A 228,424-nucleotide genomic window follows, 5' to 3' on the forward strand; every position below is an offset into this window, starting at 1 on the left:
CCTGTGCCATGTACTCAATGGCCACGTGCGTGGGGATACCACCGTCACGGAAGAACGGTGAGTCACGCCGGATCGTCAAATGTGCCGAGAGACTTCTGCCGGTAAACATATCCACCGCATCCAGCAGGATCGCCCGCCCGGCATGAGGCAGCAGCTGGTCGATCGACCAGGGCGGACGCAGCGAGTCGGTCATGCGTGGCCCATCACGAGAGCCATGTTACTCCCGCCGAACGCGAAGGAGCTTGTCAGCATCGACACACCGCGATTAGGCGGTAACCGCGAGTCCGGTGTAACCAAATTCAGTGATGGCAATTCGGGATCGGGAACACCATCCCACACATGCGGTGGCAAAAGGCAGCCCGGATTATATGCATGGGTCAACGCCAACCACAGGAACGCGGCTTCACAACCACCAGCCGCGCCCAGCATATGGCCCGTCAGCGGTTTGGTAGAACTCGCCGGCACCTGCCCGCCTAAGACCGCGGCGACGGCCTTACTTTCCATGGCATCGTTCAATGGCGTGGCGGTTCCATGGAGATTCACGTACGCGATGGCACTGCCGGGCAACCCAGCATCGGCAAGTGCCCTGCGCATGGCGCTTGCCGCTCCCAGTCCCGTCGGATCGGGTGCGCTCGCGTGGTAGGCATCCGAGCTTTCGCCTATGCCCTTCAGCATCACCTCGGCCTCGGTAGGCTCGACCAGAAACGCCGATGCACCCTCACCGATCGTGATACCGTCACGGTTGGCACTAAACGGGTTGCAATGCGTGGGCGAGAGCGCCTCAAGCGTGGCAAATCCATTGAGTGTCATACGCGAGAGCGTATCAGCGCCACCGACCACGGCTGCATCCACCACTCCCGATCGGATCAGCCGCCGCGCGGAGGCAAAAACCTTGGCGCTGGAAGAACACGCTACTGCAACCGTGTAGGCAGGCCCGCGCAAACCGAGATAGCGGACCGCATACTGCGATAGGCCACCGATTTCCTGCTGCTGGTAGTCGAACGTCGACGGCCAAACCCCTGTCCGTTTGCGCTCTGCAAACGCGGCTTCAGCATCGGCAATCCCCGACGTGCTGGTGCCCAGCACCACCGCAATCCGGTCGGGTCCATAGCGCCGTGCCGCGTCGGCGATCGGATCTCTGATCTCGTCCAAGACGACCTGCATCAGTCGATTATTGCGGCAGTCGAGTTCGGGAAATGGCGTCCGTGGCAGATCGCCAGCGACGGTACCTACCAGCACCCGTCTTTCCGGCACGAGGTCGTCGCGCGCCGCGAATGTGCCGCGGGTCCCGGAAAACAGCCCAGCGCTGTTGTCGGCCTTGCCGCGACCCAGCGGGGTCGCGATCCCCATCGCCGTCAATCCTAGCGGCCGCATCGTCATGGCGTGACCTCCGCGGACTTGATCATCAGTTCATAGCCCCACGCCAGATTCCGATAGTGCGACGACCGCGGCCAGCCCGCCAGTCGTTCCAGCGTGTGCTCGGCCCAGATTAGCTCGCGACCCTCCTGGTACAGCGCGCGGCGCCCGGGACTGACCATCAGAGTCACGGGCGATCCGCTGAAGGCGGCACGCAGGACGGTTTCGGGCCAGTAGAGAAAGACCAGATCGGCGAGCACATTGACCGGACGCAGCTGCCGTGGCACCCAGGGCGCGATGTCGGCTTCGATGCCGCGTGCCGACCATTCGATGGTCATCGCCCGGCGACCAGCACTATCGGTGCTGACCATCAGCACGCGCTGCGGTGTCACGCTGAGACGGCTTTCGAACGTCACCGACCGCTCGCCGTAGCGGGCGATGATCATCTGAGCGACGTCAACGCTGCGGCCAAGGTCGGCCGGACCGGGCAAGGTCATGATGACGCCTGGAGAAACCGCCACTACGCCATCCGGCGCGCGCCCTATCTGGCGGTCCACCGGTGTGCAGGCGACGATCAGAACGCTTAGTGCAACGAAGAGAAATCCACGCATCAAGCGAGCCCAGGACAGACGGAACCACAATCTCAAGACGTATCGTTTCTACGCCTCGCCACCGCCATTGTCATGGCCGGTTGCAGGCCTCTGCGCTGGCGCTGCCAGCGGCGCCAGAACGAACGCCAGCGCGACCCCCAGCAGCATCGTCATACCGAACGCATGAACCGCCATCGTGTCGCTCAGAGCCAGCAATCCGAACGACAACAAGGTCGACACCATCGTCAACCACACCGCCAACAGCGTCACCGGCCGGTGCTCGAATGTACTTTCAGCACAGAAGATGGCGTAGTCGACGCTGATCGAGAGCACCAGGACCAACGCCATTGCGTCAAAGAACGTGAATGGCGAACCCCAGATAGCCTTCAGCAACGGCGCCAGGACCAGGGCCATGAGCGACGGAAGCATGACGCGCAGGCCTCCAATCAGTCCAAACCGGGCCATCACCAGACCGACGACCACGACAGCGGACACGCCAGTGAGGACGAGGGCGCGGTGACGGTAGCGTGCCAGTAAGCTGCTGAAATCCGAGGCCGGATCGACAAGGCGAACCCCATCTATGTCGGCAACAGCTGCGCGAACCATGTCGACGTTGCGGACCCCTTCAAGTAGCACGATATGGACAGCACCATTGTTCATGTCCGGAAGCACAAGATCGCCTATGAAATCCGATAGGACGGGGATCGATGTGGCATCAGGAATAGTGAGCGTGCGATCGTCCGCGAGGCGCAACTCCGATTCAGGTAGTCCCAGCGCAGCAAGGTGACTGGCGAGTAGCGGTGTCTCCAGCCGCTCGCGCAGCAGCGCGCGATTAGCATGCTGCCGCTGAGCCGAAGGCACGAAGCTAGCCGGCGCCCGGTACGCGACGAGGGCCCCTTCTTTGCGCAGCACGCTCAGGCGGTCGAGGAGTTCCTCCTCCTGTCTCAGCGCCGCTTCATGATCGGCTCCCTTGACAACGAAAAACTGCGCTCCGGCCGTCAGTCCCACCAGCTGCTGAAAGCGCATTTGCTCGGACACCAAACGTGGCGACACCGCTTGCATGCGCCGGATATCATCCTCGACCGTCAGTCGCATTGCACCGAGGATTCCAAGTGCGATCAGAATGGCGAAACTGATGCGCCGCACGCTTCGCCAGCGCGGCGCATCCCAGAACCGCCACAGCATCATGGCCAGTGCCAACATGCGCGCTCCATGGGCGGCCGGCCGGCTGCGGTCAAGCAGCGGTAACCAAAGCACGACGGTTAGGTAACACGCGACAAGGCCGACGACGGAAAACACGGCAACCTGCTTCAAGCCCGGAAACGGCGCCAACAGCAGCATGGCGTAACCGACAACGGTTGTGATCAGTCCCATAGTGATGCCGGGCATGATACGCGCAAGTCGGACCTGGGGCGGTCCGGCATCTGCGGCAAACACTTCGGCAGAGTAATAAAGCGTGTAGTCAGCCGCCACGCCAATGAGGCTAACGCCGAACAACAGGGAAGCGACATGCAACTCGCCGAACATCAGCAGTGTCGCCGACAAGCCGGCGCCTACGCCGATGCCGATGGCCAGCACGCTCAGCATCAGTGGAGTCAGCGCCCGGAAGACGACCAGGATCAGCACGACGGTACCCACCGTAGACGCAAGACCCAACGTCGCTGTCTCTTCCAACGAGACCTGAGCACCGGCATGGGCGAAGAAAACCGCGCCGAGACGTAGGACCTCCAGACCCGGCGCCTTGTTCCGCTGCGTCCCTATCGCCGCGGACAGGGTAGCATCCAGGCGATCCTGAAGATCGAGTTCCATCGGCTCGCCGTTGAGGCGGCCCACAACCAGGATCCACACGGAATCGTCGTCGACCACAGTGAGCAAGCCGTCGTCGACGACAACGCGGCTGGTCGGCAACGGTAGGCTGGCTAGAAATGCCGGCATCAACAGGAACGGATCCGCGCGCAGCAGGGCCGAATCGGCCAACGAAATGAACCCGAAGATCTGAGCCTGAGCTCGGGCAGCAATGGTTTCCGGCCGTCCTTCGAGAAGGCGCTGCCGATCCGCATTCGATAGCAAACCGCGGCGATATGCAAAGAATGCGGCACCGAACTCCTGAAACCGCTCTCGACTGGCATTCGGCAGGATATCGATCGCCTTCGACGACTGCAGCGACTGGGTAATCGCGACCGCGGCCTGGCGCGCGGTGTCGCGATCCTTGTGGCCCACCAGAACGAACACACGCCGCGACAGGCTGCGGGTGACGGCCTCATTTGCACGCCGCAGCGCCGGATCGTTTTCGTCACGCGGCAGCAGCGACGCCAGATCGGTGCGCAAAGGAAGCCCGTGGTGCAGGCGCAACGCAAGGTGAACCCCGGCGGCCAGCACCACCGCCAGCCAAGCCAGCGCCAGGACACGCTTCATTTGGCAGCATGGGCGAGCAGACCAGCTTCAGCTGGCGACAGCGGGCCGCGGCTCAACACCTGGTTCGCAAAGACGATCACGTCGGTATCGCCATCAGGTTTCTCGAGGCGCACGTCGTCGACAAACTGCCGCCCCCGGACAACGATCGACTTCAGCGGCAAGGTCGCTGTACTGGCGTCCGCACGTGGTGCCAAAACAACATGCCACGAGCCCGTGTCATTGCGGCGCTGTACCAAGAACTGGCTTTCCAGCGCCCGCCAGTCGCCTGTGAGCGCACCACCCAGCATGTCGTAAAGCCTCGCCAACCCCGGCACCCGCGTCGCCGATAGGCGGGTCGTCTCACTACCATTCACCTCCTGAACCAGCCCAGCGGCTGTAATGACCGTGGTCACCTCGAACGGACGCTCAACGCGCCAGATCAGACCGCGGCCGGCAACCAGCACAAAGGCGCCCTCGGACTTCAGCGGCTGATTAAAGCCTTTCAGGTGCCGTTCCTGAACGAAGCGACCACGCATCACATCGCCTGCGGCCATGCCCGGACTCTGGGCCGGTGCCGGCCCGTCGCCGCCGAGCACCAGAACCAGCGCCGCCACAACATAAGACAACCATCTCACGACAGGTGCCTCCTGATCCGTTCAACGAAGACGCTCGGGCACTCCAGGCACAGTTCGCCGGTATCGATCTTGACGGCGACCTGAACGGTCTGGGCCTTGGTCAGCACCAGACCCGAGTCCTTATCCTTGAGGCGGTAGTCGATCTTAAGGCGGTTTTCGTACTCGGCGAGAGTAGACGTCACAACGACTTCCTGTGCCATCCGGATCGGACGCACGTACTTCACGTTCAGATGTACGATCGGAAAGACATATCCCTCCTCCTTCATCTGCCGGTAGTTGCACTGCAGGCGATCGAGCAGATCACAGCGCGCCTGTTCAAGGAACCGCGCGTAGTTGCCGTGCCACACCACGTCCATCGGGTCGAGGTCGTAGAACTGTGCCTTGACGATCGTGTCAACCGACAGCATGTCCTGTCCTGTCCGCCCAGAAGTCGAAGAAGTTGAACCATTGATACGGGTCACCCAGCGCGTGCGCCTGCAGGCGCCGCGCATACTGCTCGGCGTAGGCTGCCAGCGCCTGCGTGCGCTGGCCACGCGGCAGCACGACGCGATCAGTAAACCGTTCTACATGCAGCACGTAGCGCCCACCCTCACGTTGGCAGAACAACAGCCAGACAGGGCAATCCAGCAACGCTGCCAGGATGTACGGGCCTTGCGAGAAGCCGGCCGGCGCACCCAAAAAAGGAACCCGCGATGTCCGGTCCGCGCTCTGGATTGGCACACGGTCACCGGCAATGACCACTCGGCGACCCGCCTCGACATGCTCTTTCAAGGCGATTGCCGTGTCGGGACCGATCTGGGTCACTTCAACCGTGTTAACGGCAGCATCAGGTCGGAATTCGCGCAGGACCCGGTTGTAGTTCTGCGCGTGCCAAGTATGCACCAGGATCACGAGCCGATCCCGGGTTGGCTTATCCAGCAGAGCACGAGACAACTCGGCGTTGCCGAAATGAGAGACGATCACCAGCCCGCCGCTGGGATCATCGGTGAAGCGCGCCACAGCATCGCGGTCAGCCCACGTGATGGCATCCGGCGACAAACCGCCGGTCCAGCCAATGAAGGTGTCGAGCGCACGAGCGGCAAATGCCGAGAAATGGCGATAGCTATCCTTTAAACCTGGACGGCGCGCAGTCCCCTTGACCGTAAACGCCCGTGTGAGAAACGCGTGCGACGCCCGACGCTGCTCGCGGCCGGTCGCCAGGAAGTACAGCACGGCCGGCGCCATCATGACCAGGCACCCGCGACGGCCCAGCAACCGGTAGGCGACTGCGCACAGTCGTAGGCCCCAGTAAAGCCCCCGCTCACCCAGCGACGCCCAGTGCGTCGCTGTCCCCACGCGCGGTGGACGATGGGCGAGAATCCTCGGCAGGCGCAGCAGCATGGTCCCCACCAAGCGCGTATGCATGATGCTAATACGGACGTTGTCGCGCCACAGGTCAAAGTTCGACGTATTGCCGACAGGGTATACAACCCTAACCGGCACCATCAGAGGGGGTGTGCCACGCCAGAAGAGCCGCACCATAATGTCGGTGTCGAAATCCATGTAACGACCCGTCGACTCCTCACGCAGCAATTTCTCGACGGCCGCCAAGGGGTAGATGCGAAACCCGCACATGCTGTCGGTGATACGAAACGACAGCGTCTCGATGAAAACCCAGATATGGGTAAACCATCGCCCGATGCGCCGTCCCATGGGTGCCGAACCGTCGAAAACAGGCGCGCCGCTTACGAGTGCTGTCGGATGTTCCGTCGCCAATTCAATCATACGCGATACGGCACCGAGGTCATGCTGGCCGTCGGCGTCGACCTGCAGGGCATGCGAGAAGCCAGCGGCAATGGCCGCCCGAAAGCCCTCGACAACCGCGACACCTTTGCCGCGATTGTCGGGCAGTCGGATCACTGTCACGCCCCCAGTGGGGTCATGTAAAGCAGCCAGCACGGACGCTGCGGGCTCCGCACTGCCATCATCGATCACGTAGACCGGCAGGCCAATCTGACGCAGGACGTCGACGATACCGCGCATAGCGGCATGGTGATTGTGACTGGGGATAATGGCACAGCAATGGATCGTCATAGCCCAACCAGCACCACGCTTCCTTCGGTAACCAAGACGTCCGCCGACCGGTATGAGAACCGCAGCCTTCCCGGCTGATCGACGCGCAATTCGAGCGTCAGCGGAGAGGACGGCAGGACGATGCGCTTGTGCTTGACCTGAAGTCGGATCCCGCCATCGGCCGTCACGCCGAGATAAGTGGTCGCCAGTTGCAATGCCCAATCCACCTGGACGACTCCTGGCAGCACAGGAAAATCGGGGAAGTGGCCGGCAAAGCAAGCGAGGTCCGGCGACAGTTGCAACTGCAGCGTCACAGACTGAGCATCGCGGCAGATGATCTGCGCCAAGGGAGCGGTATCCATATTCAGTGCCCTCCCTCACTCTCCCCCAGCGCAGCTGAGGGGACATGGCCGAAGGCCAGAAGGAAAGCCCGCGTGGCTCTCGTTGTCGACACTACGTCGGCTCTCTCCGCCCACCGGCGTTTCGACGCTTCGTGCCGAAACGCCGTGTCAGGGCGCCTCCCCACCGCATAGGGAGGTGGAACAAGGAGGTCACGCCGGATCATCGAACAGCGCCCGCAGAGCTACATCCTGTCGTTTGCCCAGAGGGCCCGACGGGATCGAGTCGACGAATCGCCACCGCCGCGGCTGGCAGCTAGGCTCCAGGGTCGACGCCAGATCCCGGCGCAGCCGGCGCCCGAGGCGAAATGCACCCATGGCCTGCAGTTGGCGTCGACCGTCGGCCGTCAACTCGACAATCGCAGCCAGCGCCATCGTCGCGCCGTCCAGGGTGACAACAGCGGCCGCGGCAATCAGTGGTAAGCGCCGCAGCGCCAGCTCCACCTCCGGTAGGCTGATACGTTTACCCTCGATCTTCACGACGTGATCGGCCCTACCGTGGAAGCGAAACGCATTATCCGGTAGCACCTCCACAAGATCGCTCGACTGGAAGCGTCCGCCTAAAACATAGGGTGACGACACATTCAGGCAGCCTCCCGCATTGACGTCGATCGCGATTCCGGGCAACGGCTGCCAGGGCTCGTTGCCTTCGCGCTGCACCCGCGTGGCGATCGTGCCGGTCTCAGTGCTACCAAAGATTTCCGTCGGGCGAACGCCCAATATCGCCTCGGCTTGGTCGGCAGCGTCGCGCGGTAACGGCGCCCCCGCCGTAAAGACCTGCGCAAACCGGCGATCTGCGGATAGCGGCGCAATCCCTTTCAGGCGCGTCAGATGCGCCGGACTGGTTACGAGCACCGACTGCGGTGACGCGCGAGCCAGCAGTCCGTCCCAGAGGATGTCTGTTTCAACTGCGAATGGCCGGCCGGCAGCCAACGGCCACAGCAACCTAAAGACTAGTCCGAAGTAGTGCTGGTGCGGGACAGTGGCGTACGTCGGTGGGATAGTCGCGGCGTGGTTCCACAGGGAGTCAAGAACATCGGTCTCGATATCCATTTCGGCCAGCATCTTATTGATCCGCTTGGGCTCGCCCGTGGACCCTGATGTGTAGAACTCGAAAACGGCAATGTCCGCATTGATGCTGGCGGCCACCAGATCGCGCCCGTTGTTTCCTCGCGAGTCTCGGTCGATGCGAAACGTCGGCACGACCACCGGCAGCGCCTCGTCCACCAGCAAAAGATCGAACTGGTCCGCTAGAAGATGCATCGTATCCGGCAGGACGTTCGGTGGTACAACGACGCGGCTGCCGGCATGCAGCAAGGCGAATAGGCCGACCGCGAACCAATATGCATCGGTCGCCACGACGGCGCCGCGGCGGCAACCGCAGTCGTGGAGCGCGCCAGCCACACGCGCAACATCGGCCAAAAAGTCGCGACGCCGCAACACGGTCGCGCCGCGCCAAGCGACGGCAACGTCAAGGTCGCGCCAGCCTTGCGCCAGCCAATGCAGTCGTCCGCTCACGAGGCCCATCGCCGCAGGAGTACCTGTCGGATACTCCACTCGATGGCGAAAATAACGCCGGTGGCAAGGTAGGCTCCCAGGCTGGTCCACAGTGTCCACTGCTCCAGGCTGCCCCACACCGCGAGGCCGGCGGCCAGTGCGCCATTGCCCAGTAGGAACACGGTCCACACCCACGTCACGATCCGTGTGTAACCGATGGCCGGCGCTGGCAGAGCCGGATGCTGCAGCCGCGCCAGACGTTCGATCAGGGTCGGTGGACGCACCAGCGAGGCGGCGAACGTAACTGCCAGCGCCAGGCTCAACACTACCGGATACGCCTTGGCTGCCAGCAGCGGCGCGATCAGCAACAGCAACGCCAACACGCCGCCGCACCATACCATGCCCCATGGCCCGATCGCCGGCAGCCGGTCCGAGCGGGCGAACAAGGCACGCCCGGCCATCAGCAGCAGCGCCAGCACCACCAGCACATAGGGCGGCAGGTGGGGCAATCCCAGGTACACGATGATCGGATATGCGAGTGTGCCGACGCCGACGACGATCAACCAAGGATCAGACCACTTGCCTGACTCTGGCATCGGATCCCTCAGGCGACAACAAGGCTTCGACACAGTTAACCACATCACCCACGGTACGCACGTTCTTGAACATATCGGGTTTAATCTTTTGTCCGGTCACCTCCTGCAAGCGGACAACAAGATCAACGGCGTCGATGCTATCGAGGTCGAGATCTTCGTACAGCTTGGCATCAAGCGAAACCCGCGCCGGCGCTACCTCGAACATCTCGTCAAGATACGCACGCAGCATATCGAGGATATCGGAACGCGATAGCATGGCGGACCTATCTTTCCCTCTGAGACTGGACGAAACGGGCCAGGCTTCGCACGCTGGCGAAGTGCGCCTTGATCGTCTTGTCTACAGTCGCGATCTTGATGCCGTATGTTTGACGAAGCGCAACCCCAAGCTCCAGCGCATCAATCGAATCGAGGCCCAACCCTTCGACAAAGATCGACTCGTCGCTGTCAATGTCGTCAGGCGACAGATCCTCGAGCTTCAGCGAAGTCACGATCAACGTCTTTAGTTCGCGTTCGAGTTCTTCCATCGTCAAACCTGCTTTCGTAAAGAGATTCAAGCTCGCCCACCAAGCGCCGGGCGCCAACACCGCGATGCGGGTATTGCTTGAAGCGGTCGATGCCGACATCGCCACGGTCTTCCACATGAAACACCGGACGGTCGGCAGGAATGCGGTACCAGGGCTCGCCCTTGATCAGAGTGAGCGGCGTGCAGGTGATCGCGACCATGCGCACATCGACATCGGCGAGCAGCGCGATGTTGGCGAAGCCCCGCTTGAAACGCAGAGGTCTCCCAGGCCGCGACCGCGTTCCTTCCGGGAACACGATCAGGTTGCCGCCCCGCTCGAACGCTCGGCGACAGGCCGCGATCAGCTGGTCCGCAGGCAGGTCGCTGCGAACATAGCCCGCGGCCTTCATGACGCCCCGCAGGAAGAAACTGTGCCACAGTTCGGGTTTGACGATGCAGAAGGCTCGCGGGCTGTACGCCATCAGGAGCACCACGTCGAGCAACGTGGGATGGTTGGCGATGATCAACCGGCCACGGCAGGCCGCCAGCTGATGCCGACCAGTGATCTCGATCCGGAGCAGGCCGATGAGTCGCAGGACGAGCAGGTAAAGTTGAAACGTGCGACGAATGACGGCCTGTGTTCGCGGCACAGCGTGCATCGGCCACAGGGCAAGAACTGGAAACACGGTGGCTGCCAGCAAGCACCCGCCCACGAAGAACACGGCAAGAGCAGGTCCGGTGCACAGCGCGCGCCAGTAGAAGCTAATGAACCTGAACATGACGCCAGTGCCAGCGTTCCCGCTGGCCCAAGTAGTCGCCGCCAGGGGCGCCTGACAGCATGAAGTCAAGGAAGGACCGGGCTGCCCCCTGCGCCTGCCCGCCGCTCTCAGTGGCTTCCAGCGACAGCGCGATAGCTGGAGCACCGGCGGTCTCGGCTGCGCTCAGCAGCAGCGCCAGCACCATGGCCGGCTCCGCCGAAAGCGCCGCGAACTCGTCATAAGGCGCCGGCGTCGGGGCATCATAGGCCACCAGCAGAACCGGCTCATCCGGCGCCTCGGCAAGGCACCCGACGGCTTCGAGCAGGCCATAGCAGAAGCTGTCAACCCCAGCCGCCAGCGCCGTGTGGCCGCGATGGTTCCGGCTGGCGACCGACAACAAGCCGGCCAGAGCATTATGGACCGACAGGCTGAATGACGCCGGTGACGGCAGGTCGCCTGATGTCAGCGCTTGCAGGATTTCGACCGTGCGATCGGGTTCCCCGTGACGCGAGGCAAACACAAAGCGGGCGTCACCCACCTTCGGCAATCCCCACGCCGCACGCAGCGCGTTGCGGCCGATCTCTCCGATCCGCCGACGCAGTATAACGGGCGCGTCAGAGGCCGGTGCTGCCGCTATGCCACTGGCGCCGGACGGGCCGCCATGCCAGCGACCCTCCGCCCCCTCCTCCCAGGCGGCCCATGCTTCGATGCGGAAGGCGAGTTCGGCCACCGACATCATCCAAGTTTCGACAAACGCCTGTCGATTTCGTCTTCAAGCTCTCTGACCCGGGCATTGAAGCGGTTGTGAATGGTGCCGCCCGATTCCTTGAGGTTCGTCGAGGTCGCGTAGCGGATGTTGTATGTGGTATTGGTGTACTGGATGTTCACCGTGGCCGAATGCTGCCGCCAATCAATGGTTGCTCGCAGCTGCCCAGGGGCAACCCGCTCCACCCGCCACCCTTTGGCCTGTGCGGCCTCGATAATCCGCCGTTCTACCTGTACCGGACCTAGCGCTTGTGTAGAGGTTGCGATCGGGCGGTCCTCGACGTTGTAAATGGGCTCAACGCGGCAACCAGTTACACTCGCAGCAATGACAAGAACTGATAACAAACCGAACGTCTTGGAAGTCCCCACCATCTCCACCTCCCAACTACCACCCTTCAAACATCCTCATGGGGCCGCCGCCGCATGCAACGGCACAGCTGAAGGCAAACGAGTGCCTATCCGTTTTCGACTGGGGGCCGACAATCTGGCCCCATCCCCCCTTCATGCACCGAACCGGGTTGCTGGCGGTTGTTCGCCCCAAGCGCGACTAACCAGCCTTGGCGGTGCACACGTTTCACTCCCGTATCGCGTACGTTTCACGATGCCACATGTTTACCACAATTGCATACAGGAATGAAACATCCATTGGTTTGTACAGTGGTGCACCTACGCTCTCCGCTCGCGAGCGCGTTAGTCGGCCCCATGCGCCCCTTCGCCGATGCTCACCAACGACGCCAGGAGGCGAGGCGACGCCGAACCGCCCTGGGCAGGGCTCTCGTCCTCAGTTTGATCCGTCAATTCGGTGAGGAGGCTGCGCCGTCACTGGAGATCGACTCGCGCGGCAAGCCGTCGATTCAGCCGAGCGACGGTACAAGGCCACCGGCGGTATCGATTACCCACACAATTGACATGGTTTCTGCCGCCGCCTGCGATTGGGGTCCGGTGGGAATCGACCTCGAAATGCATGATCGGCGTCGTGACATTGCCCGGCTGGCGGCATTCGCCTTCGGCCCCTCGGAACAGGCTATGGTTCGAACGGGCGGCGCAGCAGCCTTCTACAGGATTTGGACATTGCGTGAAGCGATGGGGAAAGCGACGGGTGATGGACTATCGCTTGCTACCGACGGTATGGACCGGATCCAACCAGCCCCCTTCGAGGGCGCCTGGCGTTCGCCAGACGAAGCCTGGCAGTTTGCTCATTGCCTCATCCGACCTGATGTGAGCTTCGCTATGGCTATCCAGGCGCCCCCCGGGACGCGGCCCGACTCCTGGTCCCTCAACTCGATCACCTGGTGGGCAAACGACGCGACATCTATCGAGCAATAGCGTCGCCGCCGATCGTCCGCGCTTCCGCGGGACAACCGTTGCGATATGCGATAGCCTTGCACACAGAGGCTTGGCCATGCACGTTCGTTGTCCGAGGATTGATTTTTCCAACCTGAATCCGCGCTGGTCCTGGCATCACGAATTTGCCCAGCGTGCCAATGCCAACTCTGTTATCCCAGCCTACATTGAACCCTTCATCGTAAAGGTGATGCACCAGGCCAAAGCAAAGTTGGGGGCCGATGACCGTCAGCTGCGCGACGACATCGACATCTTCATCAAACAAGAAGTGCAACACTACAAGCTGCACAATGCGTTCAATGCCCGCATCCGGGCTGCCGGATATCCCGGTATCGCTGCTTTCGAGGACGCACTGCAAGCCCGTCTGCAACGCATCTTTGATACCAAGTCGTTGGCATTCAAGCTCGCCTATGCTGTCGGCTTTGAGTCATCGGCTCTGGTGTTTGCCCATGTCTGGTTCACGCGCTACGCCGAGTACCTCGACGGCGCTGACCCAGATGCTGTACGGCTCTGGAAATGGCATTGGGCCGAAGAGTATGAACACAGGGATGTCGCGTTCCGAGTCTACAAGACTATTGTGGGCCGCAGGGGCTTATTTGGCGGCTACTTCTACCGGGTCTCCGCGTTCCTAGCCGTTAGTCTCGATCTGATGAAATGCGCCAATGCCATCGCTTCCCACCTGCTGGCCGTCGATCGCGCGACGATGACCCCCGAACATCGTCAGGCATCGGAAGCGCGTGACAAAGCCTTCATGGCACAGTTCCGGCGCGACGCAGGCCAAGCGCTCTTGAATGTGCTGCGGCCATCATACGATCCCGCCACCGCCACACCGACGCCGCAAGCCGCGGCGTACCTCGCCAGCAACGAAATGACTGACGCACCGTAGCATCAACGCCTGCGGAGACTGCGCCCGGCGTTGCCGTGCGACGACGAGCGCCCTTATCCGCTGGCGATATGGGCTTCCGGCTTGCCGTAACGTCTCATCGACCCGCGTGCGCCAGCACAGCGTCGCAACGTGGGGCCCCTCCCTCCCCGCTCGCGCGTGATGAGTCAGAACAGGCTGCTGAAGTTGGTCGACAGCAGGACGGTCTGATCGAGAAAGATGTGCCGTTCGACGATCTGGAAGCCATCGCCCACGCGCCGCAGGCGGTCGCGGCGCTTGCCGATCCAGTGGTCGATCTTGTCGTTGAGGCGGGATCGATAGAGATGGATGGCGGCTTCCAGCGCGATCTCCGGGCCCTTCACCTCCAGGATGCGCACGTTCGATACGAAATGGCGGGTGCGCGAGGGCGGGTTCTCGGACCACGCCGAATTCAGGCGCAGCCTGTCGACCCGCATCTTGAGGTCGCTCTTGTCGTCATCGAAATAGGCCATGCCGTCGGCCTTGGCATACTCCAGGTGCAGGTTTTCGACGGTGACGGTGCGGCGGATGGGCATCCAGTAGTGGATGTCGTCGGCGATCAACGCCAGCCAGTCGTCGAACCGCCGGTCGTCGAGCAACGCCGCTTCCCGGTAGAGGAACTGCTCCACTGCGTACTGCAGGGCGATCTTTTCCGACAGGTCCGGGGACGTCACGGCGTCACCACCATTTCCCGTCGTCCCGAGCGCAGCGAGGACCTTGCGGTGGTGCAGCCAGTCCGTCATGTCGAGCGCAGCGAGACATCTCCTGGTAACGGAGTGCCCTGTCGCGCGAGATCCCTCGCCGTGCTCGGGATGACCGTGTGGTCGGACCACTGCGAGATCCTTCGCTGCGCTCAGGATGACGGCCAATCATCAGATCCGCCCGGTGGGCGCGGGCGAGCGCGTCGCCAGCAGTTCCGGCCAGTCGCGCGCCCGCAGCCATTCGGCCCAGCAGCGATAGGTCCAACGTTGGGCATGCTCGTTGACGCGGGTTTCGATCCGCTTCTGGCCCGACGGATCGACCAGCACCTCGTCCTGGCCCATCGCCATCTGCAGATTGTGCGGATAGCGGCGGCTGGCCACGCCGTGGCTCGACCGCGTGCTCTGGCTCCAGTTCTCGCCGTCGTCCTGCTCGAGCAGGCCGGCCGGTCCGAAGGCGTGCGTGATGAATTTTTTCGCCGCCCGCCGCTGAGTGTCGGTGAAGCTTTTGGGCATGACCGTGAACCACCAGATCTCGGTGCGGCCGGGCCCGCGCGGCAGGCGCAGGCTGAGCTGCAGGCCGCGCGTGGAGATCCACAGGTTGGGAAAGATGTTGGGATGCCCGATGGCGCGCACGCCGACCGGACCCATGGCCTCGCGTGTCGCCGTCGTGCGCAACGGCCGGCGTTCGACGGGCGTGGCCTTCGCGCGCTCCGCATCCGCCAGCCGGTCGATCGCCAGGCGCTCGGCGTCGCTCAGGGCGTCGAGCTTGGCCTGCTGTTCTGCCGTCACCATGGGGCCGCCGATAGCGTGACCCAGCTCGCCCAGCATCACCATCTGGGTCATGGGCATCATCAGGCGCTGGTTCAGGAAGCCGACGCTGGACGCCGAACTGTGGCTGACCTTGACGTGGTACCAGTCGAACAGATTGTCGACGGCGATCTTCCAGTTGCAGTCGATCACGTTCTTCTGGACGCCGTCGAGGCTCACGACATCGCCTTCGTTCAGCATGCTTTCGATGCCGACGCGACCGACGTCGCCGAGGTAGTCGAACAGGCAGGGCGCCGCCGGATCCAGGGTGGCGAAGTAGAACCCCTTGTAGTGGTCGACCTGGGCGGCCGGCGCCAGGCCCCATTTCGCCTGGTCGATGGCGTTGCGATAGAAGTCCGCCTTGCCCGGCACGCCGATCAAGGCCCCGTCCAGTCCATAGGTCCAACCATGGTAGCTGCAGACGAAGGTCTTCGTGTTCCCCAGCTCCGCCCGGCACAACGCGTTGCCGCGATGGCGGCAGGTGTTCAGCAGCACGCGGACCTTGTCGTCCGCGCCGCGCACGACGATGACCTGATCCTCGCCGATGTAGTTGATGAAGTAATCGCCGGCATGGGGGATCTGCGTCTCATGGCACATGAAATTCCAGGCCCGGGCGAAGATCCGCTGCAACTCCAGCTGATAGATGTCGGGATCGCTGTAGATGGACCGGTCGATCAGCCCCGCGGAAACATCCGGGATCGCGATCCCGCCCCCATCGCTCGCGCCCCTGTCGGTCGCATCCAGCCGGCGATCATCATCGCGCATGACCTGGCTCCTGTTTCGGATCCGGCATTCTTGCCTCTCCTGGCGGCAGGCGCGAGCCGCAATGCGGGCGAAAGCCGCCTGTCGGTACGATTTCCATGACGCCAGAAGGCTGCCGTCGCCGACCACCGGCCGGCGGGAAGGCCGGCGCGCAACAATTCGATCCAGAGTGATCCCGACGGCCGCGGGCACGTGGCACGACAGGACGCATATGCCATTCTCTGCCCTCGCGAGACAGCGGGACAACGGGATGCGTGGGGAGCGCATGCCGGCCGACGCAGGGGCACGCGCCGGCCAGCCCTGGCAGCAGCAAGACCGCCACCAGCCACCGACGCGTCGATGGAAAAGCAAGACAAGGGGGACGTCGTGGACAACGCCATCAAGGGACTCGGCCTGACGCCGCAGGAGACGGCGGCTGCGTTCGAGCCGTGGGTGATCGACCGCATGCCGGTCGACTCGCCGCGCTGGCGCGGCATCGTCGCACGCGAGTTCGCGAAAAGCCGGCGGCGGCTGCTCAAACGCCGATTGCTGGGATGGTGGCCCGGCGTCAAGCGAACCCAGGACGTGGTGGACCAGCGCTATTCGCACTATTGGGCGCGACGCATCTACCCCAGTCTCGACGCGCCCTGCGGCAAGGGCGACACGTCGTGGATCGAATGGCGTCATGAGGGTTTCGTCGCGCGCCGCGGCGCGATTGCCCGCCCCCTTCTGACCTATGTGGGCAAGCTGTTCGATATCCTGAACCCGGCGTCGGTGCTGGAAGCGGGCGCCGGCAACGGGATCAACCTCTTCGTCCTGGCGTCCAGCTTTCCCGGCACGCGGTTCACGGGCCTTGAGCTCACGGCGCCGGGAGTCGCGCGGATGCGGCAGGTGATCGCCGAAGCCATGATCCCGGACGCCCTGGCCACGTACACGCCGTTGTCCCTGCGCGATCGCGCCGCGCCCGGCCGTGTCGCGGTGAGCCAAGGCTCCGCCGCGGCGATGCCCTACCCGGACAAGCATTTCGATGTCGCCCTGACCATCACGGCGCTGGAGCAGATGAACGCGATCTCGGCCCAGGCTTTGGCCGAGCTGCGCCGCGTGGCGCGCCGGTACGTCGTCATGGTCGAGCCGTTCCCCGACTTCAACACGACCACCCTGCGGACGACCTACATCCGTTCCAAGGACTACTGGTCCGTGCCGGTGGCCCGTCTGGCGTCGCACGGCCTGCGGCCGGTCGCGGTCTACGATGACGTCCCGCACAAGCTGAGGCTGGGCGTCGGCATCGTCGTCGCGGCGGTGTAGCGACGGGGCGACCCGTTACGCCGCGGTCCTCATGCCCATGGCCGCGCCCTGCCGGGCATCGAATTGCTGCCGTTCCACGTCGTACTGATGCCCCCGGATCCCGCCGCGCACGGCGCCGGACTCCGCCGTGCCATAGAACGCGGCCCAGCCCTCGGGCAGCCGGCGCCAGTCGGGCGGCGCCAGCCACAGCCGGTAGAGCGTGCGCTTCCTGTCGGCCGCGGCATGGTCCTCGAAGCCGGTGCGGGAGTGCAGCATGGTGTGGTTGCACAGCAGCTGGAGGTCGCCCGCTTCGAGGTGCATCGAGAACATGGTCTGCGGCCGACGCAGCACCGCATCGAAGTATTCCATGGCCGCGCGCTGCACGGCAGACAGGCGCGGCACGCCGTCGAGCTTCTGGGCATTCTCCAGGCGATTGCGGTTCCATTTGCAGAAGACGCGGCCGTCCTCGACCGTGCAGATCGGCGACGGGTACCACGCCGCCTCGCCGTCGGCCTGCTCGCCGTTGCGGCTGAAGGTGTAGTCGCTCGCCAGCGCCGCGGCATAGTCCGGCCGTTCGGCCTGCACGATGGCATAGGCCGTCGCCGCGCTCACGCACAGGCTCATGCCGCCGACCGGCGCCTGATTGTAGCAGGACAGCAGCACGACATCGGCGCTGTCGACATGGAAATCGAGTTCGGCATTCGACGAATAGCCGCGGCCGGTCGGGCTGCGATAGGTGGTGCCGGCGTCCTGCACGGCGGTGATGTAGTCGCTGGCCCGGTTCTGCGGGCGCGCGACACCAAAATGCAGGCCGATCGCCCAGGTCATGAGCCTGAACTCGGCCGCCGTCACGCCGGCGCGCGGCAGGTTCTTCACCAGCGCCATGCCGCGGCCGTCGCGCACCTCGCGGAACGCCGCCGCCAGCGTGGGCAGGCATGGCCCCAGCGCAAAATCCTCGCGGCGCCAGTCCAGCAACGGCCGGTCCGGGTCGCCCGCGCCGCGCACGGCAGCCAGCAGCGCGGCGCTCGCGTCATCGGAGAGCCTGAGGATCCAGCCGGTGTCGGACTGAACGTCGGCGGCGGTCCACATCGCAGGCGAGGTCCGGGCCATGATGTCCTCCGTCGTCGACCGTCGTGCCGGGCACCATCAGGTATCGCGTTCCCGATGCGTGTCCAGTAGGCTGCCCCGATGCCTTGTCTGCGAGCCGTGCATGGATAGCCGTGCGGTCCGCGCCATCTTCGACGACGCGACCATCCGCGTCTACCAGGCCTACCCGGCAGAGATTGCGATCCCGGCACTGAGGCACGGGCGGTTCGTTGCGCCCTTCAAGATGGAACGGATGACGTGGATCAAGCCGTCGTTCAACTGGATGATGTATCGCTGCGGCTATGCCACGAAGCCGGGTCAGGACGTCGTGCTCGGCATCGACATCACGCGGGAGGGCTTCGAATGGGCGTTGCGCAACGCCGCCCTCTCCCACTTCACGCCTGCCGCCTACGACTCGCCTGAGGTTTGGCGCGCTGCCGTCGATCAGACGCCGGTGCGCATTCAGTGGGACCCGGAACGCGACTGGCGATTGAATCCGATTGCGGGTGTGCGATCCCTCCAGGTTGGACTTTCAGCCGATGCCGTCAGCCGCTACGTCAACCGATGGATCGTCGGCATCGCGGACATAAACTCCGTTGGCCGGCTGGCAGCGCAAGCAGCCGCCTCCGGCGCGGCGCCGCCGGCGTTGCCGTGTGACGACGAACGCTCTTATCCGCTGGCGATACGGGCTTCCGGCTTGCTCCAACCGTGAAGACGACCGCAGTGGTCCCGGCTATCCGCGCCAGTGCCGACCGGGACGGCCGATCCGTTATCCGAGATCAGGCCGTCGAGCCGCCATCCTTGTCGGGGTTCCGCTTGCGCGGAACCGCGAATTTGGACGGTTTGCTCTCGCCGCGCGAGACGGCGACCGGAACGGGGTCGAGCGGCTGATCGACATCGCTGCCGGCGTCGGATGGGCGCTCCACGGGTGCCAATCGAAGCCACGCCTCGTCAAAGGTGGCTCCGCAACCCTCAACGGCGCTGTTTTCGACCTGCGGCAGCACGCATCGGATGACCCAGCGGCCGGCGCGACAATCAATGGACAGGATGAACTCCGACGCATCTTGACCGCGCACGAGTTCCAGCAATCGGGTCTCCGCACTCATCGCCCATTGTCCTTTCCCTGGTTGCCGCCCGGGTGCGCGGTCGATCGCGCCACGCGATCGCGTTTCGGTCGGCCCATGGCAAAATCACCTGCTTGAGTTCGGTGGACGTGCGTGCCGTGGTCGTGTCCACGATCGGCGCACCAGCGCGGCGGCCGACTCCGATGTTCGTCATTCCAGGGCTGCCGGCGCCCACAGTGCACTGATATCACGGCAGGAACCAGGCAAAATCCTTTGAACCGAGGACGTCTGCCGTCTCGCCCTCAATGACGTCGCCAATGAACGTGGCAACTGAGAGGCGCTCCTCCGGTGGACGTTCCAGCGACCACGCCCAGCATCGATACACCTAGTCGTGGATGACGACACGCAGCAGCGAGGAGTGCACCTTCAATCCGCCATTGTACTCAATAAAGCCGAGCTTACGGAACTTGTTCATGAAGAAGTTGATGCGCGAGCGCGTCGTTCCGATGCGCGCCGCCAGCAGCTCCTGGCTGACTTTCGGTATGACGGTCTCCAGCGTCCCTGCTTTGCCAAAATTGGCCAGCAGCAGGAGAAGCCGCGCGAGACGCCTTTCGCTTGAATTGAACAGCTGGTCGATCAGGTCAGCCTCGATCTGGATGTTGCGTGACAGAAGGAACGCCATGAACATTTCCGAAAGACCCGGCTGTTCATGAAGCACGCGGATCATGGTCTCCTTCTCGATCCTGATCACGCTCGCGGCAGTCATCGCGCTGGCAGACGATATGTGAAGCGGCTGGCCCGCGAGACACCCCTCACCAAAAAAATCTCCCGGACCGAGGATCGCGACGACCCCTTCCTTGCCGTGTTCGGAGACGACGGTGAGTTGAATCCGGCCCTTCTGGATGTAGAAGACAGCATCGGCGGGGCCGCCTTGCTGGAAGACGATGGCCTTCGCGCTATGATTCACGCTGGATCGTCCCGCCCCCACCGACGTCAGGAATCGGCGCGCATCAAAGCCATTAGCTGTTGCGTTGCGCCCACCAGCGGGACGTGTTTTCTCCTTTGTCGCCTTCGATGCCCTCGCCGCTGCGACCGCTTTCCCGGCTTTACGGATCGGCCTGACGGCGCCGGTTGCCTTGCGCGGCATGATCGGTTCTCCCAAGTTCTGCCGAGCCCCGAGAACCTTCAGTAGAGTGACCTCGTGGTCGAGGATGTCTTGAGCGCAGCATTTTAGCTCGTTCGAAGACTGTCTTCCACCAGCCAAAGATTGCCGACACGGCCGCGCCAACGCCGTCGTTCGAACAGGAGACCGGACGGTTACAGCAGCCGGTCCGCAAATCGTACCAAGTGTTCAAAATTGGACAGCGCGCGGGCACACGGTCTGCCATCGAGTATCGGCATCCACACGTTGTTCCATGTCGCCGACGCTGCGTCGATGAGGATCGCGCTGCAGGCCCGGCACGCGCGTTGCGTGCCAGCACTATCGGTCGGGCTTGCGACTTGGGAGGCGTTTTCAACGTCGTACTGTCCGCTTCCGGACAGCGCCACCCATGGCAAGCGCCGCGGGTGCAGGCTCCCATCATGGGTCGCAGGGCACGACACCCGGGCCGATCTCGCGAAACGCCTCTCGCCCTCCCTCTTCATCGAGGCGCTCGAGGAGCGACAAGGCGATGCCCTCGAAACAAGCACCATGGTCGGTTGTATGGCCTGGAGGTAGATCATGAAGCGCATCTGTGTCGCCGCGATGCTGTCGGTAGCACTCATCGGTTCGGCCGCGTGCGACAGCGCCTCACGCGATGGTGCCCGGAGCGGGATCAGCACTGTCGGAAGTTCGCCCATCGACGCCCTGACGGTCGGCATGCCTATCGACGGCGCGGCGACCAGTGCAATCCCGGGGGATGCACCCGATACACCCGCCAACAAGAACCGGATTCGTGTCGACAAATCGCTCCGGAAAGACTGCCCGGAGCCTGGCAAGGGGGACGGTCTTCGAACGGAATCACGCGCGTCCTGCGATCGCCGATCCGAGTGACGTTCAATCGAATCGAAAAAGCATGCCGCTCCGTTGCGGTACGGGCTACCTGGAGAGTGTCATGACAATCCGTACAAGCGAACATACCGTCCGTTTCGTCCATCCGTTCCGACTGACCGGCATGGATCACCCTCAACCGGCGGGCACGTACCTGCTGGAGACGGACGAGGAACTCATCGAGGAGCTGTCGTTTCCGGTCTATCGGCGCCTCGCGACGCGGATCTTCGTTCCCGCCGGGTCAGGCAGCGTGATCGTTGAAGAAGTCATCGACGTCGACCCACGCGAACTCCAGGCGGCGCTGGAAAACGATTCTGGCGTGTCCGATACAGGCGCAGCACCCACCCCCCGGGCCGACGGCGAAGCGGGTTGATGGGGGACATACCGCACGGTAGCGCTTCATCTGTCGGAATCCGCGCTGCGTGCCGTCGACCGATCTTTATTGCTGTTGTGTTCTCCCCATTCGTCACCACGTTACGGATGAACGAGGGAGCACATTAGTATGACCCCATATCTGGCGGTTCAGACGCCGAGACCCGATTTCGAGGCCTTCCTGTTCGCGCCCATCGGCGAGGAACGCAACGGTATGACGTTGAGCGTGCTCTCGGGCCTCAGCCGCCTCGAAGTCAATCCCTGGGATGAGGCAGCAGAGCTGTCGCAGTTGCCCAAGGACCGCGCCATCGCCGCGCTGGACAGGCGCATCGCTCAGCTGCCGCTCGGCACGTGGCTGCTGTCGGATACGGCCGCCATCGCCACCCGCCTCGTCAACCTGCTGCCGAAACACGATCCTCATCCGCGGGTCCATCCGACGGCTGCGCCGGCCGATGACAAGAGATCCTCCGCGTCGCTGACGCTATGGCTGATCGCGGCCGGCATCGCTGTGCTTCTGGTGCTCGGCATACCCGGGCGCGTGGAGCATATGCTGACCGGAGACGGTGCCGTTGCGCCGATCCACACGCCATCGTCGCAGCCGTGAGCCGATCGATCGGCCGCACTGTGCCGATCACCGCGGTTCTCGTCTCCGCGCGCGCGGCAGGCTACCCCCGCTGACACGAAGGGCCATCCCGCGTGTCGACGCAGCACCGGTTCTTTCCCGTGGGCTTATATCCCACCATCGATCCGCGCCTGGTCTGGAACGTGCACTGATCGCTGGAGTCGTAGCGTGACGACGGGTCAAACCGCGACGATGACGGATAGTAATGGCCGTCGTCCGGTTGAAGCGGATGATAGGACTCGGACACCGGCTGGCAGCCGACGAATCCGAGAAGGAGAAGGAACGACAGAGCCTTGCGCATGGTCGAAACCTCGCAGATCAGCCGGAGATCTTCAGGCAATCCCGTACACCTACCGGACCTGACCGCCCCATACAGTTCAATATGAGACAACCGGCTTGAAGATGCGGGCGCCCCTGCGTCGAGGTGAGACCGATCGCGATCTTGCCGATCATTCGTCCTGTCTAGACATCGCCATAGCTGGCGTCCCCGGGATCAGCCGCGAACGGACCCAATCGCGAATCAAAGCGAAACGAGGTCCCGCAATAGGGGCATAGGATCACGTCCTGCTCGCCCATGTTGATATAGACATGCGGATGATCGTGAGGCGGGGTCACGCCGATGCAGTGAAACGCGCGCGCACCGATACGGATCTCAGCCGCCGCATTGTCGTTGCGAAACTTCGGATAGGGGCTCGCCATCAATCGAGTCCTTTATGCGTACGCGCGATAGAGCGCGTACACCACGATCGCGACGGCGAGACAAACGGGAAGGACGATGGGTGGAACGAACCACGAAGCCATGGCGCACACCTCCTACTGCTAGGCCCTGCTCTCTCGGCCGTCGATGTCCACAACAGGGATCCGCAACGATGCTGGCGCGACGGCGCAGCTGATCGTCCAGCGCTCGGCTCAGTGCCGATGGCGTTGACGAGCGACCCAGGTCCAGTCGTAGCGGATCGAGACACCACGCACTGTCCAATTCAGGACACTCGGCGTATCGCTCACGCCCAGGACTGAACGTCCGTCCGTCGTGATGGCGGGATCATCGAGCGTCCCGGTACGCGGAACCAGGCAAATCCTCAGAAGGATTGCGGTCGTGGGTCCCTTTTGACTTTCTGGCGTCTGTTGGGCATGTCGAGTGCCACTTGTTTACAATGTTCGAGCCGCGCGGCCCCTTCCAAGACGGCGGAATGAGGACTGGCAACCCGCGCGCTATGGTGCACGTAATATCCCTATCACCGGCAACGTGCTTTGCCACAGGCGCCGGTGGCTGAGAGACGGTTTTGCGCTCCCGCCTGTCGTGCACGGAGCGCCCCATGCCGTTCGATCCCAGCGCACGCAGCGACAATGCCTCATTGCTTGCTCGCAGCAAGGCCCTTTGCCGCGAAAGCGCCGAGCTGTGCCGGCATTCGCATATCCTGATAAAGACGATCCGTCGTGAGCAGCGCGCCCGCGACCGTCCCGAGCTATGGTCGCTGTACTACGATGAGCCACTGCCGAAACGGCCAGGTCATGAGCCGGAAAATTCGAACTGACCATTACTGTCGTGTTCTCCCCCTTCGTCACCACCTTATGGATGAATGAGGGAGCACCATCAGGATGATTCCATATCTGGCGGCTCAGGCGCCGAGACCCGATTTCGAGGCCTTCCTGTTCGCGCCCACTGGCGAGAATGCAACGGTATGACGTTGAGCGTGCTGTCGGGCCTCAGCCGCCTCTAAGTCAATCCGTGGGATGAGGCAGCAGAGCTGTCGCAGTTGCCCAAGGATCGTGCCATCGCCGCGCTGGACAGGCGCATTGCTCAGCTGCCGCTCGGCACGTGGTTGCTGTCGGATACGGCCGCCATCGCCACCCGCCTCGTGGACCTGTTGCCGAAGCACGATCCCCATCCGCGATCCGACCCTACGCCGGCGCGACCCTTCGCCTGCTCTCGCCAATGGCCAAGGGGTCATCGAGCGTACCGGCGCGCAGGCAATGAATCTCGGGAACACCTCTTGCAGAACGAACCGGGAATATCCACGTTCCAGTCATGGAGACTTCGGCCAAAGACTTGGCCTCGACGCACCGCGCGCCTGACGATCTTCTCCTGAATCGCGATAGAGCGACGGCGCCGTGTGGCGAGCATGACACAAGCCCCCAGGGCGCGACCGTCATCATGCCAGGCATCCAAGGGAGGGAGATCCATGCCAAGGTCAGCAGCCGTGCCGAAACGGCCCGTTCACAATCCCGGGAAGGAAGAACGCAGCCGCGATGCCGCGCGGGCCGTACAAGATTACCAAACCGCGAAGCGGGTTATCGATGCCAAGACCGCACGCCTGCGCGCGCTGCGCTTGACCAAGGAAGCCGCCGACGCACTGGAACAGAAATCCCTGAAAGCGGCAAAGGGACATCACTGACACGCCGTGCAACCCGCGCCTTCAGGTCAACCAAGCCCTCAGGTAAGCCGATGCCAGTCGTCCGACGACCGGGCGAATCTGCAATGGGACAGGCCACGCATACCGGCATGGCCGATCAACATCATGACCCGATGCGCTGATACGCGATGTCTCGCCTTTCTGGGTGACGTCATGCTCGGCCGGGGCGTGAGCCGCAGCCTTCACCGGCACGGGCCAGAATGGCTTTGGGGCGATGCCCTGCCGGTTCTGCACGCTGCGGACGCCGTGTTTGCAAATCTCGAATCTCCCATCACAGCCAGCCGCCGGCGGTGGAATGACGGCTGGAAAATGTTTCATTTCCGGGCGGACCCGACCGCGATCCGTGTTCTCGAATGCGGCCGCGTACGGTTCGTCTGCCTGGCCAACAACCACATCCTGGACTTCGCCGAGCAGGGGCTGTCCGATACTCTGGAAGCTCTCGATGCTGCCGGCATCCGCTATGCCGGTGCTGGTCGCGACGCGACCGCAGCGGCGGCACCGGCCATGCTCGAACTTCCCGGGCTGGTCGTTGGACTGATCGCCGCGACGGACAATATGCGTGAATTCGCTGCCGGCCCGAACAGGGCCGGCGTGAACTTCGCCGCGTTCACGCCGGACACGGCCGGCCTGAACTGGATCAGGCAAGCTGTCATCGAATTGCGCCGGGCCGGAGCAGCCCTTGTCGTGCTCTCGCTGCATTGGGGCCCCAACATGCGGCGCTCACCGAGCCGGCGCTTCCGCGCGTTCGCCCATGCCGTGATCGACTTTGGCGTCGATGTCGTGCACGGCCACTCGGCACACGTCGTCCAGGCGATCGAGCGCCACGGGAATGGCGTCATCCTTTATGACACCGGCAATTTCATCGACGACTATTGGAAGTTTCCACTCCGTCGTACCATCTGGTCGTTCATCTTTCTTCTCCACGTCAGCGCCGGAAGACTCGTCAAACTTCAGCTCGTTCCCGTTCTTCTTCATGCATCGCCGCTCGGGCTGGCCAAGGGCACAACTTCCCAGGCCATCAAGGAGCACATGATGTCGCTCTGCACTGAATTTGATACGCCGGCCGTCGATACGCCGGCCGGCCTGGAAATCCCGCTGACCTGAAGAGCATCCATCGCAGGCCGCGCACCGGCGTCCCATCGGGCTTGAATCGCACCAACCGGAGCGGTTGAAAGCCGCGCTGCTTCATCCAGAAAACCTCACGCGGACCTCGCCCAGCGGACCATAGTCGGCCACGTGCGCCTCGCCCGCCTTGGCGGCGACCATGCCCGTGATCGTGCCGGTGCTGACCACCTGGCCGGCTTTCAGGCCGACGCCGGTGCGCGACAGCTCGTTGGCGAGCCACGTCAACGGCACCAGCGGATGGTCGAGCGCCATCCGGGCGGTACCGCGACGGCGTTCGACACCGTTGATGCGCAAGGTGATCTCCTGGCCGGCGATGTCGCGCCGGCGCCAGTCGGCGATCGGCGGCCCGAGGATGATGGAGCCCGAACCGCTGCCGTCGGCCAGGATCGCCGGCAGCGGCGGAAAGGCCTTGTCGTTCACGAACCGGCACTCGGCGATTTCCATGCCCGGACGCAGCGACGCCACGGCGTCGGCAACCTCCTCCTGGCGATAGGACGTCGCGCGCGGCGGCAGGTCGGCACCCAGGGTCGCGGCAAACTCGACCTCGGCGACGGGGTGCAGCAGGACGCGGTGATCCAGCGTCGCCGGGCTCTCATGGATGCACCTGTTATAGACGCGACCATAGATCGGCGCCGTCGTGCGCAGCGCGCGCTGCATCTCTTCCTTGATCGCCGCGATCTTCCAGCCACCCACCGGCCAGCCCAGGTCGCCGGCCACCTGGGCGGCGACCGCGTAAGCAGCATCGTTGTCCCGCGGCACCAGGCAGGCGTCGAGCCCGCTCTGCTGCACACCCGTGCGGCGCAGGTGCGCCAACAACTGTACCAATTCGCGCAATGCAGCCTCGCTCATGACCACGCCGGGAACCGATGATATCGCGATGACGGCGGTAGCACAGGCACGGACCTGCCGTCCTCAGCCCAGGTTGAACACGCGGGCGGCGTTGCCGCCCAGGAACAGGGCCCTGGCCTCGGCGTCGAGACCGAGGCTGTCGAGGTCCTCGAGCGCCTTGGCGGGCGCGATCATCGGGTAGTTGGAGCCGAACAGGACCTTGCGGCGGCCGTGGCCGCGCATGTACTGCACCAGTTCCGGCGGATAGCGGCGCACGGTATAGGCCGAGGTATCGATATGGACGTTCTGGTACTTGGTCATCAGCGCAATGATTTCCTGCGTCCAGGGATAGCCGATATGGCCGCCGACGATCACGAGTTCGGGAAAGTCGAGCGCCACCTCGTCGAGATAGGGAATCGGCCGTCCGACCTCGGAGGGCCGCAGCGGCCCGGTATGGCCGACCTGGGTGCAGAACGGAATGCCAAGCTCGATGCACTCGGCATAGAGCGGATAGTAGCGGCGGTCGTTGGGCGGCAGCTTCCACAGCCAGGGCACGACACGCAGCGCGCGAAAGCCGAGCTGCTTCACCGCGCGGCGCAGCTCGCGCACGGCCTCCATCGGCTTGTCGAGATTGGCGCTGGCGACGCCGACGACGCGGCCGGGACAGGCGCGCACGAACGCCGCCAGCTCGTCATGCGAGATCAGCCAGCCCTCGGGGCCGCACCAGGCCGATGCCAGGCCGATCTGCACGCCGGCGGCATCCATCGCGGCGATGGTCATGTCGGGCGTGATCTCCGGGCGCATCGTCGCCTCGCGCGTCCAGCGTCGCAGGGTCGCCAGCATCTCGTGGCGGGCGAAACGCTCCGTCGTCGGCTGCATCCAGGCATCGATGATCATTTTCCATCCCTCACGAGCCGCGCGCGGCGGCGAACAATGCACGGTTCTAGGGATGGTGGGCTGTCGTGGCGTACCGCAAAGAAATCGGCGGGTGTTGCAAAAAACGCACGACCTCCGGGAGCGCGGGCGTCTGAGGCTGTAAAATTATTGACGGAGACGAGAGGACTGCCGGCGCCGGAGGCAAGGCGCGGAGGCTGATGGTGCCACGGTCAAGCGGACCGTGGCGGCCTATAGGGCGGTGCAGTCGATGCGGACTGTAGCCGCGATATTGGGTAGTGTTCTGGGTCGGGGATCTCCGGTCGGTTAATCCGCGCCGCGGGGCTTCACGCCGTACGCGGCAAGCGGGAGATGATCAGGAAGTTGTAGGCGTGAACGTGCCACAGCACGACGGCCTTCACTTTTTCGATGCCGCGCACCAACACGCCGGTCAGCCCGCGATTGCGCATGTCGGCGTGCGGCCGTTCCGTGGCAAAGCGCTGCCGGTAGAGAGCCTTGCCATCGTCACTGTTCATACGCTGATGCCAGGCGAGCACCCCCGGCCCATCGTTGACCCGCGGCGGACGGACTTGGCCGTCCTGGTTGCGAGGAAGCGGGCAAAACACCGCGACGGTGCCCTTCTCATGCTCGTGCAGAGCGGCGATATCTGTCTTGCTGTCGTACCCACTATCGGCCAGCACCTGTTGCGGGCGCTGCCCATAGCGCTGCTCGATCTCCGCCACGGTTCCTCTCAGCCGCCCACGATCGGAGCCGTTATTGTCCACCGACACACCGATGATCAGGCCTATTGGGGGCGTCGTCTTGAATTGGGCGTTGAAGCCGGGCCGATAGCCACCATCGGCCATCTTCATGATCCGAGCCTGCGCATCGCTCGTCGAGGCCCGCGGCTCTCGTTTGTTGGCCGGCTGCTTGCGCCGCTGCTCCTTGGCCTCCGCAGCCCGCTGAGCCTCGATCTCGGCCAGTGCCTGCTTGGCCTGCTCGATCCGCCGTTGGCGGTCTTCGGCTGCCCACTGGCGACGAGCTTGCCGACGCCGGTCCGATGCCCCCGGATCTCTATCCAGCTCCCCCCGCAGCTTCGCGACTTTCTCGCTGGCCAGGTCGTGCAGCTGATCCAACCGCTTCTTGCGGCGGAACGAGTTGGTACCGGCGCTCGCCCGCAGCCGCATCCCGTCGACCGCCACGCACTGCAGGTCCACCACCCCCGCAGATGCCAATGCCGCTACCGAGCGCGACAGGAGCTCGTCCAGCACCCCGCCTGCTTCGACACGGAAGTCCGACAATGTCTTGTGGCTCACTCTCACTCTACCCAGGATCCAGCGATACGATACGTCCCGTTCGCACAGCCGTGCCACTTGCCGCGCACTGCCGACGTCTTCCAGCGTCGCGTACAGCCACAGCGTCATCAGCACAGCCGGATCAATCGCCGGGCGACCCGCTCGGCCCGTGTGAGACTGGATCGCATCATACAGCCGCGACAACTCCAGGCCCTCGACATACTGCCATACCTGCCGCGCCCGATGATCCTCTGGCAGAAGTTCATCCAGGCTCGCCATCTGCCACTCCACCTGCCCGCGCTCCGCACGCACTAGGCGCAGTCCTGCCTTTTGACCCAACGCCATCTAGCGCCCCGATACTGGCTCCACGCCCCTTCGAATCACAATCCGGCCGCCAGCGGAAGACCTGCAAATATTTTCACAGCCTCTCTCGCCCGCAGGTGCGTAGCGCCCAGAACCATGAGCGAGCGGGACGCCCGCGCTCCCGGGATCAGCGGCAGGTTGACTTGCCGACGTCGAGCTTGAAGCGGCGCGGGCCGGCCCAGCCCGGCTCGCGCCGGCCGGCATCGTCGACGATGCGCACCTCGACCGTGCAGGTGCCGCCGCGGACCCGATAGAGATCGTCGGCCGGCCGCTCGATCTGGTCGATCGGTGCCCGGCCAAGCTTGTCGGCTACCTCGGCACTGTTGACGATGGCCTCGAGTTCCTTGACCCGCTGCCAGTAGGGCGGCAGGGCCGCCTGCGACGATGCCGCGGAGACCAGCAGCGCGCCGGCCAAAGCGGCGGCGGCGACGCCTTGAACGATGCGCACGAGACGCGGAGCGAGCATGATGGGTTTCTCCTTGGCCGCAGTCTTGCCCGGCATGGTGTTCTTATTGGGGCGGTCGTCTTGCCGGTGTATGATGAAACGGTTCGCCGACTAAGGAATTGGACAGGATCATGCGTAAAGTTGCCGTCCTTTGTCTTGGCATGCTGTCGGCTTTTGGCGTGCTTGTCGCCGGAGTCCAGGCGCAGCAGTACACGTATATCGGCGGCCTCTACGAGTCGGAGATGGTGAGCCTGCGGCTCCTGCTGCTCGATTCGGCATCGGGCGACGTGGCCTGGGAGTCGTCCGTGCGCAGTCCCGGCGGCCCCGGCTGTGCCGGTGGTGCCTCGGGCCTGGGCAAGATGGTGGGTGGCACGCTCGAACTGCGGCCCTACAAGCGCGAGGACGGCGCCGGCGCCTGCGTCATCTCCGTCACCTTCAGCATCGCGCGCGCCGCCAACAACCGCAGCCCGCGCAGCGCCACGCTCAGCGAACGCGATTGTCTCTACTACCACGGCGCCTCGTGCGGCTGGGAAGGTGAGGTGACCCGCAAACCCTCACCCGAGGATCAATAGGGCTGCGCGCCGGCCCCCTCACTCGCCGGGGTGTTGCAAAAAACGCATGCCCTGATATGGCTGCGCGGACGATGTGCTGCGCAGCCGGACCCCAGCCATGACGCGCCTGCCCAACCTGCGCGGCCTGGAGGCGTTCGTCACGGTCGGCGCCGGCGGCAGCATCCGTGCCGCGGCGGGCCAGCTGAATCTGACGCCGTCGGCGGTCAGCCGGCGCATCGCGGCACTGGAAGCCGACATGGGCGCCAGCCTGTTGGTGCGCACGCCGCAAGGCGTCGCCTTGACCCGCGACGGCCGCACCTTGCACCGCGTCGTGACAAAAGCGTTCCACGCCATCGCGCAGCACGTCGATGGCCAGCGCACCCAGCGACGCATCACCATCAAGGCACCGCATTCCTTCGCCTCGCGGTGGCTCGCCCGACACATGCCGCGGCTGCGCGAGCGCTATCCGACGGTGGCCTTCACCATCGAGACGTCGCCGCGCATCGAACGCCTGGGCGCCGGCGAGATCGCCATCCGTTTCGGTTTCGGCGACTGGCGCGACGGCATCGTCACCCGGCTGGTCGGGGTGCCGATGCAGGCGGTGGCCGGCCCCGCCTGGCGCGATCACGGCCGGCTGACCCGCGCCGATCTCGAGGCGACGCGCGTGCTGGTGGTCAGCGGCACGGAACGGGTCTGGTCACGCTGGCTGGGTGCCAACAAGCTTGGCCCGCTCGGCGGGCTGCAGACACTGTCGTTCGACAACACCGATGTCGCGATCCGCGCCGCCGCCGCCGGCACCGGGATCACGATCGCCGGCGCCAGCGTCGCCGAGCCGACGGGAAACAGGCTGGTGCCGTTTCCGGTGACGATGGCCGATGTCGGCGCCGGCTACTACCTTGTCGTGCCGCGCGCACAGCGCGGCATGGTGCGCGACCTCGCGCCATGGCTGCGATCGCAGTTCCGCTAGCGCCGATGCGGATTGCAGGCCTCAAGGTGATTGATCGCCCTCGAAGGATTCCCTACCCTTGGGGAAATTCGGGTGGTGGTCTTGTCGGTTTCGTCGGTCCTGATTGTTGACGATCATGAGTTGTTTCGCCGCGGCCTGATCGCGGCCATGGATCATGCCAGCGACCGGCCCATCGACTGGCTGGAAGCGGCGTCGCTGCAGGAGGCCATGGCGGTCCTGCGCGGTCGAGACGGCGTTTCCCTGGTCGTCCTCGACCTCAAGCTGCCGGATACGACCGGGTTCGGTGCTCTTGCAAGCCTGCGCCAGGCGTTCCCGGACCAGCGCATCCTGGTGATCTCGGCCAGCACCGACGACATCATCCACGCCCAGGTCGTCGCCCTGGGCGCCTGGGGTTTCGCCGGCAAGACCTCGACATCCGAAACATTTCGCAGCCTGTTCCACACGGCGCTGACATCGGATGCGCGGCCGGCGAGCGGCAGCGTCGAGCCCCTGCATGTGCGGGCGGCGCGCCGGCAACCGGTCGGCTATGCGCATCTGCAACGACTGGGCGATCGGCACATGCACATCCTGGAGCTGCTGCTGGAAGGCCGCAGCAACCAGGAAATCGTCACCGAAACCGGGCTGGCCCTGGGTACGGTCAAGAACTACGTGTCCGCGGTGCTGCTCTGCTTCGAGGCCCGCTCGCGGGCGCATCTGCTGAGCCTCTTCCGATAGCGACCGCCATGAACGGCTTCACGGCATCGCTCGTCCGGTTGTGGCAGGGTCCGCAGCCGGTGGCGCCGGATATCGCGCGTGAAGTCCTGCGCTCGCTCTGGCCGGCGACGCGGCGCGAGTCGCTGGTATCGGGGACGTTCGGCATCACGGTGCTGTGGGTCATCTTCTGGGTCTTTCGCAGCGATGTCGGCGCCCTGGTGTGGGCCGGCGTGGCCTACCTGGCGCAGGCCGTGCGCTGGTTCCAGATCCGCGCCATGCCGCTCGACGCGATGCTGCGGGCGCCGATCGACGAGATCAACCGGCGCACCGCCCTGCCGGCATTGATGTTCAGCGGCGTCTGGGCTCTGCCGCCCTGGATGTTCTACCCGGCCGACGACATGGCGTTCGTGGCGCTGATGTGTTTCTTCATCATGGGCCTGGTGCAGGCCGGCGCCGCCGGCGTTGCTTTTCACTGGCCCGTGCTGCGCGCCTTCCTGCTGCCGCCGACCCTGAGCCTGGCGCTATGCCTGTTCATCGATGGCCGCTGGCTCGCCGTCGTGCTGGGCCTCGACATCCTGGTCCTGCTGCTGGTGCTGATCCGCTTCGCCTGGACGCAGAACACCCTGGTCACCCAGTCGATCGTCAACCGGGTCGAGAACGAGCGGTTGGCCGACCAGCAGCAGCAGCGGCTGGGTGAAATCGAACGCCTCAGCGGCGAGAAGACGCGCCTGTTCGCCGCCGCCAATCACGACCTGCGCCAGCCGCTGCATTCCCTGTCGCTGTTCTCGGCGGCGCTGGCCGGCGAGGTTCGCGATCCCGGCATGCGCGACAAGCTCGCGCACATGCAGCGGGCCATTGCGTCGCTGGAGACGTCGTTCAACCTGATGCTCGACATCTCGCGGCTCGACTCGGGCACGGCGACGCCGCAGCCAGCGCCGGTGTCGCTGGCATCCATCTTCCGGGCCCTCAACGAACGCTTTGCCGATCAGGCCCGACACAAGCAACTCGCCCTGCGCTTCGCACCGACCGACGGCTGGGTGACGGGCGATCCCGTCATGCTCGACCGGCTGCTGGGCAACCTCGTCGAGAACGCGATCAAGTACACGCTGGCCGGCGCCATATGGATCGGCGCCCGCCGGCGCGCCGGCGGCCAGCAATGGCTGGTCGAGGTCCGCGACAGCGGCATCGGCATCGCGCCCGACCTGCAGGCGCGCGTCTTCGAGGAATTCTTCCAGGTCGACAACGCCAATCGCGATCGCAATCACGGCCTGGGCCTTGGCCTGTCCATCGTGCAGCGCCTGGCCCGCACGCTGGGCTACACGCTGACCCTGCGGTCGGCGCCGGGCCGCGGCAGCACGTTCTCGCTGCTGATGCCGGCCTGCCCGCCGGCCGCCGTCGCGCCGGCATCGACCGGGCGCGATACGCAAGACGGCGCGCCCCCGCTGGGCTTGCGCGTGATCGTGCTCGACGACGAAGCATCGGTGCGCGACGGCATGACGGTGCTGTTGCAGGGATGGGGCTGCGCCGTCACCACGGCGGCGACCCACGACGAACTGCAGCAGTACTTCAATGCCCGCTCGGACGACGGTGCGGCGATGCCGTGGTTCGACGTGCTGGTCGCCGACCTGCGCCTGCCCGGGCCGCAGGATGGCCTGGAGATTGCCCGCGCCGTGCTGGATCGCGGCGCCGTCGCCCGCGTCCTGATGCTGACCGGCGAGACGACTCCCGCGACCCTGGCCCGTGTCCAGGAGAGCGGCCTGCCCTTCGCGCTGAAACCGGTCGATCCCGACCGCCTTCGCGACCTCCTCGCCGGCGCACCTCGGCAGTGATCCGCTCACCGCACAGCGTTTTCTTTCAAGAGACCCTCCAGCCCGCCGATGATGCGCAGGGAGCGCAGGCCTGTGCGTTCGTCTTCCGATTTCCATTTGCTGGTCAACGTCACCGGTTGGCCAAGGTGTAGGCAATCAGGGAATCGCCCGGCGGCGTCATCATGAAGTGATGGCCGCCGGCCATGATCAGCAGGTACTGCGTCCCGTTCTGTTCATAGATGATCGGCGTCGCCTGGCCGCCGGCGGGCAGAACATCGCTCCACACCGTCTCGCCCGTCTTGATATCGATGGCGCGAATCAGGTCGTCCGTCGCGGCCGCGATGAAGATCAGACCGCCTGCCGTCACGACGGCACCGCCGTTGTTCGGCGTTCCGATCTCAAAGGGCAGGTACGACGGAATCCCGAACGGACCGTTGCGCCGCGCCGTGCCGAAGGGACGGTCCCACAACGTCTTGCCCGTCGCGAGATCGATCGCCCGGATGCCGCCATAAGGCGGCCGCGTGCACAACACGCCGGTCGGCATCTGCCAGCCGGCATTGACCTGGATGCCGTAGGGCGTCCCGGCCTGAGCGCCGGCGCCCTCCGCACCCGATGCACTGCCGACCGCCCGAGGATCGCCCACCGGGTAGAGGTTCAGGGCGTCCGCCTGCTTGCGTTCAACGAGCAGGTTGTAGTTGGGCATGTCGTTGTAGTTGGCGATGATCACGCCACGCCGGGGATCGACCGCGACACTGCCCCAGTCGGAGCCGCCGTTGTAGCCGGGATACTGGATGGTGTGGCGCCCGACCTCCGGCGGCGTGAACGGGCCTTCATAGCGGGCGCGCTTGAAGTTGATGCGGCAGATCATCTGATCGATGGGCGACAGCCCCCACATGTCGCTTTCGACCAGATTGGCCTTGCGCAGCGTGTGGTACCGCGACGACGGCTGTGTCTTGGCGCGCTGCGCCGGCTCGGCGCCACCCTGCGGCACCGGGACCTCATCGACCGCATGCAGCGGCGTTCCGGTCTGCCGATCAAGCACGTATATGTCACCGGCCTTGCTCGGCAACAGGACGGCCGGAACGTTGCCGCGTGGCGTGGGAAATTCGACCAGCGTCGGCTGCGAGCCGAGATCGTAGTCCCAGACGTCGTTGCGCACCGTCTGGAACACCCATCGCGGTTTGCCGGTGTTGACATCGAGCGCAACCAGCGCCGTGTTGTGCTTCTTCTCCTCGTCAGAGCGCAGCGACGAATAATAGTCGGCCGCCGAATTGCCCATGGGCAGGTAGACAAGGCCCAGCTTCTCGTCTCCGACAGGTATCGTCCACGAGTTCGGCGTTCCCAGCGAGTATGGCTTGCCCTCCGGCGGAAGCTTGTCGACGCCCGGCTGATTCATATCCCAGGCAAAGCGCAATGCGCCCGTCACCGCGTCATAGCCGCGGATCACGCCGGATGGCGCCCACCGGCGCTGGCCGTCCAGGACCTGGTGGCCGGTCACGATCACGCCCTGGACGATGACGGGCGGTGACGTGATGGCGGCCGTGCCGGGAATGACCGGAGTCACGGCACCTGTTTCGCTGTCCCTCTGAGCCAATCCCACTTTCAGATCGGCCGCCCCGTTGGATCCGAAATCGGCACAGGGCGCGCCCGTCCGGGCGTCGACGGCGATGAGCCGCATGTCGAGCGTGCCTTCGATGATGCGTTCGGCGCACGCCTGCCCCGGTGCCGCGTTGGGATTCCTGAAATAGGTAACGCCGCGACATGCCGCCGTGTAGGGAACCCACGCCGCCGACACCTTGGGATCATACAGCCACCGCTTCTCCCCCGTTGCCGCGCTCAACGCAAACAACTTGTTCATCGGAGTGCAGCCATAGATCGTGTCGCCGATCTTCAACGGCGTCAGCTCGGATCCGTAACTCTTCGGTATATCGCCGGTATTGAAGGTCCACGCGCGCTTGAGATTCTTGACGTTCGCCGGCGTGATCTGGGTCACGTCGGCATAACGCTGCGCACTCGGACCGCCGCCGTAGTCGCTCCACTCGCCGGCCTTGGGCATGTAGGGCGCTACGTCGAACGCTATCGTTCCGCCCTCGCTCATCTTGCCCGGCTCCGGCAGTCGATTGGCCATCGGAACCGCCACGGCCATGGCAATGGCGAAGACCGCCGCCATCCCCAACCCCAAGGCACGACCACGCCGCACCCCCGAGGAGTCAAGCCACGGCGCCACGACGGCGACCAGGATGAGCAGGATGAACGGTCCGGTAAGGCGGGGAATGAGGGGCCACGTGGACAGCCCCACCTCCCAGAAGGCCCACAGTGCCGTGAACGCGAAGGCAACGTAGTACACATACGCGCCGGCAAGGCGGTTCCGGGCGATCAGGTATCCGGCCGCAACCAGCAATACACCGGCGACGACATAGTAGAAGCTGCCACCGAGCACGGCCAGATACAGGCCGCCGCCGGCGAGGATCAGGCCGAACAACGCGAGAATTCCCGCGAGCCCCACCGCGCACAGACGCTTCAGACCCGAGCCGCTCGTCGCCTCGATCGATCGCATCGCCACTCTCCTCTACCGACATCCGCCCGGCATCCCGAGGGCCGGGTTACATCCCATGGTTCAGTATTGTCCGCGAGACAGCCACTGCAGCGCCGATATGCTTGGCAGGAAGCAGTATTCGCCGCCGCGCACCGTCACAAAGCGCGGAAGCCCCGTCAGGCGTCTGCGAATGGGGCGCGCGGGTATCGTGTGGGTGCCGTGCCCGTTGTTGGGACCGACGAGCGGGTCAACCTCCTCACCGAGCCCAACGAAGTCGCCGTTGTTGATCCAGGCCTGTTGAATGAATTCGAACTGCCGTATGAGGCTCGCGCCCATGAAGATGAAGACGATGCCCCGGTCGACACCGTCGTCTTGCACTTGATCGGCCGGCAACTCCGGGCCGTAAGCCGAGCCGCGCCGGATCAGGCGATGGCGGTTGACGTTGACGATCGATCCCGTCAGCCCGTCGCGCGGGTTGCAGCGCCGGATGTGCGATCCCAACGGACACTTCAAGCCGCGTGGATCATCCTCGTAATAGCGGAAGTCGTTGTTCCGCAGTGGATCGGCACCCAGCGCCGGATCATCTTTCTCCGGAGACAGCGACAGCGGCGCGCCGCTGCGCCACCGGCCGACCATCTTGGCGGCCAGCAGTTCTTCGTCATCCTTGTCACGCGCGTTCGCCTGCAGATAGCGCCTGAACGCCCCGACATCACAGTACATCTGCCGGAATGCGAGAAAGGCGCCGTTTTTGCCGAGGACCTCAGGCTGCGGCATCGGCGCGACCGAACCGGTTTCGTCCGGGTAGCCGAGGATGAATTCTCCGGGCATGACGGGGTCCTGTCCCGGGAGCGGCTCGACTTCACTGCCGATGATCGAAACACTGCCAATGCCGTCACGGAACCCGAAATGCTCGCGGCCCGTGCTCGGAACGCCCACATCGATCCTGTAGATCGGCTCGACGCCCGGAATGCCCTCGTAGGCGGACATGGCGATGCGGATGGGCTCGGCCAGGTCGGCTTCGCTGCCGGCGCTGATCACCACGCCGATGTGCACATCGTTGCTGCCGAGTGGCCGCACCCAATGCTCCGGCGCACTCTCACCGGTGTCGCCGAGAATCTCGGCGCGCGCCGCCATGCCGGCACGAAATTCTTCGGGGAAGCTGTTCAGGATCCGATCGGGGATGCCGAGCGCCTTGAACCCCTGCCAGGTGAACACGAGATTGACCGTATAAGGCTTCGGCGCGTCCCAGTTCGCCGCCGAGGTGACGTGCGGGAGGATCCGCTCGACCATGCGCCGGGCACCCGCACCATTCGTCACTCTGTAGAGGATGTACCGGCCACAGTAGCGCTCCGGGCGGCGGCGCAGGACAGTTCCCTGAATGTCCTCGAAGGCCAACGTCGGAGAGACCATCACGCACCCCCCACATCCGCCCGACGGCGACAGCCGGTCGGGATCGGTGCCGCTACAACTCAGTCCTGGACCGCATCGAGCAGCGCGTTGAACGACTTCAAGGCGCGCTGACCGCGCCCGATGTCGCGGACGGTGGCATCATCGTTCTGCACGTACCAGAGGTCGGCCTGAACCTGATGCTTGGCGATGTATTCAAGGGCATCGGGGTGCGCGAGACCCGGATATCCCTCCGCAACGCCCAGGAACATGTGGTCGATCCAGGGCGTGGCAAACTTGATCACGTCCAGGACGTAGGGCTTGAATTCGTCGCTGTACGTGGCCGCGAACAGGATCTGCCTGCCCTCGTTGATGAGGCAGACACGGAGATCATGGACGGTGCCGAGTTTACCTTCCCAGAACCGGCATTCCTCCTGGGCCTGGCCAATCCGCTGACGGAAGACATCGGCGCCGCCCGCCTTGACCGGCGCCACGAGCGTGAACTCCGACGTCTTGCCCATGCGCAGGCCGACACCATCGGTTTGCTGGCGCACGGGATGGATTGTCTTTTCGATTTCCGCCGCAGCGACGTCCGGCGCGATGTAACGCTTGTCTTTGGCCACGTGGAGCTCCGCTTGTGAAAGATCAACGGAACAGGTCATCCGGGGTTCGCGGCTCTTGACGCTTCACCCGGTTGACGTTGTGCCGGTGGATCGAGGACTGCCTGTAAACTTCCTTGCGAAGCCGCTGCAGGCTGCCGACCGGGTGGTGCAGCTTCGGGCAACGCCAAGGAGTCAAAGAGATGCCTTCGGCAGCGCGCAGGTTGCTGTCGTCACCAATGTCCTGGCGCGGCAGCCGCAGCTTGGCGACGGTCACGAATGGCGAGGCCTTCTCCGGCCACTCCACCGTCAGGTCTTCGAACGGCATGGTCGTCAGGTCGGTACACAGCTGAACCTGAAAGTCGAATTCGCAGGCGCGCTCGGCGATTTCCGTGACCAGTGCAGGACGAAACACTTCTTTCGCCGAGGCGGGATCCAGCATGCGCCGCTTGATCGCTGCCGCCGTTTCCGCTGTCGGCCGGATGCGAAGCTTCGCGATGTAGTCGCCGTGCCTGACAGCCCCCATGGACCAGAAACTCGACAACAGCAGGTTTTGCCATACCGCGCCGCCACCCAGCCGCAGGAACGCACCGAGTTCATCCCAAGCCCAGTCAGCCGGCGCCAGGTTGCCGAAACCAGTCACCCAGTCATGAAACATCTGATTGCGGCCATCTTTACCCCGGGCATGGTATTTCGGCAGGTCGACGAAGATCTTTTCCAGGAAGACGTACTTCTGCACCGTATTGCAGAAGAAGATCGGGCCATTGATCATGTTGAAATCCATGGTCCGGCTGTGCCGCTCGTCATCGAGCTCCATCGGTCCATCGATATCGAACAGCTTGACCGCCATGCCCACCACGGGACCAAGCGTGTCGTCCGCGCCAAGATGGGCAAGCCCGTTCGAATAGCGAACGACCGCGGCGTGCGGGCCGGGCCGGGCATAGACACCCTGCGCGTACTCCGACGGCACGCCCGGAAGAATTTCGAAGGTCGCCCGCAACAGGCCATACGCCTTGGCGTGCGCGAAACGCACGGCGGTATTGGCGCCTTCGGCGGCAACCGATTCCGATTCGTACTTCTTGATGCGATCGACAATGATTTGCTGATTGGTCTCGAAATTCTCCTCCGGCTGCTCAAGCCCGGCATGATATCGAACAAAGACCATCGAGCTTCTCTCCCCGCTGGAGTCGATGTGCCATCCAGAGATGAACGGCTGGATTCAAACCAACTTTTGGTCGATTCTCGATTGCCTCCACATCTCAATCATTAGATATCTTATTATTAACTTTCAGAGTCCTATCAAAAACATTTCCACATCACAATCTGAATCATTTGACTTCTAAGTAAATAGCAATACGCACCCGCCGAAGACGAAGCCTGCAGAGCAAAATGTCACTGCCGCATCGTATGAACACACGCCCCGCGTTTCCGCCGCGCGTTTGTTTTGGCTTCCATTAGGGATCGAACGGATACATAGTCTTTGCAGTGACGGCATGAAGATCAGTGAGGTGCTCTTGCTCGGTGACTTGAAGAAATCGTCACTTCTGCGCCCCCTCATCGGCTTCGCGGCTCTGCTGGCACTCGGTGTCGTTCTGTGGTTCGCCACGCGCCCGCCGCCGCTGACGATCCAAGGCGAGGTCACCGCCAACCGCGTGGATATCAGCGCCCGCGTCCCTGGCCGCATCACCAAGCTCAATGTCGATGCCGGCGACGACGTCAAAACCGGTGCCGTGCTCGCCGAGCTTGAAAGCCCGCAGCTGGCAGCGGGCCTCATCGCCGCGAAAGCAGCCCTCGACGTCGCCCGCGCGGATTTCGCCCGCGTCAGCAGCACCCGGCCGGAAATCATCGATGCCCGCAAGGCCGACCTGGCGGTCGCCGAGGCGGATGTCGTGCTCTACACGGCCATCTACCAGCGGCAGGCGGAACTGGTGAAAAGCGGCAACACGCCTCAGCAGCGCGTCGACGAGGCAACCCGCAACCTCTCTGCCGCCATCCGGAAGAAAGAGGCCGCCGAAGCCTCCCTGGCCCTGGCGGAGAAGGGCGCCAGCGACGAAGAAAAGGCGCTCGCCGCGGCGCAAGTAAAGCAAGCCGATGCGATCCTGGGCCAGCGTCAGACCGACGTCCTGGAACTGACCATCCGGGCGCCGATCGCGGGACAGATCACCACGCGCGTCGCCGAACTCGGCGAGAATTTCAGCGCCGGGGCACCGCTCTACGCGCTGGTCGACCTGAACGACCTGTGGTTCACCTTCAACATACGCGAGGATCTTCTGGCCGGGCTCAAGGTGGGCGACCGTTTTGACGTCACCATTCCGGCCCTGGGCTCCAAGACGATCGGTGTGCGCGTCACCATGATCAACGTGCAGGGTCAGTTCGCGACCTGGCGCGCGACACGGGCGACGGGCGATTTCGACTTGCGCACGTTTGAAGTGAGGGTGAAGCCCGAACAGGCGGTCGACCGCCTCCGTCCCGGCATGAGCGTGATTGCCGCCTGGCGGCGCCCAGCGCCCTGACATGCGCGGGTATGGCGCCGTAAAGCGAGGCTTCTGGCTTGTCTTCTGGCGGGAGTTCACTTGGCTGCGGCGGCGGCCGTTCCTGCTGTGCCTGACGACCATCGTGCCCCTGATCATCATGGCCGTGCTGATCCTGGTGTTCAGCGCCGGACTGGCAACCCGCCTGCCGATCGCGGTGCTGGATCTCGATGCCAGCGACCTGTCCCGCCAGATCGTCCGGACCGTCAACGCCACCCCCGACACGGCCGTGGCCGACCATGTGACAGACCTCGCGGCGGGCAAGCGGATGATCCTGTCCGGCAGGATCCACGGCCTGCTCATGTTGCCCAAGAACCTGGAGCGTGACGTCCTGGCCGGCCGCAGACCGGAGGTGGTGTTCTTCTACAACAACCAGTTCATGACGACCGGCGGCCTGACGTTGCGCGGCGTCAATGCCGCCGTTCCCGCCGTCGAGGGCGCTGTCCGTGTTTCGTTGCGCACCAGCCGCGGCATCGAGGCCGTCATGGCGCAGCAGGCCATCACGCCGATTCCCATCCACAGCAACACGCTGTTCAACCCGACGCTCAACTACGCGCACTTCCTGCTGGCGGCGCTGCTGCCCGCCATCCTGCAGGTCGTCATCATCGTCTCTTCGGCCTATGCGGTGGGACTCGATACGGAACACAGGCATCGCCTGCGCATCCTGCGCCGGCTGGGCAATGGCCTGTGGCCGGCCATGTTCGGCAAGCTGCTCCCCTACACGCTGCTGTTCCTGGCCGTCCTGGGCACGGCGGACGCCGTCCTGTTCGGGGTCCTGGATCTGCCGCTACGGGGCAGTCCTCTTCTCCTCGTGGCGTCGACGTTCATCTTCATCCTGACGTGCCAGTTTCTCGGCCTGCTGCTGGCGCTGCTGATAAAGCCCGTCGCCAGCGCCATCAGCGTCGCGACAATCCTGGCAGCGCCCGCTTTCGGCTTCATGGGCATCGGCTTTCCCCGCGTGGGCATGAACCTGTTCGCCTACTGGTGGGGCGCGGCGCTGCCGGGCACCTGGTACCTCTCGGCCCGTATCGACCAGACGCTCAGGGGCACGCCGTCCGAGCTCGCACTTCACCCGATGCTGGTCCTGGCCGCCTTTGCCATCGGGCTGGCGCTGCTCGCGGCGCTGCGGCTGAACATCATCCGCAAGCGCGCCGACGCGGCGGCGGCGAAACCAAGGACGGCGACATGAGCGGGATCGCCATCGCCTTCCGCCGCGAACTCAAGCGCATCTTCTCGATGAAGGAAGTGCTGTCGACCATCTTCGCCGCCGCGCTCATATACTCGCTCTACTACCCGCAACCCTACGTCAACGAGGCCCTGCGCGATATTCCAATCGCCCTGGTCGACCTCGACGGCACGACGGCCAGCCGCGAACTGGCACGCCGCATCGACGCCTCTCCCGATGTGGCGGTCGCCATGGTCCTTCCCGATCTGCCGACGGCGCAGCGCCAGGTCTACGAGCGCACGATCTCCGGCATCGTGGTCATTCCGCGCTATTTCGAACGCGAGCTGCTGCATGGCCGGGCATCGCCCATCCTGCAGTACACGGATGCCAGCTATTTCCTGGTCAACCAGCGTGTCGCCGCCGGCATCTCGGGCACGGCGCGCGCTTTCGGGGTCGAGGTGGAAGAGGCCCGTCTCGTCGCCTTGCAGGTCGATCCGCCGACGGCCGCTGCCGTCACCAGCCCGCTGCCGTTCACCGCCATTCCCCTGTTCAACCCGGCCGGCGGCTACGCCACGTACCTGCTGCCCGGGGCGTTCCTGCTGATCCTGCAGCAGACCCTGCTGGTCGCCGTCTGCCTGCTGGCGGTGACAGCGCGAAGAACGCGCTTGGAGCCGGCGACCGGTCCGGTGGCGACGGTTCTCGGCAACCTGCTCGCCTATCTCGCGGTCGAGGCGATCGTCGTGCCGATCTACCTGATCGTGACTCCCTACTTCTACGGCGTTCCCCGGCTGGGGTCGCTCGCCGATATCCTGGTCGCGGCCATCCCGTTCGTGCTTGCCGTCAGCGCCATGGGCATGGTCATCGGCTCGCTGTTCCGTTCGCCGCTCTCGGTGCAGCTCGTCGCGGCGGCCATCGGCATGCCGTTCTTTTTTCTCTCCGGGTTCTCCTGGCCGACCGAGGCGATTCCGCCGGCGCTGCACGCCGTGTCGATGTTGGTCCCCAGCACGTTCGCGGTCACCGGACTGACCATGGTCGCCCAGATGGGCGCCTCCATCGCCGAGATCAACCTTCAGTTCCTCGGCCTGTGGGCGCTCGCCATCGGCTACGTCCTGCTGGCGATTGCCCTGGAGTGGCGACGGCAGCGCCGGAACCAACCATCGACCGGGCAGATCTCCACCGCCTGACCGCAGCGATGTGACTTTCGGCACTAGTCGCGCCTCGGTACGTCGATTACAGTGATGAGCGTTCATTCATTTTATTAAGCGTAAAGGGTGACGCTCATGGACCAGGTGCACCACACGGCGGGCCGCGCTCAGGGTCCGATGGCCGCGGCGTTACGGCTGAGCGACAAGTCGGCGGTCGATGAGTCGGGCGCCGGCGCAATGTTCGTCATCGATGGGCAGCGCCGCATCCTGTTCGGCAACGACCGGGCGCTCGAGATGCTGCAGTCGATGGCCATCGTGTACGCCTGCAGCGACCGGCTCACCTTCAGCGACGAAGCGCGCGATGCTGCGTTCGCCAGCCACCTGCGCCAGATCGCACTGGGCCGCATCCGCGAGGTGAGCTTGGCCGCCGCGGACGAGCGCTATGCGGTGTCGATCGTTGCGATGACTTCGCCCACGCTGGCGGACGGTGCGACCCCCGCCCCGCCGCGCGTGCTCACGATCCGGTTCGAAACGGCGCCCGGCGCCTCGCCGCCGATCGCGGCCATTGCCGAAGACCATGCCATCACGCCGGCGGAAAGCCGCGTGCTGGATCTGGTGTCGCGCGGCCTGAACGCGGTCGAGATCGCCCGCGCCCTGGGCATCGCCGCATCGACCGTGCGGACCCACCTGCAACGCCTGTTCCAGAAAACCCAGACGACGCGCCAGACCGAACTGGTGCGCTTCGTCGCAACGTACGGCGTGCACGCCCGCATGTAGGCAGGCCTCGGCGTCGCTGGTAACCCGCTAGCATCGGCTATCGCTCGAATGTGACTCGGGACTGTCATCCCGAGCGCAGCGAGGGATCTCTTGATGCAGGCGCACCGTGCGTCACTTGCAGAAGATCCCTCGCTGCGCTCGGGATGACAGCCGGGTGCTAGGTCGCCGGCTTCTCCGAGAGCCGTGGAGTCCAATCCTCGACCGCCTGCGTGGCCAGACGTCGTTCGGCGAGAAGGCGCCATCGCTCCGGCAAGTGCGGCAAGGCGATCACGGCGTGGAGTTCGTCACGATTGAGCGTATCGACGTAGAGCAGACGCCACAGCCGGTACAAGGTCCAGTCGGGCGATCGGCGCTCGATCAGATCAAGGCAGTCGTGCGGCCGCACGATGCCCGCCTCGATCACGCGGTAGTACCAGCCGATGCGGCCCGTCTTCTGCACGCGCATCGCCATGTCGGCGACGCCGAAGCGCAGGTTGAGCCGCCAGCAGGGCTGACGCCCCTGCGAGACTTCGATCACCGCATCGCCCAGACGAAAGACATCGCCCAACGCCACCTGCGTTTCGTCCAGGCCGACGGTCGACAGGTTCTCGCCGAATGCGCCCGGCCGCCGCAGCACGGGCGCGTCCGCGATTTCCTGGCGCCAGGCGTCATAGTGGTCGTAGGCATAATGGTGGACCGCCTTCAGCGGGCCGCCATGGTTCTTGCGATCACCCTGGGCGTCGCCCTCGAAACCGTCGCGGCCCAGGCGCACCGGCCCGGCCACGGGCCGCTTGTCGATCCCGCTGGGAACCGCCTTGGCGCCCAGCGGACCGACCGCACCGATGAGCAGGGTGTTGAGTTTGGTGATCATGGATTTCGGAGACTGGCGCGGTTCTTCGTTTGATGGAATCAGCAATTCCTGTCGTCCTGAGCGCAGCGAAGGACCTTGCGGTGTTGGTATTGCCACGATCGGCCCTGACGATCATCAGGGCCGACAGTCTCTGCAGCAGCCACCGCAGGGTCCTTCGCTGCGCTCAGGACGACGGTGGTGGTCCGCAATGCGCTCACCAATGATGCGCGATCTTCAGGCGAGGCAATCGGCGTTGGCTGCCTTCTTGAGCGCGCGGCGGGCATAGTAGGCGAAGCCCACCACACTGCGCTTGGGCGCCAGCAGCCAGTCGTGCGCCTCGCGGCCCAGGGCGGGATCGATGGGCTGCACCGGGCCGGCCGCCGCCGCCAGCAGTTGCAGGCGCGCGGCACGCTCGAAGGCCAGGGCGAGCAGGCAGGTCTCCTCGACGCTGGCACCGGCCACGAGCAGACCGTGGTGCGACAGCAGCACGGCCCGCTTGCTGCCGAGCGCGCCGGAGATCAGCTCGCCCTCCTCGTTGCCGACCGGCACGCCCGGCCACTTCGCGATGAAGGCCACGTCGTCGTAGAGCAGGCAATTGTCCATGTGCGATATCGCCAGCGGCACTTCGAGCATGCCCAGCGCCGCGGTGTGCGGCGCGTGGGTATGGACGATGCAGTTCACATCCGGACGGGCCCGGTACACCCAGGAATGGAACCGGTTGGCCGGATTGGGCATGCCCTCGCCGCGGATAACGGTGAGGTGCTCGTCGACCAACAGCAGGTTGCTGGCGGTGATGTCATCGAAACCCAGCCCGAGCCGCTGAGTCAGGTAGGTCCCGGCCTGCGCCGTGCGCGCCGTGATCTGTCCGGCCAATCCTGAGTCGTGGCCGTTGTCGAACAGGATGCGGCAGGTCAGCGCGATCTTCTGTTCCAGTGTATAGGCGCTGTCCTCGAAGCGATCCTGGATCTGATCCAGCGAGCGGCGCAGCAGATCCGCCTTGGGCAGAGCGAAGGTATCGGTCGTATCCATGTCGTCACTCCCTGAGTTCGACGGTGGAGAAATTGAGATCGGGGCGGCCCGGAAACAGCGGCTGATAGCCCGGCAGAGCCTCGATCCGCGCCAGCCATGGCGGCAGATGCACGAAGCGCGCGATGTCGATGCCGCCCATCGACGCGAACCGCGTGTAGGGATAGAGCGCCACGTCGGCGATGCTGGGTCGGCCCGCGGTGGCGACCCAGCCATGGGCGCCCTGGCGCGCCAGCTGTCCGTCCAGCACCGCCAGCGCATGCAGCGCCTGGGCGCGGCAACGCACCATGTCATCGTCCTCGGCGCGGCGGTCGCGATGCAGGCTGAGGTGCAGCCGCAACTGTGCCAGCGGGTGCATGTGCTGCGCCTGCTCGAACGACAGCCACGTCAGCACCTGCGCCTGCGCGAACGTCTGTGCCGGCCAGAACGGTGTGCCGCCGGCGAGGTAGTGCAGGATCGCCAGCGACTCGCTGATGGTCCTGCCGTCGTCGAGTTCGAGTACCGGCACCATGCCCAGCGGGTTGCGCATCAGGAACGCCGGATCGCGCAGATCGCCGCGATCGATCGACAGCGTCACCCGCGGCAGGTCGACGCCCACAAGACCGGCCAGAAGGCGCACCTTCCAGGCGTTGCCCGATCGCTGCGTATCGTAGAGGCGCATGGCACAGGTCTCCGCGCGATCATCACTCGAGGCGGATATTCGCGGCCTTGACGACCACCTGCCACTTCTCCGTCTCGCGCCGCACATGCTGTTCGTACGCCGGCACGCCCGCCGGCAGCGGCTCGATGCCCAGTTCCGCCAACCGGGCCACGACATCAGGCCGCGCCAGCACACGCTCCAACGCCGCGGCGAGACGGGCGATCCGGGCCTGAGGCGTTCCGGCCGGCACCAAGATGGCGTTCCACGAGCCGATCTGAAGATCGGGCATGCCCTGCTCCGCGCTGGTCCTGAGATCGGGCGCGGCCGGCATCCGCGCCCGGGTGGTGATCGCCAGCGCGTTGAGATGACCGGCCTTGACCTGCGGCATGACCACGGGGATGGCGTCGCAGACGATCTGCACGTTGCGGCTCACCGCGGCATTGACCGCCTCGGCACCGCTCTTGAACGGGACATGCTCGATGCGGGCCTTGGTGATGAGCTTGAAGAGCTCGATGCCGAGATGGGGCGACGTGCCGTAGCCGGCGGAGCCGAAATTCAGCGTGTCGGGATGGCGACGCGCGTGGTCAACAAGCTCCGACAGGTTGCGGACCTCGGGCAGGCCGGCCACCGCCATCACGTAAGGCGAGTTGCTGACCAGCGACACGGGCACCAGTGCCGCCGGATCATAGGGCAGCTTGGGACTGATCATCTGGTTGACGATCTGCGTGCCGACCGTGCCGAGCAGCAAGGTGTAGCCGTCGGGCGCCGCCTGCGTCACGGCCACCGCGCCGATGCTGCCACCGGCGCCGGCCTTGTTGTCGACGATCACCGACTGCTTCAGTTCCTCGCCCAGGCGCTGGGCGATCAGGCGGCCGACGACATCGGTAATGCCGCCAGCGCCGAACGGCACGACCAGCCGGATCACCCGCGAGGGGTACGCCTCCTCCGCAACCGCCGGCCCTGCCGCCAGGGAGAGGACCATGACGGCGGCAGTCAGTGCACGCGCTGCGAGAGCCTTGATGGCAAGCGACATGGAGCCTCACCGAAAGAGACGATCACGGCTTTCCAACCCGCTGTGGTAATAAAGGATACAAAGCTCGTTTAGTCAACAAGTTTCCTATCGGATACAATGTCAATCAAGCTCAAGCTGCTGCGCGTGCAGGCCGGGCTCACGTTGGAAGCGCTGGCGCAGGCTGCCGACATGACGCGCGGCTATCTCTCCAAGATCGAACGCGGCCTGTCGCGGCCCTCGATCGGCGGCGCGCTCAAGCTGGCCAAGGCGCTGCATGTGCCCGTCGAGGCGCTGTTCGGCGAGCCGGGCGACCAGGATCCGGTGACGATCACGCGGGCGGCGGATGCCCGAACGAACGTCGACCTGCGTGGCTCGCCGCGCGTGGTGGCGGGGACATCACCGGGTCATCGCATGCTGGCGATCGTACTGCGGCCCGGCGAGGTCGAGGCCGGGCAGTCGCCCATGAGCCATCACGACGGCGAAGAGATTCTGTACGTGCTCAAGGGACGCATCGGCCTGCAGCTCGCCGATCGTAAGGAACTACTGGGCCCGGGCGACTGCGCGCACTTCAATTCGACGGTGCCGCACAAGATCACCGCTGTCGACGACACCACGGCCGAGGTGCTGATCGTGATTTCGACCGATCCGGCGGGTTGAGCGGTCTGCACTTTCCCATTGTCACGCGCATGCGCATACTATAGAAGTGATCACTCATTTATAGTATGCCTGGGAAGATCCGGGCGGCGTCGTTGTGTGTCTCACCATGCGTCACCGATCTCAGGATACCGACCCATGAAACTCCTCATCCATGCCAGCGGCTACACCGTGGTCCCGCCGTGGGCCAACGATCGACAGGAAATCAGCTGCACGCTCGACACGAAATGCGGCGGCATCGCCAACTGTCACTGGTCGCCCGCCAATCGCGATTTCGCCGCGGCGGGCGTCCGATCGGGCGGCAGTACCGGCGCCGGCACCGTCAAGGAGCTGCTGGACGTCATCGCCAAGCAGGCGGTCGAGTCGATCGAGGAACTGCGCATCCTGGGCCACGCCAACGACAAGGTGTTTTCGCTGGCCGGCGACGTGAAACGCGACGACGTCTACTTCTCAAACGACCAGGCGTGGATCGGGCCCTTCCCGGCCTTCGAGAGCGCCATCCCACAGTTCAAGGAGCTGCAGGACCGTTTCACCGCCGACGCCAAGATCATACTGATGGGCTGCAACGCCGGCAGCGGCAACACAGACGTCATGAAGGTGGTCAGCCACGCCTTCCTGCGGACGGTCCAGGGTTTCAAGAACAAGATCCATTTCAATTTCGAATGGGGTCCCACGGGTGCCACGGTTCGTGACCGCGGCGGGCAGCCCATCTGTACCGGCATGGCGCCGAATTCCAGCATCCTGCTTCGCGGCCGCATGGCCTATGTCACCGTGAACCTCAACGATCCGCTGGCCGATACCTCCGACAAGCCGCCGCCGATCACCGCGTTCACGACCAATGCGTGGAACCTGCAGCCTGATTCGTCCAACAACGAAGGCGACATCTTCATTGCCGTCCGCCGCACCGACGCCGGATCGGCCGCCACCGAGCTGGCATGGCGGATCATGACGGAATTCTTTCCCGGGCACGCATGGGTGGCCGGCACCGGCATCAACGACAAGTCACCGGGCCTGACGGTCATCAAGGACGGCACGAAGATGATGATCGACATCAAGCCGGCATGGGGCAAGACCACGACACCCGCGACCCTGAAGAAACGCGTGGCCGAGATGCGGCAGGCCCTGGAATTGGTCAAGAACCAGAAAACTGGATCAATCGCAATGACTTAACCGGTCATTCTCAAGTCATAACAAAAGATCGGCGGCGGAGGGAGAGCCTCCGCCGCCGATCTGATTCTGCCCGGTGGCCGACTGTCGGCCGGCCTCAGCCGGCGCGGGCCTTGAAGCGCGGGTTGGTCTTGTTGATGACGTAGACCCGGCCCTTGCGGCGCACGACGCGGCAGGCCTTGTGCCGGGACTTGATGGTCTTGAGCGACGAGCGGATCTTCATGGCCAGGTTTCCAAACAAAAACCCCGGCGGGAGCCGGGGAAATCCGAAGCGGCGCGGAACATAGTGACCACCCCCCGGCGTGTCAACCCTGAGGGCTTCCTCCTCCCCAGCTATGCTGGGGAGGTGCCCCGATACGACGTTTCGATGCCAAGCATCGAAACGTCGGTGGGCGGAGGGGAGCCGACGTGGTCTTCATTACCCCAGCCACGTGGGCTCCCCCTCCGGCCTTCGGCCACCTCCCCCAGCAAAGCTGGGGGAGGGAATTTTGCGTTTGAACGCAATTCTTTAGGCGCCACTTACCCACCGATTGAACTGGGCACGGCATTGCGCCATAGTTGGCTGTTCATGCCATGAGCCGCGGGAGGAGAAAAGCCATGCGCAAGTCTTGGAAGAAGCCGCAGGTCATCGAATTGGCCGTCGGCCTTGAGATCAACAGCTACGCCTGTCCCGAACTCTAAGACAGAGTCGGATGGCACCCGTTGAAAGTCCGGGTGCTTGGCTCCGCAGCCGGCGGCGGCTTCCCGCAATGGAACTGCCGCTGCCCGGTCTGCGCGTTAGCCTGGAACGGTGATCCGCGCGTTACGCCCCGCACCCAATCGTCGGTGGCGATTTCAGCCGATGGCGATCACTGGTTCCTGCTCAACGCCTCTCCTGATCTGAAGCAGCAGATTCTCGCCAACCCGCCGGTGCAGCCGCGCGGACAGGGCCGTCACAGCCCGATTGCGGGCGCCGTGATGACCAACGCCGACGTCGATCACGTCGGCGGCTTGCTGTCGTTGCGCGAGCGCCAGCGCCTGGTGCTGTACGGCACCGAGCGCGTGCTGGCGACCCTGGCCGCCAACCCGATCTTCACCGTGCTGGATGAAAGCATGGTCGAGCGGCGCAGCATGACGCTCGACCAACCGACCGCGTTGCAGCTGCCCGGCGGCCATCCGTCTGGCCTGACCATCGAAGCCTTCGCGGTGCCCGGCAAGCAGGCGCTGTGGCTGGAGGACCAACCCGGCAGCCGCGAGGACACGATCGGCCTGCTGCTGCGCGACACGGACGGTGCGATGCTGGCCTACGTCCCGGCGTGCGCCGCGATCACCGAGGCGGTACGCCGGCGTGTCGCCGGCGCGGCGCTGCTGCTGTTCGACGGCACGCTGTGGCGGGACGACGAGATGATCGCATCCGGCGTCGGCAGCAAGACCGGCGCCCGCATGGGCCATGTCAGCATCGGCGGCGACAATGGCGCATTGGCGGGTTGGCAAGGCGCCGATGTCGGGCGCAAGATCTTCATCCACATCAACAACACCAACCCGGTGCTGATCGACGGCTCCCCCGAACGCAACGCGGTGATCGCGGCCGGTTGGGGAATCGCCGAGGACGGCCAGGAGTTCACGCTGTGACCGCGCCCCTGCTTTCCGCCGCCGAATTCGAGGCCGCGCTGCGCGCCATCGGCGCCGAGCGCTATCACAACCTGCACCCCTTCCATCGCAAACTGCACAACGGCGAGCTCACCAAGGCGCAGGTCCAGGCCTGGGCGTTGAATCGCTACTACTACCAGGCCTGCATTCCGCTGAAGGACGCCGCCCTCATCGCGCGGGCCGACGATCCGGCACTGCGCCGCGAGTGGCGCGCGCGCCTGGTCGATCACGATGGCGAGGTCGAGGGTGACGGCGGCATCGCGCGCTGGCTGAAGCTCACCGAGGGACTGGGACTCGATCCCACCTACGTCGCGTCGACCAAGGGCATCCTGCCGGGCACACGGTTTGCCGTGGAAGCGTACGTGCATTTCGTCGCCGAGCGCTCGCTGCTCGAGGCGGTGGCATCGTGCCTGACCGAGCTGTTCTCGCCCACCATCATCCAGGAACGCGTGAGCGGCATGCTGGCGAACTATCCGTTCGTCAGCCGCCAGACGCTGGCCTATTTCGACAAGCGCCTGACTCAGGCGCCGCGTGATTCCGATTTCGCGCTGGCCTACGTGATCGAGAAGGCGCGCAACCGCGAAGAACAGGAACTGGTGCTCGAGGCGTTGCGCTTCAAATGCGGCGTGCTGTGGTCGCAGCTCGATGCGCTCTACTACGCCTATGTCGCGCCGGGCTACATCCCGCCCGGTGCCTTCGTGCCCGACGCGACATGAGCACGCCGCTGACCGCCGACAGCCGGCCGCGGCTGGTGGTGCATGCGCGGCTGCAGCATGACGCGGTGCGCGACCGCTGGGTGGTGCAGGCACCCGAGCGCCTGTTCGTGCTCGACGAGATCGCCTATGCTGTGGTGAGCCGTTGCGGCAATGGCTTGAGCGTGGCCGAGATCGCCGCCGCCCTGAGTGCCGAGTTCGACGCGCCCGTCGATGAAATCCTGGGCGATGTGCTGGCCCTGCTCCAGGACCTCGCCGACAAGGGAATCGTCCATGACCACCCTGCTTGAGCCGCAGGTCGAGGTGAAGGTCGAGCCGCCGTTGGCGCTGCTGGCCGAGCTGACGCATCGCTGCCCGCTGCGCTGTCCCTATTGCTCCAACCCTCAGGCGCTGGCGGGCCGCAGCGACGAGCTGCCGACCGAAGCCTGGCTTGACGTGCTGGCGCAGGCCGGGCGGCTGGGCATGCTGCAGGTCCACCTCTCCGGCGGCGAGCCGGCGGCACGGCGCGACCTCGAGGCACTGGTGCAGGGCGCGCGCGCAGCCGGGCTGTACACCAACCTGATCACGTCAGGCTTTCTGCTGGACCGCGACCGGCTGGAGCGGCTGAAGCAGGCGGGCCTCGATCACGTCCAGCTGAGCGTGCAGGACAGCGAAGCGACGGGCGCCGACCGCATCGCCGGCCTCGACGGCGCGCACGCACGCAAGCTCGCCATCGCGCCGGTCATCCGCGCCGCCGGCCTGCCGCTAACGCTGAACGTGGTGATCCATCGCCACAACATCGCGCGGGTACCGGATCTGATCGCACTGGCCGTGAGCCTGGATGCGGCGCGCATCGAGGTGGCGCACGCACAGTACTATGGCTGGGGGTTGGATAACCGCGGCGCCCTGATGCCGACGCGGGCTCAGCTCGAAACAGCGACGGCCCAGGTGAGCGAAGCGCGCGAACGGCTGAAGGGCCGCTTGGTGATCGACTACGTGCTGCCCGATTACTATGCGCGCCGGCCTAAGGCCTGCATGGGCGGCTGGGCGCGGCGCTTCATGGTGGTGGCGCCCGACGGGCAGATCCTGCCGTGCCACGCGGCGCCCACCATCCCCGACCTGCCATTCCCCAACGTGCGCGAGACGCGGCTGAACGAGGCCTGGTTCCGCGACCCCGCTTTCGCACGCTTCCGCGGTACCGACTGGATGCGTGAGCCGTGCCGCTCGTGCGATCGGCGCGAGATCGACTGGGGCGGCTGCCGCTGCCAGGCGCTGGCGCTGGCCGGTGCGGCCGACGCCGTCGACCCCGCCTGCGCGCTGTCGCCGCTGCACGAACAGCTGGTGGCGCTGGCCGAGCGCGAATCGGCAACCGACGCACCGGCATTTCGTTATCGCGGCAACAGCGTCTGACGCCGGTCGCACGGCAAGGCTCTTGCATACAATTCTCTCTCGCCGTGAGCGTGTTCAGGGCGACAAAATTTGTGCGCAATTTCCTGCCACCATCGGCTATCTAAATGGTTTTAAGATAGCAACCAACCATCAACGCCCCGGGAGGCAGCATGCACCGCCGTCACGCCATCATCGCGCTCTGTACCCTGCTCGCCGCGCCGCTGAGCGCCGCCGCGCAGACGCCGATTGCCGGCCTGAAGCCGGCCGACCCGCAGCCGACGGCCGACAAGCTGGCGGCCGGCCTGGCGGTCAACTACCACTTCGACTTCACCACCAACATCAGCAAGCTCAACGAAAACGGCAAGACCGTCGGTGCGCCGATCACCCACCTGGAATGGGACATGGGGTCGGGCAAGGTGCTGACCAGCGACAAGGACGATGGCGTGCAGGCGCACATCTTCGGCTTCATCCGCTTCCCGGCACCCGGCACCTATGTGTTCGAAGTGAACTCCAACGACGGCGTGCGGCTGGAGATCGGCGGCAAGAAGATCTGGGAAGATGGCGACGTGCACGCCGATCGCCTGTCGCCGGCGATCCCCGTGGCGGTGCCATCGGCCGGCCTCTATCCGATCAAGATCCTGTATTTCGAGCGGAAGAACACCGCGACACTGGAAGTGTTCTGGGCACTGCCCGGCGGCAAGCGTTCGTCGATCCCCGCCGATGCGATCGTGCATCTGAAGCGCTGATGGCCCCGGGAGCGCGGGCGTCTCGCCCGCTCATCTCCTGGCACCACACGCACAGACGAAAGCAGACTTGTGATGCGGGCGAGACGCCCGCGCTCCCAGGCTACTCCGCTGCAACCGCGTCGTTGGCGCGCGCGCGCGCCGCAAGCGGCGGTGCGCCGACGGTGCGTAACGCCATGTCGGCGTGCAGGTCGGCAACGTCCTCGGCGCGCCAGCCGTCGTGTGTCGAACTGAACCAGTAGGCAACGTCGGTGCACTGGTTGAGGATGGCCATGGCGACGATCTTGACGTCGTCGCGCTCCTTGCGCCGCAGCGCGCGGAACGTGCCGGCGGCATGTCCGCGCTCCAGGATGCGCATGATCATCTCGCGTACGCGTCGACGGCTGGCGCGGATTTCCTGCCGGCGCGGCGCATCGAGCCATTCCCACTCGCGGTTCGCCACCACCGCCTCGACCCGCTTGCGCGTGTGCCGCAGGGTGTAGGCGCGTACGAAGGCATGCAGCTGCGACACCGGCTCGTCACCGACGCCGGCCAACGCCGCAGCCAGCTCGCGCTCCAGTGCCACCTGCGTCGAGCGGATGATGGTGGCGAGCAGTTCTTCCTTCGACGAGAAATGGTTGTAGAGCGCGCCCTGCGTCAGGCCGCAGGCGTGCATGACGTCACGTACCGTCGTGACCTGGAAACCCTGGCGGGCAAACAGGTCGAACGCCGCTGCCTCGATGGCCTCGGCGGGCGGCGTATCACGTGTTTCAGTTAAGCGCACCGCCGTGCGGCGCGAGATCCGGCGTACCACGTCGCTTCCCCGTGCAGGGGCCGTCCCTCGCATGGTCGGCCGGCTGCCTTGTTTGCGCGCAGACTATCCGTTGTGGGGGTCAGGCGCAAACGATGGCAGAGGTCAGCGGGCTCCCAGTTTCTGGGCAATTGTCCAAGCCAACTCGGCGTTGGGGCGCACCAGCTTGCCCGATTCGCCGGCCAGCCGGTTGGCGGCCGTGCCGTCGAGCGAGCGGGCGTAGACACCCTGTCGGATGCAGGCCACCCGGAAGAGGTTATACGCCATGTAATATTCCCAGTTCGCCGGGATCGAGCGGCCGGTGCGTTCGCAGTACCAGCGCAACATCGCCTGTTCGTCCGGTACGCCCAGGGCGCCGAGGTCGATGTCGCCGATGCCGCCCTGCGCCTCGGGCACGCGGTACATCATGCAGAGGTACGATAATTCGGCCAGCGGATCGCCCAGGGTCGAGATCTCCCAGTCGATCACCGCCAGCACCCGCGGCTCGCTCTTGTGGAAGATCATGTTGTCCAGGCGGTAGTCACCGTGAACGATGGTGGTGTCGTCGGCCGGCGGCGCATTGGCCGGCAGCCAGTCCAGCAGCTTGTCCATGGCCGGGATGGCCTCGGTTTCCGACGCCTTGTACTGCTTGCCCCAGCGCGAGATCTGGCGCGCGACGTAGCTGCCGGGCCGACCGAAATCGGCCAGATCAAGCGCCTGCCAGTCAGCCTTGTGCAGGCGCGCCAAGGTGTCGACCTTGGCTTCATAGATGCGCGCGCGCATCGCCTGCGGCACATCCGGCAGCAGCGGATCCCACAGCACGCGGCCGTCGCAGAATTCCATGATGTAGAACGCCGTGCCCACCACGCTGTCGTCCTCGCACAGCGCATAGGCGCGTGGCGTCGGCACGTCGGTGCGGTTGAGCGCGGCGATCACGCGGAACTCGCGATCGACGGCATGTGCCGACGGCAGCAGCTTGCCCGGCGGCTTGCGCCGCAGCACGTACTGGCGGCCGCCGCCGTCGATCAGTTTGTAGGTCGGATTGGACTGCCCGCCGCGGAACTGCTCGACGGTGAGCGGCGCGGTGAAACCCTCGACCTGCGCAGCCATGTAGCGCTCGAGTGCAGCCGTGTCGAAACGGTGCCGGTCCTGTACTGCCATCGTGCCGACGAAGTCGGCGCCGCGCTTGGCCATCGTTGCTGTCCCTGGGTGAGCTTCAATCGGGGTAGAGTTTGCGTCGCCGCATCACCACATGCAATCATCCGCCGCGCGTCATTGGATAGCGGCACCAACGGAATCGGATCGCGGGGCGGAATGTCCGGCGACTCAATCGATCGACGGAGTGATGCGTGCGATTGCAGGGGCGGCCCGATCTGCGGCCGATCATTTTCGCGGTGTTGGCCGTGACGTTCGGCATCTGGTCGCTGGTGATGCTGGCGCCGCTCAGTGCCGGCACGTTGCAGCGCGTCGGCCCCGCCATGGTGCCGCGCTTTTGCGCGATCGCCCTCATCGTCATCGGGTTGCTGATCGCGGCGCGCGCCGCAACCGGTATCGCGGTGGTGCCGCCGCGGTTGTTGCCCGGCCCCCTGCGTTTCGCCTTGGCGTTTTTGCTGGCGCTGATCCTGCTGGTGCCCAACATCGCCATGCTGGCCCCCGACGTGCCGCCCATCGCCTTCCTCGCCAGCGGGCTGGAGCAATTCATGCTGATGGCGGGCCCGGGCGACATCCTGGCGTTGATCTGGCTGCGCTGGACGCTGGCGATCCTGATCGGCGTGGTGCTGGCGGGCGACGGTCTGCTGACCGGGCTGGCCTCCATGCTGATCGGCTGCCTGTTGGGACTCGCGGGCGAAGACGTCAACAGCGGCGCCGTCCGCCTGCCGCAGATCGCGGCGCTGCTGGAGGCGCATGGCTTCATCATCGAGATCGCCGTCGTGGTGGTGATGATCCTGTGCCGGGTCAATCCGCTGCCGGCGGCTTTCGCCTATATCAGTGCCCCGATTGCGGCGGAGCAGTTCCTCAGGGTCATGCTGCTGAGCCGCGGCGCGATGCTGCCGGCCATGGAACGGCCGATCGCGCTCACCCTGCTCGCGGCCATCGTCGTCATCGCCGCGGCCTTGCTGTGGTATCGCTGGCCATGGCGAGCCCGTGCCGCGTGGCTGCACACCTGATCAAAACATGGCGATTGAGCATTCAGATCTGACAGAGGCCTGACGCAGCCGTCATGAATGTGGCAATTTCATCCTTGGGCAAGCGCGCGATTTCCTGTTATCTGCCCACTCGTTGTCGCGTCAGCGTCGAGTCAGTCAAATGACGAACGGGAGCGGCTAAGCTCCGTCCAGGGAGGCGTTTTTGAACCGGTTCCTGACCAAGGATTTCCTGGCCGGGTTGATGTTCGTCGGGTTTGGTGGCCTGGCCTACATCGCGGCCTTCACTGACTTGTCCAGATACTTCGGCCAGTCGAAACTGGCGCTGGGCACCGCGGTCCGCATGGGACCGGGCTTCGTGCCTCAGATGCTGGCGTTCATCATGATGGCGCTGGGTGCCATCATCGCGATCAGCGCCGTGGTCACGGGCAGCGAACGCATCGAAGGCGGCAAGTGGAAGCCGATCGTCATGGTCACCCTGGGCGTGGTGGCCTTCGCTGTCCTGTTCGATCCGGGCAACGTACCGGCGATCGTATCGTGGTTCGTCCCCGGCCTGGCGCGCTGGGAAAACCCGGTGTCCGGCCTGCTGCCGGCTCTGATTGCGCTGGTCTTCCTGGCCGCGGCGGGCGGCGATGAGTTCAAGTGGGGTGAAACCGCCATCATGTGCGTGGCGCTGGCTGTCCTCTGCTTCGTGATCTTCAAGTGGGGCCTGTCGATGAACATCGCCATGCTCAACGGGGTGTGGTGAGATGGACATCCTCAACAACCTCGCCGTCGGGTTCGGTACTGCCGTCACGCTGCAGAACCTGATGTACTGCCTGATCGGCTGTCTGGTCGGCACGTTGATCGGCGTGCTGCCCGGCATCGGCCCGGTCGCCACCATCGCCATGCTGCTGCCGCTGACCTTCAAGCTGCCGCCCGAGGCGGCACTGATCATGCTGGCCGGCATCTACTACGGCGCCGCCTATGGCGGATCGACGACGGCGATCCTGGTGAACCTGCCAGGCGAATCCTCGGCCGTGGTGACCGCGCTCGACGGCTACAAGATGGCGCAGAAGGGCCGCGCCGGCGCCGCGTTGTCGATCGCCGCCGTCGGCTCGTTCTTCGCCGGCACGGTCGGCACCCTGCTGATCGTCATGTTCGCCAAACCGCTCACGGAAATGGCGCAGAAATTCGGTCCGTCCGAATACTGTTCGCTGATGGCGCTGGGCCTTGTGGCAGCCGTCGTGCTGGCCAGCGGTTCGGTGATCAAGGCCATCGCCATGGTGTTCCTGGGCCTGCTGATCGGACTGGTCGGTACCGACGTCAATACCGGCGCCCAGCGCTTCACCTTCAACATCCCCGAACTCAGCGACGGCATTGATTTCGCACCCATCGCGATGGGCCTGTTCGGCATTGCCGAGATCATCGCCAATCTCGAGAAGCGCGCGTCGCGCAAAGTCGAGCAGACCGTGATCACGTCGTTGTGGCCGACCCGCGAGGAGGTGCGCCAGGCGTGGCCCGCGGTGCTGCGCGGCACGGGGATCGGCTCGATCCTGGGCGTGCTGCCGGGCGGTGGCCCGACACTCAGCGCCTTCTCGGCCTATACGTTGGAAAAGAAGATGTCCAAACGGCCGCAGGACTTCGGCACCGGTGTCGTGCAGGGCGTGGCCGCGCCGGAGTCGGCGAACAATGCCGCATCGCAGACGTCGTTCATTCCGATGCTGACCCTGGGCATTCCATCCAATGCCGTGATGGCGTTGATGGTGGGCGCCATGATCATCCAGGGCATCCAGCCCGGCCCCGAGGTCATGACCAAGAAGCCGGAGCTGTTCTGGGGCATGATCGCCTCGATGTGGATCGGCAACCTGATGCTGGTCATCATCAACCTGCCGCTGATCGGCATCTGGGTGAAGCTGCTGCGGGTGCCCTACCGCTTCCTCTATCCGTCGATCCTGCTGTTCTGCTGCATCGGTGCCTATTCGCTGCAGAACAGCACGTTCCACGTGATGACGGTCGCCATCTTCGGGGTCATCGGCTACATCTTCCTGAAGCTGGGCTGCGAAGGCGCGCCCTTCCTGCTGGGCCTGGTGCTGGGACCGCAGATGGAGGAGTACTTCCGGCGCGCCATGCTGCTGTCGCGCGGCGATGCCACGGTCTTCGTGACGCGGCCACTCAGTGCCGGGCTGCTGGCGGTCACCGCCATCCTGCTGATCCTGATGGCGCTGCCGGCGCTGCGCAAGAAACGCGAAGAGGCCTTCCAGGAAGACAACTGAAGCCCATCGCCTTTCACTGAAAAAGGGGAAGCCTCGCGGCTTCCCCTTTTTGTTTCGTCGATCGGCCGCCCGCATGTCGATGGGCGTGCCGCATAAGGGGTGGACACCGCGCCGCCCGTCTGTACCATGAACGGCGGTTTACGCTGAAAAAAGAGAACCGTCTTTACGGCGGCACTTCAGGGAGGACTCGATGACTGCCCGCGTTGCGGCGGCTGTGGCCGCGTTTGTCTGCGTTGTCGCCAGTGCACTACCGTGTCTGGGCCAAGGCAAGCTACCGACCGAGATGGCATGGACGGCCTACGATACCGGCTCCTCCGGCTTCAACATCGCGGTCGCCATCGGCCAGCAGTTCAAGCAGAAGCATAGTAGCGACCTGCGCCTGTTGCCGTCGGGCAACGATACCGGCCGCCTGGCGCCGGTGCGCGCCGGACGCGCCATCGCCTCGCAGATGGGCATCGGCACCTACTTCGCGCAGGAAGGCGTGTTCGAGTTCGGCCAGAAGGCCTGGGGACCGCAGCCTACGCGCCTGCTGATGACAGCGACGTCATGCAATGGGCTGGGCCTGGCCGTCGCCAAGGATGTCGGCGTGAAGACGGCCGCCGACATGAAAGGCAAGCGCCTGGGTGTCGTGGTCGGCTCGCCGGCGCTGACGCAAGGCGCCCTGGCGCTGCTGGCGTTCGCCGGCCTGAGTGCGAGCGACGTGAAGGCGGTCGAGTTCTCGTCGAACAACGCCATGTGGAAAGGCATGGTGAACAACGAGACCGACATCGCGCTGTCGTCGACCATCTCGGGCCAGTCCAAGGAGATGGACACATCGCCGCGTGGCGTCACATGGCCGCCGATGCCGGCTGCCGACAAGGACGGCTGGGCGCGCGTCCATAAGAAGGCGCCCTACTTCGTGCCGGTCAAGGCGACCTGCGGTTCCGGCGGCCTGAGCGACGACAAGCCGGTCGAGATGGCGGGCTATGCCTATCCCATCTTCATGACCTACGCCGATCGCGGCGACGAGCAGATCTACCTGATCACCAAGGCGATGATCGACTCCTACCCCGACTACAAGGCCGGTGCGCCCGGTGCCGACGGGATGGCGCTCGACAAGCAGAATTTCACCTGGGTCGTTCCCTACCATCCCGGCGCCATCAAGGCGTTCCGCGAGAAGGGCGTGTGGACCGACGCGGCGCAGAAGCACAACGATGCGCTGATCGCACGCCAGCAGGTGATCGCGACGGCATGGAAAGCCTTCGGCGCCAACGCGCCGTCCGACGAGAAGGAATTCGCCACCGGCTGGATGAAGGCACGCGCCGAGGCCCTGAAGAAAGCCCGCATGGACGTGATCTTCGAATAGACTGGCGCGCCCGCGCCGGACCCGCATCGTACCCGGAGGTGAGCATGCCGACCATCACGAGGCATTCACGGGCGGCCACGATCTGCGCCATCGCCATCGCCATCGCCATCGCAACACCGGCGGCAGCACAGGACATCAAGCTGCCGCAGACACTGACCTTCACGGCCTACGACACCGGCTCTTCCGGTTTCAACATCGCCGTGGCGGTCGGCAAGATGCTCAAGGACAAGCACGGCACCGAGGTGCGCGTCCTGCCGGCCGGCAACGACGTGGCACGACTCGCGCCCCTGCGGGCCGGTCGCGCGCAGGTCTCCGCCAACGGCACCGGCACATACTTCGCGCAAGAGGCGGTGTTCGAATTCGCCGCCCGCGAATGGGGGCCGCAGCCGGTCCGGCTGCTGCTGGCCTCCAACGACTGCAACGGCGCATCGCTGGGCGTCGCCAAGGACACCGGCGTCAAGGCCGCCAAGGATCTCAAGGGCAAGCGCATCGGCATGGTCGTGGGCTCGCCGGCACTCAATCAGAACGCACTGGCGGTCCTGGCCTTCGGCGGCCTGACCACTGCCGACGTAAAGCTGGTCGAATTCTCGGGCTACGGCGCGATGTGGAAGGGCGTGCTCAACAACGAGGCCGATGCCGCCTTCGCTTCGACCATCTCGGCGCAGCCCAAGGAAGTCGACACCTCGCCGCGCGGCTTGCTGTGGGTGCCGACGCCACGTGCCGACACGGCCGGCTGGCAGCGCATGCATAAGCTGGTGCCGTACATTTTCCCGCACAACGCAACCTGCGGTGCCGGCATCTCGCCCCAGGCCCCGCTGGAGACCGGCACGTTCCCTTATCCGATCTTCATGGGCTACGCGTCGATACCGGCCGACACGGCCTACGGCCTGACCAAGGCGATGATCACGGGCTACGACGCCTACAAGGACGCCGCGCCCGGCGCCGCCGGTCTCGACGTGAAGCTGCAGAAGCTGGAGTGGGTCGCGCCGTTCCATGACGGCGCCATCAAGGCACTCAAGGAAGCCGGCGTCTGGACCGATGCGGCGCAGAAACACAACGACGGGCTATTGCGCCGTCAGAAGACGCTGATCGAGGCCTGGGCGGCCTTGCAGAAAGCCAACCCGCCCGACGATGCCGAAGCCTTCCGCAAGGCCTGGATGACGGCGCGCGCGGCGGCACTGAAGAGCGCCGGACTGGATGTTGTGTTCGAGTAGGGTGCGTTGCCGGCGGGAGAAACGGCATGGTTGATGTCGCCAAGAAGGTCACGTTCGATGACCCCCATGTCGCGACCGGGCCGGTCGAGGCCGAGACGACCCGCGTGCGCACCCTGCAGGGGCCATGGCGGATTGCGCTCATGGCGCTCACGGCGGTCACGATCTTCCTGTGCATCAACCAGCAGTTCGGCCTGCGCTTCTTCATCGGGTTCACGCCGCTGAACACCGAGTATTTCTACCTGCTGATCCTCTGCATGCTGCCCTTCACGTTCCTGATCTTCCCGGGCAGCACGCGGGCGGCGACCGATCGCCTGCCCTGGTACGACATCGTCTTGTTCGTCGTCACGGCCGCCGCAGCCGTCTACCTGATGATGCACATCCGCAAGTCCGCCGAGCTGGGCTGGGAGTTTGGCGGCGCACCCACCGGCGTGATCTGGGCCGGCTACGTGATGTGGTTCGTGCTGCTGGAAGCGCTGCGCCGCACCGGCGGCTGGAGCCTTCTGCTGTCGGTGCTGCCGTTCACCATCTATCCGTTGTTTGCCGAGGCGCGCTGGCTGGGGCCGCTGAAAGGCAACCAGTCGACCTGGGAGCAGGCGTCCGCCTATCACATGCTGTCGACCGAGAGCCTGCTGGGCATTCCGATCCAGGCCTTCGCCGACACCGTGATCGGCTTCCTGGTGTTCGGCACGGCGCTGATGATGACGGGCGCCGGCAAGTTCTTCATCAACCTGTCGTTCGCGCTGTGCGGCACGTTCCGCGGCGGCGCCGCCAAGGTCTGCATCTTCGCCAGCGGCCTGCTGGGCATGATGTCGGGCAGCATCGTGTCCAACGTGCTGACTGCCGGCACCATGACCATCCCGGTGATGAAGCGCACCGGGTTCCGCGCCTCCTATGCCGGCGCCATCGAGGCGTGTGCTTCCACCGGCGCGGTGCTGGCGCCACCGGTGATGGGCGCCACCGCCTTCGTGATGGCGCAGTTCATGGGTGTGACCTACGCAGAGGTCGCCGTCGCCGCTGTCATCCCGGCCCTGCTCTACTATGTCGGCCTCTTCATGCAGGTCGACTCCTACGCCGCGCGCCATGGGCTAAAGGGCTTGCCGCGCAGCGAGCTGCCCAGCGCCTGGGAATCGATCAAGGACGGCTGGTACTACGCCTTCGTCATTGTCCTGCTGATCGTGATGCTGCTGTACTTCAAGCGCGAGAGCCATGCGCCGTTCTATGCCACGGCGCTGCTGCTGGTTCTGAACCAGTGGGCGCAGCCCGGCGCCTGGCGCCTGTCCAACACCCTCAACTGTCTCGCCGCACTGGCTGCCACCGTGGCGATGGTGCTGACCAGCGACGGGTACGCCAAGGCGATGGCGCTGCCCGCCGGCACGCCAGGCGGCAACGCCTTCGATGCCTGGATGAACGCCATTCTGCTGCCGACCTTGGGCGGCATGCTGCTGCTGGTGCTGCTCAACGAGGTGTTCGGTGCCAAACGCTGGGGATTGGCGAAGTACCTCGCCTTCCTCGAGGTCAACGGCAAGACCTTCGTCGAGCTGATCGGCATCCTGGCCGGCTGCGGCCTGCTGATCGGCGCCTTCTCCATGACCGGCGTGATCTCGAGCCTGGCCAATGACCTGCTGGCATTGGCCGGCAGCAACGCGCTGCTGCTGCTGGCGATGTGTGCCATCACCAGCCTGGTCCTCGGCCTGGGGCTCACCACGACGGCCTGCTACATCTTCCTCGCCATCCTGGTCGGGCCGGCCCTGGAAAAAGCCGGCCTCAACAAGATGGCCGTGCACATGTTCATCTTCTACTGGGGCATGCTGTCGTCGATCACGCCGCCGGTGGCCATCGCCTCGTTTGCCGCCGCCGGCATCGCCGGCGCGCCAGCGATGAAGACGGGCTGGGAGTCGATGTGGGTGGGCAGCATCATCTACTTCATTCCGTTCTTCTTCGTGCTCAATCCCGCCTTCGTGATGCAGGGTTCGCTCAGCGAAGCGCTGTACCTGACAGTGACCACCGCCATCGGTACGCTGTTCATCTGCGGCGGCATCCAGGGCTATCAGGCCGGCGTCGGCGATCTGCGCGGGGCGGGCATGCTGGAATGGCCGTTGCGCGTGATGCTGGTGATCGGCGGACTCGTGCTGGCGACGCCCGGCGGCGGCATCATGCCGCTGGGCAACACGGCCATGGAGTTACTCGGCCTTGCGATCGTGGTACCCACGGTGCTGGTGGCTCTATGGCTGGTGCGTCGCTCGGCAGCGCACCCCGTGGTGCCGGTGTAAGCAAGGAAAGTGACGACATGCCTGGGATTCTCGACGGAATTCGCGTTCTTGATTTCGGCCGCTACATCGCCGGCCCCTACTGCGCCGCCCTGCTGGGCGACCTTGGCGCCGAAGTGATCCGCATCGAGAAACTGGACGGCAGCGAGGATCGCTGGACGGCGCCGGTGGTGCCCGACAAGGAGGGCATCACCTTCCTCCAGATGAACCGCAACAAGCTCGGCCTCACGCTGAACCCGACCAAGCCGGCCGGCCGCGAGGTGGTGGCGCGCCTGGTGAAAACAGCCGACGTGGTGGTCGCCAACCTGCCGGCCGACACCCTGAAGGAGATGGGGCTCGACTACGAGACGCTGTCGGCCATCAACCCGCGCATCATCCTCGCCACCACATCGATGTTCGGCTCCGAAGGCCCCTACTCCAAGCGGGTCGGCTTCGACACGATCGGCCAGGCGATGTCGGGCGCGATGTACCTGTCGGGCTGGGGCGACCGGCCGATGCGGATCGCGGTTCCCTACGTCGATTTCTCGACCGCTTATCTCAACACCATCGGCGTGCTGGCGGCGCTGATGGAGCGGCAGACCTCGGGCAAGGGCCAGAAGGTCGAGACGGCGCTGCTCAAGAGCGCGCTCAACGCCTCCAACTCAATGCTCATCGAGCAGCAGGTCATCGACGCCAATCGCACCGCGATCGGCAACCGCGGCTGGACGGCGGCACCCTCCGACTCGTTCAAGTGCACCGACGGATGGATCTATGCCATGGCGATCGGCCAGCCGCTCTTCGTGCGCTGGGCCAAGCTGATGGGCGAGGACAGCTGGCTGAGCGACCCGCGCTTCAAGGACGACCTGCAGCGCGGCAACCACGGCGAACTGATCAGCGAGCGCATGCAGACCTGGTGCGGCACGCGCACCGTCGCGCAGGCGCTCGAAGCGCTGGCCGAAGCGCGCATCCCGGCCGGCCCCGTCTACAGCCCGCAGCAGGCGCTCGACGATCCACATGTGAAGGACCAGAAGCTGTTCAAGCAGGTCGAGTTCCCCGGCGCCAAAAAGCCGGTGCCCTATCTCGATGAGGCGGTGAAGCTGTCACGCACGCCGCTGGAGATCCGCCGGCGGCCGCCGACCTTGGGCGAACATACCAACCAGGTCCTCGAGGAGGTCGGCTACAGCAAGGAGGACATCGCCAAGCTGCGCAAGGAGCGCGTGGTCTAGTCGCGGTGCCGCTGAACCGGAACCCGGGAGCGCGGGCGTCTCGCCCGCTCATGTCCTGCGAAATCAGCGCTTCCGCCTCGACGCGGGCCAGAGGCCCGCGCTCCCAGGGGTATGAAGCCGGCATATCCGAGTTGGGGAGGAATCGATGAGCAAAGATATCACACGGCGCCGGCTGGTGCGCCGCGGCGTGGCATGGGGTGCCGCCGCGGCCGGTGCCCCGGCATTGCTGGCCGGCACAGCATCGGCGCAGGCATGGCCCAGCAAGCCGGTGCGCGTCATTGTCAGCCATCCGCCCGGCGGCCTGACCGACGCCTTCGCGCGCGCCTATGCCGAATACATCTCCCAGAAGGTCGGCCAGGCCCTCGTGGTCGAGAACAAGACCGGCGCCAGCGGTATCATCGCCGCCGACTTCGTGGCCAAGTCGCCACCCGACGGCTACACGTTGCTGGTGACCATCTCGACCACGCTGGTCATGAGCCAAGCCCTGTTCAAGAGCCTGCCGTTCGATCCCAACAAGGATTTCGTGCCGATTTCGTTCATGGACGCCGGCCACCTGCCGTTCATCGTCCACAAGTCGGTGCCGGCGACCAACGTCAAGGAATTCGCCGCCTGGGCGAAGAATAACAAGGTCAGCATCGGCAGCTATTCGCCGGGCTCCTACTCGCATGTTGCTGCCGCCGAGCTGAACAAGGCGCTCGGCCTGCAGATGGAAGTCGTGCACTACCGCGGCGAAGGGCCGATGTGGCAGGACATGCTGGCGGGCACGATCCACGCCGCCAACGGCAGCGTGGCAGCCGCCACCAGCGTGCTGCAGACCGGCGCCGGCCGGGCCATCGCCGTGCCGCAGACGAAGCGCATGAAGAAGCTGCCCGACGTGGCAACGTTCCTGGAACAGGGCGTCAACGCCAAGGCGTTCCAGATCCGTGGCTGGGTCGGTCTCTTCGCGCCGGCCGGTACGCCCGAGGCGATCGTCCAGCGCCTGTCGGACCTGATGGTCGAGGCCGGCAAGACACCGCGTCTGCGCCAGATGCTGGACACCTTCGGTATCGACGAGTCCGCGACCGACCACACGACCTTCGCGCAGATCCTGCGCGACGAGAATCCCATCTGGATCGACCTCGTGAAGCAGCTCGGCATCGACCCGCAGTAGACGGTGGATGTGCTTTTCTGTCGTCCTGAGCGCAGCGAAGGCCCTTGCGGTGGTTGGTAAAGGATCGGCGGCGCTGACGATCATCCGCGCCAGTGTTCCTTGATCGCAACACCGCGGGATCCTTCGCTTCGCTCAGGATGACGGCAAGGCGCGATTCCGGGAGGGTCAGAGGAGGAGAAAGCGATGGACTTCGATGTCATGACACGCGCCAGCACCTGGGATCAGGCGGCCAACCTCGCCCGCCGCACGGAAGCGGCCGGCTTCTCCGGCATGCTGTTCACGGAAGGCCACCAGGTGCCGTGGATGAACATCGCCGCCGCCGCGTTGGCGGCGCCGTCCCTGCACCTGTCGACCGGCATCGCGATCGCCTTCGCGCGCAGCCCGATGATCTCCGCACAGATCGCCTGGGAGTTGGCGCAGAACACCCGGGGCAAGTTCCGCCTCGGGCTCGGCAGCCAGGTGAAGGCGCACATCACCAAACGATACGGCAGCACCTTCGACAAGCCGGCGCCCCAGATGAAGGACTACGTGCAGGCCGTGAAAGCCTGCCTGTCCGCCTTCCGGCGCGAGGGGCCGCTGAACCACGACGGTCCCTACTACAAGCTCAATCTGCTGACCGAGCAATGGACGCCGTCTCGCCACGACTACGAGGACGTCAAAGTGGACATCTCGGCCGTCGGGCCGATCATGGTCCGCGTGGCCGGCGAGGTTGCCGACGGCGTGCACGTGCATCCCATGCATTCGATGCACTACATCAAGAACCGCCTGCTGCCGGGCCTCGCCGAAGGCGCGGCCCGCGCCGGCCGCGATGCCGCCAAGATCGACAAGATCATCCCCGTCATCGTCGCGGCGGGCGATACGCCGGAAGGGCGGGCCACGCCGATCAAGGAGGCCAAGACGACGCTCGCCTTCTATGGCGCCACGCCGAACTATGCCTTCCAGTTCGACGACCTGGGCTACACCGGCATGCGCGACCAGTTGCGCGACTGCCTCAGGTCGAATGACAGCGCGCGCAGCGAAGCGCTGATCACCGAGGAGATCCTCAACCATTTCGCCGTGGTGGCGCGCTGGGACGACGTCGCCGACCGCCTGATCGAGCGCTACAAGGGCATTGCCTCGCGCCTCGTGATCTACCTCGCCTCGCACTGGCGCGAAGTCGATCCCAAGGTTCTCGAACGCTGGGGCGAGGTGGCGCGCGCGGTGCGCAAGGCGGCGTAGAGCGGAAGCTGATGTCATCCCGAGCGTAGCGAGGGATCTCGTGAGAATGGAGTCTCCGTTCGCGGAAGATCCCTCGCTACGCTCGGGATGACAGTTTGGTCGGAGGACGACGATGAGCCAGGACACCACACGGCGCCGGCTGCTGCACCAAGGTCTGCTGGTCGGCGCTGCCGCTCTCGGCGGCCCAGCCCTGGGATCCGGGCCGGCGCGGGCCCAGGCGTGGCCCAGCAAGCCGATCCGCATCGTGGTCAGTTTTCCGCCCGGCGGCCTGACCGATGCCTTCGCGCGTGCCTATGGCGATCACATCGCCCAGCGTGTCGGCCAGCCCGTGGTGGTCGAGAACAAGGCCGGCGCCGGCGGTATCATCGGTGCCGACATCGTCGCGAAGTCGCCGCCCGACGGCTACACGCTGCTGTTCACCATCGCCACGACCATGGTGATGAACCGCGTTCTCTATAAGAGCCTGCCCTACGATCCGGACAAGGATTTCACGCCGATCTCGTCCATGGGCGCGGGCCACCTGCCGTTCATCGTCCACAAGTCGGTGCCGGCCACGAACCTCAAGGAATTCGCGGCCTGGGCCAAGACCAACAAGGTCAGCGCCGGCAGCTATTCCGCCGGCTCCTACTCCCATATCGCCATTGCCGAGCTGAACAAGGCGCTGGGCATCAACATGGAGGCTGTGCACTACCGCGGCGAGGGGCCGATGTGGCAGGACCTCACCTCGGGCGCGATCCAGGCCGCCAGCGGCAGCCTGCAGGCGGCCGCCGGCGTCCTGCACACCGGTATCGGCCGGCCGATCGCCGTACCGCAGACCACGCGCATGAAGAAGCTGCCTGACGTGCCGACCTTCCTGGAACAGGGCGTCACCGCCAAGGCGTTCCAAATCAACGGCTGGGTCGGATTCTTCGCACCTGCCGGCACACCGGACGCCATCGTCGAGCGCCTGTCCGATCTGATGGTCGAAGGCGGCCAAACCCCGCGCATCCGCCAGATCCTCGACACCTTCGGTATCGACGAGGCTGCCAAGGACCGCAGGACTTTCGCTCAGACCATGAAAGATGAGAACCAGATCTGGATCGATCTCGTGAAGCAGCTTGGCATCACGCCGCAGTAAGCGTTTGCTTTCCCTGCCTTTGTTCACTGCTGCCGCGAGGACCCGTCGGCCGGGCACGCCATCATTGCGTGACCGCGCAATCATTTTTATCTGCGTGCGCCCGATTGACGGATGTCGGGATCATCACACTTTTGGTAAAGGGTAGCGCGTCGTGCAGGTCCACAGGAGGGATCGGTGAGCGAAGTCGTCGTCCAAACGCCGATGCAGTATCTCGACAAAGCGGTGGGTGCCTTGCGCGACCTCGGCCTGATGCCGGCCAAACAGGAGCCGGCGCCGATCAACGCGCTGCTGGAGAAGATCTCCGACCTGGAGCCCGAGAAGGTGCAGGTGATCGCCCGCACCCTGGGCCACGCCGCCGTATTCAACGAAGTGGTGCGCGATCAGATCGCGGGCATGACGATCGGCGATCGCTACAAGGCGATTACGGCAGGCTTCGATTCCATCCGCGATGACGCCAAGCGCATGGTCGACCAGCTGTCGGACTCCAAGCTCGACATCATGGAGCGCGCCACCAATGCGTGGATGAAGATCTCGCGCGGCGACATTGCCGACCGCTTCGACAAGGTGAAGGAGATCTATCTCGAGGTCACCAAGGACACCAAGGGCCAGATCGATCGCGAGCACACGATCCTCGAGTCCTACCGCGACTACAGGGGCGCGCTGAAGCAGGCAGAAGTGCTGGCGCTCGAGACGCTGAAAACGGCGACGGCCAAGCTTGACGGCGCCCGCGCGACGCTGAAGGAAGCGTCCGACAAGGTGGCCGGTTTCTCCGGCAGCGAGCCGGCCGAGCGCGCCCGCCTGGAGCTGGCACGCGACGAGCAGCTGCGCCAGGTCCAGGATGAGGAAAAGCGCTACCAGATCGCCAAGGACCTCTCGGACAACCTCACGATCTCGTACAACACCTCCGATGTCGTCATGGCGCGCCTGCAGCAGACCACCAACGCCAAGGAACGCATCTACGCCCAGTCCGTGACCTTCTTCTCGACCAACGACTCGGTGCTCACTGCGCTCAAGGCGTCGTTCACCGGCATGTTCGGGCTGCACGAGTCGACGGCCACGCTGGATGCCATGAAGGACGGCATCTCCAAGTCGCTCGATACGCTGTCGGAGATCGGCGCCAAGGTGCAGGAAGCGGCCATCAAGTCGGGTTACGGCCCCACCATCCGCGCCGACGCCGTCAAGAAGCTGGTCGACTCCGTCGTCAACTACCAGGAGCGCTCGCAGCAGATCATCGGCGAGATGCGGACGCTGGCGACCCAGAACGCAGCCGAGATCCGCGACGCCGTCGAAGACGGCAAGCGGCGGATCGCCAAGCTCGTCGCCGACGGACAGGCCCTGCCGCTCTGATGCCGGCCGACTCGCCTGCCGGCGCGGCCGCCGCACCGGCCGTGCCGCGCGCCAAGCTCGACGACCTGATGCTGGCGATGGACGTGGTCGACACGCTGCGCCATCGCGAGCGCCTGGTCGAGCGCGAGCTGGCCGAGGAGGTCCGCGAACAGCAGCTGATCGAACGCCTGCGCGATCTCTACAAGAGCCAGGGCATCGAGGTGTCCGATGCCACGCTCGCCGAAGGCGTCAAGGCGCTCAAGGAGAGCCGGTTCGTCTACACGCCGCCCAAGCCCGGGCTGGGCCGCACGCTGGCCACGCTGTGGGTGAACCGCGCCACGCACGGCAAGTGGATCGGCGGCGTGCTGGTCGCGCTTGTCGCAGCGGCCGGCGTCTACCAGTTCGCGGTCGTGGGCCCGCGCGAGCGCGACGCCCGGGCTGCCCAGGTCGAGCTGACGGAAACCCTGCCGCGCCAACTGGCCGCGGCGCACCAGGCGATCACGACCGAGGCCCAGGTACCGGTCGCGCGCCAGCGTGCCGATGCCCTGCTCGCCCAGGGCCGCGCCGCGCTCGAACGCGGCAACGCGGCCGATGCACGCCAGGCCGTGACCGAGCTCGACCGCCTGGCCGCGACCCTGCGCCAGGAGTACACGCTGCGGATCGCCGGACGGCCCGAGGACCAGACCGGCTTCTATCGCGAGCATCCGAGCTTCCAGGGGCGCGCCTACTTCGTCGTCGTCGATGCGCTGGATGCCAACGGCAACGCGGTGCGCCTGCCGGTCCGCAACGACGAGACCAGCCAGACCGAAACCGTCTCGCGCTTCGCCGTGCGCGTGCCGTTGGAGACGTTCAACGCCGTGCGTGACGACAAGGCGAAGAACGGCATCGTGCAGAATGCGCGCCTGGGCGAAAAGCGCCGCGGGTACGTCGAGCCCGACTTCCGGATGCCGGTGCTCGAAAGCCGCATCACACGCTGGTGAGATCATGTACACCGGACGCGACGCCCTCTCCTCCATCGAGCAGGCCATCAGCCGGGCCCGCGCCGACGAGAGCCGGCTCGAGAGCGCGCTGCGCTCGGCCAGCGACGAGGCCGCGCGCTTGCGGCGCGAGGAAGCCGAGGGCTTCCGGGCGCTGGCCCGCATCAAGCTCGACGCGATCACAAGCGACAAGGTCATCGGCGACCTCGACGCCACCGAGCGGCAGGCGCTGGCGATGATCGAGACGCACGAGCGCGCGACCCAGGACCTGACGCGACGACGCGACGAGACCCAGGCCACCCTCGACACGGCGGAAGCTGCCAAGCACGACGCCGACCAGGCGCTGGCCGATGCCCTGCAGGTGCTCGATCAGCAGCGCCAGCGCACGGCGGACCGGGTCAGGGCAATGAGCGACTGGCAGGCCGCGAAAGCCGCCGTCGAGGCCGCCACGAAAATCGCCGCCAACGCCGACGAGAAAGCGGCGCTCGCCGAGGCCGACCTCGCCGCCAAGCGGCAACCCTACGAAGCCGATCCGCTGTTCATGTATCTGTGGACCCGCCGGCACGGCCAGGCCGAGGACACCAGCGGCAATCTGGTGCGCTTCTTCGACCGGCGCATCGCCCGTCTGGTGGGCTACCCGGACGCGCGGGCGAACTACGCCATGCTGCAGGAAATCCCGACCCGGCTGCGCGAGCATGCCCAGGGCACGCAGCAGGACGTTGCGGCCGTGCAGGCGCATGTCGCCACGCTGGAGCGGGCGGCCCTGGTCGCCGATGGCGCCGAGGCGCTCGAGGCGAAGGTCACGGCGGCCGAAGCCGCCGTGAAGGCCGGCGAGAGCGAAGTCCTGAAGATCACCGCCGACCTGCAGGCCATCGAGGCCGAGCGGCAGAAGGTGTTCGGTGTCGGCGACGGGGGTATCTATGGTGGCGCCGTCTCGCTTCTCGCCGACGGGCTGGCGCACGATGACCTGCGCCAGCTCTACGACGAAGCCCGCCGCACGCCGAGCCTGGCCGACGACGAGGTGATCAGCGCGATCACGACGGCGCGTGCCGCCTATGAAAAGGCCGACGGCGAGGTCGCCCGCATTCGCACCAGCATCCGCGACATGGCCAACCGCCGCTGGGAGCTCGAAAGCTCCCGCGACCGCGCCCGCAGCCAGGGCTACGAGGATCCGCGCGGCACCTTCGACGACAACAACCAGGTGCTCGACGTCATCGGCACCATCCTGGGCGGCGTCCTGCGCAGCGGCGTCCTCGATCGCACGCTGAGCGACAATCACCGGTCCTCGGGCGGCTCGTCATGGCCCGGATCGTGGGGCGGTGGCGGCAGCAGTTCCAGCAGCGACGACCGCGGATCGGGCGGCGGCTGGCGCACCGGCGGCAGTTTCTGAAGGCATCAACCTCATCCTGAGGAGGCCGCGCAGCGGCCGTCTCGAAGGATGGCTACTGACTCCGTGCGGTTGCCCACCCTTCGAGACGCTCGCTCCTCAGGGTGAGGTCTGTGCGTACATTGGCGCCTATGAGCGGGCGGGACGCCCGCGCTCCCGGGATTACAGCACCTGGAACACGTCGTAGATCGGGCCGGCGGGTTCGCGGCGGCCGACGCCGACGCTCATGATGCGGTTCAGGAACGAGTACTTGTCCGACGCGGTCTCGAACAGCGGCGCGCTGCGGAAATAGTATTCGGACGGATCGACCTTCTCGCCCTTATTCAGCCGCTCGATCACCCATTGTGGGCCGTGCCGCATGCCGCGATAGCTCATGTAGATCAGCGCACCATCGTGCGTGCGCAAGGTGATGCGCACGTCGAGCATCAGCACGCCGTCCTTGCGCAGCAGCAGCCAATCGCCGCCCGGCGACGGCAGCACCGTGCCGCGCAGCTCCTCACCCTCGAACCGGCCGCCCGTCACCGTGGCGATGCGGCGATTGCCGTAGGGCGTGGCGCCGAGATCGTTCATCTCGCCGACCTCGAGCGAGATGGTGAAGAGGTGCGCGGTCCTGAGTTCGACGTCGCTCATGATGTGTCCTTTTGTTCCTGCTGCATACCCCGGGAGCGCGGGCCTCTGGCCCGCTCATGTCAGGCGAAAGCAAAACTTTCGCCCTAATGCGGGCGGGACGCCCGCGCTCCCAGGCAACTCAAATCCTGCTGCCGCGGCCTTCCCAGAACGGTGCCCGCAGCTCGCGCTTCATGATCTTGCCGATCGTGCTGCGCGGCAGCGAGTCGCGGAACTCGACGCCGACCAGGCGCTGCGTCTTGCCGAGCTGGCCGTTGGCCCACGCGAGGATGGCCGCGGCGTCGGCCGCAGCGCCATCGCGGCGCACCACCAGCGCCAACGGCGACTCGCCCCACTGGTCGCTGGGAATGCCGATCACCGCCACGTCGATCACGTCGGGATGCTTCAGCAGCAGCACCTCGATGTCGGCGGGATAGACGTTGAACCCGCCGGAGATGATCATGTCCTTGCGCCGGTCGAGCAGCTCGAGAAACCCGTCGGCATCGAAGCGGCCCATGTCGCCGGAGCGGAAATACATCAGGCCGTCCTTGTCGTGCCAGAACAGCTCGCGCGTCTTGGCCGCCTGCTTGTAGTAGCCTTTCATCATCATGGCGGCGCGGCCGACGATCTCGCCGATCTCGCCCCGCGGCAGCTCGTTGCCGGCCTCGTCGATGATCTTCATCACGCAGCCCAGGCCGGGCTGGCCCACGGTGTGCAGCTTGCCGGGATGCAGGTTGGCTTCCAGGGTGCACGAGCCGCCGCCTTCGGTGAGCCCGTAGATCTCGACCAGCCGGCCGGGCCAGCGCTTCAGGCAGTCGGCCTTGGTCTGGGCCCGCAGCGGCGCGCTGGTCGACAGCTTCATCTTGAACGACGACAGGTCGTAGCGATCGAAGTCCGGGTGCGCCAGCAGGCGCTGGTACTGGACCGGCACCAGCATGGCGTGCGTAGCGTGCTCGGCCTGGGCCAGCTCCAGGAACTGCACGACGTCGAACTTCTTCATCAGCACCACCGTGCCGCCGTGCTGGATGGTGGGCAGCATGCCGGCGATGGTGGTGTTGGAGTAGAGCGGCGTCGATACCAGGGAGATCGTGTCGGGCGCGAAATCGAAGGCCGCCAGCCGGTCGCGCATCAGCGAGCGCATGCGGTGCGAATGCAGGATGCCCTTGGGCAGCCCGGTCGTGCCGGAGCTGTAGATGATGTTGAAATCGTCCTCGGGATCGATGTCGGCGTGGAACGGCGCATCCGACTGCGCGCCGACCCAGGCCTCGTAGCCGGTCCAGCCCGCGCGCGTGAAATCGAAGGCGATGCGGCCATCCGGCACCAGCTTGTTCAGGCGGCCTTCCGCCGGCGCCACCAGGTCGAGGAACTGGCGGCCCAGGAAGAACATGCGGCTGTCGCTGTCGTCGAGCATGCCCTCCAGCGCATCGACGGCGCCCATGGTCGACAACGGCACCACGCAGACGCCGGCGCGCAGGGCGCCCATGAAGACCTCAAGATACTCGATCGAATTGATCGCCAGCACCGCGATCTTGTCGCCCTGCCGCAGGCCGCTCGCCGCCAGCGCACGCGCCACGCGGTTCAGGCGGCGATCGAAATCGCCCCAGGTGATCGCGCGTCCCTCGCACTTCACGGCGATGCGATCGGGTGCCGCAGCCGCCGTCTGGCGGATCATGTCGGGTGTCGCCTCGAAAGGCGGCAGGTCGCCCACATTGGCGGGCTTGATGTACTCGACAGACGGCGCGGCAGCGGTATCGGGCGGCATGGTGGCTCGATCTGGTTAGGCCATGTGCCGGCTTAGCGCGACGCCCCCATCGGCCGCAAGCGCCGCGGCGTGAAGGCATCGCGGATCTGGCTTGCGGGCTTCACGATGCACGGGCGGCGGGCCGCTCAACCCGACGCCACCCGCTCCCACTCCGTTTTGTACCCGCTCGCCGTCAGCCGTTGAATGCGGTTGAAACGCCGTTTCAAATAGCCGCGGACCGCTTCGATGAAAGCCGGCGCCGCGATCTCCTGCGTTGTGTTGCGGCCGCGGAACGGGCCGAACAGGGCCACGGTGTCGATCGCATCGGTATAAACCCGAGCCCGCGCGAACACGCCGTCCTGCTCGAATTCGTAGTCGATGAAGTTGTACCACTGCTCCAGTTCACCGCCGTTCCAGATCTCGTCGACTTCGTGATGGATATGGACGGGTCGGATCGGGTCGCTCTCGGACCCGACATAGCCATCAGGCGCCGCGGCCATGGACCGGCGGCGATCAGCGCTTGGGCTCGACCGTTTCGATGGGGGCGCCGGCCTTCTTCCAGGCACCGTAACCGCCCTCGATGTGGCACACCGGGGTCAGGCCCATGTCCTGCGCCGTCTTGGCCGCCAGCGCCGAGCGTACACCGCCGGCGCAGAACATCACGAACCGGTTGCCGGACTGGAAGAAGTCCTTGGCATAGGGGCTGCCGGGATCGATCCAGAATTCCAGCATGCCGCGCGTGACGTTGATGGCGCCGGGGATGCCGCCGTCGCGCCAGATCTCGCGCGGGTCACGCAGGTCGATGAACGTCACGTCGGACTTGCCGTGCGCCGCCTTGGCCTCGTCGACGGTCCAGGTCTCGACCTGGCCCATGGCCTCCTCGAACATCTGCTTGACGCTCTTCTTGATCGCGAGCGGCATCCTTCCCTCCACGGCCACCGGTGTTGTGATCTCATAGTGTCGCCGCGCGGCATTTGCCGCAAGCGGCGCGCTGGCGCATTGGCGCCGCCGCCATCGCACCGTAGAATGCGCCCGGTCACCTCCAACCCGGGCAGAGGACGATGCTGATCTTCCGGCAGCTCTTCGATCCGACCTCGTCGACGTATACCTACCTGCTGGGCGACAAGCGCGGCGGCGAGGCGATCATGATCGACCCGGTGTTCGAGCAGGTGCGCCGCGACGCCGCACTGGTCGTCGAACTGGGCCTGCGGCTGACCTGGACCTTGGAGACGCATGTCCATGCCGACCATGTGACCGGGGCATGGCTGCTCAAGCAGCGCATCGGCAGCCGCACCGCGCTGGCGTGCGACAGCGGCGCCGCCGACGCCGACCGCTACCTGGTGCATGGCGACAAGATCGCGTTCGGCCGGCGCTATGTCAGCGTGCGCGCGACGCCGGGCCATACGGGCGGCTGCCTCACCTACGTGCTCGACGACGAGAGCATGGCCTTCACCGGCGATTGCATCCTGATCCGCGGCTGCGGCCGCACCGATTTCCAGCAGGGCAATCCCGGCGCCCTCTATCGCTCGGTACACAACCAGATCCTCACCCTGCCCGACGGCTGCCTGCTCTACCCGGCGCACGACTATCGCGGCCTCACCGTCACCAGCGTCGGCGAGGAGCGGCGCTTCAGCCCGCGGCTGGGCGGCGATATCGGCGAGGACGATTTCACCGGCTACATGAACAACCTCGGCCTGCCGCACCCCAAGCAGATCGACGTGGCGGTGCCGGCCAACCTGCGCTGCGGCCGCCCCGACGACGAGGCGGCGGCACTGGCCGAGCCGACCTGGGCGCCGCTGCGCTACAGCTTCGCCGGCATCTGGGAGGTGCAGGCGCTGTGGCTGGAAGAGCACGCACGCGAGGTGCAGGTGATCGACGTGCGCCAACCCGAGGAGTTCACCGGTCCCCTGGGCCATATCAGCAACGCCACGCTGATCCCACTGGGTGAATTGGCCGGCCGCACCGGTGAACTCTCGCACGAGCGCCCCATCGTTGCCGTCTGCCGCGCCGGCGGCCGCTCGGCGCAGGCCACCGTCATCCTGCAGAAGGCCGGTTTCAAGGATGTCGCCAATCTTGCCGGCGGCATGCTGCGCTGGCGTGCCGAGGGCTGCGCCGTGGACGGCGGCGAGGCACTGCCGCGCACGGTCGAGGCGGACAGCTACGTGATCTGACGGAGTGCCCTACTGCGTACGCCAGGCACCGTCCTTCAGCACCAGCCGGATGGTCAGAGGTTCCGATTGTCCGCGCTTTTCGTCGATCAGCACCGCACTGCTGTCTGATGCCCAGCGGACGACAAACGTGACCTCGGGATCCTCGGTAGGTTCCCAGACGATCTTCTCGGGCACGGCACCGTTGGATGTCAGCGTCAGCACCTGCAGCCATCGGCCCGAATGCGGCGAATCATCCCAGGCCAGCACGCGGCTGCGATCGGGTGCCACCATCGGCTGCCCGCCGGTGATCGTGATCGCGCCGTTGGTGGCCGCGATGACGTAGTAGTACGTCTCCTCGTAGCCGCTGACACGAACGCTGTAGTAGCCGATGTCCGGCAACCAGGCGTCGAACGCGTGTTCCTTGTGGTTCTCCCAGCCGAACAGGCCCTGATCGAACAGCCGCAGATGCTTATCGTGCGCGATCGACAGGGTCAGCATCGTGCCGTTGCGGGCCACCCGCGGCGGTGGCTTGGAATCCGATCCCGCCGGCGGCAGCGGCGGCACTTTCGCCAGCGCCTGCGCCTCCTCCATCCAGCGCTCGCGCTGGTCGGGCGCCACGACCATGCCCTGCAGACTCTCCGCCATGGCCTGCGGCGAGGCCCAGCCAATCGGTTCACCGTCGGCGAGCAGCGCGTTGATCTCGCTGCTGAGCGGCGGCACCCAGGGCTGCGGCCGCTGGGCCTGCGACGCCGCCGGCAGCGCGAACATGATGGCGGCGGTAGCCAGGATCAGGCGGCGGTTGAGGATCGGTGCTTTGAACATCATGGCGCGCTCAACGCACCTTCGACGCCAGCGGCCCGTCGCGGCGTATCAGCGTGGCGATGCGGCTGTACGGCAGCCTGACGAGATAGGATCCAGCCGCGTAGGGGCCGACTTCGTAGGCGTCGAACGTCACGTCGATGCCATCGCCGCGAACCTGCCACCGGCGTGCCTCCTTCAACAGCGGCGCCAGCTTGGCCGGTTCCAGCGCATCGTCGAACCCGGGCTGCGTCTGGAACTGCTCCTGCAGATCCGCCTGGATCATCTTGAAGAAGACCGCTTCATAGCCTGGGGTGAAAAGATCCGCCGGCGTCACGACCTTGCCCGACGGGATGTCGACCATCGTTGCGGTCACCCAGGCATTGGGGTGCGCACCGCCGGCATACACGTTCATGCCTTTCACGACGGTCACCAGCGTCGGCGTTGCAAACGTGAGCGAGGTCGTGAGTTCACGGCTCCAGTCCTGATCCCGCCCGCCGACCACGTCATCCCGGTTGGGCTTGTCAAAGACCTCCTTCGTGTCATCCAGCAATGCCGCGTTGAGGCGGCCGTAGTCGACGCCGGGACGGCTGAATTGCGCGTAGATCGCCGAGAAGGCGTAGCGGATCCCTGGGATCGACCCGGCCTCGGACCTCATGCGGGACGAAATGAAGGGATAGTCGCGGCCCGTCGGCATGCTCTTGAGCCAGGCGGCGCGCAGGTGATTGAGGGCCGACAGGCATTCCTGGGTCGCGATCCGTTTCTTGTCCGCCGTGTCGGGCTCGATCTCACCGAGCGTCCGCGGGCTGTCGCACATCGGCGCACGCGCCGCCAACCACGCGGTTTGATCGTCCTGAAGATGCTGCCGAGCATTGCCTTCCAGCGCGGCAACCAGCTGACCGTACGCGCCCGACATCGCCTTGTCGGCAAACGCCAGCTGGCTTTCGGCACACGCGATCCGATCCGGCATCGCACGCGCCTTGTAGCAATCGATGCCGGGCGGTGACTGGGCGAACGCGGCGCTCGCCAATCCCCAGCAGACGGCAGCCAGAGGAAGAGAGCGCGTTACGTGCGACGGCATGGGACACCACCACCATTCGTGATGACAGATGAGTAATTGCTCATCGTGTCAAGATTTTGTTAGCCCGCGAAGCGAATTTGCAAATTCTCAGCAGCCGCGGCGCCTAAAGACCGCAAACCAAAAGCCGTGCCGACATTGTCAGCCACCTGAAAAATCACGCCCCTCCGATCGACCTCCTCCCGGTCCGAGTCATCGGCACCACGTAGCCACGCTCCACCAAAACTGCGTCGGAACCCCTACTCCCATGATGCCAACGACAAGGATGTCGCGTTTCTACAATTGACGTCCGCCGACTTCGGTTAAGCCGGCATGGCGATGCCGCTTCCCGCGATCCGCTACGACCAGCGCACATGATGCCATCGCCACCATCCGGCTCAATCGAAGGACAAAGGAAAGAAAATGGGCGACACGAGCTTCCTCCGACCTCTTGCCCACATCCCCCTGAACCCCGCGAGGGATGCGGCCGCGGCGGCGCTCACGGCCATCAGAATGAAGATGGACGAGTACGCCGGCGAGATTTTCGATCTCTGGTTCTATGGCAAGGTGAAAGACGAAGTCACGTTCGACAACGAGAAATGGGCCAACTACATGAGGCGAGAGGCTAATCTCGCCCACCACATCGATGAGGAACTGCTTGCTTTCGCCCGGTCTACCGTGGCGAAGATGAAGGCCGACCCGACATGCACTGGTCGACTGTCGAGCCCCTTCAAGCTCACCTTTCATGCAGAAGTCGGCAGCCAGGACGGTGGCTACGCGACCGGCTACGAAGTGCTTCACGGTACCAACAAGGACGCCGGCGACTTCCAGGTGGCCGGCAGCCTGAGGGTCACTTCCATATTGCCTGTCCAGGGCGCCTACACAGCCACGTTCGACAATCTGGTGTTCGTCTTCAATGACATCGTCGACGTCAACAAAAAGTATGAGAAGGACGTCGGACGTGCACGCGTCGCCGTCGACCTGGCAAACGCGTTGGACGCCGGACCGCCGCGAGACTACATCTTGCGCATCAAATGGTCGCCGTTGGACCGCAAGGTATTTCAGATCGATAACAAGGCATATCAGCTCAACAACAAGTGGTGGTAGTACGGCGCCGTTCGTCGCTCGGCCCTATGCCTTCACCGCCTTGTCGATTGCGCGTTCCAGCACGGCGCACATCGTTTCGATCTCGTCGTCGCTGACGACGAACGGCGGCGCCAGCACGATGATGTCGCGCTGGGCGCCCGTGCCGCCGGGATAGAAGTAGACGCAGTCGGCGAGGCCGTTCTGCAGCACCTTCATCGTGATGTTGGCCTCGGGCGGGAAGCGCTCCAGGGTCTCGCGGTCGCGCACGATCTCGATGGCGCGCAACAGGCCACGACCGCGCACCTCGGCCACGTTGGGATGCTGCTTCAGCCGCTGCAAACGCGCGCCGAGCTTGTCGCCCATCACGCGGGCGCGCGCCATCAGGTCTTCCTTCGACAGGATGTCGAGCACGGCGTCGGCGGCGGCGCAGGCCGCCGGATGGGCGCTGAAGGTGTAGAACATCGGCGCATCGCCCGTGCGCTGCAGCGGCTCGGCGATACGGTCCGTCGCGAACGTGCCGCCGATCGGCGCATAGCCGCCACTCATGCCCTTGGCCGTGGCGATGATGTCGGGCAGCGCCCCCTCGCCCTCGCTGGCGAAGCGCACGCCGGTGCGTCCGAACCCGGTGACCACCTCGTCGGCGATCAGCACCACGTCGTGGCGATCGCAGATGGCGCGCAGCTTGCGCCAGTAGCCGGGCGGCGGCTCGAAAGCGCCGCCGCTGGAACCGACGACCGGCTCGGCGATGAAGCCGGCGACGGTCTCGGGGCCCTCGCGTTCGATGATGGCCTCGACCTCGTCGGCGCACGCCACGTCGCAGGTCGGGTAGGTCTTGCCCAGGGGACAGCGCAGGCAATAGTGCGGCGGCGCCTTGGGCGTTTCGCGCGCCATGGCGACAATGGGCGCGCGCCGTGATGCATGACCACCGACCTCGAGCGTGGCCACGGTGGCACCGTGGTACGAGAGATCGCGGCCGATCACCTTCCAGCGGCCCGCGTTGCCTTTGGCGACGTGGTACTGGCGCGCCAGCTTGATCGCCGTCTCGACCGCCTCCGAACCGCCGCTCGACAGGTGCAGGCGCGTGAAGCCGGGCGGCAGCCAGTCGCGCTGCAACCGCTCGGCCAACGCCATACGCTGCGGCGTGACGAACGGCGGGATCACGTAGGACACCGCCGACGAGGCCCTGGCCATGGCCTCGCCCGGCTCGCGCCGTCCATGTCCGATATTCACCACCATGGCGCCGCCGGCGGCATCCAGGATCTGGCGCCCGTCACGCGTGTGCAGGTGGCACCCCTGCGCGCCGACGATGTCGATCGCCAGCGGCGAGGGTGTGAACGGCCAGTTGATGGGCGCGTCGGCCATGGGAAATCGCCTTGCTGTGTCAGTGCAACAAACCGGCTGGGCGCGGGACGTCAGATGTCGAAATCGTCGGGGTATTGATCGGGTGCGTCGCCTTTCGATCCCGCCATCCGGGGATAGCGCTTACCGGCGGCCTTCTGCCCCGTGCCGGTCATCTCGACGTGGAACAGCCACTTGGCGTTGTAGTCGTACAGCAGGACCATGACATGGCCCTGCTTGGCGAAGGCGTCGGCGACCTTGGTGTTCTGCACGCTGCCGGCCTCGGTCTTCTCGCCGGTGTCGGCAGCCAGTTCGTACATCGGCTGCTGCCGGCGCATCGTGTCCGGCTTGTCGCTGCTGTAGAAGCCGAATGGATGCTCGAAATCGAAATCGAACGAGGTCATGGCGGCCTCGGCGAGGTCGTGAAGCGAACTTGCACTCTCGATTTCGATGATGCGGTACACCGTCGGCTTCTGGTGCAACGCGACGCGAAACGTCCGTATGCCTGTGGTCACGCTGCTGTCTCCCAACTCACATTCCAGCGATGCACAGGTACTTCGTCTCGAGGTACTCGTCGATGCCGTATTTCGAGCCCTCACGGCCCAGGCCCGACTCCTTGACGCCGCCGAACGGGCCGATCTCGTTGGACAGAATCCCGGTGTTGATGCCGACCATGCCGGTCTCCATCGCCTCGGCCACGCGCCAGACGCGGCCGATGTCGCGGCTGTAGAAGTAGCCGGCGAGGCCGAACTCGGTGTTGTTGGCCAGCCGGATCGCATCGGCCTCGGTCTGGAAGCGCACCAGCGGCGCCACCGGCCCGAAGGTCTCCTCGCGCATCACGGCCATGGCCTCGGTGACGCCGGTCAGGATGGTGGGCTCGTAGAACGTGCCGCCGTTGGCATGGCGGCGGCCGCCGATGGCGACCTTGGCGCCCAGCGACACGGCATCGGCGACATGCTGCTCGACCTTCTCCAGGGCCGCCATGTCGATCAGCGGGCCTTGCGTGACGCCGTCATCCAGGCCGTTGCCGACCTTCAGCTTGGCGACGGCCGCCGCCAGCTTGCCGGCAAAGGCGTCATAGACGCCGTCCTGCACGAAGAGCCGGTTGGCGCAGACGCAGGTCTGTCCGGTGTTGCGATACTTCGAAGCGATGGCGCCCTCGACCGCCGCATCGAGATCGGCGTCGTCGAACACGACGAACGGTGCGTTGCCGCCCAGTTCCATCGACATCTTCTTCACCGTGCCGGCGCACGCCACCATCAGCTTCTTGCCGGTCTCGGTCGAGCCGGTGAAGGTGAGTTTGCGCACGATCGGGTTGGACGTCATCTCGCCGCCGATCTTGCCGGCGCTGCCGGTGATCACCGACAGCAGGCCCTTGGGCAGGCCGGCGCGCTCGGCCAGCACCGCCATGGCGAGCGCCGTGTAGGGCGTCTTGCTGGCGGGCTTCACCACGATCGGACAGCCGGCGGCCAGTGCCGGGCCGGCCTTGCGCGTGATCATGGCCGCCGGGAAGTTCCACGGCGTGATGGCGGCGCAGACACCGACCGGCTGCTTCAGCACCACCAGGCGCCGGTCGCGCCACGGGCTCTGCAACACGTCGCCGTCCACGCGCTTGCCCTGCTCGGCGAACCATTCGATGAACGAGGCGGCGTAGGCCACCTCGCCCTTGGCCTCGGCCAGCGGCTTGCCCTGCTCGCTGGTCATCAGCACGCCGATATCATCGGCCTGCGCCACCATCATGTCGGCCCAGCGGCGCAGGATGACGGCGCGTTCCTTGGCCGGCGTCGACGCCCACGCCTTCATGGCGAAGTTCGCCGCCTCGATGGCGCGCCGCGTTTCCGTCGCGCCCATGCGCGGCACGGTGCCGATCTTGTCGCCGGTCGCCGGGTTGATGACGGTGTCGCTGGTGCCGTCCTCGGCGTCCATCCAGGTTCCGGCGACATAGGCCTGCTGGCGGAAAAGATCTGAGTCCTTGAGCTGCATGATGGGTCTCCAAGCGTTGGCGCAGGCTTAGCACCGCGATTGCGTGTGAATAAACCAGTGTTTCCGGTTTAGCGATCCGCCGCAACCCGGGCTCGCCCCCAGGCCTGGGGTGTGCGCTGGGGAGCAACCCACATCGCCGCAACCACACAGCGCCGAGGTATCTCTCCACCCTCTCCCCGGTAGAGTACCCGTATGGTGGCATAGGCGCCATGCAACGCCCGAAACAGCCGCGATGAAGGCCTGGCGGCAAGGCCGCTGCCTTGATGAAACTTAGATCTCATAGCAAAATAACGCGGCGGTAACAAACGAGGTGTAGCGCTGACTGCGAACAACCCGGCTCAAAGGGTTGGCGGAGAGAAGACCGAAGAGAGAGAACGCTCAATTGGGATCAGTTCCATGAAACGCAGACTTCTGACTTCGACAGCCCTGACGCTGGTCACGACAGCAGCGTCGCCGGCACTCGCCGCCGATCCGATCAAGCTGGAGCTACGCGGATATTTCCAAGCCTTCATCTTGCTTGGCCGGATCGACAGAGATGTCAGTGGAACCACCGGCACGAGCTATCGTCCCGAGACATTCCGGTACGAAGGTGAAATCTGGTTCAGCGGCCAGTCCAAGCTCGACAATGGCACGACGATTGGCATTCGCGTGGAACTTGAAGCTTGGTCGCAAGGCGGCGGCAGTACGTCCACCAACGACCAGATGGATGAAGAGTACATTTTCGCTTTCGGGGACTGGGGTCGCATCGAGTTCGGCGGCACCAACGATGCCTCCTACAAGATGGTCTTCGCGGCTCCAACGGCCGTGCAGGGCTGGGGTTTCCAGGATCCGTCCATGGGGGCGCGATACCAGGGTTCGAACTTCTCATCATCCAACAATGCCGGGCGGGGTGGCACCGCGAATCCCGGGATGAGCGCCGCGATGGCCAACAACTCGGGCGACGCCAACAAGTTCAGCTACTTCTCGCCGCGGATCGCCGGCTTCCAGGTCGGCGCCTCGTACACGCCCCAGTTTTCCCGAACGGCCAGCCTGGCGCAGTGCGCATCCAACACCGGCGGTGGCAATATCAACAACTGCCCGCGAGACTCCAACGCTTGGAGCAGCGCGCTCGATATCGGCGCCAACTACCTGAACAAGTTCGGTGACGTGACGGTTGCGCTCTACGGCGGCTATTTCAATGCCAGCTTCGATCGCGGCAACGCCGGCGGCGCCAACAACAACAATACCAATCCCTCCGCCAACGGCCGCTGGAAGAGCTGGGCAGCCGGCGCTCAGGTCGGTGTCGCGGGCTTCACCCTGGGCGGCGGCATCGGACGCGACAACAACGGCCTGAAGGGCAACAACGGAACCCGTTGGTACGCGGCCAGCCTCATGTATGGACAAGGTCCCTGGATGGTGTCCGCCGGATGGTGGGGCGGCCGCAACGACGAGAGGTCGGTCACGTCCACGACGGCGCAGAACCGCGCCGGCCGGGACAAGATCGACATCATCGAGATCGGCGGCAACTACATGCTGTCGTCGGGCATCCGACTCGTGGGCGGCTTCAGCTACGTCATGGGCTCCGGCCAATCAAAGAGCGAAAAGGCCGACGCCTGGGCCTTTCTGTTCGGCACCGTTCTCACCTTTTGATGCCCGCGATCGGCGGCGCGCGGGGCCCCGTGTCCTTGAGTCCTCATCCTCCCTCACACGGCGGCAGAGGTGTTAAAGACGCCAGCTGGCGGCGGTCGGTGAGTCAACCTGGCAGGCGGCCGCGGTGATCGCGGCCGTGAGCTGAGCCGCGACGCGCAGTTCGGACGGCGCGATCTTGTCGCGCGTGTCGGCCGGCGTCAGCACCAGGCGCAGGTTCGCGGCGGGATCGTCGTAGCCGGCCACCAGGCGTAGCGCCGGAATGCCGGCCAGCGCGAAGTTGCCGTGGTCTGAGTTCATCATCAGCGGCCGCACGCAGCGCAGGCTGTGGCCGTTGGCCTCGGCGACGCCCAGTAGGAACGGCTCGAGCGGCGCGAAGCCACTGGTCAGCGCCGTGAGCCGGGACGCGCCCGCGATGCTGTCGAGATTGACGTTGAGCGCAATCTTGCGCCGCGCGCTCTCGTCGAGGCTGGCGACGTACTGCGCCGAGCCGGTCAGTGCCCATTCCTCGACACTGAAGAAGGCGAGCCGGAGGCCGCGCCGCCACGTGGCGACCTGCGGTGCCAGCGCGCGCGTCACCGCCAGCGCCGCCGCGACACCCGTCGCGTTGTCCATGGCGCTTTCGCTGACGTCATGGCCATCGACATGGGCGCTCAGCACGACCCACTCGTCACTGCGGCCGGGGATGTCGAAGAGCAGTGTTTGCGTCTGCGCCGGCTCTTCGTGGATGTCGAGGAAGAGCGTGACGCGCGGCCAGCCCGACGCGGTGCGCGCCAGGCGCGCTGCCGTCTCGGGCGTGATGCCGATACCGGGAATGCCGGCGCCGTTCTCGTCGCGGCCCGACGATCCCGCCACCAGCCCGCCGGGCACGGGGCCCGCGATCAGGAAGCCGACGGCACCGGCCTCGCGCGCCATGTCGTACTTGCGCCGGCGATGGATAGTGCCGGCCACGAACATCAGCTCGTGGCGCACCAGCACGATGCGGCCGGCGATCTCGCCGCGATGGGCCGCGAATTCCTCGGGCGTGCCGCGCCCCAGGTCGATCACCTCGGCCGTCAGCCCGTCGGCCGGTGTCGCCACCGAACGCACCAACGGATGGCCGGGAACCAGGCTGCCGTCGGCCAGGCGCAACTCCGTGCGCAACGCGCGCCAGCCGCCGTAGGGCACGGGAATCGACCGGCACGCCACGCCACTGGCCGCGGCGCCGCGTTCGGCGACCAGCGCCATGGCCCGCTGTTCGCTCGGCGTGCCGGCGAGCCGCCCACCCAGCGCACACAGCGCGTCGAAGTCACGCATCAACGCGGCATCACCGGCGATGCGGCCCACCAGTTCAGACGACAACAGCATCAGGCCTTCTCCCGGGCTGGAACCACGAAGTTGCGCATATGGGTGTCAAAGGTCTCGAGAAAGGCGCGCCCGATCATCGACAGCGCGCGGTCGGCGGCGTGGAAGACCGCGATCTCGTAGGGCACGATCGGGCGAAACGGCCGCACCTCCAGCCCCGCGTCGCGGAACTGCGCCGCCGAAGCCGGATCGACGATCGACACGCCGACCCCGTTGGCGACCAGGCTGCAGATGACGGCGAACAGCTCCGACACCGTGATGAAATTCAGATGCGCGGCCGCCTCGGCGAATGCCGCATTGATCACATGAAAGGCAGCCCACTCGCGCGACATGCCGACGAAGGGCAGGCCCGACAGATGCGCCGGCGTGATCACGTCGTGAGCAGCCAGTGCATGCCCCTTGGGCAGGATGGCCACGCACGCCATGCGATAGCGCGTCACCGTCAGTCCGGTGGGATCGATCGGCAGCTCGGCAATGCCGATGTCGTGCGTGCGCGAGGGAAACATGCCGCGCACCAGGTCGGAGTTGCGTGTGAAGAGCTGGATGCGCACGTTGGGCCGCTGCTTCAGGAAGGTAGCAACGACCGGCGGCAACAAGGTCACGCCGGCCATCGGATGACTGGCGACGACCAGGGAGCCCGCCTGGCCGGCGCGAATGTGCTCCACCGCGCGGCCAAGGTCCTCGATGCGGCCCAGGGTGCGCTCGACCTCCGTCCGGAATGCCACCGCTTCCGCCGTCGGCCGCAAGCGGTTGCCGACGCGCTCGAACAGCGAAAAGCCGAGTTCGTCCTCCAGGCGCGCGATTTGCGCGCTGACGGCCGGCTGCGTGATGCCCAGCGCCGCCGCCGCGTGGGTGACGGAGCCGTTCTCGACGACGGCGCGGAAGGCTTCGAGGAGGCGAATATCCATATGACTATAAAATTTGATTATTGACAGTTTTTCAAGCATGGCATGATATTTGCCAATCCTGAACCGTGGTTATTCGGGACAACCATAAAATTCTGTTGTGTAGGCATGGGAGGTTTGGTCCGTGGCCCAGGCAGGTCCAATCATTGCTGCGGAAGGCATTTCCAAGAGCTTCGGCACGGTCGAGGTGCTGCGCGGCGTGAGCCTGCCGGTAGCGGCCAAGGACGTGGTGTGCGTCGTGGGTCCCTCGGGCTCCGGCAAGACCACCTTGCTGCGGTGCCTCGCCCTGCTGGAGACGCCCAGCGGCGGGCGCATCGTGATGAACGGCACCACCATCGCCTCGGCCAAGCCCGACGCCGGCGAGAAGCGCGCCGCGCGCGCGGTGCGGCCCGAGATCGGCATGGTCTTCCAGCACTTCAATCTGTGGCCGCACATGAGCGTGCTCGAGAACATCATCGAGGCGCCGCTGCGGGTGAAAGGCATGGCGCGCGCCCAGGCGATCGCCGCGGCCGATACCTTGCTGGCCAAGGTCGGGCTGTCCGACAAACGCGACGTCTACCCGACGCGGTTGTCCGGCGGTCAGCAGCAGCGCGTGGCGATCGCGCGGGCACTGGCGATGTCGCCCAAGGTCATGCTGTTCGACGAGCCGACATCGGCGCTCGATCCCGAATTGCGTCGCGAGGTCCTCATCGTCATGCGCCAGCTCGCCGCCGAGGGCATGACGATGCTGGTGGTCACCCACGAGATGGGCTTTGCGCGCAACGTCGGCACGCGCCTGATCTTCATGGACCACGGCGAGATCATCGAGGCCGGTGAGCCGAAGGCCTTCTTCGCCGCACCGCAAACCGAGCGCGCCCAGCGCTTCCTGTTGCAACTCGACGATGGAACAGAGGGGGTAAAGCAATGACGAACGTGATGTCCCGATTGCTGCGGTTCGCTGCCGTGGCGCTGCCGGTCGCTGTGATGGCGCCGCAGGCGGCACAGGCCCAGGCCATCCAGTCGCGCCTGATCGAGGTGACGAAGTCCAAGAAGCTGCGGGTCTGCCAGTTCCCGCTCTACTATTCGATCTCGTTCCGCAATCCCAAGACGGGCGAGATCGAAGGCATCGACGCCGACCTCTCCAAGGAACTCGCCAAGGAGCTTGGCGCGCAGCTGGAGATCGTCGAGTCGAGCTTCGGCACCTTCATCGCCGACCTGCAGGCCAACAAGTGCGAGATCGGCATGTTCGGCGTCGGCGCCTCGCTCAAACGCGCCCAGGCCGTGGAATTCTCCAAGCCCTATCTGATCACCAACGTGTATGCGGTGACCCGCAAGGGCGGCCCGGTCAAGACCTGGGCCGATGTCGACAAGAAGGGCGTGAAGGCGGCGGTGTCGCTGGGCAGCTACATCGAGCCTTTCATGAAGTCCTATCTGAAGAACGCCGAAGTGGTATCGGTCGCGCCGCCCAACACGCGTGAAGGCGAGCTGGTGGCGCGGCGCGTCGATGTGATCATGACCGACTTTCCCACCGCGGTGAAGGTCACCGACGAGTTCGACTGGGCGCAGACCATCGAGCCCGACGAAAAGCTGGCGGTAACGCCTTACGCCTATGTCGTGCCGCAAGGCGACCAGATCTGGCTCAACTACGTCAACCTGTTCATCGACACCATCAAGCTCGACGGGCGCCTGAAGAAGTACGCCGAGAAGAACAAACTCGGCCCCATCGTCGCGCCGTAGAAAGGGACTGTCATCCCGAGCGCAGCGAGGGATCTCCCGCGTGCAGAGACTCCATTCCCAGGAGATCCCTCGCTGCGCTCGGGATGACGGTATCAGCCAGGAGAACGCGGTGTGACCTATCAGTTCCGCTGGGACATCATCCCCGGCAATCTCGACTTCCTGATGTCCGGGCTGGAGATGACCTTGATCATCTCCGCCACGGCGCTGGTCTTCGCCATGATCGGCGGCCTGCTGCTGGCCATGATGGACATGTCGCGCTTCTTCGTGGTGCGCAGCGTGGCTCTGGCGTTTGGCGAGATCATCCGCAACACGCCGATCCTGGTCCAGCTGCTGTGGGTCTACTACGTGCTGCCGATCGTCTTCAATATCGGCATCTCGTCGCTGTCGGCCATCCTGATCGGCTTGTCGGTCTACATGGCGGCGTTCATCTCCGAGGTCTATCGCGCCGGCATCCAGGCCGTGCCCAAGGGTCACCGCGAGGCGGCCCAGGTGCTGGGGTTGACGCCGGCACAGAGCTTGCGGCGCATCGTGCTGCCGCAGGCCATCCGCCTGACCCTGCCGCCGCTGGCGTCGAACTTCGTGCAGCTCATCAAGTTCTCGTCGCTGGGCGCGGTGATTTCCGTCACCGAGATCACGCGCCGCGGCATGGAACTGTCGGCCTCGACCTTCCGGCCGCTCGAGATCTTCTCGTTCATCGCCATCGTCTATTTCTTCATCTGCTGGCCGCTGGCCATGGCGATCCGGCTGTGGGAGCGTCGCCTTGCCCAACGCTGACGTGATGGATCTGGCCTCGCGCATCGCTGCCGCCATCGCTGCCGGCCGCGATGATCTTGTCGCCATGACGCAGCGTCTGGTGGCGACGGCATCGCCCAATCCACCCGGCGACGTGCGGCAGACCGCCGACGCCACCGACGCGCTGTTGCGCACCATCGACGGCGCGCAGATCGAACGATTCGAGACGGCACCCGGCATCGTCAACCTGGTGGCGACGATCAAGAGCGGCCGGCCCGGCCGCCGGCTGATCTTCAACGGCCATCTCGACACCTTTCCCTTGGGCGAGGATCTCGGCTGGAGCGTGCCGCCGCTGGGCGGCACGCTGCGCGACGGCAAGCTCTACGGCCGCGGCGTGTCGGACATGAAGGGCGGCATCGCGGCGTCCCTATACGCGGCACGCTTGCTGGCACAGCACCGCGACGCCTGGCGCGGCGAGATCGTGCTGACGTTCGCTGGCGATGAAGAGAGCATGGGATCGCTGGGCTCGCGCTGGCTGTTGGAGAATGTGCCGCACGCCCAGGGCGACGCGATGATCTGCGGCGACGTCGGCTCACCCATGGTCGTGCGCTTCGGCGAGAAGGGCCTGGTCTGGATCGAGATCGAGGCCACCGGCCGGCCGGCGCACGGCGCGCATGTCCACAAAGGCGTCAACGCCATCGACCTGTTGCGCGAGGCGCTCGATGCGCTGAAGCGGCTGGAGCAGCTGCCGGTCACGGCGCCGGCCGACGTGACCGCCGCGATCGCCGCCGCCAAACCGGTTTCGGAGGCACTGTCGGGCGCCGGCGAGGCCGACACCCTGCAACGGTTGACCGTGAACATCGGCACCATCGACGGTGGCGTCTCCCCCAACCTCGTGCCGACGCGTGCGAAAGCAGCGGCAGACATCCGCCTGCCCGTCGGCATCAGCCTGGAGACTGTCGCGGACGCGCTGCATCGCGCACTCGACGGACGCGACGGCGTGCGCTGGCAGGTCAGCCGGCAGTATCCGCCGAGCTTCACGCCGCCGGACCATGAGATCGTGCGCAGCACCGTCGCGGCGGCAACCAAAGTGCTGGGCCGCGCGCCGGTCACGAACATGCGCGTGGGTGCCTCCGATGCGCGGCTCTACCGGATGTTCGGCGTGCCCACGGTCATCTTCGGCCTGACGCCGTTCAACATGGGCGGACCGGACGAGCATATCCTGGTCGACGAACTGGTCGCCGTGGCGCAGGTGCATGCGCTGGCGGCGCTGTCCTTCCTGTCGCGTGCGTAACGCGTAGAGCGAGTCCGACGAATGACCATCCGTGCCGACAATCTTGCCGATGCCGAGCTGCTGCGGACCGACACCGGGTTCATGGGCGTGCCGTGGGCGGCTTCGGCCGAAGGCGCCGGTGCGGCAATCATCGGCGTGCCGTTCGACTGCGGCACGCATGCTTTCCGCATCGGCTCGCGCCAAGGACCGCAGGCGATCCGCGAACAGTCGCGCCTGGTGCGCGCCTTCGAGTCGGAAGTCGCCGACTACGACATCCGCGCCGCCCTGAAGCTGGTCGATTGCGGCGACGTGATCCTGACGCCGAGCCGCATCGAGGATGCTTTCGCGCGCATCGAGGCGGCGGCCTGGCGCATCATTGATGCCGGCGCGACGCCGATCGGCTTCGGCGGCGACGGCTCGATCTCGGTGCCGCTGGTGCGCGCGGCGGCGCGGCGATGGCCCGATCTCTGCGTACTGCACGTCGACAGTCATACCGACTGCCACCAGGTCAATCCCGAGCATCCTTACGACTCGTCAAGCCAGTTCAGCCATGCTGCGCTCGAGCAGCGCATCTCGCCCAGCGCCTCCTACCATGTCGGCATCCGCGGCTCGACCTACCGGGCCGGCGTGTTCCAGCATACGCGCGCGCTGGGCTACAACATCATCACCATGCGCGAGTACATGCGGCGCGGCGAGGCCGACGTGCTGGCCGAACTGCACCAGGCGATGAAGGGTCGCCCGGTCTACCTGTCGTGGGACATGGATGCGTTCGATCCGTCGGTGGCGCCCGGCGTCTGCACGCCGACCTGGGGCGGCTTCACGGCGCGCGAAGGGCTGCAGTTCCTGCGCGGTCTCACCGGGCTCGACATCGTTGCCGCCGACATCAACACCGTGAGCCCGCCGCACGACGTGCAGGGCATGGCCGCGCACCTCGCCGCCCACGTCGCCTTCGAGACGTTGTTGCTGCTGGAGAAGACGCCCAGCCGTCCGGGCTGAGAAGCCGATCGAGCCGCGATCGTGCCACGCTCGGCCTTTGTGGACACCAAGTAGCGTTTGGTGAGAACCGGTAACGCTTTGAATTACCACTCTAAGAAAAGTGGTGGGCGCGACAGGGATTGAACCTGTGACCCCTGCCATGTCAAGACAGTGCTCTACCGCTGAGCTACGCGCCCTTGATGCGGATCGCCCTACAAAGGTTGAGGACGTTTCCGTGAGGTCGGCGCGGTGATTAGCCGATCCATCCCGCCTTGGCAAGTCACGCCGTTGGGGGGCGCGACGGCATGTCGTCGAACGACGGGTGACGGCGCGCGTGATTCCGTTTAAGCAGGAAGGGCCATGGACTCGTCCCCTGCGCAACCTGCGCCACCTGTCGATATCCTGCACCCGCTGGCGCCGACGCTGCCGGTCGTCCTGGCGTCGCCACACAGCGGCAATTTCTATGCGCCGGACTTCCTCGGCCTCACGCACCTGGACGTCTCGGTTCTGCGCCGGTCGGAGGATGCCTACGTCGATGACCTGTTCGCGCCGGCGATCCAGCGCGGCGTGCCGATGGTCCGCGCCCTCTTCCCGCGCTCCTTCGTCGATGCCAACCGCGAGCCCTATGAGGTCGACGCGGCGATGTTCGACGGGCCGCTGCCCAGCCATGCCAATACGCGCTCGCCGCGGGTGGCGGCCGGCCTGGGCACCGTGCCGCGCGTGGCCTTCGACGGCCAGGCCATCTATCGCCGCAAGCTGCCGGTGGCCGAACTGGAACGGCGCGTCGCCTGGTACTACCGGCCCTATCACGCGGCCCTCGACCGGCTGATCGCCGAAACCCGTGAGCGTTTCGGCCACTGCATCCTGATCGACTGCCACTCGATGCCGTCAACCTCGCCGGGCGGCGGCCATCCCCCTACGGGCCGCGTGGACTTCGTGCTGGGCGACAATCATGGTGCCGCCTGTGCGCCGGCGCTGATGCACCTGGCCGAGCGCTGGCTGCACCATCACGGCTATCGCGTCGTGCGCAACCAGCCCTACGCTGGCGGGTTCACCACCCAGCACTACGGCGTGCCGACGCAGGGCGTGCACGTGTTGCAGATCGAAATCAACCGCGCGCTCTACATGGACGAAGCGTCCCTGCGTCCGCACGCCGGCTTCGAGCCGCTGGCCAAGCGGCTGGCTGACCTGGTCGAGGATGTCGGCCGGACCACGTTGGGCCACTCCGCCTTCCCCGCCTGGACCGCGCCGCGCAACGCCGCGGAGTAGACCTGTCATCCCGAGCGCTACTTCGACGGGCTCAGGAGAGGGATCTTCTGCGACCGGGCGCACGATGCGTCGCGGGCGATGACAGAGCCACAAAGAAAAAGAGCGGTGTCCGAAGACACCGCCCGAGTTTTAGGGAGGAAACGCCCAAGACGGGCATATGACAAACACAGAGGTCGCCGAGCGACGTTTGTCACAAGACGAATATGGTGCACCTGCGAACAGGAATCAAGCTTCTTTTTCCTGTTCGTTTTCAACAAGCTAAACGGCGGTTTATGTGCGTGACGGTGTTGCAATTTTGCAACGCAACAGAAACCCGCATGCGGGTCATGCGATTTGCTCATCGATCGAACCCTTGGAAGCGACCGGCGAAAACCGGCAACATCTAGCTGGATCAATCACTTGCGTCCGGACAACGGTACGGCGCTTTGGGAGGACACATGGCCCGCCGAAAAATCGTCATCGCCATGATGATGCACGAGACCAATACATTCTCTCCGGTACCGACGCCGATCGAATCCTTTGGGCGCATGGGAGCAATGTCGGGCCCGGCCGCCATTGCCGAGCTTACAGGTACGAACACCCAGACCGGCGGTTTCATCCGCGTCGCGCAGGACATCGGCGCCGAGTTCACCCTGCCCATGGCGGCCAGTGCCAACCCGTCCGGCCTGGTGCAGAAGGCGGCCTACGAGCAGATGTGCGAGGCCATCGTCGGCGAGATCCGCAAGGGCTGCGACGCCGCCTTCCTGGCGCTGCACGGCGCCATGGTGGCAGAGCATTTCGACGATGGCGAAGGCGAGCTGCTGCGCCGCATTCGCGCCATCGCGCCGGACCTGCCGGTCGCGGTCGGCCTCGATTTCCACGCCCAGATGACGGCGGCGATGATCGAGAACGCCACCGTGGTCACAGGCTACCGCACCTACCCGCACATCGACATGGGCCACACGGCCGAGCGCGCCGGCCGCACCCTGGTGCGGGCGCTCAACGGCGAGATCGAACCGAAGATGGTGTGGGGCTTCCGGCCGATGCTGACCAGCACGCTCTCGCACACGCCCTCGCGCCAGCCCATGAAGGACATCATGGACCGCGCCAACAAGGCGGAGGATTCGGGCCAGGTGCTGAACGCGTCGGTGTTCGGCGGCTTCCCGCAGGCCGACATCCCCCACCTCTCCTGCTCGGCGGTGATCGTGTGCGACAAGCGCACGGCCGAAGGCGAGATCCTGCTCAACAGCCTGCTCGATCAGGCCTGGGAGCGGCGCGAAGCCTTCCTCTACACCGGCGAAGCGTTGTCGGCACAGGTCGCGCGCGCCAAGAAACTCGATGGCGGCCCCATCATTCTCGCCGACCATGGCGACAACACCGCATCGGGCGGCACGCAGGACGTGATGAGCGTCGTCGAGGAGGCGATGAAGCAGGGCCTGGAGGACGTCGCGGCGGGACCGATCTGGGATCCGGCCAATGTCGCCAAGATGATCGAGGCCGGGATCGGCGCCACGGTGACTCTCGAGCTGGGCGGCAAGATCGACATGCCGCAGCTGAACCTCAAGGGCAAACCGCTGCGTGTCACAGGCACCGTGAAGTGCATTACTGACGGCGAATTCACCGTCACCGGCCCGATGGCGACCGGCACCAAGATCCGCATGGGTCGCACCGCCGTGCTCGACACCGGCAAGATGCAGATCGTGGTGTCGGAGAAGCGCAGCGAGCCGTTCGATCTCGGCGTCTTCACCCATTGCGGCATCGATCCGCGGCGCAAGAAATACGTTCTGATCAAGTCGCGCCAGCATTTCCGCGCCGGCTTCGAGCCGATCGCCAAGCACATCGTGATGTGCGACGGCGACGGCGTCACCAGCTCGGACCTCAAGCTGTTCGACTACAAGAGGCGCCGCGAGCCTCTCTATCCGTTCGAACCCGACCTGCAACTGGGTCGCAACGAGGCATAGGAACGGCGTTGTCGTTTCGTCGCTTGGGATCCCCCCATTTGTATTGTAGAGTATACAACTGGTTTCGCTTGGGGGGCTCAACAATGACAACGGCGAAATCGCCGAGGCGAACCGACAGAAGGCACCACGGGACACGCCTGTTGCGCGGCTGACGGCCGCCGCGATGCGCATGTCGTTGGGGAACGCCGCCCGCGGTGTCACGGGCGGAACCGCCATGGCCGGCGGTCCCGCGCTGTTTCACTTCGTCATGATCAAGCCGACGCACTACGACGACGACGGCTATCCCATCCAGTGGCTGCGCTCGGCCATCCCGGCCAACACGCTGGCCGCGGTCCATGGCCTGGCGCTCGACTGCCAGAAGCGCCAGGTGCTGGGATCCGATGTCGTGCTGCGGCTCTCGGCGTTCGACGAGACCAACGTGCGGATCCGGCCGCGCAAGATCGTCGCCGAGATCAAGCGCGCCGGCGGTCGATCCCTGATCGGTTTCATCGGCGTGCAGTCGAACCAGTTTCCGCGCACGCTCGATCTTGCCCGGCAGTTCATCGCCCAGGGCATGCAGGTCGCCATCGGCGGCTTCCACGTGTCCGGCTGCCTCTCGATGCTGCCCGAGTTGCCGCAGGAGATCCGGCAAGCTCAGGGGATGGGCATCTCGATCTTCGCCGGCGAGTCGGAAGACGGCGGCCTCGACGACGTGCTGCGCGATGCCTACGCCGGCACGCTGAAGCCGCTCTACAACCGCATGAAGGACTTGCCGTCACTCGAGGGCCAGCCGGTGCCGATGCTGTGGCGCGATGCGGTACGGCGCACGGAAGGCCATCGCTCGAGCTTCGACCTGGGCCGCGGCTGCCCGTTCCAGTGCTCGTTCTGCACCATCATCAACGTGCAGGGCCGCAAGAGCCGGTTCCGCACGGCCGACGACCTGGAACTGATCATCCGCGACAACGCCCGGCAAGGCGTGCGCAAGTTCTTCATCACCGACGACAACTTCGCGCGCAACAAGGACTGGGAGGCGCTGTTCGACCGCCTGATCCGGTTGCGCGAAAACGAGGGCCTGAAGTTCAAGCTGGTGATCCAGGTCGACACGCTCTGCCACAAGATCCCCGGCTTCATCGAGAAGGCCTGCCGCGCCGGCGTCAACCGCTGCTTCATCGGGCTGGAGAACATCAACCCCGACAACCTGATGGCGGCGAAGAAGCGCCAGAACAAGATCACCGAGTATCGCTACATGCTGCAGATGTGGCGGCGCCACGGCGTCACCACCTATGCCGGCTACATCCTGGGCTTCCCCAACGACACGCGCGCGTCGATCCTGCGCGACATCGAGATCATCAAACGCGAGCTGCCGGTCGACCTCCTGGAGTTCTTCTTCCTCACGCCGCTGCCGGGCTCGGAAGACCATCTCAACCTGCTCAAGAGCCGGATCTGGATGGACGAGGATCTCAACAAGTACGACCTGAACCACCGCGTCACCCACCACGCGCAGATGTCGGATGCCGAGTGGGAAGCCGTCTACGCGGAAGCCTGGCACGCCTACTACAGCCCCGAGCACTTCAGGACCGTGATCAGCCGCGCCGCGGCGCTGCCCGACGGCCGGCCGCGCGCCAAGATGCGCCTGATGCTGTGGTTCTACATGATGCTCTGCATCGAGCGGGTGCATCCGCTGGAAGGCGGCGTCCTGCGGCGCAAGTACCGCACCGACCGCCGCAACGGCCTGCCGATCGAGAGCCCGTTGACGTTCTATCCGAAGTACTGGGCCGAGACCGTGCGCAAGGCGTCACGCTACGCCAGGATGTTCCTGGACGGCTATCGCATCTATCGCAGCGTCGCGCGCAATCCGGGGCGAGCGGCCTACACGGACCTCGCCATCGCGCCGCCCAGCGCCGAGGAGCTCGAGACGCTGGAGATGTTCAGCCTGACATCGGGCGGCAAGGCCGCCGTGGCCCGCAAGCATCGCGACGATGACCAGCGCGCCAAGCTGTCGCGGGCGCCGGCGAGAGCGTAGTCACGACCGTCGCATTTGCCGGTCGCAACGCATGCCGCCCCCGCGACCGACGCTCCCATCTTGCGTCCTGCCCGCGGTATGTGATCTCGTCCACCTACTCACATCAGTTCCGGACCCCCCATCATGCCCGCTTACGACCTGGTTCTCCGCAACGGCACGCTGATCGACGGCAGCGGCGCGGCACGCCGCACCGCCGACGTGGCGATCAAGGGCAACCGTATCGCCGCCATCGCCGCCGCGGGCAGCCTGCGCGGGGACAACGACATCGACGTTGCCGGCAAGGCGGTCGCGCCGGGTTTCGTCGACGTGCACACGCACGACGACACGGCCCTGATCGAAAACCCGACCATGGCCATGAAGGCGAGCCAAGGCGTCACCACGGTCGTGTGCGGCAATTGCGGCGCCAGCGCCGCGCCCTATGTCCGCAAACAGGATACGCCGCACTTCCTGTCGCTGATCGTCAAGCAGGACGCCTTCCTGTCGCGCACCTTTGCCGAGTTCGCCGGCAAGGTCGAGGCGGCGAAGCCGGCGATCAACGGTGCCTTCCTGGTCGGCCACTCGACCTTGCGGCTGAGCGTCATGGGCGATGACCTCGAGCGCGCGGCGCGCCCCGACGAGGTGGCGACCATGCGCGACATGCTGGACGGAGCGCTCGCCGATGGCGCCATCGGCCTGTCGAGCGGCCTCTTCTATCCGCCGGCCATGCACGCCACCACCGACGAACTGGCGGAGATCGCCCGGCCGCTGGGCAAGCACAAGGCGGTCTACACCGCGCACATGCGCGATGAGGGCAACCACATCATCAAGGCGATGGACGAGACCTTCGAGATCGGCCGCCGCGCCGGCGCGGCGATCGTGGTGTCGCACCACAAATGTTCGAGCCGCCAGAACTTCGGCCGCATGCGCGAGACGCTGCCCAAGTTCGAGGCCGCGGCCAAGGACTGGCCGATCTCGTTCGACGTCTACCCCTACGTCGCCGGCTCCACCATCCTGCGCAAGGAGATGATCGATCGCGCCGACAAGGTGCTGGTGACGTGGTCCGATGCGATGCCGTCGGCCAGCGGCCGCGACCTGCGCGACGTGGCCAAGGAACTCGGCTGCACGCCGCATGAGGCCGCCGACCGCCTGCAGCCGGCAGGCGCCATCTACTTCCAGATGAGCGAGGAAGACGTGCAGAAGGCGCTGTCGCATCCGATGGCGATGATCGGCAGCGACGGCCTGCCGCTCGACAAGCATCCGCATCCGCGCCTGTGGGGCACCTTCCCGCGCGTGCTGGGCCACTACAGCCGCGACCTCAAGCTGTTTCCCCTCGAAGACGCCGTGCGGCGCATGACGTCGACCTCGGCCAAGAACTTCGGCTTGAGCGGCCGCGGCCTGGTGCGCGAGGGCTACTATGCCGATCTGTGCGTCTTCGATCCCGAGACGGTGGCCGACACCGCCACCTTCGAGAACCCGATCGCGCCCGCCGCCGGCATCGAGATGACGATCTGCAACGGCCGGCCGGTATGGCAGGCCGGCAAGGTCACCGACCAGCGCCCCGGGCAGGTGTTGCGGCTGCAGGCCATGCAAGCGGAGGCAGGGATTTCTGCCTAAAGTGGAAACAATTAGTAGTAGTCAACGATCGCTCACTCTGCCAAAATGTAGAACCTGTCTCGGGTTTATCCCGGGACGGCATTTGTAGGTGCGCGCCCCATTCCGGAAGCGCGCGCCAGCTCGGGGGAGTGATCCAATGGACTACAAGGCTCTCTTGTTCAGCGCCGAAGGGCGCATCAACCGCGCAAAATTCTGGGGCGGCTCGGTCCTGGTCGCGGTCATCGTGCTCGTGGTCGCCGGAATCGCGGCTCTGATCATCTCGGCCGTCGGTGACTCGGCGATCGCGACGATCATCGGCATCATCGCGGCCATCGTCTATCTCGGCGCGATCTGGCCGGCCGTGTGCCTGGGGATCAAGCGCTTCCACGACCGCAACAAGTCGGGCTGGTGGGTGCTGATCCAGTTCGTGCCGATCATCGGCGCCTTCTGGTATCTGATCGAGGCCGGCTTCCTGAAGGGTACGGACGGCCCGAACCAGTTCGGCCCCGACCCGCTGCAGGTCGGCTGACAGCTGCCCGGGAGCGCGGGCGTCCTGCCCGCAGTTCAGGCGAAAGCTCTGCTTTCGCCTGCGCGCGTCGCGCCACGATATGAGCGGGCTGGAAGCCCGCGCTCCCCGGTTTCAGGCGAACGGATCGGCGACGAAGGGCCACTGGGCGCGCGAAGCCTTCTCGTAAGGCATCTTGAGAAAGTCGGGCGCCACGGCGCCAGGCACGGCGACGTAGAGAATCTCCGACGCCACCGGCGCATACTCGGCGTGGAAGTGCTGCATCGACTTCACGACCACGACCTTCCTGGCCGCCGGATCGACACCCACATTGGTGAACGCATCGACGCTCTTGCACTGGGCGCGCAGCGTATTGCACACCACCGCGATCCCATTCACCTCGAACGCCGCCATGTCACCGACATAGACGTGGCTGCCGCCGAAGCCATGGGTGCGCGCATCACGCTTCAGCCCGATGACCTTGGCGCGCAGATCGAGCGCCGGCCCTGACATCAGCCCCAGCTTGCCGCCCAGCCGGATATCGATCTCGGCGCCCTCGCCGACCTCGAACGCCAGGCGCACCGCCATCGGATCCCAGAACATCGCGATGGCGGCGTCCTTGATGCCGCGCTCAAGCATCGCCTGCAGGATGAACGTCGAATCGCTGGCGGCACCACCGCCGGCATTGTCGGAGACGTCGGCCAGCACCAGCGGCTTGGGCTGGTTGTGGGTGGCGGCGCGCGCCAGCGCCTGGTCGAGCGTGGCGTAGGCCGGCTGGGTCTCCGCCCGCAGGCGGAAGAACTCCATGCCCAGCTCACGCGCCAGCCGTTCGGCCTTGGGTTTGTCGTTGTCGGTGATCACCAGCATCTTGCTGCCCATGTCGGGCACGTCGGCCCATGGGAAGCCGTGGATCACCGACACCGACAGCACGCCGTCCTTGCCCTGCAGCGCCGTGCACTTGTCGACGAAGCCGCGCATCGGCTGGCGCGTCGTGTGGAACACGCCGATGGTGCGGCAGTCGAACCAGCCCATCACCGGTTTGGTCTTGCCATCCAGCACATCGGCGATCAGGTCGAAGACATCGACGGCGCGATCCGACACGTCGACGTGCGGATACTCCTTGAACAGCACGATGGCGGTGGCGTTCTCCAGCTTCTGGAGTCCGACATTGGCATGCAGGTCGAGCTCGACGCCGATCGGCACATCCGGCCCCACGACCCGGCGCACATGAGCCATCAGGTCGCCTTCGGCATCGTCATAGCCTTCGGCCACCATGGCGCCATGCAGGCACAGCAGCACCGCATCGACCGGCAGCGCCGCCTTGAGATCGGCGACGATCTCATCGCGGAATTCCTCATAGACCTTGCGCACGGTCTTGCCGGCCGGCTGGGCAAAGGCACACAGACTTTCGATCACCTGCCAGCCGCGCGCCTGCGCCATGCGGCGCCACACCGCCAGCGGCGCACCGAACATCGGCGTCTTGTCGCCGTAGTTGCCCTTACGGAAGAGACAGGTGTCCTGGAACAGCTGCAGCCCGGTCGGCAGCGACGAGAACGTGTTGGTCTCCGTGCCGAGCGTAGCGGTGAAAATCTTCTTCATGAATGCGCGGGCCCCATGCCGTTGGTGCGCCCGACGCTACCCGTTCTTGCTGCTGGGATGAAAGCAAACCGCACCGATCGAGTCTCGCACGATGCGCAGACCCGTCATGCACGCCCTCTGCTGATGGCAGGCCTCAGTGGCGGCGGTCGACGATGGTGTATTCAGCGTCGCTGACCCGGCCCACGCGCGCGCGCACCGGCACCGGCGCGCGCGGCCGGAACAGGCCGCCCAGCCAATCCCGCGCCTTGTAGATCAGTGCCCCGATACCGACAGCCACCACGGCGGCCGCGACAACAGCCAAGCCGAAGGCCAGCATCGCGATCACACAGATCGCCAGCGCAAGGCCACGCAGCCAGAGTGACAAAGGTAAACGGGACATGGCTCGCAGGAGGTTCATGGTCTGGATCCCCACGGTCTACGCTCGACCAAAGCCGCGTGTAGACCACGCACGTCATGTAGTGCGTGCTGCCGCCTTTGTCACCCCTCCCCTGTTAACTTCTTGAAATAACGACCTTTATCTCACCAAGACTGAGACGAGTACCGTCCGGCACCGGCACTGGCCGGTAGGGTTCGATCTTCTGGCCAGCGACAGCAGTGCCGTTGGTCGATCCCAGGTCTTCCACCGTCAGGGTGCCCGACATGGTCCGGAAGCGGGCGTGACGACGCGAAATGCTGTCGTTGTCGATGGTCAGCTGGCAGTAGCGCGGCAGGCGGCCGAACACGATGCCGTCGGGTTGCTCGAGCAAAGCCCCGTCAAGGCGAATATCGACCGGTGTGCCGGCACGATCCGCGCCGACGAGGCGCCAGCCGGTCTGCGGCGGCGCAGCGTAGAGTGGCTGGAACGACGGGCTGACGGCAGGGCCCGCCATCGGGACCGGCGGTGCGGGCGCATAGGGCACCGGCGGCACGGGCTGAAAGAGCGGCTGCGGCGGCGGGGCCGACGCCGGCGGCGCGGATTGTTCGGTCGCGAACAGCGGCGAGGCGGTGCGCGACGACGGCTCCGCCGGCGGCCGCTGTGCCGGCATCGAGGTGGCGGCATCGGCACCGCGTTCGGCCGCGAGCACGCGGTGGATGCGCACCGCGCGTGTGATGTTCTTGACCTGCTGGTCACCCAGATCGACGAAACCGAAGCCAATCTTGCCCTCGACCGCGTCGCGCACGCGGGTAGAGACGATGACGGTGCCGGGCTCGGCCAGCGCCTGGATGCGGGCCGCCACGTTTACCTCGTCGCCGAAAATATTGTCGCCGTCGACGATGACCTCGCCCAGGTTGAGGCCGATCCGCAGCAGGACATGGCGGTCCGGCGGCCGGCCGGCATTGCGCTGCGCCATCACGACCTGCAGCTCCATGGCGCACCGCACGGCGGCCACGGCGCTGCCGAACTCCACCAGCATGGCATCGCCGGCCGTGTTCACCAGGCGTCCGGCATGACGGCCCAGCGCCGGCAGCCAGACATTGTCGAACAGGATCTTCAGCTCGCGGAAGGTGCGGGTCTCCGCGCCCTCCATGAGACGGCTGTAGCCGACCACGTCAGCATGCAGGATGGCGGCCAGGCGCCGGTCCATCGCGTTATCGCTCCTTCATCTCGAAAAACGTGATCTCATTCGGACGATCGATATACCACGCCGTGGTCGGCGCCACCTGCCCCGGCGCCACGACGGCGGGTCCGGTGGGCTCCAGCAGGAGCCAGTTCCGGCCGCCCTGGGCGATCACCGCATCGCCCTCACGGGGCGGCAGGTCGACCGCCAGGGCAACATGCTGCGGCAGGGTGACGAACAGCAGCCGCCGGTCCGGCGTCAGGGTCCGCAGGATCGCCGCCAGCGCCACCACCTTGCTGTCGCAGTCGCCGCGGTTGAGCTTGAACATCGCCGGCGGCGGCGCGTATTCGATACCCCCCGTCGTCGCCGGGCTGGTCAGGTCGTCGTAGGGGATCGACTGGATGAAGTTCAGCGCCCGCGCCAGGCGGGCCCGCTCGTCCACCCCTGCGGTCTGCGCCGCCAACGCCTTGGCCACGGGCCGCAGGCCGGATGTATTGCGCCGGGTCGCTTCCGGATAATCCATGTGGATGGCGGGACCGACGGCACGCCGCGCATGCTTGCGCAGCCACTCCTGTCGCGCACTTTCGATGATGTCGTCCATGCGGGCATTGAACGCATCGCGCTTGGCGGCGCTGTCGGCATGGATCAGGAAGGACATGCCGTCACCGACCCTCTTGGCCTCCAGGACGACGCCGGCCCGCTTGGCCTCGCGCGCCAGCGCCGCCTCGACATGACCATAGAGCAGCGGGATCAAATAGTCCCGGAACAGCACCATCGCGGCTTCGATGTCGATGGATGGCAGCTGGAAGGCGAGGTTGTGAGCGGCGCCCTCGGCGTCCTTGAAGGTGTAGGAAAACTGAACATCGCTGCCGATGGGACGCTGCGCGAAGGCGCTCTGCTGTGCATGCGCAGCGGATGCCGCGGCCGTCAGGGCGAGGCTCAGCACCGCCAACCGCGCGGCACGCCACAGCATGGCCGTGGCTGGCCGCCGATCAGCCGTGACGATCAGCGCCGCAGTCGGCCTCCGTGTTGGTTCGCAAGCTCGCACCATGTCCCGCCAGATGTGTCACCGCCAAAATCACCTGTGCCGATATCGCACAGGCGGCGGGGTCCTTGCCAGACAGGGATAAACCCTATTGCCGGCGCAGGTTCAGCGTGCACTGGGGCCGAACCGTCTCCTGGCGGCCACCCAAGGTCCGCGCCGTACCGGTGACGGCCAGGGAATCGCCGGCCGGACGTCCCCGCAGCGACGCGACCCATTCCCGCCCTTCCTGGCCGATCCATTCGAGATCGGCCACCACCGAACCCTCGCTGATGCGCAGCGCAATCCTCATGCCCTGGACCGTGGCACGCCCCTGTCCGGCCGCCACCGGGATGCTCGCCGCTCCCTTGGGTCCGCCGGGATAGCACTCGACCACGCCGCTCCACGTCCCATCGACGCCACCCGGTGTCCGCCGCGCCGCTTCTTCCTGCTGCCGGCGGGCATCAGCCTCGCTCTTGCGCCGCGCTTCATCGGCCGCCCGACGACGCGCCTCCTCGTCCTGTTGTCGACGCGCATCGGCATCGGTCTTGCGCCGTGCCTCATCGGCTGCCCGCCGACGGGCCTCCTCGTCCTGCTGCCGCCGCGCATCGGCATCGGCATTGCGGCGGGCTTCTTCGGCGGCGCGGCGCCGCGCCTCCTCCGCCTGCTGCTGTCGCGCCGCCTCGGCCGCCTGGCGGCGGGCCTCTTCCTGCTGCCGCTGCGCTGTTTCCTGCTCCAGTTGAGCCTGACGCCTTGCCTCCTCTTCGGCGCGACGCTGCGCTTCGGCCTGCTCGGCGGCGCGGCGCGCCTGCGCCTCGGCATCACGACGAGCCTGTTCTTCGGCCTGGCGGCGTGTTTGCTCTTCGGCCTCACGGCGGGCCTGTTCCTCGGCCTGCCGACGGGCCGCCTCCGCCTGGCGCTGCGCCTCCAGTTCGCGCTGCCGCGCTTCGGCGGCCAGGCGCTCGACCTCGGCGCGCTCCTGCGCGTCGCGGACATAGACATAGCCGCCGCCCGCAACGCCGGCGACGAGCAGCAACACCGCGGCGGCAATCGCCCAGCGCCGAGAACCGGGCTGTCGTGCATCGGCGCGTGACACGCGCGTCTTGGAGTCGTCGTCGGCGGCTGCCGGCGCTGCCGCCGGCAACAGCGGCGCGGCTTTCGTCGGTGGACCACCCAGCAGCATCGGGCGCCAGGCGGCGATGGTGGCCGGCCGATCCTGTGCCTTCAGCGCCAATCCGGCATCAATGCCGGCCAGCAGCCGCGCCGGGTAACGACCGGCAACGGCGCGCGACGCCGGCACCAGCCGATCGTCCAGCAACCGCTCCATGGCGGTCGGCGGCATGCTGCCGGTCACGCACTGATAGAGAGTCGCCGCCAGCCCATAGATATCCGTATAGGGACCCTGTGTCGTCGAGGTGAACTGCTCGGCGGCGGCGTAACCCGGCGTGTAGACCGCGGTCATGGCCTGCGTCCGCCCGGCGACGGCGGCACGGGCGGCACCGAAATCGAGCAACGTGGGACGCCCCTCGTCATCGAGCGTGATGTTCGAGGGCTTGATGTCGCGATGCAGGATGCCGACCCCGTGCACGCGCTCCAGGCCCTCCAGCAACGGCTTCAGCAGTGACTCGATCACTTCCGGTGCCAGTCGCCCGTCGCGCTTGAGACGCGCCTCCAGCGTCTCGCCGCGCAGCAGCTCCATCACCATGTAGGCGGTGCCGTTGGCTTCCAGAAAATCATAGACCCGCACAATGGCGGGCGCGTTCTCGAAGCGCGCCAGGGTCTGCGCCTCGGCCAGGAAGCGTTCGCGGCCCCAGCGGAAGTCGTCGGCCAGGCGGGTCGAGCGCGGCAGGACCTGGGTACCGCCGTGACGTACCGCCAGCGACGCCGGCAGATACTCCTTCACCGCAACGGCGCGATCGAGCTGTGCGTCGTGGGCGCGATAGGTGATGCCGAACGTGCCCTGCCCCAGGGTCTCGATCAGCTGGTACCGCGCCAACGGGTAGCCGGCCGGCAACGACACGAAGTCATCGCCGCTGACAATGTCGCCGGACCGGGGTGGACTCGTACGCGTTTCGTCCAAGGGCGGCTCCTGTGCCGTCATGCCGGCTGCCGCGAGCGAACCTGGATTATGACAAAATGAGTGACAACTCACAAGCAATATAGATGTGGCCCACGGGCCTCGTACTCGGAATCGCTCGTGTCATCCCGACAGCCTGTGATTTTATGGGCCCACGCTGTCATCCCGAGCGCAGCGAGGGATCTTTTCCGGCCGTGAGCGGGCCCAGAAATTGCCAAAAGATTCCTCGCTACGCTCGGAATGACAGCGCGAAGCGATAAAGATCACATCCTCCGAGCGCAGCCAGGGATCTTCCGCAAGTGATGTGCGGGTGCGCCTGCATCAAAAGATCCCTCGCCACGCCCGGGATGACTCGAGCGATAGCGGGTACTAGGCGCTGAGCGGCCAGACCGAGAAGTTCTGGGCGTCCAGGAAGCGTGCCGTTTGCGGGGCGACGCGGCCGACCGGCGCCATGGCCGGCCCGGCCGCCTCGAGAGCAATGAACACGCGGCCATCGCGGCGCACCCAGGCATCGCCTTCGCGCCACGGCACGTCGACGCCCAGGATCGCGTGTCCGGGCATGGTCGCCATGGCGCTGCGGCGATGGGGGGCCACGGCCCGCAGCACGCAGGCCAGCGCCACCGCCTTGCTGTCGCAGTCGCCGCGATTGAGATCCAGCAACGTCGGCGGCGGCGCAAAGTCGTAACCGCCGTTGCGCACGCGGTCGGTCAGTTCGTCGTAGGGAATGGCCTGGAAGAACGACAGGGCGAGCGCAACGCGGGCCCGCTCGTCGGCATTGCCGGCGATCGCCAGCAAGGCCTGGGCCAGCGGCCACAGCGCGCGCGCGTAGCGACGCGCCGCCGCGACGTAGTCGACCGAGATGGTGTTGCCATCGACGCGGCGCAGATAGGCCTCGGTGTAGCGCGCCCGGTTCTGCTCGATCGTCTGCCTGACCTGCCGGTTGGCATCGGCCAGCAGGTGCTGCGGGCCGTTCAGGCGGTAGGCGATGCCGGCCGTGTCGACGGTCATCGACCGCCGCTCGATCTCGAGTTTCACCTCCGGCCACCCGGCGGCGGTCAGCCGGATCGCGGACTCGATGTAGTCGCGCAACCCTTCAAGCGAGAACTCGCGGAACAATCGCGCGGCCTGGTCGATCTCGGCTGCCGCCAGCGCAAAACTGATATCGCGCTCGCGCTGCTCATGATCGAGCCAGCGTACGCGATACTGGCTTTGCCCGGCGTAACGCTGGCGCTGGAACGACAGCTGCCGCGCCGCCAGTGGATGGGATGCCAGCGAAACCGCCAGTCCAACCCCTCCCGCCAGCACAGCGCGGCGGCGCAGGGACATGGGTCAGCGCCCCCGGAAGACCGGCTTGCGCTTGTCGTTCACGGCGGCGATCCCTTCGACGAGGTCGTCGGACATCGCGCAGGTGCGGATGCGCTGGCGGATCACATCCTCGTCGAACACGGCGCAGGCGATGTCGTTGATCGACGCCTTCATGCCGGTGAGCGACAGCGGCGCCAGGCCGCCCAGGGTACCGGCCAGTCCGTCGACCTTGGCGGCGAACGCGGCGCGATCGACCAGCCAGTCGAGGTAGCCGATGCGATGCAGTTCGGCGTCATCGAACTCCTCGGCCAGCAGCAGGAAGCGCTTGGCGATGCCGGGGCCGAGCCGCTCGGTGAAACGCCGCAGCCCGCTGGGATAGTAGTGCAGGCCCAGCCGGCCCGCCGGCAGGAAGGCGCGCATGCCGCGGATGCCGACGCGGAAATCACAGGCCAGCGCCAGGTCGGTGCCGCCGCCATAGACGCTGCCGTTGAGCGCCCCGATGGTGGGCACGCGGCTGGCCTCCAGGCGGTCGCACAGCACCTCGAAGCCGTAGCGCCGGCCATCGCCGCCGTCCTCGTTGCCCGAGGCGGCGCCGGGCTTCAGCGAGCCCAGGTCGAAGCCGGCACAGAACGTTTTTTCACCGGCACCGGTGACGACCAGCAGGCGGACATCGGTCGCCTTCTCGATCGTATCGAGATGACCGATGAAGGCCTTGATGTCGGCCGGCGCCAGCCGGTTGTGCACCGCCGGGTTGTTGAGGGTGATGGTGGCCCGGGGGCCGTCGATGGTCAGCAGAATATGCTCGCTCATGACCGCATTTTATCGCGAGTCACCCGGCCTGCGCCATGGTCAGGAAACATTGCCGACCTGCCCGGCCGCACCTATGGTGCGCGAAAGATCACCAAGCAGCCGAGGCGTCCGCAATGACCTACACCGCACCGCTCGCCGACATCCGCTTCACCCTGCGCGAGATCGCCGGCCAGGCGGCGGTCGCCGGGCTGCCCGGCTACGAGAACGCGACCGAGGACATGATCGACGCGGTGCTGGAGGAGGCCGGCAAGCTGTCGGGCAACGCGCTGGCACCGCTCAACCGCATCGGCGACCAGAAAGGCGTCAAGCTGGAGAACGGCGTGGTGCGCACGCCCGAGGGGTTCGCCGGCGTCTACCAGCAGTTCATCGACGGTGGCTGGAACTCGCTGCCGTTCGATCCCGAGTACGGCGGCCAGGGCATGCCGTGGTTGCTGGCCACCGCCGTGCAGGAGATGTGGCAGTCGGCCAACATGGGCTTCGGGCTGGTGCTGCTGCTGAACCAGGGCGCCATCGACGCCATCCACCATCACGGCTCGGCCGAGCAGAAGGCGACCTACCTGCCCAAGATGGTGTCCGGCGCCTGGACCGGCACGATGAACCTCACCGAACCGCAGGCCGGCTCCGACCTGGCGCAACTGCGCAGCCGCGCCATACCGCAGGGTGATCACTACCTGGTCTCCGGCCAGAAGATCTTCATCACCTACGGCGAGCACGACATGGCCGAGAACATCGTGCACCTGGTGCTGGCGCGCACGCCCGACGCGCCGCCGGGCGTGCGCGGCATCTCGCTGTTCATCGTGCCCAAGTTCCTGCCCAACGCCGACGGTACGCCCGGCAAGCGCAACGACGTGCGCTGCGTGTCGGTCGAGCACAAGCTTGGCATCCATGCCAGCCCGACCTGCGTGATGTCGTTTGGCGACGATGGCGGCGCCATCGGCTATCGCATCGGCGAGGAAGGCCGCGGCCTCTCCTACATGTTCACCATGATGAACAACGCGCGGCTGGCGGTGGGCGTGCAGGGCCTGGCCATCGCCGAGCGCGCCTATCAGCAGGCCGTCGCCTATGCAAAGACCCGCGTGCAGTCGAAAGACGACACCAGGCCCGACCCCAAGCCGGTGGCGATCGTGCGCCACGCCGACATCCGGCGCATGCTGATGACGATGCGCAGCCAGATCGAGGCCATGCGCGGCCTGGGCTATTACACCGCCGCCGGTATCGATTGCGCGTTGAAGCATGCCGATGACGCCACCCGGCGCCAGGCGCAGGATCGCGTCGATCTGCTGATCCCGATCGTCAAGGCCTGGTTCACCGACCTGGGTAACGAGATCGCATCGCTGGGCGTGCAGGTGCATGGCGGCATGGGCTTCATCGAGGAGACCGGCGCCGCGCAGCATCTGCGCGATGCCCGCATCCTGCCGATCTACGAAGGCACCAACGGCATCCAGGCCCGCGACCTGGTCGGCCGCAAGGTCGCCAAGGACGGCGGCGAGGCGATGCGCGGCCTGACCGCCGAGATGCGTGGGTTGGCCACCGAGCTGTCGACGGTCACCGGCGATGACATGGCGGTCCTGGCGGACGCAGTCGGCACGGCCGCCGATGCGCTCGACGAGGCCACGGCCTGGGTGGCGGAAACCGGCAAGGCGGACCTGGGCGCCGCGCTGGCCGGCTCGGTCCCGTTCCTGCGCCTGGCGGGCACGGCGCTGGGCGGCTGGCTGCTGGCCAAGGGCGCGCTGGTGGCGCACCGCCACCTCGCCGGCCGCGCCGGTGATCCGGCCTTCAACGAGGCCAAGATCGTCACGGCGCGCTTCTATGCCGAGGTGATCCTGCCGCCGGCGCTGGCCCAGCTCGGCCCGCTGAAAAGCGCCGGCCGCACGGTGTTCGCGCTGGCCGAGGAACAGTTCTGACCTGGGAGCGCGGGCGTCCCGCCCGCATGGGCGCGAAGCGCCAGGACATGAGCGGGCCAGAGGCCCGCGCTCCCAGGGATAACGCGGTTCAGCCCATGACGGTCACAACAGCTCCCGGCGTCATCGAACTACCCGACGACGAGGCGCGTGCCTTCGCCCAATCGTTCGACCTGGCGAACCTGACGCGTGACTTCCTCGACGATCCCTTCCCGCGCTACCACGCGCTGCGCCGCTTCGCGCCGGTCAAGCGGTTGCCGGACGGCAGCGTGTTCCTCAGCCGCTACACCGACATCCAGCTCTGCTATCGCGATGCGCGCATGAGCTCGGACAAGAAGGCCGAGTTCGGACCGAAGTTCGGCGTCGGCTCGCCGCTCTATCGGCACCACACCACCAGCCTGGTGTTCAACGACCCGCCGCTGCACACGCGCGTGCGCAAGCTGCTGGCCGCCGCCTTCACGCCGCGGGCGCTGAAGGCGCTGGAGCCGCGTGTCGTGGCGATCGTCGATCACCTGCTGGACCAGGCCGCCGATGCCGGCCGCATGGACGTGATCGAGGATTTCGGCTTCGCCCTGCCGGTCGAGGTGATCTGCGACATGCTGGGCGTGCCGCGGGCCGAGCGCGACCCGTTCCGCCGTTATTCGCTGGCCATCCTGGGCGCGCTCGAGCCGGTGATCTCGGCCGAGAAACAGAAGATCGGCGACGCTGCCGTGGCCGAGTTCTCTGCCTACCTGGATGACCTCATCGCCGAACGGCGCAAGCGGCCGGCCGACGACAACGATGTGCTGGGCACCCTGATCCACGGCGAGGTCGACGGCGAGCGCCTGACGCACGAAGAACTGGTGCAGAACTGCATCTTCCTGCTGAACGCCGGGCACGAGACGACGACCAACCTGATCGGCAACACGCTCGATGCGCTGTTGCGCTTCCCCGATCAGCTGGCGCGGCTGAAAGACGATCCGACGCTGATCCGCACCGCCGTCGAGGAAGGGCTGCGCTTCGAAAGCTCCAACCAGCTCGGCAACCGCCGGCTGACGACGGACACCGTGATCGGCGGCGAGACACTGGCCGCCGGCACCTACGTCCATATCGGCATCGGCGCCGCCAACCGCGATCCGGCCGAATTTGCCGAGCCCGACCGCTTCGACGCCGGGCGCACGCCCAATCGCCATGTCGCCTTCGGTTCCGGCGTCCATATGTGCCTGGGCGCGACGCTGGCACGCCTGGAAGGCACCATCGCGCTCGACCGGTTCATCCGGCGCTTCCCGGCCTATCGCCGCGACGGCGATTTCGTCCGCGGCGGCCGCGCCCGCTTCCGCGGCTTCGCGCAGTATCCGGTGGCATGGTGATGGCCCCCTCTCCCGCAAAATCCCTTCTCCCCGCGCAGGCGGAGAGAAGGTGCCCGTTCAGGTACTTCGACGCTTCGCGTCAAAGTACCTGAGGCGGATGAGGGGCTTTGCGGTCCCGATGCAGACCGCGTTGAGGCCAGCAAAATCCCGTCTTGTCGCGATGCCGCCGAAGCCCCTCATCCGGCCGCCGCGGCGCGGCGTCCACCTTCTCCCCGCCTGCGCGGGGAGAAGGGAGATCTCTACGCGACGCGCACCTCGACGTTCCCGACCCCGGCAAAAGCCACGCGGACCGCATCACCGGCTGCCAGCGGGAACTGCCGCACGAACGAACCGGCCATGATGATGTCGCCGGCGCGGATGGCACGGCCGAACTGTGCCAGCTTGCCGGCCAGCCATACGACCGAGTTCAGGGGGTCGCCCAGCACGGCGGCACCAGTGCCCTCGGCCACCGTCTTGCCGTTCTGCTCGACGCGGCAGACGATCTCATCGAGCCGATTGTCGGCCAGCGGCACGGGCTCGCCGAGCACGACGGTTTTCTGCTGCGCGTTGTCGGCCATCGCCAACGCGATCTGGGCGCTGAGGTCGCCGCGCGTCTCGATGATCTCCAGCGCAGGATGCACACCGGCGACGGCAGCACGCGCCTGCGCCATCGTGACGGTGCCCGGCAGGCCTTGTCCCATCCTCATGCACAGCTCGCTCTCGAAGCCTGGCGCGATCAGGTCGGCGGACCGCAGCGTAGTGCCGCTGGGAACGCTCTCGAGGATGCAGCCGAACACCGGTTCGTGAAAGCCGAACTGCTCCTGGATCGGCTTGGCAGTCAGGCCGACCTTCCAGCCGATGTGGCTTTCGCCGGCGGCAACGCGCCGGTCGATCAGCCCGAGCTGGACCTGATAGGCTTCGCCCAGCGTCAGCCGGTCGAACCAGGCGCGCGGAAAATACTCGCGCCGAGTCCTCGCCTGCCAGAATTCCTCCACGACTGCCGTCGCATCGAAGGCCATGGCGTTCTCCCGTTGCGGTGAACCCTCTCCCGCTTGCGCGCGGGAGAGGGCGAAGACTCCTACTCCGCTGCTTTCGCTGTCGGCGCTGGATCGGGACGGCGCGTGCGCATAGTGACGAACTCCTCGCCGGCCGTCGGGTGGATGCCCACCGTGGCATCGAAGATCGCCTTGGTGGCGCCCGCCTTCACGGCGATCGCGATGCCCTGGATCAGTTCGGCGGCATCGTCGCCCACCATGTGCACGCCCACCACGCGATCGGAAGCGGCATCGACCACCAGCTTCATGAACGTGCGCTGCTCGCGGCCCGACAAGGTGTACTTCATCGGCCGGAAGCGCGCGTCGTAGACGTGCACGTCGCCATACACCTGGCGCGCCTGCTCCTCGCCGAGGCCGACGGTCGCCAGCTGCGGCTGCGAGAAGACGGCCGACGGCACATCGCGATGGTCGGGCTTGCGCGGGCGATTGCCGAACACCGTATCGGCGAAGCAATGCCCTTCCAGGATCGCCACCGGCGTCAGGTTCAGGCGGTTGGTGACATCGCCGACGGCATAGATGTTGTCCACCGTGGTGCGCGACCATTCGTCGACCGCCACGGCGCCGGCCTTGTCGAGATGCACGCCGACCTTCTCGAGGCCCAGGCCGGCCGTGTTGGGATGGCGGCCCGTGGCGTACATCACCACATCGGCGTCGATCGATGTGCCGTCGGCGAAGGTCGCCGTGATCGCGTTCCCGCCGCGTTGCAGGCGTGTGATCTGTGCGCCGGTGCGGAAGGCCACGCCCTTGGCGATCATGCCGTCCTGCACCGCCTGGCGGCATTCCTCGTCGAAACCCCGCAGCACGCGCTCGCGCCGGACCACCATCGTGACGTCGGCCCCCAGCCCGTTGAAGATGCCGGCGAACTCGACGGCGATGTAGCCGCCACCCACGATGACCACACGCTTAGGTAGTTCTTGTAGGTGGAATGCATCGTCGGAAACGATGGCGAGGTCGGCCCCCTCGATATCCGGCCGCCAGGGCCGCGCGCCGGTTGCCAGCAGGATCTTGTCGGCGGTCACCGTGCGCTCGCCGACCGCAATCGTGTGCGCGTCCATCAGGCGCCCACGGCCGACCACCAGGTCGACCTTGGCGCCCTTCAGCAGGTTCTTGTAGACGCCGTTCAGGCGCATGACCTCTTTCTGCACATTGTCGCGCAGGGTGGCCCAGTTGAAACTGGGATGCGCGATCGTCCAGCCATAGGCGGCGGCATCCTCGATGTCCTCCGACACGTGTGAGCCGTAGACCAGCAGCTTCTTGGGCACGCAGCCTCGGATCACGCAGGTACCGCCCACGAGGTCATCCTCGCAGATCCCGACGCGCGCGCCGTGACCGGCCGCAATACGGCTGGCCCGCACGCCGCCCGAACCGGCGCCGATGACAAAGAGATCGTAGTCAAAGCCCGCCATGGGCTACTCCTATAAGTTGCATAACTATGCCGCAATATCGCCTGATTCGCGGCGTCTCATGACCTTGTCCGTAGATAACCATATCGGCACGAAAAGAAAAACGTGAAGCCCGGGGGATACCGTGCCGCCAGTCCGCGTACCTCACCACAACGGGCCGCCCATCGGCCTCAGGGAGACTCCTGACATGTCCCGCACACGTTCGCTCATCGCCGTTCTGCTGGCCGCCACATCGCTGACGCTGACACCGGCGCTGGCCCAGGACACGACCAAGCCGGCAGCCAAGCCGGATCGCACCACGCAGCAGCGCGCCGCTTTTGACCGCCTGGACGCCAACAAGGACGGTTTCGTCGATCGCGACGAATCACACGTCGCCCGCGAAGCGATCTTCGCCCGCCTCGACGTCAACAAGGATGGCCGCCTGACGGTCGACGAACTGATGGGATCGCAACGCGCCCGCCGCCAGCCGCCGAAGAGTCAGGATGGCGGTATCAACGCAACCGATGCCACCAAGCCGGCCACCGACAGCCGCCGCACCCGCGCCGACCGCTTGCTGCAGCGCCTCGACAGTGACAAGGACGGCGTGGTCAGTCGCGCCGAGTGGCTCGCCGGCGACGATACCCGCTTCGACCGCTGCGATGCCAACAAGGACGGCAAGCTGGCCTTCGGTGAATGCAAGATGGCGCAGGCGACGCGCGGCGACCGGCGTAACCCCACTGCCCGTTAGCCCCGCGTCTCCACCAACGCGGCTGTCCGAGGGTCTCCGGGCAGCCGCGTTGGACTTTTCTGCCGGGTGCTGTCCGGTTACTCGCTTTCGTTCGTGAGCACGTCGCCGAACAACTCCCAGGTCTCGCCCTGGAAGCGTTGCAGACGCACCGACTGGATCGGATAGAAGTCGGTCGCGCTGGTATTGATCTTGATGCCCGGCAGCAACAGCGGCACCTCGAGGTCGCGCATGCTGGCCGCCTGTTTCATGACGTTGGCGCGCGTCAGTTCGTTGCCGCAGCGCTTGAGCACCTCGCGCATGGTGGCCGAGACGGCGTAGGCATAGACATTGAAGGCATCGGCGAGGTTGGCGCCGGGATTGTACTTCGCCATCCAGGCCTTCCACTGGACGAAGTCGGGCGCGGTCTCCCACTGCTTGTCCGACGGGTCCTTCAGGTAGGCGGCCGTGATGATGCCCTGGCTGTTGTCGTAGCCGGCGGGCTTCAGCACCGACGTCACCGACGCCGAGACGTTGGCGAGATAGAACGCCTCGGGCTTCCAGCCCAGTTCGGCCGCCTTGCGAATGGCCTGTGCGGCGGCCTTGGGCGCGGCGTCGTTGAAGAAGACGTTGGCGCCGGAGTTCTTGAGCTGAATGACCTGCGAGTCGACCGTCGGATCGGTGACTTCGTAGCTGACCGAAGCCACGACCAGCTTCTCGTTCTCCTTGCCCAGGCCCTTCATGAAGCCGGCGACGTAGTCCTTCCCCGAATCGTCGTTCTGCCACAGGATGGCGATCTTCGGATTCTTCACCGTGGCCAGGATGTGCTTGGCGTAGATGCCGGCCTCGGTGGCGTAGTCGGGCTGCCAGCCCATCGTCCACGGGAAGTTCTTGGGGTCGCCCCACTTCGAAGCGCCGGTGGCAACGAAGAGCTGCGGCACCTTCTTGGCGTTCATGTACTTGTGGACCGCCGTGTTGGTCGGCGTGCCCAGCAGCTGGAAGATCGCCAGGACCTGATCCTCCTCGACCAGCTTGCGCACCAGCTCCACCGTCTTGGGTGTCGAATAGCCGTCGTCGTAGGTGAGGAAGTTCACCTTGCGGCCGTTGATGCCGCCCTCGGCATTGACCATGGCCCAGTAGGCCTTGATCGCCTGGCCAATGGCGCCATAGGCCGAGAGCGGACCGCTATAGGGATTGGTGTGGCCGAGCTTGATCTCGGTGTCGGACGCGCCGGAATCGTATTTCTTCTGGGCGCTCGCCATGCGCGGCGCCAACGCCAGCGCCGATGCGCCGGCAACCACAGTCCTGCGGGTGATCCTCGCCACGTCTGTCCTCCCTGAGCGGCAGCCATCGATACGACTGCCGGAAGCTTGCATCGGCGCGAAGTAACAACCAAGACATGGCTTTCGCAGGGCGAATGCCGGGAGCGCGGCACATCACGTCCGCGCTCCCCGGTGTCGAAACGAACGATCAGGCGCTTTCGGCCGCCAGAACGTCGCCGAACAGCTCCCAGGTCTCGCCCTTGAAGCGCTGCAGGCGCACGGCCTGAATGGGATAGAAGTCGGTCGGGCTGGTGCTGACGGAGATGCCAGGCAGCAGCAACGGCAGTTTGAGCTTCTGATGGTTGGCGGCCTGCCGCATCAGGTTTTCGCGCGTGAGCTCATTGCCGCACTTCTTCAGCGTCTCGTGCATGGTGAACGAGACAGCAAAGGCATAGACGTAGTTCACGTCCTGGACGTTGCCGCCGGGATTGTACTTGGCCATCCATTCCCGCCACATCTTCATGTCGGCATCGTCATCCCACTGCTTGTCGGTGGGATCCTTGAGGTACGCGGCCGTGATGACGCCCTGCACGTTCTCGAACCCGGCGGGCTTCATCGTCGTCGACACCTGGCCGGACACGTTGTTCAAGTACTGGACCGGCCTCCAGCCGATCTCCGCCGCCTTGCGCATCGCCTGGGCGGCAAACTTGGGGATGGCGATGTTGAAGAAGACGTTGGTGCCGGCGTCCTTGAGCTGGATGACCTGCGAGTCGACCGTCGGATCGGTCACCTCGTACGTCACGTGCTTGACGATCTTGCCGACGTCCTTGCCCAGCCCCTCGCGGAAGCCGTCATAGTAGTCCTTGCCGTAGTCGTCGTTCTGCATCAGCACGGCGATCTTCGGATCCTTCACGTTGGCCAGGATGTGCTTGGCGTAGATCACGCCTTCGGTGTGGTAGTCGGGCTGGAATCCCATGGTCCACGGGAACTCCTTGGGCTTGCCCCACTTCGAGGCGCCCGTCGCGACGAACAGGTGCGGCACCTTCTTGAGGTTCATGTACTTGTGGATCGCCGTGTTGGTGGGCGTTCCCAGGGTATTGAAGGTGCACAGCACCTTCTCCTGCTCGACGAGCTGACGCACCACCTCGACGGTCTTGGGTGGACTGTAGCCGTCGTCCAAGGTGATGAATCTCACCTTGCGCCCGTTGATACCGCCCTGGTCGTTGACCATGCGCCAGTATCCGTCGATCGCCTTGCCGATCACGCCATAAGACGATGCCGGCCCGCTGTACGGATTGGTGTGGCCGATCTTGATCTCGGTATCGCTGGCACCGTCGTCGTACTTGCCCTTCTGTGCCCGTACGGCGCCACCGGCAAGCAATACAGTTGCAGCAGACACGCCTCCCACGAAACCACGTCTCGTTGTGCTCATGGTTGAAGACCTCCCGTAAACGCCGGGACTTCCGCCCGGTACACGGGAAGGATGCTGCTATTCACGCATGTCGGAAAGCGGAATTCCGGAATGCGATAGCCAAAAACCATCCAGATACGCCGCATCGTTGCGCCGGCGGCGGAGGTCGCCAGGTCCGTTCTGACGACCTCCTTTTGGTTGTATTCGGATCAGGCTAGGCGCTCTCGTTGGACATGACGTCGCCGAACAGCTCCCAGGTCTCGCCCTTGAAGCGTTGCAGGCGCACCGACTGGATGGGGTAGAAGTCGGTCGGACTGGTGTTGACGGTAATACCCGGCAACAAGAGCGGAATGGCCACCTTCTTGAGATTGCCGGCCTGCTTGATGACGTTGTCGCGCGTGAGGTCGTTGCCGCACTGCTCCAGAACCTTGTGCAGGGTCGACGAGACCGCATACCCGTAAACGTTGTTGTTGTCGGCGAGATTGGCACCGGGAAGATACTTGGCCATCCAGTCGCGCCACGTCTTCATGTCGGGGGCATCGTCCCACTGCTTGTCGGTCGGATCCTTCATGTAGGCCGCCGTGATGATGCCCTGGCTGGCCTCGAAGCCGGCCGGCTTCATCACCGAGGCCACCGAGACCGAGACGTTGTTGAGGTACTGTACCGGTTTCCAGCCGATATCGGCGGCCTTGCGGATCGCCTGCGCCGCAGCCTTCGGCGACGTGATATTGAAGAAGACGTCGGCGCCGGAGTCCTTGAGCTGGATGATCTGCGAATCGACTGTTGGATCGGTCACCTCGAAGGTTACCGCCCTGACGATCCTGCCGACGTCCTTGCCCAGCCCTTCGCGGAAGCCCTCGTAGTAGTCCTTGCCGTAATCGTCGTTCTGCATCAGCACGCCGATCTTCGGTTCCTTGATCGTCGCCACGATGTGCTTGCCGTAGATCACCGCTTCGGTGTGGTAGTCGGGCTGCCAGCCCATCGTCCACGGGAACTCCTTGGGCTTGCCCCACTTCGAAGCGCCAGTGGCCAGGAACAGATGCGGCACCTTCTTCTGGTTCATGTACTTGTGGATCGCCGTATTGGTCGGCGTGCCCAGCGTGTTGAACAGGGCCAGCACTTTTTCCTGCTCGACCAGTTGGCGCACCAGTTCCACGGTCTTGGGCGGGCTGTAGCCATCGTCAAGCGAGATGAACCGGACCTTGCGGCCATTGACGCCGCCCTGGTCGTTCACCGCCTTCCAGTAGGCATCGATCGCCTTGCCGATGGCGCCGTAGCTGGAGGCCGGGCCGCTATAGGGTATGCAGTTGCCGATCTTGATCTCGGTGTCATTGGCACCGACATCGTACTTGCCTTTCTGGGCATACGCCGCGCCACCGCTCAACAACGCCGCAGCCGAAACACCACCGACAAAACCACGCCTCGTTGTTCTCATGTCAATTCTCCTCCCGACGATCACCGCGGGATGCGGCGACCGTTCTGAACCCGCAATTGCATCTACGCGCTTTCGCTCGACATCACCTCTCCGAACAGCTCCCAGGACTCGCCTTTGAACTGCGCCAGCCGGACCGACTGGATGGGATAGAAGTCGGTCGGACTGGTGTTGACGGTGATGCCCGGCAGCAGCAACGGCACTTTCAACTTCTTGAGGCTCGCCGCCTGCTTCATCAGGTTGGCGCGCGTCAGTTCGTTGCCGCATTGCTCCAGCGTCTTGCCCATCGTGTAGGAGACCGCATAGGCAAATACATTGTTGATGTCGGCGACATTGGCGCCGGGATTGTATTTCGCCATCCACGCGCGCCACGCCTTCATGTCGTCATCGTTGTCGAACTGCTTGTCCGTGGGATCCTTCAGGTAGGAGGCGGTGATGATGTTCTGGCTGTTTTCGAAGCCAGCCGGTTTCATCACCGTCGCCACCGAGACGGACACGCTGTTCAGGTAGTGCGCCGGTTTCCAGCCGATCTCCGCAGCCCTGCGAATGGACTGCGCCGCGAACTTCGGCGTCGTGATGTTGAAGAAGGCGTTGGCGCCCGAGTCCTTGAGCTGGATGACCTGCGAATCGACGGTCGGATCGGTCACCTCGTACGTCGCATGCTTGACGATCTTGCCGACGTCCTTGCCGAGCCCAGCACGCAGCCCCTCGTAGTAGTCCTTGCCGTAGTCGTCGTTCTGCATCAGCACGGCGATCTTGGGGTCCTTCACGTTGGCCAGGATGTGCTTGGCGTAGATCACACCCTCGGTGTGATAGTCGGGCTGCCAGCCCATCGTCCACGGGAACTCCTTGGGGTTGCCCCACTTGGAGGCGCCGGTCGACAGAAAGAGATGGGGGATCTTCTTCAGGTTCACGTACTTGTGGATCGCCGTGTTGGTCGGTGTGCCCAGAGGGTTGAACAGGCACAGCACCTTCTCCTGCTCGACGAGCTGACGCACGACCTCGACGGTCTTGGGTGGGCTGTAGCCGTCGTCCAAGGTGATGAACTTCACCTTGCGGCCATTGATGCCACCTGTGTCGTTCACCATCCGCCAGTAGGCTTCCTCGGCCTTGCCGATGACACCGTAGGCCGACGCCGGCCCGCTGTAGGGATTGGTGTGGCCAATCTTGATTTCGGTGTCGCTGGCGCCCTCGTCGTATTTGCCCTTCTGCGCCTGCGCCTGCGCCGCGCCACCAGCCAGCAGCGCTGCCGTTGCCGACGCACCTCCCACAAAACCACGCCGTGTCGTTTTCATATCGTCATTCCTCCCAATCACGCCGGGACTTGTGCCCAGTCCATCGAAAAGGATGCGGCGATTTTAAACGGCCGGAAAGCTTTTCCTGGCCGCCTGTCATAGAAGAAAAGCAGCCGCCGTCTGACACGGCGGCTGCCTGGAATCCGTGACGAATTCTAGGCGCTTTCGTTCGACATCAGATCGCCGAACAGTTCCCAGGACTCACCTTTGAAGACGGACAGCCGCACCGACTGGATCGGGTAGAAGTCGGTCGGGCTGGTGTTGATGGTGATGCCCGGCAGCACCAACGGCACCGACAGCTTCTTGAGGTTGGCCGCCTGCTTCATCAGGTTGGCCCGCGTCAGGTCGTTACCGCACTGCTCCAGCGTCTTTTGCATCGTGTAGGAGACAGCATAGGCGAGCACATTCGAGGCATCGGCCGTGCTGCCGCCGGGATTGTACTTGGCCATCCACTCGCGCCAGGCCTTCATGTCCGCATCATTGTCCCACTGCTTGTCGGTGGGATCCTTCAGATAGAAGGCGGTGATGATCCCCTGGCCATTCTCGAAGCCAGCCGGCTTCATTACGGATGCCACCGAAACGGACACGTTGTTCAGATAGTGGGCGGGCTTCCAGCCGATCTCCGCCGCCTTGCGGATCGCCTGGGCCGCGAACTTCGGCGTCGTGATGTTGAAGAAGGCGTTGGCGCCGGTGTCCTTCAGCTGAATAACCTGGGAGTCGATGGTCGGGTCGGTCACTTCGTAGGTGACGTGCTTGATGATCTTGCCGACATCCTTGCCCAGCCCGTCACGCAATCCCTCGTAGTAGTCCTTGCCGTAATCGTCGTTCTGCATCAGCACGGCGATCTTCAGGTCCTTGATGTTGGCCAGCATGTGCTTGGCGTAGATCACGCCTTCGGTGTGGTAGTCGGGCTGCCAGCCCATCGTCCACGGGAACTCCTTGGGCTTGCCCCACTTGGACGCACCGGTGGCCACGAACAGGTGCGGCACCTTCTTCTGGTTCACGTACTTGTGGATCGCCGTGTTGGTCGGCGTGCCCAGGGTGTTGAACAGGCAGAGGACCTTGTCCTGTTCGACCAGTTGGCGCACCACCTCGACGGTCTTGGGCGGGCTGTAGCCGTCGTCCATGGTGAGGAACTTCACCTTGCGGCCGTTGATGCCGCCCTTGTCGTTCACCATCCGCCAGTAGGCTTCCTCGGCCTTGCCGATCACCCCGTAGGCGGACGCCGGTCCGCTGTACGGATTGGTGTGCCCGATCTTGATCTCGGTATCGCTGGCGCCTTCGTCGTACTTGCCCTTCTGCGCCCACGCCGCGCCGCCAGCCAGCATCGCTGTCGCGGCCGATGCACCGCCTACGAAACCACGCCTCGTTGTTCTCATGCCTTGATCCTCCCAGAAGGCCGGGACTGCCGCCCGGTACACCTGGAAGGATGCGTCGATTCTGCGCAGTCGTGAACTCTTTTTGTGGGCTCCGCGATAGGCGGTTCTGCCAAAAGAAACGGCCGCCGGGATTGCCGGCGGCCGCTCCTCGATCGCGAATGCTCTTTTGCGGGCTATGCGCTTTCGTTCGACATCACGTCGCCGAACAGTTCCCAGGTTTCGCCCTTGAACCGCTGCAGGCGCACCGACTGGATCGGATAGTAGTCCGTCGCGCTGGTGTTGACGGTGATGCCGGGCAGCAGCAGCGGGATCGCCACCTTCTTGAGGTTGGCGGCCTGCTTCATCAGGTTGGCCCGAGTCAGCTCATTGCCGCACTGCTCCAGCGTCTTGTGCATCGTGGCGGCGACGGCATAGCCGTAGATGTTGAAGGCATCACCCGGGTTGCCGCTGGGGTGGTACTTCGCCATCCACTCGCGCCAGGCCTTCATGTCCTCGGCATTGTCCCACTGCTTGTCGGTGGGATCCTTCAGATACTGGGCCGTGATGATGTCCTGGCCATTGTCGAAGCCGGCTGGCTTCATGACCGCCGCCACCGAGGCCGAGACGTTGTTCAGGTAGTGTACCGGCTTCCAGCCGATGTCGGCCGCCTTGCGGATCGCCTGGGCCGCGAACTTCGGCGTCGCGATGTTGAAGAAGGCGTTGGCGCCGGAATCCTTGAGCTGGATGATCTGCGAGTCGACGGTCGGATCGGTGACCTCGTAGCTCACGTGCTTGACGATCTTGCCGACATCCTTGCCCAGCCCCTCGCGGAAGCCTTCGTAGTAGTCCTTGCCGTAATCATCGTTCTGCATCAGCACGCCGATCTTGGCGTCCTTGACGTTGGCCAGCAGATGCTTGGCGAAGATCACGCCTTCGGTGTGGTAGTCGGGCTGCCAGCCCATCGTCCATGGAAAGTCCTTGGGTTTGCCCCACTTGGATGCGCCGGTGGCCAGGAAGAGGTGCGGCACCTTCTTCTGGTTCATGTATTTCTGGATGGCGGTGTTGTTCGCCGTGCCCAGCGTGTTGAACAGGCAGAGGATCTTCTCCTGCTCGACCAATTGGCGCGTGGCCTCGACGGCCTTGGGCGGGCTGTAGGCGTCATCGAGCGTGACGAACTTCACCTTACGACCGTTGATGCCGCCCTTGTCGTTGACCATCTTGAAATAGGCATCGATCGCCTTGCCGATGACTCCATAGGCCGATGCCGGTCCGCTGTACGGGCCCGTGTGGCCGACCTTGATCTCGGCGTCCGTCGCGCCGTCGTCGTACTTGCCTTTCTGAGCCAGCGCCATGCCGCTGCCGCTCAGCAACGCCGTCGCCGCCGACGCGCCACCCACAAAACCACGCCTCGTTACCGACATCACGCCTCTCTCCTTGGAATTTGCGCGCCATGCCGGCGCGGCCAATTTTATTGGCGGTTGCGGGAAGCCCGACCGCGCGTTCCTCCCTCGCGACGCCGCGGACTATCGCCGCAGTCGACGCCAAGCCAACACCACGCCGCCGGCGATGCCGGTGGGCATGACGTACATCAGCACCAGCAACAGGATGCCGTAGACCGAATAGGGTGACAGGTCATAGGGCAGGCCGATGTCGTTCTTGACGAAGTTCGACAGTGCCTGCGCCGAATTCTGGACCAGCACGGTGAAGATGCCGCCGATGATCGAGCCCGGCAGCGACGCGACGCCGCCGACGACGAGACCGATCAGCAGCGAGATCGACAGGAAGAAGCCGAAGCTGTCGGGCGCCACGAAGGCGATGGCGCTGGCCGACAGCGCGCCGGCGATGCCGGTATAGGCGGCGCTGATGCCGAAGGTGACCGTCTTGTAGCGGGCCGTGTCGATGCCCATGGTGTCGGCGGCCATGTGATGGTCGCGAATCGCCATCATGGCGCGCCCGCTGCGGCCGCGCAGCATGTTCCAGGCCCCCCAGAACAGCAGCACGGTGACGATCAGGCAATAGTAGTAGAGCCACTGGTCTTCGCTCAGCGGCAGGCCGAAAGGCGCCTCCGGTTTCAGCAGCACGATGCCCTGCACGCCGCCCGTGAGACCTTCCAGCCACTTGTATTTCAGCATCTGCGGCACGGCGAGTGCCAGCGCGAACGTCGCCAATGCCAGGTAGTGACCTTCCAGCCGCAGCGCCGGCAGGCCGAACAGGAAGCCGACGACGAAGCAGACGGCCGCCACGATCGGCAGCAGCGTCCAGTACGGCAGGTCGAGCTTGTCCATCAGGATGGCGGCGGTGTAGGCGCCGACGGCGTAGAAAGCGCCGTGCCCCAAGGAAATCTGACCGTTGAAGCCGGTCAGCAGGTTGAGGCCGAGCACCGCGATGGCCGCGATCATCATGGTGCTCATCAGGAACAGGCGGTAATCCGAGATGACATTCGGCATCACGAACTGCAGCAGCGGCAGGAGCGCCGCGATGGCCACAACGATCCAGACCCAGCGGCGGTCGGCGCCGAGCGCCGCCGGGGAAGCCGGAACGGCAGCGGCGGAAGCGGTTGCGGCGTCGGCAGGATTGGCGGTGGACATGGCTCACACCCTCTTGACGACGACGCGGCCGAACAGGCCGCTGGGCTTCAGCGTCAGCACGGTGATCACAATGATCAGCGCCACCGTCAGCTTCTCGCCGTTGCCGATGATGTAGACGCCGAGGCCCTTCTCGATGGCATTGCCGAGATAGGCCACGAGATTTTCCAGCACGCCGACGATGAAGCCGCCGAGAACGGCGCCGCCGGGATTGGAAATGCCGCCCAGCAGCGCGCCGGCGAAGGCATAGAGCAGGATGCCGGCCATCATGTTGGGGTCGAGATAGACGATGTGGGCCACCATCATGCCGGCGACGGCGCCGACGGCAGCGGCTAAGCCCCAGCCCAGAGCCAGCATCCAGTCGACCCGAACGCCCGCCAGCCGCGCTGAGACCGGGTTCTGCGCCGCAGCGCGCATCGCCAGTCCCAGGGGCGTGTAGCGGAAGAACACGTAGAGCAGCGTCAGGACGACCAGCGTGACGATGACGACGCCCAGCTGATGCGCGCCGATCAGGCCGGACATCCCGAACACGTCCTTGGGAAACGGCGTCGGATACTCCTTGATCAGGTAGCTCCACACCGTGCCGGCGACGGAGTTGCAGATGGCCAGCAGGCCGATGAACACCACGACGATCGACAATAACGGCGCATTGTGCAGTGGGCGCAGCACGATGCGCTCGATCAGCACGCCGGCGACGAACGAGATCGCGACGGCGAGGAAGAACGCGACCCAGTAGTCGAGCCCCCACTGGATGAGCTGCCAGGAGATGTAGGTGCTGAACATCGCCATCTCGCCCTGGGCGAAATTGATGTGATCCGTCGAAACGAAGATCATCACCAGGGCGAGCGCGACACAGGCATAGATCGCGCCGTTGGCCAGGCCCGAGGCGATCTGCTGGATGAGCTGTTCCAAGGTGCCGACCCCTCAATAGCCGAGATAGGATTTGCGGATGTTCTCGTCGTTCTTCACGACCGCCGATGGACCGGCCATCACGACCCGGCCGGTCTCCAGCACATAGGCGTGGTCGGCCAGATCAAGGGCCAACGCCGCGTTCTGCTCCACGAGCAGCATGCTGACCTTGGACTCCGTGTTGATGCGCCGCAGGATCCGGAAAATCTCCTGCACGATCAGCGGTGCCAGGCCGAAGGACGGCTCGTCCAACAGCATCAGCCGCGGCCGCAGCATCAGCGCCCGACTGATTGCCAGCATCTGCTGCTCGCCGCCCGAGAGGGTGCCCGCCTGCTGCTGGATGCGTTCCTGGAGCCGGGGGAAATACTCGAACACCGCGTCGAGGTCTCGCTTCACCTCGGCGCTGCGCCCGCGTGTGTAGGCGGCGATGCGCAGGTTCTCCTCGACCGTGAGGGTGGTGAAGGTGCCACGGCCCTCGGGCACGTGCGCCACGCCCAGTCGCACAATCGATTCGGTGGCGCGCCCGGTGATCACCTGATTGTCGAAGGCGACTCGTCCCTCGGTGCGCACCATGTTGCAGATGGCCCGCAGGGTTGTCGTCTTGCCGGCGCCGTTGGCGCCCAGCAGCGTGGTGATTCCGCCCTGTTCCAGGGAAAAGGCGACGTCGTAGAGGGCTTGAGTCTGGCCATAGAAGGCCTTGAGCCCGCTGACTTCAAGAAAGGCCGCCATGCTACGACGAGGTCCCCAGATAGGCGCGGATGACTTCCGGATCGCGCTGGACTTCCGCTGGCGTTCCGTCGGCGATCTTGCGGCCGAAATCGATGGCCACCACCTTGTCCGATACGCTCATCACCAGGCTCATGTGGTGCTCGACCAGCAGGACGGTGACGTGCTGAAGGTCCCGCACGCGCTTGATCTGGCCTTTGAGGACTTCGATCTCGTCGTGATTGAGACCGGCCGCCGGCTCGTCGAGCAGCAGCAGCTTGGGTCCGGCCGCCAAGGCGCGCGCCAATTCGACCCGCTTGCGGATCGGGAACGGCAACGGGCCGGCCGGCAGTGCGGCGAACGGCACGAGATCCATGAATTCGATCAGTTCGCGGGCGCGTTCGGTGGTGCGTGCTTCCTCGGCCTTGACCGACGGCAGGCGCAGGGCATTGGCAAGAAAACCGCTGGCACCCTTGCTGTGATAGCCGACCTTGACGTTGTCCAGCACGCTCATGCGATCGAACAGCGCCACGTTCTGGAACGTGCGCGCGATACCGATCACCGGGATGTCATGCCGGGGCGCATCGAGGATCGACTTGCCTTCGAACAGGATATCGCCGTCGTTGGGGACATAGAGCCGGCTGAGACAATTGAACAGCGTTGTCTTGCCGGCGCCGTTAGGCCCGATCAGACCGGCAATCTGCCCGGGAAAAACATCGAAAGTAATGCCGTCGAGCGCGACGATACCGCCGAACCGTACCGACACCCCGCGGACGCTCAGCTGCGGATCAGCATCATGCGGTCGCGCGGACGTACGCGGCGCGGCCGCAGCCATGGCTGTGGACACCAGTCTCTACCTCCTCCCAGCCCAAACACACGTCCCCGCGTTGCAGCTTGCATGTTGGCTTTTTCATGCCATCAAACATGCCGCATCGCGAAAATCCGTGATCTCCCAGACGGTTGCGGGCTTGTTAACGCCCGTTCAGTGGCGCGCACCTTGGCTCATTAGCCTGTGGGTTTCAATAGGTGAGAGTGGATCGATCCGACGCTTTCGCCGCGAACGCGGCTCGCGTTTTCGTGTCACGGAAGGACATTTCAGGCCGTGATTTGGTCGCAGTTCGGCTTCATTGGGTTGACAGTCCAGCGTTCGCTAGTCGATATCGACGCGCCACACCGTGGCATGCTGCACTGCCGTCCCCTCGCCGGCAGCGGGAGATCCCATGAACAAGACTTCAATGAACAAGATCGTGACAGTGGCTGTACTTGCGGTTGGTCTTTGCAGCGCGTCCGTTCTGGCGCAGCAGCCCACGCCGCCGCAGCCGGCACCACCGCCCGCCACGCCACCGCAGACGCCGCCCGCCGCGCAACCGCCGGCCGGGATACCCCCCACCCCGCAGGCGACCACGCCGCCGGGCGTGCCCTCCGCGCCGCCCCAGATCAACGCCGCTCCGCCGCTTCCGGACTGGTTCACCGAGATGGACATCAACAAGGACGGCGCCGTGACCCGCGAGGAATTCCTCACGGTGCGCATGAAGCTGTTCGACCAGCTCGATGCCAACAAGGATGGCTGGCTCAGCAAGGAAGAGTTCACCAAGCTGGCCGATCCGCCGTTTTCGCAGGATACGCCCGGCGGTCCGCCGGCGGACCAGCGCCGTCGTTTCTATGAAGGGCAGTTCAACCAGATCGACACCAATCGCGACGCCAAGCTCTCGCGCGAAGAAGTCCAGGTGTTCGTCAATCTGAACTTCAACGAGTTCGACATCGACCGCGACAACCGGATCACCGAGGCCGAGTTGCGGATGGTGATGCAGCAGGTCGAAGAGCGCCGCCGGCGGTCCGAAGAGGACGCCCGGCGTCGCGATGAAGGCCGCCGCCAGGCCCCGGAGATCGACGGCAACGGCGACGGTTTCGTCGACTTGAAGGAATTCATCGAGTTCAACATGGTCGGGCTGATGCAGCTCGCCGACAAGGACGGCAAGATCAGCCTGCAGGAGTACTTGTCGCTCGCCGGTCAGCCCAACGAGAACCCGCCGGGCCAGCCCAACTTCGAGCAGCGCAAGCAGATCCTCACCGCGCGCTTCCGCGAGATGGACTCCAACAAGGACGGCTTCCTCGTCCAGGCCGAGCTGCAGACATTCCTGACCGCGGTCTTCAAACGCCTCGATCTCAACGGGGACGGCAAGATCAGCAAGCAGGAGTGGGATGTCAGCCAGCGCGGTCCGCAGGCCCCTGCGGCGCCCGCCCCGAAAGGGCCGGCACCGGCACCGGCGCCCAAGCCCGGCCCGGCCCCCAAGCCGGCCGCGCCGCCGCCGCCGGGCCCTGGCGGCTTGCCGCCCGGTGGCCTGCTCCCCGGTACTGGCCCGAACCGCTGATCCTTCATTCGGCCCTTCCCCTCGGGAAGGGCCGAACCGCATCTACTCCACGACGACACTCTTGGCGAGATTGCGCGGCTGGTCGACGTCGGTGCCCTTGGCCACGGCGGCGTGGTAGGCCATGAGCTGGACCGGCACGGCGTAGAGGATCGGCGCCACGAACGGATCGACCGTCGGCATCGTCAGGCTGACGAACGCCTTGCTGCCCAGCCGCGCCACACCGGCGGCATCGGACAGCAGCACGGGCTTGCCGCCACGGGCGTGGGCCTGTTCCAGGTTCGATGCGATCTTGTCGGCCAGCGCATCGGTGGGTGCCACCACCACGACGGGCACGTCCTCGGCAATCAGCGCGATCGGCCCGTGCTTCATTTCGCCGGCCGGGTAGCCCTCGGCGTGGATGTAGCTGAGCTCCTTCAGCTTCAGTGCGCCTTCCAACGCAATCGGGTAGGCCGTGCCGCGGCCGAGATAGAGGACGTCGCGCGCTTCGGCGATCCTGTGCGCCACAGCAGCAATGGCGTCGTCGTGGTTCAGTACCTCGGCAATGCGTGATGGTACTTCGATCAGGGCTGCGACCAGCTCGGCCTCGCGCTCGCGCGAGAGCGTCCCCCGGGCCCGGCCGGCGGCGATGGCCAAGGTTGCCAGCACCACGAGCTGAGCCGTGAAGGCCTTGGTCGACGCCACGGCGATCTCAGGTCCGGCCAGGGTCGGCACGACGACGTGGGATTCCCGCGCGATCGCGCTCTCGGGCACGTTGACGACCGACAGGATGGACTGACCCTGGCTCTTGGCGTAACGCAGCGCGGCCAGCGTATCGGCGGTCTCGCCCGACTGCGATATCGCGATGCAGACGCCGCCCTGCGGCATCGGCGCCTCGCGATAGCGGAACTCCGAGCCGATGTCGGCTTCGACCGGCAGCCGGGCCACCTGCTCGAACCAGTACTTGGCGACCATGCCGGCGTAGAACGCCGTGCCGCAGGCCGTGATCGTCAGACGGGAGACGTCCTTCCAGTCGAACGGCAGCACCGGCGGCGTCACCGCGCGCGTGGTCGGGTCGAGATACGAGCGCAGGGTGGTGCTGACCGCCTCGGGATGCTCGTGCATCTCCTTGAGCATGAAATGGCGGTGATTGCCCTTGCCGATCAGTGCTCCCGACAGCGCCGTGGTGGTGATCGCGCGCTCGACCGGCTGGCCGTTGTTGAAGACGCGCGCGCCGTCCTGCCGCACGACGACCCAGTCGTCTTCCTCGAGATAGGAGATCCGCTTGGTCAACGGCGCCAGCGCCAGCCCGTCGGAGCCGAGATACATCTCGCCGTCACCGTAACCGATGGCCAGCGGGCAGTTGCGCCGCGCGCCGATCAGCAGGTCGTGCCGGCCGGCGAACAGACAGACCAGGGCGAAGGCGCCCTTCAGCCGCTCCATTGCCCGGCCCATCGCCTCCTCGGGCGTCATCTGACGCTCCAGATACGACGTCAGCAGCTGCGCCACCGCCTCGGTGTCGGTGTCGCTGTCGAAGCGCCGCCCCCGGGCTTCGAGCTCTGCCTTCAGCTCCTGGAAGTTCTCGATGATGCCGTTGTGGACGATGGCGACACGGTCGGTGGCGATCGGGTGCGCGTTGCGTTCGCTGACGCCGCCATGCGTGGCCCAGCGCGTGTGGGCGATGCCGGTGGTGCCGGCCAGCGGCTCGGCCGCAACCCGCGCATCGAGGTTCGCGATCTTGCCCTCGGCGCGGCGGCGATCGATATGGCCGTTCACCAAGGTCGCCACGCCGGCCGAATCGTAGCCGCGGTATTCAAGCCGGCGCAGACCCTCGATCAGGCGCGGCGTGACCGCGTCCCTGCCGATGATGCCGATGATGCCGCACATGCTTCGACTCTCCTGCTCAGCGCCGTGGCGCGCGGGCCTGCATCTTCCAGCCCTCATCCTTGGCTGTTTTCGCCCGCGCCTTCAGCTTGGTCCGCAGCGGCGTCGCAGCCTTGGGCTTGTCGACCTGGCGCGCGCGCCCGAAGGCCACGGCATCGGCGGCGACATCCGCCGTAATCACGCTGCCGGCCGTCACGTTGGCGCCGCGGCCGACGCGGACCGGCGCAATCATCGACGAATTGGAGCCGATAAAGGCATCGTCGCCGACCACCGTGCGCCATTTGCCGAAGCCGTCGTAATTCACGAAGATCGTGCCGGCGCCGATGTTCACCCGCGCGCCGATATCGCCGTCTCCGAGATACGAGACATGGTTGGCCTTGGTACCGTCACCCAGGGACGTGTTCTTCAGTTCGATGAAGTTGCCGATATGCACGTCGCGGCCGGTGCGGGTGCCCGATCGCACACGCGCGAACGGGCCGACACTGGAATGCGCCCCGATGGTCGCGGCCTCGATGTGGCAGAAGCCGTGAATGGTGACACCGTCGCCGACCGTGACACCTGGGCCGAAGACGGTGTTCGGTCCCACGCTCACGTCGCGGCCGAAGCGGGTGTCAGCCGCCAGCCAGACGGTCGCCGGATCGGTCATGGTCACGCCGCCATCCAGCGCGGCCTGCCGCAGGCGTGCCTGCATTGCGGCCTCGGCAGCGGCCAGATCCGTCTTGTCGTTGACGCCACGAAACTCGGCTTCGCTGCCCTCAACGGCCACGCACCGCCGGCCGGCCCGCCGGGCGATCGCTACCAGGTCGGTGAGATAGTACTCGCCCTTGACGTTGTCGTTGCGCAGGCGCCGCAGCCACGCCGGCAGCAGCGCGCCGTCGATGACCATAACTCCCGAATTCACGAAGTCGATCCTGCGCTCGTCGGCTGACGCGTCCCTGCCCTCGACGATGCGATCGAGGTCACCGGCCTCGTTGCGCACCAGCCGGCCGTAGGGCGTGGGATCGGCAGCGCGGAAGCCCAGAACGCCCAGCGCCACACGATCGCGCCCGCGGCCTGCGACCTTGCGCCGCGCCGCCAGCAATCGGCGCAGGCTCGCCGCCGTCAGCAGCGGCGAATCGCCGAACATCACCATGACATCGCCGCGAAAGCCCTTGAGCGCCGGCAGCGCCGCCTTCACGGCATGGCCGGTGCCCAAGGGACGGTCCTGGACCAGGCAAGGAACCGGTGCCACCGCGCGCGCCACATCGTCGCGACCGGGTGGTCCGACGACGACGATGCGATCCGGCCGCAGCGTCTGGGCCGCCGCCAGCACATGGCGGATCATCGGCCAGCCGGCGATCGGGTGCAGCACCTTGGGCAGGGCGGATTTCATGCGGGTGCCGGCGCCGGCGGCCAGCACGACAACGGCGAGGGGATGAGCCATGGACCAAAGACGTTCGTGGGCGATATGCCGATCGCACTATGGCGAAATTCCCGACCGCCGTCAGCAGATTGTCATATCAGGCCCGTGCGGTTGCGGGGATCCCGCACGCCCAGTGAACGCAGCACCGGCACGACTTCGGCGCTGTTGTAGGGCTTGGCGAAGAACGTGACCAGCCGATCGCCCTTGAACCGTTCGCGCAGCTCGCCGTCCTCGTAGCCGGTGGCGATGACGATGGGCAGATCGGCGTAGAGCGCGCGCAGGTCGACGGCCAGCGCATCGCCGGTGCGGTCCGGCAACCCGACGTCGAGGATCGCCGCGTCGATGCGTCCACGCAGGTCCGCGACCTTGTCCATCGCCTCGCTCGCGGAACCCACCGGTTCGACCGTGAAGCCGAAATCCTCCAGGGTGTCGGTAAGGGTCATGCGCACCAGCACCTCGTCTTCGACGACGAGAATGCGCGGCGCTGGAGTGGTGGGGGCAACCATGAGCGCTACTGTGGCAGTGCAGGCGATGCCAGCGCAAGCGTTGCGAGAAGGCTTGCGCCGCGCATTTGACGCCTCTAAGCAAGATGACAGACGCGTGACCCGACCCCATCCCACTCTTCATGCCGGCTGACATCGCTGCTTTTCCGTTTCGCACCGTCATCTTCGACCTCGACGGCACACTGATCGACAGTGCCGCCGACGTCGGCGCCGCGGTGAACCGCATGCTGGCCGATCACGGTCTGGCGCCGATCGACGTGATGGCGCAACGCGCGCTGATGGGCGAAGGCGGCCGCGTGCGCACGCGCAAGGCCTTCGCCATGCGCGGCAAGACGCTCGACGACGCGGAGCTCAACGCCCGCGTCCGCGACTTCGTGCGCTACTACGACGAACGCCCGACCGCGAGCACGATCCCCTACCCCGGCGTGATCACCACGTTGCGACGCCTCGCCGACGCCGATGTGCGGCTGGGCGTATGCACCAACAAATACGAAGGCTCGGCGCGCCAGATCATGGCGCAGCTCGGCCTGATGCCACCGATCGAGGACGTTGCCGGCGCCGACTCCTTCGATGTCCGCAAGCCGCATCCCGGGCACATCCTCCAGCTTCTCGATCGGATGGACGCCGATCCCCGAACGGCGCTGATGGTGGGAGATTCGATCCACGACGTCGAGGCCGCGCACGCCGCGAGCCTTCCGGTGATCGCTGTATCCTGGGGCTACACGCAGGTGCCGGCCCACGCGCTGGGGGCCGAGGCGGTCATTGAGCGGTTTGATGATTTGATCGAGGCCGCCCGTCGCCTGCCGCGGCGATGAGATCGGCCAGCGCACCGATCGTGCGGGCGACGGGATATGACGACTGTGCCATCGGGGTGCCGCCCTCAGGGGCAAAGGCACCGATGGCCATCGGCACGTCGGGCACGCCCCGCGTGCGAAGCCGCCGCACAAGGTGATTGATGACCGTCGCCGAGCCGGGCAGCACCATGCAGAGCGCGACGGCATCGACGGGTTCCGCGTGGTCCTCGGTCGTCACCATGCCGCGCTGGCGCAGCGCGGCGGCCACCACCGCGGCGGCGGCGTGATCGAGGTCGCTGCGGCCGCCGACACACAGCACGCGAACACCGCTCGCCGGCGGTGACGGCTGGGCGTCGTCGGGGTCCGGCTCGGCATGATCGTCCTCGACGGCGGCGATGATCTCCTCGATGCCCTCGGCCACCTGCTGCTGGCGCTCGACATCCAGCGCCGCACGCCGGCGATCGGTCTCCGCCAGCATCAGCACCGGCAGCAGAACCTTGTCGTACAACGCCGGCGCGCCGTTGTCGCGCGCGTACTCGACCGCGATCTCCACCGCATCCAGTGGCGAGCGCGCCAGCAGCCGGTGATAGACCTGTGCTTCGCTCGGCAAGGTAGGCTCGTCGGCCAGCAGGATGCCCAGGAACGCCAGCTGCGGCACGTGGCGGCCCATCACCACCAGGCAAACGGTGAGCGGCATGGCCAGCAGCAAGCCGATCGGTCCCCACAGCGCCGCCCAGGTGATGGTCGAGATCAGCACCGCCAGCGGCGACATGCCTGTGGAACTGCCGTACAGCAGCGGCTCGATGATGTGCCCGGCGATGACCTCGCACACCACGATCAACCCCAGGGTCAGCAGCGGCAAGGTCCAGCCCGGCGACACCGCGATGGCGAGCAGTGTCGGCACCAGCGCGCCGATGGCCGGGCCGGCAAAGGGCACGAACCGCAGCACGCCGCCCAGCAGTCCCCAGACCAGCGGGTTGGGCATGCCGATGGCCCACAGGCCGGCGGCCACGATGGTGCCGAAGCCGATATTGATCAGCACCTGGGTGGCCAGATAGCGGCTCAACCGCGTGACGGCATCATTGATCGCCTCGGTCGTGCGGCTGATGTCGCCGCGGCTCACGAGGTGGATCAGGCGGTCGCGCAGCGGCTCGCGCTCGAGCAGCATGAACGCCACCAGTATGATGATCAGGCCGGTCAGCAGCAGCGGCACGAGCACCGGCAGCAGGAACGCCGCCACGATATCGAGCGCGGTCGCCCCTTCGATATCCGACGGCGCCGGCCTCGGCGCCGGCGGCTGCGTGCCGGCAGGGCCCTGCGGGCGCGTCAGTTCGCTCGCCAGTTCGCGCACGCCGCTGATCGCATCGGCGACCAGGCCGCCACCGCCGCGCAGGTCCTCGATCTTCTGATGCAGGTTGCTGCGGTACTTGGGCAGGTTGGCGGCAAGGTCGGTGATCTGCCAGGCCACCAGGAAGGCCAGGCCGCCGGCCACCACCACGGCCAGCAGCACGGACAGCCCGACCGCCGGCTTCAGCCCCACGAACCGGCGCAGCCATGACACCAGCGGGCCCAGCGCGAAGCTGATCAGCGTCGTGAGCGCGATCGGAATCAGCACGTCGCGGCCGAAGTACAGGAAGCCGACCAGGATCGCCGCCGCCAGCAGGCCGGCTGCGATGGATTGCAGCGGCAGGCCGGTGCGTCCGGGCGTCGGGCCGGCAAGGGGCGGTGGCTGGGAAATCGGCAGCATCAGGCGAAAGTCCGGGAGAAAGAACGCCCAGCGCGACCATATGGTTCCGCCGCGACACAGGCTTTCTTGACAGGGCGGCGCGCCCAACCTATACGGCGCGTCCGGGATCTACGGGCGCTTAGCTCAGCGGGAGAGCACACCCTTCACACGGGTGGGGTCGTAGGTTCAATCCCTACAGCGCCCACCATTCCGATGCCGATGAATAAGGGTTTCTCGCACCCTGGCCTAAGAGACGGGCCGAGCTCCTAACTGCGCCAAGAGCACGTGAACGTGCTCGGAATTGAGGGCCGCGGTTAACGGAGTTTGACCGCTGACGCGCGACCCATTCCCAACAAGCGGCGGCGCACGGTTTCAAACCGAGCACAGCGGTGCGTCGTAGACGGATCTGCCTCAAGTCGCACTTTGGGGGTGGTTCACGCTAACGGGAGGCACGATCAGTGGACGCACTGCAGGCTGCAGCCACAATCCTCGCTGTGGTTGTCGAGCAGCACGCAGTACGACGTCACTCTATGGACGCTCAACCTTCTTACCTAAAGCAGCCGCAAGCGGTTCGTGATCCTTTGTGTTGGTCGTGAGTATGGTTGCGTCCTTTGGTGCAAAAAGGGCGAAATATGCATCTCCCAGGGATCGACAATCATCATCGGACATGCTGACCGTTGAGGACTTTCGAAGTTTCTTTAACACTGCCCTCCGCCGCGAGTCTTCACGGCGCCCGCCAGTATTTGGTATTGCGGAGAGTAACGCGCTGACGTCTGCCTGACGGCTTCTGATAGCAGGACCAAGGCAACACTCCCGATTAATCAGCCTACATCTGACAGGGTCCAAGTCTAACAGTTTGCCCACACGACGGATGTTGGGCTCAGCGTAACATGCAAGTTCTACGTGGTGGGTACCAATAGAACGCCTGCGGGCCCACGCTTGCTCGATCAAACGCCTAGTTAGAAGGCGAAACTCGTCGGCTTCTGCTTTGTCCCGCTCCTCCGGTGAGATGCCGCCGTGCGTGCTCGTGGCCAACTGAAATCTCACTAAGCTCGCTACCCTCAAGGCTTGCAGTGCACCCGCAACCCTATTGCGTTGCGGCGTTCGTGAAAGATTCTGCAAGCTCTCTATCGTTAGACTGTAAGAGCCAAGTGACGCTAACTTGTTGTGAAAGTAGCGAAAGTAGTTCAACGGCCCACGTTTAAACTCCTTAATCGCATAGACCGGCACGTGAACATCAGAATATCGACGGATGGCATTCCGTGCCGAAATGTGTTGAGTTCCTAGGTTTATCAACAGATCGCAATAGACGGTGGTGTCCAGGAAAACTGCAGCCATCAATCTTCACCGTCCGCGAGATGACCGATCTCCACGAGATTCGTGGGGTAGGGCTTCATATCGAGATCTTCCAGGTCGTTTATGAGGAGATTCGCATCGTCAAATGTAAGGAAGATCCCTTCCCGGAGAGTTTGCATAATCCGCTTTATGCAAAGAATGCGATCGCGTCTCGGTGGTTCAGTCGCAGCATTTCGAAGAGCATGAAAAACCGAGGCAATAACAAGTCCGAAACCATCACCAATCGCCCTGTGCGCGAACAATTCCGCCATGTGCGCATGAAGCAGCATCAATGCATTATCGGCATCAAACATCTCGTCGCGATTGAAGGCGTCCAGAGCGTCCTGAACTACTTCAATCACCACTCCTAACCTTGCGCGAGCCTGTCCGACTCCGACATCAAACGAATCTTGATTCGTATACAGTTTGTCGAACGCCGTTTGCGATCCACGCCTCTCACCTGAGACATCCACGACAGATTCACGAAGCACGTGGTCCGCGCTCGCTTCATCCTTAGATGTAACCTCAGCCTCAGATCGAAGTTCAACAAATTGTAACGCAGCCATGTCATCCCCCTAGTATTATTTTACTATCTCTTCGAACCGTATGAACAATTTGTTTAATCCATGCACTGGGTTTGAGTTGTCCGGCGCTTGTAGAAGAACTGATATAGTAATCAACATCCAAAAGTATTTCACTTTGTTCGTGCTTTACGCTAGCCAGCACCTCAGGATCAACTTCTATGCCGGGCGTAAATTCAACCTTTCGGGTTTGCGCTCTTAGCCGGATTAAAACACCAGACGCTTCATCTTGCCATCTTACTGCAGTCTCCGGTTCAGATACCTTCCCTTCTATGTTGAAGTGTTTTCCGCTAATTGTAGGGCCAAATGGCGTATTGCATACTAAATCTGCCGCCTCGTCAGCATTCTTGCATGTCTGATAAAATTGAAGTCGCAGGCCTACGCGGCTAAACACTTTGAGTTGTAACTCCCGGGCAATCAGAAGATAGCCATCGTCTATGTGACGAAAGACGTTGGCCAAATCTCGATCAACGCGATGAAAAGCGAAATTGAATTTATCTAGCTCTACCAGGCAGCTCGTTCGCTGGTCCAATCTGAGGCCTTGTTTGTTGGGATGAACTTCTTGGACTATCAAATCTGGCCAAGCACCTTGTAAACCATGTGCAATATAACCAGCTCGATCCCACAGTAGGAACGAAGGAATGTATCGCAGCTCGAAGTAAAGTGACTTGAGCGCGAATGAGTCGATTGAAAGAGACATGCGATCGACGTTCTTTCATCATTGATATTCGATGTATATTTTAGCAGGGTTATGCTGACAGGACTAGTATCACTGACTAACAATGGCCTGCGTTTCAGAGAACACTGACACGCATAGGTCATTGATGCGTCACGATCTTCGCCCGGCTGATTTCCCCGGCCGTTGCGGCTGCAACGGCAATCGTTCACATCAGCGTCTCAGTGGCAGCTACACCGCAAAATCGAAGGCTGCAAGCGGGTCAAACACGCTCCAACCAAGCCCTGATATCGACGGCGCCGCCGCTGGCGATGTTATCGGTGCTGCTAAAGTTGGTTAGTCGCAGCACACCCATTAGGCCGGAACCGTCATTGAACGGCTTACCGTTGCGGGGGATCGGTTGAACGGCGCCCGCGCCAAGACTGCCGGTCGTCCGGCTGGGCAGCACCCGTGCCAAGCAGCATCGCGTTGTCCAAGGTCTCGACCTTGATGTCGCCAATTCCGGTGATGTCAGTGGCGGTCCTGCTCGTGATCAAGTTTGGTACGGGTCGACGCAGTGCGATGGTCGTCACCGCAACCAACGAGAACAGCGAACCGCACTTAAACTTCAGCCAGACGGCATAATCGATCGCATATTTGCGCGACTGTGTTACCGATGCATGTCAGATCCGAACTCAGCTACAGGCTGCCATTGACATTGGTATCCCGTGCGTCTGGCTCGGAATGCCGTCGACGGTTCCGACAATACCCACGATTGCGCCCGGCACCACGACGTCCGATGAGAACGCATTGTCTCAGCGCACCCCCGTGGATCGTCAGCGCTGCACCGTTGTTCAGGCCATTCCCTAGCGTTGGGCCACCAGTGTTGCGGGCGCTGAGAATTGCAGAATCACGTCGTCGGCAATTCGATCATAGACCCAGGTAACGACATCGGCTGGGCCGGCGACAGTATTTTTCAGCCGCAGACGTTGACCGACCTGCCCAAGCACCGATGCCTTGAGCGTGACGGCGGCAATCATCGGAGATCGTTGCATCGATCCAGTTCCACCTCGGGGACAGTCCTGAGAACATATAAGGAACACACACCAAAAGCAACAAAAATATTCAAATAAAGAACAATTCTGTCTGGACTTCGATAAACGCCGCTCCCGCACTGACGCCCGGTACCGATCGCTGCGACAGGTGGGGCCGTGCTCATCGATCGCGGCGACGTCGATCACCTACACGGCTCATTCAGCATCTGACGATGCCGTTCCTGTATGCTCGCGGCCGCCGAAATGCTGTCGATCGTCATCCCCGTCCTCGACGAGGCCGCCACCATTGCCCAGGCGCTGCAGCGTCTGGCGCCTCTGCGTGAGCGCGGCGCCGAAGTCATCGTCGTCGATGGCGGCAGCAGTGATGCGACTGCAGCCCATGCGCGCCCGCTGGCCGACCGGGTCGAGCGCGCGCCCCGTGGAAGGGCATCGCAGATGAACGCCGGTGCCGCGCTGGCACGCGGTGATACGCTGATGTTCCTGCATGCCGACACGGTGCTGCCCGACGACGCCGACCGCCTCATCGCGGCGGCGCTGGCCGGCGGTGCGCGGTGGGGACGCTTCGATGTGCGCATCGAGGGTACCCACCCGATGCTGGCCGTGGTGGCGTGGTCGATGAACCTGCGCTCGCGCCTGAGCGGCATCGCCACCGGCGACCAGGCGATGTTCGTATGCCGGGAGACGTTCGCCGCCGCAGGCGGCTTCCCCGACATCGCGCTGATGGAGGACATCGCGCTCTCGCGCGCGCTCAAGCAGCGCGGCCGGCCGGCCTGTCTGCGCGCGCGCGTCACGACGTCGGGGCGGCGCTGGCAGAAGCATGGCGTGTTGCGCACCATCGCGCTGATGTGGCGGTTGCGGCTGGCCTACTTCCTGGGGGCCGATCCCTCTGACCTTGCGGTGCGCTATGGCTACCGGCCGGCGCGACGCTGAAGAGGTCGGCATCGCCGTCTTCGCCCGCGCGCCGGTCGCCGGCGCGTGCAAGACGCGGCTGATCCCGGCGCTGGGTGCCGACGGCGCCGCCGCCCTGTACGCGCGCATGACCGAGCGCACCATCGCCTGCGCGCGTGATGCCGCGGTCGGGCCGGTCTCGCTGTGGTGCGCGCCCGATACGGCGCATCCTGCTTTCCAACGCTTCACCGACATCTCCTTGCATCCGCAAACCGGTGACGGGCTGGGCGCCCGCATGCTGGCGGCGTTCGCGGCGCAGCCGCCGGGCGCCCCGCTGCTGCTGATCGGTACCGACTGCCCTGCGCTGGCCGCCGAGCACCTGCGTGCCTGTGCCGACAGCCTGCGCGACGGTTGCGATGCGGTGTTCCTGCCGACCGAGGACGGCGGCTACGTCCTGATCGGCCTGCGCGCGCCGCAACCGGACTTGTTCAACGACATGCCGTGGAGCACCGACCGGGTGATGCCGCTGACGCGCCAGCGATTGCAACGGCTGGACTTGCGCTGGCGCGAGCCGGCGACGCTGTGGGATGTCGATACGCCTGATGATCTTATGCGGTTGCGGGCGTCGGGGTTGATGGATCTGCGTTCACTGTCATTCCGAGCGTAGCGAGGAATCTCCTGCGAACGGAGACTCCTTTCCCGGAAGATCCCTCGCTGCGCTCGGGATGACGGACTGACCGCTCAGGCGGAAGACAGCACCCGGCCGGCGATGGCGTCGAGCTTGTGCAGCAGGGCGGGATCGCGCGCCTCGGGTGCGGTGATGATGGCGAAGTCGAGCGCGGTGTCGGAGCCGATCGGACACGCTTGATGCTCGGCCGGGAAGTCGGCGGCCAGGCGCGCCACCAGGCGCTTGGCGTTGTCGGCGTTGGCGTGCATGACGGCGATGATCTTGGAGACATCGACCGTGCCGTGGTCCTCGTGCCAGGAGTCGAAGTCGGTCACCATCGCGACCGAGGCGTAGCAAAGCTCGGCTTCGCGCGCGAGCTTGGCCTCGGGCATGTTGGTCATGCCGATCACGTCGCAGTTCCAGTTGCGATAGAGCCGACTCTCGGCCAGGGTCGAGAATTGCGGGCCTTCCATCGCCAGGTACGTACCGCCGCGGTGCACCGAGATGCTCTCGGCGCGCGCCGCCGCCTCCAGGCGATCGACCAGGCCGGGGCTCACGGGGTCGGCGAACGCCACGTGCGCCACGCAGCCGGTACCGAAGAAGCTCTTGGCGCGTGCCACCGTGCGGTCGATGTACTGATCGACCAGCACGAACAGGCCCGGCGGCAGGTCGGCGCGCAGCGAGCCGCAGGCCGACAGCGAGACCACATCGGTGACACCGGCGCGCTTGAGCGCATCGATGTTGGCGCGGTAGTTGATCTCGCCGGGCGGGATGCGATGGCCGCGGCCGTGGCGCGGCAGGAACACCATGGCAAGATCACCCAGCGTCCCGAAGCACAGCGCGTCGGACGGCTCGCCCCACGGCGACTCGACCTTTTTCCAGTGGACGTCGCGCAAGCCCGGCAGTTCGTAGATGCCCGAACCGCCGATCACGCCCAGAACCGCCTTCACCATTACCGTCTCCCGTCTCTCGCCTGGGAAATCTCTCGCGGATTGTTGATAGCCTGCCGTGCGCCGCGTCGATAGGGTAGCGGCGTGGAGGATGTGATGGTAGCGACCGCGCCTCAGGCGACAATACCGCGGCTTGATCCCGCCAAGTTCCGCGACCCGTGGACAACGGCCAAGGGCGAGCAGCGTGCCGAAGTGGCGCTGACGGCGCTCGACACGCTGTGGTTCAACACCGGCACGCTGTGCAACCTCACCTGTCGCAACTGCTACATCGAATCCTCGCCGCGCAACGACCGGCTGGTCTACCTCACGGCGGCCGAGGTGCGCGACTACCTCGACGAGATCGAGCGCGATGGCCTGCCCACGCGCCTGATCGGCTTCACCGGCGGCGAGCCGTTCATGAATCCCGCGCTGCCGGCGATGCTCGAGGACGTGCTGGGGCGCGGGCTGGAAGCGATGGTGCTGACCAACGCCATGAAGCCGATGCACAAGATGAGGCCGGCGCTGCTGGCGCTGCGCGAACGGCACGGCGATCGGCTCACCATCCGCGTCTCGCTCGATCATTACGGCGCGGCGTTGCACGAAGCCGAGCGCGGCACCCGCACCTGGCGTGCGACCCTGGACGGGCTGGTCTGGCTGTCGCGCAACGGCTTCAATGTGCATGTCGCGGGGCGGCGCTTCTCCGGTGAGCCCGAGGATGTGCTGCGCGAAGGATACGCGCGGCTGTTCGCCGACAACGGCGTGCCGATCGATGCGCACGATCCCGTCACCCTGGTGGTGTTCCCCGAGATGGATGCCGCCGTCGACGTGCCCGAGATCACGGTCGCCTGCTGGGGCATCCTGCACAAATCGCCCGACAGCGTGATGTGTGCCTCCTCGCGCATGGTGATCAAGCGCAAGGACGCAGCGCAGCCTGCGGTCGTGGCCTGCACCCTGCTGCCCTACGATGCGCAGTTCGAGCTGGGCACCACGCTGGCCGACGCCGCCGGCGCGGTGCGCCTGAACCATCCGCATTGCGCCAAGTTCTGCGTGCTGGGCGGCGCCGCCTGCAGCCGATCCTGAGAACCGACGGAGTTGAGTGGTCATGGCAGATGTACGCGACAATGAGGCCCTGGGACGTTACGAGCTGGCGGCGGGCGACGCGCTGGCGGTCGCCTACTACCGGCAGCAGAACGGCTGCCGGGCACTTACCCACACCGAAGTGCCGGTCGCGTTGCGTGGCCAGGGCATCGCATCGGCCCTGATCAAGGGCGCGCTGGATGATGCCCGTACGCGAGGTTTGTGCGTCATCCCGTTGTGTTCATTCGTGGAATCGTACATCCATCAACATCCTCAGTATCGCGATCTGGTGTCCTGACTGCACGTCAGCGCAATCAGTGCAGATTGTCGGCAACCAAATTCCGCTGTCCGGCGTTGTGTTCGCATCATGGCGGGCCGGTGACGGCCCAATGGCAAACATCGGGAGCACAGCATGGCGCACGACCCGACACCGCGCTTCTGGCAGCGCGAGCTTCCCAGCCCGACACCGCATCAGAGCATCGACCGGGACGAGGACACCTTCGTGGATCCCGACGACGATGAGGACTGCCGCGCGGGCCTGATGGACTTCGACCGGTTCGACGACGACGACTGAGGCTCGGACACCCTGTCATCCCGAGCGCAGCGAGGGATCTTTGGATGCAGGCGCACCCGTGCGCCACTTGTAGAAGATCCCTCGCTGCGCTCGGGATGACAGCGTGCGCCCAGAGGCTAACGGTTGGACCTCACCCCATCAAAAAATCGAGAACGATCCGCTGCCAGGCCTGCGGCACCACGTTGGGGAAGAAGTGGCCGCCCTCGGGCAGCACGACCGTGCGGCAGTCGGGCACCAGGCGACCGATCTCCTCGGTGAAGTACGCCGGCGTCACCTGATCATCCCTGGCGCCGATCGCGAGCGTTGGACACGTGATGTCGCGCAGGCGCTCGCGGCGGTCGTGCGCCACGATGGCCGCGATACGCGACAGCACGATCTCGGGCTCCGGAATGGTCTGTGACGCGATCGCCTCGTTGGCAACGAGATCGGCATCGTGATCGCGCACCCAGGCCGGCATGTTGAGCGCCAGTGCGCTCGCCTTGGTGTAGGCCTGCGGACCAAGATGCTTCAGCACCAGCGCCCGCACCTCGAACAAGCGGCGGAAGAAGGCGTCCGTCCTGGCCCAGGTGCCGCACAGCACCAGCCGGTCCAGCCGCCCGGGATGATCGGTAGCGATCACCTGGCCCATGGCGCCGCCGGTCGAGTGGCCGATGTAGTGCGCGCGCTCGAGGCCCAGCGCATCCATCAGCTGCAGCGCGTCGTCGGCCATCTGCGTCACGGAATACGCGATGCGCGACAGCGTGCTGCGACCGGTGCCGCGATGATCGTGCAGCACCACGCTGAAGTGGCGCGCGAAGGCCTCGACATGCGGCTGCCAGAAGGTGGCGACGCCGCCGAGGCCTGACACCAGCATCAGCGGCGGACCGCTGCCGTGGGTCTCGTAGTAGAGCGCGGCGCCGTCGCGCAGGGTGATGTGGGGCATGGGTTGCGAACGAGCTGTCATCCCGAGCGCAGCGAGGGATCTTTTGATGCAGGCGCGCCGTGCGCCACTTTCAGAAGATCCCTCGCTGCGCTCGGGATGACATGTGTTTTCGGATCAGCCTACTCCGCCGCGACCTTGGTGGCGCGGGCGGATTGGATGGCGCGCCAGATCGAGTGGGCGGTGGCCGGCATGTCGACGTGGGTGATGCCGGTCTCGGGATGGAGCGCATCGACGATGGCGTTGATCACCGCCGGCGGCGCGCCGATGGCGCCCGCCTCGCCGGCGCCCTTCACGCCCAGCGGGTTGGTGGTGCACGGCGAGTTGTGCAGGTCGAAGTGCACATGCGGCACCACGTCGGCGCGCGGCATGGCGTAGTCCATGAACGAGCCCGACAGCAGCTGGCCGGTGTCGTTGTCGTACACCGTATGCTCGGTCAGCGCCTGGCCGACGCCCTGGCCGATGCCGCCATGCACCTGCCCCATCAGCAGCAGCGGGTTCATCACGGCCCCGAAATCGTCGACCACGGTGTAGCGATGAATGCTGACGGTGCCGGTGTCGGGATCGACCTCCAGCTCGCAGATGTGGCAGCCGTTGGGGAAGGTCGGCTGGCTGTCCTCGCGGGTGAAGGCGTCATCGAGGCCAGGCGCCTCGCCGGACGGCAGGTTCTTGCCGTCGCGCGATGCCTTGGCGGTCTCGAACAGCGACAGCCGCCGGTCGGTGCCGACGATGGCGAAGCTGCCGTCCTTGTACTCGATGTCGCCGGTCGAGGCTTCCAGCACCGTGGCCGCCACCAGCTTGCCCTTGGCGATGATCTTGTCGGAGACGCCCAGCATCGCGGCACCGCCCACCGGCGAGGCGCGCGAGCCGCCGGTCATGCCGTCGGGCACCACGTCGCTGTCGCCCTGCACGATGCGGATGCGATCGGCATCGATGCCGAGCTTGTCGGACAGGATCTGGGTGTAGAGCGTCTCGTGGCCCTGGCCGTTGGTCTGGTTGCCGATATAGGCCGTGAGCGTATCGTCGTCGTTGAACTTGATCACCGCGGTGTCGGGCGTGCCGCCGCCGCACTTCTCGACATAGGTGGCAAGCCCGATGCCGCGCCACTTGCCGCGCTTCTTGGACTCGGCGCGCCGCGCCGCGAAGCCCTTCCAGTCCGACTGGTCCATGGCCTTGCGCATGACCGTTTCGAACTTGCCCGAGTCCATCACGTCGCCCAGCGCCGTGGTCCACGGGATCTGGTCGGGCCGCACCAGGTTGCGGGCGCGGATCTCGTCGGGGGTCAATCCGGTCTCGCGCGCGATGTGATCGACGAAACGCTCCAGCAGGTAGGCCGCCTCCGGCCGGCCGGCGCCGCGATAGGCGTCGGTGGGCACGGTGTTGGTCATGACGCCCTTCACGTTCACGTAGATCGCCGGCGTCTGGTACAGGCCGGCCAGCATGCCGGTGCCGGCCATCGTGGGAATGAAGGCGCTGAAGTGCGAGAGGTAGGCACCCAGCGCCGCGTAGGTGGTGACGCGCAAGCCCAGGAAGCGGCAATCCTTGTCGAGCGCCATCTCGGCGAACGACACGTGGTCGCGGCCCTGCACGTCCGACAGGAAGCCCTCCTGGCGGTCGGGGATCCACTTCACCGTGCGCTTGAGGGTGCGCGACGCCCACACCACCATGGGATATTCGGGGTGGACGAAGATCTTCATGCCGAAGCCGCCGCCGACATCGCCGGTGCGCACCCGCAGCTTGTCGAGGCCGATCTTCAGCACCATGTCGGCGACGTAGGGCCGGATCACGTTGACGCCCTGCGAGGACACCCACAGGGTCGAGCGGTCGCCGGCGGCATCGTACGTGCAGATGGCGCCGCGCGGCTCCATCGAGTTCACGACCAGGCGGTTGTTGACCAGGCGCAGCTTCACCACGCGATCGGCCTTGGCGAAGGCCGCATCGGTGGCTTTCTGGTTGCCCATCTCCCAGTCGAAGCACTCGTTGCCCTTGATCTGGTCCCAGATCTGCGGCGCGCCCTTCTCGGCGGCGCCGTAGGTATCGACCACCGCCGGCAGCGGATCGTAGTCGACGTCGATCAGCTCGGCGCCGTCCTTGGCCTGCTCCAGGGTTTCGGCCACCACCAGCGCCACCGGGTCGCCGACATGGCGCACGCGGCCCTGAGCCAGCATCGGCCGCTGCGTATCGCCGCGCATGGAGCCGTCGCGGTTCTGGATCGGCACCAGGCACGGCAGGTCGCCGAAGCCCGCCGCCTTGACGTCGTCGCCGGTCAGCACCAGCAGCATGCCCGGCGCCTTCTTGGCCGCCGCCGTATCGATCGCGCGAATGGCGGCATGGGCGTGCGGCGAGCGCAGCACGTAGGCGCGCGCGGCCTTCTCCTCCAGCCTCGTGTCGTCGGTATAACGGCCGCCGCCGGTCAGCAGGCGTGGATCCTCAACGCGTGTCGTCGACTGGCCGATGCCGAACTTGGTCATGCGAGACTCCTGCGCAACAGGGATGGCGTATGGCGGTGCAAGCTTAGAGGGCGGCGATGGTGCTTGCAAAGCCCGGCGTGGCGCCGTTTCCGATGCATCACCCTGTCGTGCGGAAATGGCCGAAACGTTCGTTTTGGGTGCCGGGCGGCCCGGCGGACGCGGTGAATCGCAAGGGGTAGCGGAAATTGCCGTAACCTCCTGCCCTTCTCCCCGCGCAGGCGCTACGGCGTGGACACATCTCCCGCGGACGGGCTCGTTGCCGCTGATGACGGGTCGGACCGCGTCGCTCCCGCGACGCACCGGCGCACAGCGCCGGCCTGCAGCCATGAGCGCCGCTGGAGCGGCGCGGTCCCAGCCGTCGCCAGCGCCGCTCGTGACTGGCCGAGCCACTGCAGGCCTTTCGCGGCACTCAGGACGAAATGTATCCACGCCATGGCACGCAGGCGGAGAGAGGGTGTCGTCCGTCAGTACCACCCGCCAGCGCAGCGGCGGGCGGCCGGGGCCGCGGGCGATGCGATCCATCGGCTGCAGCCGGCCCTCATCGACCAGCGCCGCGATGACCGCATCGGCGCCCGCCGCGTCGACGGCTTGCGACAGCACCTCGCGGCGGATCTGCTCGCGCGATACCGCCGCCGGGCGCTGCGCGGCAAGCCAGGACCGTACCGTCTCGACGTGGCGCTGGTGCGTGGTGCCGGCGGCGCCGAGCACCGCTCGCGCGTGCGGCCAGAAGTAATCCTGCCACAGGCCGATCGCGGCACGCAGCGTACCCGCCGACAGTCGTACCGGTTCCGCCGTACCCGCGGGCCGTGCCGACCAGGCGAGGAACGCGAGCACGCCGGCCAGGCGCAGCACCAGCGACAGGCCCTTGCGCCACCACGCGGCGTCGCGGCCCTCCAGCGCATCGCCGTACGCGGCGTGTATGCGTCTGAACGCCTCGAACAGCGCCAGCGCCTCGCTGGTCAGCGCCACGTCACGCGGTGCCGTCGGCAAATCGTGCAGCCGGGCCAGCGCATCGAGCGCCGCGGGATCACTGCCGGCGGTCACCGGCGCCAACGCCTGCAGCGCCGACCGCGGCGGACACGCGAACAGCGTGCGCGCCAGCACGCTGTCATCCTCGCCGGCACGTGCCGGCGGCAAGGCATTGGCGCGCAGCGTGCCGACGATCGAGATGGCGCTGGTGACGTCGACCGGCAGCAGGCGCAGACGCGCGATGGTCCAGCGCCGTCCAGCCCACGCCTTCAGCCAGTGGCGGCGGTCGTTGCCGGCCCGCATCGAGCGCGCGAGCCAGGCATCGAGCGCATCGGGTGCCAACAGGAGGCCGGGCGGGCTGCCGCGCAGCGCGTCGGCGACGCTCCGCAGGCGCGGATCGTCGATCATGAGTCGGCGTGGCGGTGGCGGTTCGACCGCGTCGTCCGGCAACGGATCGGGTTCGGCGGCGCCGGCAATCACCATATTGCGCACGTCACGGCGCCACAGGCTGGCAAAGGTGCGCGCCTTCTCGCGCGCGCCGGCATGACGGCGCGCGGCCCCTTCGTCCGTGGTGCCCAGACGGTCCTGCAGATCGCGCACCAGGCCCAGCGCCGCTTCCATGCCGCGACTCCTGCCCGACGACGGCGCGCCCACCAGCGCCGTCCACAGCACGCAGGGCTCGCGCCACCCTGGCATCGGGCTGATCCACCGCGCGCTGCCGATCAGGCCGGCGGCCGCACCCAGCAGCGACAGCGCGACATAGTCGAGCGGCGCCCCGGCATCGTGCGCCGCGCGCCGACACCAGTCGCGCCACAACGCCGGCAGGATGTCGACGGGAAAGGATGGTGGATCGGCGCCGTCGTTGTGGTCGAGCGCGCGCGGCGCCAGCTCGGTCCCATCATCGTCGCTGGGATCGTCTTGCTTGCGCTCAGCGAGCAGGCGTATCGCATCCGGCGGCGTGCGCGCACCGCTGTCATCCCGAGCGCAGCGAGGGATCTCCTGAGAAAGACGCACGGTGCGCTGTTCGCAGGAGATCCCTCGCTGCGCTCGGGATGACGATAGGCTCGAGTGGTCCCTCGGCGCTCGCGGCGTGCGTTCAGTGACCTCTTCCCGCCGGAGAGAGGTCGGCGCGCCAGCGCCGGGTGAGGGGGCCGCGGGTGGCACGAGATGCTTCTCATCGAGCGTCGCGTATGTCTTCAACGCCCCCTCACCCGACGAACGCTGCGCGTTCGTCGACCCTTCGGGTGCATTCAGGGCAGGCCTCTCCCCGGTGGGAAGAGGTTCATGGGCGATCGCCCTGCCCTGCACCGCCGGCACCTTCGGCGGTGGCCCGGCGTCACGCAGGCGTTGGCGCAGCATCTCGATGGTCACACCCTGTGGCAGCGAGCACGTGAGGTTCCAGCCAGGCGGCCATGCGGACGGCACATCGATGCTCACCACCGTGCGCGCCAGCCCACCCAGCCGCACCTTGAAGCGCGCCATCGCCGTGAAGCTTCCCGGATCGTTGTCGCGCCACAGGATGACGTGACGACCGCCCAGCGGCGTGGCGTCGGCGACGTTGACGCCGCCATGGCCGCCGGCCCAGGCCATGCAGACATGGTCGGGAAACAACACGCGGGCAGCGTCAGCGGCCGCCTCGCCTTGCACCACCAGCACCGGCGCCTCGGGCGCGGCGCGCAGCAGCGCAAGGCCATAGAGCGGCAGGTTGCCCGGCGGCTTGTGCCAGTACCAGACCTCGCCGTTGTGCACCGCCGACTCGGTGATCGGGCGACCCTGCTTGTCGACGAAGCCGGCGGTGGCGAAGCGCTCGCTGTAGCGCCACCATTGAAGCGGTGTGCCATGCGCGGGATGAGTCAGCTTGTCGAAATCGCGCGTGCTCATGGGTGACACCATGATGTCTGATGAGCCGTCGGCGCCGCGGCCACGATGCGGTCGCAAGCCAACGTCGGACAACCAGAGGCGCCCGGTGTGATGGAAGCGAGGGTGTTGCCTGACGCGGCAACCAGCGACACGCCCGACGTCTCGGCCCGGCGGCGGCCTGCCGTTTAACGCCCGGCCGGCGATACGCCCGTTGGGCCCGGCGGCGGGAACGCAAATGCACTGTTGCGCTATGGATATATCGGCCCGACGAGCCTGTATAGCGGAACAAAATCAAAAATTTTTGTCGCACTTAGCGATCGCTAAGATCTGCTGGAAATACGGCAGGGCGCTGTACAATAAATCCTGAACTTGGTCCCCGCCCATTACTGCACAAAAGATGGAGCCAGCACTTCCAGGAGACTGTGTGAGACGCTTCTTACTGAATCCTCGATGACATCGTAACCAGCCCGAGGAAGCGGATAGCGCGCCTCGTCCTCCAACAGAGCACGGCATCGTTCATGAAGACTGCTATCCGACGCTCCCGCAGCCATCAGGTAGCGCGGCAGACTTGCGATCTCGCTCTCGGTCGGGCAGCAATCTAGCGTTTCTTTGAATCGATGTGCGACCTGCGTGTCGCGCCCCAGCCGTTCGATGACCGCGCGATTGATGACACTCTGGAAATTCCAGATGTTAAAAACTTGCCGATTGATCATCGCCAACGCAACCTCGACAAACTCCTGAGATCCACTGCGAGCAGATGCGAGATGCGTTGCAGAGACCCAGTCGGAAGACTCCAGCGCAATCTCCATTGGAGTCCGTCGAATACCGGCGAACCAAGGATCATTTGGTTCTGTCAGCAGGAACCAGATAACACCTTCGCCGTGCCACGGCTTGAGTGTTTTACGCAGTCTTTCCCTGAGATCTGCCCTGTAGTGGAACTGGTCCCTAAGGACATAAGCGATCTCCAGGCGGGTGCGCTTAACGGCCCAAGGAGAGTGGCGTTCGTGCGGCCCCGTCACCTCTCGTTCAAACACCCGGCAACAATGATTCAGTAGCAATTCACTAGACGGCTGCTCTCTAGCAAGAGCTGCGATGCTTTTCATGCCAAGTGTCGCGTCGGTTCGATTGCAGAACGCTAGAAAATCCTGGCGAGCGGCCAATGATGCATTGATGTGGGGAGCCAAACAGTCCCACAGGTGAGCTTCATCGGCACCAAATGCACCAAATCTGGCGGGGAGACTATCTCTAAACGCCTCCCGCACCTCTTCCCATCGCTCGGCCATTAACGCCATCAAACTGTCGCTCTCCTTGCCGTAGCCTGCTCCAGTTCGAATGCGCAGAGGCTCGTCACCATACTCTACCATCGGTGGTATATCATTAACATGCCCCAAGATAAGCATGCCTGCAAAAGCAGCCGCCCTTCGTTCATCCATTTCTAGTCCAACAGCGTGAAGATCCTCCTCGACTTTTTTTAGGTGATCCGACGCAGCGAAGCTGGGGACTCGGTGCATGTACCGATGAAAGTAAATTGAGGTAGCAATCTTCAGATTTCCATCGACCTCAATGTCATAGTTCTCAAGTACGCGTTTAAAGGCTGGACGATTGTCAGCTTCAGCGAACGCTGCCTCCACGATTTCGCCGCGGAGCGCAATCGGTAGCGGGTTTGCGCAGGCCAGAATCTGAGATCGGATATCGGTGTCATCCTCATACACTCGCGCGAGCGCTGCCAACGGTGGATCCCGATCACTCAGCGCCTGAAGGGCGTATCGCCTGACAGAAGAATTGCCGGAGAAATGTGTCAATATTGTTTCGCTTGGGTCATATGCAGGCGAACCCTTGCCGACGGCTGCAAGAAGTGTGTCGACAACTTCGGTATCGTCTGATTTACACCCGAGTGCAGCGAAGCCACGAGCAATCGAATTGAACCTGGGCTGTTCCGACTCGCGAGCAAGCGACAATAGTCGCGCCCTACAAGCGTCAAAGTCATGGATAATCTGCGGTAGGAGCGGTGCGAGGTTCTCAAGTCTCTTGTCATCCCACGACACAATCTCATCCAAGAAGGAGGAGGCGACCGGATCGGAATGCCCCCAACCTTGCAGCAGAGCGCGAACGGCCCAAACGTCGCTCCACCTTTTCTCGTCATTACAGATTCCAATCAGAGCATCCCGCAGCTCGTCTCCACCGAGTTTGATGATGAGGTCCTGACAATCGTGTAGCTGATGACGTCCGAGTTTTGACTTAACGTAGCTGATGACCGCCGCCCGAATTTCAGAGTGCTCATTCGCGAAAGGAGTTACGCGATTCCATATGTCGCCATACGCAAGCGAAAAGGGATGTTCCCTCAGCAGTTCCTCCTTGACCCAATCCAACACTCTCGAGTTCTTTGGCGAACAGCGTATAAGGTAGTGCATTGCCGATCCGCGCTCGAACTCGCGATGTGAGAAGCCGCCCCGGCGAGTGGACCTAAGTGATACATCGATGAGCGCGGGGTCGTCCGGCCAGTGTTGGGATAACTGCCTACGAGCCTCCCCGCGATCCGAGTAGTCTATTTCTGGGAATTCTGAAAGAAGATCCACAATACCGTCTCGATCGCTTTGATCACCACGCGCGCCAGCGATCCGGCCCGAGATTCCGACAAACCGGATCGTAGGGTCACGTGAACTGACTGCAGCGTCATGCAGCGCGGAAAGATCCGTTGTTTTGGGCCAACCTAGGGTCAAGGCTTCGAGCATTGCAGCCGCAACCGAGGTATCCGCCGTCGAGCGAAGCGCGTCTCTCAGGTGTTGCTGTACGTTCGGCTCGCCACCATACAAGCGAGCAAGTACCCTGACTGCACTGCGCTGCTTCCCACGCTCCTCATCATGCAGTGCGCCCAGCAGCACCTTGAGTAGATCCGGTGCAGGTTTCCATCTGCCCAACGCCTCGAACAAGCCAGAGGAATATTTATCCCGGCGGGGTGCCCATGCTGCAAGGCAATCTTCTACGGACGCAGGCGATACTCCGTCACCAAGTGTGGTAAGCGCCGCTTTCAGAACCTCCCGCCGCGCCAACAACCAGTCACCGCGCTCGATTATGTTGAAGGCTCTATCAATCAGCCTCTGTGTAGTCGCCGGCTGCTTTCGGGATGAATTGAATGCTATATCTGCAAGCAGAACCTCCCGATTGACAGCGCCCTCTCGACTAACGTCCGCCGCATGAGCGGCCTCGATCGCAGCTACTACAGACTCGACTTCCGTCGGACGTGCCAACAACGCGATTAGATTCGAAATGACGTTACGCCAAAGCGGCGAGCCGGAATGGTCGCGGACGAACGCTGTGATCTCACCAAACGCCAAACGATGGATGTGCTCCGCCGCGAGGTACTCCTCAAAAACCGCATGCGCGAACCCAATCTCACCTGGGGCCCGTTCCGCTAGAAGCCCCATTGTCTCGGCGTTCACCGCGAGCATCTCGGCAGCAGCCTGCTGTGCACGTTCGCCGGAGAACACCAACGTATTCGAATCGGCCAAGTAATCTCGGATGATTCGCCTAGCCTCCTTGATATCAAAGGTGCCGCCACCACTCGCCGAACGCACCACGAATGCGAGTCGACCAAGGACAACTCGCCGATCCTCCGCATCGGGTATGTGAGTGAAACGCGCCTTGATATCACCAGCTGCTGTTGCTCGGTGTTCGGGATGAGTCTCCACCAGAATCGAAACGAGGCTTTGTATGGCCTGCATCTTGTTCCGGGGCAGCGCAATCTGTCGAATTGAAAGCGCAATAAGAGCAACCAAGAGTAAGGGATTTCCCGCGAGGGATGACAGTCGTCTATCGCGTCCGAGTTCAGCAAAGAACCGATCGAGGCGCGCCTCGATCGGTCCTTGAATCTCTGATCCGCGCTCGCTGGCGACCATTACTTTGTCGAGTCCTCTCGTAAACCACACCCCCGCTAGCGTGCGTTGCTGAGCGAGCGACAGTGACGCCAACTCTGCAACCTGCCAACCGGGAGGAATTGTCGCAATTTTGTCCAGGCCGCGCGGTCGGGCTGTCGCGATCGTTGGAAGATTGTGAGTGGCAACAAAAGCAAGGACGTGTTGAAGCGTGGTCCGTGCTGCCTGTTCCTCCGACCATTCATCTAGACCATCAATTAAGAGCAGCACGCGTCTTTCATCGATCGCGCGGTTTAATAGCAAAATGAGGTCGACGGTCAGTGCTGGCTGAAGCGTCTCAGCCACAACCTCCTTCAGACCGGCCGCCCGTTGCTGCCTTGCGCTAAGACGACTCCACCTCGAGAAGGAAATGTGGATTGGTAGCAGCCCACCCCAACGCCGAGCGCTCTGTGGAAAGATGTTTTGCTCGGTTAGCAGGTCAAGCACGAGACATCTAAGAAGCGTACTCTTGCCACTGCCCGCCTCGCCCACTATGGCAAGATGCATTCCATCTGCGAGCCAACTCGCCAACGACGCTCGCCGGACATAGTCCCGTTTCCGAATTGCTGCGGGTCGTTTCTCGTCACTTGAGTCCAGAGCCCCATTGACGTTCTTAAGCATCTGAGAATTGGCTTGTTGTGGCGGTGTCCACCCTCCTTCACTGGTGTCGCGAACGAGGACGTCTGGAGGAGCGAAACGAGCGAGCAGCGTTGGCGGAGCATCCTGCGTTGGGTCGGTTCCACCGAACGGTAATGCTACTCCAACGTCTAACAGATGGAAGTGGGCATCGTAGAATCTACGCAACTGTTCTCGTACTCTCGCGAACTCACCGCCGTCCAGGCGCGCACCCAACGCTCTTGTGGCTTCCAAGCCCAAGAAGGCTTCAACCCAGTTCCGTCCAAAAAAATCGTCAACAATGTCGGGGTGATTTCTAAGAAGGCCGCTAAGTTCCTCGCCGCCGTACGCAACAAAGGTGATCCCTTCTTCTTTCAGTGCTGCAGCCCGAGCTTCGATCTCATTCTGAACCTTAGTGTCAGCCAACGACGCTTGGACTGCGAGGATCAATCGATCAGATTTGTCTTTCCAATTTCCAGTTCGGAATTCATCCACGATCTTCTTCACATCGCTGGAGGCGATGGACGCATATCGCTTCGCTTGCCAGACTTCATACTTGCCACTCACCATGCGAACAAACAGGTCGATGCCCTGCTGAGCTTGACCCAACCGCCCGTATCGCGCGAGGTACTCTACGCGCTCAGCCCTGCCAGCCAAGCGGTAGCAAAGCCGCTCGAAGTTCTCCCAGCTAAGCTCTCCAAATGGAAGAACTTGGGCTCTTGTGGTCACCGGCGGACACGTCGGGATCCCATTGGCGGGTGCATTCAGTGCCGGGCCGGCCGTGGGAGTGAGACTCTCGCTGCCTACCATTGGACGTTGACTTCTTCCTGAGCAATTCCACCCTAGCGGTCCGACGCCGGTACAGCTTATCAATACGACTTGTGATGGCAACAGGCTTTTTGGCTAACAGGGGTCTGAGACACTCGTGACAACAATGACGGTAGGCACAAGTCAAAATTTCGGACGAAAGCTGATGTCGAACCAATAATTCCATGAATGACAGTAATCTCAGCTCTATCGAGGAACATTGAGACCATGGCAGTCCGAACGCGATCACAGAAGAAGGGTGATATAGCCGAAGAATTCGTATGCGCACTTATTGATCGCCATCCTTGCTGGCTGGCTCGCCGTCAGGATCGGGATTTTGGCGTCGACCTTGAGGCCGAACTCGCCATCCCAAGCGCGGATGATCAGCGCTTGGCAGGAAAGCTCATAAAGATCCAAGTTAAAGGCAGTGAAAGTTGGAAGCAACGCGACGGGCGGATCGCCGTTTCGCTTCATCGCGACTACTTGGATTATATCGCGCAATTCCGGTTACCGGTGCTGTTGGTGGCAGCCGACGTAAGCACAGAGAAGGCTTGGTTCATATGGCTGCAGGAGTGGCTGCTTGAGAATGAAATTCGGCTTGCCCAAGGGGAACGGACTGAAACTGTCACCGTTCACGTGCCGGCCCATCAACAACTCGATGAGGGCCTCAATGGGCCTATCCAGCGCATAGCCCGCGGAGAGGAGGCGACCGCAATGGTGCTTGCACTTCGGGAGCTGGCGACAACAGCGACAAGTACGGGTGATACTATCATACTAAAATCAGTCCTTGACTTGCTCGATAAAATTGATGAACCAAACCGCCTGTGGACGGTCCAGAAGACGATCGACGCCCTGATTGGTCTCGGTCCAAATGTGGGCTTTTGGCGAACGCAAGAACTTATCCCAAGCATACAGACGATAGTTGACCGCCTCGGGAATTCGCTGACCCAAGATCAAGTGTTGCGGTTGGTCTCTCGCGGTGAGACGTATTCCCGAGCAGGACTGCAAGGTTTGTCACGCCTGTATGACCGATGGCCAGCACATGCGCGTGAATTGAAGCTTCCTGTCGCGTTTCGCTCTATAAACCTTGAACCTGTAGCGTGGTATTGCGATTTCCGGCAGCGCTATTCTGACCTCTCCTCTTTGGATCTCTGGATCGCCTTGGGCAAGCGATCCCTCCCAGACACACAGTTTGGCCCATTGATGGTTGCGAACGATCCCGACGTGGCTGATCGAATATTTTCCAAATGGCCAAACCGAGGCGATTCCATTTTCCTTGACTGTTTGGTTTGGGTCGATCAGCCCGAGTCGGAAGAGACCGACAGAAAAAGCGATTGAAATCGTTCGGAAGCGTTGTCCGGCGCAGCCTTGTTGAACGTGACCCCCCGCGTTCGGACCACCCCAGAACTATCCGAGCGATGCGTTGATTGCACGTAAGGCGAAGGGCAATCCCTTGCAATGTAGGCACTAATGCGTCGCGTTCTTGGAAGCTGGGGCAACAGGTGATGCCATTCCCTGTTGCGCGAAGCTGCTGACAGAGGATGGGTAGAAGTCTGCGTTGCCCTAGTTCATTAGCCAGATTGCGCCATTCAGCAGCGAAGCGAACGCCACCCAAGCCGCGTATGGCACGAACAGGTACGCGGCTGTCCGATCCCGCGGCCATGACATGGTGACGAAAGCGAGAATGGCCGCGAGCAGCATCAGCACAATGACGAGCGCCGCCGCGATCTGATTGGCGGCAAAGAAAGTCGGCGACCAAAGGAAATTGAGCCCGAGCTGAATCCACCACAGCCGCATTGGCCAGCCGGTGCGATCGCGCTGAAAGGTGCGCCAGCCGGCTACCGCGATCACCACATAGAGTACCGCCCAGACGGGACCGAACAACCAGTTCGGCGGATTGAATGCCGGCTTGGCGAGCGCGGCATACCATTCGCCCGGCACAGTCAGAAAGCCGATCGCGAGCCCGCCGCCGACCGTGAGAACGAGAAACCCGACCAACGCAATCCATCGGCGCATTGCCATCTCCAGCCGCGGCGCAAAACCACTCGAACCCTGCAGCACGTATAGCCCGACGTCGGTGGCCCGGCCCTTGCGCATTTCCTATATTTCGATAATACTGGAATAATGGAATATGAAAAAGCAGCCAGCGCGTTTGCCGCGCTGTCGCAGGAAACGCGCGTCCGGCTGTTGCGGCTTCTGGCGACCGCCGGCGCCAGCGGCATGGGCGCGGGCCACGTGGCGTCGGCGTTGGGGGTTCCGCCGTCGACGCTCTCCTTCCACCTGTCGGCGCTCGAGCAGGCGGGCCTGGTCCAGGCCACCCGACGCGGGCGCCAGGTGATCTACGCCGTGCGCTTCATGGGCCTGCGCAGCCTGCTGTCCTTCATCACGGAAACCTGTTGCGCCGGACGGCCGGAATTGTGCGGCGATCTCGCGCGCCTGCTGCCTGACGTCGAGGAGGCTCCAGCCATGACCGCGGCATTCAACGTCCTCTTCCTGTGCACGCAGAACTCCGCCCGCTCCATCATGGCGGAGGCCATTCTCGAGAAGATCGGCGGCGGGCGCTTCAATGCCTATTCGGCCGGCTCCGATCCGGCGCGCCGCCCGCTGCCGGACGTCATCGCGCGACTGCAGGCGCTGGGTCACGATGTCGGCCGCCTGCGCAGCAAGTCGTGGGCGGAGTTCATGCGGTCCGACGCGCCGCGCATCGACTTCGTCATCGCGCTGTGCGACACGCCGACCGGCCAGCAATGCCCGGATTTCGGCGACAAGGCGGTCACGGGCGCCTGGCCGATGCCCGATCCCGCCAAATTCACCGGCTCGCCGGTCGAGCGCACCGTCCTGCTGAACGAGCTCTATCGCGGTATCCGCCGGCGTCTGGAAGCGTTCACCAGCCTGCCGTTCGCCACATTGGACCGCATCGCCGTCAAGGCGCGCCTGGACGAGATCGGCGACAACATGCCGGTGCGGGTCTGAAGCATTTCATCGTGAGCAACCGAACCCGTCATCCCGCGCCGCGCTCGGGATGACAGAGGTTCCTGAATCGGAGACGTCGCCAATGGCTATCGGCATCAACGGCATGGGCCGCATCGGGCGCCTCGCCTTGCGCGCGGCGCTGGGCGGCGTCGTGCGCGACCCCGGCGACCCGCGGCCCGGCGCGCGCCTGAACATCGCGCACGTCAACGAGATCAAGGGCGGCGCCGCGACGGCGGCCCACCTGCTGGAGTTCGACAGCATCCATGGCCGCTGGCGCACCACGTTCGACGTCGAGGACGACAGCGCGATCACGATCGGGAACCGGCGCATCGGTTTCAGCGCCGCCGCGGCCCCCGCCGAGGTGCCGTGGGGCGACCTGGGCTGCGACGTCGTGCTGGAATGCACCGGCAAGTTCCTGACCCCGGATCGCCTGCAGGGCTACTTCGACCGCGGCGTCCGGCGCGTGATCGTGGCGGCGCCGGTCAAGGACGCGGCGGCGCTCAACATCGTGGTCGGCGTCAATGACAGCCTCTACGATCCGGCGCGCCACCGGCTGCTGACCGCAGCGTCGTGCACCACGAACTGCCTGGCACCCGTGGTGAAGGTGGTACACGAGGCGATCGGCATCCGCCACGGCCAGATCACGACGATCCACGATCCCACCAACACCAATGTCGTGGTGGACGCGCCGCACAAGGACCTACGCCGCGCCCGCTCGGCGATGCATTCGCTCCAGCCGACGACGACCGGCAGCGCCACCGCGATCGCGCTGATCTATCCCGAGCTGAAGGGCAAGCTCGACGGCCACGCCGTGCGCGCCCCGGTGTTGAACGCCAGCCTCACCGATTGCGTGTTCGAACTCGAACGGCCGACGACCGCGGCCGAGGTGAGTGCGCTGTTCGACACGGCGGCGCGCGGCGCGCTGGCCGGCATCCTGGGCATCGAGCACCGGCCGCTGGTCTCCGTCGACTACGCCAACGACACGCGCAGCGCCATCGTCGACGCGCCCAGCACCCTGGTGACCGACGGCACCCTGCTCAAGGTCTATGCCTGGTACGACAACGAAATGGGCTACGCCTGCCGGATGGTCGACCTGGCCGGCATCGTCATCGCGGCCGGTGCGTGATGTCGGCGGCCCGCAACTACGCGATCGTCACCGCGTCGTACTGGGCCTTCACCTTGAGCGACGGCGCCTTGCGGATGCTGGTGCTGCTGCACTTCTTCCGCCTGGGCTATACGCCCTTCATGCTCGCCTTCCTGTTCCTTCTGTACGAGGCGGCGGGCATTGCCGCCAACCTCGGCGGCGGATGGCTGGCGGCGCGCTTCGGCATCACGCGCATGCTGGCGGTGGGTCTTTCCTTGCAGATCACGGGCCTGCTCATCCTCTCGGCACTGGATCCGAGCTGGAGCGCCGCGCTGTCGGTCGCCTGGGTCGTTGCGGCTCAAGGCATCGCGGGCATCGCCAAGGACATCACCAAAACGGCGTCCAAATCCGCGATCAAGGCGACCGCGGAAGCCGGCAGCGGCCAGCTGTTCCGCTGGGTCGCGTGGTTCACCGGATCAAAGAACGCCATGAAGGGCGTCGGCTTCTTCCTGGGCGGCCTGCTGCTCGACGTCGTGGGCTTCCGGCCGGCGCTGTGGCTGATGGCGGCCCTGCTGGGCGTCATCCTCGTCGCCGCAATCCTGTCGCTGCCCAGCCGGCTCGGGCGTGCATCGGCGTCGAAATCCATGCGCGAACTCTTCAGCAAGTCGTCGGGCGTGAACCTGCTGGCCGCCGCACGCATCTTCATGTTCGGCGCCCGCGACGTCTGGTTCGTGGTCGGCCTGCCCGTGTTCCTCTACGCCCACGGCTGGCGCTTCCTGGAGGTCGGCGGCTTCCTCGCGCTGTGGACGATCGCCTACGGCGGCATCCAGGCGCTGGCGCCCTCGCTGATCGCCCGCAGCGACGATGGCCTCAGCCGCGAAGTCACGGCCGCGCGGCTATGGGCGGGCCTGCTCGCCGCCGTGCCCGCGGCGCTGGCCGTCGCGGTGATGGCGCTGGGCGACGCCGGTATCGACATCGTGGTGGTTGCTGGCCTGACGCTGTTCGGCTTGCCCTTCGCGGTGAACTCGTCGCTGCACTCGTATCTGATCCTGGCTTACGCCGGCTCGGAAAAAGCCGCCGAGGATGTCGGCTTCTACTACGCCGCCAACGCCGCCGGCCGTCTGCTCGGCATCCTGCTGTCGGGCGCGCTGTATCAGGTCGGCGGCCTGGTCGTGTGCCTCGCCGGCGCCGCGGTCATGCTGGCGATCTGCTGGGCGATCACGTTCCTGCTGCCGGCGCACCCTGTCGGCGGGCGCATTCTGCCGGCGGCCCGCACAAGGTCGTGAGAGCGCGCGAAACAACCAGTTTTATGGTTGTTTTCGCCGCTGCCGTTGCTATGGTGGAGGCATGAAGTCGGATCTCGCCGCGCGCCGCCTCGCCGAACTCGGCAACGTGACCCGCCTGGATATTTTCAGGCTGCTGGTGCGGGCCGGGCACGACGGCTTGTCGATCTCCGAGGTGCGCGATCGCCTGGATATCCCGATGTCGACGCTCGCCTTCCACCTGCGCGGTCTCGTGCAGGCCGGTCTCGTCGAGCAGGAGAAGGTCGGGCGCACCGTGATCTGCCGGGGCGGCTTCGGCGCACTCCAGGAACTGGTCGGTTTCCTCCAGGACCAGTGCTGCCAGGGCTTGCCCGCCTTGCCGGCCGCAAAGCGCAAGCAAGGCGTTGCGTGACATTTTTTTGACGGAAAACAACCACAGTACTAGTAATGTCGCAATGAGGAGTTCGGCCATGAACGTCATTCTGTCCTCAAAGGCACTCGGCACTGTCGGCACGACGCCCGCGCCCGCCGTCGACTCCGTGCGACCGATCGCGGAATTGCCGGTGGCGGTGATCGGCGCCGGCCCGGTCGGCCTTGCCGCCGCCGCGCATCTGCTGGAACGCGGCCTGGAGCCCGTCGTCCTCGAAGCCGGCGACACGGTCGGCGCCGCCGTGCGCGACTGGGGCCATGTGCCGATGTTCTCGCCGTGGACCTACAACATCGACCGCGCCACCGCCGCGCTGCTGGAACGGCATGGCTGGGAGCGGCCAGACGGCGAGGCCTTCCCGACCGGCCGCGACCTGGCCGACCGGTATCTCGATCCGCTGGCCGCAACACCGGAGATGGCGCCGCGTCTGCGGCTGGGCCTGCGTGTCACCGCGATCGCGCGCACGCGCGTCGGCAAGGTGAAGACCGCCGCGCGGGCCGACCAGCCGTTCGAGATCCGCACGATGGATCGCCAGGGGCGCGAAGGGCGCATCTTCGCCCGTGCCGTGATCGATGCATCGGGCACGTGGACGTCACCCAATCCTGCCGGTGCCGCTGGCCTGCCGGCGCTCGGCGAACGACAGGCGGCAACACGCATTCGCTATGGCATGCCCGACGTGCTGGGCACCGAGAGAGCACGCTTTGCCGGCCGCCGCGTCGTTGTGCTCGGCAGCGGGCACTCGGCCATGGGGAGCCTGCTGGACCTCGCGACCCTGGCGCATGAAGTGCCGGGCACGTCTATCGTCTGGGCGTTGCGCCGGAAGGAGCTCGACAAGGTGTTCGGCGGCGGTTCCGCCGACCAGCTGGCGCAACGCGGCGCATTGGGCACGCGGCTGCGCGCCCTGGTCAGTGCCGGCACGATCGAGGTGGTCGCCCCCTTCGCGCTTGACGCCATCACGTGCTCCCCGGCGGGCAGCCTGCTGCTTGCCGGCGACGCCGATGGCGCCGCGACGACGATTGCGGCCGACGACATGATCGTGGCCACCGGCTTGAGGCCCGACCTGTCGTTCCTGGGTGAACTGCGGCTGGATCTCGATCCGGCGCTCGATTGCCCCAAGGCGTTGGCGCCGCTGATCGACCCCAACGTGCACTCCTGCGGCACGGTGCGGCCGCATGGCGCGGCCGAGCTGGCGCAGCCCGAACCCGGCCTGTTCATCGTCGGGATGAAAGCCTACGGGCGCGCGCCGACGTTCCTGCTGGCGACGGGTTACGAGCAGGCCCGGTCGGTCGTCGCTCACCTCGCCGGCGACGACGAAGCGGCACGCCGCGTCGAGCTCTGCCTTCCCGAGACGGGGGTCTGCAGCGGTCCCGCAACGGCAGCGACGATCGAGAAACCTGAGGCGACGGTACCGGTGGCATCGGGATGCTGCGGACCGGCGGCCAAAACGGCGCCCGTGACGGCATCAGGCTGCTGCGGCCCGAGGTCCGCGGCGTGATCGAGACACGCCAGGGGCGCGCCACGGGGTGGCGCGTCAGCCGCCTGCCTTTCGTCACGGTGGGCGCCTCGTGACAACGGGTGGCGGCCCTGTCTCACCGGGGCGCCTGGTGGCCATCGTTTGTGGCGCCCAGGTCATGGTGCAGATCGGCGCCTATTTCTGGCCGGCGCTCCTGCCCGGCATGATGCAGCGCTGGGCGTTGTCCAACACCGAGGCGGGCTGGATCACGGCGATCTTCTATGCCGCCTACATGCTCGCCGTGCCGGTCCTGGTGACCTTGACCGACCGCATCGACCCCAAGCGCGTCTATCTGTTCGGTGTCGGCTGCTCGGCTTTGGGGCACCTGCTGTTCGGCGCCTTCGCCGACGGGTTCTGGTCGGCGATGGCGGCGCGTGCGCTGACCGGGCTCGGATGGGCCGGCACCTACATGACCGGCCTCAAGCTGCTCGCCGATCAGGTCGAGCCGAAGATGATGTCCCGCGCCGTGACCGGGCATGCGGCCAGCATCGGCATCTCGGGCGCGATCTCGTTTCTGTGCGGCGATCTCATCGCGTCGTTTGCCGGCTGGCGGGCCGCGTTCCTGTTCGCCGGCGCCAGCGCCGCGATCGCGTGGCTCACCGTGGCCCTCGTGGCGCCCGGCCGCGCACCACCGGCGGCATCGGCGAGCACGGGGCAGAGCCTGTTCGATTTCCGGCCGGTGCTGCGCAACCGATCGGCGATGGCGTACGCGCTTGCGTATTGCGTCCATACGCTGGAGATGAATGCGCTGCGCGGCTGGGCCGTGGCCTTCCTGGCCTTCGTCGCGACGCAGACGATGACCGGTCCGGACGTGCTGTCGCCCACGGTCGTCGTCACCGTGTTGGCCCTCGCCGGCACGGTGGCGAGCGTCGTCGGCAATGAAACCGCGATCCGGTTCGGTCGCCGCCGGTTGATCGGTGCCGCGATGGGGCTGTCGATCGTCGTGGCGCTGGTGCTCGGCCTGGTCGGCTCGATGTCCTACGGCGCCGCGGTCGCCCTCATCCTCTTCTACGGCGTGGTGGTGTGGCTCGACTCGTCGTCGCTGACGGCAGGCGCCGCCGGCACCGCCGAACCGTCGCGCCGCGGCGCCACGCTCGCGATCCATTCGATGCTGGGCTACGCCGGCGGCTTCGTGGGACCGCTGCTGGTGGGCTGGATCCTCGATCTCGGCGGCGGGATGTCGCCCGCGTCATGGGGCTGGGCGTTTTTCGCCGTCGCGCTGTCGATGGCGGCGGCGCTCGCCATCTTCGTGGCGATCCGGCCGCGCGAACTGGAGGGCGACCGCGGACGACAGGAACCGCAGGCCCAGGCATCGAGGTGATCGTGGGTACTGCGCTGTTGACCGATACCGTCCGCCTGCCCGCCCGCGGCATTGTCGTATCGGCGCTGGGCGTGGCGCAGATCCTGGCGTGGGGAACGTCGTTCTACCTGCCGGCGGTGCTGGCAAAGCCGATCGCCGACGACACCCATTGGCCGCTGGCGTGGGTGGTCGGCGCGGTATCGATGGGATTGCTGCTGTCCGGTCTGATCGCACCGAGGGTGGGTCGCCTCATCGACCGCACCGGCGGCCGACCGGTCCTGGCGACCAGCGCCGTGCTGATCGCGAGCGGACACGTCATTCTGGCCGTGGCGCCCCATCTCCTCGTCTACATCCTCGGATGGCTCGTGATGGGCCTGGGCATGGGGTGCGGGCTTTATGATGCAACCTTCTCGACCCTGGGCCGCCTGTACGGCCGCTCGGCGCGCACCGCCATCACCGGCCTGACGCTATGGGGTGGTTTCGCCAGCACCGTGTGCTGGCCGTTGTCCGCCTGGCTGGTCACGCTCGTGGGCTGGCGCGGCACGTGCCTGGTCTATGCGGCATTGCACCTGGCGATCGTCCTGCCGCTGTACCTGCTGGTGTTGCCACGCCGGCCCGCCGGCGCCGCGGCGGATGCAAAACCCGCGGGCAAGGCGACACCGGACGGCGACGCGCGCCGCGAGGTGGCGGCGGGCAAACGCACGATCGTCTTTGGCCTGCTGGCGGTCGTCTTCACGGCTGCCGGCATGATCATGTCGCTGTGGTCGGTGCACCTGCTCACCATGCTGCAGGGGATCGGCGTTTCGCTCGCCGCCGCAGTCGCGCTGGGCACGCTCGTCGGGCCGGCGCAGGTCGGGGCGCGCATCGTCGAGATGCTGGTGAGCCGCTATCATCTTCATCCGATCTGGACACAGGCCGCGTCGTCGACACTGGTCGCCACGGGCCTTGTCTGCCTGGCGCTCGGCATGCCCGTCCTCGCGGTGGCGCTGATCGTCTATGGCGCCGGCAGCGGGCTTTCGTCCATCGCGCGCGGCACCTTGCCGTTGGCGCTGTTCGGACCCGAGGGCTACGCCACCTTGACGGGTAAACTGGCGATGCCGGGGCTCATTGCCGCCGCCGTTGCGCCGACACTCGGCGCCGTCCTGCTTGACCATGTCGGTGCCCACGGCACGCTCATGGCCCTGGCATCGATCGCGATTGCCAACCTGCTGCTCGTCGCGCTCCTGGGGCTTCTTGTTCGCCCTGCCACGTAGCGCGCCGGCAGGCCCTGCCGGCCACTGCGCACGATGTCCTGGACTTGTTGCACTGAAGCCGCAATCGGTTGTCCGCACGGGTTTGCCAGGAGTTTGCCCCAATGTGCTGCAACGATCGCCCCTTATCCGCCGTATCCGATTCCGACGGTGCTCGCGGTGAAGGAGCCGACGTATGGCGAAGCAGGTTCTTGTCACACTCGTTGTGGCTGCGTTGGCCGCACCCGTGCCGGCGGCGGCTCAAATGGACACGCTGACGCCCCACCTGGAAAACCAGCGGAACGCCAACATCCGCAACCACCAGCAGCGGTTACACGAGCAGAGGACGAAAGGCCCGAGGACCAGCCCACAGGGGCGTGTTACGCCGCCGCAGCGACAAACGACGCCTCACGCGCGCATCACGCCGGCCCAGCGACAAGCCGCGTGGTCGCGCCACAAGGCCGAGTATCGGCGGCGATTGTTGAGCGGCGGACCGGCCAGTGCCGATCGATGGTTGGACCAGCAGATTCTGGCCGGGCGTTAGAGTGGTGCATGCTTTATGGAATCAACCGCTGCTGTCGTCCTGAGTGAAGCGAGGGACCTTGCCGTGCGTCGACCCGCACGAACGCGCGGTCACGAGGGACGAAGAGTTCACCACGGAGGCACAGAGGACACAGAGAGCAATCTTCGCGCGCGCCGAAGGTGCGCCACGGCCTTATCTCTGTTGTCCTCTGTGTCTGAAAGGAACTGGCCAAGGCGGTTCGACCATACGCTGGGAGCGCGCCACTCCGTGGCGCGTCATGCGGCGATCGGACGAAGACGCGCCACGGAGTGGCGCGCCCCCAGCGTCTGCCCACACCACCGGGCGCTATTTCAGTCCTTGTGGTCGGCGTCGCCGGTGGGAACTCCGTGGTGAAGTCTTCCTTCTCATGACCGCGCGTTCGTGCGAGTCGACGCACGGCAGGGTCCTTCGCTTCGCTCAGGACGACAGTAGTGGTTGAATCCGCTCCGGCGCGGGCCACTCAGCCCAGACTGCATAACGGTCGAAAACGCGCGACGTGCCTTGCGACCGCCTTGAGGTCGAACCTGGCGCTGATGGTTTCCCGCACGGTGAACGTCACGGTGTCGGACGCCAGCGCGCGGCGGGCGATCTCGATGGCGCTGGCGCCGCCGAGCGTCAACATGTCGTCACTCGTCGACATGCGATGCGTCGTTGTGCCGGCAGGCGTGCGCACAACAGTGACATCTTCCCCTTCGATCTTCCAGATGGCACCAGCCCCGAAATCCACGACGATACCCAATGCATCATGCTCATCAGCGCGGCAGCCGACGACGAACATGACATCGCGGCCATCGGGCATCCTGTCGGTCAGGATGAGGCGATTGCGATCGACACCGGCCCGCCCCTTGACGCCGCTCTGCAGCGTCGCCTTGGTTTCAGCGATGGCGAGGCCGCCAAAGCCGAACAAGGCGAACAGAAGCATGATCGCCGGAGCAAGTTTAAGCGACATTCTCTTCCATTCGTGCGCCATGCCATCAGCTGCCCGCAGATGCGCGCCAGCCGATCCTGGCACGAGGCTCGATGACGAGCAACTCAGGTCACCCAGACGATTGGCGACTGCCACGTTATCGGTCTCGTGTCGGGCCTTCAGATTTTCCATTGCATCCTGATGTCCATCATCTCGTGTTGAATTGCATGCTGAGGGATCACCTTCAGTTCATAGAGCCTCAGCGCAACGTATGCCGCTGTACTGTTGAGCAAGTCCTGTGCGAGCTGTTTTTTGCCCAGCATGGAGAAGCCGTCCTTCATGACGGTGCCGCCATGGACTCTCGTCAGGAGGCCCTTCGGAAAGGCCTCCCTCGAAAGCCTGTCATCGGCTTCCAATCTCCTCGCCAGCGAAATCATGTTGTCCGCCAGCAGACGGCCTTCGGCGTCCATGACCGTCCACAGAAACGCGGCATCGGCAGAATCCGAGTTCAGTATCTCGGAGAATGCATCGTGATTGGCAAACAAGCCGCGGGCGATTCCCGCGACCTGGGCCGCCCGTTGGACGATGTTCCAAAGTCCCCTGCGCTCCTTCTCGATTCTGATCCGGCCCAAGGTGCCACCCAAACGGCCGATCGCGATGATGCCCTCAACCCAGAGATAAATAACCAGGGCGACGCCGGCGCCACCACCGGCAGCAACCCTGCCTGCACCGCGGGCGGTCGCCAGCGTCGCACCGCCATCAGCGGTCAAATAGAAGGTGACCTGTACCGCGCCCGTTGCGATGCCGCCCACCGATTTGACGATCGCTTCCCTGTCATTTCGCTGGATCGCATCGATCAGACGGATCGCATCGGTGACTGCCCCAATGGCCGCGAGCGGTGCGCCGGCATATTTGCCGATGGTGTCGGATGCGATTGCCAGCGCCTTGGCTGCTTCCGGCATCTGTTGCGCCACAACCGCCGTGACGAAGTTCAGGTTTCCCTGTGCCCCCTTCATGGCCAACTCCATCGAGAGCCGGATCAAATCCACCGTTGTGGCCGCCTTCAGCCAGGCGTTCTCCGATTTTGCCCGTTTCAATGCCGCCTGTTGATCTGCTGCCGCAAAAATCTTCAGGAGCACATCCAACTTCTGCTGATGTCCCTCGAAAAAGCTGTAGATCGCCTGTGTCTTCGAGGGCGGCAGGTTCGGCGCCAGGGTGTCGATGTTCGCAAGACTCTCTTTTGTGACCTTGTTGAGGTCCTCGAGAAGTTTCTTCACCTGATGGTCGCGTTGAAGCAGTTCCGGTTGTGCCGCGGTATGCTCACCCATGGATCTTTCCTCCGGGTTCGGGTTCTGAAACGCCCCAGACGAGCAATCGAGTTTTCCCGTGCCGCACTCCCTAGGGTGGAGGGCCGCATAGACACGACTCGAAGAAGCCTTGATCTTCCTTGCTTGCTTTACCAAGCGGGGTGCGGGTGCCATGCGTCGACAGCAGGCGCTGGACTGTCTTCAGGCAGTGCGCGCTGCGCTGATCACCGGACGCGCCTCTCCAAAGAACAAGGCCGTCTTCGACGTATTCCGTCGCATTTTTTTGCGGGATGGATGCTGGATGTGATCGGCCTGCGCCCGCTGGCTTACAGAGGCGCCGCCGCATCCGCACGCGCGGTGGCTCCAAGAGCTGGCCTCAAGAAGGGCACCATTGCCAATGCCGATGAGGCGGGCACTCGACGATCAATGACCGGTCGAACTTGGCCAACACCCGCAATGATGCGAAATAGCAGCGTACCCTGCGCCGTTGTACGGCACACGGCGCCGATCATAACCTGGCCACAAATCATTCAGTATAGTGATGTTCTTCAGGCTGGCGCTGGGGAATACCGTTGCCGCTCAGGGTCCTCGTCGCACCTTCCGGCTACAAGGAAAGTCTTGAAGCCGAAAGTGTCGCGTCGGCAATCGCGGCGGGCGCGCGTGCCGCGTCCGAGCGGGTCCAGGTCATCGAGCTTCCTCTTGCCGACGGCGGCGAAGGCACGGCACGGACCATGGCGCGGGTCACCGGAGGCCGCGTCGTCGAAGTGCGCGTCACCGGCCCCGTTGGGACACAGATCGATGCGCATTTCGCGATGCTCGGAAACAGCGACCGCCCGACTGCCGTGGTCGAGCTGGCCGCCGCGGCCGGGCTGCGCCATGTTCCCGTGGGCCGGCGCGACCCGATGCGCACCACCACGCGCGGAGCCGGCGAGTTGGTTCTTGCCGCGCTCGATGCCGGGGCCGAACGCATCGTCGTCGGCTGCGGCGATTCGGGAGTCAATGACGGTGGTGCGGGCCTGGCGCTGGCGCTCGGCATCCGCTTCCTCGACCGCGACGGCGTGGATATCACCGATGGCGGCATCGGCCTTGCCGATCTCGACCGCATTGATCGATCGGGGCTCGACCCACGTATCGGCGCGACGCGAATCGACGTCGCGTGCAACACCGCCAACGTCCTTACCGGCGAGCACGGTGTCGCGCGATTGTTCGGTCCACAAAAAGGCGCATCGGCCGACGAGGTCGAGCAGCTCGCCGCCGCGCTTGAGCATTATGCCGAAGTCATTGAGCGCCATTGCGGCCGTGACGTGCGCGCGATTCCCGGCGGCGGCGCTTCGGGCGGGGTCGGTGCAGGACTGCACGCGTTGCTCGGCGCGCAGCTCATCTCGCGTTTCGACGTTCTATTCCCGTATTTCGACGTCGACGAGCAAATCGCGCGGGCCGACCTGATCATCACGGCCGAAGGCGGTCTCGACTCCAAGACCGCGCGCGGCAAGATACCTGCCGAAATCGGCAGGCGCGGTCGCATGGCTGGCAAGCCGGTGATCGTGCTGGCCGGGACCGTCGGCGACGGGGCGCAGGTCGTGCTCGACCATGGCGTCTGCGCCTATTTCTCGACTGTCGACAAACCGCAGACCCTGGCCGAGGCGATGGAGCGGACGCGCGAGCAGCTGACGCTGATGGCCGAACATGTCATTCGGACCTTCATCGCGGGCATGGCGCTGAGCGAGAAGGCGCATGGCTGACGACCCGCCCGATCTGTTCGCCCCAGCGGAGGCGACGCGCGCAAGGCAAAGGCGCGCGCCGCCTCCGGCGTACCGCGATTTCGGCTGGGTGATCAGCGCGATGCCCGTCTTGGTTCTGATGGTCGCGCTCAGCCTTGCCACTTTCCTTCCGCGTGAGGTCGAGATGCGGGCGCGGCTGGCGCTTTTCGCTCTCGGTGCGGCGGCGATTCTGTGGACGTTCACGAAGCTGAATGCAGCCTATGTCGCGCTTGGCGCCGCGCTGTTCCTGTCGCTCACCGGCGCCATCGAGCAGGACGATCTGTTTGAAGCGCTGGGGGCGGACGTCATCTGGCTGATGATCGGCGCGTTCATGCTTGGCGCCGCGGTCCAGACGAGCGGGCTCGCCGCCCGCATGATCCGCGCGGTCGCCGGGCGTGAGGCGAGCGTGGGCAGCCTTGTCTGGCGACTCACGGCGACGCTCATTCCGCTCGCGTTCCTCATCCCGTCGACGTCGGGGCGCGCGGCGGTAGTGCTGCCGATGTTCCACCGCATCGCTGACGCCGCGGGCGATGCTCGAGTCACGCGCGCGCTCGCGCTGCTCATCCCCGCGATTATCCTCGTCTCGACCATATCCAGCCTGGTCGGCGCCGGCTCGCACCTTATCGCCAACGAACTTCTAAATGAGATCGCCGACCGTAAAATCGGCTTCGACCAGTGGATGCTGTGGGGGCTGCCCTTCGGGATCGCCGCGAGCCTGGCGACCGGCTGGGTGATCAGTCGGATGTTTCTCGACGCCGATACGCGCCGCCGCGTCGTCACCCTGGACAGCATCTCGCACGGCCCCCTCAGCCGCGACGAATGGCGTACGCTTGCCATCATCGTCGGCATGGTTGGTCTGTGGGCGACCGAAGGGCTTCATCCGCTGGAGATCGCGACGGTCGCGATCGCGGGCGGTTTCCTGCTGGCCGCGCCCGGCATCGGCGTGATCAGCTGGAAGGCCGGGCTGAAGGCGGTGAGCTGGAACCTGATCTTCTTCGTCGGCGCCGCCCTCGTCCTGGGCGAAGCGCTGATCGAAACCGGCGCGGCGAAATGGCTGATCCAGCGGATGCTCGAGGCATCGGGCCTGGCGAGCGGCGGATCACCGCTCGTGGTCATCGCCGGCTTCGCACTGTTCACCCTTACCTCGCACATCTACCTGACGTCGCACGCAGCACGCACCGCGGCCTTGATCCCGCCACTGCTCTATCTCGCCGGCGCGCTCGATCTCGAGCCCGTCGCGGTGATGTTCATCGCCACCGTCGGCCTGGATTACTGCCTGACTTTCCCGGTCAGTTCGAAGGCGCTGTTGGTGTTCCAGGAAATCGACCGCGAGACCTGGGCGCCGGCCGACCTCCTGCGTCTGTCGGCAATCATGCTGCCGATCCATGCGCTGCTGATGATCGGCTTCTATTTTCTGTACTGGCGCCATGCGGGGTTGAGTCTGTGAACGCGAAACGAATGTCGCTACGCACCAAATTGATGACGAGCTTCGCTGGGCTGGCGGCGATCGCTCTGCTGGTGATCGCGGTCGCTTTCTACACCACGCTGCGCTGGCAGGCGGCGGCCGCGGAAATGGAGATGCACTTTCAGCGGAGCCTGCTGCTCCAGAGCGTACGCGCCAATACCTTTCAGGCGCTGAAGGAAGTCGATGACGGATTGACCGGGGACCACGTCGATGCGCGTGCGGATTTCGAGGCCGCGCTCGAGCCGGCCACACGCGACTTCGCCGACTGGGCGGCGCGCGCCGACACGCCCGCAGAACGCGACGAGGTCTCGCGTGTCCGTGCGATATACGAGGAGCTGGTCGCCAGCGGGCGACGCGTATTCGACCTGATTCCGGTCGATCGCGCCGCCGCGATCCGGCTGGTCGATGACGAAGTCGATACCAAGGATCTCGCCCGCTTTCGCGAGATTACCGCGGCCGCCGTTGAGGCCGACCTTGCCATTCGCGGCCGAATCGCAGCCGAGATGCAACGGCTGCGCGAGACCGCACAGGTGATGCTCGCCATTTCGGCGATCAGCGTGATCGCATTGACGCTGCTGATCGCCGCCTATCTCTCCTCCGATCTGTTCCGTCCGCTGCGCCGCATCGCAGCCGTGCTTGACCGGCTGGCCAACGGCGATCGCGACGTGCGTGCGGATACCGGCCGAAACGATGAAATCGGCGTCGTTGCGCGCGGCGTGAACCAGCTTGCCAATACGATTGCCGCTGCGCACTCGATGCACGAGCGCACGACGGCAAGCGCGATCGGCATCGCCCTGAGCGCACGGCTGGCGATGATGCGAGAGCGCGGCGCCAGCGCGTCCGACTGGAAAGCGGTCGAGGCGATGGCCGCTGCGGTCGACTCCCCCGCGCGCACAGACACGATAGACCTGGTGGCGCTCTTCCACGCGCTCCTTGCCCGGCACCAAGGGGAACTCGTCCGCCGCGGCATCGCGATCGAGCAGCGCCTGGCCATGCCCTCGTTGCCCAAGGCGGCAAACAGCCAACTCGTCGAAGCCGCACTCGAGGCGATGCTCGTCCTCGCGCTCGACCGGCTTCCCGATCACGGCGGACGGTTGGGCATGCGTGCCTATCGTGAAAGCGACGGCAGCGCGCGGATAGAAGTAGCCGACAATGGCGGCGCGGGGGAGACCGATCTCGGCGCGCTCGAGGCGATCGCCCGCGATCTAGGCGGCAGCGCGCGACGCTTCGCCGATGCAAACGGCGAGGTTTTTCAGCTCAGCCTGGCCTGACACGCGGCCACTCTACGACGTCGCGGGTGATATCACGGCACGACCGCGGGCGGCTGCGGCAGCTGGGCCCGCAGGTTGGGGCGCAGGCTCTCGAGTCGCCCCAACACGATGCCGCAGGCATTGAGCGAGCCAGCGCTGGCCGCTCGCCCCGCCAAGGTGATGGCGGCGGTCAGGCTGGCGACGGTCGTGCCCGGCACAACGCCCCCCGCCGACGGGGCGGCGGCAGGGTCGGATTCGGCCGTGGCCTGGACCAGGGATCCTTTCAGCCGCAGCGGCACTGCCGTCCCCATCAGGGACAGATCGCGCGGCTCGGGCCATAGCAGCAGGCCCAACTGCTCGTTGCGCAGGTGGACATAGCCGCCGCCAATAGCGGTAAAGCGCGGGGCATCCAGCACCACCTTGCGGATGTTGGCGGCACCGCGCTCGCCTTCGGGCCGGCCACCGAACTCGACCTTACCGGCGGCACAGTTCAGCGCCGCGGGGCGATCGCCCAGGCCCAGCATGCGGATCCATTCCGGCGTCAATAGATGCGCGACATCGCGGGTTACCTGCGCCGAGCCGATGACAAAATCCAGGTTGCCCGCGGCCAGTCCCAGTGACTCGCGCAGCGATCGGCCGGCGCCACGCAGCTTCAGCTCCATATCGATCGCCGCGCCCTTCACCCCGGCCGATACGCCCAGCAGCATCATCAAATCTTCCAGCGGCACCTTGGATGCCGTTGCGCCGAGACTCAGCACCGGCTCCGCGCCGCTGGCATCGATCTGAGCTTCGACGCCGAGCTGGCCTGAACCGATGGTGGCGGTCGGGCGCACGGTCAGCGTGCCATCGTTGAGCGCCAGGCTCACCGACAGATCCTGGATTTTCGCCGCCGCGCCGACTACCTCGGCCACGCGCAGCGAGACCGAGCCGTTCCACCGCTTGATCGCCTCGATCGGGTACGGGTCGCCGGAGATGACGCGGTCATCGCTCGCCGCCGGCCGGGATGCTGGCACGGGTGTGGGCGGTCGTGGCTTGAGGTCGGCAAGATCGAACCTGTCGGCGGCGAGATTGGCCGTGATGACAGGCTTGTCGGTCCCGGTCGTGCGCAAGACCATGTCGCCGCGCAGGACACTGCCACCGACCTTCAGCTCGGTGATGTCGAGCTTCAGCCCCGTTTGCAGATGGGTCAGCGTGAGCTTCATCGCGTAAGGCGCCGTCTCCGGCAGCGGCACGTTCAGGAGATGCCCCAAGCTCACCAGGCTGCGGCCTTGGACCTGGGCGCCGATCTCAAGCTGCTGGGCGGCGACCTGTCCGGTGATGGAGACCGGTAGCCCGCCCAGCGTGCCTTGCATCTCGATGTCACCTGCCACGCCCTTGAGCCAACCATCGAGCGTCCCGGCTTTCTTCAGGTTCAGCGCCAGCGCCTCACCGGCGTTGATCCGGCCGACGAACTCACCGACGATCGGCGTTGTCGGCTGCGCGGCTTCGCCGGCGAAGCGGTCGATGGCGACCACGACGGCCGGTCGTTCGATGGTCTCCTTCAGCGTCAGGGTCGAGCCTTCGACTTCGATGCGGTTGACCCAGGGGAGCTGGGGCGTGACGTCGACTGGCGACCCTTTCGCCAGGTTGCCGCGGCCGTCGCGCTCGATCGAGACGTCGGCACCGAAGATCTGCAGGCGGCCAATCCGGATCTCGCCCAGCAGCAGCAGCGAGAGGGGATCGAGGTGCAGCACCACACGCTTGATACGCGCCATCTCGGGCCGCGATCCGCCCGCGGCATCGGTCAGCACGACGTCCTCGGCCACCGCCGACGGCGACAGCGAGAAGTTGATGCGCAGGCCGCCCTTCACCGCCAACTCGCGGCCGGTGGCCTTGCGCACCTGCTCGGCGATCTGATTCTGATAGCGGCTGAGATCACGGGTACTGGCCCAGAGATAAAGGCCCGCCGGCACCACAACCATCACCGCGAGAACACTCATCAGCAGAAAACGTTTCACACTCTCACCTGCCCCTTCCCAATCCTGCTGCCGATCGGCCATGGCCGATGCCCCTGACGGGGACGAACCCACTCATGCGCGGCATCTCCGGTCACGATGCGGCGACCCTCCCTGCAAAATGCGGCGCCGGCGGGGCGGACTGCCGCATGGTGACCAGGATTGAACGTATATCGTTCGAGGAAATCGGTAGGGCGATCGCTCGAGATGCGCACAAAGGGCGCTCTATCCGCGGTGGTGAGGGGGTGGCCGTGACGGCGAAGATCACCCAGGCCGAGTATCGGTCCTTTCGAACGGCGTTCGATTTTTTCAACGCGTGCGCAACGCGAGATGCTCGCCCGCGCTCGCGCCATGTTCTTCGTAACACCCCCCAGATCGTGAGCTCTCAAAGTTCTCATCGCGAAAGCTGTCGATCACCGCCCCGACTCCAGGCCGAGCGTCCACCAGAGGACGCCGGTCTGCGCGATCATCGCCCGGATCAGCGCCGCGTGACAACCCCGGACCGGCGACGGATCCGCCCCACGGTGCCACGCACATCGCGCGCCGCCGCCGTCTTCTCGGTGACGACGATCGATGCTGCATCCAGGCTCAAGGCCGGGTCGTTTCCACCTCGGCGTGGCGATCGCGCGACGTCTAGTCGTTATCGAGCTTCCGCTTGATCAGCTTGAAGCTGGGGTCGAAATCGAGGTCGTATTTCTTGCCGTCGGCGCAGGTGGCCTCGTCGACCTCGAACTCCCCGTCGTCGTCGTACTGCATCGTGCCGCCCGAGCACCCCTCGGCCTTGACGGCGGCGTCCAGCTTGGCCCTCTCGGCGTCGGTCACCGGCCGATCCTTGGCGAAGGCGGGCGCGGACACCAGCACGGCGATCGCGGACAGAATAAGGATCAGGCGCATCTCAAACCTCCACGCAGGCACACTCATGATAACGTACGCCGCTTCGACCTGTTCCGGTAGTCCGGCATAGCCTCTCAGCGGCGCCCATCGGATCGTGATCTGCCCGAGCGGGTCCCGGGCAAGCCCGTGTTCCCGCGCTGAGGCGCGCCACACGATGCGGGCGCATGGGAGGCTGGATGAGACAGGCGGTGATGATCCTGGTGGCTGTCGAGGCTTTCCTGCTGGGGCTGGGCCTGTTGAAGCTGTGGCTGACCAGAGCGAAGAGCGATCTTGCCGGACGCGGCATGGCTTCCGCCTATGTCGCGATCGCAACGATCATTGCGTCATTGCTGATGGCGCCGGCTTTCGCGGTCGCCTACCATGACACGCTGCTGTGGCTGGCGCTGACTTTGGCGGTGATCGCGGCTTTCTTCGTGCTGGTCGCGGCAGTTTCCAGCTTGTAGTGCCGATATGAACGACGAACCCGACATCGAATACGAAGCGGCGCCGATCGTCACCGAACTCAGCGGTAACGAAATGCAGGCCGATGCCGCCACGTTCGCCGGCGCCTGCGCGCTGCTGCGCCTGTTCACGTCGCGCACCTATCTGGCCGAGTCGCTGTCGCTGTTCGGCCAGCTCTGCGACACCTTCGAACAGTGGCCGCAAGCCAGACAGCGGCTCGGCAAGCAGACGCTGACCGAATGGAGGGCCGCGCTGCGCGAGCAGCGTGCCGCATTCGAACGCGGCATGGCCATGCTGGACGCGGGCAACACGGCGGCCGCTTACGCGGCGATCGCGTTGGCGATGGTGGACGCGTTGGAGCCGCGGGATGCACGCGACGAACGCCACTTCTCGCTGCGCTTTGCCGCAGCGGAAATCGGCCCGTCGCTCACCGACGTTGCCGCGAGGCTTGGCGCCATGGCAGGCCGCATCAGCATCACGCTGGCCGCACAATGGTCGTACCAGACGCTCAGCGCTGACGTGCCGCCGCAAGAAAGCGAACCGCCCACGGTTCCTGAAAAGACGCTTGCCGTGGACACAGGCGACCGGGTTCCGAGCACCGGCCTGTGGGTGCCGACGACGATCCGCTACGGCTGCCCGAATTTTCTCATCGCCGGCCAGAGCGCGGCGTCGATGACGCGCGCCGCCACGCGATACGACTACGCCGCATCGGATGGCGGCGGATTGGAGCCACCGCGGCAGGCGTGGAGCGATTACGACTACGTCGAAGAGCCTACGGTCTGGCGCCTGGTCTGGGACGACACGCGTTACCGACGCCTAATGTAAGGCGCGACTGTCATCCCGAGCGCAGCGAGGGATCTTCTGCAAGTGACGCACGGTGCGTCTGCGTCGAAAGATCCCTCGCTGCGCTCGGGATGACAATCGCGCCTCGCCACTCGCCAAGCCTACTTCTGCGGCGGCGGGAAGCGTTTGATCGCCTGCAGAAGCCAGCGGCCTTTGTCGGTGATCCAGACGTCGGTCAGCCGGAATCCGTGCCAGACCAGGTCCCGCTGCTGCAAGCCGTAGACGAACCAACTGGCGACGCCGGGGGCCGCGTCCAGCGGCAGGCTCGCCTCGAGCGCACGCGATGCCCGGGCGAACGCCTCGGGATCGTCGACCGATTGCGTCCGGTCCAGCGCCGCCTGCAGCACATCGTGAAGTATCTGCAGGGCATCGTCGGACGCACACGTGCAGTAGCCCAGCTCCTGCTTCAAGGCGTCCAGCAGTTGCTCGTGGTCGCCGATCGCCTGCCGTTTCTGCGGCAGCGGGCCATCCACGGACAGGACGATCCGCTCGGCCTCCGCCGGCGCGCAACCGTATACCGCGCACAAGATGCCGATCGACTGGGCCCGGTCCATGTCATTCATGCGGATTGCCGTATAGACCTCTTGCGGCGAGGCACCCCGATCCTTCAGGGCCCGGAAACGAGCGACGGGGTCATCATTGGACATGGACGTACGGTCTCAGCGGGTCACGCAGGTCGCGAGCGGCCTGATATCGCGCATCCGTCGCAGCAGCACGGGCACGCGCTCCGCCGCATAGCCGCGAGTCGGCGACCAGTCGCGCGGGTCGGGCAGAATGGCCGCGAGACCGGCCGCCTGGCGCGCCGACAGCGCGGCCGCACCCTTGCCATAGTAGCGCCGCGCCGCAGCCTCGACGCCGAAGATGCCGCGGCCGGTCTCCACGACGTTGAGATAGAGCTCGATGATGCGTTCCTTGCCGAGGAACAGCTCGACCACCGGCGTCCACAGCGCCTCCAGCATCTTGCGCGGCCAGCCGCCGCCGGGCCACAGGAACAGGTTGCGGGTGAGTTGCATCGAGATCGTGCTGGCGCCGCGCAGACGCTCCCCGTTGCGCGCCTCGTCGATGGCATCGCCGATCGCCGCCCAGTCGAAACCGTAATGCTGGCAGAAGCGGTTGTCCTCGGCCGCCAGCACGGCCAGCGGCATCGCCGCCGGCAAGGCGTCGAGCGCGACCCACGTGCGCGTCATGCCGTCGCCCTCGAGCGCGCGGATCACCATCAGCGGCGTCGCCGGCGGCGGCACGAACCGGTAGAGCGGTGTCACCGCGACCGGCAGCAGCAACAGCACGACGAGGGCGAGCGCGACACCACGCAGCAGTCGCGGCAGGCGGATCCGCATCCGTGCGGACGACGGTCGGACGGCAGGATCGGTTTGCGTGGTTCCGGGCTGCTGGGACATCAGCGCGTTCCGGGTGCTTCGTGTTCCGGCATGGTCGCCCGGCCGTCCATTGATATCGCAAGGAAGCGTGCGCTCACGGGACCACTCATCGAGATCTACAGTCGCAGTGTACGATCAGTCGCCCCGCTTGTCTTCAGCCTGTGCAGAGCGCCGGTTTGCGGACTTCCGCCCCCGGAACAACGTCCGGATCCTCGCGTTGATTGCAAATGCGGGCCGGGCGGCCCTTGCACAACCCGGGTCTGGAGGATGTCATGAAAGTGCGCGACGCCATGACACCCGCCGTGCAGATCATGAACCCCGACGATACGATCGCGGATGCGGCGCGCCTGATGGTCACACTCGATGTCGGCGCCTTGCCGGTAGGTGAACATGACCGCCTGGTCGGCATGATCACGGATCGCGATATCACCGCGCGCGCCGTCGCGAAGGGCAAATCGCCGGACACCCAGGTCCGCGACGTGATGAGCGCAGAGGTTCTCTACTGCTTCGACGACGAGGACGTCGAACACGTGGTCGACAACATGGGAGATGTCCAGGTACGGCGCCTGCCCGTGATGAACCGCAGCAAGCGCCTGGTCGGGATCATTTCCCTGAGCGACATCGCCATCAAGCACGTTGCCGAGGTCGTCGGCCAAAGCGTGGCCAGCATTTCGGAGCCGGGTGGTCGACATCGGCAGTCGGCATAGCCGTTTTACAGGAGGGGCGCATGGCTTCGACAAGGTCCGGACGGGCCCTGCGATTCGTTGTCGGCTTGATCGCGGCTGTGGCGCTGGCCGGCGTTTTCCTGTTCGTTGGCGGCAAAAGAGTGGAAATCCCCAGCACCGCCGAGCGCCCCCGCGGCAGCAGCGTGCCCGCGACCCCTGCCCCGCACGCCCCCATCGTCCCGAACCCGGCGACGATGGACAATCCAAAGTGACTTGAAAAGTTGAACTTCCCGCAGCGCGGAACCGCTGCCGCGTGCGTCCGTTGGCTTGCCGGTGCGCCTGTGGCGCGCCGGCTCCAAGGAGGATGCAGATGCGACAGGCACTCATGTGCGCGCTGGCGATAGCAGGGACAACCATGCTGGCCATCAGCGCGCTGGCGCAAGATCAAACCGATCAGATGTGTCGGCAACAAGCTCAACGCCTGGCGTTGGGCGGCGAGAATCTGGTCGACTTCATGGCGTATTGCAACGGCCGCCAGGTTGCCGAGAGACCGATGTCCGCCGATCGATGGCTGGCGTGCCAGGACAAGACGCGCGGCAGCAGCGGACGCGGTCCGGATTCTTCCCATACGCCGCAGCAGAAGAACGCCATGAAGGACTGCCTCGACGGCCGATAACGCGAGGCTGGCGCAGCCGACATCCATTCCTGTGGGAACCCGGGTGCAGTTGGGACGTCGTCTCGCTGCAGACTTCTCACAGGATGGATGGCGATGGCCAAGACGGGGAAACGGGGCGGCTCGCCCTCATCCAAGACCGCGCAATCACGCACACCCACACAGGATCGCAAAGCCCGCAACGGCCTCGGCCAGCGCGGACGCGGCGAGACGCACCAGGTCGCCGGCGGCGACGTGCCGGTCCTCACCACCCAGCAGGGCATCCCCGTTGCCGACGATCAGAACTCGCTGAAGATCGGCGCGCGCGGCCCGACTGCGCTCGAAGATTTTCATTTCCGCGAGAAGCTGTTCCACTTCGACCACGAGCGCATTCCCGAGCGGGTGGTTCACGCACGCGGTTTCGGCGCCCACGGTTTTTTCGAGACCTACGAGTCCCTGTCGGACATCACCCGTGCCCACCTGTTTCAACGCAAGGGCGAGCGGACGCCGGCCTTCGTGCGCTTTTCGACCGTTGCCGGCAACAAGGGCTCGGCCGACCTGGCGCGCGATGTCCGCGGCTTCGCCGTCAAGCTCTACACCCAGGAGGGCAACTGGGACATCGTGGGCAACAACATCCCGGTGTTCTTCATCCAGGATGCCCTGAAGTTTCCCGACATCATTCATGCCGCGAAGGACGAGCCGGACCGCGGCTTCCCGCAGGCGCAGACCGCGCACGACAATTTCTGGGACTTCATCTCGCTGAACCCCGAGACGATGCACATGGCGCTCTGGATCATGTCCGACCGGACGATCCCGCGCTCGTTCCGCTTCATGGAGGGCTTCGGGGTCCATACGTTCCGGCTGATCAATGCCGAGGGCAAATCGACCTTCGTGAAGTTCCACTGGAAGCCGAAGCTCGGCATGCAGTCGGTCGTCTGGAACGAGGCTGTGAAGATCAACGGCGCCGATCCCGACTTCCATCGGCGTGACCTGTGGGATGCCATCCAATCCGGCGATTTTCCCGAATGGGAGCTGGGCCTGCAGCTGTTCGACGAGGCGTTCGCCGACCGCTTCGCCTTCGACGTGCTGGATGCCACCAAGCTCATCCCGGAAGAGGACATTCCGATCCGCCGCGTCGGTCGCCTGGTGCTGGACCGCTGCGTCGACAATTTCTTCGCCGAAACCGAGCAGGTCGCCTTCTGTACCCAGAACATCGTCCCGGGCATCGACTTCAGCAACGATCCCCTGTTGCAGGGACGCAATTTCTCGTACCTGGATACCCAGCTGAAGCGGCTCGGCAGCCCCAACTTCACCTTCCTGCCGATCAACGCGCCCAAGTGTCCCTTCCACACCCTGCAGCAGGACGGCCACATGGCGTTCGTCAATCCCAAGGGGCGGGCGAACTACGAGCCGAATTCCTGGGGCGGCGCACAAGGCGGGCCGCGCGAGTCGCCCGAGCGCGGCTTTCCGTCATACCCCGAAGAAGCCGCCGGCCACAAACAGCGCGGCCGCAGCGAGACCTTTGCCGATCACTACAGCCAGGCGCGCCAGTTCTATGTCAGCCAGACGCCGATCGAGCAGGGCCACATCGCATCGGCCTTCACCTTCGAGCTGAGCAAGGTAGAGACCATCGCCATCCGCGCCCGCATGGTCGCGCACCTGCTGACCGTGGACGAGGCGCTGGGCACCACGGTCGCGCAGGGCTTACGGCTGAAGGAGATCCCGCAGGCAGCACAACCGGCGAAACCCGTCGAGACGTCCCTGGCGCCCTCGCCCGCGCTCAGCATCCTGGGCAATGGCCCCAGGAGTCTCAAAGGGCGCAGGATGGGCATCCTGGTCAGCGATGGTGTCGATGCCAAGCTGCTCAAGGCCCTCACCGACGCCCTGGCGCAGGAAGGCGCCACGTTCAGGCTGGTGGCCCCGATGGTGGGTGGCGTCGAAGCCAGCGACGGGCGCTGGGTGGACGCCCATGAAAAGATCGATGGCGGCCCATCCGTCCTGTTCGATGCCGTCGCTGTCCTGGTCTCCGACGACGGCGCGACGTCCTTGATGTCCGAACCGGCGGTGCGCGATTTCCTGGCCGACGCCTATGCCCACCTCAAATTCATCGGCTATGTGTCGTCCGCCCTGCCCGTGCTGGACAAGGCCGGCGTGCGCGCTGCCGGCGACGGCGGCATCATCGAACTGGGCAATGCCAAGAACGCGGCCCCGTTCGTGCAGGCATGCCGCGCGCTTCGCTACTGGGAACGGCTGAAGACGATCAAGAACCCATGAACCCGGCCGCCGTCGCGGCGGGCTTTGACGGCATCAGTAGATGAACTTCGACAGGATCGGGTGCCGGGCGGTAAACCGGAGCCGGGCCGCCAGTTCCTTGGCGGTCATTCTGCCGGCATAGTGGCAGTCGCACAGCAGCCGATGCGCCTCGGGCGCGGTCAGCTCGAAAAAACGGGTGCCGTGGCCGAACGTGTCGTTCGCAAGACCCTGCGTCCGCAGGACCGAGTCGCTGAACGCCAGCGCCAGCGGCGAGTCCTCGCCGCGCAGCCCTGTCCGCCGCTCGGGGGGCAGGTACTCGATTCCCCGCAGCGGCTGGACGCGTCCCTTGTGGGCTTCCAGCAGCGCGGCCCAGCGCTCCAGCTTCTCGCGCCGGGACATGGCCGCCACCGGGGCCGCCGTCGCCATTGCCTGGATCTGATCACGGGTCTTGGATTGCATCGCAGCCTCCGTCTGAAACCTGACGTGACGGACTTGCTTTTTCGACTGCTCCCTCCAGACGCCACTCGCCGCTGCAACGCCAGGGATACGCCAAAGTTCCGGCCGCAGGTCTTACGGCGACGCGGCCTTGTGCGGAAGGGTGAGCCGCACGGCAAGGCCGGCGGTGCCGTATTCAAAATTCGCCTGACCGTGGAAGCCGGTGGTCAGCTGGCGCTCGATCAGCTCCATGCCGAAGCCGCGGCGGGTGGGTGCCGTGACCGGGGCGCCGACGGACTCCAACCAGGCGATCGCCAGTCGCTCGCCATCGAGCCCCCAGGTCACATTCAGGTGGCCCTTGGACGTCGACAGCGCGCCGTATTTGGCGGCGTTGGTGACCAGCTCATGGAAGATCAGGCCAAGGCCCAGCGCACGCGATGAATCGAAGGCGACGTCGGGGCCGTTCAGCACGACGTTGCGGCCGCTCTCCTGGCGATAAGCTCGCAACTCGTTGTCGATGATCTCGCGCAACGACACGTCGCCCCACCGCTTGTTGGAGACGAGGCTATATGACTTGGCGAGCGAATTGATCCGCCCCATGAACGATTCGGTAAAGCGTTCCGGCGACGGACTGCGCGCCAGCGTCTGCGAGGCGATCGTTCCCACGACGGTCAGCATGTTGCGCACGCGGTGGTTCAGCTCTTCCACCAACACCCGCTGATGCGCCTCGGCGTCGACCAGGCCCGTCACGTCGACGAATGACACCAGCACACCTTCGACGACGTTGTTCGTGGCCCGATACGGCAAAATGCGCATCAAGTAGTGAGTCGCGCCGTCGGTGTGCCGGACATTGCGCTCGACGGTCTGTTCGGTCTCCAGCACGGTCTGGATGTCGCGCCGCAGGTCGCCGGCCTCGGCCAGGTGGCTGACGATATCGGTCAGCGGCCGGCCGCGATCGTTGGAGATCAGGTTGAAGATGCGGGGGACCGCCGGCGTGAAGCTGCGGATGATCAGCTTGCGGTCGAGAAAGATCGTCGCCACCGGCGTGGAGTCGAACACGTTGCGCAGGTCGTTGTGCGCCCGGTCGAGCTCTTCCACCTTGACGTTGAGCTCGGAATTGACGGTCTGCAGCTCCTCGTTGACCGACTGCAGTTCTTCCTTCGAGGTTTCCAGCTCCTCGTTGGTCGATTGCAGCTCCTCGTTCATGGACTGAAGTTCTTCGTTGGACGACTTCAGTTCCTCGACCGCCGTCTCGTATTCCTCGATGGTCGATTGCAGCCGTTCGCGTGTGTCGCGCAATTCGTGTTCGAGACGCTCCATCGACTTGTCGCTGCCGGCCGCATTGGAGTCCAGCTCGGCGTCCGACAGCGATCGCGGCGCGCCGATATCGGCGAAGACCACCATGAACAGGGGATCGCTCTCGGTGCCGCCCACCGGGTCGACCATGATGTCGACGAACTGGACGCGATCGCCGACTTCCACCGGAACGCTGTGCCGCGCCGCCGGGCGTCGGCCTTCCATCGCCTCGCGCAGCGCCGCCCGCAGGTCCAGGCGCAGCCCGCGGCGCGCCATCGCCAGAAGCTGCCGGTTGGGCAGGCCGGCGGCGGGCTCCAGGTACTTACCTGTGCGCGCCGAGTAATGCAGGATATCGCCCTCCCGGTTGACCACGACGTGAGCCGGCGCGAACTGCTCCATGACGCGCGCTTCGGTGGTGCGGCGCAGGTTGGCGGCAATGGCGCCACTGTCGTGCAGCGGCTCGCCGGCATGAGCGGCGGTCCGGCCGGTGCGCTGGAAGAACGGGAACTGCAGCGGTGGGATGACCTGGTCGCGGCGCCGGAAGATGCGGTTCTTCTTGTCCATCGGCGAGAAGAGGTCGGCATGCTGGCTGACGGTTTCCGACGTGCCGAGGAAAAGGTAGCCGCGCGGCTTCAAGGCGAAATGAAACACCGGCAGCACGTGGGTCTGCACGTTGACGCCGAAGTAGATCAGCAGGTTGCGGCACGAGATCAGGTCGATGCGCGAGAACGGCGGGTCGCGGATCACGCTGTGCGCCGAGAAGATGCAGAGGTCGCGGATGTCCTTGTTGACTGCGTAGCTGACATCATCGCCGGTGAAAAAGTGCTTCAGGCGCTGCGGCGAGACGTTGTCGAGCAGCGGTGCCGGATAGCGGCCGACGCGGGCCACCACCAGCGCCGCCTCGTCGATGTCGGTGGCGAAGATCTGGATCTTGGGCGGCGCCCGCAGGGTCTGCATATGCTCGCGCACCAGGATGGCGATCGAATAGACCTCCTCGCCCGTGGCGCAACCGGGGACCCAGATTCGCACCGTATCGCTGACGCCCTTGCCTTCAAACAGCTGGGGAATGATGGTCTGGCCCAGGGACTCGAAGGCATCCGGGTCGCGGAAGAAATTCGTCACGCCGATCAGCAGATCCTTGAAGAGCGAAGACACCTCGTCGGGGTCCTCACGCAGCCGCGCGACGTAGGCGTCGGCCTGATTGATCTGCATCACCTGCATGCGCCGCCGCACGCGGCGCATGAACGTCTTATCCTTGTAGCCGCGGAAATCGTGTCCCACCTGGTTGAGCAGGATCTGGCAGATCGCATCGCGGCTGGCGGCGACATCGGCGGCCGCCTCGGCTTGGGCACCTGCCGCTTCATCCAACGGCGCCTGATCCCCGATGATGCCCAGCAGTCGCTCCGCGACATGCTCGATCGGCAGCACCAGATCGACGACACCGGCGGCGATCGCGGTGTCGGGCATGCTGGCCTGGATCGGCGCGCTGCCGTCGGCACCTTGCGCCACCGTCAGGCCACCGCGTTCCTTGATGGCCTTCAGCCCGAGCGTGCCGTCGCTGCCGCCGCCCGACAGCAGGATGCCGATGGCCGATTCACCGCGCTCCTCCGACAGCGAGCTGAGAAAGACGTCAATCGGCTTGCGCTGGATTTCCGAAGCCCGGGCATGCAAATGCATGCGCCCGCCGGCCACCATGAGGATGTGGTCGGCGGGACAGACATAGACGTGATCGGCCTCGACCGAGGCGCCGTCGGTGGCTGAGAGCACCGGCATCGGCGTGTAACGAGCGAGGATCTCGGGCAGTGCGCTGGGTACGCCGCGGGCCAGGTGGGTCACCAGAATGAAGGCCATGCCGGTATCCGCCGGCATGGGATGAAACAATCCCTCCAATGCCTCGATGCCACCTGCCGAGGCGCCAATCCCGACAATGAACGATGGTGCCCGCGATGCCAAAGCCGTACTCCCGAGCCAGTGAACCGATTGTACATAGTCGGCAGCCACGACGTCCAAGCAAACGCATGCTCCGCTTAATAAAGCGGGCGGACTGAGCGCTTGATCAACTGCTGCACCAGCGGCACCACCTCGTCGCGCCCGAACGGCTTGCCGATGAAAGGACGCTGTTGATGGCGTTCCGGCACAATGGCCCGGCTGTGGCCGCTGACGATCACGAAGGCGATGTCGTGATCCTCCAGGGCATCGGCTACCGGAAAGGATTTCTGGCCCTGCAGGTTGAGGTCCAGGATCACAACGTCGGGTCTCCATTCCGCGACCTTCCCAAGCGCATCCTCGACCGTGGCCGCGAACGCGAACTGCTCGCAGCCCTCTTCCCGCAGCATGCCCTCAAGCGCCATCGACAAGAGAATCTCGTCCTCCACGATCAAAATCCGGCATCGGCTAAGCCCGGTCATCGGGCGTTCCTGATGCCGTGACGTTGACGCCCGTGGCGGCGCATTGGTTCCGCGCCGGCGGCGCGCGCTGAACCGGGCCATGTGGTGCGGGGACGCCACGCCTCTGGGGGCCCAGACGCGAAATGTCGCCCCAGGGGACGCTTGTCATCGGTCGAACCCCTCTGCACCGAGAAGGTGAGGCGACGGCGGGTTGCCAGCCGCCGTACATAGCATGGCTGCGCTCGGATTCAGCCTTGATTGGAAACGTCACCCCTGCAGAATGGTTCCGGGGATGATCATGGGGTCGGATCGGCGGTGCGGTGCTGGGCCGCCGGCCGGAACACGCCCCGGTGCATGGCGTAATTTTCCATGAGCCTGCCCCGCGGGGCACCGACTCTTTGGCACCAAGGCAACCGGACAACGCTGTTTGACGGTCGTCGATCATGTCGGAAGACCTGTTCTTGAATCTGCCAGCAGGCCCCGGCTGCGAGCGGTGTGCCAGCCGCACCTACGTGGCCAGCATCGAGCCTCATCCCGACAAACCACGGCACACGCGCCACGTCTTCGAATGCCCGCGGTGCTACCACCTGACGAGAATGACGGTTGGACGCCGCGGAGGATTGACCGATGCGATCAGCAGGGCGAGCCGCCACGTGAGCAATGCCGATCTTCTTGTCGAACGCCAGATGCGCCTGATCAAGCGCCTGCACGCCCAGGGACGCGATATCGCGCGCGCCGAGGCGCTGCTCGAGGTGTTGCAGGAATCCGCGCACGCTCTGCGACGATACCACGACTACCTGCTCAGTCGGGTGGAGCCGTCGACGCACGACCCATCGCAGTGATGGTCGCGAATCGGCACCGTCCACCCTCTACGACCCGGCCTGGTCCGACAGGAGCACGACTTTTCGCTTCACGGCGAAATCGACCACCGTCCTGATGGCCGTCATGATTTCCTCGACCTGAAACGCAGTCGGTACTTGCGGCACAGCCGCCAGGCGCTGCCGCAGATCGAACGCCATCATGCGTTCGGGCGCGACGCGCTCGTCGCTCGCGGTATGCTTGAGCCACAGGTCGACCGCGGCCAGCGCGCCGCCGATCGACTCCACGAACGTTGGTCCGGGGACAAAGCCCCAATCGACCGGCTCTTTGAATGTCCGAGGCATGGGTGCACCGTTGCGCCGCCCCGAGAACGGCGCGGCGCGACACGGGTCAAACTCTACAAGTTGACCAAGGAAGGGGGCGCCGAGCGACGGACCCGCGCGGCGTACGACGCGATGCGTGCGCCCTGGGCCTCGCGGCCGCACGCATACTTCACCATCCCCTTGATGGCGCGCTTGGCGGAGATGAGGTCAGCCTCGCTGGCGCTGACCGGAATGTGGTCCAGCAGGTCGCGCAGCGTCAGCATCAGGTCGCGTTCGCGCACCGTCTCGGCGCGCGCCGGTGTCAGTTCGAGCCACATGTCGATCGCGCCGAGCGCGCCATCGATGGAGTACAGCTTCGACGGTCCGGGCCCAACTCCCCAGGGCGCGGGTGTCTTGAAGGTCCTCATGTGCGTTGAGCCTACGTGAGTTTTCACGCGTGTGCCGTCGGTCCGACCCGACAGATCATCCTCGGCTGCGCGCCGTCGCCCGTCAAGCGCGGCGCGTCTGCCGGCGGCGTACCAACGTACGATTTTCGTCGCGTTGGACGCAGGCGCCACGCGGAGTTGCCCCTGCTCCAAAGGCCTTCACGGCGGCGTGTGATCAGCAGCAGGACGCCAGTGCCGCCCACCGTTGGCCTGCGCGCGGCTGGCCCGAACGCGAGCGTCGATGGCGAACCTCACACCGTATTGGACCCTTTCCGGCTGGGCTTTGCCGCGCAATTCCGGATACTCGGAGAGGTAGTATGGATAGCGCGTCTGCAAGCCCAGCTCCGCCCGGTTCACCATGCAGCTCCACTCATCCCGCTCGGATGTACAGAAACAACTCGGCGTCCTCGTGGTCGATGACGACGAGTCCCTGCTCGACGAGATGGTCACGACGCTCGCCGACGAGGGCTTCTCCGTGCACTCGGCCACGAGCGGGGCGGAGGCCATCCGTCATATCGAATGCAACCCGCGGATCGGCGTACTCCTCACCGACGTGCGCATGCCCGGCATGGACGGGCTGCAGCTGATCGAAGAGCTGCTGACCAAACTGCCCGCCGGCACGCCGGGCCCGCAGGTCATCGTTCTCACCGGCCACGGGACGATGGATACGGCGGTGCGGGCTCTTCAGCTGAGCGCGGACGACTTCCTGTGCAAGCCGGTGGTCCGCGCCGATCTCGTCGCCACAATCCGCCGCGCGATGGACAGGAGCCTCGATGCGCACGACCGAATCGCCGACCGCGACGGGGTTCTGAAACACCTCTCGACCATGCAGTCGACGCTGGCGGGAATCAAGACGACCGTGAATCGGTTCATCGACGGTGATGAAACACCGATCGAGATGGGTCCGGCCGCCAGTGATCCGCTCCCTGCACCCGCGGCGTCGCCAGCGGACATGTCGGCGCGCGTGCGGGCCATGTTGCATGAGCACAAGATCCGCGCCCGCGTCTTCCAGGACGGCATCTTCGTCGATCCAAGCTGGGACATGCTGCTCGATCTCATGCTGGCGCACATCGAGAAGCGCGAGATGTATCTGACCGGCCTGTGCGCCGGCTCCGGCCTGGCGCTCACGACCGCCCTGCGGCGGGTCGAGCAGCTGATCGCCGCCGGCCTGGTGCAGCGTCACGACGATCCCGCCGATCGCCGCCGCGTCATCGTCAGCCTGACGACGTGCGGCCAGGAGCGCCTTTCGGCCTATCTCGGACAAACGGAGCGCAAGCGGCCGGGCGAGAGCGCGCCAGGGCTTGCCGTCGCGGCCTCGTCGGCCGCGCGCTGACAGCGCACGTCATCATCTGCTGGTGGGTCGCTGTCATTCCGAGCGCAGCGCGGAGTCTTTTCGCCGGTTCCCGGACCCTTCACGCGGAAAGATTCTTCGCTGCGCTCGGGATGGCAGTCGAGCGACAGTCGCCCTAGGATGGCGCCCTCCGATCGACGACGCAGGGCGATCGCATGCGGGTTCTGATCATCGGTGGTGCCGGCTTCGTCGGCCTCGGCCTTGCCGAGGCGTTGTTGGCGCGCGGTGACGACGTCACCCTGCTCGATCGCCGCCCACCGCCCGCGGCGGCCGCCGCGATTCTGGGCCATCTCGGCGGCCACCTGTCGGTGGTCAGCGGCAATGTGCGCGACGAGAACGACGTTCGCTATGCCGTCGCCGACCAGCCCGACGTGGTGATCTACGGCGCGGCGCTGACGGCCGACGCGGCGCGCGAGGCAGCGGAGCCTGATCGGATCCTCGACATCAACGTCGGTGGCCTGGTGCGTACCCTGCAGGCGGTCAGCGCCGGAACCGTGCGCCGGACCATCCTGCTGAGTTCCGGGTCGGCCTACGGCGACAGTGGGTTCCAGCACGACCTGCTGCACGAGACGACGACGGCAACGCCGCGGTCGCTCTACGCTGTCAGCAAGCTCGCCGGCGAACAGTTCGCACGGCGCCTGGCCGAGCTGGGCGGGCTCGATACGCGCGTGGTGCGACTGTCGAGCGTGTTCGGGCCGTGGGAGCATGACACGGGCGTGCGCGACACGCTCAGCCCACCGTACCAGGTGGCGCTCGCCGCCCTCGAGGGCCGGCCGGCGCTGCTCCCGCGCCCCTGCCTGCGCGACTTCGTCTATGTCCGCGACGTCGCCGAAGCCATCCTGGCGCTGATCGATGCGCCATCACCCCGATACGACCTGTACAACATCGGTCCGGGCACACCCTGGAGTCTGCTCGACTGGGGCATCCTGCTGCGCGACATCGCCCGCCCCGGCTTCGAATGCCGCCTGCGCGAGGCCGGCGAAGCGGCAACCATCAACCTCCATGGCGATCGCGACCGCGCGCCGCTGGCTACGGCACGATTGGCCGATGAACTCTACAAGCCCCGCTACGGGATGACCCGATCCGCCCAGGACTACGGCGCGTGGCTGACCCGGCATGGCGCCGGCCTCATGCTGCCGTGAGGGCGCCTCTCTACGCCGCGCCGGCCTTCTGGCGCTGACCCAGCGCCACCTGCTTGACCTTGTCGAACTCGGCGCGGCGCTTGGCGACCTCCTCCGGGCTCATGCGGTCGACGTTGGAGAAGTCGAGTTTCCAATCGCCGTCGTCCGCCCAGCGCAGCGGCGACTGCACCGTGGTGCGGGGGCCGACGGCGCTCTCCAGCACCTTGAGCGCCAGGTCGAGCGTGAAGGCCTGGGTGTCGGGTTCGTGCGGCTTGCCGGCGGCATTGCCCAGCGGGAAATCACTGAACAGCAGGCGCGGCACGCCGGCGTGTTCGACGATGTCCTTGGCCGCGCCCATGATGATCGTGGCGATGCCGTTGCGTTCGAGGTGTCGAGCGACCAGACTCACGGTCTGGTGACAGACGGGTCAAGCGGGGACGAGCAGCGCCGCATCGACCTGATCCTGTCGGCAGCGCGCCAGGATCTCGGGTGCGTCGGTCTCCAAGGTGACACGCTGGCTGCGGTTGGTCGGCGCGCCATGGAAGCGTGGCGCCAGCTTGAAGCGGCCCTCGTCGGCGAACCGGCGCATCAGCGGCAGCGGGAACCACGTGTTGGAGTCGGTGGCCGTCGTATGCTTGCGGTCATAGCCGATATGGGAGATGCGCGTGTCGTGGTCGACCGCCGTGTCGCCCGAATAGACCGTGTAGAACTTGGCGCCGGCGTTGTAGGCCGCGCCCGGTCCCTGGTCGCCCTTGTCGGGCTGGTAAGGCGCCGCCGTGGTGATCAGCGCCAGCGTGCTGTCGCCGAGCTTGCGGGCCAGCGGCTGGAACGGTGCGTCCGTGTAATGCGCCCAGCGGTAAGGATTGTCGTAGCCGAGCGCCAGATAGTAGTCGCGCGTGCGACGCATGTACTCGATGGGCGCGTCGTGATCCGGCGCGAAGATGTGCGAGTCGGTCATGCGATGAGGCTAGGAGCGCGCCGCCAGCAGGTCAACCGCCGCCGCTACACCGTTGCAGGGAACGCATTGCACTGCGGACATCGCGTGACCCGCCGGAAGCGAACCCGGCCCTCCATGCACATTCTTCAGTGACACGGAAAAGGGTTCAGTTCCGGGTGCTTCTTGACTGTCGTGAATCTATTGCAGCTTGTATTTTATGTCATGAACTCTAGCACTGTTTGTGGTGTCTCGGACACCGAACAGGCGCATCGAGGGGCTCGTCATGGCATGGGATGCCTCACGCGTTAACGCACTTTGGGTCACGCAGCGCAGCCTGCTCGGAGATCCGTTTCTGGACTATCTCAAGAAATACGTCGATGCATTCGCCACGATCGCGAACGCCTTCGAAGCCGCAGGCGCGCAGATCGACGACCAGAGCATGGCGTTGGCGATGTGCAACTGCAACACGGGGGACAATGTCAACGCGATCCGCCGTATCTTTATTGGCGAACTGGAGGATGCAACGGGTATCGAACCTCCACCAGCCGCGTCGACCGTGACGTTTGTAGCCGGATCTGTCGTTCCGACGCCTCCGGGTCGAGATCCGATCCCGCCTCGGGTCTTGGCGGACCGCCAGCGCGTGGCGGCGATGCGGTCACCGCAAAAGACACGTCGTGGCGCGATCCTCGCCCGCACCGCGAGGTCCCTGCTGGGGCAGTGGCGCTGGGTTGATCGCGCCCCCGACTCGATCCTTCCCTACCGCGGACGGCGCGCCAGCCAGACGCAATACACCGACATCCATGCTTTCGATCGCTGGGTGCAAGGCGGAGGCCCCGCGCCCACCGGCACCACCGCCCTCAATTGCCGCGACGCCGTGCTGGTAACAGCGTCCGTCGCCGGGCTGCTCAGCCACGGCGAACTGCGCGCCGCCTACCGGGCAGCCGAAGTTCAGGCGAAGGCAATCCTGGGCGATGTCCTGCTCGACATGCAGCGCACAAGCGCCACCGATTGGACAAAACAGCAATCGAAAACCGGAACCAAGGCCTATGTGGCCTACGTGAAGCGGATCGACGAGACTCTCACGGCCTACCCGCACGCGGTTCCCGTCAAACGCAAGTTCGGCCTCATTCCGCAGGCGGGTGACGTGGTGTTCGTCCGCGGATCAGCCAGCGCATTGCCTGATCATGTGTGTCTGAGCCTGGGCCGCAACCGGATCAACGGCCAACTGGTCGATGAGGTCGCCAGTCTCTGGCACCACAACAACGGCACCTTCACGCGCGCCAAATTGACAGACATGGCCGACTACGAGGACGATCTGCTGTACGTGCCGTGTCCGTTCTGAACGTCGCCAGACAGAGTACCCGGCGATCAGTTTCACCCGCCTAGTACCTGGACTCACAATTGACTGATGCAGACTGTCATCCCGAGCGCAGCGAGGGATCTTTGGATGATGGCGTGCGATGCATCAAAAGATCCCTCGCTACGCTCGGGATGACAGCGGGTAGCGAATCACCTTTCAATGATCGTGAGTACTAGCGCCGCTCGGCGCGCACCTGCTTCTGTTTCTCCAGCGCGGCGAGCGCGATGCACAACGCGATGCCTTCGGCGGCAGCGCGTACCTCGTCCAGCGACGGATAGGTCGGCGCCAGCCGCAACGTCCGATCGTGCGGGTCGCGGCCCAACGGCGAGGTGGCGCCAGCCGGGGTCAGCGCCAGGCCGGCGTCCTTGGCCAGCGCCACGACGCGGCCGGCCGTACCATCGGTCGCATCGACGGTGATGAAATAGCCGCCCTCGGGCCGGGTCCAGCGTGCTGCGCCGGTGCCGCCGAGATGACGCTCCAGTGCCTCGGCAACAGCGTCGAACTTCGGCGCCAGCAGCGCGCGATGACCCTCCATGTGGCGGCGGATGCCGGCGGCATCGCGCAGGAAGCGCAGATGGCGCAACTGGTTCAGCTTGTCGGACCCGATGGTGCGCTTGCCGGCGCGGGCCAGGAACCAGCGCAGATTGGCCGGCGACGACGCGAACAACGCCAGCCCCGCACCAGCCAATGTCACCTTGGAGGTCGAGGCGAAGATGAACGGCCGGTCAGGATGGCCGGCGGCGGCGCAGGCGTCGACCACGTTGAGGATCTCGTGCTGCCGCGCCGTCAGGTGATGGACGGCATAGGCGTTGTCCCAGAACAGGCGGAAATCGGGCGCGCCGGCGCGCATGGTCGCGAGCCGGCGGACGGTCTCGTCGCTGTACACCTCGCCCGACGGGTTGGAATACTTGGGCACGCACCACATGCCCTTCACGGCGGGATCGACGGCCAACGCCTCGACCGCATCCATGTCGGGCCCCTGCCCGGTCATCGGCACCGGCAGCATGCGCACGCCATACTCCTCGCAGAGCGCGAAGTGCCGGTCGTAGCCCGGCACCGGGCAGATGAACGCCGGCGCAGCGTCCTTCGACCACGGCGCACTGCCGCCCGGAACGCCCTTCAGCAGGGCCCAGACCAGGCAGTCGTGCATCAGCGCCAGGCTGGAATTGTCGGCGATGAAAACCTGGTCGGCCGGCGTGCCCATGATCGGCGCGAACAGCGCCCGCACTTCGGGCACACCCTGCAGGAGGCCGTAGTTGCGCACGTCCTCGCCCGCGTCGGTGAAATGATCGCCATTGCCGGGCAAGGTGAACATCGGGTTCGCAAGGTCGAGCTGCGCCGCCGACGGTTTGCCGCGCGTCATGTCAAGCTTCAGGCCGCGGGCGCGGAAGGCGCCATAGGCGTTCTGCACGCGGCTCCACAAGGCGTCGAGATCGGCAGTCGACAGGTCGGCGATCGCAGGCATCGAAGGTCCAGTTTCGAGGTGAAGGTACGGTGCATGCATCATGGCGGCTAATGGCGCAACAGGATTAACCGCAGCAGGTGGACAACAGCACAGGCGCTGCGAACAGACGCCAGGGGCGTCCGGATTGACTCTCTACGGATCCGTACTATCATCTACCGATCCGTACAGAGGATTGGAAAATGCCAGACAGCAGTTCCATCAAGCATGTTCCCGTGCTCATCGTCGGCGGCGGTCCGGTGGGGCTGACCGCATCGTACCTGCTGTCGCGCCAGGGGATTCGATCGCTGCTGGTCGAACGCCATCCCGGCACCGCGGTGCATCCCAAGGCCCGCGCCATCAACGCGCGTACCATGGAGATCTACCGCCAGCACGGGCTGGAGGCGGCCATTCGCGCCGCCGGACTGCCGCCGCGGCGTGCCGGCATGGTGGTCTGGACCGAGAGCCTGGCGGGCGCCGAGATCGAGCGGCGCATCCCTGGTTCGGCGAAAGGCGATGCGGCCCGGATCACGCCGGTGCTGCCGTGTCTTTGCGCCCAGGACGATTTCGAGCCGGTGGTGCGCCGCGCCGCCGAGCGCGAAACGGCGGCGACGCTGCGGTTCGATACGGAACTGGAGGCATTCGAGCAGGACGATGCCGGCGTTACCACGACGCTGGTGAGCAAGGTCGACGGCCAGTGCGAAACCGTGCGCGCGCAATACCTGATCGCGGCCGACGGCGCGCGCAGCCAGATCCGCCAGGCGCTCGGCGTGCCGATGATCGGGCGCGACAATGTCTACGACAGCGTCAACATCCTGCTGAACGCCGATCTGCAGCCGTGGACCGCCGAGCGCCCGGCAGCGCTTTACTTCGTGCACAACCCGGACTTCAGGGCGACCTTCCTGACGATCAACGGCATCGACCGCTGGGGCTTCATCGTCAACTCCATCGGCGCCTACGGCTTCAAGCCTGATGATTTCACGCCCGAGCGGTCGATCGCGATGGTGCGGGCGGCGGTGGGCGTGCCGGAACTCGCTGTGAAGATCCTGGGGATCGCCCCGTGGGTGGCCGCCGCGCGGGTGGCCGAGCGCTTCGGCATCGGCCGGATCTTCCTCGCCGGCGATGCGGCGCACGAGATGCCGCCCACGGGCGGCTTCGGCATGAACTCCGGCATACAGGATGTCCACAATCTGTGCTGGAAGCTGGCGCTGGTGCTGCAGGATCGCGCCGCGCCATCGCTGCTGCAGACCTATCACGACGAGCGCCAGCCCGTGGGCCAGGCGATCGTCGCGCAAAGCCTGGGCAACGCCGTGTCCATGGGACGCCTGCAACGCCAGCCGGACGCCCGCGCGCGACCCGAGTACCTCAACGAACGCGGCCTGATCTTCGGCAGCCTCTATCGCTCGGCTGCCATCGTGGCCGATGGAACGCCGGCGCCTGAGGTCGGCAATCCCGTCACCGACTACGTGCCGTCCGCCCGGCCCGGTAGTCGGGCGCCGCATGTCTGGCTAACGCCGGATGACCGCAGTGCCCGCACATCGACCATCGACCTGGTGGGCCAGGGCTTTGTCATGATGGCCGGCGCGCGGGGCGAGGCGTGGGCCGGCGCCGCGCGAGACCTGACGCAGGATCTGCCGCTGGAGACGGTCACCATCGGTGACGGCGCCTACAACACCGGTGCGCGAGCCTGGCACGATGCCTACGGCGTCGACGATACCGGTGCCGTGCTGGTGCGGCCCGACGGCCACGTCGCCTGGCGCAGCGCATCGATGGCAGCCAATCCCGCGGCCGCGCTGCGCGAAGCCACTGACGCCATCCGGGGACGCGCCTAGGCGCCCTATCACGACAGCGAGGCCTGTCCGATGTCCCTGCACAGACGCGACCTGTTGACATGCCTGCCGGCAGGCATCCTCCTGCCATCGATCGCCCGGGCGCAGGCAGGCCCCTTGCGCATCATCGTGCCGTTCTCGGCTGGCTCCGGCACGGACAACAGTGCCCGGGTCTTTGCCGAGTCGCTGCGGCGCGTCACCGGTGGGGCCGTCATTGTCGACAACAAGCCCGGCGGCGGCACCACGATCGGCTCGCAGGAGGTTTCGCGATCCAGACCGGACGGCATGACCGTGCTGTACACGACGGGTGGCCACACGACGAGCGGCGTGCTGATCCGCAACCTGCCATACGATCCCGTCACCGGGTTCACGCCCATCACCATGCTGTCGCGCGGTTCGGGCTTCGCCCTCATCGTTCCCAGCACGTCGCGCTTCAAGACATTGCCGGCCTTCCTCGCCGCGGCGAAAGCCGAGCCGGGCAGGTTGACCTACGGCTCGGCCGGCACCGGCAACACCACCCACGTCATTGCAGCCCTGTTCTGCCGCAGCGCCGGCATCGAGATGACGCACATCCCCTACAAGGCCACGCCGGTGGCCGACCTGCTCACCGGGACGATCGACTCGATGTTCGTCTCACCGTCGATCGTGATGTCGTACCTGAAAGAGGGTCGGCTGCGCGCCCTCGGCGTCTCGAGCCGGGAGCGCATCTCCGAACTGCCCGACACCGCGACATTCGGCGAGGTGGGCGTCGAGGCCGACATTCCGGCATGGTCCGGTTTCTGGGCTCCGCCGATGACGCCGCCCGATGTCGTCAACGACCTCTACCGGCGCATGGCACAGGCGGCCCGTACGCCGGCGTTCGAAACGTACACGCGGGACAACGGCGGCGAGATCGTGCTGATGCCGCCCGATCGCTTCGCCGCCTATGTCGCCAGCGAAGTCGCGCGATATCGCACGCTGCTGCCGGCGCTGGGCATCCAGGTGGATTGACGGCCTATCGGTTTTCTTCCGGCGGGAAGTTCAGCTCCACGCCGATGCCGTCGGGGTCATGGAGGAAGATCTGCACGGCACCGGTGCGGGGAATGACCTGCTCGCGGAACGCGACGGACCGGGATCGCAGGCGCTCGCGCACCGCCGCGGCGTCCGTGGCGCTGAACGCGATGTGATCGAAGCGGCCGGTGTGGTCGAAATGCTGCGTGGCGCCGCGCACGACGATGCCCTCGCGCGGCTGGCGCGCGCCCAGCAGGTGGACGGTCGCGACGCCGGCCGAATAAAGCCAGTAGCCGGGGAAGCCCAGCGGCGGGCGCTCGCCGTCCTCAAGGCCAAGCACGTCGCAGTAGAAGTACTTGCTGCGCTCGAGATCGGCCGGTTCGATCGTGAGTGTTGCAGGAGACCCAGCGGCATGGTGTGCTCTTTCTGCTGTACCGATCCGTACTATCGCGACGGACGGCCCGTTCCGTCAAGCCCATTGCGACACCTTGAAGGGGCAACGTACAAGACCTGCCATGACCACGAAAAGCCGCAGCACCTCACCTCGTCGCCGTACCGGCTGGACGCGCGAGCCGCAGTTCCTGGACCTCGCCAGCGAACTGGGCGCCAAGCTGCGTGATCTTCGCGTCTCGAAGGGGTTCACGCTCAAGCAGGCCGAGGATCTGACGGGCGTGCCCCATCCTACGCTGTCCCGCATCGAAACCAGCAAGATGACGCCCACCCTGCCCCTGCTGGCCAAAGTGGTCGCCGGCCTGAAAGTGCCGTGGTCGGCCGTGCTGCCGCAATCCGTCGTATCGGACAACCCGTCGGGTCCGCCGGTGTCGTTCTCCGCCGAGCAGGCGATGGGGATCCGGCTGGGCCGCCGCGAGGCCCTGGCGCTGCACCCCGACAACCCGCTCACCGGCCGGATCGCGACGTTCATCATGTCGACCCGCCACCGCACGCTGAAAGCGGCGGGCGGGCTCGTCGGACATCCCAATACCGAGTTCTGCTTCGTCCTGGACGGCGAGCTGCGGCTGCACCTGCAAGGCAAACGCGCCCGCCTGATGCGGCCAGGCGAGAGCGCCCTGTTCGACTCACGTATCCCGCACGCCTACACAGCAGCCAGCGCCGACGTCGCGCGGTTCCTGTCCATCACCGTGCCGCACGCGAGCGCGCCCGCCGCCGCCGATGACGGGCCGGCGCCGAGGCGACCGCGAAAGCTGCCATGATGTCCTGTGATGCGTTGAACCGGTCGTACTGATCACTGGACAGGTTCAGCGCCAGGTGCGCCCCGCCAAGCGAGATTTTGCGCCATCATGAAGCGCCGTATCGCGCACATGCCGTCGAGGCGCGATCGACACGCGCCTGCAATCTGCCATCCAGCGCTTTTTCTGTCGTCGCCGGAATAGTCGCATCCGCCCCGTGTCCATGTCTGTCGGAATACACGGTGCAGGAGTCGACGTGCGGTATCTCACCCCTATCGCGGATGAGATCGACGCTGAGCTTCAGGTTGTCGAAGACGACATCTGGCAACAGATCCTGAAGGACAGCGTCGATCCATCGGCGCTGGCCGTCCCCAAGATCATCGGCAGGATTACCGAAGGCCTGGTGGTCAAGTCCTTCCGCTTCGCCGCCGACGCTTTCTTCATCGACCTGCTTCGCATCGGTGACGGATGGGCGAAGGGCCAACAAGGCGACAAGTGGGGCTACGTCGAGGATCTCGGCCGGGCCGTCGTCATCGGCGGCGCCCTTCTGCGCCTCCTGGGAGTCGCGGCCCGCGGCGAGCGGGCCGTGCGCGGCGTCAAGGTGTCCCTGGACGCCAACTCCAAGCTGCCGATGTGCGGCTTCGTTGCCGCGGTGCGCGCCGCCAATTTCCAAGGGCTCTACATCACGGTCTACGACCTGGCCCAGGCCGTGGGCGTGCCCATCGAGTACCTGGGCGGCCTGCAGGGACTGCCGGCCATCCATGATCTGACGCCGCACCTCACCAAGATCGGCGTGCTGTGGAACGAGATCAAGATGCCGGTCGTATCGACGGTGAAGGGCACCAGCAAGAGCAAACCCTGGACTCTCGAGCTATCGACCGTGCAGCATCTCGAGAAAGGCATCGCGGCGAACACGAAGGGCGACGTGTGCCTGGTGAACCTCTATTGGGACATGGCAACAGGCGCCCCGAAGCAGGCGCATACCGTGCTGGTTCGCAAGTTCGGCAAGGGGATCCAGTACATCGACCGCACCGGCAAGCGATATCGCTCGCTCGCCGAGATGGAAGGCGCCTATCCCGGCATCGGCGGCGCCCAGCCGGCGCGGGAAATGCTCCACTTCCCCGATACGCGCGTCGCCGAGGCGGCTCGCATGGCCGCATCGCCAGAAGCGCTGTTCGCGTTGATTGCGATCCGCGCGCTGCCGGCGGTCTTCGAGAGCGAGGTCCTGGCGCTGGCGCCCCGGAAGCCGCCGCCGCCTCCGGAACTGCGGAACGCCAAGGACGCCGGTCCCTGGATTCCGGGACGCACCCTGGTTGCCCCGCGCGGCGGCGCATCACTCAATGCCACGATCTACTTTCGCTACGCCGTGCAACCCGCCGACACCCTCTCGCGCATCGCCCAGCGCGCGTACGGTGATCCCAACCAGTGGAAAATGATCCTCGACGTCAACAGACAGGTCTTTGCCGGCATGACCGGTGCCCACCAATCGCTGGATATCCTGGCCGTGCGCGGAGCGGAACTGCTGTTGCCCAGCGTGATGTAGGGCCATCATATCTGCGCGGCAGCGGGAGCAGATGCGCCGTGCATGGCGGCATGACAGGATGGCGTCCCGGGAGGATCGACCATGCCGTTTTTCGAGAAGGGCGCCGTTCGCATTCACTACGAGGAAGCCGGATCGGGCTTTCCGTTGCTGATCATTCCCGGCGGCGGGTTGAATGCGACCATGGCCTTCCTGAGCGGCAGTGCGCCGTTCAATGCCATGGCGGTACTGAAGGACCGCTATCGCTGCATCACGATGGATCTGCGCAACGCCACGGGAGGCCAATCCTCGGGTCCGCTGGAGGTCGAGCGGCCCTGGGATGCCTATACCGACGATCATCTCGCCCTGCTCGATCACCTGGGCGTCCAGCAGTTCCTGGCGCTGGGCTACTGTATCGGCGGCCCGTTCATCTGGAACCTGATCAAGCGGGCGCCAACGCGCGTGGTCGCCGCCGTACTGGCACAGCCCAGCGGCTTCCGGCCGGAACTGCCCGACCAGTTCTACAACAACAACATCGCCCACTGGGGACCGGCCCTGTGCGCCCGCCGCCCCGACGTCACCCTGGAGATGGTGAGCGCCTTCCTCGACAGGATGTATCGCGCCAATGCCGACTTCGTGTTCACCGTGACGCGCGATTTTGTGCGCACCTGCCAGGTGCCGGTGCTGGTGCTGCCCGATGACATTCCGCCGCATCCCTATGCCGTGGCCATGGAGACGGTCCGGCTGGCGCCGAAATCGGAAGTGAGCCTGTATCCCTGGAAGGAGCCCAAGGAGATGATCCCGGTCGTGGTGCGCCAGGTACGCAGCTTCCTGCGCGCGCACGAGCCGGCAGCGATGGCGCGCTGAGCCGTTCGCCAGCGCAACGTTTGCCGCCGGAAACCGTTTCTGTTGCATCCCCTGCTTCAGAAGGATCATCCCGGTGACGACGATTCAGCAACGCATGGACGCCCTTCGGGCCCAGCATGACGCGGCCCGGCCGGAACAGGCAACGGATCCGGCGCCGGAAGCCAACGATTTCCACGGTTGGCGGGTCGCGACGCAGGACGCTCGTTCTGCACGCACGGTGCAAGCCTTTGGCAAACGCATGGGAAATGCGGCCTGGACCGAAGGGATCGTGCGCCCGTTCCCGGGATGATCGACCGCCACTTTCAGCGCGTGACGATGGCAGCTGCGGCGCCGGCCATCGCCACGCTGCTGCCACGGTTCACCAGGCGCAAGGCGCGCGGCGAGGTGAACAGACGGCGCGCCCGCGCGGCGGCAAGTGTATAGGCGCTGAATACAATCGCCACGATGACGGCAACCAGCACGCCCAGCTCGACGGCGCCCGGCAGCGTCAGGGCCTCGACGTCCACGACGGTGGGCAGCAGCGCGAGGAAGAACACGACCGCCTTGGGGTTGCCGAGATTGATCGCAAGACCGGCAAGGAAGAGTCGTCCACGGCTTTCGGGTGACGTATCGACGGTAGCAACCGGCCTGGCCGCCGCGGTCCAGAACCTCCAGGCGAGATAGAGCAGGTAGGCGGCGCCGGCGTATCGTATGACGATGAAAACGTCGGCGAAGGTCGATGCGATGGCTGCCAGGCCCGTGACCGCCGTCGTGAACCACAGCAAGGCACCCGCGACGAACCCGGCGATAAAAGCCGGTGCGCCCCGCGTGCCCCGGGCCAGGACGCGGGCGACAAGCGCCGTGACGCCAGGGCCCGGGAGAATGACGACGGCAAGATAGGCGGCGGCAAAGACAAACAGATTCGCGCTGTCCACGGCGGGAGCCCTTTCATCGAAGACCGGCACCGGGCGGATAAGATGTCGCATGATGGCGGGCCAGAGACGCGGCACAGCCACGCCTGCCAGCACCGCGGCAGGTGATCGCGCAATCGGGACCTGCGGTAGAACGTCACGTCATCACACAACACACAACCCGCCGACGCCCACAGGGCAGTCGGTGCCGGGGTTTAGCGTTGATTGACGTGAAACGCTTACGGCCGCCCGGGAACGGGCGACGCCTGATGGTGAACCGGTGCACGCCGAAGCGCAAGCCACGCTGCCTTGAAGGCCATTTGTTTCCTTGCGTGCAAAAATTCATTGACTTGCAATTGGAAGCATCGGGATTGAACCCAATTGTGACTGCGCGCCCCGCGCTAGTCCCGTATGTCCTCTCGCGTCGAGGCGGTGCTGTCCTGCATCGCGCGCCATCGCGCTAACGTCTCGCTGGTTTGAAGTTGGAGATCCCCGGGGTCGCACTCCACCCGGAGTCCGGGGAAGGCCGGGCGAGCGACGAAATTTTCTGCGGCGACTTTGCCCGGCCATCCCCTGCCGCATCCGCTCGCGCGGCAGGCTGCCGCCATGATTGACCTGGCGCCCTGTTCATCTAGCCTTGTCGCTTTCGCGCAGACCCGGGGTGGAGCGACATGACGTTGGCAATGAGCTGGGACGAGTGGGCGCAACACGATGCGGTGGGGCTTGCCGCGCGCGTGCGCCAGGGCGAGGTGACGGCGGTCGAGCTCGCCACCCAGGCAGCCGCCGCCATCGCGGCGACCAACCCGGCGCTCAGCGCGGTCATCGAGGTGTTCGACGATGTCGTCGCCGATCCCCTGAAGGATGGCATGAATCCGCAGGGCACCTTCGCCGGCGTGCCCTACCTGATGAAGGATCTCGGCCCGACGCTCAAAGGCCGGCTGCAGGAGATGGGCTCGCTGCTGATGCGCGGCAATCGCGCGACGGCGGACAGCTTCCTGACCACGCGCATCCGACAGGCTGGCCTCAACATCATGGGGCGCACCACGACGCCGGAATTCGGCTGCTGCAGCTCGGCCGAGAATCCGGCCGTCTACATCACGCGCAATCCGTGGGACACGGACTACACCACCTGCGGCTCCTCGGCCGGCACAGGTGCCATGGTGGCGGCGGGTGCCTTGCCGATCTCGCACGGCAGCGACGGCGGCGGCTCGATCCGAATCCCGGCCGGCGTGAACGGCGTCATCGGGCTGAAACCGTCGCGTGGCGTGTTCTCGATCGCGCCGGCGGCATCCGATCTCACCGGTCTCGTCTCGACCCAGGGCTGCCATACGCGCAGCGTGCGTGACACAGCGGCGTTCTTCGACAGCTGCCGCGGCGGCGCGCCCGGCGAATTCATGCCCTACTGGACGCCGGCAGAGCCCTATCTCGATCTGATCCAGCGCGACCCGGCGCCGCTGCGCATCGCGATGTCGCATGAATGGGGCGACTATCGCGCCACGCCGCATATCGCGGCCGAGCTGGCGCGCGTGGGCCATTTCCTGGAAGGCCTCGGGCATCGCGTCGACTGGGCCCTGCCCGCCATCGACCTGCGTGCCGCCTATGCCGCGCAGACGACGTGCTACATCAGCAACTTCGCGCAGACGATTTCCAACCTCATCGCCCCGCTGGGCCTGGAGCGGCCGCCGGTTGACCGCGTCGAACCAGTGAACATCCGGATCTGGGAGGCTGGTCGCGGCACCTCCTTCACCGAGCGGGCGCGCATGCAGACGGTGTTCAACACCACCGCCCGCGGCTTCGGCGCCTTCTTCGAGGACTGGGACATCATCCTGACGCCGATCACGGCGCTGCCGACACCGAAGATCGGCACGACGGAGTTCCTGACGATCAGCGACAACCCCTCGGTGCTCGACTGGTTCGGCAATCTCTGGCGCTTCTTCGCCTATACGCCGCTCGCCAATCTCTGCGGCATCCCCGGCATCTCCCTGCCGCTGGCGACGCACGAGAACGGCCTGCCGCTGGGCATCCAGGCCCAGGCGCGCCAAGCCAACGACGGCCTGCTGCTGCAGCTCGCCGCCCAGATCGAGCGCGCGCTCGGCGGCCAGTGGAATGCCGGCAAGGTACCTGCGGTGCATGTCGGGCGTGCTTGACGCGCGGCAGTATCCCGTGACGTTGCAGATGGGCCATGCCGTCTGCAAACCATTGCCCCCGTGCCGGTGACCCGTGCTAGGTTGCCGCCGTCGGTAATCAAACAGTCGGACTCCTGACATCGTGTCTCGAGGAGCATGTGCCGCTTCCAGCCTAGGCTGAGGAGCGGCAAGGGGTATGCCATGGCCAGCAAGAGCGAAAAGTCTCGTCTTTCGGACATCATCGGAACGCACGAAGCCGACATTCTCGCTGAATGGCTGCGCCTTCTCCTGGCCTCCGGTGGCGATACACGCATTTCGCGCGGCCAACTTGAAAGCCAGTGCCGCGAGTTTCTCGCTGCCCTGCGCGAGGCCACCTCGGCCGGCAATATTGCCGATACGATGACTCCTGGCTTCGAGCGGCTGCGCACGATGCTGGGTGACATCTCGCGGTCACGCGCCACCCAGGGTTTCTCGCCGGCCGAAACCGCGACCTTCATCTTCTCCCTCAAGGAGCCGCTGTTCGCGCGCATCCGCGCTACGCACGGCAAGGACGGCGAAGCGATCGCCGACGATACCTGGACGCTCAGCCAGCTGATCGACCGCCTCGGGCTGCATACGATGGATGTCTACCAGCGCAGCCGGGAGGAGGTCATCGCCCGCCAGCACGAGGAAATCGCCGAGTTGTCGACGCCGGTGGTCAAGCTGTGGGACGGCATCCTGGCACTGCCGCTGATCGGCACCTTGGATAGCGCCCGCACCCAGGTCGTGATGGAAAACCTGCTGCAGAGCATCGTCGACCATAGCGCCGAGATCGCGATCATCGACATCACGGGTGTCCCGACGGTCGATACCGTGGTGGCTCAGCATCTGCTCAAGACGGTCGCGGCAGCGCGTCTGATGGGCGCCGACTGTATCGTCAGCGGCATCCGCCCCCAGATCGCCCAGACCATGGTGCATCTGGGCGTCGAGCTGACCGTCGTGTCCAAGGCCAACCTGGCCGATGCGTTCGCGGTGGCGTTGAGCCGCACCGGACGCTTCGTCGCCAAGTCCAAGGCCCCCACCAGTACCGGAACCATGACGGCGCGACGGCCGGCGACCCTCTGACCGGACCCGTCCCATGGACCGCATCCCCATCCTGAAGATCGGCGACGCCCTGCTGGTGACGATCCAGGTCGACATGCACGACCGCCTGGCCACCGCGCTGGAGGAGGACCTGACGTCCAAGATTGTCGCCGTCGGCGCGCGCGGCGTGCTGATCGACATATCGGCCCTGGAAATCGTCGACAGTTTCATGGGCCGCACGCTGGCCAACATCGCCAGCGTCTCGCGCATGCTGGATGCCGAGACCGTCGTCGTCGGCATGCGGCCAGCCGTGGCCATCACGCTGGTGGAGCTGGGGCTGGAACTGCCGGGCGTGAAGACCGCCCTCAACGCCGAGCGCGGCATGGCCCTGATCCAGCACCGCACTGCCGATGAAAGCGAGCAGGCCGAAGCCGACGACGATGCCTGACAAGCTTCCCATCCGCGCCGGAGACGATGTCGTACGCGTGCGCCAGCAGGTTCGGGCACGCGCCGTCGAGATCGGCTTCAGCCTCGTGGACCAGACCAAGATCATCACCGCGGCCAGCGAGCTGGCCCGCAATACGCTGGACTACGGTGGCGGCGGCGAGGCGACGATCGACGTCCTGGCGGTGCCGAAGCCGGGCCTGCGTATCACATTCGAGGACCAGGGGCCGGGAATTCCCGACGTCGATACCGCGCTGAAGGATGGATTTACGACCGGCAACGGCCTTGGCCTGGGGCTGGGCGGTGCGCGGCGACTGGTCAACGATTTTGCCATTACATCCAAGCTGGGACAGGGAACTCAGGTCATCATCACGCGTTGGAAATGACCGACCCATGATGACCGTTTGTATGCCTGTGACGGAAGCCAGCCAGATCGCCGCCGCCCGGCGCGGCGCCGTGGCCCTTGCGCAGGCTGGGGGGCTGGGCGAAACGGATGCCGGCCGCGTTGCGCTGGTCGCCAGTGAGCTGGCAACCAACCTCGTCCGCCATGGCGGCGGCGGAAACCTGCTGGCCCGACTGGTTGAACCGGAGGCCGAGCCTGCCGGCATCGAACTGATGGCGCTCGACCAGGGGCCCGGGATAGCCGACGTCCAGGCCTGCCTGCGCGACGGTTTCTCCACCGGCGGCACCAACGGTACAGGGCTCGGGGCGATCCGCCGGCAGGCGGACGCGTTCGACATCTTTTCGCTGCCCGGCAAAGGGGCCGGCGTGCTGGCGTGTCTCAGGGCACGACGCGGCGTGGCGCCTCAGCCCGGCCCGGCATCGCGTCAGGGCTGCGTCTCGGTGCCCAAGTCCGGCGAAAATGTCTGCGGTGACGCCTGGGCAGTCTCGCAGACGGAAGGCCCGCTGACGGCGATGGTCGTCGACGGCCTTGGCCACGGCACATTTGCTGCCGAAGCGGCCCACCATGCCGTGCGGGTCTTCCGGCAGCGGCCGTTCGAAGCACCGCGGCCGCTGCTGCAGGCCATTCATGCCGCCCTGCGCCCGACGCGCGGCGCTGCTGCTGCCGTCGCGTTTGTCGACACCGAGCAATCCCGGGTCGTTTTCGCCGGCATCGGCAATATCGCCGCCACACTGATCGCCAACGGCCAGTCGCGTCGCCTGGTATCGCTCAACGGTATCGTGGGCCACACGGCGCAGCGTATCCAGGAATTCACCTACCCCTTCTCCGGCGGCCAAGCCTTGTTGATCCTGCATTCCGACGGCCTGGCGACAAGCTGGACCCTGGACCAGTATCCAGGCTTGGCCAGCCGGCACCCGAGCCTGATCGCGGGCGTGCTGTTCCGCGACTTCGGACGCGGCGGTCGCGATGATGCGACTGTTCTGGTGATCCGGAGCGCGGCGTGACGAACTGGCCCCTGCTCACGCTTTCGGTCACGACCGAGGAGGACGTCGTGCGCGCGCGCCAGCGCGCGCGACAGCTGGCTGGGCTGCTGGGCTTCGAGGCCCAGGACCAGACGCGGATCGCGACCGCGGTCTCGGAGATTGCCCGCAACACCGTTACCTACGGTCGCGGCGGGCGCGCCGAGTTCATGCTGCAGGGCAAGCACCCGGCGCAGACGCTGATGATCCGCTTCAGCGACCGCGGTCCCGGCATCACCGAGCTCGAGCGGGTCCTGGACGGCAGCTACGTATCGACAACCGGCATGGGCGTCGGCATCGCCGGGACGCGCCGCTTGATGGACGCCTTCAACATCCAGGCCGCACCGGGCGGCGGCACCGTTGTGGAAATCGGAAAGAACCTGACCACGAAGAAGGCGCCGACGCGCGCCAGACTGGCCGACGTCGCCGCCATGCTGGCACAGCCCGGCGCCATCAGCCCGTTGTCCGAACTCGAGGCCCAGAATCGAGAGCTGCTGAACAGCCTGTCGGAACTGAAAAGCCGCCAGGAGGAAGTCGGCCACCTCAGCACCGAGCTGGACGATACCAACCGCGGTGTCATGGCCTTGTATGCCGAACTCGACCAGCGTGCCGAAGCGTTGCGTCAGGCCAGCGAGGTGAAGACCCGGTTCCTCTCCAACATGAGCCACGAGTTCCGGACCCCGCTGAACTCGATCCTGGCCCTGTCCCGCCTTTTGCTGGACCGCACCGACGGTGATCTGTCAGCCGAACAGGAGAAGCAGGTTCTCTACATCCGGAAATCGGCCGAGACGCTGACCGGCATGATCAACGACCTGCTGGACATCGCCAAGGTCGAGGCCGGCAAGGTCGACGTCCAGATCGGTGAATTCACGGTCGGCGAGCTGTTCGGCGCCCTGCGCGGCGTGATGCGGCCGCTGCTTCATGGCGAAACAGTCGAACTGTTGTTCCAGGAGCGCGGTGTCATTCCGGCCCTGCACTCGGACGAAGGCAAGATCTCGCAGATCCTGCGTAACCTGATATCCAACGCACTCAAGTTCACCGAGCGCGGCGAGGTTCGCGTGACGGCCGAACTTCATGAGCCCGACCTGATCGTGTTCGATGTCGCCGACACGGGGATCGGTATCGAGGCCCAGGACCTCGGGCGCATTTTCGACGAGTTCTCGCAGGTCAGAAGCTCGCTGCAATCGCGGGCCAAGGGCTCCGGCCTGGGCCTGCCGCTGTCGCGCAAGCTGGCCGAACTGCTGGGCGGCCGCCTCAATGTCCAAAGCACGCCGGGACAGGGGTCGGTGTTCAGTCTTGCCCTCCCGGCCGACATGAGGACCGTGCAGGACCCGGTGGCACCATCGGTCATCGCGGAACGGAACAGCGCCGCCCGCCGCGTCCTGATCATCGACGACGAGGAAGCGTCGCGCTATGTGCTGCGGCAATTCCTGGCGGGGGACAGTCGAATGGAACTGACGGAGGTCGAGTCGGGGACCGAGGGATTGCGCCGCGCCCAGCAGGACAAGCCCGACCTGGTCCTGCTCGATCTGAAGCTGCCGGGCCTGGATGGTTTCGAGATATTCCGGACGCTGCGCGGCGATCCGGCGACACGGCACATCCCGATCGTCGTGGTAACCTCCTCCCTGCTGACGGATGAGGACCAGCACGCGTTGGCCGGCGCCGCCGGCATCCTCTCCAAGGCGACATTGTCGCGACCGCTGTTGTCGGCAGTGCTGGCCGACGTATGGACGCAGATCGGAGCCGCCGGATGACGACCTCGCTGCCGGCGCTCGTGCTCAATGTCGACGACAACGAGGTCGGGCGCTACACCAAGACCCGGTCGCTGCAGCGTGCCGAGTTCCGCGTGCTGGAAGCGCGCACCGGCAACGAGGCCCTGCAACTGGTTCGCTCGCATCGGCCCGACCTGGTCCTGCTCGACGTGAAGCTGCCCGACATCAGCGGGCTTGAAGTGTGCCAGACCATCAAGCGCGAGTTTCCCACGATCCTCGTTCTGCAGGTGTCGGCGTCGTTCGTGACACCCGGCGATCGCACGATCGGGCTCGAGAGCGGCGCCGACTCCTATCTGACACAGCCCGTCGAACCGGAAGAGCTCATCGCGGCGGTACGGGCGCTTCTGCGCATGCGCCGCGCCGAACAGGCAGCCCGCGACATCAACGAGCGCTATCGCGTGATCGTCGACAGCGCCATTGACTACGCCATCGTCACGACAGACCTTTCCGGCACCGTCACGAACTGGAGCGCCGGTGCCGAGGGGGTCTTCGGCTATCCGTCGGCGGAGATCATCGGGCAATCGGCGGCCGCTCTCTTCACGCAGGACGACCAGGTTGCCGGCGTGCCGGCGGCGGAGATGATGGCGGCGATGCGCGAGGGCCGCGCCGCCGACGAACGCTGGCAGGTGCGCAAGGGCGGCGCCTTGTTCTGGGCCAGCGGCCAGATGGTACCGCTGCGCGACAGCGTCGGCGGAATCAGCGGCTTCCTCAAGATCCTGCGCGACCGGACCGGGGAGAAACAGGAGGAAGAGGCGCTGCGTCTCTTCAACGACGAGCTCGAGCGCGAAGTGGGCGTGCGCACCCGCGAACTGACCGAAGCCAATGCCGCGTTGCGCAGCGAGATCGAGCAGCGGGAGAAAGCCCAGGACGCGCTGCGACAGGCGCAGAAAATGGAAGCCGTGGGCCAGCTTACCGGCGGCATCGCGCACGATTTCAACAACCTGCTGACCGTCGTGATCGGCGGCGCCGACGCCTTGCAGCGCCGGCTGGCGGCCGGGCAGCCGGATCTGCAGCGTCGCGCCAACATGATCCTCGAGGCGGCTCGCCGGGCAGCCGCCTTGACCCACCGCTTGCTGGCGTTCTCGCGCCAGCAACCGCTGGATCCCAAACCGACGGATGTCGCGGGATTGATCGGGGGAATGCTGGACCTCCTGCGTCGCACCTTGGGCGAGAAGATCGAGATCGCCGTCGTTGCCGACGACAGCCCATGGCCGGTTTCGGTCGATCGCAACCAGCTCGAAAACGCCTTGCTCAACCTGGCGGTGAACGCTCGCGATGCCATGCCTGCCGGCGGCAAGCTCACCATCGCGACCAGGAACGCCGCATCCGGCGTCGCCATGCCGGGACGCCCGCCGGAGACAGCCAGCGAAGACCACGTCATGCTGGCGGTGACGGACAACGGCATCGGTATGCCCAAGGACGTTGTCGACAAGGCGTTCGACCCGTTCTTCACCACCAAGGGTATCGGCAAGGGCACCGGGCTGGGGCTATCGCAAGTTTACGGCTTCGTGAAACAGTCCGGCGGCCACATCAACATCGACAGTGAACCCGGTCGGGGCACCACGATCGGCATTTATCTGCCACGTCTGACAAACAGCGACGTCATATCCGAACCATCGCCGCGACCGGAAGCACGCGCTTCAAGTGCGACGCACGCCGTCACAATCCTGGTCGTGGAGGATGAGGACGTCGTGCGCACTTTCAGCACCGAGACGCTGCGCGATCTGGGGTTCACCGTCCTCGAGGCGCCGGATGCCGCCACTGCGCTGAACATCATTCAGCATCACCCCGAGGTCAAAGTCATGTTCGCCGACATCGGCCTGCCCAGCGGCATGAATGGCCGCGCTTTGGCTGAAGAGGCCGTCCGCCAGCGGCCTGATCTGAAGATCCTGCTGACCACCGGCTATACGCAAAACAGCATCGTCTCCCAGGGACGCCTCGATACCGGCGTCCATCTGCTGGCCAAGCCCTTCACCTTCGAGACTTTGGGCGCCAAGATGAAGGACGTCCTTGAGGGATGATGCTCAGCGCCGCGACGACGCGGCGACAGAACCGCCTCACAGACGCTTCAGCGCCTCGAGCGTGCGCTGCAGATCCTGTTCGACGATCTCCAGCGAGATCACGGCCTCGCTGTCGTCGGCGCCCAGTTCCATGGTGACCGAGAGGTCGGCGGTGCGGGCCAGGTCACGCACCGCGGATTGGGCGAGGCGGACCTGCTTGAGCGCCAGCGAGACCGACGCGGCATCCCAGGCCGCGCTGCGTTCGAGGTGTTCGGCGCCGCCGTGCCGGTCGGCGTAACGGTCGCGGACACGGTCGGCGAGATCGGCCGGAGAAAGATGGTTAAGCATGGTTCGGCAACGTCTCCGTCGGGGGACTCGTTGCGCCAAGCCGAGGGTTCAAGCGCGCCATCAAGCCCTGGTGGGAAAGGCCCTTTTTGTTCTCCCAGAACTACGCAACCACGCAAACCATACCAGGCCATTGCTACAAGGACGTTCTACGCACCGCCGTACCGACAGGCGCCGGCAAAGATTCCCGGCGCGCCGCGCGCATCATCATCACGTCTTCAGCGCCTGGTGCGCCGCGGCCGCGCGCACCAGAGCCTGGAAGGCCGATGCATTCAACGAGTCGTCCGGGCCGATGTCGATGGCGCGGCTCGCCTTGGCATCGAGCCCGGCATTGAAAAGCCCGTGCGGGTCCTTCAGTGCGGCACCGGCAAAGAAATTCACCTTCACGTGGTCCTTGAAGGCGCCGATGGCAACCACGTTGCCGCCGCGGGTCCATACCGGCGTGCCCCATTTCCAATCCTCCGCCAGATCGGGCGCCGCGCTACCGATGAGCTGGCGCAGGTTGGCAAGAACGGGGCCGCGCCAATCCTTCAGATCGGCGATGAAACGCGTAATCGCGGCTGATGGCGAAGCCTTCTGGCTGGCCGACGGTTTTTTCATGATGACCTTCCTGGAACGCTGCATTCGCTCCAAGGACGTTCGGCCTGCCGATCTCCCGACAGCTTTATCGAATTGGCCTGTCGTGTTGGTCTAGCGATCGGCGGGCTTCGATTCCCAGCTGATGCCGGGCGCGACCTCCTGGCGGTCGACCTTGGCCGTGCCGTGGACCGGTTCGGTGCCCCGGATCAGTTCGCCGCTGCGCGCGTCGTAGACGAAGGCTGCCAGCTTGGCGACGGCCTCGTGCGTGTTGGCGCGATAGAGAACGATGGTCGCCGGCGTCGCACTGTCGAGCGCGCGCGGGTTGGGAATACCGACGAAGAAGTCCTTCTCGTTCGTCGACATCGCCCCGACGCGGACCTCGACGATGCTCGCCGCCTGCCCCCGATCGTTGGTCAGCCGTGCGCCATGGCGCATCAGGGCATAGCGCAAGGCGCTGATGGCGTACTTGTTGTCCTCCGCCGCGACGTAGGTCGTGTCGACGAAGGCGAGCCCGCGCACCTGCAGCGCCTGCGCCAGCAGGATGGCGGCGCGGTCAGCGGCGGTCGAGGTCAGCATCTGTTCCATCGCGGTCTTCGACGGGGTACCGCTCTTGACCGAACTGCAGCCCGCAACGGCAATGACCAGGAGAAGCATGACAATACGCATAGGGACAACATGGGAGGTGGCGCGGACTCGTCAACCCAACATGATGGCGAGATCCGTTCATCATCCACATGAAGGCGATCACGGGAAAGCCACGGGGCACGGCAGCGACTGACACGATTTGGTCAGAGGTCTCATCAATCGGCATCGCCTATCCTGCGGGCTGGGGGGAGTGTGCGTTGGACCGTGACGGATGCTCTTCAATTCGTACACGTTCATTCTCGCCTTCCTGCCGGCGACGCTGCTGCTGTTCTTCGTGATCGCGCGGGCGAACCACGGCGCGGCGCGGCTGTTCCTTCTGCTCGCCTCCTTCGCCTTCTATGCCTGGTGGAGCTTTGAATACGGCCTGCTGATCGTCGCCACGATCGTGGTCAACTACGCCTTCGGCCTGACGATCCAGCAACTGTCCGAGGCTGGGCATCGCCACGCGCGACTGCTGCTCGCCGTGGCAATCGGTTCGAACCTTTTGTTGCTGGGATACTTCAAGTACCGGAACTTCTTCATCGACAACGTCAACACGCTCACCGGCATGGACTGGCCGCTGTCGCCGCTGGTGCTGCCGCTGGCGATCTCGTTCCACACCTTCCAGCAGATCGCATACCTGGTCGATTCGTATCGCCGCAAGGTCGAGCAGCCGACGCTGACAGACTACGCGTTGTTCGTGCTGTTTTTCCCGCAGCTGATCGCCGGGCCGATCGTCCATCACTACCAGATCCTGCCGCAGTTCAAAGGCGCGCGGTTCTTCACCTTCAACAGCGACTCGTTCGCTGCCGGTTTGTCGTTCTTTGTCATGGGATTGGCGAAGAAGGTTCTATTGGCGGATCCGTTGGCGTCGGTAGCCGATCCCATCTTCGACGGCGCCGCCGACGATGCGCCGGCGCTGTCGCAGGCCTGGGTCGGCGTGCTTGCCTACACGCTGGGGCTGTATTTCGACTTCTCCGGCTACTCCGACATGGCGGTGGGCCTTGCCTGCATGTTCGGACTGCGGCTGCCGTACAATTTCAACTCACCTTACAAGGCGGCGTCGATCATCGACTTCTGGCGCCGTTGGCACATCACGCTGTCGCTCTGGCTGCGCGACTATCTCTACGTGCCGCTGGGCGGCAACCGGCACGGCAAGGTGCGCCGGTACGCCAACCTGATGGCGACCATGCTGCTGGGTGGGCTGTGGCACGGCGCGGCGTGGAACTTCGTGTTCTGGGGATTGCTGCATGGCCTCTACCTGGCGATCAACCATGGCTGGCTGGCGCTGCAAGCCAACCTCGAGCGTGGCCGCACCATCGTGTTGCCGCCACCGATGGCCTGGTTGCTGACGTTCGCGGCGGTGGCCTTCGCCTGGGTGTTCTTCCGCAGCACGACGGCGCAGCACGCATTCGCCATGGTCGAGGGCATGATCGGCCTCCACGGCCTGCACGACAGCGCGCTGGCGGCCGTGCTGGGTCCGGGCAAGGCGATGCTGCTGGCGGCGGCGCTCGCCATCGTGTTGCTGATGCCCAACACGCAACAGTTGGTCGACGGATCGGACGATCGCGCGTGGTTGCGCTGGCGCCCCACGATGGCATGGGCCGGCGCGATCACCGGACTGTTGCTGGCATCGCTGACGCAGATGTCGGCGGTGCGCGAGTTCATCTACTTCCAGTTCTGAGTGGTGAAGGAGAGCACGATGGGCAGCGCTCGGCTTCCGTTCTGGCCCCTGACGCGCATTCTGTCGCCGCAGCCGGCCAGCACGCGCTTCCTGATCGCCGTGCTGAGCCTGGTCACCGCCGGCCTGCTGGGCTTCGCCGCCATGATCGGCATCCTGGCACGGCTTCACATGCTGCCGCCGCCGCCCTTCACCGGCACGGCCTGCATGGACGAAAAGTTCAAGTTCCTCGCCCGGCATGATCTGCGCGGCGTCGACCTGATCGCCGTCGGCTCGTCGGTCACGTGGCGCAATCTCGATGTCGCTGCCTTTCGCCGGACCGGCATCGCCCACCGACCGCTGAATGCCGCGCCGTGCTATCTGCACATGAGCGAGACGGCTTACTTCACCGATTTCCTCCTGCAGCGCATGCACGCGGTGCGGACCGTCGTCACCGTCGTGGCACCGCGCGATTTCGAGCAATGCGCCCGATCCCGCGAGGCGTTCTTTCCTGCACCGCTGGCGGCGGCCTACATCTTTCAGTCGATGCCGGCACTGCCGATATACTTCTCGCACTTCCGGCCGCAGAAATTCTTTCCCGACGCCTGGCACATCAAGCGCATGCGCAACGCCGCCGACGGTGTCGCACCACTGGTGATGGATGCCTACGGCAGCGGGCCGCTGCGTACGCCGGTCGATTGGCTGCCGGAGCCCGTGTTCGACAACACCTGCTTCGAGGCATTGCGCGAACTGGAGCGCGTGGCCAACGTGCGCGATGCCCGCCTGGTCGTTGCGATCATTCCCCTGCAGCCGGCCTGGGGACGCAAACACGATCCCGACGGCCGCCTGATCCGCGCGTTCGAGGCACGGATCCAGACGACCGTGACCAACGCTTCGACCATCGTCCTGACCGGCGCACCGGCCACGCTGCAACACGCCGATGCGGTCCACTATCTCTGGGACAGCGCCCAGCGGTATTCGCAGCACCTCGCCAGCCGGCTGTCGGCGGCGCTCGACGATCCCGCGACCGCACAGGTGAGCAACGGCAACGCGCTGCCGAAAAAGCCGTGACTGGCCGTTACGGGAGCGTCGGCGACGGTACTTCTTTCTCGACCTCGCTGGCGAACGTCTGCATGGGCGTCTGCTTGTCCTCGACGGGTTCGGCTTCGCCGCGCGCGTCGATGGACGTGTAGGATACCTCGCCGCTGGCGGAGATGCCGGTCACGTGACGGATCTCGCCGAACGCCGTTTGATAATAGCGGTTAACGAGGATCTGAACCGGTCGCATGGTCATGCGCACCTCCCTGCCATGGATGCAACGCACAACAGCGTTCAAGGCTCCCGCCCGTAACCTCGCTCCCGTCACCGGTCAGTCACACCGATGGGTCACCGGCAAGCGCGGCGGCCCGCTCCAGGCTGATGCCCTTGACCAGCGGGTCGGCGTGGCGATGCACCAGCTGCCAGCCGGCGCCGTCGCGACGCCAGACCAGGGTGACGCGCAGCGACCAGTCCTGCGCCGGCAGGCCACCGACCGCGACGCACTGCCGCTCGATCACCACCAGCACCACCATGTCGCCCGAGGCATAGGCCTGTACCAGTTCCAGATCCGTCGTGCCGGCGCGGAAGAAATGCGCCAGCGCCGCCAGGTATCCGCTGGACATGTCGAAACCGCGCGTCGGAGCGCCACCGAAGGGCGCCATGAGCGTGTAGTCCGGCGCGTGCTGGACCAGCGCGAGGTAGCCGTCCACGTCACCGCACATCAGTGCGGCATTGGCGTCGGCGCTGCGCCGGACAAGACCGGCGATGTCGCTGTCAGTGATGCTGCCCTGCGCCACGGATACCCCCTCGCGATGCCGCGATGTTGTCGTGCACATGGACACCGGCACATTGCCCCTATTCCCGACGCGACACGAATTCGGGCGGCCCCGTTGCCCGACCTCTCGATTTTTCTGCTCCTCATCTGTTCGGGTCTTGCGCGAGCGGCGATGACACCGTGCTGTGACGACCGGTTCCGATCCGCCGCATGACTGATAGAACACGGGCTTACACGACGCCGACAGCCACTGCCGTCGCGCACCCGACCATCATGACGCCTGCCGCGATGTTCAGACGCGCCATCGCTTCCGGCGCCGCGCGTCGGCACGTCAACCGCGTGGCTGCGATCAGCAGCGCGTAGCAGGCGGCCGTGCCGACAACGATCCCCAGCGTCCACAGCGACACCGTCAGCGTTCCGGCAACGGCGCCGGCGGACAGCGCCGACGCGGCGGCGACGTAGGGCAGCAAGGTCATCGGGTTGGTGCCGGTCACCATCAGGCTGGACACGTACGCCGCCGCGATCCCGTTGCCTCGGGTTGCGGCACCGGCAGGGGCATGGGAGAAAATGGCGCGCAGCCCGATCACCGCCAGCACGAGCGCGCTCACGACCCGCGCTGCCGCGGACATGTCCGATTGAGCCTGTACCAGCAGACCCGCGCCAGCCCCCGTCAGCGCGGCGAGCACACCGTGGACCGACGCCGCGCCCAATCCGCATGCGGCAGCCAGAGCCACGCCGTCACTGAGACAGCGTTGGATGCACATGAGCGAAACCGGGCCGATCGGCAGGGCGACGCAAAAGCCGAACACCAGGCCCTGAAGGAGATGCTCCGACACCATAACCACGCGTATCCGGTCGGAGGACCGGACCTCCTGGCATGAGCGCGGATCATTCTCGGTTCATCGCATCGCCGCTCGCGTCATCCATTCGAATGAGAACGTGCTTTTTCAGCCGCCACGGTGCCGATCAGGTGCCGCCCTCTGCCGAGAGGCGATCCATCAGGCCGCGGGCAAAGGCCTCGGGGCTGGTGGCATAGCCGACATGGCCATCCGGCAACATCAGCGCCTCGCGGCCGATCGCGCGGCCCAGCGCCAGCGCCGCCTCGGCGGTCGGGTATCCCAGCGACGCGCCGCCCAATGCCGGCACGACCCGATCGGCGTGGGCGGCGACGGCGGCCATATCGAGCGCGACCGACGTATACTCGCGCAGTTCGCGCTCGAACCAGTAGGTGGCATTGGCGATCTTTTGCGCGTCGGGCCCGCGATTGGCGCCGCCGCTCATGATCGCATAGTCGATCGGCGCGAAGGTCTTGCGGCGAAATACGTCGAGCGCCGGCGCCGGCCCCGATTGCCGATAGAGGTCATAGACCTCGCGGAAAAAGGCGATCCATGCCTGGCCCTGCGGCAGCAGGCGCATGGCCGCCGGCTCGTAGGGCACGACCGCGCGGATGCAATCGGGATGATCGATCAGAAGCTGCAGGGCAATCACGGCGCCGGAACTGGTGCCGAAGACCGTTGCCGGTCCGTCGGACAGCCGGCGGATCAGGCGCATCGCGTCGTCGGCATCGATGGCCAGGCGGCGGGCGTAGTCCTGCGGCCCGCTCAGCACGCTGCGGGTGAAGCCGCGGCGATCGTAGGTGACCACGCGGTAGTGTCCCGCCAGCCGATCGGCCAGCGGCGGAAACACGTTGCCATCGCCATTGGCACCGGGAATCAACAGCAGCAAGGGTCCCTCGCCGCGCGTCTCGTAGTAGATCTGCGCACCCGGCACATCGAGAACGCTCATGTCAGTGCTCCTTCGCCAACGGTGGATCTGTTTGCCTGCGCGTGCGCGCGCAGCACGGTGGCATGGCGCAACGCCGTCGTTGCGCCGTGGTCGAGAAACGCCGCGATCGCCTTCAACTGCTGGGCGTTGAAGTCCCGGAAGACGGTGGCGACATCCGCCCGGAACGGTTCCAGCAGCTGATGGATATCGTCCAGGCGCCGCGCCACCGGCCGCAGGATCTGCTTACGCGCGTCGTCGGGATCGGGCGCGCGACGCAGGAAGCCGCCGCGTTCCAGCCGCGCCACGACACCGCTGATGGCGCCCGTCGTCAGGCCGGTGGCGGCGGCGAGCTGGCTGCCGGTCATCGCGCCCCGCTCCCGCAACAGCTCCAGGCACTTGTGGTCGGTGGGCCCCAGCCCCATCGCCTCCGCCACGGCGTGGTGAAACAGCACGATCGCCGTGCTGTAGCGCCGCGCCCGGCGCATCACGTCATCATCGGCACTTACGTCGCGTCTGGGGTCCCTGGCCATCCCTACCGTCCTCTTATCGCTTACTATATCGCTTATATACTAAGCGACTTTCAAAGCAAAGTCACTTGCGCCGGCTCCACGACAAGGCCCGAACATCAAGACGCCACAAATACGAGGCAACCGGCATGTTGACGAAGCGGGTGCCTTCGGCCGAATGAACGTGGTGGATGGCGGCGCCGGCCATCGCGTTCGGCCCGCGTTTCGTCGTGAACGGCAGGAGATCGGTGTGCACATGCGTCGTATTGGTTTGGCCGCGCTCGCGGCGGCCGGATTCGTGGCCGCGCCGGCCGTCGCGATGGCGCAGCCCTCCTTCGATTGTGCCAAGGCGCAATCGGCGGCTGAAAAGGCGATTTGCGCCGACCCGGCGCTGGCCAAAGCCGACGTTGCCATCGCCGCCCGCTTCCTTGCCATCGGCAAGACCCTGGACAGCCAGGCCGGCGAGGCCTTCGACAAGGACCAGCGCTATTTCGTCCGGGTGCGCAACATCGTGGCCGACAACGCGACCAGCCCGGCGGACCGGACAGAACGTCTGAAGGATCTTCTCGCTGAACGCGTTGCATTCCTCGGCGCGATGGAGACCGCGCCCGGCGAGGGACTGGTGGGCGAATGGCGCAATGTCGAGGGGGGCGTCACGATCGAGCGGACGGACGACGGCCGACTCACCGTGTCCATCAACACGGCGGAACCCACCACCGGACGCTGGGTCTGCGGTGCCGGCGGTCGCGGCAAACCGGACGGCAACACGCTCGCCGTCGCGGTCGAGGACGGCGATCAAGGTGAACGGTTGACGGTCACCCGCGTCGGCGTGCTGCTGAGCGTCGAAACGATTGGCGCCGACGGTCAACAGGACGGCAGCCGCAGCTTTTGCGGCCTCAACGGCTCGGTCAATGGCTGGTTTTTCAAGGTTCGCCCCCGCCGATAGCGGCACGGACCACGGCTCAGATTCAGTGAAAATTGGACGTTACACACAACCCCCTGGCGTTACCGACGTCCCCTATTGTCGGGTTGGCGCTGCGAAACCTTCATCTCCGCGCGCCTGCGAAGGACGAACCATATCAGGAACGCCACGCCAGCTAGCGGTACCGCTGCGATCACCGCCAGGTCGAGATACATCAGCACAGTTCTACATCTCCTCCACACCCACCACCAACATCCTACCGGGCGGATGGACAGCTCTGCACGTCGAACAATGCGGCGAGGCCGCAGGTCGACGTCAGCATGCCATCACCGTTGTGGCCGACGCCATCGACCAGCCAGAGGTTGTGATGCGGCGCGCCGCTGTCGCGCTGGCGCATCGTTGCGACGTAAGCCTCGCCCCGGGCGAGGCGATGAGGTCCTTGCGCTTCGGCCATGCAGCTCTTGTCGAGCGCCGGATGGTTGGGATCGGTGTCCTTGGTGCCCAGCAAATAGATCACGCGCCGCGCCACATAGGCCTTCTCCAATGCCTGTGGTGCGGACGCGGTGAGATACGGCGGGAGGGCCTCCATGCCGTATTTCCAGGCATTGAACCCTGGGCAGGCCGATGCGATCGCCGGCACCGGTCGCTCGGCGGAGAAGTAGGCATAGGATGACGGGTTGGCCACGACGTAGCGCACGCCAACGCCGGCAGCGGTCAATGCGGCATCGCCCTTGGCGGCAACGGCGTAGCGCTGCGCCACCTGCCCGCCGCCGGAATGACCGGCGACCACGACCTGCCGCAAACGGGGAAACAGCCGGCGATCGGCAAGGCGACCGAGGATGGCGTCGAGGACGGCAAACGAACTCGCCGGCTGCGGCCCCACCGCCGGCTCTCCGCCCTGCCAACTGGTCCAGGTCCAGCGCAAGGTGTCGGGCGGCAGACCGAAGGCCTTGACGTCGCCCTCGGCCAGGAATTGCGGCACGATCATCACGGCCGCCTTGCCGGCTTCACCGGCCGCCGTCTGCGCCTTGAGCGCCGACTGAAAGTAGACGTCGGCATTGCGCAGGCGTCCATGCAGAACGATGACCGCACGCTCGATCTGCGGCAACGGCTGCGACCAGTCCGCCGACACATAGAGCGGCGCAACGCCCCCACCCGGCACAGCCAGACGTTCAGGCGCGACAACCTTGACCGGGCGCTGGTGGGGACCGGGCTCGCCTTGCGCTGCAGCCTGCCCACTCACCAGGAGAAGGCTGAGAACAAACAAGAAGCAACGTGGTGAGAGCATGGCGACGGATGCCTCCATGGTGGGGGAGACCAGCCTAGCATCCCGAGCGGCGGGTTCGGAAAAGTTACCCTCGGGACTGCATTGAAATCGATTTCATCCTGAGTCCATAATTGGCCGTGAGATCGCACGGGAGGAAACGATGAAAAGGCTCGCAGGTTTGTTGCTGTCGACGGCGGCTGCCGTCGCCATGTCAGGCGCGGCATGGGCCGCCGACTTCAAGATCGGCCTGTCCAACGGTTGGGTGGGCTCGGAATGGCGCACCCAGATGATCGAGGAGGCACAGGCCGCCGCGGCGGCCTGGAAGGCCAAGGGCCATAACGTCACGGTACTGGTGCAGAGCGCCAACGTCGACGTGCCCGGCCAGATCGCCCAGGTACGCAACTTCATCAACCAGGGCGTCAACGCCATCATCATCAACCCCAACAGCCCGACGGCGTTCGATCCGGTGTTCGCGCAGGCCAAGGAGGCCGGCATCCTGGTGATCTCGACCGATGCCGAGGTGTCGTCGCCCGACGCAGTCTATGTCGGCATCGACCAGAAGGCGTGGGGTGCCGCGGCCGCCGAGTGGCTCGCCAAGACCCTGGGCGGCAAGGGCAACGTGGTGGCCATCAACGGCGTGGCCGGCCATCCCGCCAACCAGATGCGGGTGTCGGGCTACAAGGAGGTGTTTGCCAAGCATCCCGGCATCAAGCTGGTGAACGAGGTGAACGCCAACTGGGATCAGGCCCAGGGCCAGCAGGCGATGCAGAACCTGCTCGCCACCTACCCCGACATCAACGGCGTATGGGTGCAGGACGGCATGGCCGCCGGCGCCTGGAAGTCGATCATGGATGCCGGCAAGAGCGGACAGATCGCCGGCACCGGCGAGATCCGCAAGGACTTCATCGACCTGTGGACCAGCAAGAAGCTGAACTCCGGCGCCTCGGTGAATCCCCCCGGCGTGATGGCGAGCGCGCTGAATGTCGCCGTCCTGATGCTGCAGAAGAAGCAGCTCAAGACGCCGGCGACCACCGGCCGCTACAAGAACGCGATGTATCTGCCGATCCCGTTCATCGACCAGGCCAACCTCGCCGACGCCGCCAAGAAGCTCGAGGGCAAGCCAGGACACTACTCCTACACCAGCCAGCTCTCGATCGCCGACGCCGAGGCGCTGTTCAAGTAGATATCATCACCTCTCCGGCAGGCGGGAGAGGTCGACAGACGCGAAGCGGCCGGCGGGTGAGGGCCTAAGGGCGAGGCATCTCGTGTGTGGCCCCTCACCTTCCCATCGCGCTGGCGCACGATGGGCCCCTTCCTCTCCCGCGAGCGGGAGAGGAGATCAAGAGCAGATCGTCCATGGCTAAACTGAAGCTCAGCGGCATCAGCAAGACCTACGGCGCCACCGTGGCGTTGCACGATGGCGCGCTCGCGGTCGACGCCGGCGACGTGCATGTGCTGATGGGCGCCAACGGCTCGGGCAAGAGCACACTGTGCAAGGTTATCGCCGGCAGCGTGCGGCCGGACGCTGGTGCCGTGCTGATCGACGACACGCCGGTCACCATCTCGGGCCCGCGCGTGGCGCGCGCGCTGGGTATCGGCGTTTTCTACCAGGAGCTCAGCCTCGCGGCGCGGCGCACGGTGGCGGAGAACATCTGCCTGCCCGACCTGCCGATGACGGCGGGCGTCCTGGTCGACCGCAAGGCGCTCGCCGCCAGGGCGGCGCGCACCATCGCGCTGTTCGACGGCGTCGCCGGCGACGGGTTCACCGCCGACGCCACGGTCGACAGCCTGCGCGCCGATCAGCGCCAGCTGGTCGAGATCATGAAGGCGCTGGCCAGCGAAGCACCCATTCTGATCTTCGACGAACCGACCTCGGCGCTGGACCGCGCCCAGGTCGAGCGCTTCTTCGCCATCATCCGCGACCTCAAGGCACAGGGCCGCGCGATGATCTTCATCTCGCACCGCATGGACGAGATCACGGCGATCGGCGATCGCGTCACGGTGATCCGCGACGGCCGCACCGTCGGCACCTGGCGGTTGGACGAAACGGACACCGCCACCATCATCGCGCACATGGTGGGGGAGCGGAGCGAGCCCCCGGGAGCGCGGGCGTCCCGCCCGCCTCAAGACGAAACCATGAGCGGGCCAGAGGCCCGCGCTCCCAGGGACATCGCACTCTCGGTTCGCGGCCTGGGCGGATCGGGCTTCACCGACGTCACGTTCGATCTGCATCGCGGCGAGATCCTGGGTTTCGGCGGCCTGCACGGCCAGGGGCAGTCCGCCGTGTTGCGGACTCTGTTCGGTGCCCTGCCCCGCTCGGCTGGCGACGTGACGCGCGGCGATACCGCCCTGCCACTGCGAACACCGCGCGAAGCCATCCGCCGCGGCATCGCCTACGTGTCGGGTGATCGACGGCGTGACGGCGTGATCCAGGGCCGGCCGATTCTCGAGAACCTGACGCCGATCCACTATCTGCGCCAGCGACTGATGCTGGCGCGCCCCTCAGTGCTGCAGCAGAAGGCGCAGGCCGCCGTCGACGCCCTGAACACCAAGTTCGCCGGCTTCGCGCATGCGATCGACTCCCTGTCGGGCGGCAACCAGCAAAAGGTGGTGATCGCACGCTGGCTGATGGACCGGCCCGACGTGCTGCTGCTGGACGACCCCACCAAGGGCATCGACCTGGCAGCCAAGGCCGATCTGTTCGCGCTGATCCGCACGCTGGCGCGCGACGGCATGGCCATCGTGCTGTACTCGTCCGAGGATGCCGAGCTGCTGGGCAACGCCGACCGCATCCTGGTCTTCAACGGCGGACGCATCCGGCGCGAACTCGCTGGCGCCGACCGCACGCGCTACAACCTCTACCACGCCGCCTACGAGGCCGCGTGATCATGACGGCCATGAAGCGCTATCCGTTCCTGCCGGCGCTGGTGATCCTGGTCGTGCTGCTGGTGTTGAACGGCGCCTTTCAGCCCCGTAGCGTCAGCGTCGCGGGCATGACGGGCCTGGCCAAGACGTACCTCGCGCTGATGCTGCTGGCGATCGGGCAGACCTACGTCGTCTACGCCGGCGACATCGATCTGTCGGCCGGCGCGATCGTGTCGCTGGTGAACGTCAGCGTCGTGTTGCTGATGGAGCATTGGGGCGGTGACGGGCTCTCGGTATTGGCCGCGATCGCCATCGGCCTGGCGACAGGCCTGGCCTGCGGATTGATCAATGGCGTGGTGGTGGCGGCGCTGCGATTGCAGGCGATCGTGGCGACGTTCGCCACCAGCATCTTCTTCATGGGGCTGGCGCTGCATCTGATGCCGGTTGCCGGCACGCCGGCGCCGGCCGCGTTCTGGCGCACCTATGGCGGCCGCGTGCTGGAGGTGCCGTTCGTGTTCTGGGCCATCATCGCACTGGCCGCCCTGCTCACCATCCTGGCCCGCACCCGACTGGCGCTGCAGCTGCTGGCCGTCGGCGACGATGCGCAAGGCGCCTACCAGAGCGGCCTGCCGGCAACCGCCATCCGCATCAAGGGCTACGCGCTGTGTGGCGCGTTCGCGGCATTGGCCGCCCTGTGTGTCACCGGCGACACCGCCAGTGGCGATCCCCTGGTGGGCGGCAAGATGACCCTGTTCTCGATCGCCGCCGTGGTGCTGGGCGGCAGCGCGCTGTCAGGCGGGCACGGCACCGTGGTCGGCTCGCTGATCGGCGCGCTGATCATCGGCCTGATCGGCTCGCTGGTGTATTTCGTAGGCACACCCTCGGAATGGCAGAACCTGGTGCAGGGCGTCGCCATCCTGCTGGCGCTGATGGCCGGCATCCTCGTCGGCCGCAAGGCGCGCGCATGACGACGCTCGCGGCCCTCGCCACCCGCCCGCTGGTGATCGCGCTGGCGCTGATCGTGCTGCTGCTGGCGCTGGGCCAGGCCCTGTCACCGGGTTTCGCCTCGGCGCAGCAGATCCTGCGGCTGCTGATCGTGGCGGCGCTGCTGGGCATCGTGGCGGCGGGACAGAACCTCGTGATCCTGGGTGGCCGCGAAGGCATCGACCTGTCGGTGGGCGGCGTGGTGTCGCTGTCGGCGATCATCGCCGGCAACCTGATGAACGGCGCCGACGCCGGCATCCCGCTTGCCGTCCTGGCTTGCGTGCTGATCGGCGCCCTGTTCGGCCTGCTGAATGGGCTGGGCGTCACCTTGTTGCGTATCCCGCCGCTGGTCATGACGCTCGGCATGCTGGGCGTGCTGCAAGGCCTGCTGGTGGTGGTGCGCCAGGGCATCCCGTCGGGCCGCGCCGCGCCTGGGCTGTCGAGCTTCGTATCACAGCCTTTCCTGCTGGGCTTGCCTGGCATCCTCTGGCTGTGGATCGCCGTCGGCATCGTGCTGGCACTGCTGCTGAGCCGCACCGTGTTCGGCCACCGCATCTATGCCATCGGCGCCAACGAGCATGCCGCCACCATGGCCGGCGTGCCGGTGAAGGCGGTGCGCATCGCGCTGTTCACGTTGTCGGGCATCTTCGCGGCGATCGCCGGCATCTGCCTGCTGGGCTACTCCGGCTCCTCGTTCGCCAATGTCGGCGAGCAGTACATGCTGCCCTCGATCATCGCCGTGGTGTTCGGCGGCACGCCGCTGTCGGGCGGCAAAGGCGGCTACACCGGCACCATGGCCGGCGCCGTGCTGCTGGTGATCCTGCAGAGCATCCTGACCACGTTGAACATCGACGAGTCCGGCCGCCAGATGGTGTTCGGCGCCACCTTGCTGGTGCTGATGCTGTTCTATGGCCGCGGGCGGGCGATGCGCGCATGACCGGCCGCGCCAAGATCAAGGACATCGCCCGCCGCGCGCGCGTGTCGCCCGCCACGGTCTCGCGCGCGTTGTCCGACAGCGGCCTGGTGGCAGAGCCTACCCTGTCGCGCATCCGCGAGGCGGCCCGCACCTTGAACTACCGGCCCAACGTCAGCGCCCGCAACCTGCGCACGCGGCGCTCGATGGCGGTGTTGATGGTGGTGCGCGACATCGGCAATCCGTTCTACCTCGACATCGTGAAGGGCGTCGAAGCCGCCGCGCGCGCGTCAGGCTACGTCGTGCTGATGGGCAATACCGAGAACGATCCCGAGCGCGAGGTCGAGTATTTCGACATGCTGCGCGATGGCCATGCCGACGGCATGATCCTGATGACCGGCAAGCTGCCGGGTTTCGGCAGCGATCGCCTGGCCGACCGGCCGGTGGTGGTGGCATCGGAGATCATCGACGGCACGGATTTTCCGCATGTGCAGATCGACAACGTGGCAGCGGCGGCCACGGCCGTACGCCACCTGATCGATCTCGGTCATCGGCGGATCGCGCATATTTCGGGCCCGGTGCCGGAAGTGCTGTCGGTGCACCGCCAGCAGGGCTACCGCAAGGCCATGGCCGCCGCCGGCCTGCGCGCGCCACGCGGCTACATCCAGCGCGGCGACTATCTGCTGGCCAGCGGACGGGCGTGCTGCCAGGCGCTGCTTGACCTGCCGGCGCCGCCGACGGCGATCTTCTGCGCCAACGACGAGATGGCGTTCGGCGCCATCCACGAGTTGCACCAGCGCGGCCACGACGTGCCGCGCGATTTCTCGGTCGTTGGTTTCGACGATCTCTATCTCAGCGAAGCGTTTTATCCGCCGCTGACCACGATCAGCCAGCCGCGCGCCGACATCGGCCGCCGCGCGATGACGACGCTGCTGGACGTCATGTCGGGCGAGCGGCGCGCACGCACGCCAGTGATCCTGCCGACGGAGCTCAAGGTACGCGGCACGACGTCCTCCCCACGCCGTGGCAAGAACGACCTTTCGCGAAACGAAGATTCACCACAGAGGCACAGAGACACAGAGGCACACAGAGAGAAGACAAGCCGCGCGCCTCCGGCGCGCAAACATTCTTCTCTGTGATCCTCTGTGTCTCTGTGGTGAATCTTGCGATCGCTCGAAGAGGAAGATGTGTGCGATGGACGCACCGCAAGATCCTTCGCTTCGCTCAGGATAACGGGAAAACAACGAGGTACGATATGACCGGTTCAACCCCATCGCGGCTGCGGGTCGGCTTCGTCGGCACAGGCTTCATCGCCCACTTCCATTTGAAATCGATGGTCGGCGTGCGCGATATCGACGTGACTGCTGTCCATAGCCGCAGCGCCGCCAACCGCGAACGTTTCATCGCGGCGGTCGACCAACTCGAGTTGGGCACCTGCCGCGGCTACGATACGCTCGAAGGGTTGCTGCAGGCCGACGACGTCGATGCCATCTGGATCCTGTCGCCCAACGACACGCGCCTGGCCGTCATGCGCACCATCCATGCCGCGGTCACGGCCGGCCGCTCCAAGGTGTTCGCCGTCGCCTGCGAGAAGCCGCTGGCGCGCACGGTAGCCGAGGCGCGCGAGATGCTGCGCCTGGCCGAGGATGCCAAGCTCAACCACGGCTATCTCGAGAACCAGGTGTTCGCCACGCCGGTGTTGCGCGGCAAGGAGATCGTCTGGCGCCGCGCCGCGTCGGTCACCGGCCGCCCCTATCTCGCGCGCGCCGCCGAGGAACATTCCGGTCCGCACGAGCCGTGGTTCTGGCAGGGCGACAAGCAGGGCGGCGGCGTGCTGTCGGACATGATGTGCCACAGCGTCGAGGTAGCGCGGCATCTGCTGACGGCGCCCGGCGCGCCGCGCGGCTCGCTGAAGGTGACGTCGGTGAACGGCACGGTGGCCAACCTGAAATGGACACGGCCGGCCTATGCCGATGCGCTCAAGAAGCGCTATGGCGCCGAGGTCGACTACCGCACGCGGCCGGCCGAGGACTTCGCGCGCGGCACGGTGACGCTCGAGGACCAGGACGGCAATCCGCTGATGATCGAGGCCACGACGTCATGGGCCTATGTCGGCGCTGGCCTGCGCATCCAGCTCGAGCTGCTGGGCCCGGAATACGCGATGGAGTTCAACTCGCTGTCGACCGGCCTGCGAGTCTTCATGTCGCGTGCCGTCACCGGCGCCGAGGGCGAGGATCTGGTCGAAAAGCAGAACGCCGAGCAGGGCCTGATGCCGGTGCTGGAGGACGAGGCCGGCGTCTATGGCTACACCGACGAGAACCGCCACATGGTGCGCTGCTTCCGCACCGGCGAAACGCCGCTGGAGACCTTTCACGACGGGCTGGCGGTGATCGAGATCCTAATGGGCCTCTACCGCTCGGCCGAAATCGGCGCCACGGTGCACTTCCCCGCGCCGGAGCTGGAGACCTACATTCCACCGGTTGCGCGCCCGCGAGGCTGAAATCCGCAGAACGGCACAAGCGAACTTAATAGGGGTATGATTAAAGATTCCTCGCGTCGCCGCTGATAACAGCGTTACGTGTGGCGCGGGAGGTGCACATGGAAATCAACGGCGTTGCTCATACCTTCATCATCGTGGGGAACTTCCAGACAGCACGCATCTTCTACGGACAGCTGCTGCCGTTCCTCGGGATGAAAATCGTGGCCGACACGGCCAACACTTTCTACGGCGTCGGCGGCCGCACCGGGTTCGGCATCCACGCACCCTCACCCGAGGTCGCCGGCCAGCGCTTCCGCCAGGGCGCGGTCGGCCTGCACCATCACTGCTGGCGTGCCCGTGAGCGCGCCGATGTCGATGAAGCGCATGCCTTCCTGGTGAAGATCGGCGCCCGCATCGTGCACGCACCGCAAGAGGACGCCTTCGCGCCCGGCTACTACTCGGTGCTGTTCGAGGATCCCGACGGCACGCGGCTGGAGATCAACCACGTGCCCGGCCAGGGCCTGCTGACCCCCGGCGCGCGCATCGGCGGCGGCTACCAGGACGGCACGCAGAACGGGTGACGCGTTTCCTCCCCACGCAGTGGGGAGGTGCCCCGAAGGGGCGGAGGGGAGCCGACGTGGTCTTTGTTATCAAGAGCTCGTCGGGTCCCCCTCCGGCCTTCGGCCACCTCCCCCAACTTTCGTTGGGGGAGGGAATCTACCCCGCGACCTTGGGCAGCCACAGCGCGAGCTGCGGCACCCACATCAGGATGACGACGGCGAGAATGTAGACCAGGACGAAGGGCATCACGCCGGAGAAGACGTCGGTGATCGGCCCGCCGTCGCGGCGCATGCCCTGCAGCACGTAGAGCACGGTGCCGTCCGGCGGCGAGACCAGCGCGATCTCGACCAGCATGGTGACGATGACGCCGAACCAGATCGGGTCGTAGCCCAGCGCGACGACGACCGGGAAAATCACCGGGATCGTCGTCACCACCATGGAGAAGCCCTCCATGAACGTGCCCAGTGCCAGGTAGAAACCGATGATCAACAGCATGATCGCCCACGGCGGCAGCGGTATTTCGCTCACCACCTTGGCCATCGCCTGCGGCACGCCGAGGCTGACGAAGACGTAGTTCAGCACATAGGCACCGAACAGGATCAGCCCGATCAACGCCGTGTTGCGCGCCGTGGCCTCGGCCGAGGCGTTGAGCATCTTGAGCGACAGTCGGCCTTCGATCGCGGCGAAGACGATGGCGCCCATCACCCCGAGCGCCGCCGACTCCGTCGCGGTCGCAAGCCCGCCATAGATCGTGCCGAGCACGATCAGGATCAGCACCGCCGTCGGCAGCAGGTCGACGAGGCTGCGCAGCTTGACGGCGAACGGTATGCGCGGCGCGTCGGGATCGGCATGGGGCGCCGCCGTGCGGGCCTTCCACAGGATGACCAGCACGAACAGTGCCACGACGAGGATGCTGGGACCGACCGCCGCGAGATAGAGTGCACCGACCGAGGTCTCGGTGATCAGGCCGTAGATGATGAAGGTGATGCCGGGCGGGATCAGGTTGCCCAGCGCACCGCCGGCGGCGAGCGAGCCCAGCACCATCTTGGGGTCATAGCGCGAGCCCCTGAAGAAGGGCAGCGCGACCGAGCCCATGGTCGCGGCGGTGGCGACGGAAGAGCCTGATATGGCGGAGAAGACGCCGGAGGCCGCGATGTTGGTGTGCAGCAGCCCGCCCGGCAGGCGATCGAGCCAGACGTTCAACGCCTTGTAAAGCCGGTCGGACAGGCCGGCGCGCAGCAGGATCTCGCCCATCAGCAGGAAGAGCGGCACGGCGACCAGCACGAAGCTCGACGACGGCGTCCAGACCGTCTGGCCGATGAAGGTCCAGAACGGTCGGTCGGAGAAGGCAAAACCGACGATGAGGCCCAGCACGCCCAGCGCGGCACCGATATAGATGCCGGCGCCGAAGAAGAGCAGGAACAGGCCGACCAGCAGCAGCACCTCGCCGATCAGGAAATTGCCGGTGCCGACCCCGGCAAAGCTCATCACGACCATCAGGCAGACGAGGATCAGCAGGAAGACGATCGCGATCACCGTGATGTCTCCTTGCCGCTCGTCGCCGCATTGTCCTCGGGATCGGACGTACCGACGGCCTCCAAGGCCTCGGCCGCCTCTTCGTCATAGGTACGGGCGTGCAGCAGGGCCTCGGCCTCCGCCCCGCGACCGGCGATCACCAGCAGCGCGCCTTGCGCCAGCATGATCAGGGTCAGCACCAGGAACACCACGATGCCGAAGGTCCACAAGCCCTGCGGGATCCACAGCGGCGTGCGCAGCACGCTGATGTCGGTGGCGTTGAACAGCAGCGACTCGTCGACCAGGTCGAGCGCGCCCTTGGCAACGAAGCCGATGAAGACGGCGAGCGCCGCCAGGCTCAGCAGGTGCATCGGATGACGGACGCGCGGCGGCAGGTAGTTGATCAGCACGTCGATGCGGACATGAGCGCGGGTGGTCAACGTGTGAGCCAGCGCCCATGAGATGCCGAAGGCCAGCGCATAGCCGGTCAGCTCCGTCGTCGCCTGCGAGGAGAAGCCGAGGAACCGACGCGCCAACACGTCGAAGGTGATGAAGGCGGCGCATAGGATGAAGCCCCAACCGGCGGCATACCCCATCCCCTTGCCCAACCCGGCGACGAGCCGGCGACACAGGGCGGCCGCGACGATCAGCCTATCGAGCATCGCGACATTTCCTTTCGGTGCTTGTGATTTCAGCACCTCTCCCCGCTCTCGCGGGGAGAGGAAAAATTCAGCGGGCTTCGTAGCGGATGCCGGTGATCGGCGCGACCAGCCGGTTGTAGGCCTCGCCACAGCGCTCGCCGCAGCGCTTGACCCAGGCCGGCAGGACGGCGGTGCGCAAGCTGACACGCAGCGTCTCCATGTCGGCATCGGTCGGCCGCGTCACGGTCATCGGTTTGGTCTCGACGACATGGCCGATGCGGCAGCCCTCCTTCTTGCCGGCATTGCAGGCAATACCGTCCTCGGTTGCCTCCAGGCCCAGCGCCCATTGCTGGTCCTCGACCTCCTTGAAGGTCGCCTGCAGGAAATCGCGCACCGCGGGATCGAGCTTGTTCCACCACGCCAGGTTGGCGACATAGGCCGAGTTGCCCCACGATACCGGCAGCGCGTACATGTGCCGCGTCACCTCGTACCAGCGGGCGCCGTTGCCGGTCGCGGTGCCGGTGATGGCGCAGTCGACCACGCCGCGCTCGAGTGCCGAATAGACCTCGGGAAATCCGATCGCGGTCGGCTGCGCGCCGATGGCCTGCACGAAATCGTTCGACGAACCGCCCGCAGTGCGAATGCGCCTGCCCTTGAGATCGGCCAGGCTCGTCACCGGCTCGCGGCAATAGAAGACCTGCGCCGGATACGGAAACGTCGCGATGATACGCACGCCGAAGCGCTCGAGTTCCTTGTTCACGTCGGGCAGCACGGCGTCGATGACGCGGCGCGACTGGGCGTGCGAGGGATTGAGGCCGGCGAGATCGGACATTTCCAGCATCGGCACGTCACCGGCCACCGTCGGCAGCGCCGGTGCGCCGATATCGATCTGGCCCGAGCGGATGACACGCAGCAGTTCGGGGCCGGTCAGGCCACGCTCCGGCCAGCTCGCCAGGGTGACGCTGATCCGCCCGCCCGATTTCTGCGGGATGCCCTCGCGCAGCATCGGAATATCGACCTTGGTGTATTGCGGGATCGACGGCGAGAGCTGCGTCACCATGGTGACGCGCACCGCCGGCCCCGCCGGCAGGCTCTGCGCCGCGGCCGAGCCGATCCCTGCGGCAGCGACGATCAGCGTCGCCGCCACGGCCCTCGAAACTGTCATATCCTTCTCCCCCTGTATGATCCGTCGCTCGAATGTCATCCCGAGCGCAGCGAGGGATCTTTCAGCGACGACGGGTCCACAGACCGCCAAAAGATTCCTCGCTTCGCTCGGAATGACAGGAAGCGTTACTTGGCCTGATACGTCACGCCGCTGACGGGCGCGACCAGGCGATTATAGGTCTCAATGCAGCGTGTGCCGCAGCGTTGCATGAATTCAGGCAGGATCGCCGAGGTCAGCGTCGCGCGCAGCGTGTCCTGATCGGCCTGGGTCGGGCGGTTGAGTGCCATCGGCTTGCTCTCGACGATCTTGCCGATCTTGCAGCCGGCCTTGTCACCGCTGTTGCAGGCGAGACCGTCCTCGGTCGTCTCCTCGCCGAGTTTCCATTGCGCGTCCTCGACCTCCTTCATCGTGGCCTCGAGGAAGGCGCGCACCTGGGGATCGAGCTTGTTCCACCAGTTCAGATTCACGACATACATCGCGACCGACCAGAACAACGGCAGCGCGTACTGCGACTGGCTGACCTCGTACCAGCGCGCGCCGTTGCCGGAGCTGGAGCCGGTGATGGCGCAATCGACCACACCACGCTCGAGCGCAGCATAGACCTCGGGAAAACCGACCGATGTCGGCTGCGCGCCGATCGAGGTGACGAATGTGTTGGACGAGCCGCCGCTGGTACGGATGCGCTTGCCCTTGAGGTCGGCAAGGCTGGCGACCTTATCGCGGCAGAAGAAAATCTGTCCGGCGAAGGGGTACATCGCCACGATGCGCGTGTTGAAGCGCTCCAGCTCCTTGTTCAATTCGGGCAGCAATGCCTGCGAGACCTTGCGCGCCTGGCCGACCGTCGGGTTCAGGCCCGCGAGATCGACCATGTCGAGCATCGGCACCTCACCGGAAACGGTCTGCAGCGACACCGCGCCGATATCGACCTGGCCGGAACGCACGAGACGGATGACCTCGGGGCCATTGAGGTTGCGCTCGGGCCAGCTCGCCAAGGTCACCTTGATGCGGCCGCCCGATTTCTGCGGCACACCTTCACGCAGGATCGGAATGTCGACCTTGGTGTATTGCGGCAGGGCCGGCCCGACCTGGGTCACTGCCTGGATGTTGACGGTTGGACCCGGCGGCAGGCTCTGGGCGAGCGCCGATCCGCTGAAGGCGAGAGCAAGGGTCGCAAGCGAAGTGAGGTGAAATCGTTTCACAGTCGGTGCTCCTGTCGGATCAGAGGA

210 protein-coding genes, 2 tRNA genes and 1 pseudogene (1 of these 213 only partly in view) are annotated in these 228,424 nt (G+C 65.6%); 106 read left to right on the forward strand and 107 right to left on the reverse strand.

Translation table 11 applies throughout. The annotated features are described in order from the left end of the window. The 15 genes from FQU96_RS07165 to FQU96_RS07230 all read right to left on the reverse strand — a co-directional run. Positions 1-193, reverse strand: partial view of a 3-hydroxylacyl-ACP dehydratase gene (locus tag FQU96_RS07165; protein WP_146540185.1) — the start only. The gene continues 284 nt to the left of window position 1, outside the view; only the first 193 of its 477 coding nucleotides appear in the window; its start codon is at positions 191-193; its stop codon lies beyond the left edge, outside the window. Beyond that, positions 190-1,380, reverse strand: a complete 1,191-nt coding sequence (locus tag FQU96_RS07170) for a beta-ketoacyl-[acyl-carrier-protein] synthase family protein (RefSeq protein WP_146540186.1) — start codon at positions 1,378-1,380, stop codon at positions 190-192. Before FQU96_RS07170 ends, FQU96_RS07165 begins: the two co-directional genes overlap by 4 nt. After that, positions 1,377-1,877: a DUF3261 domain-containing protein gene (locus tag FQU96_RS07175; RefSeq protein ID WP_178130359.1), complete on the reverse strand. Its 501-nt coding sequence runs from the start codon at positions 1,875-1,877 to the stop codon at positions 1,377-1,379. The genes FQU96_RS07170 and FQU96_RS07175 overlap by 4 nt, the downstream gene beginning before the upstream one ends. A 138-nt stretch (positions 1,878-2,015) precedes the next feature. Beyond that, positions 2,016-4,361: an MMPL family transporter gene (locus FQU96_RS07180; protein WP_146540188.1), complete on the reverse strand. Its 2,346-nt coding sequence runs from the start codon at positions 4,359-4,361 to the stop codon at positions 2,016-2,018. Next, positions 4,358-4,975 carry an outer membrane lipoprotein carrier protein LolA gene (locus FQU96_RS07185; RefSeq protein WP_146540189.1) on the reverse strand — a complete coding sequence of 206 codons (618 nt, stop codon included), beginning with the start codon at positions 4,973-4,975 and terminating at the stop codon, positions 4,358-4,360. Before FQU96_RS07185 ends, FQU96_RS07180 begins: the two co-directional genes overlap by 4 nt. After that, the gene (locus FQU96_RS07190; protein WP_146540190.1) at positions 4,972-5,382 is read right to left on the reverse strand and encodes a thioesterase family protein; all 411 of its coding nucleotides are present in this window, start codon (positions 5,380-5,382) and stop codon (positions 4,972-4,974) included. Before FQU96_RS07190 ends, FQU96_RS07185 begins: the two co-directional genes overlap by 4 nt. Beyond that, the gene (locus FQU96_RS07195) at positions 5,369-7,048 is read right to left on the reverse strand and encodes a glycosyltransferase (RefSeq protein ID WP_146540191.1); all 1,680 of its coding nucleotides are present in this window, start codon (positions 7,046-7,048) and stop codon (positions 5,369-5,371) included. Before FQU96_RS07195 ends, FQU96_RS07190 begins: the two co-directional genes overlap by 14 nt. Further along, on the reverse strand, positions 7,045-7,389 hold the full coding sequence (locus tag FQU96_RS07200) for a 3-hydroxyacyl-ACP dehydratase FabZ family protein (protein WP_146540192.1): 345 nt from the start codon (positions 7,387-7,389) through the stop codon (positions 7,045-7,047). The genes FQU96_RS07195 and FQU96_RS07200 overlap by 4 nt, the downstream gene beginning before the upstream one ends. A 189-nt stretch (positions 7,390-7,578) precedes the next feature. Further along, on the reverse strand, positions 7,579-8,943 hold the full coding sequence (locus FQU96_RS43025; protein WP_178130361.1) for an AMP-binding protein: 1,365 nt from the start codon (positions 8,941-8,943) through the stop codon (positions 7,579-7,581). Further along, positions 8,940-9,518 carry a hypothetical protein gene (locus tag FQU96_RS42125; RefSeq protein ID WP_178130362.1) on the reverse strand — a complete coding sequence of 193 codons (579 nt, stop codon included), beginning with the start codon at positions 9,516-9,518 and terminating at the stop codon, positions 8,940-8,942. The genes FQU96_RS43025 and FQU96_RS42125 overlap by 4 nt, the downstream gene beginning before the upstream one ends. Continuing rightward, on the reverse strand, positions 9,493-9,774 hold the full coding sequence (locus tag FQU96_RS07210; RefSeq protein ID WP_146540194.1) for an acyl carrier protein: 282 nt from the start codon (positions 9,772-9,774) through the stop codon (positions 9,493-9,495). The genes FQU96_RS42125 and FQU96_RS07210 overlap by 26 nt, the downstream gene beginning before the upstream one ends. Positions 9,775-9,781: 7 nt before the next feature. Further along, positions 9,782-10,006, reverse strand: a complete 225-nt coding sequence (locus FQU96_RS07215; protein WP_255467894.1) for a phosphopantetheine-binding protein — start codon at positions 10,004-10,006, stop codon at positions 9,782-9,784. Then, positions 9,972-10,799, reverse strand: coding sequence for a 1-acyl-sn-glycerol-3-phosphate acyltransferase (locus tag FQU96_RS07220; RefSeq protein WP_146540196.1), 828 nt, complete (start codon positions 10,797-10,799; stop codon positions 9,972-9,974). The genes FQU96_RS07215 and FQU96_RS07220 overlap by 35 nt, the downstream gene beginning before the upstream one ends. Then, the gene (locus FQU96_RS07225; protein WP_178130363.1) at positions 10,783-11,508 is read right to left on the reverse strand and encodes a beta-ketoacyl synthase chain length factor; all 726 of its coding nucleotides are present in this window, start codon (positions 11,506-11,508) and stop codon (positions 10,783-10,785) included. Before FQU96_RS07225 ends, FQU96_RS07220 begins: the two co-directional genes overlap by 17 nt. Positions 11,509-11,513: 5 nt before the next feature. Then, positions 11,514-11,915: a hypothetical protein gene (locus tag FQU96_RS07230; RefSeq protein ID WP_146540198.1), complete on the reverse strand. Its 402-nt coding sequence runs from the start codon at positions 11,913-11,915 to the stop codon at positions 11,514-11,516. A gap of 414 nt (positions 11,916-12,329) precedes the next feature. Between FQU96_RS07230 and FQU96_RS07235 the strand changes: the two genes are divergently transcribed. Both FQU96_RS07235 and FQU96_RS07240 read left to right on the forward strand, forming a co-directional pair. Further along, on the forward strand, positions 12,330-12,869 hold the full coding sequence (locus tag FQU96_RS07235) for a 4'-phosphopantetheinyl transferase superfamily protein (RefSeq protein ID WP_218574637.1): 540 nt from the start codon (positions 12,330-12,332) through the stop codon (positions 12,867-12,869). A 76-nt stretch (positions 12,870-12,945) separates the two neighbouring features. Next, positions 12,946-13,773, forward strand: coding sequence for a metal-dependent hydrolase (locus tag FQU96_RS07240; protein ID WP_146540200.1), 828 nt, complete (start codon positions 12,946-12,948; stop codon positions 13,771-13,773). A 164-nt stretch (positions 13,774-13,937) separates the two neighbouring features. Here FQU96_RS07240 and FQU96_RS07245 read toward each other — a convergent pair whose 3' ends face one another. Beyond that, positions 13,938-14,531: a 3-phenylpropionate/cinnamic acid dioxygenase subunit beta gene (locus tag FQU96_RS07245; RefSeq protein ID WP_146540201.1), complete on the reverse strand. Its 594-nt coding sequence runs from the start codon at positions 14,529-14,531 to the stop codon at positions 13,938-13,940. Positions 14,532-14,660: 129 nt separating this feature from the next. Further along, complete coding sequence (locus tag FQU96_RS07250) at positions 14,661-16,061, reverse strand: SRPBCC family protein (RefSeq protein ID WP_178130365.1); 1,401 nt, start codon at positions 16,059-16,061, stop codon at positions 14,661-14,663. A 336-nt stretch (positions 16,062-16,397) separates the two neighbouring features. On the opposite strand from FQU96_RS07250, the gene FQU96_RS07255 reads away from it, so the two are divergent. Further along, positions 16,398-17,342, forward strand: a complete 945-nt coding sequence (locus tag FQU96_RS07255) for a class I SAM-dependent methyltransferase (RefSeq protein ID WP_146540203.1) — start codon at positions 16,398-16,400, stop codon at positions 17,340-17,342. 15 nt (positions 17,343-17,357) lie between these two features. On the opposite strand, the gene FQU96_RS07260 is transcribed toward FQU96_RS07255, so the two are convergent. Then, positions 17,358-18,431, reverse strand: a complete 1,074-nt coding sequence (locus FQU96_RS07260; RefSeq protein ID WP_146540204.1) for a TauD/TfdA family dioxygenase — start codon at positions 18,429-18,431, stop codon at positions 17,358-17,360. On the opposite strand from FQU96_RS07260, the gene FQU96_RS07265 reads away from it, so the two are divergent. Continuing rightward, positions 18,430-19,119, forward strand: coding sequence for a DUF4291 domain-containing protein (locus FQU96_RS07265; RefSeq protein WP_218574638.1), 690 nt, complete (start codon positions 18,430-18,432; stop codon positions 19,117-19,119). The two genes, FQU96_RS07260 and FQU96_RS07265, sit on opposite strands and share 2 nt — an antisense overlap. A gap of 67 nt (positions 19,120-19,186) precedes the next feature. On the opposite strand, the gene FQU96_RS07270 is transcribed toward FQU96_RS07265, so the two are convergent. Both FQU96_RS07270 and FQU96_RS07275 read right to left on the reverse strand, forming a co-directional pair. Beyond that, entirely contained in the window at positions 19,187-19,513 is a 327-nt protein-coding gene (locus FQU96_RS07270; RefSeq protein WP_146540205.1) for a hypothetical protein, read from the reverse strand. A gap of 343 nt (positions 19,514-19,856) precedes the next feature. Beyond that, positions 19,857-20,618: a Crp/Fnr family transcriptional regulator gene (locus FQU96_RS07275; RefSeq protein WP_146540206.1), complete on the reverse strand. Its 762-nt coding sequence runs from the start codon at positions 20,616-20,618 to the stop codon at positions 19,857-19,859. Positions 20,619-21,191: 573 nt separating this feature from the next. On the opposite strand from FQU96_RS07275, the gene FQU96_RS07280 reads away from it, so the two are divergent. The 3 genes from FQU96_RS07280 (at position 21,192) to FQU96_RS07290 (ending at position 22,476) form a co-directional block, all read left to right on the forward strand. Then, on the forward strand, positions 21,192-21,503 hold the full coding sequence (locus tag FQU96_RS07280) for a hypothetical protein (RefSeq protein ID WP_146540207.1): 312 nt from the start codon (positions 21,192-21,194) through the stop codon (positions 21,501-21,503). Between the two features lie 61 nt (positions 21,504-21,564). Beyond that, positions 21,565-21,873, forward strand: a complete 309-nt coding sequence (locus FQU96_RS07285) for a hypothetical protein (protein ID WP_146540208.1) — start codon at positions 21,565-21,567, stop codon at positions 21,871-21,873. A gap of 129 nt (positions 21,874-22,002) precedes the next feature. Beyond that, positions 22,003-22,476: a hypothetical protein gene (locus FQU96_RS07290; RefSeq protein ID WP_146540209.1), complete on the forward strand. Its 474-nt coding sequence runs from the start codon at positions 22,003-22,005 to the stop codon at positions 22,474-22,476. A 480-nt stretch (positions 22,477-22,956) separates the two neighbouring features. Here the strand turns inward: FQU96_RS07290 and FQU96_RS07295 are convergent, their stop codons facing one another. Then, on the reverse strand, positions 22,957-23,193 hold the full coding sequence (locus FQU96_RS07295; protein WP_146540210.1) for a zinc-finger domain-containing protein: 237 nt from the start codon (positions 23,191-23,193) through the stop codon (positions 22,957-22,959). 617 nt (positions 23,194-23,810) lie between these two features. Here FQU96_RS07295 and FQU96_RS07300 point away from each other — a divergent pair. The 3 genes from FQU96_RS07300 to FQU96_RS07310 all read left to right on the forward strand — a co-directional run bounded on the left by FQU96_RS07300 (position 23,811) and on the right by FQU96_RS07310 (position 26,012). After that, complete coding sequence (locus FQU96_RS07300) at positions 23,811-24,029, forward strand: hypothetical protein (RefSeq protein WP_146540211.1); 219 nt, start codon at positions 23,811-23,813, stop codon at positions 24,027-24,029. Between the two features lie 648 nt (positions 24,030-24,677). Next, positions 24,678-24,890, forward strand: a complete 213-nt coding sequence (locus tag FQU96_RS07305; RefSeq protein WP_146540212.1) for a hypothetical protein — start codon at positions 24,678-24,680, stop codon at positions 24,888-24,890. A 123-nt stretch (positions 24,891-25,013) separates the two neighbouring features. Continuing rightward, positions 25,014-26,012 carry a CapA family protein gene (locus FQU96_RS07310; RefSeq protein WP_146540213.1) on the forward strand — a complete coding sequence of 333 codons (999 nt, stop codon included), beginning with the start codon at positions 25,014-25,016 and terminating at the stop codon, positions 26,010-26,012. Between the two features lie 81 nt (positions 26,013-26,093). Here the strand turns inward: FQU96_RS07310 and FQU96_RS07315 are convergent, their stop codons facing one another. From FQU96_RS07315 to FQU96_RS07330, 4 genes are all read right to left on the reverse strand, one after another. Beyond that, positions 26,094-26,882: a 2-keto-4-pentenoate hydratase gene (locus FQU96_RS07315; protein ID WP_146540214.1), complete on the reverse strand. Its 789-nt coding sequence runs from the start codon at positions 26,880-26,882 to the stop codon at positions 26,094-26,096. 63 nt (positions 26,883-26,945) lie between these two features. After that, the gene (locus FQU96_RS07320) at positions 26,946-27,758 is read right to left on the reverse strand and encodes an amidohydrolase family protein (RefSeq protein WP_218574640.1); all 813 of its coding nucleotides are present in this window, start codon (positions 27,756-27,758) and stop codon (positions 26,946-26,948) included. Positions 27,759-28,081: 323 nt separating this feature from the next. Further along, on the reverse strand, positions 28,082-29,374 hold the full coding sequence (locus tag FQU96_RS07325) for an IS1182 family transposase (RefSeq protein WP_146540215.1): 1,293 nt from the start codon (positions 29,372-29,374) through the stop codon (positions 28,082-28,084). Positions 29,375-29,519: 145 nt separating this feature from the next. Further along, a complete protein-coding gene (locus tag FQU96_RS07330) occupies positions 29,520-29,858 on the reverse strand; it encodes a hypothetical protein (protein WP_146540216.1) in 339 nt (112 codons plus the stop codon). A gap of 110 nt (positions 29,859-29,968) precedes the next feature. Between FQU96_RS07330 and FQU96_RS07335 the strand changes: the two genes are divergently transcribed. The 4 genes from FQU96_RS07335 to FQU96_RS07350 all read left to right on the forward strand — a co-directional run bounded on the left by FQU96_RS07335 (position 29,969) and on the right by FQU96_RS07350 (position 33,877). Further along, entirely contained in the window at positions 29,969-30,409 is a 441-nt protein-coding gene (locus FQU96_RS07335) for a hypothetical protein (protein WP_146540217.1), read from the forward strand. 97 nt (positions 30,410-30,506) lie between these two features. After that, a complete protein-coding gene (locus tag FQU96_RS07340) occupies positions 30,507-31,355 on the forward strand; it encodes a LysR substrate-binding domain-containing protein (protein WP_146540218.1) in 849 nt (282 codons plus the stop codon). An 81-nt stretch (positions 31,356-31,436) separates the two neighbouring features. Then, positions 31,437-32,069: a response regulator transcription factor gene (locus FQU96_RS07345; protein ID WP_218574641.1), complete on the forward strand. Its 633-nt coding sequence runs from the start codon at positions 31,437-31,439 to the stop codon at positions 32,067-32,069. Positions 32,070-32,077: 8 nt separating this feature from the next. Next, entirely contained in the window at positions 32,078-33,877 is a 1,800-nt protein-coding gene (locus FQU96_RS07350) for a hybrid sensor histidine kinase/response regulator (RefSeq protein WP_146540220.1), read from the forward strand. 109 nt (positions 33,878-33,986) lie between these two features. Here FQU96_RS07350 and FQU96_RS07355 read toward each other — a convergent pair whose 3' ends face one another. From FQU96_RS07355 to FQU96_RS07370, 4 genes are read right to left on the reverse strand one after another with little or no spacing between them, the layout of a single operon-like run. Further along, positions 33,987-36,413, reverse strand: a complete 2,427-nt coding sequence (locus tag FQU96_RS07355) for a membrane-bound PQQ-dependent dehydrogenase, glucose/quinate/shikimate family (protein WP_146540221.1) — start codon at positions 36,411-36,413, stop codon at positions 33,987-33,989. Between the two features lie 60 nt (positions 36,414-36,473). Then, complete coding sequence (locus FQU96_RS07360; protein WP_146540222.1) at positions 36,474-37,802, reverse strand: Dyp-type peroxidase; 1,329 nt, start codon at positions 37,800-37,802, stop codon at positions 36,474-36,476. Between the two features lie 59 nt (positions 37,803-37,861). After that, complete coding sequence (locus FQU96_RS07365; RefSeq protein ID WP_146540223.1) at positions 37,862-38,401, reverse strand: hypothetical protein; 540 nt, start codon at positions 38,399-38,401, stop codon at positions 37,862-37,864. Positions 38,402-38,423: 22 nt separating this feature from the next. After that, positions 38,424-39,542, reverse strand: coding sequence for a catalase family protein (locus FQU96_RS07370; RefSeq protein WP_146540224.1), 1,119 nt, complete (start codon positions 39,540-39,542; stop codon positions 38,424-38,426). 328 nt (positions 39,543-39,870) lie between these two features. Between FQU96_RS07370 and FQU96_RS07375 the strand changes: the two genes are divergently transcribed. From FQU96_RS07375 to FQU96_RS07390, 4 genes are all read left to right on the forward strand, one after another. Further along, on the forward strand, positions 39,871-40,890 hold the full coding sequence (locus FQU96_RS07375; RefSeq protein WP_255467895.1) for an HlyD family secretion protein: 1,020 nt from the start codon (positions 39,871-39,873) through the stop codon (positions 40,888-40,890). A gap of 1 nt (position 40,891) precedes the next feature. Continuing rightward, a complete protein-coding gene (locus FQU96_RS07380; RefSeq protein WP_146540225.1) occupies positions 40,892-42,097 on the forward strand; it encodes an ABC transporter permease in 1,206 nt (401 codons plus the stop codon). Next, a complete protein-coding gene (locus tag FQU96_RS07385) occupies positions 42,094-43,257 on the forward strand; it encodes an ABC transporter permease (RefSeq protein ID WP_146540226.1) in 1,164 nt (387 codons plus the stop codon). The genes FQU96_RS07380 and FQU96_RS07385 overlap by 4 nt, the downstream gene beginning before the upstream one ends. A gap of 96 nt (positions 43,258-43,353) precedes the next feature. Next, positions 43,354-43,995 (forward strand): helix-turn-helix transcriptional regulator, encoded by a 642-nt coding sequence (locus FQU96_RS07390; RefSeq protein ID WP_146540227.1) that lies wholly within the window; start codon positions 43,354-43,356, stop codon positions 43,993-43,995. A 157-nt stretch (positions 43,996-44,152) separates the two neighbouring features. Here the strand turns inward: FQU96_RS07390 and FQU96_RS07395 are convergent, their stop codons facing one another. The 4 genes from FQU96_RS07395 to FQU96_RS07410 form a co-directional block, all read right to left on the reverse strand. Continuing rightward, on the reverse strand, positions 44,153-44,845 hold the full coding sequence (locus FQU96_RS07395) for an MOSC domain-containing protein (RefSeq protein ID WP_146540228.1): 693 nt from the start codon (positions 44,843-44,845) through the stop codon (positions 44,153-44,155). Positions 44,846-45,058: 213 nt separating this feature from the next. Beyond that, positions 45,059-45,853: an aldolase gene (locus FQU96_RS07400; RefSeq protein WP_146540229.1), complete on the reverse strand. Its 795-nt coding sequence runs from the start codon at positions 45,851-45,853 to the stop codon at positions 45,059-45,061. A 4-nt stretch (positions 45,854-45,857) separates the two neighbouring features. Beyond that, the gene (locus FQU96_RS07405; RefSeq protein WP_146540230.1) at positions 45,858-46,511 is read right to left on the reverse strand and encodes a glutathione S-transferase family protein; all 654 of its coding nucleotides are present in this window, start codon (positions 46,509-46,511) and stop codon (positions 45,858-45,860) included. Positions 46,512-46,533: 22 nt separating this feature from the next. Further along, positions 46,534-47,523 carry a tripartite tricarboxylate transporter substrate binding protein gene (locus tag FQU96_RS07410; protein WP_218574642.1) on the reverse strand — a complete coding sequence of 330 codons (990 nt, stop codon included), beginning with the start codon at positions 47,521-47,523 and terminating at the stop codon, positions 46,534-46,536. A gap of 96 nt (positions 47,524-47,619) precedes the next feature. Between FQU96_RS07410 and FQU96_RS07415 the strand changes: the two genes are divergently transcribed. Next, positions 47,620-48,159 carry a helix-turn-helix domain-containing protein gene (locus FQU96_RS07415; RefSeq protein WP_146540231.1) on the forward strand — a complete coding sequence of 180 codons (540 nt, stop codon included), beginning with the start codon at positions 47,620-47,622 and terminating at the stop codon, positions 48,157-48,159. A 135-nt stretch (positions 48,160-48,294) separates the two neighbouring features. Continuing rightward, entirely contained in the window at positions 48,295-49,326 is a 1,032-nt protein-coding gene (locus FQU96_RS07420) for a hypothetical protein (protein ID WP_146540232.1), read from the forward strand. Between the two features lie 94 nt (positions 49,327-49,420). Here FQU96_RS07420 and ykgO read toward each other — a convergent pair whose 3' ends face one another. After that, complete coding sequence (ykgO, locus tag FQU96_RS07425) at positions 49,421-49,546, reverse strand: type B 50S ribosomal protein L36 (protein WP_146540233.1); 126 nt, start codon at positions 49,544-49,546, stop codon at positions 49,421-49,423. A 374-nt stretch (positions 49,547-49,920) separates the two neighbouring features. Here ykgO and pqqA point away from each other — a divergent pair, with 374 nt between their 5' ends. From pqqA to FQU96_RS07455, 5 genes and pseudogenes are all read left to right on the forward strand, one after another. After that, positions 49,921-50,004 carry a pyrroloquinoline quinone precursor peptide PqqA gene (pqqA, locus tag FQU96_RS07430; RefSeq protein ID WP_146540664.1) on the forward strand — a complete coding sequence of 28 codons (84 nt, stop codon included), beginning with the start codon at positions 49,921-49,923 and terminating at the stop codon, positions 50,002-50,004. A 21-nt stretch (positions 50,005-50,025) separates the two neighbouring features. Beyond that, complete coding sequence (gene pqqB, locus FQU96_RS07435; RefSeq protein ID WP_146540234.1) at positions 50,026-50,934, forward strand: pyrroloquinoline quinone biosynthesis protein PqqB; 909 nt, start codon at positions 50,026-50,028, stop codon at positions 50,932-50,934. Further along, positions 50,895-51,955: pseudogene (gene pqqC, locus FQU96_RS07440) on the forward strand (pyrroloquinoline-quinone synthase PqqC). Before pqqB ends, pqqC begins: the two are co-directional and overlap by 40 nt. Continuing rightward, the gene (gene pqqE, locus FQU96_RS07450; RefSeq protein ID WP_146540237.1) at positions 51,939-53,054 is read left to right on the forward strand and encodes a pyrroloquinoline quinone biosynthesis protein PqqE; all 1,116 of its coding nucleotides are present in this window, start codon (positions 51,939-51,941) and stop codon (positions 53,052-53,054) included. The pseudogene pqqC and the gene pqqE overlap by 17 nt, the downstream one beginning before the upstream one ends. A 149-nt stretch (positions 53,055-53,203) precedes the next feature. After that, positions 53,204-53,779, forward strand: coding sequence for a PA14 domain-containing protein (locus tag FQU96_RS07455; RefSeq protein WP_146540238.1), 576 nt, complete (start codon positions 53,204-53,206; stop codon positions 53,777-53,779). Positions 53,780-53,879: 100 nt separating this feature from the next. Here FQU96_RS07455 and FQU96_RS07460 read toward each other — a convergent pair whose 3' ends face one another. Beyond that, a complete protein-coding gene (locus FQU96_RS07460; RefSeq protein WP_178130369.1) occupies positions 53,880-54,569 on the reverse strand; it encodes a TetR/AcrR family transcriptional regulator in 690 nt (229 codons plus the stop codon). 102 nt (positions 54,570-54,671) lie between these two features. Beyond that, entirely contained in the window at positions 54,672-55,739 is a 1,068-nt protein-coding gene (locus FQU96_RS07465; RefSeq protein WP_146540240.1) for a phosphotransferase, read from the reverse strand. Positions 55,740-55,894: 155 nt separating this feature from the next. Between FQU96_RS07465 and FQU96_RS07470 the strand changes: the two genes are divergently transcribed. The 13 genes from FQU96_RS07470 (at position 55,895) to FQU96_RS07530 (ending at position 72,153) form a co-directional block, all read left to right on the forward strand. Next, positions 55,895-56,713 (forward strand): hypothetical protein, encoded by an 819-nt coding sequence (locus tag FQU96_RS07470; protein ID WP_146540241.1) that lies wholly within the window; start codon positions 55,895-55,897, stop codon positions 56,711-56,713. Positions 56,714-56,894: 181 nt separating this feature from the next. After that, a complete protein-coding gene (locus FQU96_RS07475) occupies positions 56,895-57,437 on the forward strand; it encodes a tripartite tricarboxylate transporter TctB family protein (protein ID WP_146540242.1) in 543 nt (180 codons plus the stop codon). Position 57,438: 1 nt separating this feature from the next. Further along, positions 57,439-58,944, forward strand: coding sequence for a tripartite tricarboxylate transporter permease (locus FQU96_RS07480; protein WP_146540243.1), 1,506 nt, complete (start codon positions 57,439-57,441; stop codon positions 58,942-58,944). 190 nt (positions 58,945-59,134) lie between these two features. Beyond that, a complete protein-coding gene (locus tag FQU96_RS07485) occupies positions 59,135-60,289 on the forward strand; it encodes a TAXI family TRAP transporter solute-binding subunit (protein ID WP_146540244.1) in 1,155 nt (384 codons plus the stop codon). A gap of 44 nt (positions 60,290-60,333) precedes the next feature. Continuing rightward, positions 60,334-61,503 carry a TAXI family TRAP transporter solute-binding subunit gene (locus FQU96_RS07490; protein WP_146540245.1) on the forward strand — a complete coding sequence of 390 codons (1,170 nt, stop codon included), beginning with the start codon at positions 60,334-60,336 and terminating at the stop codon, positions 61,501-61,503. A gap of 26 nt (positions 61,504-61,529) precedes the next feature. After that, a complete protein-coding gene (locus FQU96_RS07495) occupies positions 61,530-63,773 on the forward strand; it encodes a TRAP transporter permease (RefSeq protein ID WP_146540246.1) in 2,244 nt (747 codons plus the stop codon). A 17-nt stretch (positions 63,774-63,790) separates the two neighbouring features. Next, entirely contained in the window at positions 63,791-64,975 is a 1,185-nt protein-coding gene (locus FQU96_RS07500; protein ID WP_146540247.1) for a CaiB/BaiF CoA-transferase family protein, read from the forward strand. A 145-nt stretch (positions 64,976-65,120) separates the two neighbouring features. After that, positions 65,121-66,125 (forward strand): tripartite tricarboxylate transporter substrate binding protein, encoded by a 1,005-nt coding sequence (locus FQU96_RS07505; protein ID WP_146540248.1) that lies wholly within the window; start codon positions 65,121-65,123, stop codon positions 66,123-66,125. A 183-nt stretch (positions 66,126-66,308) separates the two neighbouring features. Beyond that, complete coding sequence (locus FQU96_RS07510; protein ID WP_146540249.1) at positions 66,309-67,343, forward strand: TIGR03617 family F420-dependent LLM class oxidoreductase; 1,035 nt, start codon at positions 66,309-66,311, stop codon at positions 67,341-67,343. Between the two features lie 112 nt (positions 67,344-67,455). Then, positions 67,456-68,460: a tripartite tricarboxylate transporter substrate binding protein gene (locus FQU96_RS07515; RefSeq protein ID WP_146540250.1), complete on the forward strand. Its 1,005-nt coding sequence runs from the start codon at positions 67,456-67,458 to the stop codon at positions 68,458-68,460. A 201-nt stretch (positions 68,461-68,661) separates the two neighbouring features. Next, the gene (locus tag FQU96_RS07520; protein ID WP_370461355.1) at positions 68,662-69,807 is read left to right on the forward strand and encodes a cell surface protein; all 1,146 of its coding nucleotides are present in this window, start codon (positions 68,662-68,664) and stop codon (positions 69,805-69,807) included. Continuing rightward, the gene (locus FQU96_RS07525; RefSeq protein WP_146540252.1) at positions 69,807-70,766 is read left to right on the forward strand and encodes a DUF6384 family protein; all 960 of its coding nucleotides are present in this window, start codon (positions 69,807-69,809) and stop codon (positions 70,764-70,766) included. Before FQU96_RS07520 ends, FQU96_RS07525 begins: the two co-directional genes overlap by 1 nt. A gap of 4 nt (positions 70,767-70,770) precedes the next feature. Beyond that, positions 70,771-72,153, forward strand: coding sequence for a hypothetical protein (locus FQU96_RS07530; RefSeq protein WP_146540253.1), 1,383 nt, complete (start codon positions 70,771-70,773; stop codon positions 72,151-72,153). A 159-nt stretch (positions 72,154-72,312) separates the two neighbouring features. Here FQU96_RS07530 and FQU96_RS07535 read toward each other — a convergent pair whose 3' ends face one another. The 4 genes from FQU96_RS07535 to FQU96_RS07550 form a co-directional block, all read right to left on the reverse strand. Next, positions 72,313-72,780, reverse strand: coding sequence for a DUF3237 domain-containing protein (locus FQU96_RS07535; protein WP_146540254.1), 468 nt, complete (start codon positions 72,778-72,780; stop codon positions 72,313-72,315). A gap of 118 nt (positions 72,781-72,898) precedes the next feature. Then, positions 72,899-74,518 (reverse strand): class I adenylate-forming enzyme family protein, encoded by a 1,620-nt coding sequence (locus FQU96_RS07540; protein ID WP_146540255.1) that lies wholly within the window; start codon positions 74,516-74,518, stop codon positions 72,899-72,901. Between the two features lie 125 nt (positions 74,519-74,643). Then, a complete protein-coding gene (locus FQU96_RS07545; RefSeq protein ID WP_146540256.1) occupies positions 74,644-74,997 on the reverse strand; it encodes a hypothetical protein in 354 nt (117 codons plus the stop codon). Positions 74,998-75,010: 13 nt separating this feature from the next. Further along, positions 75,011-75,418 carry a rhodanese-like domain-containing protein gene (locus tag FQU96_RS07550; protein ID WP_146540257.1) on the reverse strand — a complete coding sequence of 136 codons (408 nt, stop codon included), beginning with the start codon at positions 75,416-75,418 and terminating at the stop codon, positions 75,011-75,013. A 140-nt stretch (positions 75,419-75,558) separates the two neighbouring features. Here FQU96_RS07550 and FQU96_RS07555 point away from each other — a divergent pair, with 140 nt between their 5' ends. Beyond that, positions 75,559-76,668, forward strand: a complete 1,110-nt coding sequence (locus FQU96_RS07555) for a rhodanese-like domain-containing protein (protein WP_218574643.1) — start codon at positions 75,559-75,561, stop codon at positions 76,666-76,668. A 9-nt stretch (positions 76,669-76,677) separates the two neighbouring features. Here FQU96_RS07555 and FQU96_RS07560 read toward each other — a convergent pair whose 3' ends face one another. Continuing rightward, the gene (locus tag FQU96_RS07560; RefSeq protein ID WP_146540258.1) at positions 76,678-77,472 is read right to left on the reverse strand and encodes a hypothetical protein; all 795 of its coding nucleotides are present in this window, start codon (positions 77,470-77,472) and stop codon (positions 76,678-76,680) included. Between the two features lie 7 nt (positions 77,473-77,479). Further along, complete coding sequence (locus FQU96_RS07565; RefSeq protein WP_146540259.1) at positions 77,480-78,526, reverse strand: DUF3298 domain-containing protein; 1,047 nt, start codon at positions 78,524-78,526, stop codon at positions 77,480-77,482. 399 nt (positions 78,527-78,925) lie between these two features. Here FQU96_RS07565 and FQU96_RS07570 point away from each other — a divergent pair, with 399 nt between their 5' ends. Next, complete coding sequence (locus tag FQU96_RS07570; protein WP_146540260.1) at positions 78,926-79,609, forward strand: hypothetical protein; 684 nt, start codon at positions 78,926-78,928, stop codon at positions 79,607-79,609. Positions 79,610-79,633: 24 nt separating this feature from the next. On the opposite strand, the gene FQU96_RS07575 is transcribed toward FQU96_RS07570, so the two are convergent. From FQU96_RS07575 to FQU96_RS07585, 3 genes are read right to left on the reverse strand one after another with little or no spacing between them, the layout of a single operon-like run. Continuing rightward, entirely contained in the window at positions 79,634-80,950 is a 1,317-nt protein-coding gene (locus tag FQU96_RS07575; protein WP_146540261.1) for an aspartate aminotransferase family protein, read from the reverse strand. A 50-nt stretch (positions 80,951-81,000) separates the two neighbouring features. Beyond that, positions 81,001-81,441, reverse strand: coding sequence for a hypothetical protein (locus tag FQU96_RS07580; protein WP_178130370.1), 441 nt, complete (start codon positions 81,439-81,441; stop codon positions 81,001-81,003). A 16-nt stretch (positions 81,442-81,457) separates the two neighbouring features. Further along, on the reverse strand, positions 81,458-82,909 hold the full coding sequence (locus FQU96_RS07585; protein WP_146540263.1) for an NAD-dependent succinate-semialdehyde dehydrogenase: 1,452 nt from the start codon (positions 82,907-82,909) through the stop codon (positions 81,458-81,460). Positions 82,910-83,305: 396 nt separating this feature from the next. On the opposite strand from FQU96_RS07585, the gene FQU96_RS07590 reads away from it, so the two are divergent. Further along, a complete protein-coding gene (locus FQU96_RS07590) occupies positions 83,306-84,538 on the forward strand; it encodes a porin (protein ID WP_146540264.1) in 1,233 nt (410 codons plus the stop codon). A gap of 72 nt (positions 84,539-84,610) precedes the next feature. Here FQU96_RS07590 and FQU96_RS07595 read toward each other — a convergent pair whose 3' ends face one another. Next, a complete protein-coding gene (locus FQU96_RS07595; protein WP_146540265.1) occupies positions 84,611-85,882 on the reverse strand; it encodes a M28 family metallopeptidase in 1,272 nt (423 codons plus the stop codon). Further along, on the reverse strand, positions 85,882-86,787 hold the full coding sequence (locus FQU96_RS07600; protein WP_178130371.1) for a LysR family transcriptional regulator: 906 nt from the start codon (positions 86,785-86,787) through the stop codon (positions 85,882-85,884). Before FQU96_RS07600 ends, FQU96_RS07595 begins: the two co-directional genes overlap by 1 nt. 121 nt (positions 86,788-86,908) lie before the next feature. On the opposite strand from FQU96_RS07600, the gene FQU96_RS07605 reads away from it, so the two are divergent. The 5 genes from FQU96_RS07605 to FQU96_RS07625 all read left to right on the forward strand — a co-directional run bounded on the left by FQU96_RS07605 (position 86,909) and on the right by FQU96_RS07625 (position 91,501). Next, positions 86,909-87,691: an amino acid ABC transporter ATP-binding protein gene (locus FQU96_RS07605; protein ID WP_304623177.1), complete on the forward strand. Its 783-nt coding sequence runs from the start codon at positions 86,909-86,911 to the stop codon at positions 87,689-87,691. 8 nt (positions 87,692-87,699) lie between these two features. Then, positions 87,700-88,500: an ABC transporter substrate-binding protein gene (locus FQU96_RS07610; protein ID WP_255467896.1), complete on the forward strand. Its 801-nt coding sequence runs from the start codon at positions 87,700-87,702 to the stop codon at positions 88,498-88,500. A gap of 111 nt (positions 88,501-88,611) precedes the next feature. Beyond that, on the forward strand, positions 88,612-89,274 hold the full coding sequence (locus tag FQU96_RS07615) for an amino acid ABC transporter permease (RefSeq protein WP_255467897.1): 663 nt from the start codon (positions 88,612-88,614) through the stop codon (positions 89,272-89,274). Continuing rightward, complete coding sequence (locus FQU96_RS07620; RefSeq protein ID WP_255467898.1) at positions 89,261-90,526, forward strand: M20/M25/M40 family metallo-hydrolase; 1,266 nt, start codon at positions 89,261-89,263, stop codon at positions 90,524-90,526. The genes FQU96_RS07615 and FQU96_RS07620 overlap by 14 nt, the downstream gene beginning before the upstream one ends. 21 nt (positions 90,527-90,547) lie before the next feature. Continuing rightward, the gene (locus FQU96_RS07625) at positions 90,548-91,501 is read left to right on the forward strand and encodes an arginase family protein (protein ID WP_146540268.1); all 954 of its coding nucleotides are present in this window, start codon (positions 90,548-90,550) and stop codon (positions 91,499-91,501) included. A 101-nt stretch (positions 91,502-91,602) separates the two neighbouring features. On the opposite strand, the gene FQU96_RS07630 is transcribed toward FQU96_RS07625, so the two are convergent. Further along, positions 91,603-91,677: transfer RNA gene (locus tag FQU96_RS07630), tRNA-Val, on the reverse strand. 163 nt (positions 91,678-91,840) lie between these two features. Here FQU96_RS07630 and FQU96_RS07635 point away from each other — a divergent pair. The 5 genes from FQU96_RS07635 (at position 91,841) to FQU96_RS07655 (ending at position 98,792) form a co-directional block, all read left to right on the forward strand. Beyond that, positions 91,841-92,749, forward strand: a complete 909-nt coding sequence (locus FQU96_RS07635; RefSeq protein ID WP_146540269.1) for an N-formylglutamate amidohydrolase — start codon at positions 91,841-91,843, stop codon at positions 92,747-92,749. Positions 92,750-93,186: 437 nt separating this feature from the next. After that, on the forward strand, positions 93,187-94,689 hold the full coding sequence (locus FQU96_RS07640) for a M81 family metallopeptidase (protein ID WP_146540270.1): 1,503 nt from the start codon (positions 93,187-93,189) through the stop codon (positions 94,687-94,689). Positions 94,690-94,903: 214 nt separating this feature from the next. Then, positions 94,904-96,691, forward strand: a complete 1,788-nt coding sequence (locus FQU96_RS07645; RefSeq protein WP_255467899.1) for a radical SAM protein — start codon at positions 94,904-94,906, stop codon at positions 96,689-96,691. Positions 96,692-96,814: 123 nt separating this feature from the next. After that, positions 96,815-98,284: an amidohydrolase family protein gene (locus FQU96_RS07650; protein ID WP_146540271.1), complete on the forward strand. Its 1,470-nt coding sequence runs from the start codon at positions 96,815-96,817 to the stop codon at positions 98,282-98,284. Positions 98,285-98,420: 136 nt separating this feature from the next. Further along, positions 98,421-98,792 (forward strand): DUF805 domain-containing protein, encoded by a 372-nt coding sequence (locus FQU96_RS07655; RefSeq protein ID WP_146540272.1) that lies wholly within the window; start codon positions 98,421-98,423, stop codon positions 98,790-98,792. A 111-nt stretch (positions 98,793-98,903) separates the two neighbouring features. Here the strand turns inward: FQU96_RS07655 and FQU96_RS07660 are convergent, their stop codons facing one another. From FQU96_RS07660 to FQU96_RS07690, 7 genes are all read right to left on the reverse strand, one after another. Beyond that, positions 98,904-100,367, reverse strand: coding sequence for a M81 family metallopeptidase (locus FQU96_RS07660; protein ID WP_146540273.1), 1,464 nt, complete (start codon positions 100,365-100,367; stop codon positions 98,904-98,906). A 133-nt stretch (positions 100,368-100,500) separates the two neighbouring features. Then, entirely contained in the window at positions 100,501-100,764 is a 264-nt protein-coding gene (locus FQU96_RS07665; RefSeq protein ID WP_146540274.1) for a hypothetical protein, read from the reverse strand. Between the two features lie 94 nt (positions 100,765-100,858). Beyond that, positions 100,859-101,932: an adenylate/guanylate cyclase domain-containing protein gene (locus FQU96_RS07670; RefSeq protein WP_146540275.1), complete on the reverse strand. Its 1,074-nt coding sequence runs from the start codon at positions 101,930-101,932 to the stop codon at positions 100,859-100,861. Between the two features lie 4 nt (positions 101,933-101,936). Further along, positions 101,937-102,878 (reverse strand): hypothetical protein, encoded by a 942-nt coding sequence (locus FQU96_RS07675; protein WP_146540276.1) that lies wholly within the window; start codon positions 102,876-102,878, stop codon positions 101,937-101,939. 160 nt (positions 102,879-103,038) lie between these two features. Next, positions 103,039-105,006, reverse strand: a complete 1,968-nt coding sequence (locus FQU96_RS07680; protein WP_178130372.1) for a serine/threonine-protein kinase — start codon at positions 105,004-105,006, stop codon at positions 103,039-103,041. Positions 105,007-105,372: 366 nt separating this feature from the next. Continuing rightward, positions 105,373-106,329: a hypothetical protein gene (locus tag FQU96_RS07685; protein WP_146540278.1), complete on the reverse strand. Its 957-nt coding sequence runs from the start codon at positions 106,327-106,329 to the stop codon at positions 105,373-105,375. Between the two features lie 3 nt (positions 106,330-106,332). Then, positions 106,333-107,118, reverse strand: coding sequence for an enoyl-CoA hydratase/isomerase family protein (locus tag FQU96_RS07690; protein ID WP_146540279.1), 786 nt, complete (start codon positions 107,116-107,118; stop codon positions 106,333-106,335). A 113-nt stretch (positions 107,119-107,231) separates the two neighbouring features. On the opposite strand from FQU96_RS07690, the gene FQU96_RS07695 reads away from it, so the two are divergent. Beyond that, positions 107,232-109,022, forward strand: coding sequence for an acyl-CoA dehydrogenase (locus FQU96_RS07695; RefSeq protein WP_146540280.1), 1,791 nt, complete (start codon positions 107,232-107,234; stop codon positions 109,020-109,022). Between the two features lie 95 nt (positions 109,023-109,117). Further along, on the forward strand, positions 109,118-110,368 hold the full coding sequence (locus FQU96_RS07700; RefSeq protein WP_146540281.1) for a cytochrome P450: 1,251 nt from the start codon (positions 109,118-109,120) through the stop codon (positions 110,366-110,368). 239 nt (positions 110,369-110,607) lie between these two features. On the opposite strand, the gene FQU96_RS07705 is transcribed toward FQU96_RS07700, so the two are convergent. Next, positions 110,608-111,366: a 2-keto-4-pentenoate hydratase gene (locus FQU96_RS07705; RefSeq protein WP_146540282.1), complete on the reverse strand. Its 759-nt coding sequence runs from the start codon at positions 111,364-111,366 to the stop codon at positions 110,608-110,610. 59 nt (positions 111,367-111,425) lie between these two features. Beyond that, positions 111,426-112,808 (reverse strand): glutathione-disulfide reductase, encoded by a 1,383-nt coding sequence (gene gor, locus FQU96_RS07710; protein ID WP_146540283.1) that lies wholly within the window; start codon positions 112,806-112,808, stop codon positions 111,426-111,428. A 184-nt stretch (positions 112,809-112,992) separates the two neighbouring features. On the opposite strand from gor, the gene FQU96_RS07715 reads away from it, so the two are divergent. Further along, the gene (locus FQU96_RS07715) at positions 112,993-113,532 is read left to right on the forward strand and encodes an EF-hand domain-containing protein (protein ID WP_146540284.1); all 540 of its coding nucleotides are present in this window, start codon (positions 112,993-112,995) and stop codon (positions 113,530-113,532) included. A 77-nt stretch (positions 113,533-113,609) separates the two neighbouring features. On the opposite strand, the gene FQU96_RS07720 is transcribed toward FQU96_RS07715, so the two are convergent. From FQU96_RS07720 to FQU96_RS07765, 10 genes are all read right to left on the reverse strand, one after another. Then, on the reverse strand, positions 113,610-114,770 hold the full coding sequence (locus FQU96_RS07720) for an ABC transporter substrate-binding protein (RefSeq protein WP_255467925.1): 1,161 nt from the start codon (positions 114,768-114,770) through the stop codon (positions 113,610-113,612). A 208-nt stretch (positions 114,771-114,978) separates the two neighbouring features. Next, positions 114,979-116,202 (reverse strand): ABC transporter substrate-binding protein, encoded by a 1,224-nt coding sequence (locus FQU96_RS07725; RefSeq protein ID WP_146540286.1) that lies wholly within the window; start codon positions 116,200-116,202, stop codon positions 114,979-114,981. A gap of 193 nt (positions 116,203-116,395) precedes the next feature. Further along, a complete protein-coding gene (locus FQU96_RS07730; protein WP_146540287.1) occupies positions 116,396-117,616 on the reverse strand; it encodes an ABC transporter substrate-binding protein in 1,221 nt (406 codons plus the stop codon). Between the two features lie 62 nt (positions 117,617-117,678). Next, a complete protein-coding gene (locus FQU96_RS07735; RefSeq protein ID WP_146540288.1) occupies positions 117,679-118,908 on the reverse strand; it encodes an ABC transporter substrate-binding protein in 1,230 nt (409 codons plus the stop codon). Positions 118,909-119,063: 155 nt separating this feature from the next. Continuing rightward, entirely contained in the window at positions 119,064-120,287 is a 1,224-nt protein-coding gene (locus FQU96_RS07740) for an ABC transporter substrate-binding protein (RefSeq protein ID WP_146540289.1), read from the reverse strand. A gap of 173 nt (positions 120,288-120,460) precedes the next feature. Next, positions 120,461-121,687, reverse strand: a complete 1,227-nt coding sequence (locus FQU96_RS07745) for an ABC transporter substrate-binding protein (protein ID WP_146540290.1) — start codon at positions 121,685-121,687, stop codon at positions 120,461-120,463. 102 nt (positions 121,688-121,789) lie between these two features. Next, the gene (locus tag FQU96_RS07750) at positions 121,790-122,854 is read right to left on the reverse strand and encodes a branched-chain amino acid ABC transporter permease (protein ID WP_146540291.1); all 1,065 of its coding nucleotides are present in this window, start codon (positions 122,852-122,854) and stop codon (positions 121,790-121,792) included. 3 nt (positions 122,855-122,857) lie between these two features. Further along, a complete protein-coding gene (locus FQU96_RS07755) occupies positions 122,858-123,763 on the reverse strand; it encodes a branched-chain amino acid ABC transporter permease (RefSeq protein WP_146540292.1) in 906 nt (301 codons plus the stop codon). A gap of 12 nt (positions 123,764-123,775) precedes the next feature. Beyond that, positions 123,776-124,489, reverse strand: coding sequence for an ABC transporter ATP-binding protein (locus tag FQU96_RS07760; protein WP_146540293.1), 714 nt, complete (start codon positions 124,487-124,489; stop codon positions 123,776-123,778). 1 nt (position 124,490) lies between these two features. After that, a complete protein-coding gene (locus tag FQU96_RS07765) occupies positions 124,491-125,300 on the reverse strand; it encodes an ABC transporter ATP-binding protein (RefSeq protein ID WP_146540670.1) in 810 nt (269 codons plus the stop codon). 385 nt (positions 125,301-125,685) lie between these two features. Here FQU96_RS07765 and FQU96_RS07770 point away from each other — a divergent pair, with 385 nt between their 5' ends. Beyond that, positions 125,686-126,837: an EF-hand domain-containing protein gene (locus FQU96_RS07770; RefSeq protein WP_146540294.1), complete on the forward strand. Its 1,152-nt coding sequence runs from the start codon at positions 125,686-125,688 to the stop codon at positions 126,835-126,837. 42 nt (positions 126,838-126,879) lie between these two features. Here FQU96_RS07770 and glmS read toward each other — a convergent pair whose 3' ends face one another. The 3 genes from glmS to FQU96_RS07785 all read right to left on the reverse strand — a co-directional run bounded on the left by glmS (position 126,880) and on the right by FQU96_RS07785 (position 130,605). Next, a complete protein-coding gene (gene glmS / locus FQU96_RS07775) occupies positions 126,880-128,700 on the reverse strand; it encodes a glutamine--fructose-6-phosphate transaminase (isomerizing) (RefSeq protein ID WP_146540295.1) in 1,821 nt (606 codons plus the stop codon). 16 nt (positions 128,701-128,716) lie between these two features. Beyond that, the gene (gene glmU / locus FQU96_RS07780; RefSeq protein ID WP_146540296.1) at positions 128,717-130,120 is read right to left on the reverse strand and encodes a bifunctional UDP-N-acetylglucosamine diphosphorylase/glucosamine-1-phosphate N-acetyltransferase GlmU; all 1,404 of its coding nucleotides are present in this window, start codon (positions 130,118-130,120) and stop codon (positions 128,717-128,719) included. A 71-nt stretch (positions 130,121-130,191) separates the two neighbouring features. Next, a complete protein-coding gene (locus tag FQU96_RS07785) occupies positions 130,192-130,605 on the reverse strand; it encodes a response regulator (protein WP_146540297.1) in 414 nt (137 codons plus the stop codon). 119 nt (positions 130,606-130,724) lie between these two features. Here FQU96_RS07785 and FQU96_RS07790 point away from each other — a divergent pair, with 119 nt between their 5' ends. Then, positions 130,725-131,417: an HAD-IA family hydrolase gene (locus FQU96_RS07790; RefSeq protein WP_146540298.1), complete on the forward strand. Its 693-nt coding sequence runs from the start codon at positions 130,725-130,727 to the stop codon at positions 131,415-131,417. Here FQU96_RS07790 and FQU96_RS07795 read toward each other — a convergent pair. Continuing rightward, complete coding sequence (locus tag FQU96_RS07795; RefSeq protein WP_146540299.1) at positions 131,362-133,143, reverse strand: AI-2E family transporter; 1,782 nt, start codon at positions 133,141-133,143, stop codon at positions 131,362-131,364. The genes FQU96_RS07790 and FQU96_RS07795 overlap by 56 nt on opposite strands. A 112-nt stretch (positions 133,144-133,255) precedes the next feature. Between FQU96_RS07795 and FQU96_RS07800 the strand changes: the two genes are divergently transcribed. Next, positions 133,256-133,330: transfer RNA gene (locus FQU96_RS07800), tRNA-Val, on the forward strand. 1,129 nt (positions 133,331-134,459) lie between these two features. Here FQU96_RS07800 and FQU96_RS07805 read toward each other — a convergent pair. The 3 genes from FQU96_RS07805 to FQU96_RS07815 all read right to left on the reverse strand — a co-directional run bounded on the left by FQU96_RS07805 (position 134,460) and on the right by FQU96_RS07815 (position 136,733). Beyond that, positions 134,460-135,023: a hypothetical protein gene (locus tag FQU96_RS07805; RefSeq protein ID WP_146540300.1), complete on the reverse strand. Its 564-nt coding sequence runs from the start codon at positions 135,021-135,023 to the stop codon at positions 134,460-134,462. A 1-nt stretch (position 135,024) separates the two neighbouring features. After that, a complete protein-coding gene (locus tag FQU96_RS07810) occupies positions 135,025-135,738 on the reverse strand; it encodes a hypothetical protein (protein WP_146540301.1) in 714 nt (237 codons plus the stop codon). An 821-nt stretch (positions 135,739-136,559) separates the two neighbouring features. Further along, positions 136,560-136,733, reverse strand: coding sequence for an urea carboxylase-associated family protein (locus tag FQU96_RS07815; RefSeq protein WP_146540302.1), 174 nt, complete (start codon positions 136,731-136,733; stop codon positions 136,560-136,562). Between the two features lie 240 nt (positions 136,734-136,973). Here FQU96_RS07815 and FQU96_RS07820 point away from each other — a divergent pair, with 240 nt between their 5' ends. Together FQU96_RS07820 and FQU96_RS07825 are read left to right on the forward strand one after the other, a co-directional pair. Continuing rightward, entirely contained in the window at positions 136,974-137,678 is a 705-nt protein-coding gene (locus tag FQU96_RS07820) for a TIGR04283 family arsenosugar biosynthesis glycosyltransferase (protein ID WP_146540303.1), read from the forward strand. Next, complete coding sequence (locus FQU96_RS07825) at positions 137,653-138,303, forward strand: TIGR04282 family arsenosugar biosynthesis glycosyltransferase (RefSeq protein WP_146540304.1); 651 nt, start codon at positions 137,653-137,655, stop codon at positions 138,301-138,303. Before FQU96_RS07820 ends, FQU96_RS07825 begins: the two co-directional genes overlap by 26 nt. A 74-nt stretch (positions 138,304-138,377) precedes the next feature. Here FQU96_RS07825 and FQU96_RS07830 read toward each other — a convergent pair whose 3' ends face one another. Then, positions 138,378-139,256: an S-methyl-5'-thioadenosine phosphorylase gene (locus tag FQU96_RS07830; protein WP_146540305.1), complete on the reverse strand. Its 879-nt coding sequence runs from the start codon at positions 139,254-139,256 to the stop codon at positions 138,378-138,380. Positions 139,257-139,349: 93 nt separating this feature from the next. Between FQU96_RS07830 and FQU96_RS07835 the strand changes: the two genes are divergently transcribed. The 3 genes from FQU96_RS07835 to FQU96_RS42130 all read left to right on the forward strand — a co-directional run bounded on the left by FQU96_RS07835 (position 139,350) and on the right by FQU96_RS42130 (position 140,883). Beyond that, positions 139,350-140,312 carry a radical SAM protein gene (locus FQU96_RS07835; protein ID WP_146540306.1) on the forward strand — a complete coding sequence of 321 codons (963 nt, stop codon included), beginning with the start codon at positions 139,350-139,352 and terminating at the stop codon, positions 140,310-140,312. Between the two features lie 22 nt (positions 140,313-140,334). Continuing rightward, the gene (locus FQU96_RS07840) at positions 140,335-140,607 is read left to right on the forward strand and encodes a GNAT family N-acetyltransferase (RefSeq protein WP_146540307.1); all 273 of its coding nucleotides are present in this window, start codon (positions 140,335-140,337) and stop codon (positions 140,605-140,607) included. A gap of 114 nt (positions 140,608-140,721) precedes the next feature. After that, on the forward strand, positions 140,722-140,883 hold the full coding sequence (locus FQU96_RS42130; RefSeq protein WP_178130373.1) for a hypothetical protein: 162 nt from the start codon (positions 140,722-140,724) through the stop codon (positions 140,881-140,883). Positions 140,884-141,013: 130 nt separating this feature from the next. On the opposite strand, the gene FQU96_RS07845 is transcribed toward FQU96_RS42130, so the two are convergent. The 3 genes from FQU96_RS07845 to FQU96_RS07855 form a co-directional block, all read right to left on the reverse strand. Further along, positions 141,014-141,805 carry an alpha/beta fold hydrolase gene (locus FQU96_RS07845; RefSeq protein WP_178130374.1) on the reverse strand — a complete coding sequence of 264 codons (792 nt, stop codon included), beginning with the start codon at positions 141,803-141,805 and terminating at the stop codon, positions 141,014-141,016. Positions 141,806-141,924: 119 nt separating this feature from the next. Further along, on the reverse strand, positions 141,925-147,123 hold the full coding sequence (locus tag FQU96_RS43110) for a molybdopterin cofactor-binding domain-containing protein (RefSeq protein WP_178130375.1): 5,199 nt from the start codon (positions 147,121-147,123) through the stop codon (positions 141,925-141,927). Positions 147,124-147,485: 362 nt separating this feature from the next. Beyond that, entirely contained in the window at positions 147,486-152,237 is a 4,752-nt protein-coding gene (locus tag FQU96_RS07855; RefSeq protein ID WP_178130376.1) for an NACHT domain-containing NTPase, read from the reverse strand. Positions 152,238-152,663: 426 nt separating this feature from the next. Here FQU96_RS07855 and FQU96_RS07860 point away from each other — a divergent pair, with 426 nt between their 5' ends. Next, the gene (locus FQU96_RS07860) at positions 152,664-153,773 is read left to right on the forward strand and encodes a DUF4365 domain-containing protein (RefSeq protein ID WP_178130377.1); all 1,110 of its coding nucleotides are present in this window, start codon (positions 152,664-152,666) and stop codon (positions 153,771-153,773) included. A 225-nt stretch (positions 153,774-153,998) separates the two neighbouring features. On the opposite strand, the gene FQU96_RS07865 is transcribed toward FQU96_RS07860, so the two are convergent. Then, positions 153,999-154,532 carry a TspO/MBR family protein gene (locus FQU96_RS07865; protein ID WP_370461351.1) on the reverse strand — a complete coding sequence of 178 codons (534 nt, stop codon included), beginning with the start codon at positions 154,530-154,532 and terminating at the stop codon, positions 153,999-154,001. Positions 154,533-154,559: 27 nt separating this feature from the next. Here FQU96_RS07865 and FQU96_RS07870 point away from each other — a divergent pair, with 27 nt between their 5' ends. The 8 genes from FQU96_RS07870 (at position 154,560) to FQU96_RS07905 (ending at position 162,767) form a co-directional block, all read left to right on the forward strand. Further along, positions 154,560-155,408 carry a metalloregulator ArsR/SmtB family transcription factor gene (locus FQU96_RS07870; RefSeq protein ID WP_146540312.1) on the forward strand — a complete coding sequence of 283 codons (849 nt, stop codon included), beginning with the start codon at positions 154,560-154,562 and terminating at the stop codon, positions 155,406-155,408. Between the two features lie 82 nt (positions 155,409-155,490). Next, positions 155,491-156,534, forward strand: coding sequence for an ArsJ-associated glyceraldehyde-3-phosphate dehydrogenase (locus FQU96_RS07875; RefSeq protein ID WP_146540313.1), 1,044 nt, complete (start codon positions 155,491-155,493; stop codon positions 156,532-156,534). After that, positions 156,534-157,778 carry an organoarsenical effux MFS transporter ArsJ gene (gene arsJ / locus FQU96_RS07880; RefSeq protein WP_146540314.1) on the forward strand — a complete coding sequence of 415 codons (1,245 nt, stop codon included), beginning with the start codon at positions 156,534-156,536 and terminating at the stop codon, positions 157,776-157,778. The genes FQU96_RS07875 and arsJ overlap by 1 nt, the downstream gene beginning before the upstream one ends. Before the next feature lie 61 nt (positions 157,779-157,839). After that, the gene (locus tag FQU96_RS07885) at positions 157,840-158,166 is read left to right on the forward strand and encodes a helix-turn-helix transcriptional regulator (protein ID WP_146540315.1); all 327 of its coding nucleotides are present in this window, start codon (positions 157,840-157,842) and stop codon (positions 158,164-158,166) included. Between the two features lie 58 nt (positions 158,167-158,224). After that, the gene (locus tag FQU96_RS07890) at positions 158,225-159,676 is read left to right on the forward strand and encodes an FAD-dependent oxidoreductase (protein ID WP_146540316.1); all 1,452 of its coding nucleotides are present in this window, start codon (positions 158,225-158,227) and stop codon (positions 159,674-159,676) included. Between the two features lie 109 nt (positions 159,677-159,785). Beyond that, a complete protein-coding gene (locus tag FQU96_RS07895; protein WP_146540317.1) occupies positions 159,786-161,015 on the forward strand; it encodes a nitrate/nitrite transporter in 1,230 nt (409 codons plus the stop codon). A gap of 2 nt (positions 161,016-161,017) precedes the next feature. Beyond that, positions 161,018-162,247, forward strand: a complete 1,230-nt coding sequence (locus FQU96_RS07900; RefSeq protein WP_178130335.1) for an MFS transporter — start codon at positions 161,018-161,020, stop codon at positions 162,245-162,247. 172 nt (positions 162,248-162,419) lie between these two features. After that, positions 162,420-162,767, forward strand: coding sequence for a hypothetical protein (locus tag FQU96_RS07905; protein WP_146540319.1), 348 nt, complete (start codon positions 162,420-162,422; stop codon positions 162,765-162,767). 478 nt (positions 162,768-163,245) lie between these two features. Here FQU96_RS07905 and FQU96_RS07910 read toward each other — a convergent pair whose 3' ends face one another. Beyond that, positions 163,246-163,884: a hypothetical protein gene (locus FQU96_RS07910; RefSeq protein ID WP_146540320.1), complete on the reverse strand. Its 639-nt coding sequence runs from the start codon at positions 163,882-163,884 to the stop codon at positions 163,246-163,248. Next, positions 163,872-165,020 (reverse strand): hypothetical protein, encoded by a 1,149-nt coding sequence (locus FQU96_RS07915; protein WP_146540321.1) that lies wholly within the window; start codon positions 165,018-165,020, stop codon positions 163,872-163,874. The genes FQU96_RS07910 and FQU96_RS07915 overlap by 13 nt, the downstream gene beginning before the upstream one ends. Before the next feature lie 551 nt (positions 165,021-165,571). Here FQU96_RS07915 and FQU96_RS07920 point away from each other — a divergent pair. From FQU96_RS07920 to FQU96_RS07930, 3 genes are read left to right on the forward strand one after another with little or no spacing between them, the layout of a single operon-like run. Continuing rightward, positions 165,572-166,741, forward strand: coding sequence for a glycerate kinase (locus tag FQU96_RS07920; protein ID WP_146540322.1), 1,170 nt, complete (start codon positions 165,572-165,574; stop codon positions 166,739-166,741). Beyond that, entirely contained in the window at positions 166,734-168,206 is a 1,473-nt protein-coding gene (locus FQU96_RS07925; protein ID WP_146540323.1) for an SLC13 family permease, read from the forward strand. Before FQU96_RS07920 ends, FQU96_RS07925 begins: the two co-directional genes overlap by 8 nt. A gap of 11 nt (positions 168,207-168,217) precedes the next feature. Next, positions 168,218-169,495, forward strand: a complete 1,278-nt coding sequence (locus FQU96_RS07930) for a HAMP domain-containing protein (RefSeq protein WP_146540324.1) — start codon at positions 168,218-168,220, stop codon at positions 169,493-169,495. 32 nt (positions 169,496-169,527) lie between these two features. Here the strand turns inward: FQU96_RS07930 and FQU96_RS07935 are convergent, their stop codons facing one another. Together FQU96_RS07935 and FQU96_RS07940 are read right to left on the reverse strand one after the other, a co-directional pair. Then, positions 169,528-171,471, reverse strand: coding sequence for an AsmA family protein (locus FQU96_RS07935; RefSeq protein WP_178130378.1), 1,944 nt, complete (start codon positions 171,469-171,471; stop codon positions 169,528-169,530). 630 nt (positions 171,472-172,101) lie between these two features. After that, a complete protein-coding gene (locus FQU96_RS07940) occupies positions 172,102-172,362 on the reverse strand; it encodes a PepSY domain-containing protein (protein WP_178130379.1) in 261 nt (86 codons plus the stop codon). Positions 172,363-172,538: 176 nt separating this feature from the next. On the opposite strand from FQU96_RS07940, the gene FQU96_RS07945 reads away from it, so the two are divergent. Both FQU96_RS07945 and FQU96_RS07950 read left to right on the forward strand, forming a co-directional pair. Next, positions 172,539-172,805, forward strand: a complete 267-nt coding sequence (locus FQU96_RS07945; protein WP_146540327.1) for a hypothetical protein — start codon at positions 172,539-172,541, stop codon at positions 172,803-172,805. Positions 172,806-172,812: 7 nt separating this feature from the next. After that, positions 172,813-173,628 (forward strand): Imm72 family immunity protein, encoded by an 816-nt coding sequence (locus FQU96_RS07950; RefSeq protein WP_146540328.1) that lies wholly within the window; start codon positions 172,813-172,815, stop codon positions 173,626-173,628. Positions 173,629-173,747: 119 nt separating this feature from the next. On the opposite strand, the gene FQU96_RS07955 is transcribed toward FQU96_RS07950, so the two are convergent. Further along, positions 173,748-174,200: a hypothetical protein gene (locus FQU96_RS07955; RefSeq protein WP_146540329.1), complete on the reverse strand. Its 453-nt coding sequence runs from the start codon at positions 174,198-174,200 to the stop codon at positions 173,748-173,750. Between the two features lie 105 nt (positions 174,201-174,305). Beyond that, a complete protein-coding gene (mtgA, locus tag FQU96_RS07960) occupies positions 174,306-175,043 on the reverse strand; it encodes a monofunctional biosynthetic peptidoglycan transglycosylase (RefSeq protein ID WP_218574644.1) in 738 nt (245 codons plus the stop codon). 251 nt (positions 175,044-175,294) lie between these two features. Between mtgA and FQU96_RS07965 the strand changes: the two genes are divergently transcribed. The 3 genes from FQU96_RS07965 (at position 175,295) to FQU96_RS07975 (ending at position 178,613) form a co-directional block, all read left to right on the forward strand. Beyond that, positions 175,295-175,729, forward strand: a complete 435-nt coding sequence (locus FQU96_RS07965) for a CBS domain-containing protein (RefSeq protein WP_146540330.1) — start codon at positions 175,295-175,297, stop codon at positions 175,727-175,729. Between the two features lie 328 nt (positions 175,730-176,057). Continuing rightward, positions 176,058-176,363 carry a hypothetical protein gene (locus FQU96_RS07970; protein WP_146540331.1) on the forward strand — a complete coding sequence of 102 codons (306 nt, stop codon included), beginning with the start codon at positions 176,058-176,060 and terminating at the stop codon, positions 176,361-176,363. A 93-nt stretch (positions 176,364-176,456) separates the two neighbouring features. After that, positions 176,457-178,613, forward strand: a complete 2,157-nt coding sequence (locus FQU96_RS07975) for a catalase (RefSeq protein ID WP_146540332.1) — start codon at positions 176,457-176,459, stop codon at positions 178,611-178,613. 33 nt (positions 178,614-178,646) lie between these two features. Here FQU96_RS07975 and FQU96_RS07980 read toward each other — a convergent pair whose 3' ends face one another. From FQU96_RS07980 to FQU96_RS07990, 3 genes are all read right to left on the reverse strand, one after another. Further along, positions 178,647-179,051, reverse strand: coding sequence for a hypothetical protein (locus FQU96_RS07980; protein ID WP_146540333.1), 405 nt, complete (start codon positions 179,049-179,051; stop codon positions 178,647-178,649). Between the two features lie 111 nt (positions 179,052-179,162). After that, positions 179,163-182,324, reverse strand: a complete 3,162-nt coding sequence (locus FQU96_RS07985) for a CheR family methyltransferase (protein ID WP_370461356.1) — start codon at positions 182,322-182,324, stop codon at positions 179,163-179,165. A gap of 26 nt (positions 182,325-182,350) precedes the next feature. After that, positions 182,351-182,731 (reverse strand): response regulator, encoded by a 381-nt coding sequence (locus FQU96_RS07990; RefSeq protein ID WP_178130380.1) that lies wholly within the window; start codon positions 182,729-182,731, stop codon positions 182,351-182,353. A 422-nt stretch (positions 182,732-183,153) separates the two neighbouring features. Here FQU96_RS07990 and FQU96_RS07995 point away from each other — a divergent pair, with 422 nt between their 5' ends. Continuing rightward, positions 183,154-183,552, forward strand: coding sequence for a hypothetical protein (locus FQU96_RS07995; protein WP_146540335.1), 399 nt, complete (start codon positions 183,154-183,156; stop codon positions 183,550-183,552). Between the two features lie 27 nt (positions 183,553-183,579). Here FQU96_RS07995 and FQU96_RS08000 read toward each other — a convergent pair whose 3' ends face one another. Both FQU96_RS08000 and FQU96_RS08005 read right to left on the reverse strand, forming a co-directional pair. Further along, positions 183,580-183,873 (reverse strand): hypothetical protein, encoded by a 294-nt coding sequence (locus FQU96_RS08000; protein WP_146540336.1) that lies wholly within the window; start codon positions 183,871-183,873, stop codon positions 183,580-183,582. Positions 183,874-183,926: 53 nt separating this feature from the next. Further along, complete coding sequence (locus FQU96_RS08005) at positions 183,927-184,259, reverse strand: hypothetical protein (RefSeq protein ID WP_146540337.1); 333 nt, start codon at positions 184,257-184,259, stop codon at positions 183,927-183,929. Between the two features lie 427 nt (positions 184,260-184,686). On the opposite strand from FQU96_RS08005, the gene FQU96_RS08010 reads away from it, so the two are divergent. Then, the gene (locus tag FQU96_RS08010) at positions 184,687-185,610 is read left to right on the forward strand and encodes a response regulator (protein WP_178130381.1); all 924 of its coding nucleotides are present in this window, start codon (positions 184,687-184,689) and stop codon (positions 185,608-185,610) included. Between the two features lie 173 nt (positions 185,611-185,783). After that, positions 185,784-186,770, forward strand: a complete 987-nt coding sequence (locus tag FQU96_RS08015; RefSeq protein ID WP_146540339.1) for an NAD(P)-dependent oxidoreductase — start codon at positions 185,784-185,786, stop codon at positions 186,768-186,770. Between the two features lie 10 nt (positions 186,771-186,780). Here FQU96_RS08015 and FQU96_RS08020 read toward each other — a convergent pair whose 3' ends face one another. After that, on the reverse strand, positions 186,781-187,707 hold the full coding sequence (locus FQU96_RS08020; protein ID WP_146540340.1) for a glycine/sarcosine/betaine reductase selenoprotein B family protein: 927 nt from the start codon (positions 187,705-187,707) through the stop codon (positions 186,781-186,783). Positions 187,708-187,969: 262 nt separating this feature from the next. Between FQU96_RS08020 and FQU96_RS08025 the strand changes: the two genes are divergently transcribed. Then, a complete protein-coding gene (locus FQU96_RS08025; protein ID WP_146540341.1) occupies positions 187,970-189,028 on the forward strand; it encodes a hypothetical protein in 1,059 nt (352 codons plus the stop codon). A 190-nt stretch (positions 189,029-189,218) separates the two neighbouring features. Here the strand turns inward: FQU96_RS08025 and FQU96_RS08030 are convergent, their stop codons facing one another. Beyond that, a complete protein-coding gene (locus FQU96_RS08030; protein ID WP_146540342.1) occupies positions 189,219-190,511 on the reverse strand; it encodes an aminotransferase class I/II-fold pyridoxal phosphate-dependent enzyme in 1,293 nt (430 codons plus the stop codon). A 179-nt stretch (positions 190,512-190,690) separates the two neighbouring features. On the opposite strand from FQU96_RS08030, the gene FQU96_RS08035 reads away from it, so the two are divergent. Then, positions 190,691-192,319, forward strand: coding sequence for an FAD-dependent monooxygenase (locus FQU96_RS08035; protein WP_146540343.1), 1,629 nt, complete (start codon positions 190,691-190,693; stop codon positions 192,317-192,319). Positions 192,320-192,349: 30 nt separating this feature from the next. Continuing rightward, entirely contained in the window at positions 192,350-193,306 is a 957-nt protein-coding gene (locus FQU96_RS08040; RefSeq protein ID WP_146540344.1) for a tripartite tricarboxylate transporter substrate binding protein, read from the forward strand. Between the two features lie 4 nt (positions 193,307-193,310). Here FQU96_RS08040 and FQU96_RS08045 read toward each other — a convergent pair whose 3' ends face one another. Next, entirely contained in the window at positions 193,311-193,646 is a 336-nt protein-coding gene (locus tag FQU96_RS08045) for a hypothetical protein (RefSeq protein ID WP_370461352.1), read from the reverse strand. A 175-nt stretch (positions 193,647-193,821) separates the two neighbouring features. On the opposite strand from FQU96_RS08045, the gene FQU96_RS08050 reads away from it, so the two are divergent. The 4 genes from FQU96_RS08050 to FQU96_RS08065 all read left to right on the forward strand — a co-directional run bounded on the left by FQU96_RS08050 (position 193,822) and on the right by FQU96_RS08065 (position 197,168). Beyond that, on the forward strand, positions 193,822-194,517 hold the full coding sequence (locus FQU96_RS08050) for a helix-turn-helix domain-containing protein (protein WP_146540346.1): 696 nt from the start codon (positions 193,822-193,824) through the stop codon (positions 194,515-194,517). 232 nt (positions 194,518-194,749) lie between these two features. Continuing rightward, positions 194,750-196,036 carry a LysM peptidoglycan-binding domain-containing protein gene (locus FQU96_RS08055; protein ID WP_146540347.1) on the forward strand — a complete coding sequence of 429 codons (1,287 nt, stop codon included), beginning with the start codon at positions 194,750-194,752 and terminating at the stop codon, positions 196,034-196,036. A gap of 81 nt (positions 196,037-196,117) precedes the next feature. After that, positions 196,118-196,879 carry an alpha/beta fold hydrolase gene (locus tag FQU96_RS08060; protein ID WP_146540348.1) on the forward strand — a complete coding sequence of 254 codons (762 nt, stop codon included), beginning with the start codon at positions 196,118-196,120 and terminating at the stop codon, positions 196,877-196,879. 73 nt (positions 196,880-196,952) lie between these two features. Next, entirely contained in the window at positions 196,953-197,168 is a 216-nt protein-coding gene (locus FQU96_RS08065) for a hypothetical protein (RefSeq protein WP_146540349.1), read from the forward strand. A gap of 13 nt (positions 197,169-197,181) precedes the next feature. On the opposite strand, the gene FQU96_RS08070 is transcribed toward FQU96_RS08065, so the two are convergent. Next, positions 197,182-197,793 carry a LysE family translocator gene (locus FQU96_RS08070; protein WP_146540350.1) on the reverse strand — a complete coding sequence of 204 codons (612 nt, stop codon included), beginning with the start codon at positions 197,791-197,793 and terminating at the stop codon, positions 197,182-197,184. Positions 197,794-198,440: 647 nt separating this feature from the next. Here FQU96_RS08070 and FQU96_RS08075 point away from each other — a divergent pair. The 7 genes from FQU96_RS08075 (at position 198,441) to FQU96_RS08105 (ending at position 206,616) form a co-directional block, all read left to right on the forward strand. Next, on the forward strand, positions 198,441-199,916 hold the full coding sequence (locus tag FQU96_RS08075) for an amidase (RefSeq protein ID WP_146540351.1): 1,476 nt from the start codon (positions 198,441-198,443) through the stop codon (positions 199,914-199,916). A 180-nt stretch (positions 199,917-200,096) separates the two neighbouring features. After that, positions 200,097-200,999 (forward strand): STAS domain-containing protein, encoded by a 903-nt coding sequence (locus tag FQU96_RS08080; protein ID WP_146540352.1) that lies wholly within the window; start codon positions 200,097-200,099, stop codon positions 200,997-200,999. A 13-nt stretch (positions 201,000-201,012) separates the two neighbouring features. Then, positions 201,013-201,405, forward strand: coding sequence for an STAS domain-containing protein (locus FQU96_RS08085; protein WP_146540353.1), 393 nt, complete (start codon positions 201,013-201,015; stop codon positions 201,403-201,405). Then, positions 201,398-201,787, forward strand: a complete 390-nt coding sequence (locus tag FQU96_RS08090; RefSeq protein WP_146540354.1) for an anti-sigma regulatory factor — start codon at positions 201,398-201,400, stop codon at positions 201,785-201,787. The genes FQU96_RS08085 and FQU96_RS08090 overlap by 8 nt, the downstream gene beginning before the upstream one ends. Before the next feature lie 22 nt (positions 201,788-201,809). After that, positions 201,810-202,808, forward strand: coding sequence for an ATP-binding protein (locus FQU96_RS08095; RefSeq protein WP_218574646.1), 999 nt, complete (start codon positions 201,810-201,812; stop codon positions 202,806-202,808). Beyond that, positions 202,805-204,577 carry an ATP-binding protein gene (locus tag FQU96_RS08100; RefSeq protein WP_146540356.1) on the forward strand — a complete coding sequence of 591 codons (1,773 nt, stop codon included), beginning with the start codon at positions 202,805-202,807 and terminating at the stop codon, positions 204,575-204,577. Before FQU96_RS08095 ends, FQU96_RS08100 begins: the two co-directional genes overlap by 4 nt. Then, complete coding sequence (locus FQU96_RS08105; protein WP_178130382.1) at positions 204,574-206,616, forward strand: response regulator; 2,043 nt, start codon at positions 204,574-204,576, stop codon at positions 206,614-206,616. Before FQU96_RS08100 ends, FQU96_RS08105 begins: the two co-directional genes overlap by 4 nt. A gap of 36 nt (positions 206,617-206,652) precedes the next feature. Here FQU96_RS08105 and FQU96_RS08110 read toward each other — a convergent pair whose 3' ends face one another. The 3 genes from FQU96_RS08110 to FQU96_RS08120 form a co-directional block, all read right to left on the reverse strand. Beyond that, positions 206,653-206,943 carry a hypothetical protein gene (locus tag FQU96_RS08110; protein WP_146540358.1) on the reverse strand — a complete coding sequence of 97 codons (291 nt, stop codon included), beginning with the start codon at positions 206,941-206,943 and terminating at the stop codon, positions 206,653-206,655. Between the two features lie 207 nt (positions 206,944-207,150). Continuing rightward, positions 207,151-207,540, reverse strand: a complete 390-nt coding sequence (locus FQU96_RS08115; protein WP_146540359.1) for a DUF1801 domain-containing protein — start codon at positions 207,538-207,540, stop codon at positions 207,151-207,153. 90 nt (positions 207,541-207,630) lie between these two features. Further along, entirely contained in the window at positions 207,631-208,173 is a 543-nt protein-coding gene (locus FQU96_RS08120; RefSeq protein WP_146540360.1) for a DUF6655 family protein, read from the reverse strand. Positions 208,174-208,375: 202 nt separating this feature from the next. Between FQU96_RS08120 and FQU96_RS08125 the strand changes: the two genes are divergently transcribed. Both FQU96_RS08125 and FQU96_RS08130 read left to right on the forward strand, forming a co-directional pair. Next, positions 208,376-209,827: an MBOAT family protein gene (locus tag FQU96_RS08125; RefSeq protein ID WP_146540361.1), complete on the forward strand. Its 1,452-nt coding sequence runs from the start codon at positions 208,376-208,378 to the stop codon at positions 209,825-209,827. Positions 209,828-209,845: 18 nt separating this feature from the next. Continuing rightward, positions 209,846-210,874, forward strand: coding sequence for a hypothetical protein (locus tag FQU96_RS08130; protein ID WP_146540362.1), 1,029 nt, complete (start codon positions 209,846-209,848; stop codon positions 210,872-210,874). A gap of 7 nt (positions 210,875-210,881) precedes the next feature. Here FQU96_RS08130 and FQU96_RS08135 read toward each other — a convergent pair whose 3' ends face one another. From FQU96_RS08135 to FQU96_RS08155, 5 genes are all read right to left on the reverse strand, one after another. Beyond that, positions 210,882-211,097, reverse strand: coding sequence for a hypothetical protein (locus FQU96_RS08135; protein ID WP_146540363.1), 216 nt, complete (start codon positions 211,095-211,097; stop codon positions 210,882-210,884). A 79-nt stretch (positions 211,098-211,176) separates the two neighbouring features. Next, the gene (locus tag FQU96_RS08140) at positions 211,177-211,638 is read right to left on the reverse strand and encodes a nuclear transport factor 2 family protein (RefSeq protein WP_255467901.1); all 462 of its coding nucleotides are present in this window, start codon (positions 211,636-211,638) and stop codon (positions 211,177-211,179) included. Positions 211,639-211,846: 208 nt separating this feature from the next. Next, a complete protein-coding gene (locus FQU96_RS08145; RefSeq protein ID WP_178130383.1) occupies positions 211,847-212,452 on the reverse strand; it encodes a LysE family translocator in 606 nt (201 codons plus the stop codon). A 130-nt stretch (positions 212,453-212,582) separates the two neighbouring features. After that, positions 212,583-213,401: an alpha/beta fold hydrolase gene (locus tag FQU96_RS08150; RefSeq protein ID WP_146540366.1), complete on the reverse strand. Its 819-nt coding sequence runs from the start codon at positions 213,399-213,401 to the stop codon at positions 212,583-212,585. Next, entirely contained in the window at positions 213,398-213,910 is a 513-nt protein-coding gene (locus FQU96_RS08155) for a MarR family winged helix-turn-helix transcriptional regulator (RefSeq protein WP_146540367.1), read from the reverse strand. Before FQU96_RS08155 ends, FQU96_RS08150 begins: the two co-directional genes overlap by 4 nt. A gap of 154 nt (positions 213,911-214,064) precedes the next feature. Here FQU96_RS08155 and FQU96_RS08160 point away from each other — a divergent pair, with 154 nt between their 5' ends. Continuing rightward, entirely contained in the window at positions 214,065-214,832 is a 768-nt protein-coding gene (locus FQU96_RS08160) for a lysozyme inhibitor LprI family protein (RefSeq protein WP_146540368.1), read from the forward strand. Between the two features lie 232 nt (positions 214,833-215,064). Here the strand turns inward: FQU96_RS08160 and FQU96_RS08165 are convergent, their stop codons facing one another. Next, positions 215,065-216,096: an alpha/beta hydrolase gene (locus tag FQU96_RS08165; RefSeq protein ID WP_146540369.1), complete on the reverse strand. Its 1,032-nt coding sequence runs from the start codon at positions 216,094-216,096 to the stop codon at positions 215,065-215,067. A gap of 139 nt (positions 216,097-216,235) precedes the next feature. Between FQU96_RS08165 and FQU96_RS08170 the strand changes: the two genes are divergently transcribed. The 7 genes from FQU96_RS08170 to FQU96_RS08200 all read left to right on the forward strand — a co-directional run bounded on the left by FQU96_RS08170 (position 216,236) and on the right by FQU96_RS08200 (position 223,897). Beyond that, a complete protein-coding gene (locus FQU96_RS08170) occupies positions 216,236-217,258 on the forward strand; it encodes a substrate-binding domain-containing protein (protein ID WP_146540370.1) in 1,023 nt (340 codons plus the stop codon). A gap of 173 nt (positions 217,259-217,431) precedes the next feature. Continuing rightward, on the forward strand, positions 217,432-218,961 hold the full coding sequence (locus FQU96_RS08175; RefSeq protein ID WP_146540371.1) for a sugar ABC transporter ATP-binding protein: 1,530 nt from the start codon (positions 217,432-217,434) through the stop codon (positions 218,959-218,961). 2 nt (positions 218,962-218,963) lie between these two features. Next, positions 218,964-219,908 (forward strand): ABC transporter permease, encoded by a 945-nt coding sequence (locus FQU96_RS08180; protein ID WP_146540372.1) that lies wholly within the window; start codon positions 218,964-218,966, stop codon positions 219,906-219,908. Continuing rightward, the gene (locus tag FQU96_RS08185) at positions 219,905-220,861 is read left to right on the forward strand and encodes an ABC transporter permease (protein ID WP_146540373.1); all 957 of its coding nucleotides are present in this window, start codon (positions 219,905-219,907) and stop codon (positions 220,859-220,861) included. The genes FQU96_RS08180 and FQU96_RS08185 overlap by 4 nt, the downstream gene beginning before the upstream one ends. After that, positions 220,858-221,976, forward strand: a complete 1,119-nt coding sequence (locus tag FQU96_RS08190) for a LacI family DNA-binding transcriptional regulator (protein WP_146540374.1) — start codon at positions 220,858-220,860, stop codon at positions 221,974-221,976. Before FQU96_RS08185 ends, FQU96_RS08190 begins: the two co-directional genes overlap by 4 nt. Before the next feature lie 116 nt (positions 221,977-222,092). Beyond that, positions 222,093-223,337, forward strand: coding sequence for a Gfo/Idh/MocA family protein (locus tag FQU96_RS08195; RefSeq protein WP_146540375.1), 1,245 nt, complete (start codon positions 222,093-222,095; stop codon positions 223,335-223,337). A 98-nt stretch (positions 223,338-223,435) separates the two neighbouring features. Further along, positions 223,436-223,897, forward strand: a complete 462-nt coding sequence (locus tag FQU96_RS08200; protein WP_218574648.1) for a VOC family protein — start codon at positions 223,436-223,438, stop codon at positions 223,895-223,897. Positions 223,898-224,033: 136 nt separating this feature from the next. Here FQU96_RS08200 and FQU96_RS08205 read toward each other — a convergent pair whose 3' ends face one another. The 4 genes from FQU96_RS08205 to FQU96_RS08220 form a co-directional block, all read right to left on the reverse strand. Then, positions 224,034-225,413, reverse strand: coding sequence for a TRAP transporter large permease (locus FQU96_RS08205; RefSeq protein WP_146540377.1), 1,380 nt, complete (start codon positions 225,411-225,413; stop codon positions 224,034-224,036). Beyond that, on the reverse strand, positions 225,410-226,054 hold the full coding sequence (locus FQU96_RS08210) for a TRAP transporter small permease subunit (RefSeq protein ID WP_178130384.1): 645 nt from the start codon (positions 226,052-226,054) through the stop codon (positions 225,410-225,412). Before FQU96_RS08210 ends, FQU96_RS08205 begins: the two co-directional genes overlap by 4 nt. Positions 226,055-226,121: 67 nt before the next feature. Beyond that, positions 226,122-227,198 (reverse strand): TRAP transporter substrate-binding protein, encoded by a 1,077-nt coding sequence (locus tag FQU96_RS08215; RefSeq protein ID WP_178130385.1) that lies wholly within the window; start codon positions 227,196-227,198, stop codon positions 226,122-226,124. 125 nt (positions 227,199-227,323) lie between these two features. Further along, the gene (locus FQU96_RS08220) at positions 227,324-228,397 is read right to left on the reverse strand and encodes a TRAP transporter substrate-binding protein (RefSeq protein WP_178130386.1); all 1,074 of its coding nucleotides are present in this window, start codon (positions 228,395-228,397) and stop codon (positions 227,324-227,326) included. Positions 228,398-228,424 lie beyond the last annotated feature (27 nt).

This window comes from Reyranella sp. CPCC 100927, from assembly GCF_007859315.1.
GTDB lineage: Bacteria > Pseudomonadota > Alphaproteobacteria > Reyranellales > Reyranellaceae > Vineibacter.

Bases quoted from the DNA above. Each gene is read 5' to 3' on its own strand.
- FQU96_RS07170 (WP_146540186.1), bottom strand. From the start codon at position 1,380: ATGACGATGCGGCCGCTAGGATTGACGGCGATGGGGATCGCGACCCCG.
- FQU96_RS07180 (WP_146540188.1), bottom strand. From the start codon at position 4,361: ATGAAGCGTGTCCTGGCGCTGGCTTGGCTGGCGGTGGTGCTGGCCGCC.
- FQU96_RS07190 (WP_146540190.1), bottom strand. From the start codon at position 5,382: ATGCTGTCGGTTGACACGATCGTCAAGGCACAGTTCTACGACCTCGAC.
- FQU96_RS07195 (WP_146540191.1), bottom strand. From the start codon at position 7,048: ATGACGATCCATTGCTGTGCCATTATCCCCAGTCACAATCACCATGCC.
- FQU96_RS07200 (WP_146540192.1), bottom strand. From the start codon at position 7,389: ATGGATACCGCTCCCTTGGCGCAGATCATCTGCCGCGATGCTCAGTCT.
- FQU96_RS42125 (WP_178130362.1), bottom strand. From the start codon at position 9,518: ATGCCAGAGTCAGGCAAGTGGTCTGATCCTTGGTTGATCGTCGTCGGC.
- FQU96_RS07210 (WP_146540194.1), bottom strand. From the start codon at position 9,774: ATGCTATCGCGTTCCGATATCCTCGATATGCTGCGTGCGTATCTTGAC.
- FQU96_RS07220 (WP_146540196.1), bottom strand. From the start codon at position 10,799: ATGTTCAGGTTCATTAGCTTCTACTGGCGCGCGCTGTGCACCGGACCT.
- FQU96_RS07230 (WP_146540198.1), bottom strand. From the start codon at position 11,915: ATGGTGGGGACTTCCAAGACGTTCGGTTTGTTATCAGTTCTTGTCATT.
- FQU96_RS07240 (WP_146540200.1), top strand. From the start codon at position 12,946: ATGCACGTTCGTTGTCCGAGGATTGATTTTTCCAACCTGAATCCGCGC.
- FQU96_RS07245 (WP_146540201.1), bottom strand. From the start codon at position 14,531: ATGACGGACTGGCTGCACCACCGCAAGGTCCTCGCTGCGCTCGGGACG.
- FQU96_RS07250 (WP_178130365.1), bottom strand. From the start codon at position 16,061: ATGCGCGATGATGATCGCCGGCTGGATGCGACCGACAGGGGCGCGAGC.
- FQU96_RS07255 (WP_146540203.1), top strand. From the start codon at position 16,398: ATGGAAAAGCAAGACAAGGGGGACGTCGTGGACAACGCCATCAAGGGA.
- FQU96_RS07265 (WP_218574638.1), top strand. From the start codon at position 18,430: ATGATGTCCTCCGTCGTCGACCGTCGTGCCGGGCACCATCAGGTATCG.
- FQU96_RS07260 (WP_146540204.1), bottom strand. From the start codon at position 18,431: ATGGCCCGGACCTCGCCTGCGATGTGGACCGCCGCCGACGTTCAGTCC.
- FQU96_RS07270 (WP_146540205.1), bottom strand. From the start codon at position 19,513: ATGAGTGCGGAGACCCGATTGCTGGAACTCGTGCGCGGTCAAGATGCG.
- FQU96_RS07275 (WP_146540206.1), bottom strand. From the start codon at position 20,618: ATGCCGCGCAAGGCAACCGGCGCCGTCAGGCCGATCCGTAAAGCCGGG.
- FQU96_RS07280 (WP_146540207.1), top strand. From the start codon at position 21,192: ATGAAGCGCATCTGTGTCGCCGCGATGCTGTCGGTAGCACTCATCGGT.
- FQU96_RS07285 (WP_146540208.1), top strand. From the start codon at position 21,565: ATGACAATCCGTACAAGCGAACATACCGTCCGTTTCGTCCATCCGTTC.
- FQU96_RS07290 (WP_146540209.1), top strand. From the start codon at position 22,003: ATGACCCCATATCTGGCGGTTCAGACGCCGAGACCCGATTTCGAGGCC.
- FQU96_RS07295 (WP_146540210.1), bottom strand. From the start codon at position 23,193: ATGGCGAGCCCCTATCCGAAGTTTCGCAACGACAATGCGGCGGCTGAG.
- FQU96_RS07300 (WP_146540211.1), top strand. From the start codon at position 23,811: ATGCCGTTCGATCCCAGCGCACGCAGCGACAATGCCTCATTGCTTGCT.
- FQU96_RS07305 (WP_146540212.1), top strand. From the start codon at position 24,678: ATGCCAAGGTCAGCAGCCGTGCCGAAACGGCCCGTTCACAATCCCGGG.
- FQU96_RS07310 (WP_146540213.1), top strand. From the start codon at position 25,014: ATGACCCGATGCGCTGATACGCGATGTCTCGCCTTTCTGGGTGACGTC.
- FQU96_RS07315 (WP_146540214.1), bottom strand. From the start codon at position 26,882: ATGAGCGAGGCTGCATTGCGCGAATTGGTACAGTTGTTGGCGCACCTG.
- FQU96_RS07320 (WP_218574640.1), bottom strand. From the start codon at position 27,758: ATGATCATCGATGCCTGGATGCAGCCGACGACGGAGCGTTTCGCCCGC.
- FQU96_RS07325 (WP_146540215.1), bottom strand. From the start codon at position 29,374: ATGGCGTTGGGTCAAAAGGCAGGACTGCGCCTAGTGCGTGCGGAGCGC.
- FQU96_RS07330 (WP_146540216.1), bottom strand. From the start codon at position 29,858: ATGCTCGCTCCGCGTCTCGTGCGCATCGTTCAAGGCGTCGCCGCCGCC.
- FQU96_RS07335 (WP_146540217.1), top strand. From the start codon at position 29,969: ATGCGTAAAGTTGCCGTCCTTTGTCTTGGCATGCTGTCGGCTTTTGGC.
- FQU96_RS07340 (WP_146540218.1), top strand. From the start codon at position 30,507: ATGACGCGCCTGCCCAACCTGCGCGGCCTGGAGGCGTTCGTCACGGTC.
- FQU96_RS07350 (WP_146540220.1), top strand. From the start codon at position 32,078: ATGAACGGCTTCACGGCATCGCTCGTCCGGTTGTGGCAGGGTCCGCAG.
- FQU96_RS07355 (WP_146540221.1), bottom strand. From the start codon at position 36,413: ATGCGATCGATCGAGGCGACGAGCGGCTCGGGTCTGAAGCGTCTGTGC.
- FQU96_RS07360 (WP_146540222.1), bottom strand. From the start codon at position 37,802: ATGGTCTCTCCGACGTTGGCCTTCGAGGACATTCAGGGAACTGTCCTG.
- FQU96_RS07370 (WP_146540224.1), bottom strand. From the start codon at position 39,542: ATGGTCTTTGTTCGATATCATGCCGGGCTTGAGCAGCCGGAGGAGAAT.
- FQU96_RS07375 (WP_255467895.1), top strand. From the start codon at position 39,871: ATGAAGATCAGTGAGGTGCTCTTGCTCGGTGACTTGAAGAAATCGTCA.
- FQU96_RS07380 (WP_146540225.1), top strand. From the start codon at position 40,892: ATGCGCGGGTATGGCGCCGTAAAGCGAGGCTTCTGGCTTGTCTTCTGG.
- FQU96_RS07385 (WP_146540226.1), top strand. From the start codon at position 42,094: ATGAGCGGGATCGCCATCGCCTTCCGCCGCGAACTCAAGCGCATCTTC.
- FQU96_RS07390 (WP_146540227.1), top strand. From the start codon at position 43,354: ATGGACCAGGTGCACCACACGGCGGGCCGCGCTCAGGGTCCGATGGCC.
- FQU96_RS07395 (WP_146540228.1), bottom strand. From the start codon at position 44,845: ATGATCACCAAACTCAACACCCTGCTCATCGGTGCGGTCGGTCCGCTG.
- FQU96_RS07400 (WP_146540229.1), bottom strand. From the start codon at position 45,853: ATGGATACGACCGATACCTTCGCTCTGCCCAAGGCGGATCTGCTGCGC.
- FQU96_RS07405 (WP_146540230.1), bottom strand. From the start codon at position 46,511: ATGCGCCTCTACGATACGCAGCGATCGGGCAACGCCTGGAAGGTGCGC.
- FQU96_RS07410 (WP_218574642.1), bottom strand. From the start codon at position 47,523: ATGTCGCTTGCCATCAAGGCTCTCGCAGCGCGTGCACTGACTGCCGCC.
- FQU96_RS07415 (WP_146540231.1), top strand. From the start codon at position 47,620: ATGTCAATCAAGCTCAAGCTGCTGCGCGTGCAGGCCGGGCTCACGTTG.
- FQU96_RS07420 (WP_146540232.1), top strand. From the start codon at position 48,295: ATGAAACTCCTCATCCATGCCAGCGGCTACACCGTGGTCCCGCCGTGG.
- ykgO (WP_146540233.1), bottom strand. From the start codon at position 49,546: ATGAAGATCCGCTCGTCGCTCAAGACCATCAAGTCCCGGCACAAGGCC.
- pqqA (WP_146540664.1), top strand. From the start codon at position 49,921: ATGCGCAAGTCTTGGAAGAAGCCGCAGGTCATCGAATTGGCCGTCGGC.
- pqqE (WP_146540237.1), top strand. From the start codon at position 51,939: ATGACCACCCTGCTTGAGCCGCAGGTCGAGGTGAAGGTCGAGCCGCCG.
- FQU96_RS07455 (WP_146540238.1), top strand. From the start codon at position 53,204: ATGCACCGCCGTCACGCCATCATCGCGCTCTGTACCCTGCTCGCCGCG.
- FQU96_RS07465 (WP_146540240.1), bottom strand. From the start codon at position 55,739: ATGGCCAAGCGCGGCGCCGACTTCGTCGGCACGATGGCAGTACAGGAC.
- FQU96_RS07480 (WP_146540243.1), top strand. From the start codon at position 57,439: ATGGACATCCTCAACAACCTCGCCGTCGGGTTCGGTACTGCCGTCACG.
- FQU96_RS07485 (WP_146540244.1), top strand. From the start codon at position 59,135: ATGACTGCCCGCGTTGCGGCGGCTGTGGCCGCGTTTGTCTGCGTTGTC.
- FQU96_RS07490 (WP_146540245.1), top strand. From the start codon at position 60,334: ATGCCGACCATCACGAGGCATTCACGGGCGGCCACGATCTGCGCCATC.
- FQU96_RS07495 (WP_146540246.1), top strand. From the start codon at position 61,530: ATGGTTGATGTCGCCAAGAAGGTCACGTTCGATGACCCCCATGTCGCG.
- FQU96_RS07500 (WP_146540247.1), top strand. From the start codon at position 63,791: ATGCCTGGGATTCTCGACGGAATTCGCGTTCTTGATTTCGGCCGCTAC.
- FQU96_RS07505 (WP_146540248.1), top strand. From the start codon at position 65,121: ATGAGCAAAGATATCACACGGCGCCGGCTGGTGCGCCGCGGCGTGGCA.
- FQU96_RS07510 (WP_146540249.1), top strand. From the start codon at position 66,309: ATGGACTTCGATGTCATGACACGCGCCAGCACCTGGGATCAGGCGGCC.
- FQU96_RS07515 (WP_146540250.1), top strand. From the start codon at position 67,456: ATGAGCCAGGACACCACACGGCGCCGGCTGCTGCACCAAGGTCTGCTG.
- FQU96_RS07520 (WP_370461355.1), top strand. From the start codon at position 68,662: ATGCAGTATCTCGACAAAGCGGTGGGTGCCTTGCGCGACCTCGGCCTG.
- FQU96_RS07525 (WP_146540252.1), top strand. From the start codon at position 69,807: ATGCCGGCCGACTCGCCTGCCGGCGCGGCCGCCGCACCGGCCGTGCCG.
- FQU96_RS07530 (WP_146540253.1), top strand. From the start codon at position 70,771: ATGTACACCGGACGCGACGCCCTCTCCTCCATCGAGCAGGCCATCAGC.
- FQU96_RS07535 (WP_146540254.1), bottom strand. From the start codon at position 72,780: ATGAGCGACGTCGAACTCAGGACCGCGCACCTCTTCACCATCTCGCTC.
- FQU96_RS07540 (WP_146540255.1), bottom strand. From the start codon at position 74,518: ATGCCGCCCGATACCGCTGCCGCGCCGTCTGTCGAGTACATCAAGCCC.
- FQU96_RS07545 (WP_146540256.1), bottom strand. From the start codon at position 74,997: ATGGCCGCGGCGCCTGATGGCTATGTCGGGTCCGAGAGCGACCCGATC.
- FQU96_RS07550 (WP_146540257.1), bottom strand. From the start codon at position 75,418: ATGCCGCTCGCGATCAAGAAGAGCGTCAAGCAGATGTTCGAGGAGGCC.
- FQU96_RS07555 (WP_218574643.1), top strand. From the start codon at position 75,559: ATGCTGATCTTCCGGCAGCTCTTCGATCCGACCTCGTCGACGTATACC.
- FQU96_RS07560 (WP_146540258.1), bottom strand. From the start codon at position 77,472: ATGATGTTCAAAGCACCGATCCTCAACCGCCGCCTGATCCTGGCTACC.
- FQU96_RS07565 (WP_146540259.1), bottom strand. From the start codon at position 78,526: ATGCCGTCGCACGTAACGCGCTCTCTTCCTCTGGCTGCCGTCTGCTGG.
- FQU96_RS07570 (WP_146540260.1), top strand. From the start codon at position 78,926: ATGGGCGACACGAGCTTCCTCCGACCTCTTGCCCACATCCCCCTGAAC.
- FQU96_RS07575 (WP_146540261.1), bottom strand. From the start codon at position 80,950: ATGGCCGACGCGCCCATCAACTGGCCGTTCACACCCTCGCCGCTGGCG.
- FQU96_RS07585 (WP_146540263.1), bottom strand. From the start codon at position 82,909: ATGCAGCTCAAGGACTCAGATCTTTTCCGCCAGCAGGCCTATGTCGCC.
- FQU96_RS07590 (WP_146540264.1), top strand. From the start codon at position 83,306: ATGAAACGCAGACTTCTGACTTCGACAGCCCTGACGCTGGTCACGACA.
- FQU96_RS07595 (WP_146540265.1), bottom strand. From the start codon at position 85,882: ATGCTGTTGTCGTCTGAACTGGTGGGCCGCATCGCCGGTGATGCCGCG.
- FQU96_RS07600 (WP_178130371.1), bottom strand. From the start codon at position 86,787: ATGGATATTCGCCTCCTCGAAGCCTTCCGCGCCGTCGTCGAGAACGGC.
- FQU96_RS07610 (WP_255467896.1), top strand. From the start codon at position 87,700: ATGTCCCGATTGCTGCGGTTCGCTGCCGTGGCGCTGCCGGTCGCTGTG.
- FQU96_RS07625 (WP_146540268.1), top strand. From the start codon at position 90,548: ATGACCATCCGTGCCGACAATCTTGCCGATGCCGAGCTGCTGCGGACC.
- FQU96_RS07635 (WP_146540269.1), top strand. From the start codon at position 91,841: ATGGACTCGTCCCCTGCGCAACCTGCGCCACCTGTCGATATCCTGCAC.
- FQU96_RS07640 (WP_146540270.1), top strand. From the start codon at position 93,187: ATGGCCCGCCGAAAAATCGTCATCGCCATGATGATGCACGAGACCAAT.
- FQU96_RS07645 (WP_255467899.1), top strand. From the start codon at position 94,904: ATGGCCGGCGGTCCCGCGCTGTTTCACTTCGTCATGATCAAGCCGACG.
- FQU96_RS07650 (WP_146540271.1), top strand. From the start codon at position 96,815: ATGCCCGCTTACGACCTGGTTCTCCGCAACGGCACGCTGATCGACGGC.
- FQU96_RS07655 (WP_146540272.1), top strand. From the start codon at position 98,421: ATGGACTACAAGGCTCTCTTGTTCAGCGCCGAAGGGCGCATCAACCGC.
- FQU96_RS07660 (WP_146540273.1), bottom strand. From the start codon at position 100,367: ATGAAGAAGATTTTCACCGCTACGCTCGGCACGGAGACCAACACGTTC.
- FQU96_RS07665 (WP_146540274.1), bottom strand. From the start codon at position 100,764: ATGAACCTCCTGCGAGCCATGTCCCGTTTACCTTTGTCACTCTGGCTG.
- FQU96_RS07670 (WP_146540275.1), bottom strand. From the start codon at position 101,932: ATGGACCGGCGCCTGGCCGCCATCCTGCATGCTGACGTGGTCGGCTAC.
- FQU96_RS07675 (WP_146540276.1), bottom strand. From the start codon at position 102,878: ATGCTGTGGCGTGCCGCGCGGTTGGCGGTGCTGAGCCTCGCCCTGACG.
- FQU96_RS07685 (WP_146540278.1), bottom strand. From the start codon at position 106,329: ATGTCCCTGCGCCGCCGCGCTGTGCTGGCGGGAGGGGTTGGACTGGCG.
- FQU96_RS07690 (WP_146540279.1), bottom strand. From the start codon at position 107,118: ATGAGCGAGCATATTCTGCTGACCATCGACGGCCCCCGGGCCACCATC.
- FQU96_RS07695 (WP_146540280.1), top strand. From the start codon at position 107,232: ATGACCTACACCGCACCGCTCGCCGACATCCGCTTCACCCTGCGCGAG.
- FQU96_RS07700 (WP_146540281.1), top strand. From the start codon at position 109,118: ATGACGGTCACAACAGCTCCCGGCGTCATCGAACTACCCGACGACGAG.
- FQU96_RS07705 (WP_146540282.1), bottom strand. From the start codon at position 111,366: ATGGCCTTCGATGCGACGGCAGTCGTGGAGGAATTCTGGCAGGCGAGG.
- gor (WP_146540283.1), bottom strand. From the start codon at position 112,808: ATGGCGGGCTTTGACTACGATCTCTTTGTCATCGGCGCCGGTTCGGGC.
- FQU96_RS07715 (WP_146540284.1), top strand. From the start codon at position 112,993: ATGTCCCGCACACGTTCGCTCATCGCCGTTCTGCTGGCCGCCACATCG.
- FQU96_RS07720 (WP_255467925.1), bottom strand. From the start codon at position 114,770: ATGGCGAGCGCCCAGAAGAAATACGATTCCGGCGCGTCCGACACCGAG.
- FQU96_RS07725 (WP_146540286.1), bottom strand. From the start codon at position 116,202: ATGAGCACAACGAGACGTGGTTTCGTGGGAGGCGTGTCTGCTGCAACT.
- FQU96_RS07730 (WP_146540287.1), bottom strand. From the start codon at position 117,616: ATGAGAACAACGAGGCGTGGTTTTGTCGGTGGTGTTTCGGCTGCGGCG.
- FQU96_RS07735 (WP_146540288.1), bottom strand. From the start codon at position 118,908: ATGAAAACGACACGGCGTGGTTTTGTGGGAGGTGCGTCGGCAACGGCA.
- FQU96_RS07740 (WP_146540289.1), bottom strand. From the start codon at position 120,287: ATGAGAACAACGAGGCGTGGTTTCGTAGGCGGTGCATCGGCCGCGACA.
- FQU96_RS07745 (WP_146540290.1), bottom strand. From the start codon at position 121,687: ATGTCGGTAACGAGGCGTGGTTTTGTGGGTGGCGCGTCGGCGGCGACG.
- FQU96_RS07750 (WP_146540291.1), bottom strand. From the start codon at position 122,854: ATGTCCACCGCCAATCCTGCCGACGCCGCAACCGCTTCCGCCGCTGCC.
- FQU96_RS07760 (WP_146540293.1), bottom strand. From the start codon at position 124,489: ATGGCGGCCTTTCTTGAAGTCAGCGGGCTCAAGGCCTTCTATGGCCAG.
- FQU96_RS07765 (WP_146540670.1), bottom strand. From the start codon at position 125,300: ATGGCTGCGGCCGCGCCGCGTACGTCCGCGCGACCGCATGATGCTGAT.
- FQU96_RS07770 (WP_146540294.1), top strand. From the start codon at position 125,686: ATGAACAAGACTTCAATGAACAAGATCGTGACAGTGGCTGTACTTGCG.
- glmS (WP_146540295.1), bottom strand. From the start codon at position 128,700: ATGTGCGGCATCATCGGCATCATCGGCAGGGACGCGGTCACGCCGCGC.
- glmU (WP_146540296.1), bottom strand. From the start codon at position 130,120: ATGGCTCATCCCCTCGCCGTTGTCGTGCTGGCCGCCGGCGCCGGCACC.
- FQU96_RS07785 (WP_146540297.1), bottom strand. From the start codon at position 130,605: ATGGTTGCCCCCACCACTCCAGCGCCGCGCATTCTCGTCGTCGAAGAC.
- FQU96_RS07790 (WP_146540298.1), top strand. From the start codon at position 130,725: ATGCCGGCTGACATCGCTGCTTTTCCGTTTCGCACCGTCATCTTCGAC.
- FQU96_RS07795 (WP_146540299.1), bottom strand. From the start codon at position 133,143: ATGCTGCCGATTTCCCAGCCACCGCCCCTTGCCGGCCCGACGCCCGGA.
- FQU96_RS07805 (WP_146540300.1), bottom strand. From the start codon at position 135,023: ATGGCTGCGTTACAATTTGTTGAACTTCGATCTGAGGCTGAGGTTACA.
- FQU96_RS07810 (WP_146540301.1), bottom strand. From the start codon at position 135,738: ATGTCTCTTTCAATCGACTCATTCGCGCTCAAGTCACTTTACTTCGAG.
- FQU96_RS07815 (WP_146540302.1), bottom strand. From the start codon at position 136,733: ATGATTGCCGCCGTCACGCTCAAGGCATCGGTGCTTGGGCAGGTCGGT.
- FQU96_RS07820 (WP_146540303.1), top strand. From the start codon at position 136,974: ATGCTCGCGGCCGCCGAAATGCTGTCGATCGTCATCCCCGTCCTCGAC.
- FQU96_RS07825 (WP_146540304.1), top strand. From the start codon at position 137,653: ATGGCTACCGGCCGGCGCGACGCTGAAGAGGTCGGCATCGCCGTCTTC.
- FQU96_RS07830 (WP_146540305.1), bottom strand. From the start codon at position 139,256: ATGGTGAAGGCGGTTCTGGGCGTGATCGGCGGTTCGGGCATCTACGAA.
- FQU96_RS07835 (WP_146540306.1), top strand. From the start codon at position 139,350: ATGGTAGCGACCGCGCCTCAGGCGACAATACCGCGGCTTGATCCCGCC.
- FQU96_RS07840 (WP_146540307.1), top strand. From the start codon at position 140,335: ATGGCAGATGTACGCGACAATGAGGCCCTGGGACGTTACGAGCTGGCG.
- FQU96_RS42130 (WP_178130373.1), top strand. From the start codon at position 140,722: ATGGCGCACGACCCGACACCGCGCTTCTGGCAGCGCGAGCTTCCCAGC.
- FQU96_RS07845 (WP_178130374.1), bottom strand. From the start codon at position 141,805: ATGCCCCACATCACCCTGCGCGACGGCGCCGCGCTCTACTACGAGACC.
- FQU96_RS43110 (WP_178130375.1), bottom strand. From the start codon at position 147,123: ATGAGCACGCGCGATTTCGACAAGCTGACTCATCCCGCGCATGGCACA.
- FQU96_RS07860 (WP_178130377.1), top strand. From the start codon at position 152,664: ATGGCAGTCCGAACGCGATCACAGAAGAAGGGTGATATAGCCGAAGAA.
- FQU96_RS07865 (WP_370461351.1), bottom strand. From the start codon at position 154,532: ATGCGCAAGGGCCGGGCCACCGACGTCGGGCTATACGTGCTGCAGGGT.
- FQU96_RS07870 (WP_146540312.1), top strand. From the start codon at position 154,560: ATGGAATATGAAAAAGCAGCCAGCGCGTTTGCCGCGCTGTCGCAGGAA.
- FQU96_RS07875 (WP_146540313.1), top strand. From the start codon at position 155,491: ATGGCTATCGGCATCAACGGCATGGGCCGCATCGGGCGCCTCGCCTTG.
- arsJ (WP_146540314.1), top strand. From the start codon at position 156,534: ATGTCGGCGGCCCGCAACTACGCGATCGTCACCGCGTCGTACTGGGCC.
- FQU96_RS07885 (WP_146540315.1), top strand. From the start codon at position 157,840: ATGAAGTCGGATCTCGCCGCGCGCCGCCTCGCCGAACTCGGCAACGTG.
- FQU96_RS07890 (WP_146540316.1), top strand. From the start codon at position 158,225: ATGAACGTCATTCTGTCCTCAAAGGCACTCGGCACTGTCGGCACGACG.
- FQU96_RS07905 (WP_146540319.1), top strand. From the start codon at position 162,420: ATGGCGAAGCAGGTTCTTGTCACACTCGTTGTGGCTGCGTTGGCCGCA.
- FQU96_RS07910 (WP_146540320.1), bottom strand. From the start codon at position 163,884: ATGGAAAATCTGAAGGCCCGACACGAGACCGATAACGTGGCAGTCGCC.
- FQU96_RS07915 (WP_146540321.1), bottom strand. From the start codon at position 165,020: ATGGGTGAGCATACCGCGGCACAACCGGAACTGCTTCAACGCGACCAT.
- FQU96_RS07925 (WP_146540323.1), top strand. From the start codon at position 166,734: ATGGCTGACGACCCGCCCGATCTGTTCGCCCCAGCGGAGGCGACGCGC.
- FQU96_RS07930 (WP_146540324.1), top strand. From the start codon at position 168,218: ATGTCGCTACGCACCAAATTGATGACGAGCTTCGCTGGGCTGGCGGCG.
- FQU96_RS07940 (WP_178130379.1), bottom strand. From the start codon at position 172,362: ATGCGCCTGATCCTTATTCTGTCCGCGATCGCCGTGCTGGTGTCCGCG.
- FQU96_RS07945 (WP_146540327.1), top strand. From the start codon at position 172,539: ATGAGACAGGCGGTGATGATCCTGGTGGCTGTCGAGGCTTTCCTGCTG.
- FQU96_RS07950 (WP_146540328.1), top strand. From the start codon at position 172,813: ATGAACGACGAACCCGACATCGAATACGAAGCGGCGCCGATCGTCACC.
- FQU96_RS07955 (WP_146540329.1), bottom strand. From the start codon at position 174,200: ATGGACCGGGCCCAGTCGATCGGCATCTTGTGCGCGGTATACGGTTGC.
- mtgA (WP_218574644.1), bottom strand. From the start codon at position 175,043: ATGTCCCAGCAGCCCGGAACCACGCAAACCGATCCTGCCGTCCGACCG.
- FQU96_RS07965 (WP_146540330.1), top strand. From the start codon at position 175,295: ATGAAAGTGCGCGACGCCATGACACCCGCCGTGCAGATCATGAACCCC.
- FQU96_RS07970 (WP_146540331.1), top strand. From the start codon at position 176,058: ATGCGACAGGCACTCATGTGCGCGCTGGCGATAGCAGGGACAACCATG.
- FQU96_RS07975 (WP_146540332.1), top strand. From the start codon at position 176,457: ATGGCCAAGACGGGGAAACGGGGCGGCTCGCCCTCATCCAAGACCGCG.
- FQU96_RS07980 (WP_146540333.1), bottom strand. From the start codon at position 179,051: ATGCAATCCAAGACCCGTGATCAGATCCAGGCAATGGCGACGGCGGCC.
- FQU96_RS07990 (WP_178130380.1), bottom strand. From the start codon at position 182,731: ATGACCGGGCTTAGCCGATGCCGGATTTTGATCGTGGAGGACGAGATT.
- FQU96_RS07995 (WP_146540335.1), top strand. From the start codon at position 183,154: ATGTCGGAAGACCTGTTCTTGAATCTGCCAGCAGGCCCCGGCTGCGAG.
- FQU96_RS08000 (WP_146540336.1), bottom strand. From the start codon at position 183,873: ATGCCTCGGACATTCAAAGAGCCGGTCGATTGGGGCTTTGTCCCCGGA.
- FQU96_RS08005 (WP_146540337.1), bottom strand. From the start codon at position 184,259: ATGAGGACCTTCAAGACACCCGCGCCCTGGGGAGTTGGGCCCGGACCG.
- FQU96_RS08015 (WP_146540339.1), top strand. From the start codon at position 185,784: ATGCGGGTTCTGATCATCGGTGGTGCCGGCTTCGTCGGCCTCGGCCTT.
- FQU96_RS08025 (WP_146540341.1), top strand. From the start codon at position 187,970: ATGGCATGGGATGCCTCACGCGTTAACGCACTTTGGGTCACGCAGCGC.
- FQU96_RS08030 (WP_146540342.1), bottom strand. From the start codon at position 190,511: ATGCCTGCGATCGCCGACCTGTCGACTGCCGATCTCGACGCCTTGTGG.
- FQU96_RS08035 (WP_146540343.1), top strand. From the start codon at position 190,691: ATGCCAGACAGCAGTTCCATCAAGCATGTTCCCGTGCTCATCGTCGGC.
- FQU96_RS08040 (WP_146540344.1), top strand. From the start codon at position 192,350: ATGTCCCTGCACAGACGCGACCTGTTGACATGCCTGCCGGCAGGCATC.
- FQU96_RS08050 (WP_146540346.1), top strand. From the start codon at position 193,822: ATGACCACGAAAAGCCGCAGCACCTCACCTCGTCGCCGTACCGGCTGG.
- FQU96_RS08060 (WP_146540348.1), top strand. From the start codon at position 196,118: ATGCCGTTTTTCGAGAAGGGCGCCGTTCGCATTCACTACGAGGAAGCC.
- FQU96_RS08075 (WP_146540351.1), top strand. From the start codon at position 198,441: ATGACGTTGGCAATGAGCTGGGACGAGTGGGCGCAACACGATGCGGTG.
- FQU96_RS08080 (WP_146540352.1), top strand. From the start codon at position 200,097: ATGGCCAGCAAGAGCGAAAAGTCTCGTCTTTCGGACATCATCGGAACG.
- FQU96_RS08085 (WP_146540353.1), top strand. From the start codon at position 201,013: ATGGACCGCATCCCCATCCTGAAGATCGGCGACGCCCTGCTGGTGACG.
- FQU96_RS08090 (WP_146540354.1), top strand. From the start codon at position 201,398: ATGCCTGACAAGCTTCCCATCCGCGCCGGAGACGATGTCGTACGCGTG.
- FQU96_RS08095 (WP_218574646.1), top strand. From the start codon at position 201,810: ATGCCTGTGACGGAAGCCAGCCAGATCGCCGCCGCCCGGCGCGGCGCC.
- FQU96_RS08105 (WP_178130382.1), top strand. From the start codon at position 204,574: ATGACGACCTCGCTGCCGGCGCTCGTGCTCAATGTCGACGACAACGAG.
- FQU96_RS08110 (WP_146540358.1), bottom strand. From the start codon at position 206,943: ATGCTTAACCATCTTTCTCCGGCCGATCTCGCCGACCGTGTCCGCGAC.
- FQU96_RS08115 (WP_146540359.1), bottom strand. From the start codon at position 207,540: ATGAAAAAACCGTCGGCCAGCCAGAAGGCTTCGCCATCAGCCGCGATT.
- FQU96_RS08120 (WP_146540360.1), bottom strand. From the start codon at position 208,173: ATGCTTCTCCTGGTCATTGCCGTTGCGGGCTGCAGTTCGGTCAAGAGC.
- FQU96_RS08125 (WP_146540361.1), top strand. From the start codon at position 208,376: ATGCTCTTCAATTCGTACACGTTCATTCTCGCCTTCCTGCCGGCGACG.
- FQU96_RS08130 (WP_146540362.1), top strand. From the start codon at position 209,846: ATGGGCAGCGCTCGGCTTCCGTTCTGGCCCCTGACGCGCATTCTGTCG.
- FQU96_RS08135 (WP_146540363.1), bottom strand. From the start codon at position 211,097: ATGACCATGCGACCGGTTCAGATCCTCGTTAACCGCTATTATCAAACG.
- FQU96_RS08150 (WP_146540366.1), bottom strand. From the start codon at position 213,401: ATGAGCGTTCTCGATGTGCCGGGTGCGCAGATCTACTACGAGACGCGC.
- FQU96_RS08155 (WP_146540367.1), bottom strand. From the start codon at position 213,910: ATGGCCAGGGACCCCAGACGCGACGTAAGTGCCGATGATGACGTGATG.
- FQU96_RS08160 (WP_146540368.1), top strand. From the start codon at position 214,065: ATGAACGTGGTGGATGGCGGCGCCGGCCATCGCGTTCGGCCCGCGTTT.
- FQU96_RS08165 (WP_146540369.1), bottom strand. From the start codon at position 216,096: ATGCTCTCACCACGTTGCTTCTTGTTTGTTCTCAGCCTTCTCCTGGTG.
- FQU96_RS08170 (WP_146540370.1), top strand. From the start codon at position 216,236: ATGAAAAGGCTCGCAGGTTTGTTGCTGTCGACGGCGGCTGCCGTCGCC.
- FQU96_RS08175 (WP_146540371.1), top strand. From the start codon at position 217,432: ATGGCTAAACTGAAGCTCAGCGGCATCAGCAAGACCTACGGCGCCACC.
- FQU96_RS08180 (WP_146540372.1), top strand. From the start codon at position 218,964: ATGACGGCCATGAAGCGCTATCCGTTCCTGCCGGCGCTGGTGATCCTG.
- FQU96_RS08185 (WP_146540373.1), top strand. From the start codon at position 219,905: ATGACGACGCTCGCGGCCCTCGCCACCCGCCCGCTGGTGATCGCGCTG.
- FQU96_RS08190 (WP_146540374.1), top strand. From the start codon at position 220,858: ATGACCGGCCGCGCCAAGATCAAGGACATCGCCCGCCGCGCGCGCGTG.
- FQU96_RS08195 (WP_146540375.1), top strand. From the start codon at position 222,093: ATGACCGGTTCAACCCCATCGCGGCTGCGGGTCGGCTTCGTCGGCACA.
- FQU96_RS08200 (WP_218574648.1), top strand. From the start codon at position 223,436: ATGGAAATCAACGGCGTTGCTCATACCTTCATCATCGTGGGGAACTTC.
- FQU96_RS08210 (WP_178130384.1), bottom strand. From the start codon at position 226,054: ATGCTCGATAGGCTGATCGTCGCGGCCGCCCTGTGTCGCCGGCTCGTC.
- FQU96_RS08215 (WP_178130385.1), bottom strand. From the start codon at position 227,198: ATGACAGTTTCGAGGGCCGTGGCGGCGACGCTGATCGTCGCTGCCGCA.